The 230,686-nt window shown below is 32.6% G+C and carries 211 protein-coding genes, 1 tRNA gene, 1 rRNA gene and 1 pseudogene (1 of these 214 cut by a window edge); 82 read left to right on the forward strand and 132 right to left on the reverse strand.

Annotation, left to right across the window (positions count from 1 at the left end):
- Nucleotides 1-97: 97 nt before the first annotated feature.
- The 3 genes from rrf (at nucleotide 98) to Q7C23_RS05040 (ending at nucleotide 1,540) form a co-directional block, all read left to right on the forward strand.
- A 5S ribosomal RNA gene (gene rrf / locus Q7C23_RS05030) occupies nucleotides 98-207 on the forward strand.
- A 420-nt stretch (nucleotides 208-627) separates the two neighbouring features.
- Entirely contained in the window at nucleotides 628-1,080 is a 453-nt protein-coding gene (locus tag Q7C23_RS05035; RefSeq protein WP_375031803.1) for a DUF1569 domain-containing protein, read from the forward strand.
- Nucleotides 1,081-1,105: 25 nt separating this feature from the next.
- Nucleotides 1,106-1,540, forward strand: coding sequence for a nuclear transport factor 2 family protein (locus tag Q7C23_RS05040; RefSeq protein ID WP_375031477.1), 435 nt, complete (start codon nucleotides 1,106-1,108; stop codon nucleotides 1,538-1,540).
- A gap of 8 nt (nucleotides 1,541-1,548) precedes the next feature.
- On the opposite strand, the gene nth is transcribed toward Q7C23_RS05040, so the two are convergent.
- Both nth and Q7C23_RS05050 read right to left on the reverse strand, forming a co-directional pair.
- Nucleotides 1,549-2,193: an endonuclease III domain-containing protein gene (nth, locus tag Q7C23_RS05045; RefSeq protein ID WP_375031478.1), complete on the reverse strand. Its 645-nt coding sequence runs from the start codon at nucleotides 2,191-2,193 to the stop codon at nucleotides 1,549-1,551.
- Nucleotides 2,194-2,240: 47 nt separating this feature from the next.
- Nucleotides 2,241-3,107, reverse strand: coding sequence for an alpha/beta hydrolase (locus tag Q7C23_RS05050; RefSeq protein WP_375031479.1), 867 nt, complete (start codon nucleotides 3,105-3,107; stop codon nucleotides 2,241-2,243).
- A gap of 99 nt (nucleotides 3,108-3,206) precedes the next feature.
- Here Q7C23_RS05050 and Q7C23_RS05055 point away from each other — a divergent pair, with 99 nt between their 5' ends.
- From Q7C23_RS05055 to Q7C23_RS05080, 6 genes are all read left to right on the forward strand, one after another.
- On the forward strand, nucleotides 3,207-4,634 hold the full coding sequence (locus tag Q7C23_RS05055; RefSeq protein ID WP_375031480.1) for a glycogen synthase: 1,428 nt from the start codon (nucleotides 3,207-3,209) through the stop codon (nucleotides 4,632-4,634).
- Nucleotides 4,624-5,904: a glucose-1-phosphate adenylyltransferase gene (locus Q7C23_RS05060; protein ID WP_375031481.1), complete on the forward strand. Its 1,281-nt coding sequence runs from the start codon at nucleotides 4,624-4,626 to the stop codon at nucleotides 5,902-5,904. The genes Q7C23_RS05055 and Q7C23_RS05060 overlap by 11 nt, the downstream gene beginning before the upstream one ends.
- Nucleotides 5,905-5,940: 36 nt before the next feature.
- On the forward strand, nucleotides 5,941-7,845 hold the full coding sequence (gene glgB, locus Q7C23_RS05065) for a 1,4-alpha-glucan branching protein GlgB (protein ID WP_375031482.1): 1,905 nt from the start codon (nucleotides 5,941-5,943) through the stop codon (nucleotides 7,843-7,845).
- Nucleotides 7,846-8,046: 201 nt separating this feature from the next.
- Nucleotides 8,047-10,446, forward strand: a complete 2,400-nt coding sequence (locus Q7C23_RS05070) for a glycoside hydrolase family 31 protein (protein WP_375031483.1) — start codon at nucleotides 8,047-8,049, stop codon at nucleotides 10,444-10,446.
- A gap of 88 nt (nucleotides 10,447-10,534) precedes the next feature.
- Nucleotides 10,535-11,347, forward strand: coding sequence for a M48 family metallopeptidase (locus Q7C23_RS05075; RefSeq protein ID WP_375031484.1), 813 nt, complete (start codon nucleotides 10,535-10,537; stop codon nucleotides 11,345-11,347).
- 163 nt (nucleotides 11,348-11,510) lie between these two features.
- The gene (locus tag Q7C23_RS05080; RefSeq protein ID WP_375031485.1) at nucleotides 11,511-12,836 is read left to right on the forward strand and encodes an MFS transporter; all 1,326 of its coding nucleotides are present in this window, start codon (nucleotides 11,511-11,513) and stop codon (nucleotides 12,834-12,836) included.
- A 29-nt stretch (nucleotides 12,837-12,865) separates the two neighbouring features.
- On the opposite strand, the gene Q7C23_RS05085 is transcribed toward Q7C23_RS05080, so the two are convergent.
- From Q7C23_RS05085 to Q7C23_RS05110, 6 genes are all read right to left on the reverse strand, one after another.
- Nucleotides 12,866-14,704, reverse strand: a complete 1,839-nt coding sequence (locus tag Q7C23_RS05085; RefSeq protein WP_375031486.1) for a serine hydrolase — start codon at nucleotides 14,702-14,704, stop codon at nucleotides 12,866-12,868.
- A gap of 41 nt (nucleotides 14,705-14,745) precedes the next feature.
- The gene (locus tag Q7C23_RS05090; protein ID WP_375031487.1) at nucleotides 14,746-15,873 is read right to left on the reverse strand and encodes a serine hydrolase domain-containing protein; all 1,128 of its coding nucleotides are present in this window, start codon (nucleotides 15,871-15,873) and stop codon (nucleotides 14,746-14,748) included.
- Between the two features lie 63 nt (nucleotides 15,874-15,936).
- A complete protein-coding gene (locus Q7C23_RS05095) occupies nucleotides 15,937-16,668 on the reverse strand; it encodes a head GIN domain-containing protein (protein ID WP_375031488.1) in 732 nt (243 codons plus the stop codon).
- 18 nt (nucleotides 16,669-16,686) lie between these two features.
- Nucleotides 16,687-17,748: a hypothetical protein gene (locus Q7C23_RS05100; protein ID WP_375031489.1), complete on the reverse strand. Its 1,062-nt coding sequence runs from the start codon at nucleotides 17,746-17,748 to the stop codon at nucleotides 16,687-16,689.
- The gene (locus Q7C23_RS05105) at nucleotides 17,732-18,271 is read right to left on the reverse strand and encodes an anti-sigma factor (protein ID WP_375031490.1); all 540 of its coding nucleotides are present in this window, start codon (nucleotides 18,269-18,271) and stop codon (nucleotides 17,732-17,734) included. The genes Q7C23_RS05100 and Q7C23_RS05105 overlap by 17 nt, the downstream gene beginning before the upstream one ends.
- 90 nt (nucleotides 18,272-18,361) lie before the next feature.
- Nucleotides 18,362-18,916 (reverse strand): RNA polymerase sigma factor, encoded by a 555-nt coding sequence (locus Q7C23_RS05110; RefSeq protein ID WP_375031491.1) that lies wholly within the window; start codon nucleotides 18,914-18,916, stop codon nucleotides 18,362-18,364.
- Nucleotides 18,917-19,189: 273 nt separating this feature from the next.
- Between Q7C23_RS05110 and lon the strand changes: the two genes are divergently transcribed.
- The 11 genes from lon (at nucleotide 19,190) to rpsA (ending at nucleotide 29,845) form a co-directional block, all read left to right on the forward strand.
- Nucleotides 19,190-21,643 carry an endopeptidase La gene (gene lon, locus Q7C23_RS05115; protein WP_375031492.1) on the forward strand — a complete coding sequence of 818 codons (2,454 nt, stop codon included), beginning with the start codon at nucleotides 19,190-19,192 and terminating at the stop codon, nucleotides 21,641-21,643.
- 273 nt (nucleotides 21,644-21,916) lie between these two features.
- Nucleotides 21,917-22,936, forward strand: a complete 1,020-nt coding sequence (gene porQ / locus Q7C23_RS05120; RefSeq protein ID WP_375031493.1) for a type IX secretion system protein PorQ — start codon at nucleotides 21,917-21,919, stop codon at nucleotides 22,934-22,936.
- An 8-nt stretch (nucleotides 22,937-22,944) separates the two neighbouring features.
- Complete coding sequence (locus Q7C23_RS05125) at nucleotides 22,945-23,544, forward strand: murein L,D-transpeptidase catalytic domain-containing protein (RefSeq protein WP_375031494.1); 600 nt, start codon at nucleotides 22,945-22,947, stop codon at nucleotides 23,542-23,544.
- Nucleotides 23,545-23,595: 51 nt separating this feature from the next.
- Nucleotides 23,596-24,198 (forward strand): murein L,D-transpeptidase catalytic domain-containing protein, encoded by a 603-nt coding sequence (locus tag Q7C23_RS05130; RefSeq protein WP_375031495.1) that lies wholly within the window; start codon nucleotides 23,596-23,598, stop codon nucleotides 24,196-24,198.
- 43 nt (nucleotides 24,199-24,241) lie between these two features.
- Nucleotides 24,242-24,934 (forward strand): (d)CMP kinase, encoded by a 693-nt coding sequence (gene cmk, locus Q7C23_RS05135; RefSeq protein ID WP_375031496.1) that lies wholly within the window; start codon nucleotides 24,242-24,244, stop codon nucleotides 24,932-24,934.
- A 68-nt stretch (nucleotides 24,935-25,002) separates the two neighbouring features.
- Complete coding sequence (locus Q7C23_RS05140; protein WP_375031497.1) at nucleotides 25,003-26,379, forward strand: nucleoside permease; 1,377 nt, start codon at nucleotides 25,003-25,005, stop codon at nucleotides 26,377-26,379.
- 26 nt (nucleotides 26,380-26,405) lie between these two features.
- Nucleotides 26,406-26,636, forward strand: coding sequence for a hypothetical protein (locus Q7C23_RS05145; protein ID WP_375031498.1), 231 nt, complete (start codon nucleotides 26,406-26,408; stop codon nucleotides 26,634-26,636).
- Between the two features lie 173 nt (nucleotides 26,637-26,809).
- On the forward strand, nucleotides 26,810-26,950 hold the full coding sequence (locus tag Q7C23_RS05150; RefSeq protein WP_375031499.1) for a hypothetical protein: 141 nt from the start codon (nucleotides 26,810-26,812) through the stop codon (nucleotides 26,948-26,950).
- 53 nt (nucleotides 26,951-27,003) lie between these two features.
- Nucleotides 27,004-27,165 (forward strand): hypothetical protein, encoded by a 162-nt coding sequence (locus Q7C23_RS05155; RefSeq protein ID WP_375031500.1) that lies wholly within the window; start codon nucleotides 27,004-27,006, stop codon nucleotides 27,163-27,165.
- Nucleotides 27,165-27,659, forward strand: a complete 495-nt coding sequence (locus Q7C23_RS05160; RefSeq protein ID WP_375031501.1) for a hypothetical protein — start codon at nucleotides 27,165-27,167, stop codon at nucleotides 27,657-27,659. Before Q7C23_RS05155 ends, Q7C23_RS05160 begins: the two co-directional genes overlap by 1 nt.
- A gap of 407 nt (nucleotides 27,660-28,066) precedes the next feature.
- Nucleotides 28,067-29,845 carry a 30S ribosomal protein S1 gene (gene rpsA, locus Q7C23_RS05165; RefSeq protein ID WP_089354646.1) on the forward strand — a complete coding sequence of 593 codons (1,779 nt, stop codon included), beginning with the start codon at nucleotides 28,067-28,069 and terminating at the stop codon, nucleotides 29,843-29,845.
- A gap of 254 nt (nucleotides 29,846-30,099) precedes the next feature.
- Here the strand turns inward: rpsA and Q7C23_RS05170 are convergent, their stop codons facing one another.
- Nucleotides 30,100-30,639, reverse strand: coding sequence for an ExbD/TolR family protein (locus tag Q7C23_RS05170; protein ID WP_375031502.1), 540 nt, complete (start codon nucleotides 30,637-30,639; stop codon nucleotides 30,100-30,102).
- Nucleotides 30,640-30,652: 13 nt separating this feature from the next.
- On the reverse strand, nucleotides 30,653-31,180 hold the full coding sequence (locus Q7C23_RS05175; RefSeq protein WP_375031503.1) for an ExbD/TolR family protein: 528 nt from the start codon (nucleotides 31,178-31,180) through the stop codon (nucleotides 30,653-30,655).
- A 212-nt stretch (nucleotides 31,181-31,392) separates the two neighbouring features.
- Between Q7C23_RS05175 and Q7C23_RS05180 the strand changes: the two genes are divergently transcribed.
- Entirely contained in the window at nucleotides 31,393-31,947 is a 555-nt protein-coding gene (locus Q7C23_RS05180; protein WP_375031504.1) for a fasciclin domain-containing protein, read from the forward strand.
- An 87-nt stretch (nucleotides 31,948-32,034) separates the two neighbouring features.
- Here Q7C23_RS05180 and Q7C23_RS05185 read toward each other — a convergent pair whose 3' ends face one another.
- The 8 genes from Q7C23_RS05185 to Q7C23_RS05220 form a co-directional block, all read right to left on the reverse strand.
- Nucleotides 32,035-32,880 carry a DMT family transporter gene (locus Q7C23_RS05185; protein ID WP_375031505.1) on the reverse strand — a complete coding sequence of 282 codons (846 nt, stop codon included), beginning with the start codon at nucleotides 32,878-32,880 and terminating at the stop codon, nucleotides 32,035-32,037.
- Between the two features lie 110 nt (nucleotides 32,881-32,990).
- The gene (locus tag Q7C23_RS05190) at nucleotides 32,991-33,131 is read right to left on the reverse strand and encodes a hypothetical protein (RefSeq protein WP_056191105.1); all 141 of its coding nucleotides are present in this window, start codon (nucleotides 33,129-33,131) and stop codon (nucleotides 32,991-32,993) included.
- A gap of 82 nt (nucleotides 33,132-33,213) precedes the next feature.
- Nucleotides 33,214-34,659: a serine hydrolase gene (locus tag Q7C23_RS05195; protein ID WP_375031506.1), complete on the reverse strand. Its 1,446-nt coding sequence runs from the start codon at nucleotides 34,657-34,659 to the stop codon at nucleotides 33,214-33,216.
- 30 nt (nucleotides 34,660-34,689) lie between these two features.
- A complete protein-coding gene (locus Q7C23_RS05200; RefSeq protein ID WP_375031507.1) occupies nucleotides 34,690-36,435 on the reverse strand; it encodes a M56 family metallopeptidase in 1,746 nt (581 codons plus the stop codon).
- A gap of 5 nt (nucleotides 36,436-36,440) precedes the next feature.
- Nucleotides 36,441-36,809: a BlaI/MecI/CopY family transcriptional regulator gene (locus tag Q7C23_RS05205; RefSeq protein WP_375031508.1), complete on the reverse strand. Its 369-nt coding sequence runs from the start codon at nucleotides 36,807-36,809 to the stop codon at nucleotides 36,441-36,443.
- 33 nt (nucleotides 36,810-36,842) lie between these two features.
- Entirely contained in the window at nucleotides 36,843-38,471 is a 1,629-nt protein-coding gene (locus Q7C23_RS05210) for a M56 family metallopeptidase (RefSeq protein ID WP_375031509.1), read from the reverse strand.
- 11 nt (nucleotides 38,472-38,482) lie between these two features.
- Entirely contained in the window at nucleotides 38,483-38,851 is a 369-nt protein-coding gene (locus Q7C23_RS05215) for a BlaI/MecI/CopY family transcriptional regulator (protein ID WP_375031510.1), read from the reverse strand.
- 164 nt (nucleotides 38,852-39,015) lie between these two features.
- On the reverse strand, nucleotides 39,016-40,233 hold the full coding sequence (locus tag Q7C23_RS05220; protein ID WP_375031511.1) for an MDR family MFS transporter: 1,218 nt from the start codon (nucleotides 40,231-40,233) through the stop codon (nucleotides 39,016-39,018).
- A 99-nt stretch (nucleotides 40,234-40,332) separates the two neighbouring features.
- On the opposite strand from Q7C23_RS05220, the gene Q7C23_RS05225 reads away from it, so the two are divergent.
- From Q7C23_RS05225 to Q7C23_RS05255, 7 genes are all read left to right on the forward strand, one after another.
- Nucleotides 40,333-40,932, forward strand: coding sequence for a DUF1684 domain-containing protein (locus Q7C23_RS05225; protein WP_375031512.1), 600 nt, complete (start codon nucleotides 40,333-40,335; stop codon nucleotides 40,930-40,932).
- Complete coding sequence (locus Q7C23_RS05230; protein WP_375031513.1) at nucleotides 40,932-41,603, forward strand: TatD family hydrolase; 672 nt, start codon at nucleotides 40,932-40,934, stop codon at nucleotides 41,601-41,603. The genes Q7C23_RS05225 and Q7C23_RS05230 overlap by 1 nt, the downstream gene beginning before the upstream one ends.
- Before the next feature lie 80 nt (nucleotides 41,604-41,683).
- Entirely contained in the window at nucleotides 41,684-42,400 is a 717-nt protein-coding gene (locus Q7C23_RS05235) for a ThiF family adenylyltransferase (protein WP_375031514.1), read from the forward strand.
- A gap of 97 nt (nucleotides 42,401-42,497) precedes the next feature.
- Nucleotides 42,498-43,160: an HAD family hydrolase gene (locus Q7C23_RS05240; protein WP_375031515.1), complete on the forward strand. Its 663-nt coding sequence runs from the start codon at nucleotides 42,498-42,500 to the stop codon at nucleotides 43,158-43,160.
- Between the two features lie 70 nt (nucleotides 43,161-43,230).
- Entirely contained in the window at nucleotides 43,231-44,073 is an 843-nt protein-coding gene (locus Q7C23_RS05245) for a DUF2911 domain-containing protein (RefSeq protein WP_375031516.1), read from the forward strand.
- A 179-nt stretch (nucleotides 44,074-44,252) separates the two neighbouring features.
- Nucleotides 44,253-44,777: a TetR/AcrR family transcriptional regulator gene (locus Q7C23_RS05250; RefSeq protein WP_375031517.1), complete on the forward strand. Its 525-nt coding sequence runs from the start codon at nucleotides 44,253-44,255 to the stop codon at nucleotides 44,775-44,777.
- A 2-nt stretch (nucleotides 44,778-44,779) separates the two neighbouring features.
- Nucleotides 44,780-45,190, forward strand: coding sequence for a DUF1348 family protein (locus tag Q7C23_RS05255; RefSeq protein ID WP_375031518.1), 411 nt, complete (start codon nucleotides 44,780-44,782; stop codon nucleotides 45,188-45,190).
- Nucleotides 45,191-45,193: 3 nt separating this feature from the next.
- On the opposite strand, the gene Q7C23_RS05260 is transcribed toward Q7C23_RS05255, so the two are convergent.
- The 15 genes from Q7C23_RS05260 to Q7C23_RS05330 all read right to left on the reverse strand — a co-directional run bounded on the left by Q7C23_RS05260 (nucleotide 45,194) and on the right by Q7C23_RS05330 (nucleotide 62,565).
- Complete coding sequence (locus tag Q7C23_RS05260; RefSeq protein WP_375031519.1) at nucleotides 45,194-45,823, reverse strand: MCP four helix bundle domain-containing protein; 630 nt, start codon at nucleotides 45,821-45,823, stop codon at nucleotides 45,194-45,196.
- A gap of 79 nt (nucleotides 45,824-45,902) precedes the next feature.
- Nucleotides 45,903-46,511 carry a hypothetical protein gene (locus Q7C23_RS05265; protein WP_375031520.1) on the reverse strand — a complete coding sequence of 203 codons (609 nt, stop codon included), beginning with the start codon at nucleotides 46,509-46,511 and terminating at the stop codon, nucleotides 45,903-45,905.
- Nucleotides 46,512-46,708: 197 nt separating this feature from the next.
- On the reverse strand, nucleotides 46,709-46,882 hold the full coding sequence (locus Q7C23_RS05270) for a hypothetical protein (protein WP_375031804.1): 174 nt from the start codon (nucleotides 46,880-46,882) through the stop codon (nucleotides 46,709-46,711).
- Between the two features lie 172 nt (nucleotides 46,883-47,054).
- Nucleotides 47,055-48,779: a sodium:solute symporter gene (locus tag Q7C23_RS05275; protein ID WP_375031521.1), complete on the reverse strand. Its 1,725-nt coding sequence runs from the start codon at nucleotides 48,777-48,779 to the stop codon at nucleotides 47,055-47,057.
- Nucleotides 48,780-48,902: 123 nt separating this feature from the next.
- A complete protein-coding gene (locus tag Q7C23_RS05280; RefSeq protein ID WP_375031522.1) occupies nucleotides 48,903-51,434 on the reverse strand; it encodes a PIG-L family deacetylase in 2,532 nt (843 codons plus the stop codon).
- 200 nt (nucleotides 51,435-51,634) lie between these two features.
- Nucleotides 51,635-53,263, reverse strand: coding sequence for an LVIVD repeat-containing protein (locus Q7C23_RS05285; RefSeq protein WP_375031523.1), 1,629 nt, complete (start codon nucleotides 53,261-53,263; stop codon nucleotides 51,635-51,637).
- Nucleotides 53,264-53,482: 219 nt separating this feature from the next.
- On the reverse strand, nucleotides 53,483-54,007 hold the full coding sequence (locus Q7C23_RS05290; protein WP_375031524.1) for a hypothetical protein: 525 nt from the start codon (nucleotides 54,005-54,007) through the stop codon (nucleotides 53,483-53,485).
- A 194-nt stretch (nucleotides 54,008-54,201) separates the two neighbouring features.
- Nucleotides 54,202-56,034 (reverse strand): hypothetical protein, encoded by a 1,833-nt coding sequence (locus tag Q7C23_RS05295; protein WP_375031525.1) that lies wholly within the window; start codon nucleotides 56,032-56,034, stop codon nucleotides 54,202-54,204.
- A gap of 71 nt (nucleotides 56,035-56,105) precedes the next feature.
- Nucleotides 56,106-57,221: an AI-2E family transporter gene (locus tag Q7C23_RS05300; protein ID WP_375031526.1), complete on the reverse strand. Its 1,116-nt coding sequence runs from the start codon at nucleotides 57,219-57,221 to the stop codon at nucleotides 56,106-56,108.
- Nucleotides 57,222-57,337: 116 nt separating this feature from the next.
- Nucleotides 57,338-57,868 carry a mechanosensitive ion channel domain-containing protein gene (locus Q7C23_RS05305; RefSeq protein ID WP_375031527.1) on the reverse strand — a complete coding sequence of 177 codons (531 nt, stop codon included), beginning with the start codon at nucleotides 57,866-57,868 and terminating at the stop codon, nucleotides 57,338-57,340.
- Nucleotides 57,869-57,879: 11 nt separating this feature from the next.
- Nucleotides 57,880-58,464 carry a Maf-like protein gene (locus tag Q7C23_RS05310; RefSeq protein ID WP_375031528.1) on the reverse strand — a complete coding sequence of 195 codons (585 nt, stop codon included), beginning with the start codon at nucleotides 58,462-58,464 and terminating at the stop codon, nucleotides 57,880-57,882.
- On the reverse strand, nucleotides 58,457-59,383 hold the full coding sequence (locus Q7C23_RS05315) for a geranylgeranylglycerol-phosphate geranylgeranyltransferase (protein ID WP_375031529.1): 927 nt from the start codon (nucleotides 59,381-59,383) through the stop codon (nucleotides 58,457-58,459). Before Q7C23_RS05315 ends, Q7C23_RS05310 begins: the two co-directional genes overlap by 8 nt.
- Before the next feature lie 67 nt (nucleotides 59,384-59,450).
- Nucleotides 59,451-59,978: a KdsC family phosphatase gene (locus Q7C23_RS05320; protein ID WP_375031530.1), complete on the reverse strand. Its 528-nt coding sequence runs from the start codon at nucleotides 59,976-59,978 to the stop codon at nucleotides 59,451-59,453.
- Entirely contained in the window at nucleotides 59,962-60,723 is a 762-nt protein-coding gene (locus tag Q7C23_RS05325; RefSeq protein ID WP_375031531.1) for a Rossmann-like and DUF2520 domain-containing protein, read from the reverse strand. Before Q7C23_RS05325 ends, Q7C23_RS05320 begins: the two co-directional genes overlap by 17 nt.
- 153 nt (nucleotides 60,724-60,876) lie before the next feature.
- Complete coding sequence (locus Q7C23_RS05330) at nucleotides 60,877-62,565, reverse strand: glycoside hydrolase family 28 protein (RefSeq protein ID WP_375031532.1); 1,689 nt, start codon at nucleotides 62,563-62,565, stop codon at nucleotides 60,877-60,879.
- Between the two features lie 304 nt (nucleotides 62,566-62,869).
- On the opposite strand from Q7C23_RS05330, the gene ccsA reads away from it, so the two are divergent.
- Complete coding sequence (ccsA, locus tag Q7C23_RS05335; protein ID WP_375031533.1) at nucleotides 62,870-66,082, forward strand: cytochrome c biogenesis protein CcsA; 3,213 nt, start codon at nucleotides 62,870-62,872, stop codon at nucleotides 66,080-66,082.
- A 120-nt stretch (nucleotides 66,083-66,202) separates the two neighbouring features.
- Here ccsA and arsB read toward each other — a convergent pair whose 3' ends face one another.
- The 8 genes from arsB to Q7C23_RS05375 form a co-directional block, all read right to left on the reverse strand.
- The gene (arsB, locus tag Q7C23_RS05340) at nucleotides 66,203-67,264 is read right to left on the reverse strand and encodes an ACR3 family arsenite efflux transporter (RefSeq protein WP_375031534.1); all 1,062 of its coding nucleotides are present in this window, start codon (nucleotides 67,262-67,264) and stop codon (nucleotides 66,203-66,205) included.
- Between the two features lies 1 nt (nucleotide 67,265).
- The gene (locus tag Q7C23_RS05345) at nucleotides 67,266-67,895 is read right to left on the reverse strand and encodes a low molecular weight phosphatase family protein (protein ID WP_375031535.1); all 630 of its coding nucleotides are present in this window, start codon (nucleotides 67,893-67,895) and stop codon (nucleotides 67,266-67,268) included.
- Nucleotides 67,896-67,910: 15 nt separating this feature from the next.
- The gene (locus Q7C23_RS05350; RefSeq protein WP_375031536.1) at nucleotides 67,911-68,384 is read right to left on the reverse strand and encodes a DUF6428 family protein; all 474 of its coding nucleotides are present in this window, start codon (nucleotides 68,382-68,384) and stop codon (nucleotides 67,911-67,913) included.
- Between the two features lie 18 nt (nucleotides 68,385-68,402).
- The gene (locus Q7C23_RS05355; RefSeq protein ID WP_375031537.1) at nucleotides 68,403-68,735 is read right to left on the reverse strand and encodes an ArsR/SmtB family transcription factor; all 333 of its coding nucleotides are present in this window, start codon (nucleotides 68,733-68,735) and stop codon (nucleotides 68,403-68,405) included.
- 181 nt (nucleotides 68,736-68,916) lie between these two features.
- Nucleotides 68,917-69,567, reverse strand: a complete 651-nt coding sequence (locus tag Q7C23_RS05360; RefSeq protein ID WP_375031538.1) for a DUF3667 domain-containing protein — start codon at nucleotides 69,565-69,567, stop codon at nucleotides 68,917-68,919.
- 30 nt (nucleotides 69,568-69,597) lie between these two features.
- Nucleotides 69,598-69,984 (reverse strand): DoxX family protein, encoded by a 387-nt coding sequence (locus Q7C23_RS05365; protein WP_375031539.1) that lies wholly within the window; start codon nucleotides 69,982-69,984, stop codon nucleotides 69,598-69,600.
- 91 nt (nucleotides 69,985-70,075) lie between these two features.
- Nucleotides 70,076-70,864, reverse strand: a complete 789-nt coding sequence (locus Q7C23_RS05370; RefSeq protein WP_375031540.1) for an anti-sigma factor domain-containing protein — start codon at nucleotides 70,862-70,864, stop codon at nucleotides 70,076-70,078.
- The gene (locus tag Q7C23_RS05375; protein WP_375031541.1) at nucleotides 70,864-71,394 is read right to left on the reverse strand and encodes an RNA polymerase sigma factor; all 531 of its coding nucleotides are present in this window, start codon (nucleotides 71,392-71,394) and stop codon (nucleotides 70,864-70,866) included. The genes Q7C23_RS05370 and Q7C23_RS05375 overlap by 1 nt, the downstream gene beginning before the upstream one ends.
- 333 nt (nucleotides 71,395-71,727) lie before the next feature.
- On the opposite strand from Q7C23_RS05375, the gene Q7C23_RS05380 reads away from it, so the two are divergent.
- Together Q7C23_RS05380 and Q7C23_RS05385 are read left to right on the forward strand one after the other, a co-directional pair.
- Nucleotides 71,728-71,898: a hypothetical protein gene (locus Q7C23_RS05380; protein ID WP_375031542.1), complete on the forward strand. Its 171-nt coding sequence runs from the start codon at nucleotides 71,728-71,730 to the stop codon at nucleotides 71,896-71,898.
- 401 nt (nucleotides 71,899-72,299) lie between these two features.
- Nucleotides 72,300-72,884 carry a glutathione peroxidase gene (locus tag Q7C23_RS05385; RefSeq protein ID WP_375031543.1) on the forward strand — a complete coding sequence of 195 codons (585 nt, stop codon included), beginning with the start codon at nucleotides 72,300-72,302 and terminating at the stop codon, nucleotides 72,882-72,884.
- 186 nt (nucleotides 72,885-73,070) lie between these two features.
- Here the strand turns inward: Q7C23_RS05385 and Q7C23_RS05390 are convergent, their stop codons facing one another.
- The 3 genes from Q7C23_RS05390 to Q7C23_RS05400 all read right to left on the reverse strand — a co-directional run bounded on the left by Q7C23_RS05390 (nucleotide 73,071) and on the right by Q7C23_RS05400 (nucleotide 75,801).
- Nucleotides 73,071-73,886, reverse strand: a complete 816-nt coding sequence (locus Q7C23_RS05390) for an alpha/beta fold hydrolase (protein ID WP_375031805.1) — start codon at nucleotides 73,884-73,886, stop codon at nucleotides 73,071-73,073.
- A gap of 227 nt (nucleotides 73,887-74,113) precedes the next feature.
- On the reverse strand, nucleotides 74,114-74,611 hold the full coding sequence (locus Q7C23_RS05395) for a GNAT family N-acetyltransferase (RefSeq protein ID WP_375031544.1): 498 nt from the start codon (nucleotides 74,609-74,611) through the stop codon (nucleotides 74,114-74,116).
- Between the two features lie 14 nt (nucleotides 74,612-74,625).
- The gene (locus Q7C23_RS05400) at nucleotides 74,626-75,801 is read right to left on the reverse strand and encodes a thioredoxin family protein (protein ID WP_375031545.1); all 1,176 of its coding nucleotides are present in this window, start codon (nucleotides 75,799-75,801) and stop codon (nucleotides 74,626-74,628) included.
- A gap of 171 nt (nucleotides 75,802-75,972) precedes the next feature.
- On the opposite strand from Q7C23_RS05400, the gene menD reads away from it, so the two are divergent.
- The 8 genes from menD to Q7C23_RS05440 all read left to right on the forward strand — a co-directional run bounded on the left by menD (nucleotide 75,973) and on the right by Q7C23_RS05440 (nucleotide 86,030).
- Nucleotides 75,973-77,634: a 2-succinyl-5-enolpyruvyl-6-hydroxy-3-cyclohexene-1-carboxylic-acid synthase gene (gene menD / locus Q7C23_RS05405; RefSeq protein WP_375031546.1), complete on the forward strand. Its 1,662-nt coding sequence runs from the start codon at nucleotides 75,973-75,975 to the stop codon at nucleotides 77,632-77,634.
- A gap of 126 nt (nucleotides 77,635-77,760) precedes the next feature.
- A complete protein-coding gene (locus Q7C23_RS05410) occupies nucleotides 77,761-78,618 on the forward strand; it encodes a S1 RNA-binding domain-containing protein (RefSeq protein WP_375031547.1) in 858 nt (285 codons plus the stop codon).
- 725 nt (nucleotides 78,619-79,343) lie between these two features.
- On the forward strand, nucleotides 79,344-80,177 hold the full coding sequence (locus Q7C23_RS05415; RefSeq protein WP_017498510.1) for a 1,4-dihydroxy-2-naphthoyl-CoA synthase: 834 nt from the start codon (nucleotides 79,344-79,346) through the stop codon (nucleotides 80,175-80,177).
- A gap of 107 nt (nucleotides 80,178-80,284) precedes the next feature.
- Nucleotides 80,285-81,247, forward strand: coding sequence for a 1,4-dihydroxy-2-naphthoate octaprenyltransferase (gene menA, locus Q7C23_RS05420; RefSeq protein WP_375031548.1), 963 nt, complete (start codon nucleotides 80,285-80,287; stop codon nucleotides 81,245-81,247).
- A 30-nt stretch (nucleotides 81,248-81,277) separates the two neighbouring features.
- Entirely contained in the window at nucleotides 81,278-81,955 is a 678-nt protein-coding gene (locus Q7C23_RS05425) for a metal-dependent hydrolase (protein WP_375031549.1), read from the forward strand.
- 213 nt (nucleotides 81,956-82,168) lie between these two features.
- The gene (locus tag Q7C23_RS05430) at nucleotides 82,169-83,620 is read left to right on the forward strand and encodes a S41 family peptidase (protein ID WP_375031550.1); all 1,452 of its coding nucleotides are present in this window, start codon (nucleotides 82,169-82,171) and stop codon (nucleotides 83,618-83,620) included.
- Nucleotides 83,621-83,644: 24 nt separating this feature from the next.
- A complete protein-coding gene (locus Q7C23_RS05435; protein WP_375031806.1) occupies nucleotides 83,645-84,847 on the forward strand; it encodes a tetratricopeptide repeat protein in 1,203 nt (400 codons plus the stop codon).
- Nucleotides 84,848-84,983: 136 nt separating this feature from the next.
- Nucleotides 84,984-86,030, forward strand: coding sequence for an o-succinylbenzoate synthase (locus Q7C23_RS05440; protein WP_375031551.1), 1,047 nt, complete (start codon nucleotides 84,984-84,986; stop codon nucleotides 86,028-86,030).
- A gap of 89 nt (nucleotides 86,031-86,119) precedes the next feature.
- Here Q7C23_RS05440 and Q7C23_RS05445 read toward each other — a convergent pair whose 3' ends face one another.
- Entirely contained in the window at nucleotides 86,120-86,674 is a 555-nt protein-coding gene (locus Q7C23_RS05445; protein WP_375031552.1) for a hypothetical protein, read from the reverse strand.
- A 238-nt stretch (nucleotides 86,675-86,912) separates the two neighbouring features.
- Between Q7C23_RS05445 and Q7C23_RS05450 the strand changes: the two genes are divergently transcribed.
- Together Q7C23_RS05450 and Q7C23_RS05455 are read left to right on the forward strand one after the other, a co-directional pair.
- Complete coding sequence (locus tag Q7C23_RS05450) at nucleotides 86,913-87,386, forward strand: CYTH domain-containing protein (protein WP_375031553.1); 474 nt, start codon at nucleotides 86,913-86,915, stop codon at nucleotides 87,384-87,386.
- Nucleotides 87,387-87,393: 7 nt separating this feature from the next.
- Nucleotides 87,394-88,359 (forward strand): YpdA family putative bacillithiol disulfide reductase, encoded by a 966-nt coding sequence (locus Q7C23_RS05455; protein WP_375031554.1) that lies wholly within the window; start codon nucleotides 87,394-87,396, stop codon nucleotides 88,357-88,359.
- Between the two features lie 72 nt (nucleotides 88,360-88,431).
- Here the strand turns inward: Q7C23_RS05455 and Q7C23_RS05460 are convergent, their stop codons facing one another.
- Together Q7C23_RS05460 and msrA are read right to left on the reverse strand one after the other, a co-directional pair.
- Entirely contained in the window at nucleotides 88,432-90,000 is a 1,569-nt protein-coding gene (locus Q7C23_RS05460) for a YdiU family protein (RefSeq protein WP_375031555.1), read from the reverse strand.
- 183 nt (nucleotides 90,001-90,183) lie between these two features.
- On the reverse strand, nucleotides 90,184-90,717 hold the full coding sequence (msrA, locus tag Q7C23_RS05465; RefSeq protein ID WP_375031556.1) for a peptide-methionine (S)-S-oxide reductase MsrA: 534 nt from the start codon (nucleotides 90,715-90,717) through the stop codon (nucleotides 90,184-90,186).
- Nucleotides 90,718-90,898: 181 nt separating this feature from the next.
- On the opposite strand from msrA, the gene Q7C23_RS05470 reads away from it, so the two are divergent.
- On the forward strand, nucleotides 90,899-92,386 hold the full coding sequence (locus Q7C23_RS05470) for an aminotransferase class V-fold PLP-dependent enzyme (RefSeq protein WP_375031557.1): 1,488 nt from the start codon (nucleotides 90,899-90,901) through the stop codon (nucleotides 92,384-92,386).
- 311 nt (nucleotides 92,387-92,697) lie between these two features.
- Here the strand turns inward: Q7C23_RS05470 and Q7C23_RS05475 are convergent, their stop codons facing one another.
- The 6 genes from Q7C23_RS05475 to Q7C23_RS05500 form a co-directional block, all read right to left on the reverse strand.
- Nucleotides 92,698-94,440 (reverse strand): APC family permease, encoded by a 1,743-nt coding sequence (locus Q7C23_RS05475; protein WP_375031558.1) that lies wholly within the window; start codon nucleotides 94,438-94,440, stop codon nucleotides 92,698-92,700.
- A 132-nt stretch (nucleotides 94,441-94,572) separates the two neighbouring features.
- A complete protein-coding gene (locus Q7C23_RS05480) occupies nucleotides 94,573-95,043 on the reverse strand; it encodes a nuclear transport factor 2 family protein (protein WP_375031559.1) in 471 nt (156 codons plus the stop codon).
- A 52-nt stretch (nucleotides 95,044-95,095) separates the two neighbouring features.
- Nucleotides 95,096-95,620: a hypothetical protein gene (locus Q7C23_RS05485; protein ID WP_375031560.1), complete on the reverse strand. Its 525-nt coding sequence runs from the start codon at nucleotides 95,618-95,620 to the stop codon at nucleotides 95,096-95,098.
- A 9-nt stretch (nucleotides 95,621-95,629) separates the two neighbouring features.
- Complete coding sequence (locus Q7C23_RS05490) at nucleotides 95,630-96,106, reverse strand: hypothetical protein (RefSeq protein WP_375031561.1); 477 nt, start codon at nucleotides 96,104-96,106, stop codon at nucleotides 95,630-95,632.
- Between the two features lie 6 nt (nucleotides 96,107-96,112).
- Nucleotides 96,113-96,790, reverse strand: coding sequence for a peptidoglycan DD-metalloendopeptidase family protein (locus Q7C23_RS05495; protein ID WP_375031562.1), 678 nt, complete (start codon nucleotides 96,788-96,790; stop codon nucleotides 96,113-96,115).
- Between the two features lie 12 nt (nucleotides 96,791-96,802).
- On the reverse strand, nucleotides 96,803-97,468 hold the full coding sequence (locus tag Q7C23_RS05500) for a spermidine synthase (RefSeq protein ID WP_375031563.1): 666 nt from the start codon (nucleotides 97,466-97,468) through the stop codon (nucleotides 96,803-96,805).
- 65 nt (nucleotides 97,469-97,533) lie between these two features.
- On the opposite strand from Q7C23_RS05500, the gene Q7C23_RS05505 reads away from it, so the two are divergent.
- Nucleotides 97,534-98,085 (forward strand): 1-acyl-sn-glycerol-3-phosphate acyltransferase, encoded by a 552-nt coding sequence (locus tag Q7C23_RS05505; protein ID WP_375031564.1) that lies wholly within the window; start codon nucleotides 97,534-97,536, stop codon nucleotides 98,083-98,085.
- An 83-nt stretch (nucleotides 98,086-98,168) separates the two neighbouring features.
- Here the strand turns inward: Q7C23_RS05505 and Q7C23_RS05510 are convergent, their stop codons facing one another.
- Nucleotides 98,169-98,645, reverse strand: coding sequence for a helix-turn-helix domain-containing protein (locus Q7C23_RS05510; protein ID WP_375031565.1), 477 nt, complete (start codon nucleotides 98,643-98,645; stop codon nucleotides 98,169-98,171).
- Nucleotides 98,646-98,957: 312 nt separating this feature from the next.
- Between Q7C23_RS05510 and Q7C23_RS05515 the strand changes: the two genes are divergently transcribed.
- From Q7C23_RS05515 to Q7C23_RS05530, 4 genes are all read left to right on the forward strand, one after another.
- A complete protein-coding gene (locus tag Q7C23_RS05515; RefSeq protein WP_375031566.1) occupies nucleotides 98,958-100,112 on the forward strand; it encodes a M14 metallopeptidase family protein in 1,155 nt (384 codons plus the stop codon).
- Between the two features lie 77 nt (nucleotides 100,113-100,189).
- Nucleotides 100,190-100,669 (forward strand): Lrp/AsnC family transcriptional regulator, encoded by a 480-nt coding sequence (locus tag Q7C23_RS05520; RefSeq protein WP_008468989.1) that lies wholly within the window; start codon nucleotides 100,190-100,192, stop codon nucleotides 100,667-100,669.
- Nucleotides 100,670-100,759: 90 nt separating this feature from the next.
- The gene (locus Q7C23_RS05525; protein ID WP_375031567.1) at nucleotides 100,760-103,345 is read left to right on the forward strand and encodes a phosphoenolpyruvate carboxylase; all 2,586 of its coding nucleotides are present in this window, start codon (nucleotides 100,760-100,762) and stop codon (nucleotides 103,343-103,345) included.
- A gap of 42 nt (nucleotides 103,346-103,387) precedes the next feature.
- Nucleotides 103,388-103,903 carry a DinB family protein gene (locus tag Q7C23_RS05530; protein WP_375031568.1) on the forward strand — a complete coding sequence of 172 codons (516 nt, stop codon included), beginning with the start codon at nucleotides 103,388-103,390 and terminating at the stop codon, nucleotides 103,901-103,903.
- A gap of 69 nt (nucleotides 103,904-103,972) precedes the next feature.
- Here Q7C23_RS05530 and recQ read toward each other — a convergent pair whose 3' ends face one another.
- The 5 genes from recQ to aroB form a co-directional block, all read right to left on the reverse strand.
- On the reverse strand, nucleotides 103,973-106,081 hold the full coding sequence (gene recQ, locus Q7C23_RS05535) for a DNA helicase RecQ (protein WP_375031569.1): 2,109 nt from the start codon (nucleotides 106,079-106,081) through the stop codon (nucleotides 103,973-103,975).
- A 152-nt stretch (nucleotides 106,082-106,233) separates the two neighbouring features.
- Nucleotides 106,234-106,641 carry a DNA primase gene (locus Q7C23_RS05540; protein WP_375031570.1) on the reverse strand — a complete coding sequence of 136 codons (408 nt, stop codon included), beginning with the start codon at nucleotides 106,639-106,641 and terminating at the stop codon, nucleotides 106,234-106,236.
- Nucleotides 106,642-106,650: 9 nt separating this feature from the next.
- Nucleotides 106,651-107,619 carry a deoxyhypusine synthase family protein gene (locus Q7C23_RS05545; RefSeq protein ID WP_194658961.1) on the reverse strand — a complete coding sequence of 323 codons (969 nt, stop codon included), beginning with the start codon at nucleotides 107,617-107,619 and terminating at the stop codon, nucleotides 106,651-106,653.
- Between the two features lie 98 nt (nucleotides 107,620-107,717).
- Nucleotides 107,718-109,121, reverse strand: coding sequence for a decarboxylase (locus Q7C23_RS05550; protein WP_026985070.1), 1,404 nt, complete (start codon nucleotides 109,119-109,121; stop codon nucleotides 107,718-107,720).
- 298 nt (nucleotides 109,122-109,419) lie between these two features.
- Nucleotides 109,420-110,487 (reverse strand): 3-dehydroquinate synthase, encoded by a 1,068-nt coding sequence (gene aroB / locus Q7C23_RS05555; protein WP_375031571.1) that lies wholly within the window; start codon nucleotides 110,485-110,487, stop codon nucleotides 109,420-109,422.
- A gap of 267 nt (nucleotides 110,488-110,754) precedes the next feature.
- On the opposite strand from aroB, the gene Q7C23_RS05560 reads away from it, so the two are divergent.
- Nucleotides 110,755-111,924: a proline dehydrogenase family protein gene (locus Q7C23_RS05560; protein WP_375031572.1), complete on the forward strand. Its 1,170-nt coding sequence runs from the start codon at nucleotides 110,755-110,757 to the stop codon at nucleotides 111,922-111,924.
- Nucleotides 111,925-112,013: 89 nt separating this feature from the next.
- Here Q7C23_RS05560 and Q7C23_RS05565 read toward each other — a convergent pair whose 3' ends face one another.
- Together Q7C23_RS05565 and Q7C23_RS05570 are read right to left on the reverse strand one after the other, a co-directional pair.
- Nucleotides 112,014-113,321 carry a porin gene (locus Q7C23_RS05565; RefSeq protein WP_375031573.1) on the reverse strand — a complete coding sequence of 436 codons (1,308 nt, stop codon included), beginning with the start codon at nucleotides 113,319-113,321 and terminating at the stop codon, nucleotides 112,014-112,016.
- A gap of 40 nt (nucleotides 113,322-113,361) precedes the next feature.
- Nucleotides 113,362-115,152 carry an ABC transporter ATP-binding protein gene (locus tag Q7C23_RS05570; protein ID WP_375031574.1) on the reverse strand — a complete coding sequence of 597 codons (1,791 nt, stop codon included), beginning with the start codon at nucleotides 115,150-115,152 and terminating at the stop codon, nucleotides 113,362-113,364.
- A 264-nt stretch (nucleotides 115,153-115,416) separates the two neighbouring features.
- On the opposite strand from Q7C23_RS05570, the gene Q7C23_RS05575 reads away from it, so the two are divergent.
- The 3 genes from Q7C23_RS05575 to Q7C23_RS05585 all read left to right on the forward strand — a co-directional run bounded on the left by Q7C23_RS05575 (nucleotide 115,417) and on the right by Q7C23_RS05585 (nucleotide 120,338).
- Nucleotides 115,417-115,491 (forward strand) — tRNA-Val (locus Q7C23_RS05575).
- Between the two features lie 320 nt (nucleotides 115,492-115,811).
- Nucleotides 115,812-117,314: a Fic family protein gene (locus Q7C23_RS05580; protein ID WP_375031575.1), complete on the forward strand. Its 1,503-nt coding sequence runs from the start codon at nucleotides 115,812-115,814 to the stop codon at nucleotides 117,312-117,314.
- A gap of 60 nt (nucleotides 117,315-117,374) precedes the next feature.
- Entirely contained in the window at nucleotides 117,375-120,338 is a 2,964-nt protein-coding gene (locus Q7C23_RS05585; protein WP_375031576.1) for a DEAD/DEAH box helicase family protein, read from the forward strand.
- Nucleotides 120,339-120,636: 298 nt separating this feature from the next.
- Here Q7C23_RS05585 and Q7C23_RS05590 read toward each other — a convergent pair whose 3' ends face one another.
- The 3 genes from Q7C23_RS05590 to Q7C23_RS05600 all read right to left on the reverse strand — a co-directional run bounded on the left by Q7C23_RS05590 (nucleotide 120,637) and on the right by Q7C23_RS05600 (nucleotide 124,038).
- Nucleotides 120,637-121,788, reverse strand: coding sequence for an acyltransferase family protein (locus Q7C23_RS05590; RefSeq protein WP_375031577.1), 1,152 nt, complete (start codon nucleotides 121,786-121,788; stop codon nucleotides 120,637-120,639).
- Between the two features lie 101 nt (nucleotides 121,789-121,889).
- Nucleotides 121,890-122,672, reverse strand: a complete 783-nt coding sequence (locus tag Q7C23_RS05595; RefSeq protein WP_375031578.1) for a LytTR family DNA-binding domain-containing protein — start codon at nucleotides 122,670-122,672, stop codon at nucleotides 121,890-121,892.
- Nucleotides 122,673-123,426: 754 nt separating this feature from the next.
- Nucleotides 123,427-124,038 carry an FMN-dependent NADH-azoreductase gene (locus Q7C23_RS05600; RefSeq protein WP_375031579.1) on the reverse strand — a complete coding sequence of 204 codons (612 nt, stop codon included), beginning with the start codon at nucleotides 124,036-124,038 and terminating at the stop codon, nucleotides 123,427-123,429.
- 112 nt (nucleotides 124,039-124,150) lie between these two features.
- Between Q7C23_RS05600 and Q7C23_RS05605 the strand changes: the two genes are divergently transcribed.
- The 4 genes from Q7C23_RS05605 to Q7C23_RS05620 all read left to right on the forward strand — a co-directional run bounded on the left by Q7C23_RS05605 (nucleotide 124,151) and on the right by Q7C23_RS05620 (nucleotide 128,094).
- A complete protein-coding gene (locus Q7C23_RS05605; protein ID WP_375031580.1) occupies nucleotides 124,151-124,513 on the forward strand; it encodes a winged helix-turn-helix transcriptional regulator in 363 nt (120 codons plus the stop codon).
- A 383-nt stretch (nucleotides 124,514-124,896) separates the two neighbouring features.
- Nucleotides 124,897-125,478, forward strand: coding sequence for a Crp/Fnr family transcriptional regulator (locus tag Q7C23_RS05610; RefSeq protein ID WP_375031581.1), 582 nt, complete (start codon nucleotides 124,897-124,899; stop codon nucleotides 125,476-125,478).
- Nucleotides 125,479-125,580: 102 nt separating this feature from the next.
- Complete coding sequence (locus tag Q7C23_RS05615) at nucleotides 125,581-125,994, forward strand: ester cyclase (protein WP_375031582.1); 414 nt, start codon at nucleotides 125,581-125,583, stop codon at nucleotides 125,992-125,994.
- A 459-nt stretch (nucleotides 125,995-126,453) separates the two neighbouring features.
- Nucleotides 126,454-128,094: a hypothetical protein gene (locus Q7C23_RS05620; protein ID WP_375031583.1), complete on the forward strand. Its 1,641-nt coding sequence runs from the start codon at nucleotides 126,454-126,456 to the stop codon at nucleotides 128,092-128,094.
- A gap of 244 nt (nucleotides 128,095-128,338) precedes the next feature.
- Here the strand turns inward: Q7C23_RS05620 and Q7C23_RS05625 are convergent, their stop codons facing one another.
- The 4 genes from Q7C23_RS05625 to Q7C23_RS05640 all read right to left on the reverse strand — a co-directional run bounded on the left by Q7C23_RS05625 (nucleotide 128,339) and on the right by Q7C23_RS05640 (nucleotide 133,599).
- Nucleotides 128,339-129,268: a DUF2268 domain-containing putative Zn-dependent protease gene (locus Q7C23_RS05625; protein WP_375031584.1), complete on the reverse strand. Its 930-nt coding sequence runs from the start codon at nucleotides 129,266-129,268 to the stop codon at nucleotides 128,339-128,341.
- A 165-nt stretch (nucleotides 129,269-129,433) separates the two neighbouring features.
- The gene (locus Q7C23_RS05630; RefSeq protein WP_375031585.1) at nucleotides 129,434-130,630 is read right to left on the reverse strand and encodes a hypothetical protein; all 1,197 of its coding nucleotides are present in this window, start codon (nucleotides 130,628-130,630) and stop codon (nucleotides 129,434-129,436) included.
- Between the two features lie 232 nt (nucleotides 130,631-130,862).
- The gene (locus Q7C23_RS05635; protein ID WP_375031586.1) at nucleotides 130,863-131,654 is read right to left on the reverse strand and encodes a TlpA family protein disulfide reductase; all 792 of its coding nucleotides are present in this window, start codon (nucleotides 131,652-131,654) and stop codon (nucleotides 130,863-130,865) included.
- Nucleotides 131,655-131,862: 208 nt separating this feature from the next.
- Entirely contained in the window at nucleotides 131,863-133,599 is a 1,737-nt protein-coding gene (locus Q7C23_RS05640; protein ID WP_375031587.1) for an amidohydrolase family protein, read from the reverse strand.
- Between the two features lie 377 nt (nucleotides 133,600-133,976).
- On the opposite strand from Q7C23_RS05640, the gene Q7C23_RS05645 reads away from it, so the two are divergent.
- Both Q7C23_RS05645 and Q7C23_RS05650 read left to right on the forward strand, forming a co-directional pair.
- Nucleotides 133,977-134,960, forward strand: coding sequence for a type I glyceraldehyde-3-phosphate dehydrogenase (locus tag Q7C23_RS05645; RefSeq protein WP_375031588.1), 984 nt, complete (start codon nucleotides 133,977-133,979; stop codon nucleotides 134,958-134,960).
- 41 nt (nucleotides 134,961-135,001) lie between these two features.
- On the forward strand, nucleotides 135,002-135,616 hold the full coding sequence (locus tag Q7C23_RS05650) for a pyridoxamine 5'-phosphate oxidase family protein (RefSeq protein WP_375031589.1): 615 nt from the start codon (nucleotides 135,002-135,004) through the stop codon (nucleotides 135,614-135,616).
- A gap of 85 nt (nucleotides 135,617-135,701) precedes the next feature.
- On the opposite strand, the gene Q7C23_RS05655 is transcribed toward Q7C23_RS05650, so the two are convergent.
- The 5 genes and pseudogenes from Q7C23_RS05655 to Q7C23_RS05675 all read right to left on the reverse strand — a co-directional run bounded on the left by Q7C23_RS05655 (nucleotide 135,702) and on the right by Q7C23_RS05675 (nucleotide 138,639).
- Entirely contained in the window at nucleotides 135,702-136,439 is a 738-nt protein-coding gene (locus Q7C23_RS05655) for an SDR family oxidoreductase (protein WP_375031590.1), read from the reverse strand.
- A 78-nt stretch (nucleotides 136,440-136,517) separates the two neighbouring features.
- Nucleotides 136,518-137,087: a Crp/Fnr family transcriptional regulator gene (locus Q7C23_RS05660; protein WP_375031591.1), complete on the reverse strand. Its 570-nt coding sequence runs from the start codon at nucleotides 137,085-137,087 to the stop codon at nucleotides 136,518-136,520.
- Nucleotides 137,088-137,162: 75 nt separating this feature from the next.
- Nucleotides 137,163-137,480: pseudogene (locus Q7C23_RS05665) on the reverse strand (SRPBCC domain-containing protein); the annotation flags it as partial.
- A gap of 149 nt (nucleotides 137,481-137,629) precedes the next feature.
- A complete protein-coding gene (locus Q7C23_RS05670) occupies nucleotides 137,630-138,124 on the reverse strand; it encodes a hypothetical protein (protein ID WP_375031592.1) in 495 nt (164 codons plus the stop codon).
- 50 nt (nucleotides 138,125-138,174) lie between these two features.
- Complete coding sequence (locus tag Q7C23_RS05675; protein WP_375031593.1) at nucleotides 138,175-138,639, reverse strand: GNAT family N-acetyltransferase; 465 nt, start codon at nucleotides 138,637-138,639, stop codon at nucleotides 138,175-138,177.
- A 141-nt stretch (nucleotides 138,640-138,780) separates the two neighbouring features.
- On the opposite strand from Q7C23_RS05675, the gene Q7C23_RS05680 reads away from it, so the two are divergent.
- Complete coding sequence (locus tag Q7C23_RS05680; protein ID WP_375031594.1) at nucleotides 138,781-139,224, forward strand: PepSY-like domain-containing protein; 444 nt, start codon at nucleotides 138,781-138,783, stop codon at nucleotides 139,222-139,224.
- Between the two features lie 289 nt (nucleotides 139,225-139,513).
- The gene (locus Q7C23_RS05685) at nucleotides 139,514-140,962 is read left to right on the forward strand and encodes a glycosyltransferase (RefSeq protein WP_375031595.1); all 1,449 of its coding nucleotides are present in this window, start codon (nucleotides 139,514-139,516) and stop codon (nucleotides 140,960-140,962) included.
- A gap of 62 nt (nucleotides 140,963-141,024) precedes the next feature.
- Here the strand turns inward: Q7C23_RS05685 and Q7C23_RS05690 are convergent, their stop codons facing one another.
- The 10 genes from Q7C23_RS05690 to Q7C23_RS05735 all read right to left on the reverse strand — a co-directional run bounded on the left by Q7C23_RS05690 (nucleotide 141,025) and on the right by Q7C23_RS05735 (nucleotide 147,770).
- Nucleotides 141,025-141,447, reverse strand: coding sequence for a GNAT family N-acetyltransferase (locus tag Q7C23_RS05690; RefSeq protein ID WP_375031596.1), 423 nt, complete (start codon nucleotides 141,445-141,447; stop codon nucleotides 141,025-141,027).
- Nucleotides 141,448-141,603: 156 nt separating this feature from the next.
- Entirely contained in the window at nucleotides 141,604-141,975 is a 372-nt protein-coding gene (locus tag Q7C23_RS05695; RefSeq protein WP_375031597.1) for a hypothetical protein, read from the reverse strand.
- A 137-nt stretch (nucleotides 141,976-142,112) separates the two neighbouring features.
- Nucleotides 142,113-143,045 (reverse strand): transglutaminase, encoded by a 933-nt coding sequence (locus tag Q7C23_RS05700; RefSeq protein WP_375031598.1) that lies wholly within the window; start codon nucleotides 143,043-143,045, stop codon nucleotides 142,113-142,115.
- 18 nt (nucleotides 143,046-143,063) lie between these two features.
- Entirely contained in the window at nucleotides 143,064-143,915 is an 852-nt protein-coding gene (locus tag Q7C23_RS05705; RefSeq protein WP_375031599.1) for a substrate-binding domain-containing protein, read from the reverse strand.
- A gap of 48 nt (nucleotides 143,916-143,963) precedes the next feature.
- On the reverse strand, nucleotides 143,964-144,437 hold the full coding sequence (locus Q7C23_RS05710; RefSeq protein ID WP_375031600.1) for a DUF4265 domain-containing protein: 474 nt from the start codon (nucleotides 144,435-144,437) through the stop codon (nucleotides 143,964-143,966).
- A 101-nt stretch (nucleotides 144,438-144,538) separates the two neighbouring features.
- Nucleotides 144,539-144,931, reverse strand: coding sequence for a VOC family protein (locus tag Q7C23_RS05715; protein ID WP_375031601.1), 393 nt, complete (start codon nucleotides 144,929-144,931; stop codon nucleotides 144,539-144,541).
- Nucleotides 144,932-144,934: 3 nt separating this feature from the next.
- The gene (locus Q7C23_RS05720) at nucleotides 144,935-145,375 is read right to left on the reverse strand and encodes a DinB family protein (RefSeq protein ID WP_375031602.1); all 441 of its coding nucleotides are present in this window, start codon (nucleotides 145,373-145,375) and stop codon (nucleotides 144,935-144,937) included.
- Nucleotides 145,376-145,416: 41 nt separating this feature from the next.
- A complete protein-coding gene (locus tag Q7C23_RS05725) occupies nucleotides 145,417-146,286 on the reverse strand; it encodes a nucleoside phosphorylase (RefSeq protein WP_375031603.1) in 870 nt (289 codons plus the stop codon).
- A gap of 90 nt (nucleotides 146,287-146,376) precedes the next feature.
- Complete coding sequence (locus Q7C23_RS05730) at nucleotides 146,377-146,709, reverse strand: translation initiation factor (RefSeq protein ID WP_375031604.1); 333 nt, start codon at nucleotides 146,707-146,709, stop codon at nucleotides 146,377-146,379.
- Between the two features lie 110 nt (nucleotides 146,710-146,819).
- Nucleotides 146,820-147,770 (reverse strand): isopenicillin N synthase family dioxygenase, encoded by a 951-nt coding sequence (locus tag Q7C23_RS05735; protein WP_375031605.1) that lies wholly within the window; start codon nucleotides 147,768-147,770, stop codon nucleotides 146,820-146,822.
- Nucleotides 147,771-147,946: 176 nt separating this feature from the next.
- Between Q7C23_RS05735 and Q7C23_RS05740 the strand changes: the two genes are divergently transcribed.
- The gene (locus Q7C23_RS05740) at nucleotides 147,947-149,923 is read left to right on the forward strand and encodes a thiamine pyrophosphate-dependent enzyme (protein ID WP_375031606.1); all 1,977 of its coding nucleotides are present in this window, start codon (nucleotides 147,947-147,949) and stop codon (nucleotides 149,921-149,923) included.
- A gap of 66 nt (nucleotides 149,924-149,989) precedes the next feature.
- Nucleotides 149,990-151,729: a DUF885 domain-containing protein gene (locus Q7C23_RS05745; RefSeq protein WP_375031607.1), complete on the forward strand. Its 1,740-nt coding sequence runs from the start codon at nucleotides 149,990-149,992 to the stop codon at nucleotides 151,727-151,729.
- 77 nt (nucleotides 151,730-151,806) lie between these two features.
- Here the strand turns inward: Q7C23_RS05745 and Q7C23_RS05750 are convergent, their stop codons facing one another.
- Nucleotides 151,807-152,274: a hypothetical protein gene (locus tag Q7C23_RS05750; RefSeq protein WP_375031608.1), complete on the reverse strand. Its 468-nt coding sequence runs from the start codon at nucleotides 152,272-152,274 to the stop codon at nucleotides 151,807-151,809.
- A gap of 9 nt (nucleotides 152,275-152,283) precedes the next feature.
- Nucleotides 152,284-152,691, reverse strand: coding sequence for a hypothetical protein (locus tag Q7C23_RS05755; protein WP_026985104.1), 408 nt, complete (start codon nucleotides 152,689-152,691; stop codon nucleotides 152,284-152,286).
- 68 nt (nucleotides 152,692-152,759) lie between these two features.
- Between Q7C23_RS05755 and Q7C23_RS05760 the strand changes: the two genes are divergently transcribed.
- On the forward strand, nucleotides 152,760-153,143 hold the full coding sequence (locus Q7C23_RS05760) for an acyl-CoA thioesterase (protein WP_192184498.1): 384 nt from the start codon (nucleotides 152,760-152,762) through the stop codon (nucleotides 153,141-153,143).
- A 61-nt stretch (nucleotides 153,144-153,204) separates the two neighbouring features.
- Nucleotides 153,205-153,633, forward strand: a complete 429-nt coding sequence (locus Q7C23_RS05765) for a hypothetical protein (RefSeq protein ID WP_375031609.1) — start codon at nucleotides 153,205-153,207, stop codon at nucleotides 153,631-153,633.
- Nucleotides 153,634-153,812: 179 nt separating this feature from the next.
- Here Q7C23_RS05765 and Q7C23_RS05770 read toward each other — a convergent pair whose 3' ends face one another.
- Nucleotides 153,813-155,069, reverse strand: a complete 1,257-nt coding sequence (locus Q7C23_RS05770; RefSeq protein WP_375031610.1) for a mechanosensitive ion channel family protein — start codon at nucleotides 155,067-155,069, stop codon at nucleotides 153,813-153,815.
- Nucleotides 155,062-155,349, reverse strand: coding sequence for a DUF3817 domain-containing protein (locus Q7C23_RS05775; RefSeq protein ID WP_375031611.1), 288 nt, complete (start codon nucleotides 155,347-155,349; stop codon nucleotides 155,062-155,064). Before Q7C23_RS05775 ends, Q7C23_RS05770 begins: the two co-directional genes overlap by 8 nt.
- Nucleotides 155,350-155,452: 103 nt before the next feature.
- Between Q7C23_RS05775 and Q7C23_RS05780 the strand changes: the two genes are divergently transcribed.
- From Q7C23_RS05780 to Q7C23_RS05800, 5 genes are all read left to right on the forward strand, one after another.
- Nucleotides 155,453-155,986, forward strand: coding sequence for a DUF6155 family protein (locus Q7C23_RS05780; RefSeq protein WP_375031612.1), 534 nt, complete (start codon nucleotides 155,453-155,455; stop codon nucleotides 155,984-155,986).
- A 108-nt stretch (nucleotides 155,987-156,094) separates the two neighbouring features.
- Nucleotides 156,095-157,633, forward strand: coding sequence for a DEAD/DEAH box helicase (locus Q7C23_RS05785; RefSeq protein WP_375031613.1), 1,539 nt, complete (start codon nucleotides 156,095-156,097; stop codon nucleotides 157,631-157,633).
- A gap of 111 nt (nucleotides 157,634-157,744) precedes the next feature.
- Nucleotides 157,745-159,079 carry a DEAD/DEAH box helicase gene (locus Q7C23_RS05790; RefSeq protein WP_375031614.1) on the forward strand — a complete coding sequence of 445 codons (1,335 nt, stop codon included), beginning with the start codon at nucleotides 157,745-157,747 and terminating at the stop codon, nucleotides 159,077-159,079.
- 76 nt (nucleotides 159,080-159,155) lie between these two features.
- Nucleotides 159,156-159,680, forward strand: coding sequence for a GNAT family N-acetyltransferase (locus Q7C23_RS05795; protein ID WP_375031615.1), 525 nt, complete (start codon nucleotides 159,156-159,158; stop codon nucleotides 159,678-159,680).
- Nucleotides 159,681-159,802: 122 nt separating this feature from the next.
- Nucleotides 159,803-161,071 carry an NAD(P)/FAD-dependent oxidoreductase gene (locus tag Q7C23_RS05800; protein ID WP_375031616.1) on the forward strand — a complete coding sequence of 423 codons (1,269 nt, stop codon included), beginning with the start codon at nucleotides 159,803-159,805 and terminating at the stop codon, nucleotides 161,069-161,071.
- A 52-nt stretch (nucleotides 161,072-161,123) separates the two neighbouring features.
- Here Q7C23_RS05800 and Q7C23_RS05805 read toward each other — a convergent pair whose 3' ends face one another.
- The gene (locus Q7C23_RS05805) at nucleotides 161,124-161,396 is read right to left on the reverse strand and encodes a DUF4242 domain-containing protein (RefSeq protein ID WP_089354782.1); all 273 of its coding nucleotides are present in this window, start codon (nucleotides 161,394-161,396) and stop codon (nucleotides 161,124-161,126) included.
- 155 nt (nucleotides 161,397-161,551) lie between these two features.
- Nucleotides 161,552-162,781: a multidrug effflux MFS transporter gene (locus tag Q7C23_RS05810; protein ID WP_375031617.1), complete on the reverse strand. Its 1,230-nt coding sequence runs from the start codon at nucleotides 162,779-162,781 to the stop codon at nucleotides 161,552-161,554.
- Between the two features lie 142 nt (nucleotides 162,782-162,923).
- On the opposite strand from Q7C23_RS05810, the gene Q7C23_RS05815 reads away from it, so the two are divergent.
- The 4 genes from Q7C23_RS05815 (at nucleotide 162,924) to Q7C23_RS05830 (ending at nucleotide 166,713) form a co-directional block, all read left to right on the forward strand.
- A complete protein-coding gene (locus Q7C23_RS05815; protein ID WP_375031618.1) occupies nucleotides 162,924-163,340 on the forward strand; it encodes a hypothetical protein in 417 nt (138 codons plus the stop codon).
- 94 nt (nucleotides 163,341-163,434) lie between these two features.
- Nucleotides 163,435-163,818, forward strand: coding sequence for a hypothetical protein (locus Q7C23_RS05820; RefSeq protein WP_375031619.1), 384 nt, complete (start codon nucleotides 163,435-163,437; stop codon nucleotides 163,816-163,818).
- A gap of 378 nt (nucleotides 163,819-164,196) precedes the next feature.
- Nucleotides 164,197-166,113 (forward strand): DUF294 nucleotidyltransferase-like domain-containing protein, encoded by a 1,917-nt coding sequence (locus tag Q7C23_RS05825; protein WP_375031620.1) that lies wholly within the window; start codon nucleotides 164,197-164,199, stop codon nucleotides 166,111-166,113.
- 3 nt (nucleotides 166,114-166,116) lie between these two features.
- Nucleotides 166,117-166,713, forward strand: a complete 597-nt coding sequence (locus Q7C23_RS05830; protein ID WP_375031621.1) for an exonuclease domain-containing protein — start codon at nucleotides 166,117-166,119, stop codon at nucleotides 166,711-166,713.
- Nucleotides 166,714-166,775: 62 nt separating this feature from the next.
- Here the strand turns inward: Q7C23_RS05830 and acs are convergent, their stop codons facing one another.
- The 7 genes from acs to Q7C23_RS05865 form a co-directional block, all read right to left on the reverse strand.
- Nucleotides 166,776-168,686 (reverse strand): acetate--CoA ligase, encoded by a 1,911-nt coding sequence (acs, locus tag Q7C23_RS05835; protein ID WP_375031622.1) that lies wholly within the window; start codon nucleotides 168,684-168,686, stop codon nucleotides 166,776-166,778.
- A gap of 498 nt (nucleotides 168,687-169,184) precedes the next feature.
- Nucleotides 169,185-170,654, reverse strand: a complete 1,470-nt coding sequence (gene ilvC / locus Q7C23_RS05840; RefSeq protein ID WP_375031623.1) for a ketol-acid reductoisomerase — start codon at nucleotides 170,652-170,654, stop codon at nucleotides 169,185-169,187.
- A gap of 42 nt (nucleotides 170,655-170,696) precedes the next feature.
- The gene (gene ilvN, locus Q7C23_RS05845) at nucleotides 170,697-171,218 is read right to left on the reverse strand and encodes an acetolactate synthase small subunit (RefSeq protein ID WP_026985121.1); all 522 of its coding nucleotides are present in this window, start codon (nucleotides 171,216-171,218) and stop codon (nucleotides 170,697-170,699) included.
- A 73-nt stretch (nucleotides 171,219-171,291) separates the two neighbouring features.
- A complete protein-coding gene (gene ilvB / locus Q7C23_RS05850) occupies nucleotides 171,292-172,980 on the reverse strand; it encodes a biosynthetic-type acetolactate synthase large subunit (RefSeq protein ID WP_375031624.1) in 1,689 nt (562 codons plus the stop codon).
- Between the two features lie 68 nt (nucleotides 172,981-173,048).
- Complete coding sequence (gene ilvD, locus Q7C23_RS05855; protein WP_375031625.1) at nucleotides 173,049-174,722, reverse strand: dihydroxy-acid dehydratase; 1,674 nt, start codon at nucleotides 174,720-174,722, stop codon at nucleotides 173,049-173,051.
- A 270-nt stretch (nucleotides 174,723-174,992) separates the two neighbouring features.
- The gene (leuB, locus tag Q7C23_RS05860) at nucleotides 174,993-176,111 is read right to left on the reverse strand and encodes a 3-isopropylmalate dehydrogenase (RefSeq protein ID WP_375031626.1); all 1,119 of its coding nucleotides are present in this window, start codon (nucleotides 176,109-176,111) and stop codon (nucleotides 174,993-174,995) included.
- A gap of 87 nt (nucleotides 176,112-176,198) precedes the next feature.
- Nucleotides 176,199-177,374 carry a 2-isopropylmalate synthase gene (locus Q7C23_RS05865; protein WP_375031627.1) on the reverse strand — a complete coding sequence of 392 codons (1,176 nt, stop codon included), beginning with the start codon at nucleotides 177,372-177,374 and terminating at the stop codon, nucleotides 176,199-176,201.
- 155 nt (nucleotides 177,375-177,529) lie between these two features.
- Here Q7C23_RS05865 and Q7C23_RS05870 point away from each other — a divergent pair, with 155 nt between their 5' ends.
- Entirely contained in the window at nucleotides 177,530-179,074 is a 1,545-nt protein-coding gene (locus tag Q7C23_RS05870) for a hypothetical protein (RefSeq protein WP_375031628.1), read from the forward strand.
- A gap of 72 nt (nucleotides 179,075-179,146) precedes the next feature.
- Here Q7C23_RS05870 and Q7C23_RS05875 read toward each other — a convergent pair whose 3' ends face one another.
- Nucleotides 179,147-180,802: a M1 family metallopeptidase gene (locus tag Q7C23_RS05875; protein WP_375031629.1), complete on the reverse strand. Its 1,656-nt coding sequence runs from the start codon at nucleotides 180,800-180,802 to the stop codon at nucleotides 179,147-179,149.
- Nucleotides 180,803-180,969: 167 nt separating this feature from the next.
- On the opposite strand from Q7C23_RS05875, the gene Q7C23_RS05880 reads away from it, so the two are divergent.
- Entirely contained in the window at nucleotides 180,970-181,668 is a 699-nt protein-coding gene (locus Q7C23_RS05880; protein ID WP_375031630.1) for a carbohydrate-binding family 9-like protein, read from the forward strand.
- A gap of 3 nt (nucleotides 181,669-181,671) precedes the next feature.
- Here the strand turns inward: Q7C23_RS05880 and Q7C23_RS05885 are convergent, their stop codons facing one another.
- The 12 genes from Q7C23_RS05885 to Q7C23_RS05940 all read right to left on the reverse strand — a co-directional run bounded on the left by Q7C23_RS05885 (nucleotide 181,672) and on the right by Q7C23_RS05940 (nucleotide 192,864).
- Nucleotides 181,672-182,283, reverse strand: a complete 612-nt coding sequence (locus Q7C23_RS05885) for a hypothetical protein (protein WP_375031631.1) — start codon at nucleotides 182,281-182,283, stop codon at nucleotides 181,672-181,674.
- 114 nt (nucleotides 182,284-182,397) lie between these two features.
- Nucleotides 182,398-182,994, reverse strand: a complete 597-nt coding sequence (hisIE, locus tag Q7C23_RS05890; protein ID WP_375031632.1) for a bifunctional phosphoribosyl-AMP cyclohydrolase/phosphoribosyl-ATP diphosphatase HisIE — start codon at nucleotides 182,992-182,994, stop codon at nucleotides 182,398-182,400.
- 83 nt (nucleotides 182,995-183,077) lie between these two features.
- Complete coding sequence (hisF, locus tag Q7C23_RS05895) at nucleotides 183,078-183,833, reverse strand: imidazole glycerol phosphate synthase subunit HisF (RefSeq protein ID WP_375031633.1); 756 nt, start codon at nucleotides 183,831-183,833, stop codon at nucleotides 183,078-183,080.
- A gap of 49 nt (nucleotides 183,834-183,882) precedes the next feature.
- Nucleotides 183,883-184,194 carry an NIPSNAP family protein gene (locus Q7C23_RS05900; RefSeq protein WP_375031634.1) on the reverse strand — a complete coding sequence of 104 codons (312 nt, stop codon included), beginning with the start codon at nucleotides 184,192-184,194 and terminating at the stop codon, nucleotides 183,883-183,885.
- Between the two features lie 106 nt (nucleotides 184,195-184,300).
- Nucleotides 184,301-185,026, reverse strand: a complete 726-nt coding sequence (gene hisA, locus Q7C23_RS05905; RefSeq protein WP_375031635.1) for a 1-(5-phosphoribosyl)-5-[(5-phosphoribosylamino)methylideneamino]imidazole-4-carboxamide isomerase — start codon at nucleotides 185,024-185,026, stop codon at nucleotides 184,301-184,303.
- A 48-nt stretch (nucleotides 185,027-185,074) separates the two neighbouring features.
- A complete protein-coding gene (gene hisH / locus Q7C23_RS05910; RefSeq protein ID WP_375031636.1) occupies nucleotides 185,075-185,656 on the reverse strand; it encodes an imidazole glycerol phosphate synthase subunit HisH in 582 nt (193 codons plus the stop codon).
- Between the two features lie 76 nt (nucleotides 185,657-185,732).
- Nucleotides 185,733-186,869: a bifunctional histidinol-phosphatase/imidazoleglycerol-phosphate dehydratase HisB gene (gene hisB / locus Q7C23_RS05915; protein WP_375031637.1), complete on the reverse strand. Its 1,137-nt coding sequence runs from the start codon at nucleotides 186,867-186,869 to the stop codon at nucleotides 185,733-185,735.
- 109 nt (nucleotides 186,870-186,978) lie between these two features.
- Entirely contained in the window at nucleotides 186,979-188,025 is a 1,047-nt protein-coding gene (gene hisC, locus Q7C23_RS05920) for a histidinol-phosphate transaminase (RefSeq protein WP_375031638.1), read from the reverse strand.
- 113 nt (nucleotides 188,026-188,138) lie between these two features.
- Nucleotides 188,139-189,422: a histidinol dehydrogenase gene (gene hisD, locus Q7C23_RS05925; protein ID WP_375031639.1), complete on the reverse strand. Its 1,284-nt coding sequence runs from the start codon at nucleotides 189,420-189,422 to the stop codon at nucleotides 188,139-188,141.
- Nucleotides 189,423-189,631: 209 nt separating this feature from the next.
- A complete protein-coding gene (hisG, locus tag Q7C23_RS05930) occupies nucleotides 189,632-190,489 on the reverse strand; it encodes an ATP phosphoribosyltransferase (RefSeq protein WP_065450122.1) in 858 nt (285 codons plus the stop codon).
- 329 nt (nucleotides 190,490-190,818) lie between these two features.
- On the reverse strand, nucleotides 190,819-192,198 hold the full coding sequence (locus Q7C23_RS05935) for a sensor histidine kinase (RefSeq protein ID WP_375031640.1): 1,380 nt from the start codon (nucleotides 192,196-192,198) through the stop codon (nucleotides 190,819-190,821).
- Nucleotides 192,199-192,864 (reverse strand): response regulator transcription factor, encoded by a 666-nt coding sequence (locus tag Q7C23_RS05940; RefSeq protein WP_375031641.1) that lies wholly within the window; start codon nucleotides 192,862-192,864, stop codon nucleotides 192,199-192,201.
- A 211-nt stretch (nucleotides 192,865-193,075) separates the two neighbouring features.
- Between Q7C23_RS05940 and Q7C23_RS05945 the strand changes: the two genes are divergently transcribed.
- Nucleotides 193,076-195,166, forward strand: coding sequence for a sulfatase-like hydrolase/transferase (locus Q7C23_RS05945; RefSeq protein WP_375031642.1), 2,091 nt, complete (start codon nucleotides 193,076-193,078; stop codon nucleotides 195,164-195,166).
- Nucleotides 195,167-195,357: 191 nt separating this feature from the next.
- Here the strand turns inward: Q7C23_RS05945 and Q7C23_RS05950 are convergent, their stop codons facing one another.
- From Q7C23_RS05950 to Q7C23_RS06050, 21 genes are all read right to left on the reverse strand, one after another.
- Nucleotides 195,358-196,356, reverse strand: coding sequence for a zinc dependent phospholipase C family protein (locus tag Q7C23_RS05950; RefSeq protein WP_375031643.1), 999 nt, complete (start codon nucleotides 196,354-196,356; stop codon nucleotides 195,358-195,360).
- A 152-nt stretch (nucleotides 196,357-196,508) separates the two neighbouring features.
- On the reverse strand, nucleotides 196,509-197,486 hold the full coding sequence (locus tag Q7C23_RS05955; protein WP_375031644.1) for a YeiH family protein: 978 nt from the start codon (nucleotides 197,484-197,486) through the stop codon (nucleotides 196,509-196,511).
- A gap of 74 nt (nucleotides 197,487-197,560) precedes the next feature.
- Nucleotides 197,561-198,460, reverse strand: a complete 900-nt coding sequence (locus tag Q7C23_RS05960; RefSeq protein ID WP_375031645.1) for a LysR family transcriptional regulator — start codon at nucleotides 198,458-198,460, stop codon at nucleotides 197,561-197,563.
- Nucleotides 198,461-198,466: 6 nt separating this feature from the next.
- Complete coding sequence (locus Q7C23_RS05965) at nucleotides 198,467-199,252, reverse strand: hypothetical protein (protein ID WP_375031646.1); 786 nt, start codon at nucleotides 199,250-199,252, stop codon at nucleotides 198,467-198,469.
- Nucleotides 199,253-199,293: 41 nt separating this feature from the next.
- Entirely contained in the window at nucleotides 199,294-201,321 is a 2,028-nt protein-coding gene (locus Q7C23_RS05970; protein WP_375031647.1) for a hypothetical protein, read from the reverse strand.
- A gap of 120 nt (nucleotides 201,322-201,441) precedes the next feature.
- Nucleotides 201,442-202,188: a 3-oxoacyl-[acyl-carrier-protein] reductase gene (gene fabG / locus Q7C23_RS05975; protein ID WP_375031648.1), complete on the reverse strand. Its 747-nt coding sequence runs from the start codon at nucleotides 202,186-202,188 to the stop codon at nucleotides 201,442-201,444.
- A 479-nt stretch (nucleotides 202,189-202,667) separates the two neighbouring features.
- The gene (locus tag Q7C23_RS05980; RefSeq protein WP_375031649.1) at nucleotides 202,668-204,014 is read right to left on the reverse strand and encodes a DUF4302 domain-containing protein; all 1,347 of its coding nucleotides are present in this window, start codon (nucleotides 204,012-204,014) and stop codon (nucleotides 202,668-202,670) included.
- Nucleotides 204,015-204,024: 10 nt separating this feature from the next.
- Complete coding sequence (locus Q7C23_RS05985; RefSeq protein WP_375031650.1) at nucleotides 204,025-204,885, reverse strand: substrate import-associated zinc metallohydrolase lipoprotein; 861 nt, start codon at nucleotides 204,883-204,885, stop codon at nucleotides 204,025-204,027.
- A 16-nt stretch (nucleotides 204,886-204,901) separates the two neighbouring features.
- Nucleotides 204,902-206,380 (reverse strand): RagB/SusD family nutrient uptake outer membrane protein, encoded by a 1,479-nt coding sequence (locus Q7C23_RS05990; RefSeq protein ID WP_375031651.1) that lies wholly within the window; start codon nucleotides 206,378-206,380, stop codon nucleotides 204,902-204,904.
- Between the two features lie 11 nt (nucleotides 206,381-206,391).
- The gene (locus Q7C23_RS05995) at nucleotides 206,392-210,117 is read right to left on the reverse strand and encodes a SusC/RagA family TonB-linked outer membrane protein (protein ID WP_375031652.1); all 3,726 of its coding nucleotides are present in this window, start codon (nucleotides 210,115-210,117) and stop codon (nucleotides 206,392-206,394) included.
- A 238-nt stretch (nucleotides 210,118-210,355) separates the two neighbouring features.
- Nucleotides 210,356-211,468, reverse strand: coding sequence for a FecR family protein (locus tag Q7C23_RS06000; RefSeq protein ID WP_375031653.1), 1,113 nt, complete (start codon nucleotides 211,466-211,468; stop codon nucleotides 210,356-210,358).
- A gap of 89 nt (nucleotides 211,469-211,557) precedes the next feature.
- Entirely contained in the window at nucleotides 211,558-212,169 is a 612-nt protein-coding gene (locus Q7C23_RS06005) for an RNA polymerase sigma factor (RefSeq protein WP_375031654.1), read from the reverse strand.
- Nucleotides 212,170-212,549: 380 nt separating this feature from the next.
- Nucleotides 212,550-212,978, reverse strand: a complete 429-nt coding sequence (locus tag Q7C23_RS06010; protein ID WP_375031655.1) for a hypothetical protein — start codon at nucleotides 212,976-212,978, stop codon at nucleotides 212,550-212,552.
- Nucleotides 212,979-213,129: 151 nt separating this feature from the next.
- Nucleotides 213,130-214,002, reverse strand: coding sequence for a succinate--CoA ligase subunit alpha (gene sucD / locus Q7C23_RS06015; protein WP_007808093.1), 873 nt, complete (start codon nucleotides 214,000-214,002; stop codon nucleotides 213,130-213,132).
- An 84-nt stretch (nucleotides 214,003-214,086) separates the two neighbouring features.
- Nucleotides 214,087-214,449 (reverse strand): nuclear transport factor 2 family protein, encoded by a 363-nt coding sequence (locus Q7C23_RS06020; RefSeq protein ID WP_375031656.1) that lies wholly within the window; start codon nucleotides 214,447-214,449, stop codon nucleotides 214,087-214,089.
- A 1-nt stretch (nucleotide 214,450) separates the two neighbouring features.
- On the reverse strand, nucleotides 214,451-215,380 hold the full coding sequence (locus Q7C23_RS06025; protein ID WP_375031657.1) for a UDP-3-O-(3-hydroxymyristoyl)glucosamine N-acyltransferase: 930 nt from the start codon (nucleotides 215,378-215,380) through the stop codon (nucleotides 214,451-214,453).
- A gap of 136 nt (nucleotides 215,381-215,516) precedes the next feature.
- Nucleotides 215,517-216,083, reverse strand: coding sequence for an elongation factor P (gene efp / locus Q7C23_RS06030; RefSeq protein ID WP_072970794.1), 567 nt, complete (start codon nucleotides 216,081-216,083; stop codon nucleotides 215,517-215,519).
- Between the two features lie 94 nt (nucleotides 216,084-216,177).
- Entirely contained in the window at nucleotides 216,178-216,963 is a 786-nt protein-coding gene (gene lpxA, locus Q7C23_RS06035) for an acyl-ACP--UDP-N-acetylglucosamine O-acyltransferase (RefSeq protein WP_375031658.1), read from the reverse strand.
- A 74-nt stretch (nucleotides 216,964-217,037) separates the two neighbouring features.
- Complete coding sequence (locus tag Q7C23_RS06040) at nucleotides 217,038-218,426, reverse strand: bifunctional UDP-3-O-[3-hydroxymyristoyl] N-acetylglucosamine deacetylase/3-hydroxyacyl-ACP dehydratase (protein ID WP_026985158.1); 1,389 nt, start codon at nucleotides 218,424-218,426, stop codon at nucleotides 217,038-217,040.
- The gene (lpxD, locus tag Q7C23_RS06045) at nucleotides 218,419-219,462 is read right to left on the reverse strand and encodes a UDP-3-O-(3-hydroxymyristoyl)glucosamine N-acyltransferase (RefSeq protein ID WP_375031659.1); all 1,044 of its coding nucleotides are present in this window, start codon (nucleotides 219,460-219,462) and stop codon (nucleotides 218,419-218,421) included. The genes Q7C23_RS06040 and lpxD overlap by 8 nt, the downstream gene beginning before the upstream one ends.
- Before the next feature lie 39 nt (nucleotides 219,463-219,501).
- Nucleotides 219,502-220,731 carry an HD domain-containing protein gene (locus Q7C23_RS06050; protein WP_375031660.1) on the reverse strand — a complete coding sequence of 410 codons (1,230 nt, stop codon included), beginning with the start codon at nucleotides 220,729-220,731 and terminating at the stop codon, nucleotides 219,502-219,504.
- 223 nt (nucleotides 220,732-220,954) lie between these two features.
- Between Q7C23_RS06050 and Q7C23_RS06055 the strand changes: the two genes are divergently transcribed.
- The 5 genes from Q7C23_RS06055 to Q7C23_RS06075 all read left to right on the forward strand — a co-directional run bounded on the left by Q7C23_RS06055 (nucleotide 220,955) and on the right by Q7C23_RS06075 (nucleotide 225,284).
- Nucleotides 220,955-222,508 carry a response regulator gene (locus tag Q7C23_RS06055; protein WP_375031661.1) on the forward strand — a complete coding sequence of 518 codons (1,554 nt, stop codon included), beginning with the start codon at nucleotides 220,955-220,957 and terminating at the stop codon, nucleotides 222,506-222,508.
- 79 nt (nucleotides 222,509-222,587) lie between these two features.
- Nucleotides 222,588-222,995: a tRNA (adenosine(37)-N6)-threonylcarbamoyltransferase complex ATPase subunit type 1 TsaE gene (gene tsaE, locus Q7C23_RS06060; protein WP_375031662.1), complete on the forward strand. Its 408-nt coding sequence runs from the start codon at nucleotides 222,588-222,590 to the stop codon at nucleotides 222,993-222,995.
- A gap of 120 nt (nucleotides 222,996-223,115) precedes the next feature.
- A complete protein-coding gene (locus Q7C23_RS06065) occupies nucleotides 223,116-223,589 on the forward strand; it encodes a GNAT family N-acetyltransferase (protein ID WP_375031663.1) in 474 nt (157 codons plus the stop codon).
- An 84-nt stretch (nucleotides 223,590-223,673) separates the two neighbouring features.
- The gene (locus Q7C23_RS06070; protein ID WP_375031664.1) at nucleotides 223,674-224,873 is read left to right on the forward strand and encodes an alanine dehydrogenase; all 1,200 of its coding nucleotides are present in this window, start codon (nucleotides 223,674-223,676) and stop codon (nucleotides 224,871-224,873) included.
- 36 nt (nucleotides 224,874-224,909) lie between these two features.
- Nucleotides 224,910-225,284: a DUF4258 domain-containing protein gene (locus Q7C23_RS06075; protein ID WP_375031665.1), complete on the forward strand. Its 375-nt coding sequence runs from the start codon at nucleotides 224,910-224,912 to the stop codon at nucleotides 225,282-225,284.
- A gap of 2 nt (nucleotides 225,285-225,286) precedes the next feature.
- Here the strand turns inward: Q7C23_RS06075 and ung are convergent, their stop codons facing one another.
- Complete coding sequence (gene ung / locus Q7C23_RS06080) at nucleotides 225,287-225,958, reverse strand: uracil-DNA glycosylase (protein ID WP_375031666.1); 672 nt, start codon at nucleotides 225,956-225,958, stop codon at nucleotides 225,287-225,289.
- A 111-nt stretch (nucleotides 225,959-226,069) separates the two neighbouring features.
- Here ung and Q7C23_RS06085 point away from each other — a divergent pair, with 111 nt between their 5' ends.
- Nucleotides 226,070-228,235: a DNA mismatch repair protein MutS gene (locus tag Q7C23_RS06085; RefSeq protein ID WP_375031667.1), complete on the forward strand. Its 2,166-nt coding sequence runs from the start codon at nucleotides 226,070-226,072 to the stop codon at nucleotides 228,233-228,235.
- A gap of 247 nt (nucleotides 228,236-228,482) precedes the next feature.
- A complete protein-coding gene (locus tag Q7C23_RS06090) occupies nucleotides 228,483-228,896 on the forward strand; it encodes a thiol-disulfide oxidoreductase DCC family protein (RefSeq protein WP_375031668.1) in 414 nt (137 codons plus the stop codon).
- 189 nt (nucleotides 228,897-229,085) lie between these two features.
- Here Q7C23_RS06090 and ettA read toward each other — a convergent pair whose 3' ends face one another.
- Nucleotides 229,086-230,686, reverse strand: partial view of an energy-dependent translational throttle protein EttA gene (ettA, locus tag Q7C23_RS06095; protein ID WP_375031669.1) — the 3' portion only. 91 nt of this gene lie beyond the right edge of the window; only the last 1,601 of its 1,692 coding nucleotides appear in the window; the start codon falls outside the window, past its right edge; it ends in the stop codon at nucleotides 229,086-229,088.

The following is a 230,686-nucleotide window of genomic DNA, read 5'->3' on the forward strand; positions in this document are numbered from 1 at the left end:
AACTTTCTAAATATAAAATACTTTTCTTTATCTCAGTATGTTAAGATATTGTGTAATGTTGACTAGCTAAAGCTAATTACCCATTGCAAAACGACCTTAAGGTGGTTATTGCGGCGGGGCTCACCTCTTCCCATCCCGAACAGAGTAGTTAAGCCCGCCTGCGCAGATGGTACTGCAGTTATGTGGGAGAGTATGTCGTCGCCTTTCTTTTTAAAACCCTGTTTCTAACGAAACGGGGTTTTTTGTTTTACATTACTTTATGTTTTTTAACCGCAATACGCAAAGGTTTTTTTACTGTGTGTTTACTGTTGCCTTTATTAAGATCGCAAGCTTTTTGTGACGAACTTTACGTATCTCTTTGTGTTCCTTGCGGTTAAATTAGCAGTACCGTATCAAAGTTTCTTTTGAAAAAAGCTCTTCGAGTTTATCGTAGGCTGCGTTAGGGAGGGGAGCGGTATCTCTGGATTTAGAAAAACAAGGCTCTTTGTTAATTGGGAATATAGCGCACAGCCTGGCCCGGAGGGAACGCCCATATTCTCTAATTAACTTGCCTGACTTATTCTGATCTTAAATTTTATATATTTGTTCTGTTATTACTATTGTCCAAAACTTCAATAAATGCAAAAGATGAAAAATATTTTTCGTACAGAGGATTGTCATGAATTCGAAAACAGAATTAATCAGCTTACATCGGAATCAAAAGCACTTTGGGGTAAAATGAACGTGGCACAAATGCTGACCCACTGTAATGTTGCTTACGAAATGGCTTATGAAGATATTCATCCTAAACCGAACGCATTTGTTAGGACGATTTTAAAATTATTGGTAAAAAACTCGGTAGTAGGGGAAAAGCCATATCCTAAAAACAACCATACCGCACCTCAATTTATCATTAAGGAGGAACGTGATTTTGATATTGAAAGAGCTAGATTAATTGCTTATCTTAATAAAACGCATGAATTGGGTGAAAGTAATTTTGAAGGAAAGGAATCTCTTTCTTTCGGTAAATTAAGCGCGGTAGAATGGAATAATATGTTTGCTAAACATCTGGATCATCATTTAAATCAATTTGGTGTCTAATTTTTTTAATTTTAAATGATTGATTATGAAGAATATTATTTTAGTGTTTTCCCTATTATTAGGATTATCTTCGAACGCACAGAAACAAGAAGTTCAGAAAACGATAGTATACTTTTTTGAAGGATTTCATCAAAAAGACACGATTAAATTAAAGTCCGTTTGTGTTGATAATATGATTCTTCAATCAATAAGTGAAAGTGTAACTAAGGGTAATAAGTTATCTGATGAAACTGCAAAAGAATTTTACAAATCGATTGCTTCAATTCCGTCGACTATGAAATTTCAAGAAAAAATTTTAAGTTATACTATTCAAATTGATGGAACGATGGCGCATGTGTGGGCACCATATGAATTTTATCTAAATGATAAATTAAGTCATTCAGGTGTGAATACTTTTACCTTATTTAAAGAAAAAGATTCCTGGAAAATTATTTATCTGATTGATACCAGGAGAAAGTAATCTTTAATTTATGCTACATTAGTTGCATAATATAGACAGATATCCGCCAAGACACATTCTTCACATTTTGGTTTTGGTCTGCAGGTTTCCCTTCCTAAAAAGGAAATTGCCATTCCAATTTCGGACCAAATTGATTTTGGAAGCGCTTGCATGAGTTCTTTTTCGACTTTAGTTCCATCTTTACTTTCTTTTATTATTCCAATTCTAGGAGCTACTCTAATCACATGAAGATCAGCTATGATACCTTCTGATGGCTTGTGAGTTTCTCTTAAAATAACATTGGCTGATTTTCTGCCAATTCCTTTTAGATTCGTTAACTCCTTCATGTTTAAAGGAATATTTTTGTCTTCTTTAAGAGTTTTTGCAATTTCTAAAATCCATTGCGTTTTAGTTGGATAATTTCGAACTTTACTGATATAAGGTATTAAAGTTTCGGAATCTGTTTGGGATAAACTTTTCAGGGTGGGGAATTTTTCAAATAAAGATGGGGCAATTTTATTTATATTGGCATCTGAATCCTGAGCAGATAAAATGACCATTACCATCAATTGATATGTATTTTGATATTCAAGAGGATGTTTCTTTCCTTTATATTTTTCCAGAATGGGTTGTAGTTTCACTTCCCAATCTGATGTTTCTCCAAATAAATTCATTTTCTATTTCTTTAGATTTAAATAAAAAGTATATAACTGTCACAAAATTAGCTACTTTTAATGAAAGTGATGATTTTATTAATGACATTTTGATTCCCCAGAATTTTTCTATGTCCCAAACCGTCGGTTAAAAATAGTAATCCGTTTTCTAAATTTTCATGAATGTGAATTCCTGCTTTTACAGGAACTTCGGGATCATCATTATCATGCATTACTAAAACTGGAATTTGTACTTTCTGAGCTGCTTTATATGCTGAAAAATCATCCATTTTCACCCCGTATTTATCTTCAAAATGATTACGTAGCTGTATACTCATTTCAGGTTTTAAACCTAATTTTGAAGTAAATTCATCCAGAATATCCTGGACAATATCACCACTTCCTATTATAATTGCTTTGTCCACTTTTAGCCCATCTTTAATAGCATTCAAAACCGACATTCCTCCCAAAGAATGACCAATTGCAATTTCAAAAGGACCAAATTGTTTTTCAATTTCTAATATCGAGTGAATAAATTCAGACATTATAGTTGTTTTTCCTTGCGACTTCCCGTGTGCTGGTGCATCAAAACTAACTGTTGAATATCCAGTCTTTACCAATGCATCTGCTATTTTGAATAATTGCGTACCTCTGCCTGACCAACCATGGACCAATAAGATTTTACGATTACTTGTTCCATATTCGTAAGTGATTATATTTTTATCAATTGTCGGAACATTGATTGTCTTTTTCACACTTTTAGAATCCATTTCAAGCTCTCGTTTGGGAACTTTATGTTTTATTGGCGTTGTAAATAGTTTTGCAGCATAGTTTGTCGCTAATTTAGTAGATATAAAAGCAGATAATTTAGCAGATAAAATTATAAGCTGTGGAATTTTTAATGATTTAGTAGGATTAGTTTCCTTTTTTGCCATATTAATAAATTTTTTATAAGGGCTAAATGTTGCTTATTTTTTCCTAAATTTAGGAAACATAAATGTAGTACAATAAATAGATGTTTATAAATTTCTAAAATGGAAATATTTCATATCAGTGCAGAGTGTTATCCAATGGCAAAAGTTGGCGGTTTGGCCGATGTTGTTGGAGCATTGCCAAAATACCAGACAAATGCTGGTCATCAGGTTCGAGTTGTTGTTCCTTGTTATGATACAAAGTTTAAAAAGGAAAATGACTTTGAATGCGTTCATTGGGGAAATGTCAAGCTGGGGAATTTCGATTTTCCGTTTAGCGTTTTAAAAGAAACTACGAATAAATTAGGGTATGAACTATATCTGATCGAAATAAAAGAATTATTTGACAGACCAAATGTGTACGGATATGAAGATGATATCGAAAGATTTTTATCTTTTCAAATTGCAACTTTAGATTGGATTACCGCTCGTAAAACCGTTCCCAATGTGATTAATTGTCATGATCATCATACAGGAGTAATTCCGTTTTTGTTGAAATATGCTTATAAATATGAAAGTTTACGAAGTATAAAGACTGTTATCACTATTCATAATGGTTTATATCAAGGCTGGTTTGGGTTTGATAAGCTGCATTATTTACCAGTGTTTGATTTGAGTCATGTTGGATTTTTAGAGTGGAACCATTCTATTAATTCTTTAGCGGTTGGAGTAAAGTGTGCAAACGCCGTTACAACTGTTTCACCTAGTTATTTGAATGAAATAAATATTGCCGCAAATGGTTTAGAGGATTTGTTTAAATCGGTTAGGAGTAAATCAAAAGGAATTTTAAACGGTATTGATTTTGAGGTTTGGGACCCTTCAAAAGATAGAATGATTGCCGGAAATTATTCAATCGAAAATTTTGAATCCGGAAAGCAGGCAAATAAAGAAAAGCTGTGCGAGCAGTTTGAATTAGATCCAACAAAACCATTGTTTAGTTTTATAGGACGTTTATTTGAGGAGAAAGGCGGCGATTTATTACCTCAGGCATCGGCTTTGGCCTTATCTGAAAATTTTGAGAATATCAATATTTTGATTTTGGGATCGGGAAATGCTATAATTGAAAAACAGTTGGTGCAACTAGGAAATGATTATAAAGGAAATTACAATGTTTTTATAGGTTATAATGAAGAATTAGCTCATTTAATATACGCTGGTTCGGATTACATTTTAATGCCTTCCCGTGTTGAACCTTGTGGATTAAATCAAATGTATGCGTTGCGATATGGAACGGTTCCAATTGTGAGAAGAACTGGTGGCTTACGAGATACCGTGATTGATTTTGGAGATAATGGAAATGGAATTTGCCACGATCAGGCCTCGGTTGGAGATATTTGTTATTCTATAAATCGTGCGCTAAAATTATATGATGACAAAATAAATTTCAATGAAATTATAAAAAAGGGAATGACAACAGATCATTCCTGGGAAAGAGTTTGCCAAGAATATATTGAGATATACAACCTAATAATTGAGAAAAATGAAATTTAAAAAGAAAAATGTAGTTGCTATTATTTTAGGAGGAGGACAAGGATCACGTTTGTTTCCATTAACAGAAACAAGATCTAAACCAGCAGTGCCAATTGGTGGAAAATACCGATTAGTTGATATTCCTATTTCAAATTGTATTAATTCTGATATTTTTAAAATATTCGTTTTGACACAGTTTAATTCGGCATCATTAAACGCACATATCAAAAACACTTTCAATTTCAGTATTTTCAGTCAATCATTTGTTGATATTTTGGCAGCAGAGCAAACTCCGGATAATCCAACGTGGTTTCAGGGAACGGCGGATGCTGTTAGACAATGTATGTCACATTTTTTAAAACATGAATTTGATCACGCTTTAATATTATCGGGAGATCAATTGTATCAAATGGATTTTAACGAAATGTTAGAAGCGCATATTGCTGCAGATGCAGAAATCTCAATAGCTACTTTACCGGTAAATGCTAAAGATGCTCCCGAATTTGGAATTCTTAAAACGAATCACGAAAGCTGTATCGAAGCTTTTATTGAGAAACCTGACGCTTCTTTATTGCCTCAATGGGAATCTGATGTAAGTGAGCAAATGCAGGAAAAAGGAAAGAAATATTTGGCTTCAATGGGTATTTATATTTTTAACCGACAATTATTGGAAGATTTAATGGCCGATCCGCATACGAAAGATTTTGGAAAAGAAATCATTCCGCAGGCTGTTGGGAAACATAAAATTCTTAGTTATCAGTACGAAGGTTATTGGACAGATATTGGAAATATCGAATCGTTTTTCGAAGCTAATATTGGGCTAACAGCTGATATTCCGGAGTTTAATCTGTTTGATAATGACAATAAAATTTTTACCAGACCAAGATTACTTCCTCCATCTAAATTTAGAAATTCGATTATCAACCAATCTCTAATTTCTGAAGGATGTATTATCAATGCTAAAGAAATCAAAAGTTCTGTTATTGGAATTCGTTCCAGAATTGGAGCAGGAACTGTACTTGAAAATTGTTATGTAATGGGTAACGATTTTTATCAGGACTTAGATGAACTAAATCATGAAGCAAGTGTCAATAAGATTCACGTGGGAATAGGTGAAAACTGTTTTATACAAAATGCTCTTGTTGATAAAAATGTACGTATTGGAAACAATGTTCATATTAGCGGTGGCAAGCATTTAGATAATTTTACTAATGAATTATATAGTATAAAAGATGGTATCGTTGTTATTAAAAAAGGCGCCATTTTATCAGATAATTTCAGAATTGAATAAAAGACTTAAAATTAATTATTGCCTTAAAAAACAAATATGTCTAAAGTAATCACGTATTCTCTATTTACTGATTTTGATATTGATTTATTCAAAGCAGGGAAACACTTCAAATTATATGAAAAGTTAGGAGCGCATTTAGTTGAAGTTAATGGAGTAAAAGGTGTTTATTTTGCCGTATGGGCTCCAACGGCTCATTCCGTTTCTGTTGTTGGTGATTTTAATTATTGGACAGGAAATGAATATCAATTACAAGTGCGCTGGGATTCTTCTGGAATTTGGGAAGGCTTTATTCCTGAGATTACAAGAGGTGCTTTATATAAGTACAAAATTCAATCAAATATTAATGGAATTGTAACTGAAAAGGCAGATCCATTTGCTTTATTTTGTGAAAAACCACCCCATACTGCTTCTGTTGTGTGGGATTTAGATTATAAATGGAAAGATGAAAACTGGATGCAATCGCGCCAAAACCATAATGGTTTAGATAAACCTTATTCTGTTTATGAAGTGCATTTGGGTTCCTGGAAACGTGGTGAGCATAATAGATTTTTGACTTACTTAGAATTAGCTGATGATTTAGTGGATTATGTTAAAGAAACAGGATTCACACACGTAGAATTTATGCCAATAATGGAGTATCCTTATGATCCCTCTTGGGGATATCAGCTGACAGGATATTTTGCACCAACTTCTCGTTTTGGAAAACCGCAGGATTTTATGGTTTTGGTTGATAAACTTCATCAGGCAGGAATTGGAGTTATACTCGATTGGGTTCCATCTCATTTTCCAGATGATGCACATGGTCTTGGTTTCTTTGACGGCTCACATTTATACGAACATCCTGATCGCCGAAAAGGGTATCACCCAGATTGGAAAAGTTTGGTTTTTAATTATGGCCGAAATGAAGTTCGTGCATTCTTAATTAGTAACGCGGTTTTTTGGCTACACCATTATCATGCAGACGGATTAAGAGTTGATGCCGTTGCTTCAATGCTTTACCTTGATTATTCGAGAGAAGAAGGTGAGTGGGAACCGAATATTTATGGAGGAAGAGAGAATTTGGATACTATAAGTTTTCTTAAAGAATTCAATGAAGTAATCTATGCTAATTTCGATGGAGTTCAAACTATTGCTGAAGAAAGCACTTCTTTTCCAATGGTTTCGAGACCAACTTTTACAGGCGGTTTGGGTTTTGGAATGAAATGGATGATGGGATGGATGCACGATACTTTGAAATATTTTCAAAAAGAAACAGTTTATAGAAAATACCATCAAAATGATTTAACTTTTTCGATGACATATGCTTTTACGGAAAATTTTATGCTCCCGTTTTCGCATGACGAAGTTGTATATGGTAAAAAAGCTATCGCCAATAAAATGCCTGGAGATGAGTGGCAGAAATTTGCCAATTTAAGACTTCTATACGGTTATATGTTTACACATCCCGGAACCAAATTACTATTTATGGGATCTGAATTCGGTCAAAGCGATGAATGGAACTTTGAAAAAAGTTTAGATTGGCACTTACTTCAGTATGATTATCATTCAGGTGTGAAAAGAATAATTACGGATTTGAATCAACTCTACAAGTCTCAACCTGCATTGTATGAAAAGCAATTTACAGGCGAAGGTTTTGAATGGATTAATTACTCTGATCATCAAAATGCCGTTTTATCTTACATCCGAAAAGGAAATAATACAAGAGAAAATTTAGTCATTGTGGGGAATTTTACACCAGTTATTCGTGAAAAGTATAGAATTGGGATTTCACAGAAAGGTAAATTAATTGAGATTTTCAATACAGATGCTACTATTTATGGAGGAAGTGGCATTGGAAATTCAGGCAATTTAAAAATTGAATCTTCACCTTATGATGGCAGGGATTATTCTGTAGAATTAACGTTGCCTCCCTTGAGTGTGACCGTTTATTCGTTTGCATAAAATTTCTGTATTAATTTTTTGAATATCATTTTGTCATTTTTCGATTCTAATATTACCGAATTGTTGATTTTTTGAGATGTAATTTGTTACTCAGACAGAAAAAACGTTTTCGTGAATAAACCTCATATTCATAGGGCTTTATGTAGTTTTTTTGTATGTTTGAAATAGCGATATAGTTAGAATAATTAATTCATTAGCGATATGATTACAAATACATCATTAGAATATAAAGGCGATTTATATCCATCAAAAATTGTCTCGTACGAACATGAAGGCGATTCTATTTTTTTTCATACAGATAATAAAGTAATCTTAAAAGTCACTATTCTTAGAGACAGTTTAATTCGATTTCGTTTTACCACAAAAGGTTATTTCAGTAATGACTTTTCGTATGCAATTGATAAAACTCAGCTTCATGGTTATAATTTTCTAGAACTTACAGAAGAAGAAACTTATTTTTTGATAAGAACCAGTAAAGTAAAGTGCAAAATACAAAAAGCAGATCTTCGTTTATCCATCTATGATTTAAGTGATCTTTTAATTCTGGAAGATGAACTTGGTTTTCATTGGGAGGAAAGCTATGAGTATGGCGGGAATATTGTAAAAATGAGTAAATCTTCTAAAGATGGAGAATGTTTTTACGGTCTTGGTGATAAAGCCACTCAAATGAATTTAAAAGGTAAAAGACTTGAAAATTTTGCTACAGATCAATATGCTTTTCAAAAAGAACAAGATCCATTATATAAAGTAGTTCCTTTTTATATTGGTCTACATAATAAACAATCGTACGGAATATTTTTTGACAATACCTTTAGAACCTTTTTTGACTTCTGTCAGGAAAGAAGAAATGTTGCCAGCTTTTGGGCTGAAGGTGGAGAAATGAATTATTATTTCATTTACGGCCCACAAATGCAGGATGTTGTCACTACTTATACTGATCTAACCGGTAAACCAGAATTACCGCCTTTATGGGTTTTGGGATATCATCAATGTAAATGGAGTTATTATCCGGAAAGTAAAGTAAAAGAAATCACTTCGAAATTTAGAGAACTTAAAATTCCATGTGATGCTATTTATTTGGATATCGATTATATGGAAGGCTTTCGATGTTTTATCTGGAATAAAGAATATTTTCCAGATCCAAAACAAATGGTAGCCGAATTAGCCGAAGATGGTTTTAAAACGGTTGTTATTATCGATCCCGGAATTAAAATTGATAAAGATTACTGGGTTTATAAGGAAGCTTTAGAAAAAGATTACTTCTGTAAAAGGGCCGACGGACCGTATATGAAAGGAAAAGTCTGGCCAGGAGAGTGTAATTTTCCAGATTACACAAATCCCGTAGTCAGAGAATGGTGGGCTGGATTATTTAAAGAATTAATTTCAGATATTGGCGTAAAAGGAGTTTGGAATGATATGAACGAACCGGCCGTAATGGAGGTTCCGAATAAGACTTTCCCAATGGATGTTCGTCACGTTTATGATGGAAATCCTTGTAGTCATAGAAAAGCGCATAATATTTATGGTACGCAGATGGCCAGAGCCACTTATCATGGTGTAAAGCGCTTTGCCTATCCTAAACGACCTTTTGTAATTACACGATCTGCTTATTCGGGTGCACAGCGTTATACATCCTCATGGACAGGTGATAATGTCGCCACCTGGGAACATTTATGGATTGCTAATATTCAGGTTCAGAGAATGTGTATTTCAGGAATGGGTTTCACAGGTTCGGATATTGGAGGTTTTGCAGAACAGCCAACAGGAGAATTATATGCACGTTGGATTCAGTTAGGAGTTTTCCACCCTTTCTGCAGAACACATTCTTCAGGCGATCATGGAAATCAGGAACCTTGGGCTTTTGATGAAGAAGTCATTGATATTACAAGAAAATTTGTGAGCCTCCGTTATCAATTACTGCCTTATTTATATACCATGTTTTGGCAATATATTGAAGAAGGTATTCCTATGTTAAAGCCTTTGGTTTATTATGATCAGGAAGATATTCAAACGCATTATCGTAATGACGAATTTATCTTCGGAAATCAAATTTTAGTTTGTCCGATTCTAGAACCTAATGCTGTAGGTAGACGTATGTATATTCCACGAGGAGAGTGGTATAACTATTGGTCCAATGAATTCTCAATTGGAGGAAGAGAAGTTTGGGTTGACACTAAATTTGATGAAATTCCGGTGTTTGTAAAAGCGGGAGCGATTATTCCAAAATACCCCGTTCAGCAGTATGTTGGTGAACTTGAATTTGATGAATTGACACTTGATTTATACTTTAAAATTGGTAAGGAGCAATCTTTTGTATATGAAGATGCACAAGATGGTTATGATTATAAAAAAGGGCGCTACAGCTATTTATCATTTCGAACAATAGGAAAAGAAAAAGAACTGATTATTCAATTGCATAAAGAAGGTAAATACGACACACCTTACAGCAAATATAGAATCAATTTAATTGGATTGCCGTTCACAGTTACGGAAATCGAAATCGATAATGAAAAGGTTGAATTTGATACAGTTATTTTTGAATCAACTCATGTCTTACTTGTTGATAAAGGCTTCAATGAACTACATATAATTGGCGAATGATAAAATTATGATATGTTTTAATTTAATTATGTAAAAATTTCAGAATATAATATTTGTATTTTTACTTAGTATTTTAAAATTAAGAATAATGAAAAAGTATTTACCCTTAGGGATTTTCGCAGCACTATTAGTTTGCGCATGTGCCACAAATCCAATTACAGGAAAACAAAATTTAAATTTTGTTTCGAATAGTGAATTGTTTCCGACTTCGTTTCAGCAGTATAACGCTTTTATAGCTGAAAATAAAGTTATAACAGGTACGGCTGACGCTAAGAGAGTTGACCTTCTTGGTAGTAAAATAAAAGCAGCAGCCGAAAGATATTTAACCTATTTAGGTCAGACTCAATATTTGAAAGATTATCGTTGGGAGTATAAACTTGTTGATAATAAAGAGGTTAATGCGTGGTGTTTGCCTGGAGGTAAAATTGTCGTTTATTCCGGAATTTTACCCGTTACACAAAATGAATCGGGATTAGCAACGGTTATCGGACATGAAGTTTCTCACGCATTGGCCAATCATGGAGCACAAAGAATGTCTGCTGCACAATTACAACAAATCGGAGGTGTAGCTTTAGATGCTGCAACAAGCAATAAGTCTGAATCTACCAGATCAATATTTTCCCAAGCTTACGGAATTGGTTCTGAAGTAGGAGTAATGCTTCCTTTTAGCAGAAGTAACGAAAGTGAAGCGGATAAAATTGGTTTAACATTGATGGCAATTGCCGGTTACAATCCTGATGATGCCATTGCTTTTTGGAGTAGAATGTCTGCTAAATCAGGCGCTGGAGGAACTCCTGAATTTATGAGCACTCACCCGTCTGACGCAACAAGAATTGCTAATTTAAAATCACTTATTCCACAGGCAAAAGAAATCGCCCTTAAAGTTGGAACTATCAGATAATATATTACTTTAATAAATTACTAAAGCTATTCTTTCAGAGTAGCTTTTTTTATACCTTTTATTTTTTTAAAGTTGTTGATTTATTAATACAGGATTTGAAGAAAATTCATTTGATTATGATAAAAAATAGATAAATTCGTAGCGCATTAACAAAACCATTTCTATGAAAAACCTACAAAAAGGAGATAAAAAATTATTAAATGCCTGGGCATTTTATGATTGGGCCAATTCAGTTTATACACTAACTATTGCTTCTGCAGTATTTCCAATATTTTATGAAGCTTTATTTTCTAAGGATAACCATTACATTGCTGTTTTTGGGATGCATCTAAAAAATTCTGCCTTAATCAGTTTTACAACTGCTTTTGCCTTTTTGGTAGTTTCGTTTATTTCGCCATTATTATCTGGTATTGCCGATTATGTTGGGAATAAAAAGGTATTCATGAAATTTTTCTGTTATTTAGGAGCTCTGTCTTGTATGGGATTATATTGGTTTGATCTTGATACTATTTATATCGGATTGGCCTTTTATTTCTTAGGATTGATTGGATATTGGGGAAGTTTAGTTTTCTATAATTCTTATCTGCCAGATATTGCTTTTGAAGAGCAACAAGATAAAATTAGTGCCAAAGGATATTCGTTAGGATATATCGGAAGTGTGATTTTGTTGATTATTAACTTAGCCATGATCATGAAGCCAAAGTTTTTTGGAATTACAGGAACAGATGGTGAAGCTGCAATGAAGGCTATGCGTTATTCCTTTATAATGGTAGGAGTCTGGTGGGTATTGTTCAGTCAATATACATACTATTATTTACCAAAAGGGAGTAAAGAGAATGGTCAGAAATTGACTAATGATGTGATCTTTAATGGTTTCAAAGAATTGAAAAAAGTTTGGGCTTTACTACAGGAAAATATTCCCTTAAAAAGATATTTAGGAGGTTTTTTTGTCTCTAGTATGGCTGTACAAACTGTGATGCTTGTGGCAACTTACTTTGGAGCTCAGGAGATTCAATGGTCATCAAAAGAAGAAGGTACAATTGGTTTGATCATTTGTATTTTAATTATACAATTAGTGGCAGTAGTTGGTGCCGTTTTGACTTCAAGAGCTTCTGCTAAATTTGGTAATATTCCAAGTTTGATTGTCATTAACATTATTTGGGCTGTATTTTGTGCTCTTGCCTTTTTCATAACATTACCAATACATTTTTATGTAATGGCAACTGTAGCGGGATTTGTTATGGGAGGAATTCAGGCTCTCTCACGATCTACGTATTCAAAATTATTACCAGAAACGGAAGACACCGCTTCTTTTTTCAGTTTTTATGATGTTGCAGAGAAAATCGGAATTGTAATAGGAATGTGTGTTTACGGAATAATAGATCAAATAACCGGAAGTCCGCGTGCAGCGATTGTAATTTTAGGAGTTTTCTTTGTTACGGCCATTTTTCTTTTAAGAAGAGTACATAAAAAAGAGATTGTTAGTTAGTAAGATATCTTTAGGATAATCTATATAATTTATTTTATGTTAAGCCGGGCATTGATTTTTGAAATCATTTGTCTGGCATTTTCATTTTTAGGATTTAAATCTAGTGACTTTTGATAATTTTGTTTTGCCAAGTCTAATTTTCCAATGGCTTCGTAAATTTCTCCCAAACTGTCATAAGTATTTGCTGATTTTGGATACTCAGAACAATTCAGAGTGAAAATCTGAACAGAAAGATCTAATTGTTTTTTATTGTAAAAATGATAGCCTAAATTATTCAGGTCTTCTTCAAAATTGTAATCTATATGCTTTAACTTCAATTTTTTAAATTGTATTACAGCTGTTTCAAAGTTATTTTCGGAAAAAATTTCGATTAATTCTGTTTGTGGTGTCCTAATCTGATTTAAGCTTAGTTCGAGTTTTTTAGAAGTATAATTTGGTCGGGAAATAGTTATTCCCTCAAGTTCATTTTTTTTGTTCAAGTTAAATTGAATAAGATTGGGATAATTGTCAACCTTGAAAGTGTTATTTCCAAAGTAATACATTTTACTTTTTTCAGAACTTGTAATGTCTTTTAAATATGATGAAATAAGATATAAAGTGCCATTTTCTTCAAAAATTTTACTAGGACCTAATCTATCATAACCGTAGAGAATTTCAGTATAATATCCGATAATTTTTTGTTTTAAAATTGGCGGAATTTGTTGTGTATATTTTTCATCAATTGCCTTATTCCAACCTAGTTTATTGATTATTTGATTCTCGACGTAACTCATTACAGGCAATCGGTTTGGTTTGTCACCATTTGCCAAAATTGCGATTCCGTTTCCTTTTTTCATTGAAGCCAATAAATCGCCACCAGTTCCTGTATTAGAGCCGTCGTGCGAAAACCATTCCAGATTTCCCAGTCCAATACTTCTTTGCCAGCCATAACTCCAGCCTCGTGGACCATTCATCGTAACAATATCAGTTACCTTTTTAGCAACTGCATTTGAAATTACTTTGTTGTCCTTTCCTAATAATGCTTTTTGCATTTCGATGGCAATCAAAGCCAGATCGGTAGGAGTAGACCATAAACCAGATGGTGCAACCTGTGGCGTAATTGGAATTCCGGTTTTAATAATTTCACTTTTGCTGTTATGTACTTTTGCAATATTGGTCAAAAATCCTTTTTCATTAGGTTGGATCATTGTAGAATTTTGCAATTGTAAAGGATCAAGCAAATTTTCTTTTACAATTTGTGCCAATGGCTTTTTAAAATGATCCTCGAGTGCACATTGAATAATGACATAACCGCCGCCGCTGTATTCCCAATTTGTTCCGGGTTTAAAGAGAAATTCAATTGGCTTTTTAGTGCGGGGAAGTAATTTTCCTTGTAAACTTTGTACAATTGTAGGGATGGAATCTCCTTCATAATAATCTTCAAAACCGCCTTGGCTTGTACCAGCTGTATGTGACAAAAGTTGGTTCCACGTCACATTAATATCTTTTGTAAAATTGCTTTTAGGAAGTTTCCATCTTTTAAGATAATTTTCTATTGGATCCTCTAAATTAATCAAACCTTTTTCTTCTAAAATAGCGCAAACAATTGCAGTTATTGGTTTTGAAATTGATGCAGTAGAATACACGGTATTTTTATCAATTTTTTCTTCAGAATCGGCTGCTTTTATTCCCCATTGATTTGTCCATATTATTTTGTAATTTTCAAATACAGCAACGCTCAATCCTTTTAAATTATATTGAGACATCATTTCTTTAGTGTTGGTTTTCAAGCTATTTAAAGCTAGTAATTTCTCCGAACTATTTGTTTCTTGAGCAAACGAAAAGGCACAAGAAAAAGCCAGAAGGAAAATTAGATTTATCCGTCTCATGTTTTCAATTTTAAAAAGTTGATTTTATAAATAAGGCTTATTTACTTTATTATAAAGCGGGCAGACTTAAAATCTTTCAATAAATTGTTTACTGCCGATTCCAGATAGGTTCCAGAATTTTTATCACTTTGATTCATAAGAATAACAAAACCAAAATTAGATTCGGGGAATATTTTTAATATATTTTGAGTACCATTTGAGCCGCCATCTTTTGTGTAGTTTACATTTCCCCCAGTATCGGTCTGAATTTCCCAAAAATAGCCCATGTCAGGATTTGAGGCAATTTTTTGATGCGACTCTAAAACTATTTTGTTATTTCGATCTAATTCAAATTTGATAAATTTTGTGAGATCACTAATGGTAGATTTAAGCATTTTTGATGCACCCCAAAGATTACTTGATAAGGGAGTCATTAGTAATCCACTTTCATTATAACCATTTGCAACTATATCATTTTTGTTCCGTTTGATTTTTGTTGAATTCATTTTCAGTTTATCAAAAATTACCTGCTGCAATTGGTCTTCGTAATCCTTTTTATAAACATTTTCTAATATATGAGCACATAATTCAGGACCCAAAGCTCCGTATTTAAAGGCCGTTCCAGGCAATGTGTCAACTTTTACTTTTCTTAGCGCATTAAAAAAATCACTTTTAGTATACGTTTTATCAAGTCTGTTTTTATGAACTAAAAAGCTATCCGGGCTATATTTTCGACGAATTTCTTTAGTGTCAGGAAAAGGAGTTAGAATACCGCTACGATGTGTCAGCAAGTCTTTAATTCGTATTGGATTTCCATTGTATTCTAAATTAGAAAAAGGTTCTTTTAGGTATTTTCTAATATCGTCATCAAGTTTGATTTTTCCTTCCAAGACGGCATTAGCTACCAAAGTTCCGGTAAACACTTTTGTGACAGAAGCGATTTCAAATAAAGTATTATCATTCGCTTTATTACCTTTTCCTTTGTCAATTTCGCCATAATGCCTGGTATGGGATTCTCCATTACTAATAATGGCTATAGAAACAGAATAAGCTTTCGAATCCTTTAGCAAGAGATTCGCATTTCTATCCATTATCGACAAAATTTCATTTTCCGATAATGTATTTTGCTTTTGCTGGCTAAAGATTGAAATAGTAAAGCTCAATAATAGAAGAAGGGTAAGTCTGTTCATTTTTTGATTTTGATGAGATGATTTTTTTTTGAAATTCTTTTATTATTGAGCTTCTATCTAAATTTATGCTTTTGAAATATTTCCGGAACCGGAAACTTTTACATCTCGTTTTTCAGGATTTCCTGTGTATTTAATATCGCCTGATCCTGAAACTCTCGCTGTTAAACTTTCGCTACAGTTTACTTTACTGTCCCCTGATCCGGAAACATTTACATCAACTCTTTTTGATTTTAGTTCGGCAGCATCTATATCGCCAGAACCAGAAAGTTTGGTTGTAAAACTATCAGCCGAACCTTTCAAATGTACATTTCCGGAACCACTTAAATTTAGTTCTAAAGTATTGGAATCAACGGCTAGGTTAAAGTTTCCTGAACCAGAAAGTCTTGCTAAGAATTTATCGTTTTTGATCGCGTCTTTTGATTGAATATCACCAGAGCCAGATAAACTTAGTTCAGAAATTTTCTCAAACGGTACTGTTACCTGAACCTTTTTGCCCATACTAGAACGGATATTAGTATTTTTCTTTACCTGAATTTTAAGTGTGTTATCTTCTACTTCAACCACAATAACATTCAATATGTTTTCTTCACCTTTTATTGTAATTTTGCCTTCTTTTCCTGCAACTAAATCAACATCAAAAGAACCAGAAACTTTAATAGCATCGTAGTCAGATGTATTTCTTGTTTGGGTTACTACTTTACCATTTCCATCAACTCTGTTGCTTGAAGATTGGGCATTTGTCATAAAGCTTGCTAAAAATGCACTGCAAACTAATAATTGAACTGTTTTTTTCATTTTTTTGGTTTTTTAAGTTTATAGTTTTTTAATTAGTGATACGTTTCCGTAATTAGAATTTATTGATATTCTATTTTGACCTTTTTTCTTATTGAATCCACTGATTCTTTTGCTTGTATTTTTGGTTTCAGTAACAGATATATCTAAAGAGTTGTCACTTTTTATGTTTCCGTATCTGGTATTAATATCAAAATCAAAAGCATAATTTGTGTCGTATCCTAATGAAACATCTGTATATCCTGAGGTGATATTCACATTATTAGCTTTACTTGTAATTGTAGAAATATTTATTTTGCTATAATTTGCATCAACATTAACACTGTTTGAAATTTCAGCAATGGATATAGTAAGGTAGTTTCCAGATCCTGAAAAAGAGTTTAATTTCTGAAATTTTAAAGTTCCATAGTTACAGTCATACTTTATGTTTTGACCATCAGCAACAATTAAATCAGTATAATTCGTATCAAGGTTTAAATTTCCTGAATCATTTATTTTTAATCCAGAATAACGTGCTTCAACAGTTCCGTTTTTGATATAATCAATTGTAGAATTTTGACAATATTCTATGACGAATCTATTATTGGTATTGTTCAGTTTTCCTACTGTAACTTTGCCATATTTACAAGTAATATCCGAAGCACCTTCTAAGCTAAGAATTGAAATATTTCCGTATTTGTTCATCAGCTTTACAGTTCCGTTTTTCGGAATTTTTATCACATAATTTATCTCAAAACTATTGTTGCTTCCTTTGCTTTTTAGTGAAGAATTTCCAAGTTTTGTAATAGCCGTGACCATAGACTTTAATGCTGTAATATCGACATCAATACTATTTAGCCTTTCATTTACCCAATTTTCATTAGGACCGGTAACTTTTATGGTAATATCAAAATCGATTTTATCTTCATCCCAGGTTGAGACTGAGATACTTCCATATTTATTGTCAATATCAATCCCTGCATTTGAATTGACGATATAAGTTTTTTTAATGCTTTTTTGCTTTGAAATAAAAGTGTCATCATTTGAGAATCCCAAGAAAGGAATTAAAATGAATAGAATAAGTATTTTATAATGTTTTTTCATCTGTGGTGTTTTTTAGGTTTTCGTTTTCTTCAATTCTTTTTAATACAGTCTGCAAAAATGATATCCTGGTTTGCAGATTGCTTATCATGGCGTAAATTATTTGTTTGTTTTCGCCATTCTTTTGTAATTCATTAATGATTTTTTGATAATCTGCATCAAAAACTTTCATTTGTTTTAATGCGTCATTTATAATTTGTTCGTTTTCCGGAGAACTCTTTTCTTTTAGTTTTACAAGTTCATTTTCGATTAAAATGCTAAAAATTGAATCTGTTCGTTGTGTTTCTTTAGAAGCAAATTTGAATTCTTTTGGCTTTTCATTCTTGTAGAACAATGATACTCCCAACATTAATACGATCGATGCGGCAATAGCGGTTACGAACCAATAATTTTTTCTTACTGGCTGTTTTTTATTATTTAACTTATTCAAAAAATCTGCCTGATGATCAGGATTTAGTTCCTGCACATCCCATTGATTTTCAAATTTTTCAAATAATTGATCTAAACTGTCATTTTCCTTTTTCATATATCCAAATTTTTATTTTTTAGAGGTGATATAGGGTATTGCCTTTTTATTTGTTTTTTGTTGCCACAAAATTGTTTTTAAGTGGCGATTTCATAATTCCTCTAATTTTTTTCGTAAACTTTCTTTTGCTCTGCTCAATGTTGTTCGGCAATTGGCATAACTAATATTCAAAATTTCGCATATCTCTTCCTGATCGTAACCTTCAATATAAAAGAGCGTCAATACCATTCGATAATTATCTTTTAGGCCTAAAATGGTATCTAAAACCTGTTTTACTTTAAGTGAATTCAAATCAATATGCTCAGAAAAAAAACTGTCATTTTCTTCGATTTTATAAAGTGTCTTGCTTAGATCTTCGACCTGAAAAGCATTATTCTTTTTGTAAAAATCAATACTGTAGTTGATAATAATTTTTTTAAGCCAGGCACCAAAAGCTACTTCTTGCTTGTAATCGTTTATTTTTGTAAAAGCTTTCAAGAAACCTTCCTGCATGACGTCTTGTGCAAAATGTTCGTCTGTCACAATCCTGTAAGCTACGTTGTACATGGCTTTACTGTAACGATTGTAAATTTCGAATTGTGCTTTTTGATTGTTGGTTTTACAAAGCGCGATTAATTCTTCGATATTTTGATTGGTTATACTCAAGTAATGGTTGCTAGTTTTTTATAAGGACTTAGTTTTTTTTGATATGTTACACTTTTCATAAAATTAATTTTATTTTTTTTGAAATAGTTAGATTTTTCACTTAAAATTGAATTTCAAAACTGACTCTTTTGCATTTGGCATAATGATTGTCTATTTTTACCGCCTATGTTGTAGATGAAACACTTATTATAGTTTTATTAAAAACGAGCGTATTTGAAACTAAATTTACAACCGGGATTCAACTTTTAATGACAAAACGACTTATATACTATTATGTCAAATCATAAAATACTTACTATTGACAATCTGTCACTTCAAGAATTCGATTCAGAAGCAGAATTAATTCCATTATTAACTCCAGAAGACGAAGAGGAAATGAACAACGAAGAGCTTCCGCTTTCGTTACCTATTTTACCTTTACGTAACACTGTTTTATTCCCAGGAGTGGTTATTCCAATTTCTGCCGGACGAGATAAATCTATTAAACTAATAAATGATGCCAATGCCGGCGGAAAAATCATTGGTGTAGTTTCTCAAATAAATGAAGAAGATGAAGATCCGTCTAAAGATGATATTCATAAAATTGGGACTGTTGCCAGAATTCTTCGCGTTCTTAAAATGCCTGACGGAAATGTGACGGTTATTTTACAAGGAAAAAAACGTTTTGAAATTGATGAAGTAGTTTCAGAAGAACCTTATATTACTGCCACTATTAAAGAAGTAGAAGAGAAGCGTCCTGAAGAGAACGATAGCGAGTTTACTGCAATCTTAGATTCTGTAAAAGAATTAGCCATTCAGATTATTAAAGAGAGCCCAAATATTCCTTCAGAAGCTACTTTTGCGATTAAAAACATTGAAAGCCAGTCGTTTTTGATCAATTTTGTTTCTTCTAATATGAATTTATCTGTAAAAGAAAAACAAGGCTTATTATCAATAAATGGATTAAAAGAGCGTGCTTTAGAAACCTTACGTTACATGAATGTTGAACTTCAAAAATTAGAATTGAAGAATGACATTCAGTCAAAAGTTCGTTTTGATTTAGATCAGCAACAGCGTGAATATTTCTTGCACCAACAAATGAAAACCATTCAGGAAGAACTGGGTGGCGTTTCGCAGGAAGAAGAAATGGACGAAATGGGGCAGAAAGCGAAAACCAAAAAATGGGACGAAAAAACGCAGAAACATTTCGAAAAAGAATTATCTAAAATGCGCAGAATGAATCCGCAATCACCAGATTTTGGAATTCAGCGTAACTATTTAGAGTTGTTTTTAGAATTGCCTTGGGGTGAATATTCTAAAGACAAATTTGATTTAAAGCATGCACAAAAAATATTAGATAAAGATCATTTTGGACTTGAGGAAGTTAAGAAAAGAATGATTGAACATTTGGCTGTATTGAAGCTTCGTAACGATATGAAATCGCCAATTATTTGTTTAACAGGACCTCCGGGAGTTGGTAAAACATCTATTGGGCGTTCAGTTGCAGAAGCTCTTGGTCGTGAATACGTACGTATCTCTTTAGGTGGATTACGTGACGAAGCAGAAATTCGCGGACACAGAAAAACTTATATTGGTGCAATGCCAGGCCGAATTATTCAAAGTTTAAAGAAAGCCGGAACTTCAAATCCTGTTTTTATTTTGGATGAAATTGATAAATTGTCAAGCGGAAATAGCGGTGATCCATCTTCAGCTTTATTAGAAGTTTTAGATCCGGAGCAAAACAATGCTTTTTATGATAACTTCCTTGAAATGGGATATGACTTATCTAAGGTGATGTTTATCGCTACGTCAAACAATATGGCAGCAATTCAGCCAGCGTTGCGTGACAGAATGGAAGTAATCAAAATGTCAGGTTATACTATTGAAGAAAAAGTAGAGATTGCCAAAAGACACCTTTTTCCAAAGCAATTAGAAGCACACGGATTAACTTCTAAAGATTTAACGATTGGTAAAAAACAATTAGAGAAAATTGTTGAAGGTTATACTCGTGAATCTGGTGTTCGTAATCTAGAAACTAAAATCGCTCAGGTAATCCGAAATGCAGCGAAAGCTGTTGCGATGGAAGAGGAATACAATAAAAAAGTTACAGATGAAGATATTTTAACTGTTTTAGGTGTACCGAGATTAGAGCGCGATAAATATGAGAATAATGATGTTGCCGGAGTGGTTACTGGTTTAGCCTGGACAAGTGTTGGGGGAGATATTTTATTTATTGAATCATTAATTTCTGAAGGAAAAGGGGCGTTGAGTATTACAGGGAATTTAGGAACTGTAATGAAAGAATCAGCTACTATTGCTCTGGAATATATTAAAGCCAATGCCAAAAAGTTAGGTTTAAATACAGAGTTATTCCAAAAATATAATATTCACTTACACGTTCCTGAAGGAGCAACACCAAAAGACGGACCAAGTGCTGGTATTGCAATGCTGACATCATTAGTTTCTTTATTGACTCAGAAAAAAGTAAAGAAAAATCTTGCAATGACAGGTGAAATCACACTTCGTGGAAAAGTTTTACCTGTTGGAGGAATTAAAGAGAAAATCCTTGCTGCCAAAAGAGCTGGGATTAAAGAAATCATTTTATGTCACGAAAACAAAAGCGATATTGATGAAATTAAAGCTGAATATCTAGAGGGACTTACATTTCATTACGTAAAAGAGATGAGCGAAGTTTTAGCTTTAGCGTTGACGGATCAAAATGTAAAGAATGCCAAAACATTGAAATAAATTTCAATTTAAAATTCTAAATATTCCTAATTCCAAATTTCAAACTGTAAGTCAAACAGCTTGGAATTTGGAATTTTTTTATTGTATTTTTTTAGGAGTCAGGATTTTTTTTAGATTTTGATTCAATTGGAATTGGGTTTTAATTTTGGAATTTTCAATTAGAATTTGGATTTTTTTTTATTGGAATTTATTTAAGGTTTAATTTTATTTTTGCTGTTATATAATTTTATATTTGTATTTGCGTTATTCCCATATAGGAATCGCCCCAAAAGCATGTTAAAACGATTTGTTTTACTTTTTTTTATCTTGGTTTGTTCGATTTCCTACGGGCAAATTGGAGGGCGTTACACCTATCAGTTTCTTAATCTAACCTCGTCACCAAGGCAGGCAGCGTTAGGAGGAGAGAACATAACAATTTATGATGAAGACGTGAATCAGGCGATGGCAAACCCTGCAGCTTTAAATGGAGATATGGACAATCATTTAGCAATGAATTATGGGAATTATTATGGAGAAGCTTCTTATGGAACTGCTTCATACGCTTATACCTATGATCAACACGTTCAAACTTTTTATGCAGGTGTAAGTTATGTTAATTATGGAACCTTTGAAGGTTATGACGAAAATGGTCAGGCTACTTCGGATTTTTCAGGAAGCGAAGGCGCACTTTCTCTGGGTTATGCTTATAATATTCCCTTTACAGATGTTCATATTGGTGCCAATGCAAAGTTAATAACTTCGACTTTAGAAAGTTATAATTCTGTTGGAGGTGCAATTGATGTGGGAATTATGTATCAAATTCAAAAAAATAATGTAAATTTGGCTCTAGTATTTCGTAATATTGGAACTCAGTTTACTACATATTCAGGAATACAGGAGAATTTACCATTTGAAATCATTGCCGGAGTATCGCAAGAATTAGAACATGTTCCGCTTCGTTGGCATTTTTCCTTAGAAAATTTGCAACAATGGAATATCTCTTTTTCGAATCCTGTTAGAGGAGAAACCAATATTGACGGTACAACAAGTGAGGAAAAAGTTTCCTTTGTAAATAATGCTTTGCGACATGCTGTGCTTGGCATTGAACTTTTTCCAGGAAGAGCAGTCAATTTGCGATTAGGTTACAATTTTAGAAGGGCAGAAGAATTGAGAATAGATGAACAACGTAATTTCTCAGGGATTTCTTTAGGGTTTGGTTTGAAAATGAATCGTTTAAAATTTAATTATTCATATTCACGATATACATTGGCAGCAAATACGAGTCTTTTTGGGTTAATTTTAAATTTTCAATAGGTAATTTTATGAAGCTATTTTATCTAATTCTATTTTTTACAGCAGGTCTTTTTAATACCTCAAATCTTAATTTTAAAGATGAATCCCTTAGCGAAGTTGAAATTGAAAGAATCAACTATCACGTAAATACAGTAAGAGAAATGGTTTATGCCGGTCCTCAGTATAATACTAAAATTGCTTTTTTAGTAGACATGAGAATAAAATCGGGAAAAAACAGATTCTTTGTTTATGATTTGGTAAATAACAAAATTTTAGATCAGGGACTTGTAGCTCACGGGTCAGGCTCTGAAACCGGAATTAGAGGAGAGCTTAAATTCAGCAATACACCAAATTCAAATTGCACCTCATTAGGCAGATATTCAATCGAAAAATGTTACAAAGGAATATTCGGAAAAGCCTACCGCTTAAATGGTTTAGATCAATCAAATAATAATGCTTTAAAAAGAGCGATAGTGCTACATCATTATTCTGCAGTACCACTTGATGAGCAGGATTATTACATTTCGAACAGTCATGGCTGCCCGATGGTTAACCAGGAATTCTTTAAAAGAATCGAAAAATTAATTGATAGCTCTAAATCGAAAATTATTTTGGATATCTATTATTGAAAAGACACTTCCATTTAGTTTTAATATTTATAATTTAATAACAAGTATCATATGAAGAAGATCTTAATCGTTTTTCTTATGATACTTTTTGTTTTTATAGGGTATAAAATTATTTATAAAAACAATAAACATTCTTCATCTGCTACCGGAACAATTGAGCTTAAACATATAAATGAGGTTAAAAGGCTGGTAGAAGGCAATTCTAAATATAATAAAAGAATTGCATTTTTTATTGATATGAAAATACCGTCTGGCAAGAATCGTTTCTTTGTTTATGATTTAAAGACAAATAAAATTATAGATAAAGGTCTGGTGGCCCACGGTTCTGGCTCTGAAACTAACGTTAAAGGAAAATTGAAGTTCAGTAATATTCCAAATTCTCTCAGCACTTCATTGGGTAAATATTATATTGGAAATCCTTATTACGGAAAGTTTGGCAAAGCTTATAAATTATACGGATTAGATAAAACCAATAATAATGCTTTTTATCGTGATATTGTTTTTCATTACTATTTTGATGTTCCATATCAGGAGCAAAAAGGATATATTTGCAACAGTTTTGGTTGTCCCATGGTCAATAAAAAATATTTTGAGAGAACGGCTAAAATAATTGATGGTTCTCAATCGAATATTGTCATGAGTATTTATTACTAGGAAAGAACTGAAATAGTTAGAATTAAATTTAAAATAATAAAAATTGAAAAAAATAACGATTGCAATCGACGGGTTCTCGTCAACAGGAAAAAGCACTTTAGCAAAACAGTTAGCAAAAGAACTGGAATATGTTTATGTAGATACCGGTGCAATGTATCGTGCAGTTGCTTTGTTTGCAATGCAGCATAACTTCATTGGAGCTGATTCTTTTGATAAAAAAGCACTTGTAGAAGCGTTGCCAAAAATTCAATTGGAATTTAAATTTAATGCCGATTTAGGTTTTGCTGAAATGTACCTGAATGGTGAAAACGTAGAGAAACAAATCAGAACAATTGAAGTTTCTAATTATGTAAGCAAAGTGGCTGAAGTTTCTGAAGTGCGTTCTAAATTAGTAGAGCAGCAGCAGGAAATGGGAAAAAACAAAGCGATCGTTATGGATGGCAGAGATATAGGAACTGTTGTTTTTCGGGATGCAGAGTTGAAAATATTTATGACCGCAAGTGCCGAGACTCGTGCCCAAAGACGTTTTGATGAACTACAACAAAAAGGTGATGATGTGTCTTATGAAGATGTTTTAAAAAATGTCATGGAAAGAGATTACATAGATACACACCGCGAAGATTCTCCACTAATCATTGCCGATGATGCTATTGAAATTGATAATTCTTATTTAACCAGAGAAGAACAATTTGCAGCTGTTTTAGAATTGATAAATGACGTTGTTAAAACGGCTTAGTTTTTTGCAGATATCATTTTTAATGGTAGTTTTACCGCTTCATTTTATTTAAAAGACAATTTCATCATATGGGAATTAAAAACAGATTGATCGTAATGAGTTTTCTTCAATTTTTTGTTTGGGGAGCGTGGCTTATTACTATTGGAAATTATTGGTTTGGAACTAAAAATTGGGAAGGAACCCAATTTGGTCTTGTTTTCGGAACCATGGGAATTGCTTCTTTATTCATGCCAACCTTAACAGGAATTATTGCGGATCGTTGGGTAAATGCAGAAAAACTTTACGGTGGTTTACACATACTTTATGCTTTAGTGCTATTTGGAATTGCACAAGTTACTACTCCTGATACCTTTATATATGTAATGTTTGCTGCAATGTGTTGCTATATGCCGACGATTGCATTGAGTAACTCTATTTCGTATACTTCTCTAAAACTTAATAATAAAAATATTGTAAAAGATTTTCCGCCCATTCGTGTTTGGGGAACAATAGGTTTTATTGTTGCCATGTGGATTACAAATTTAAGTGGAAGTAAAGCGACAGAATATCAATTTTATATTGCAGGGGTTGGAGCTTTAATTCTTGGAATTTATGCTTTTACATTGCCAAAATGCGAGCCACAACGTTTAACTAAAGAAAACGCTTCTTGGATTGAAACTTTTGGTTTAGAGGCTTTTAAATTATTTGGGAATTACAAAATGGCTTTATTTTTTGTTTTCTCTATGTTTTTAGGTGGTGCATTGCAATTGACAAACGCTTACGGAGATGTTTTCTTAGATGAGTTCAAACATTTTCCGAAATATGCAGATTCATTCGTAATTGAATATTCGACAATCATTATGTCGATCTCTCAGGTTTCTGAAACTTTATTTATTTTGGCAATTCCGTTTTTCTTAAGACGTTTCGGAATCAAACAGGTAATGTTGATTTCTATGTTGGCTTGGGTGTTACGTTTCGGATTGTTTGCTTTTGGAGATCCAGTAGACGGGTTGTGGATGATTATTTTGTCTTGTATCGTTTACGGAATGGCATTTGACTTCTTTAATATTTCAGGTTCGTTATTTGTAGAAAGCAATACTGATTCAAAAATACGTTCGTCTGCACAGGGATTGTTTATGATGATGACCAATGGAGTAGGAGCAGTTTTAGGAAGTTTGACTTCGGGTTGGGCAATTGATAGATTTTTCACAAAATCTTTTAGTAATACAATCGAGTTGTCTGGATTTTTGCAAACCGAAACTACAAATCCTAAAATGTTAGAATTTGTAAAAAGTCAGGGAAATTCAGTTTCTCCGGAAGGAATTTTTAGCAATCCAATTTTAATGAAAGACTGGCATACGATCTGGTTGTCATTTGCGGCTTATGCTTTGGTTATTGCAATTGCTTTTGCTATTTTATTTAAACATAAACATGATCCAAAGGAATTGGAGAATTTGAGTCATTAAAAATATTTTTTTCAAAGCTTATCGTTTTGAAAAAAGAGAAAAAAAATAATAAATATAAAATACCACAATGTTTTCATAAGGAAATCACTGTGGTATTTTTTGTTAAAATGAATTATACATATGAATGTTATAGCAAAGACAAAATAAAATACTATTCTCTTTATGAAATGAAAGATAAATTTATAGGGAAAGTCGGAGCTAAAGAAAGAGACAAATACGAGAAAAAACTTCTCAAACATATTTCTAAATTGAAATAATCTCTCAAGTAAATCTTTGTCAAAGTTTGAAACTTTGACAAAGATAGTTGTACATAGTAAACCCGACAGGCTTTTAACCTGTCGGGTTAGTTGTTTTTAAAAAGTAACTTGTAAAAGATTAAGATTCTATTAAAAAACTTAAATTTGATTTTGTAATTAAAATTGTTACGATTATGATTAGACAAATCTTAGGAGTTATTATTGGTTACGCCATTTTTGTAATTAGTTCGATATTTCTTTTTAAATTCTCAGAAGTGAATCCACATGAAGAGGCTTCGAAATTATTTATGGTTTGGACTTTTTTTACGGAATAGTTTTTTCGTTCATCAGCGGACTTGTGGCTCAGTTAACATCAAAGGCTAAAAACTTGAAAGTTAATTTTGTGCTTTTTGTGATTATGGCTGGTTTTGCGACTTTTTCGCTTCTTAAATCAGGTGGTAGTTCCTGGACGCAATTGCTGGCGATTTTTATTTTTGCACCTGTTTCTGTTTTGGGAGGATTGTTTTGGATTAAAAGAATTAAGAAATAATGAAGTACTTTAAAACTTTTTGTATAGGTCTTTTTTTTGTGATTTTAAGTTGCGAAAAGAAAATTGATAATTTTGCTCCAACAATAAACCTTAAGGAACTTTTAAAAAATGAAAAGCTAAACAAAGCATATTCCGAATTTAGAATTGACAATGTGGGGCTGTTTTCTGGAATAGAAGAAAGAGAAAGCTTTATGAAATTTGCAAGAGAAACAAATAATGATGTTTTAATATCACTAACAGAGTGTGATAAGCCAATTATTCGCTGTTATGCTTTTAAAGCATTGGTAGAAAAAGATTATCCTTATGTCAGACAGGTCCTATTTAAGCATAAAAATGATAATGCGCTTATTGAATATGGAGCAGGTCAATGTATTAGAATGAAAAGAACAGTAAGCTCATATATGCTGTTACAGCTTGATCCATATTCTAAAAGTAAAAACAAATTTACTAAAATTGAATACGATAAAATTCAAAAAGAGTTTTGGAAAGAATAAAATGTACTCTTTAATAAAGATAGTTGCGCATAGTAAACCCGACAGATTTTAAAAACCTGTCGGGTTTGTTTTTAATCTAAAGTTAAAGGTTTTAAAAACAACAACTATTCGTTCTTGTCTAGCCCCGATAGAAGTGGAAATCCTTTTATGTCCGCCGTGGCGGACATAAAAGATTGGAACGGATAGCGGGACAGGACGTCTTGAAAAACCCAAAATCATCTGCTCCTGAACAATTGGCTGATAATCATTTAGAATTGTTTTGCTATTACAAATATTTGTATTAATTTTGCAAACCTTTTGGCAAAGAAGAGTTTCCTTTAGGTATCAACTATTTATGTAAAACAACTTCTGTTTTTTCTACTGCTTTATGAAACTCGAGGAAAACAGAATACAAATTTTTTATCAGCATGTCTGAACAATTAAAATCACAAGAAGAGTTTTTAGCAAATTTTAACTGGCATAACTTCCAAGAAGGAATTGATGCAGTAGATGAGAAAAACTTACAAGAATTCGAAGAACTAGTTTCAAAAACTTTCATCGCTACAGATCAAGAAGAAGTAGTTGAAGGTGTAGTTGTTAGAATTACAGATAGAGACGTTATCGTTGATATCAACGCAAAATCGGAAGGTGTTATTTCTTTAAACGAATTCCGTTACAACCCGAACTTAAAAGTTGGTGACAAAGTAGAAGTATTAATCGACATCCGTGAGGACAAAACAGGTCAATTAGTATTATCTCACAGAAAAGCACGTACTATTAAATCATGGGATAGAGTTATTTCTGCAAATGAAACAGGAGAAATCGTTAATGGTTTTGTAAAATGCAGAACTAAAGGTGGTATGATCGTTGATGTTTTCGGAATTGAAGCTTTCTTACCTGGTTCTCAAATTGACGTTAAGCCAATTAGAGACTACGATGTATATGTAAACAAAATGATGGAATTCAAAGTGGTAAAAATTAACCACGAATTCAAAAACGTTGTTGTATCTCATAAAGCGCTTATCGAAGCTGATATCGAAGTACAGAAAAAAGAAATCATCGGTCAATTACAAAAAGGACAAGTATTAGAAGGTGTTGTTAAAAACATTACTTCTTATGGTGTGTTCATTGACTTAGGTGGTGTTGACGGATTAATTCACATTACTGACCTTTCTTGGAGTAGAATCAACCACCCAAGTGAAGTTCTTGAATTAGACCAAAAATTAAACGTTGTAATCCTTGATTTCGATGATGAGAAAACAAGAATTCAATTAGGATTGAAACAATTAAACGCTCACCCATGGGATGCTTTAGATGCTAATTTAACTATTGGTGATAAAGTAAAAGGTAAAGTAGTTGTAATCGCTGATTACGGTGCATTTATCGAAGTTGCTGAAGGTGTTGAAGGTTTAATCCACGTTTCTGAAATGTCATGGTCTACACATTTACGTTCTGCTCAGGATTTCGTAAAAGTTGGAGATGTTGTTGAGGCTGTTATCTTAACTTTAGATAGAGATGATCGTAAAATGTCATTAGGTATCAAACAATTGACTCAGGATCCATGGACTGATATTACTTCTAAATACCCAGTAGGTTCTAAACATACAGGTATCGTTAGAAACTTTACAAACTTTGGTATTTTCGTAGAATTAGAAGAAGGAATTGATGGATTAATTTATATCTCTGACTTATCTTGGACTAAGAAAATCAAACACCCATCTGAATTTGTAAATGTTGGTGAGAAACTTGATGTAGTTGTATTAGAATTAGATGTTGAAGGACGTAAATTATCTTTAGGTCACAAACAAACTACTGCTAATCCTTGGGATCAATACGAAGATTCTTTCGCTGTAGGAACTATCCACAATGGTGAAATTTCTGAAATTGTTGACAAAGGAGCTACTGTAGAATTCGGAGATGATATCGTTGCTTTCATTCCTACTCGTCACCTTGAAAAAGAAGACGGAAAGAAATTGAAAAAAGGTGATACTGCTGATTTCAAAGTAATCGAATTCAACAAAGAATTCAAAAGAGTAGTTGCTTCTCACACTGCTATCTTCCGTGAAGAAGAAGAGAAAAACGTGAAAGCTGCAACTGAAAATACTTCATCTGCTTCATCTACTAATGCACCAGCTGCAACTTTAGGAGATAACAATGATGTATTAGCTGCATTAAAAGCTAAAATGGAAAAAACTGAGAAAAAATAATTCTTAGTTTCCTCTAAATAGAAAGTCCCACAGCAATGTGGGACTTTTTTTTATCTTTTTAGTTTCGAGTTTTCTTTGTTTCACGTTTCAAATTGTTACTTTGAGAAGTGAAATTTTAAAATTGATTATCATAATTTTCAGGAGCTATTTCCAGCTATCATTCCAATCTTTTGCGCCTCCCGAAGCCTCGGGACCGGCACAAAAGGATTTTTCCTTCTATCTGGCTAGGGCAGTCATTTTCAAAAGTAGTTTGATTATTTTACAGCTAATAATTTTGATTCTTCGGGAGTAAATTCATTGACAATTGCATACGTATCAATTTTTGCAATTGCCATTTCATCTAAAATATCTACCAAATTTTTAAAATTTGACTTTTTGCTCGGTTTTATAATTACAATTGGACCGTTTCTCGGTCTTCCAATTTTTGTAGAATATTCTCGAATAATTTTATTTTTAATTGCTAATTCTTTTCTGATTCCATTTTTACCATAATTTAAAATTTTGAGATTTTCTAACGAATAAAATAAAGGCCCAGAATAAGTAACTATTTTATCATTATCATCGAGTAAAATAGTTATTAAACGATCATCAGCTCCTAAACCACAATGTATGACGTGACTCCATTTGTCTTCGTAATATTTTTCAGGTAAACTTAAATCCATCACTTTCGGCTTAGCCAACTCAATCGTAACCATAAAAAATATAATCAACAAAAATGAAACGCTGACCATTGCCGTTAAATCAACTCTTGTGCTTAATTTTTTACTTCTTACTTTTTTTGGTAGATTTTCCATGGTTTGAAATGTTTTATTTAGAAGCTAATAACTTTGATTCCTCTAGAGTATATTCGTCTACAATTGCATACGTATCAATTTTTGCAATTTTCATTTCATCTAAAATATCAACTAGATTTTTAAAGTTACTTTTTCGACTAGGTTTTATAATTACTATCACACCACTTTTTGGTTTTCCAACTGATATCATATAATCACTTACTTCTTTCTTTTTTCTATATACTTCTTTACGAATTCCATTCTTTCCAAATTCAATTTTCTTTGCTGTATACATGTCAAATTCTAATATCCCTGAATAAGTTATGATTTTATCATTTTCGTCCAATAAAATTGTATATAAACGATTTCCCCTACTACAACCACCTTCACCGCCACATCCAAGCTCTTTATCTGGTAGCGCTAAATCAAAACCTTTTGGTTTTGCTAATTCGATTGTAACCATAAAAAATATAATCAGCAAAAATGAAATGCTCACCATTGCGGTTAAATCAACTCTTGTATTCAACTTTTTGCTTCTTACTTTTTTGGGTAGATTTTCCATAAATGAATCAATTTTGTTATTAAAGTTAGTAATAAAAGTAATACAATAAGATTGTCGGTTTAAAAAATATTTAAAAATAAATTAACGAATTAATATGTTGGTTTATAGGAGTTTTTGAAGTTTTTTCAATGGTTTAAAATGTTTTTTGAATTTTTCGTAAAACCAAATCGAAAACTATCCCGTAAATGAGCTTATAACTTAAAATAGTATTTATGAAAACTAGAAAACTTTTAGCCGTAGCAATCTTAACACTTGGATTTGCATTTACATCTTTTGCACAAAAAACAGTAATGGTTGGTGGAGCTGCAATGTATCCTAATAAAAATATTGTCGAAAATGCCGTTAACTCCAAAGATCATACTACATTGGTCGCTGCTGTAAAAGCTGCAGGTTTAGTTGAAACATTGCAAAGTAAAGGACCATTCACCGTTTTTGCCCCAACAAATGCAGCGTTCGATAAATTACCAGCAGGAACTGTTGAAACATTAGTGAAACCAGAGAATATCAAAACATTGCAAACGATCTTAACCTATCATGTTGTTGCCGGAAAAATGAACTCTTCTGATATTGCTAAAGCAATTAAAATGGGTAAAGGAAAAGCAACGCTTAAAACTGTCAGCGGTGGAACTTTAACTGCGTGGATGGATGGTGCAGCTTTATACATTAGTGACGAAAGCGGTAACAAATCTAAAGTTACAATTGCTGATGTGAATCAATCTAATGGTGTAATTCACGTGGTTGATACTGTGTTATTACCAAAAATGTAATACTTATTCAAACTACAAAAAAATAAAAATTCCAAATCCCACCTTTAAAAGTTGAATTTGGAATTTTATTTTTGAGATTTTATAGTTTTATCTTTTAGCTGTTAAAGTCGATCCGGCAGAAGCAACAACTACACAAACCACAGCCAAAATTTCATAAAAACTTAAACTTTCCTGCAAAAAAATAAAAGCACAAATTGCTGCAGCAGCTGGTTCTAAGCTCATTAAAATACTAAAAGTACGTGGAGGAAGCTGACCTAATGCTTTCATTTCTAGAGTAAACGGAATAGCACTAGACAAAAGAGCCAATGCGACTCCCATACCCAAAAACTTTGGAGTAAGATTAGCAAGTCCGTTTTCGAGAAGCCCGAAGGGTAATATTAAAATAGCAGCAAACAGCATTCCGGTAGAAACAGCCTGACCACCATTCATAATTTTGGAAATTTTTCCACCCAAAACAATATAGGCTGCCCAAAGTGCACCTGCTAAAAGAGCAAATACAACGCCAAGCAAATCGATTCTGTCATTGGACCACGGAGCAATTAATACAATACCCATTGCCGCAAGCAAAACCCAACAATAATCAATTAATCTTTTAGATCCGATTATGGCAACTAATAAAGGCCCTATGAATTCTAAAGTGACAGCCAGTCCAATCGGAATTCTTTCAATAGCCAAATAAAAAATTAAATTCATAGCACCCAAAGCTAAACCATACGGCACCACAATTTTCCACTGATTACCGGTGATTTGTTTTAAGTTTGGTTGGTACGCTAAAAGTAAAATTATAGCCGAAATCCCAATTCGTATAGAAGCCGTTCCTGCCGCACCAATTGCGGGAAACAGCGTTTTTGCAATAGCTGCACCACATTGTACACTTATGATTGATAATAATACTGCAGGGACAGGAGGAAGGTTGAATTCTTTATTTTTCATGCGAAATTGAAATGGACTGCAAAAGTACGAAATAAGTTTCGAAGGATACATTTCAATCCAGTTCAAATAGGAAAAATGTGTTATAAAGAAGCAACTAAAAAAGTAAGATTTTATTCTAAAGCACGTTTTGTTACATAGGCACGATAACCAATAATAGCCATCTGCCATTTTTTTGCTTTAGAAATATCTAATCCTTGTTTGGTAAAACTTGGTAAAAGGATTTTATTTATTTTGGCTAAAATTTTAAACATAGTAGGTTTGTTTTTTTCAAAGATATAAAAAAGACTTTGCAGTTGTGCAAAGTCTTTTTTATTGGATTACAATAGTCTGTTATTATGATTTTTTAGAAAGCTGTCTTTTAATTTTTTCAAGCATCTCTTTTGCATTTGAATTATCAGGTGATAACTCTAGCGATTTTTCATAGTTTTGCTTAGCTATTTCGAATTGATTGTCATTAAAGTAACTTTCAGCCAAACTGTCAAATGCGCCGCCTGATTTCGGGTTTTCTTTGGTGTTCAATTCAAAAACTTTAATGGCGTCATTCAGTCTGCCATTATTCATTAAGGTATAGCCGATGGTATTTAATCGGTACTCAAAATTCCAATCGGGATGATTTTTTTTAATCGCCAAATAATTTTTTAGTGATGCTGAAATTTCGAGTTTCAAAAAATCCTGATTAATTTTTTCTCCAGCTAAAAGATAACCATCCGTTAGTGTTTTATCTACAAGTGAAGCGACATGATTTATAACCTGACTTTGAACGTATAAACTAGAATATTTATGACCATTAGATAAAAAGATAATCGTTACATCATTATTGGTAAACTTTCTAAAAGCAGTTTCATTACCTCCAGTAAAACCATACGAGAGAATTTTATTTACAGGAACAATTTCCCAGCCATATGCAAAACGATCTGTATTATTAGCAAAAGGAAAGGGTTGCCACATCGAATATTTAGTTTCTTTTTTAAGATAAACATCTTTATCCAGATTTTTATTCCATTTAATAAATTCAGATAATGTAATGTTTAATCCATTTGCTGAATGTGAATCAGGGCCGCTGTTATAATTGTTTTTCTCGTATTTCTTATTTTCGATATTATAATTATAACGAACAGCACCATTTGGAGTGATTTGTCCAAAATTGGATAAAAAGAAAGCATTAGATTTTGCGTCTGGAAATTGATTTTTTAAAATATACTCTTCAAAAGATTGACCTGTAATTTTTTCAATGATTTTGGCTAAAAACAAATAATTGGTTTGATTGTAACGGTATTGATTGCCAATCTCAAATTGCATTGGTTTTTTTGCCAGCAAAGAAATTTTTTCAGTATACGGCAATGAAAACGAAATGTCTTCAAATTGTACAATGTCTGGAAGACCAGAAGAATGTGTCAGTAAATTTTTGACTTTTGTTTCCTGCCATTCTTGGGGTAAATTCTCTAAGTATTTAGAAATTGGATCTTCTAAAGATAACTTACCGGTTTCTATAAGTTGAAAAACACCAACACTTGTAATTAATTTGGTTGTGGAGAAAATTTTAAAAGCAGTGTTTTTATCCACTGCTTTATTTTCTTCTAAGTTGGCTTTTCCAAAATAGTTCTCATAAATTATTTTTCCGTCTTTTATTACGGCTAATGCCGCACCAGGAATTTCGTTTATTTCAATTACATTTTCAATGTATTGATCGATTTGTTCTTCTGTAGATCTACGTTCTTTATTTTGACTAAAAGAAAGATTAAAAATGAATAGAAGAGCGACGAAAATAGATTTTTTCATTTATGAATTTTAGAAGTGAATATTTGAAAATTAAGATTTTTTACTTTCTTTCTCCATTTTCTTCATTTCTTTTTCATAAGCTTTCATGTCCTTTTCGTAAGCTTTCATACTCTTTTCATACTCTTTCATGTCTCTTCCAACTGTTTCTTCTATGTACTTTCCGTACTTTTCCATCTCAACGCTGAATTTTTCCATGGCAATTTCATACTTTTCCATATCCTTACCATACATCGCTTCATGTTTAGACATGATTTCATCAACTTGTTTTTCGTAAGCAGAAAGAGTTGGTTCAAAAGCTTCCATTTTTCTCTCAAACTCAGCCATATCTTTCTCGAAATTGGCCATCGCTACTTTATCTCGTGGGTTTGCTGGCGGTGCCGGCGCTTTAGGCATTTTCGACATGTCTATAGTTGGTAACTTTGGCATTGATCCGCCAGGAAAAGCGGGTGCTGCCGGAGGTGTAATAATATCTATTCTTGGAGGAGCCGGTGGAGCAGGAGGTGCAACATGCATATCATTAACATCAGGACCATCTACTTCATCAACATCTGCAACGCGATCCTGAAGCATCATGGAGTCGTTTGCTTCACCATCTGTAACAACGCCAATTTTTTTAACATTATCGTCGTCAGTTGATACCACAAGATCAAAGCTTTTTATTGCTTCGTCTCCATTTATCTCAATGGTCTGAACCTCATGAGACCCTTTTTTAATGTTCATTTTGATGGCTGTCAATTCACTATCTGTGTTTCTTTTGACATTCGAGATAGCAACATCAAAATCGTGTTTTTGTTTTATTTTTTCAGAGATTACTTTTAATTCCTGATCTGTTGTTGTTTTTTCGATTTTGTAAACATCATCTGAAGCAGCTGTAGAAACTTGCTGAGTTTCTTTTTTCTCTTGCGCTATGATTTCTATTTGAAATAAAAATACAAATGCAGCAAGTGCCGGAATTATGGTGCAATACTTCCAGTAATTTGTTTTTTTTGATTGATTTTTGTTTAACATGACAATTCGTTTTTTGATTAATGATTGATAAAAATGATTGGTGATGGCAACACACGTTTCATGCGTTGTTATTTTTAAAAGCGTGTATTGGTACGCTTTTTTGTCTGATATTTTTTTGGCAGCTTCATTATCCGCGATGAACTCAAGATTTTGAAGAATTGCTTTTTTGTATAACCAAATAATAGGATTGAACCAAAATAGCACACAAAAAATTCTTGAAATAATCACATCTACTGTATGATTTTGATCACTATGAACTTTTTCATGTTCTAAAATACTTTCTAATTCTGAAGCGCTGTACAGTGATGAGTTGTATACGATATAATCAAAATAAGAAAATGGCGCAATGTTTTCCTCAATATCAATAAATTTAAAATCTGCTTCCTGCTGTATTTTTTTACCTTTTAAAACGGAGTTCAAACTATAAAAATCAGTTGCAAACTTTATGATAAGCGCCAGAAAACCAATTCCGTAAATAATAAGCGCAACATAATTCCAATTGATTTCAAAAGACTCTTCTGCAATACTATTATTAATAGATGGAGTATATCCAGCAGCATAATTCATAACAGGCATTGGAGTAGGGTCGACCCATACAATTTTGGTGTAAACCACAAAAGGCAAAACTACTGAAGTGATAAGACCGGCTAATAGGAACCATCTGTTGCTATTGAAAAAAGTTTCTTTACGTAGTAATAAAAAGTAAGCGCAGTAAAATAATACTAATAATCCGCTTGATTTGGCAATAAAAGTGAAAAATGCTTCCATAATGCTTATTTGTCTTTGTTTGGTTTTTCAATCATAGCTAAGATTTCGCGTAATTCGGCCGCTGAGATTTTTTCTTCTTTGGCGAAAAACGAAACCATACTTTTATAAGAACTGTTGAAATAATTATCAATTGCAGTACTCATGAAACCTTTTCTGTAATCTTCAATACTTACAATTGGGAAATATTGGTGTGTATTTCCAAAAGCATTATGACTTACATATCCTTTCTCTTCCAAATTTCGAACAATAGTCGAAAGCGTATTATAATGCGGTTGATCTTCTGTGATTTCTGCCTGAATTTCTTTTACAAAAGCTTTTTTAAGCTTCCATAAAATATGCATTATTTCTTCTTCTTTGTTGGTTATTTTTAACATGGTTTTGGTTAGTTTTTAATTTCAAATTGAAAATTATTCTTTAGTTTCAATTTCAATAACACTATTTTTATCATCTTCACCATCTTTAGCTGATGTTTTTGAACTTTTATAAATATGTACTGTTTTAATGTTGTCGGAGTTCAAATCTCTAATTTTTCCATCATAAACAACTTCTCCGTTGACAATAATTAATTGCTTTGATTGCGTATTAATATTGTCGTTTGATACTACACTTATGTTTGTTTGCAGTTTTGGCTCAATAGTTATATTTTTATTATAACCAACTTTAACATTCGTATTTATCTTAGTATTTACATTAGTATTTACATTAGTATCTGTATTATTTGCACTAGTGCTTGTACTAATGCTTGTATGAGTATTATCAGTAGTTTTAACATCACAGTTGGTTTTAGAGTTTATAACTTTTTTTACTTCGACTTTACGTTCTTTATCAACGATTTTAATTTCGTCAATTTGCTTGTCCGTTTTTAAACCTATTTTTTTAGAACCGTCACTTTCAGTTTCAATAACAATTTCACAATCTTTTATTGCTTTATTTCCTTTGACGCTGTAAGACTGTGATTGTTCAGAACCTCTTTTTAGATCAAATCTAATAGCTGTTAACTCATTTTTTGAATTTCTTTCAACGTCAGAAATCTTTGCATCAACATTATGATTTAGCTTCATTTTTTTAGCCATTTCTTTTAATTGTTGATCAGTTGTTGTTTTGTTTATTTTGTAAACATCAACAGAACCCTCTTTTTTGCTAAGTTCTTTCGTTGCAATTTCTCTTTTTTCTTTTGCAATTACTTCAACCTGAAATAGAAGTACAAAAGCGGCGAGTGCTGGAATGACAACATAGAGTTTCCAGGAGCTCCTTTTTTTTGATTGATTTTTGTTTAACATGACAATTCGTTTTTTGATTAATGATTGATAAAAATGATTGGTGATTGATAGACAACTTTCATGAGTTGTAATTTTTAAAAGCGTGTATTGATAGGCTTTTTTATCTGATATTTTCTGAGCTGCTACTGCATCTGCGATAAATTCAAGATTTTGAGTTATTGCTTTCTTAAATAGCCATATTACTGGATTAAACCAAAATAATATAGAGAAAGCTCTCGCAATCAAAACATCCATCGTATGATTTTGATCACTGTGCACTTTTTCGTGCTCCAAAATGCTTTCTAATTCAGAAGGCGTGTACATTGATGAGTTGTACACTATATATTCAAAATAGGAAAATGGAGCAATGTTTTCGTTTATATCAACAAATTTAAAATCAGCTTGTTGTTTTATTTGTTTTCCTTTTATAACTGAATTTAAACTATAGAAATCAAAAGCAAATTTTATAAGTAAAGCTAAAACTACAATAGTATAGATAGCAACTAGTACTAAACTCCAGTTAATTTCAGAAACATCTTTTTCTATTTGCGCTGAATATAACGATGCATAATTTACATTTGAAAGTGGAGTTGGATCAACCCAAATCACTTTAGTATAAACTACCAATGGAAGTATTGCTGAAGTAATTAAACCGGTCAATAAAAACCACCTGTTACTATTGAAAAAAGTTTCTTTGCGTAACAAGAAATAGTAAGCGCAATAAAATAAAATAACTAAGCCTGCTGATTTTGCGATATAAATAAAAAGTGCTTCCATAAACAATATTTTTACTTGTCTTCTTTTGGAGTTTCTATCATGGCCAGGATTTCACGTAATTCAGCTGCAGAGATTTTTTCTTCTTTGGCAAAAAATGAAACCATATTTTTATAAGAGCTATTAAAATAATTATCAATAGCCGTTTTCATGTACTTTTTGCTATAGGCTTCTAAAGTAATTATCGGGTAGTACTGATGTGTATTCCCAAAAGCATTATGTGCTACAAAACCCTTTTCCTCAAGATTACGAACAATAGTCGAAAGTGTATTGTAATGCGGTTGATCTTCAGTTATCTCAGCCTGAACCTCTTTTACAAAAGCTTTTTTAAGCTTCCATAAAATGTGCATGATTTCTTCTTCTTTGTTGGTTAACTTTTGCATGTTTTCTAATTTTAATTCAAACATACAACTATTTTTCTAGTTACGCAACTATAAAAATAGTTATTTAACTAAAAATTAAGTTTGATTTGAATTAAAAACAGAGAAAATCGATTCAAATTTAAAAGTAATAAATTGAATTTGAGCAATTTAAGCGTTAAAATTGTTTAAATGTTTTTTTCGAGAAGTAAGGCTTTTTTAATCCAGAAACAACAAAGAGTAGCCACAACTCCAATAGAAGCCATGAAAAACCAGTTGATTTGGTAACCTAATCGGGTGATGATTTCAAAACCAACTTTGGAACTAATAATATGAGCCAAACTAAAACTCATAGTATACAATGCCATATAACGGCCTTCCTGACCACGCGGGGCACGACTTAAAGCGAAAGCATTAGAAAAGGGAAAGGTTAAAATCTCTCCAATTGAAATACAAATCATGCTAATAACAAGAATTCCGGCCCAGATATTTATAAGAAGCAAAAAGAAACTTGAAGCCATAACAAAGGATCCCAGAATAATGATTTTAATTTTCGGGAAACCTTTACGCTCCATAAATCCAACCGTTGGCATTTCTAAAGCAAAAATCAAAAGTCCGTTTAAAGTCATTAATAAACCGGTTTGAAATTCACTTAAGTCGAATTTCTCATTATGATATAAAGGAAGCGTCGTGAAAAGCTGAAAGAAAATCATAGCCGTTACAAAACTCACAAATAAGAAAACCCAAAAGATTCGATCATAAAAAACTGATTTTTTATTTGATGCGCTTTCCATTTTATCACCGTGGTCAACTTTTTTCTTTTCTTTTACTAATAAAGCAAAAATAGAAATCGATATTATACAAGAAGCACCGTCAACCAAGAACAATCCAGAGTAACCAATTCCCATAATAATCAATCCGCCCAAAGCTGGTCCGGCAGCGAAACCTAGATTTACGGCTAAACGCACTAATGTCAAAGCACGTGTTCTATTTTCGGGTTTAGCGTACGCTCCGAGAGATACGAACATTGCTGGTCTGAACATGTCTGCAATGACCATTAAAAGGAACATCGCAATACACAATCCCCAAAATGTTGTTATATATTGTACAAAGAAAAGGGAGACTCCGCTGGTAAATAAACTGAAAATCATGATTTTGTAAAACCCAATTTTATCCGAAAGTTTTCCTCCTAGCCAAGATCCCAACATCGAACCTAAACCAAATGCAACCATAATCCAACCAACCTGATTATAAGAGAAATGAAGGTCTTCCTTTAAGTATTTTGATAAAAAAGGAAGTACCATAGTACCGGCACGATTGATGAAAGTGACTAATGTAAGTATCCAAATTTCTCTTGAAAATCCCCTAAAATTATTGATGTAGTGGTTGGCTGCAGTTTTAAGCATTATAAAAATATGTTATTTGCAACAAAGTTAGGAAACTTTGTCACGTATCGCGGTTGCTGCTTTGTTACTTTTAAACTATTTTTGTTCAAAATTTCCAAGATGAAGAAAATCGCATTTCTTACTTTATTATTAACTTTTAGTTTTGGCTTCAGTCAAAAGAAATTTGATAAAAAAGAAACAGAAAAATTTCAGAAGACTATCAATTCAGAATATGCTGATCCTAAGACGAGTCCGTTAATGGAAGAAGATCTAAAAGTTTTTAAAACTTTAGATTTTTATCCTATTAATGCCAAGTATTATGTCAATGCAAAATTTGTAAAGGCCAAAAATGAAAAAGTTTTCGAAATGAAAACGACCGGAACAAGAACACCAAAATATATCAAGTACGGTACTTTATACTTTACTCTTGAAGGTAAAGCATTGCAATTAAATGTATATAGAAGTATTGATCTTGCGAAAACAGATGAATATAAAGATCATTTGTTTCTCCCTTTTTCAGATTTAACTTCAGGAAAGGAAAGTTATATAGGAGGAAGATACATTAATTTGAAGATTCCAAAAGGAAATACTATTGCTGTTGATTTCAATCAGTCTTACAATCCGTATTGTGCTTATAACCATAAATATTCTTGTCCGTTAGTTCCTTTGGAAAATGATTTGAATATTGAAATTAAAGCAGGAGTAAAGACTTTTCACTAATGGAATTCTTTAATTTTCATACACACCAATTTACAAATCAACCCAATATTTTGGAATTGGTCAATCAGTATCCAAATGAGTTTGATACTTCAATTCCATATTATTCTATCGGAATTCATCCGTGGTATATTGTTCAGGATAGAATTGAAGCTGATCTGAAAATTATTGAAGAAAAATTGCAAACGAAAAATTGTCTTGCGATTGGAGAATGCGGTTTAGATAAAAGAATTGAAATTACGCTAGATCAACAAATTATAATTTTTGAAAAGCAATTGGCTTTAGCCGAAAAGTATAAAAAACCTGTCGTTATTCATTGCGTAGCTGCCTTTCAGGAAGTAATTGAAATTAAGAAGAAAATGAAAATCTCCGTTCCGATGATTATTCACGGGTTTTCAAAAAATAGTCAACTGGCAAACCAATTAATTAAGGAAGGATTTTATATTTCTTTTGGAAAATATTTACTGAGAAATCCGGAATTAAAAATAGTATTTCAGCAAATTCCAAGCGATCGGTTTTTATTGGAAACTGATACGATTGAAGAAAATATTCAGCAGGTATATGATTTAGCTGCAGGATATAAAAACATAACAATTAAAGAGTTACAAGAGGTTATTTCAAGTAATTTTGAAAGAATATTTCAGAGAATAGAGAATAGAGAGTCAAGACTTTAGAGTGAAACCTGAAACTTGACTCGAGGCTTTAGCCTAATTGGCGAAGCAAACAAAATAAAACAAAATAAACAAAAGATTTTATGGCAGAGTGGACAGAAAGAGCCGAGCTTTTATTTACAAAAGAGGGATTAGAAAACTTAAAAAACTCCAATGTTTTGGTAGTTGGTCTAGGAGGAGTAGGATCGTTTGCCGCTGAGTTTTTGGCGAGAGCGGGAGTAGGGAGTATGACAATAGTTGATGGTGATGTTGTTGATATTACTAATATTAATCGTCAATTACCAGCCTTGCATTCAACAGTTGGACAACCAAAAATTACTATTGTTGGAGATCGTTTAATGGATATTAATCCGGAATTAAAACTAACGCGAGTTGAGGAATTTTTATCTCCGGAAAGAGCTTTTGAAATCGTTTCTCCTGAATTTGATTACGTTTTGGACTGTATAGATAGTATTACGCCAAAACTTAATTTGATTATTGCAGCAAAACGCAAAAGAGTAAAAATATTAAGCAGTATGGGTGCTGGCGGAAAAATGTTAGCTTCAAAAGTAAAAGTAACGGATATTTCTAAAACAATAAACTGTTACTTTTCTAAGACCATCCGTAAACGTCTAAAAGCAGAAAAAATCAATAAATTAAAGGTGGTATTTTCTTCTGAAATCCAAGATGAAAAAAGCTTAAAATTAACCGACGGGAAAAACTTCAAAAAATCTTTCTACGGAACAAACAGTTATATGCCAGGCTTATTTGGTCTTCACGCAGCAGAAACGGTGATTCGTCACTTACTTAAAAAAGAGTAGAAAAAAGACGCTAAGATGCTAAAGTTCTGAGTTACTAAGTGTGTGGCTTAAAAACTTAGAATCTTAGTTTCTCAGAACCTTAGCAACTTAAAAAAAGATGATAAAAACAGTAATTTTTGATATGGATGGTGTCATCGTAGATACTGAACCTGTACACCGTTATGCCTATTACAAGCAATTTTCAGAGTTAAATATTGAAGTATCTGAGGAAATGTATACTTCGTTTACCGGATTATCAACCCGAAATACATTTCAGAGTTTAAAAGGATTTTTTCCAACTATTGATCACGAAGTTGAAGATTTAATTCAGAGAAAGAGAAATATTTTTAATGATGCTTTTGATACTAAAGAAGATTTGTATTTACTTGAAGGTGTTGAAGATTTGATTAAAGATTTATACGCTAGTGGAACCCAGTTGATTTTAGCTTCTTCGGCATCAAAAGTTACAATTGAACGGGTTTTTACACGATTCAATCTGCATCGGTTTTTCTCTCATATTGTAAGTGGTGAAGATTTTCCACAATCGAAACCAAATCCTGCTATTTTTTTACACGCGGCTTCTTTGTCTATTGCGCCAAAAGAAAATTGTATTGTAATTGAAGACAGTACAAATGGTGTAAAAGCGGCAAAAGCAGCCGGAATTTATTGTATAGGATATAATAGCCAGCATTCGAATTTACAAGATTTGTCTGATGCTGATACAATTATCAATCATTTCAATGAATTGAACGCTGAAAAAATATCACAATGGGACGCTTGAATTAAGTTAAATTTAACATTTGTTCCCTAATTGAATTTGTAAATTTGAACAAAACAAATAAAACCTAATAATGAAAAAAATACTTATTGCATTAGCTATTATTTTAGCCCCATTTGCTACAGAAGCACAAATAAAAACACCACAGGCAAGTCCAAAAGCTTATATTAAACAAACAGTTGGTTTAACAGATGTTGAAGTTACCTATTCAAGACCTGGAGCAAGAGGTAGAGCTGTATTCGGAAATTTAGTTCCGTTTGGTAAATTATGGAGAACGGGAGCTAATGAAAACACAATCATTAATTTTAGTGATGATGTTATTATTGACGGTAAAACATTAAAGAAAGGAAAATATGCAATTTATACTATTCCTAAAATCGAAAGCTGGGAGGTGATTTTTTATCTTTCTACAGACAACTGGGGATTACCTGAAAGCTGGAGCGATGCTTATGTTGCCTTGAGGACTACAGTTAAAGAAAATGCATTACCAACTCCGGTTGAAAGTTTTACAATTGGAATCAATGGTTTAGATCCGAACTTCGCTTATTTAGAAATGGCTTGGGAAAATTCTCATGTAGCATTAAAATTCGAAGTTCCAACAGCAAAAGCGGCTACGGCAAGTATCGATAAAGTTTTGGCTGGACCATCTTCAAATGACTACTTTGCTGCAGCGCAGTATTTGTTCCAATCAAACGGAAACATTGAAACTGCAAGAACGTACGTTGATAAATCGTTAGATATGAGTACTGAAAAACCATACTATATCTTAAGATTAAAATCATTGATTCAGGCAAAACAAGGTGATAAAAAAGGAGCTGTTGAAACTGCAAAAGTTTCATTAGCAGCTGCTGAAACTGCTAACAATCAGGATTACGTAAAAATGAATAAAGACAGTATTGCGGAGTGGAGCAGATAAGGCTTTAAACTTCAAAATTCCAATCCCGAATTCTCGGGATAAAAATCCAAATTCCAAGGCTTGTAGAAGTTTTAGAATTTGGATTTTTTTTTATCTATAAACTAGAAAAAAAAACATAGACAGACTTGTCTGTATGTGTAGAAAGTTTTATACATTTGTAATCATAAATTTTAATTGGAATGTCGCCGAAAGAACGAATTTTAGAGAAAACAGCTGTATTATTTCATCAGCAAGGTTATAATGCTACTGGTATTAATCAGATTATTGAAGAGGCTAAAGTGGCAAAAGCCAGTTTTTATCAGCATTTTAAATCAAAAGAAGATTTATGTGTTGCCTTTTTAGATGCACGTCACACTTTCTGGTTTAATCAATTGAAAGAATTTACAGTTGATGAAAAAGAAACTAAAGCAAGAATAGTGGCTTCCTTTGATTTTTTGATCTTTATGAATAAAAAAGAGAACTTCAGAGGCTGTAGTTTTCTGAATATACTTTCGGAAATTCCTTCAGATAATATTAAAATTTTAAATGTACTTCAGAATCACAAACATGATTTAAGAGTTTATTTTCAGAATATTATCAAGGAAAAACTGTTATCAGATCATGTGTACTTATTGTTTGAGAGTTGTATAGTCGAAAGTCAGTTATTTAAATCAAATCAGCTTATTGAACAATCAAAAAAAATCATACAAACTTTAATTTTATAAAAATGGAACAAAAATTACCATTGCCACCTTTCAATTTAGAAACGGCAAATGAAAAAATTCAATTAGCAGAAGATGCCTGGAACAGCCAGGATCCGGAACGAGTTTCGAAAGCGTACACAGTTGATAGCGAATGGAGAAATCGTGATCAATTTGTAAATGGAAGGGAAGAGATTGTGCTCTTTTTAACTCAAAAATGGAAAAAAGAAATTAATTATAAATTGAAAAAAGAATATTGGGCACATACAGAAAACAGGATTGCAGTTCGATTTGAGTATGAATATCAGGATCTTAACGGAAACTGGTTTAGGGCCTACGGAAATGAAAATTGGGAATTTGATTCGAATGGTCTAATGCAAAAAAGATTTGCCAGCATAAATGATCTTGCAATTAAAGAAGAAGACCGAAAATTGTAATAATTAATTCATACTTGGCGGTTCTGGAATTTTGATACTTCTTTTGATTTTTTTCACGATCAAAAGATAGAACGTAATACCACCTAAAATAATCAGCAATGCAATCTGGAGTTGTCCAAGACTATTATTGTCGTTATACATCTTATTTGCACTGGCTAGTTTAGCTTTACCTTCTTTTATCTGAATTTGAGATAGTGATTCGAGAGTTTTAAGAGCTTCTCCGCTGGAATAAGCAATTTTGCTCCAGTTTTTATTTTCAACCTGATTGTTAATTTCTTTGCAGGAAGCTAAAAAAGCATCAAAATGCTCTTTTTCTTTATTGGTTAAAACTGTTTTGGCATACAAATCATCGATACTGTGAACGATTTTTAAGGTGTGAATGATTTCATCTTTTTTAATATTATCACTTAAGTCCAGTTTTTCAGCTTCGCTTTTTATAAAATGAAGTTCTTTTGCATATTGAAAAATGTAATGTGACACCATTAAACGATCGTTGTAAATGGCATTAATGTTTTCGTTTACATTTTTAGAGTTTCGTAACGTATTGAAATTACTCAATAAGATGATCAACATTACAATCAGTAAAATGAAAGCCGCTTTTGTTTTATTGCTGTATTTCTTTAGATCTTTCATAGTGATGCGAATTTTTAGTCGGAATATGTTCAAAAAATACAGCTGTAATACTAAAAAAAAAAGAGTAGTAATCTCGTATTTATTGTGATAAAAAGCTTCCTTTTATATTTTTTTCAATACTTTTTACAGCTGCTATTGGTACAATTTTCATGTTTTTACTTCCTTTTACAGCATAAAAGTAATAAATGCTGTTTGAGCCAATAAGATAAATCTGCTCTGACTCGCCGCTATTATAACTTACTTTATAATCATACTTAGCTTTATTATTTTTAATATTTTTTAAAGTAAAATAACCTGAGCCAATACCCGTTCCCATAAATAAGGACAATAGTACTATGGCAAAAATCTTGAAGGAAATCAAATTGTAGTAATTCTTTGCTTCCTGTTGTGATAATTCTGCTGTAGATTTTAGTTCAAATGTTTTCTGTACCGTTTTATTTCCACGATGTTTTAGCAGCAGCTTTGGTAAATAAAAATGAAACGAAAAAAGTACAATAATGAGTATTAAAGTTATAGGGTTTGAAGTAAACTCAGCAATTGGACTAATTAAGATGTCCATAATAGTAGAGTATTTCAAAATATTAATACCGAATTGATAATAAAAAAAACTTTCTTTTAATATTCCTAATACTACGAGATAGAGATATCCTAAAGGAAGTAATGTTTGAATGTCTTCTGAAAATTTCATTTGAAAATCTTTGTTTAAGATTAATTTTGAGACATACTAAAATAGTGCTTTTTAATTACAAATTGTAGAAGAATTGTTTATTTAGAAAAGAGATTGTCGAATTATTGGTTTGTTTTAACTGTTTTCATTGGAAAATCTAATAAAATTAATCTTTATAGTTAAACAGTAAACATTTTCAATCCTATCGATTTTACATGTTACTTAATATTTTTCTTTGCAAACAATAAGAAAATAGCAAAAGCAATATTCAATATCGGAATAAAATTAAAAATGACAAACGTAGGATTGGCATTTAAATCTCTCCATCTCCTTGTAGTTGCGGCTTGCATTGGAACAAATGTTATTAAAATAATAAGACAGGTATAAAATATATTAGGATTTTTTCATTATCTAAATTAACACTACGCTGCAAATCTACAGCTAAGCAGGACAATAAAAGAAATAAAGAACAATAAATTGCGTATTCAATTCTTCCTGATTTTTCAGTGAAAGAAGAACAAAAAAACAGCGCGTTTTTTAACTTATCCATGTTGATATTGATAGTTACTCCAAGACTACTTCCTCCACATCTGGTTTCCCTTTAAAAAACAAAAACTGCATCACTAACGCCAACACTATTGTCAATATAGCACCAATAAAGTTCAACCACAAATAACCTAGTTTTTCCTGCGTATAAATCATGAAATAATAGATGATAAAAATGGTGATTTGGCTAATAATGGCACTATAAAACATTGGCTTTGCCTGAACGTGACGAAGATAGAACCCAACCAAAAAGATCCCTAAAACAGTTCCATAGAAAATAGATCCAATGATATTTACCAGCTGAATTAAATTCTCAAACAAAGTACCTACGCAGGCGAAAAGTATCGCTATAACTCCCCAAAACAAAGTGAAGAATTTGGTTGCGTTCAAATAATGCTTTTCCGATTTCTCAGTTTTCAGATTTCGTTTGTAAATGTCAATTGCTGTTGTTGAAGCCAAAGCATTTAATCCCGAAGCTGTTGATGACATTGCAGCCGATAAAATTACCGCCAACAACAAACCAATTAAACCTTTTGGCAAATAATGTAAAATGAAATGAAAAAAAACATAATCTTTATCATTGGTTTCACTATTGCTGTCGGCTTTCGAAATGATTTCTTTGGCACGATCCCGAAGGTCTTTTTCTTTGTTGGATAAAGCTACTAATTCTTTACGCAAAATAGGATTGTCATAATCCTGATTGAGCTGATCGATGTATAATAAATTGACAACTTTTTTATCTTCTGAAAGCGTAATCAGTTTTTTCTCTAAAGCGTGATATTCTTCTTTATAAGCCGATTTTTCAATTACAATTTTATTATTTGGATTAAAATTTAATGGAACAGGATTGAATTGAAAAAAGACAAATACCATAACTCCGGTTAACAAAATAAAGAACTGCATTGGAACTTTTAAAAGCCCGTTCATAATCAATCCCATTTGACTTTCACGAACTGATTTTCCGGATAAATAGCGACCAACCTGAGACTGATCTGTTCCGAAATAGGCGAGGGCAAGAAAAAAACCTCCCGTAATTCCACTCCAAAATGTATATTTTTCTTCCGGATCAAAAGAGAAATCAACAATATTCATTTTGTCATTGGCACCTGCAATATGCATCGCACTGGTAAAAGTCATATCGTTTGGTAAGTAATGCAGAATCAGGAAAAAGGTGATAAACATTCCGGACATAATTACAAACATTTGTTGTTTCTGCGTTACGTTGACGGCTTTTGTTCCTCCTGAAAAAGTATAAATGATAACTAAAACACCAATCATGATGTTCATCGCAGTTAAATTCCATCCTAAAAGCGCTGAAAGAATAATAGCCGGTGCATAAATAGTCAATCCGGTTCCTAAACCTCTTTGCACTAAAAAAAGAATGGCAGCAAGAGAACGTGTTTTAACATCAAAACGTTTCTCCAAAAACTCATATGCAGTATAAACTTTATTTTTATGATATAACGGAATAAAAGTCACACAAATCACAATCATGGCAATTGGTAAACCAAAATAGAATTGTACAAAACCCATTCCGTCATGATAAGCCTGTCCTGGTGTAGATAGAAATGTAATCGCGCTGGCCTGAGTTGCCATCACTGAAAGTCCAACAGTATACCAAGGCGTTTCGTTGTTTCCTAAAATAAAATCCTCAACGTTTTTACTTCCTTTGGTTTTCCAGGAACCATATCCAACAATGAATAAAAGAGTAACAATCAGTACGATCCAATCAAATAGTTGCATAGGTTATGAGTATAATTGCATGATTAAGAAAAAAATCAGGATGTAAATGGCATTGGCTACCAAAACATAGGTGTAGCTTTTCTTCCATTTTTTTTGTTTTTTAGCTTCCATTTTTTGCGATTTTTATTTCTTTAGTTCTTGTTTAGGCGCTTCAATAGGTTGTTTTAATGAAATGATATTCGAAAGCAATCTATAGGCTCCGGCAACACCTTCCGGTAATTCTCTAAAAAAGCTTAAACCAGTGTAAATATAATATCCTTTTCCGTATGGCGCGACTAATAAAGCACCATCTTTAGCAGATTCTCCTTTATCGTGAGACGAAATAATAGGAGTGAAGGCGGCATCATATTGGTCTGGATAATACAAACCTTGCTCTTGTGTCCAGCCTTTAAAATCGTTTTCACTGATTTTATTTGGTGTATTTAAAACTGGATGATTGGGTGCTAAGAAGGTTACTTTGGCATTCTCTTCGGTCACACGATCGTTCGAAACCTTCAAAGAATATGGCGCAATCTGATCTGTTACCATTTTTCCAGAAGTATTATACTGTACAATCATGTTTTTTCCACCTTTTACAAAATCAAATAGTACCTTTTGTTTGTTAGCCAGAGCATTTACCGTATTGTAAGCGCGAACTCCTGTAATAACAGTACTAAAAGAATCTAGTCTTTCAGGTGTAATTTCCTCGGGTTTCAAAATGGTAACTTTATAGCCCATTTGAGCTAAACTTTCGGGTACTTCATCACCGGCACCCATAATATAAGCAATAACATCACCTGAAGTTTTTAAATCAATTCTAATGCATTTTGATTCACCAGGTTTTAAAACCATTTGTTTGGTAATATGGCTGTAATCAATAATAGTTTCGTCTTTATCAAAACGCTTATTGTCAACAATAGCAACTGCTTTAGCAACAGTTTCTTCCTGATTTACAGGAGGAGTAACTTCAAAATAAAACGTTTGTTCACTTCCTTTTTTAGTTAAAGAAAATGGAATCTGTTTTGGCGAAACTACCCAGCTTTTTGGTAAGTCTAGTTGTAAATTCCCTGTAATAGCATTTTTTCCAGCGCGTACTTTTACCGGAATCATTTTGCTTTTGGTATCTTTAAATATCAGGACTTTTTCAGAAATTGAAGTGGTAACTTCTGGTACAATATCAAGGAAATTGTACATTTCTCCTTTTACGCCGTCATTGTATTTGTAAACAACAGTTCTTTCAAACGGAATTTCAACTCCATTGATTTTTACATTGAAGACCACTTTTACTTCTCTGATAATGTCCGGAATTCCAATGTTTTCCTGATTTGAAACAGTGTACATTCCAACACTTGCTTTTTCTTTAAGCCAGTAGGGCTGTGTGTATTCTAAATTTTCAGGAAGCTGAATTTGAAGAATACTTTTCTGATTGTTATTATTCTTTAAAACACTGTTTTGTATCGTTGTTTTGTTATCTGGTAAAGAAGTAACGCTTGTCAATTGCATTTCAGTCGAACATCTGTTAATTGCTTCAAGGCTCAGTTTGATTGTACTTCCTGGTGTTGCTTCCTGTTCGCTGGCGACAGCTTCAAGATATAAACCGGAACATGAGGCTATTATGTTTTTTATTGCTGCCGTTTTTAGAGGTTTCCAATGATCATCATCTAAAGCCTGAATCATTGTATATGCTTTTATCAAGTCAGGAATACTTGCTGAAGGATTAGTGAAATCGTATTTTGAAATTATTTTAGAAATTAAATCCCCAACTGGCTTTCCGTTTTTAACACGGTTCCATGAAGTATCGATGCCATCAAATAAATTATCTCTTTCTATCGGAGATTCTCCATTAATGAGTTCCAGATACTCCGTTTCTTCACCACGCGCTCCCGTACTTCCAAAACCTTGAGACTGATGACGGCTTCTGCTTAAAGCGGCAATTTCCTGATTTGATTTTCCAATTCCGGTGTAATAAACTCCCGTTTCTAATCTGGTAAACTTTGATTTATTGGCCGCGTCAAATTTTTCCTGACTTCCATAAAACCACCATGATGGATTAAAAAATTGGCGTTTAACCTGCCAGGGTTTTACATATTTTAATTGTTCTGGATATATTTTAGGATCATTTGTCAATTTAAAACTTTCCACACTCAACATAGCCGATGATGTATGATGCCCATGAGTAGTCCCCGGCGAACGATGATCGAATCTATTAATAATTACATCTGGTTGAAATTTTCTGATAGTCCAAACGACATCAGCAAGCACTTTATCTTTATCCCAGATTTGTAAAGTTTCATCTGGATTTTTAGAAAATCCAAAGTCGTTTGCACGTGAAAAAAACTGTTCTCCGCCATCAATCTTTCGGGCTTCTATTAATTCTTGTGTTCTGATTACACCAAGTAATTCACGCAATTGCGGACCAATTAAATTCTGACCTCCGTCGCCACGAGTCAATGACAAATAACCCGTCCTGGCATTTATTTCATTTGCCATATAGGAAATTAACCGTGTGTTTTCATCATCAGGATGTGCAGCCACATATAAAACAGAACCTAAAAAGTTAAGTTTTTTTATTTGATTATAAATCTCAACAGAACTTGGTTTTTGTGGTTGTTGTGCAAATGAAATAGAAATCCCGGTTAAAAAAAAGAAGAGAATTTGTAACTGAATTTTTCGCATAGCGTATTGTGGTGTTTTGGAAAGAGGTTCAAAAATAGTAATTATATTGCTGAACACGATTTAAATGAAATGTTAATGTTTAGTTATTGAATTTCTTTCAACAAAATTTATTCCAAAAAAAAATGCTGCCAGATTTTATCTAGCAGCATTTAAGAGAATTAATCTAAAATTTAAATTATATGGTATTTTCTTGGAGAAAATTATTTTAATTTGTTTTCCGTGTCTTTATAGTTTCCGGTAATGGTTACACCACTATTTTTTGTTGCTTTTCCGTAAATTGTAATTGAAGAATCGTTTCCAATGAAGTTGATTTTCGCACCGCTATTTAATCTTAAATCTCCCCAAATTACTACTGAACCTTCAATTTGCAATGTAGCGTTACTATTGATAATAAGTTCAGTTGGATTTTGTTGTTGATATTTACCCTGAGCTAAAGTTCCTCTCATATTAAAAGTTCCTCCACTATTTAAGATCAAAGTATTTTGAACGCTTATAGATCCGCAATGTGTCAATATTCCACCAGAATTAACAATCACAGAACTAATTGCTGTTGATCCTGAATATGATTTTACTTCATTTGAATTTAAAATCAAATTCTGACCCTGATTATAAGTTCCGTATTGAGAACAGTTTGCAAATGTTGCGTTTGGTTTTTCCATCTTAATGATTTTCAAACCACCCTTTCCGCTGGCAACATAAATATAATTACCACTTGATTTTACATAGTTTGATGAACCTGTAATTCCAACAGTTCCAACTAAACCAAGTTGAGATGCTGATTGATAAACATTTAAACCTGCTGCACCGTTTGCAACAAAAGCATAGCCATCGTTTACAGAAACCGCATTGGTAACATTGTCTTCTCCAGAGGTAATTAAACCAATAGTTTGCAGTTTAGAACCACTGTTAATATCATAAACACCTAAACCATTGTAGCCTTCAGAAACTAATAATTTTGTACCATCAAAATCTACTGTTCTTTTTGCTCCGCTAACGTCTGTAGACGTTGTAAAACTTTTTTGTAAAGCAAGAGTTGATTCATTGTAGATATTTACACCTTTAGTTCCGCTTAAAGTAACAATTTTGTCACCACTTACAGCTACAGTACGCAAATCTGCTATTGCAACTTTTCCAGCAATGGCTTTAGATAAGCTGTTGATTTTGTATAAATTTCCGGCATCTCCGGTTACAGCAAAATAAGATGATGAATTTGCTGTGACATCGGTTGTAACTTTTCCTTCAAGGTTATTAATTGTATATTTATCTGTAAGCAAACCTGAACTCAATTGCATATTGATTACAATTGACGGGTTTGTTAGGGTAGCATCTTTATCAATATCTGTTGCTCCGGCAATTATTAAATTTCCGTTAGAATAGGTAAGAGATGTAATATCTGTATTAGCAATTAATGCCGATGTAATTAATTTAGGTTTGTAAGGATCTGAAACGTCAATTACATCAATTGCACCGGAGTAAACATCACCGCTCATAGTATAAGCAACATAAGCATAGTTTCCGTTTACAGCTACATGATTAGCCTGCAAAGTTCGTCCGTTGCTATCTGTCGGAGGATTTATTTCAGCAATTTGTACTAAAGGCAAATCAGTAGTTGTCTGGCTGCTTTTTAATAATTTGGATGTGGAAACATTTGTAATTGTAATAACGCCTGAATTTGTAAGGTCAAGTCTTTTGTTTAAAGACGTAACATCAGTATTGATTTGAATATTATTTTCTTTTGCCTGGTTATCAATAGAAATGTCATCATTATTATCACAAAATGTAAAAAGTGACATTGCTAGAAACGAAAACAAATAAACGCTCTTCTTCATAGTTTCAATTTTGGTTTAAAATATTTTGCAAAGATACGTCATAATTGTAGTGTAATTGGGTAATTGTTAAGGATGTTTTAGCTTAACATATTGTTTTTCATGTATTTATGCGAAATGTTTAATATATTAACGCTTTACCGATGTACTATGCATGCATAAAAAAAGAGCATCAAATTTTTGATACTCTTTTGTGTTGAAAATTAGTTATTTAGCAATTTATTATCTACGACCATGTCCGTGATTATCATGTTTATCGTGCTTATCGTGGTGATCGTGGTGATCATCATGATCATGACGATCGTGCTTATTGTAATGTTTGTAGTTTTTATGATTATCATGACGATCATTGTAACCATAAACCGGTCTTGGTTTATAAGGTCTTTGAGGTGCACCATGATATCCTTTGTAATATCTTGTTCTATGACGATCAAAGTATACATAAGGAGTTCTACCGTGGTAATCATTCAAAACTACTTTATAACCTCCGTACAAATCGTAATTTCTATATTGTCTTGGTAAGTAAGTTGTTCTAACCCATCTTCCTCCACCAAAATAAATGAATTGTGATGCTCTTACATCATAATACGCTTCAATGTCTGGCAAATAATAATATTCCATTTCAGCATATCCTGAAGGACCCCAAGCTGGTGGTGTTCCTATATTAACATTAATTGATACTTGGGCTTGTGTGGCATTTGCAACCAAAAGAAATAATCCGGCGATTGCTATTTTTATTGTTTTCATTTTTTTTTAAGTTTTAATGTTACTCTTGTTTGGGATATTCATATACTGTGCCAAAAATAAAAACAAAATGTATTTGGCCGGATAAAATGCACACTTTAACGATTGTGAGCATACTAAGTATTGTGTAAATGATTGATTTTTAATTTGTTTTGAAGAGTTTAAAAAATGAAATAAAATTAAAAATATTTTTATTCCTATTTGTAATCCACAACCCTTGGCTTTCCAAGCTCAAAACTTTGTAAACCATAATCTGTGGTTTCAAAAGTATTGGTTTTGAAAACATTATCTCCATCAAAAGGAATAGTAGGGTAGTATGACAGTGACAATTGAAAAGAACTGAAAACTAAATAGTCATTACTGATTAGTAAGCCAAGCGTCACTTTCTGATAGGCTTTGTTACGTCCCATAGCATTATTTGGACTTCCTAAAACTGCAATTGAATAATTAAAGAACGGATTCATGCGGAATCCCCAAAGTGCATAAGGAGAATAAGTTTGAGTCTGAAGAGACAAGACCATTTTATCCGTTCCGTATATGGCGCTGTTAAAGCCTGCTAATCCATTTCTCTCGTTTATATTTAATTGATCGCCCACAATATCTTCACGATTTACGCCAATAACAATCCTCGGATTAACAAATTGTCTTAGTTTCCATTTTCCGATACTATATAGTTTTGTAAAATAATTACTTTCGATTGCAAATGCCGTTTCGTAGGTTTTGGATTGATGGAAAAAAGTACCTGCTTCAAAATTAGTACTGAAGAATCCCCATCTGTAATAGTTTCCAAAGGAAAATTGTCCGCCTATATACGGTCGCCAAAATGTGTTTTTATATTGATAACCGAGGGTAATTCCATAAATTCGGCCAATAGGAACATCTTCTGTTTGTCCGTTTCTAAAAATATAACTGTCTTTGATAAATTTTCTGGTATTCAGCCCAATTCCGGACAGGATTAATTTTTCATCCGAATAAAAATTCGTTGGATCATATAAATCAGATGGACTTTCGCTATAATTTACATTTAGAAAACGTGCCGAAACTATCAAATTAGTGATACCAGCATTCTCGGTTTCAAATACTTTAGTTGCTTTTCCTGCCCAAAAATCGTGAAAATTATATTTGAAAGGCTGAAATTGATATGAATTATCAGGCGCCTGTAAAGAATCTTTCCTGAAGTTTTGCCCAACATACACTCCGCCGGCCCATTTGGTTAAGGGAGAGTAGAAGAGACGTTCAACGTTTATTGTTTTAGAATAATTATTGTCAAGATCAATATTGTAATGGAATGTCGCCCCAATATAAGTGTTTTTAATATTGGGAACAGTATAGGTTACGTCATTCCCATTTCGGCCGTCATCAAAACGATTCGTAAAACGGTATTCTAGTTGTTGACCAGATCCGAAAAAATCTTTCTCTTTAAATCCAACAGAAACCTGATTACTGGAAATTGAAAATTTCGGAATTGTGCTCCAGGAATCTAAAACACGAATAGTAACATCAACAGAATCAGAAGCTGTACCAACCAGTTCATGTGTTACCCGAACTGCTGTTACGTACTTCTGAGCACGAATTAAACGCTCAGATTCCTGTACTTTATAACTGTCGTAAACAGAATTTCTTCTGAATAATAATAGGTTTGTAATAGCAATTCTTTTCGTTTTTAGATGCAGTCTGTTTCCCGTTCTTTCTCCCCAATTTTTTGGCACCTGAGTTGTATCAGTGAGAGAATGTCCAAACGGATCTAAAGTAATGATATTTATTTTTCTGATGATTTTTCCATTATAGTCGGCAGAATCATGTGGAATAATAAGATCGTCTTTTTTTCGGGGCTTTTTACTTCTGAATAAAAGTTTATGCAGCGTTTGTGTAAACTTATTTTTCTTGGAGTAATTTCTAATTTTTGTATACAACTCAGTTGTATCTTTTTTTGTTTTACTGTCTTCTTTTTTAGTAGTGTCCTGAGCTTGAGTAATTTGCACACAAAAGCAGAATAATATAAGAAACACTATTTTTTTAATTTGAGACATTCAGGTATTTTTTGCTATAGTATGAAAGTGATTTTTGCATGAATATAAATAAAATAAGAGTAATATCCTCGTTATTGATTTGGATTAGCTTCAATTTTAGCTTTTCTAATTCGCCACGTAAATTTTCTGGGCATATGGTTTCCCATCAAATAGCCCCATGGTTCTAAGGATTCGATTCGTTCAAAAATAATTTTTAGAATCGCTAATAATGGAATTGCCAAAAACATACCTGAGATTCCAGCTGCAGAACCTCCAATAATAATTCCCATAATAGACACAAAAGCATTGATTTCTACTTTGGAATTAATTATTAACGGCACGAGTAGATTATTATCAATTAATTGCACCACAACATTAACAAGCAAAATACTTAAAATCATTGAAGTTTCTGGTGTTCCGGTTAAAGAAGCTAACAGTGTTATTACACCAGCAATTGTTATTCCGATATAAGGTATCAAATTTAAAATTCCGGTTATTAAGCCCAGCAGAATAAAATACTTCACGCCAACAATCCAAAGACCCAGACCTGTTAGAATAGAAACGACAACCATCTCTAGTAATAAACTAACAATGTAATTGTTTATTGAAACTTTAATTTGTGATAAAATATCTTTTAAGGCTAAATGGTTTTCCTTGTTGACTAATTTGGCTAAAAAAAGAATAAAATGATCTTTATAGAGAAGAAATAAAAAGGTGTAGATAGGAATGATCGTGCAATCTAATAGTAGATCTGTAAAAGATAATATTGCTGAACCAACAGTACCGGCACCACTATTTTTAACGGAATCTTTTGTTACAGTGTCCAGGTATTTTTTTTGTTCTCCAATGCTTATATGAAAATTATCCTTTACAAATTTATGTACCTCAGTGATAAAATAATTGGTATTTTTCTTAATAGCTTCAAAGTCATTGGCAATATCTTTTACCTGGTACGATATAAAAACTAAAATTCCGGCAATAAATGCGGCAAACATAAGAACAGATAGTATGGCTGCAAGATGCCTCGGAAACTTAAACCTAACATTTAATAATGTAAAAACAGGAAGTAGTAAAACGGCGAATAAAAAAGCCATTAACACAGGTGTAATAATGTCTTTTCCGAAGCAGAATATTACAACAAAACAAATTAAACTTACAAGTATAAGGGAAAGTTTGGCATAAAATGGCAATTTTATTGAACGGATCATTTTGGTTATAGAAATTAGGTTTAGAAATCTGAATTAGATCTAAACAAAGTTCCTTTTTTTTTAGACAAATACCGTTCTAAGTTTCTTTACTAACGTTACAAAATTCCCATTCAAACTTAATCGAAAAACTCCTTGTCTTCGTATTGTACCGGCATTATTGAAATTCCTTTTTGAAGTAAAAGGTTATTCGGAAAAATGATTTTTTCGCCTTCTTTGGTCTTTAAATTAACATGAAAAGCACTAATGTCTTCAATTTCAGCTTCAATTGGAAAATCTTTATCGTGAATTTTGATCGTGTCGCCAATTCTGAAAGGAAAAGAGAAGAATAAAATCATTCCGGAAGTAATATTACTCAGAATAGACCATTGCGCAAACATAGCAACTCCAATTACTGTTGCAATCGAAGAAATAGTGATGAAAAGATCTTTAGTATCAACTCCCCAAATAACAATCAAACTTATCGCCACCAAGATATTCATTAGTAAATGAATGTATTTGATTACAAGGTTGGTTCGATGTTCTAATAACTGACTTGTGCTTGCATAACGTCTGATTAATTTCGCTATAATAATACGTAATGCAACCAGTGCCAAAAGAAGGATTCCCGTAGCTAATAGTTCCTGGCTATATTCTTTAAAAGAAAACATACTTTAATATTTTACACTAAAGTACTCAAATATTCATAAACTTTTGCTGTTGGCAAGCCCATAACATTGGTATAAGAACCTTCAACTTTTGCAACTGCCATAAAACCAAACCATTCCTGAATTCCGTAAGCACCTGCTTTATCATAAGGTTTATAGTTTTCTATATAATATAAAATAGCTTCATCTGATAAATCATTAAAAGTTACTTTAGTCGTATCATGTAATAGAGTAGAAGTAGTGTTAGTTTTAAAACAAACCGAAGTAATTACTTCGTGAGTAGCATTAGACATCGATTTGATCATTTCAAAAGCTTCCTCAGCACTTTTAGGTTTTCCTAAAGCTTTTCCCTCATGCCATACTATCGTGTCACTGGTTACTAATATTTCATTGTCTTTAAGTTCGCCCTCAAATGCACTTGCTTTCAATTCAGATAGAAAATCAGTGATTTCAACCCCTTTTAATTCTGGCGGATAAATTTCTTCGATATCTTTCAGTCTTATTTCGAAATCCAGATTTAAATCCTTGAAAAATTGCTGTCTGCGTGGTGAACCCGAAGCCAGAATTATAGTATATTTTTTTAATTTTTCTTTAAGCATTGTACTTAATATTTAAGGTGATAACCAGAATTGATAAAATCCCGAAAAGCAAAATCAATTTTAAAACGGTACTCAAATGGTGAAATTCCTTTTGAGATTTGGCGCCAAATATTTTTACAATGAAATATAAAAGTGGAGCCAAAACAAAAGCAAAAGCATACAGCGTAACAATAAAAAGATCGTTTTCCATGAAATATTTATTGATATAAAGCAACGATAGTATAAAGGGAATAATCGCAAACCCCAATGCTATTTTTGCGGCTCTACTAATACCAATAGCAATAGGTAACGTATTCATTCCTTGATTGTAATCGCCATTTACATCTTCAATATCTTTAACTATTTCACGGGTAAAATTAATCATAAAAGCAAACAAAGCATAATCAATTAAAATAGAAAACAGGCTCGCCATTTGCGCTTGATTGTCCACGTTTGTCGCTGGGAAAATATCAAAAACGCCAATTATAATAACGCTTAATGCCAATAACAATGCAACTACAAAATTCCCTAAAAGCATGATCTGTTTTAAGGTTGTTGAATAAAAATAAAGCAAAGAAGCAATCAAAATAAAAATAGTGGCAAAACCAGGTCGCATGATTACATTAGATAAATAAAAACCAATCGCAACGCCGGTAATATTTAATCCAAAATAGATATTATAAGCGCTGGTTTCAGAAATTCCTTTTCCAATAACGACATCATTTGGTTTATTGATCGTATCTGATGCAACATCAAAAATATTATTGATTACATATCCCGCAGCAGCCAATAAAACAGTACTTAAAACTAATAAGCCATATTGCCAGTCGGCTAAGGCTAATGGAGTATTATTTTGCTTTAAAAATGAGTAACGAAATAAAAGCTGCATAAAAGCAAGCATTAGTAGGTTTTGGTATCGAATGAGTTTGAGGTATTTCATTTCTTGAAGGTTCTAAGGTTATGTTCTTTTATTGAATTAATAATTTACAATTCATAATTAACCATTATTAGTCGTGTTTTCCACTAAAATGTTCCATCCATTTCCCTTGTACTTTCATTACTTGTTCAATTACGTCACGTGCAGCGCCTCTTCCGCCTTTTACATGCGAGATATAACGGCAAATATTTTTAATTTCCGGACTTGCATCTTGCGGACAGGCAGGTAATCCTACTAATTTCATTACATGATAATCCGGAATATCATCACCCATGTATAATACTTGTTCTGGTTTAATACTATGAAGATCAGTGTATTCTTTAAAGGTTAGTACTTTATCCGGAGTTCCTAAATGAATGTCTGTAATTCCTAAATTACGAAGCCTCACGCGAACACCCTCATTGCTTCCTCCAGAAATAACGCAGACATTATAGCCACTTTCTACAGCCGCTTTCATAGCGTAACCATCACGAATATTCATTGTGCGAAGAATTTCTCCTTCATTGGTTACAAAAACCGAACTGTCTGTAAGTACGCCATCAACATCAAAAATAAAAGTGGTGATGTCATTCATTATTTCTTTATAACTTTTTGCCATTATGCTGTATTGATTGTGTTAGTATTTTATAAATATTTTTTTGATTTTCATTGGTTAAATACTCTAAATGAGCCTCAATTGTAATCGAATCATTGCGTTTTGCAGGTCCGGTTTGGGCATCAATTGGATCTAAAGTTGTTATTTTTTCGGCAGTTTCCTGAATCAGCGGTTTTAAAATATCGAATGAAACCTGATTCTCTTCGCAAATTTCCTGACCAATCTGATATAAATGATTCGTGAAATTGTTTACAAAGACAGCTGCAACATGCAATGCCTTACGTTGTTCTGAATTTATTGGAAAAACAGCTCTTGAAATGCTTTTTGCAACGGTTTCTAAAACACGAAAATCAAATGTATTATCGGCTTCCAAACATATTGGGATTATAGAAAAATCAATTTCCTTATTTTTTGAAAAAGTTTGAAGGGGATAAAATACGCCTTTTCGGTTTTTATCATCTAAAGTTTCAATAGAAGCAGTTCCTGAAGTATGAACGACAAGTTGATTGTTAAAAGGTAATTGTTGTGAAACGTCAGCAATGGCGTTATCTGTAACTGCAATAATATACAGATCAGCTTCTTTTAGATCCTGATAATCGCTAACAATTTTGTCAAATTCAATAAAGGAACTTAATTTTTCCTTTTTTCGCGAAAATACCTGTGCAATTTCTACAGCTTCACTTTTAGCGAAAGCTTTTATCAAATGCTGCGCAACATTTCCGGAACCAATTATTGTTATTTGAATCATATGGCAAAATTAAGATTATTTTTTAAAGTAGATTGGTTTTGTCTCGTTAGTCTTTCGTTTAAAAGCGACCTGATTGCCTTAATTTTTATACAAAAGAAAAACCCGTTACTTAACTAATTATAAGTAACGGGTTTATTCTGAATTTTAGTGTATTTAAAGTTTTACAGCTCCTTTTGAAACATTTTCACTTAGTGTGGTTTTGGTAGTAAAATCTGTTTTTTTAGAAGAAATTAATTCAATATTTTCACTCGCAGCACCATCAATTGTAACTGCTTTTGGCGAAGAAGAGTTGAATTCAACATCTTTTAAAATCATATTTTTACCATTATAAATTTCGAATATTGACGGGCTTTGGATATCTAATTTCGCGTTTGTAATTTTAATTCCGCTGGCATCAATTATAGAAAAACCCTTTTCAGCTGAAATAATCAAATTACAAAGTTCTATATTTTGAAGGTTCATTTCAGGTAAACCTTGTAAAAACACAGCCTGTTGAGCACCTTTAATCGTAATGTTTTTGATCACTATGTTTTTAAACTGAGGTGTTTCTTCGTTTACCGGAACAACTTTGGTATTGATTTTAGTTCCGCCTTCAGCCAACGTTTCAGCAATGGATTTTCCTCCATAATAAAGATCAAAAGAAATGGCCTGTGATGGAATATCGGTCATATAGATATCTGAAATAAAAATATTTTCAACGATTCCGCCGCGTCCGCGAGTACTTTTAAAACGCAGACCGACATCAGTTCCAATAAAAGTACAGTTTGAAACATGAAGGTTTTTTACGCCTCCGGACATTTCACTTCCTACAGTTATGCCACCGTGACCGTGATATACGATATTATTTTTTACGATAATATTTTCGCATGGAATACCTCTTTCACGACCATCTTTGTCTTTTCCTGATTTAATGCAAATCGCATCATCGCCAACATCAAAACTGGAGTTTTCTACCAATACATTTTTGCAGGATTCAACGTCAAGTCCGTCTCCGTTCTGAGAATACCAGGGATTTCTAACGGTAACATTACGAACGATTAAATCTTCTACCATTAAAGGATGAATATTCCAGGCTGGTGAATTTTGAAAAACAGGTCCGTCAAAAAGAACTCTTTTACTATTTTGAATACTCACCAATACCGGACGAAGAAAATCATGAATAGCTTCAAAATCTTCTTTCGTTTTTAAATCAAGACGTATATTTTGGTCCGCTCCAACAGCTGCTTTCATAAAAGTTACAGATGGATACCAGGTATCTTTTTTCTCATTTAAAACCCCGCCGGAAGCAATAACCTGTTTCCATTGACTATCTGTTAATTTACTCTTTTTAACCTGACGCCAAACTTCTCCTGAACCATCCCAAACACCATTTCCTGTAAAGGCAATATTTTCAAGGTTTTTGCCGTAAATAGGGGAGATACAGCGCCATGTGTTTAATCCTTCGAAACTAGTTTGAATAATTGGATACAAATTTTTATCCGGCGAAAATTTAATCAATGCGCCTGTTTCTGCATGTAATTCAATATTACTTTTTAAGATAATAGGACCTGTAAGCCAGATTCCAGGCGGAATAATGACTTTTCCTCCACCTCTTTTTGTAACGGCATCTATAGCATCGGCAAAAGCCGTAGTGTTTAAAATTAAACCACCGTTAACAGCACCAAAATCTTTAATGTTTACTATGTTGTTGGGAATTTTTGGCTCCTGAATTTTGACCATTTTAAATTCAATATTTTCATAAGAATCGTACGATTTTAAATTTTGGGCAACTGTATTAGCTGACCAGTGGGATAACAAAACAGTTAGTGCTATACAGAATAAATTTGTTGGTTTGGTGTTCATGCTTTTAATTATATGAAGGTTGGTTGTTAGTAAAAACAATTCTTATTAATCAGTTCTGCTTTTTAATTATAATGAAAAAAAAATCGCTACAAAAAAACAAATCTAAAATGTAATCGATTACACAAATCTAATAAAAAATATTTACTATCAAAGAGATTATGCAATTCTATTTAATTCCTGATTGTTAATGAAAGTTAAAGATCGGGCTAGTGTCTTTTTGGTTTTTATTAACAAAAGCCAAATATAGGAACTCAACATTTTTAAGTACTTTTGTGGCACTTTTATACAATATAATTCCTCAGAAATGGATAAAAAAATATTCTCTTTTTTGTTTTCTACACGATTAATGGCCGTTCTTTTTTTAACATTTGCAATTGCAATGGGTATTGGAACTTTTATCGAAAGTAAGTACAATACAGATACTGCCAGAATTTTAATTTACAATACATGGTGGTTCGAGGCTATAATGGTCTTCTTTATGATCAACTTCTTCGGAAACATCAAACGTTACCAATTATTAAAAAAGGAAAAATGGGCAACTTTATTACTGCACATTGCTTTTATTTTTATTCTTTTAGGGGCTTTTATTACACGTTATATTAGCTATGAGGGTGTAATGCCAATTCGCGAAGGTGCGGCAGAAAACCAGATTCTTTCTGAAAAAACATTTTTAACTGTTTTTGCTGATGGAGAATATAAAGGAGAAATGAAACGCAGGGTTTTTGAAAAAAACCTGTTGTTATCTCCTGTAACGAATAACGATTTTTCACTTTCAGGTAAATTTGACGAAACTCCCTTTGAAGTTTCCTATTCAAACTATATTTTGGGAGCAAAAGAAATGGTAAAACCAGATCCAAACGGAATATTATATTTAAAATTAGTTGAAGCGGGAGAGGGCGGACGTGAGGAACATTTTCTTAAAGAAGGAGAAGTTCAAAACATTCACAATGTTTTGTTTGCTTTGAATAAACCCACAGACGGAGCTATCAATATTAACACGACGGGAGAAAAATATACCATTCAGACACCATTCGAAGGGGAATTTATGCGAATGGCTGATAAATTGAAAGGATCTGTAACAAAAGATAACGTACAGCCTTTAATGATGCGTTCATTATATAGTATTGGTGATATTAGAATCGTTTTTCCGGATCCTGCTGTAAAAGGAACTATTGCTTATGAATCAAATAATGATTTTAAAGCTAAAAATCATGACGACGCCTTAGTCGTAAAATTAAAAGCAGATGGTCAGGAAAAAGAAATTACACTTTTGGGTGCAAAAGGTAAAATTGGAGAGCCAAAATCAGTTAAAATAGGTAAGATTGATTATACTTTATTCTACGGAAGTAAAGCCTATATTACACCTTTCAAAATTAGGCTGAATGATTTTATTGCAACCAAATACCCAGGAACAGAGAAAAGTTATTCTGCTTTTGAAAGTAAAGTAACCGTTCAGGATTCATCTGAAACTTTTGACGCCCGCATTTATATGAATCACGTTTTGGATCATAAAGGATATCGTTTTTTTCAATCAGGATTTGATCCGGATGAAAAAGGAACCATTTTATCTGTAAACCATGATTTCTGGGGAACTTCAATTACTTATTTAGGCTATTTTATGTTATTCTTCGGTTTAATGGCGATTATGTTTACAAAAGGTTCTCGTTTTACAGATTTAAAGAGAAAACTTGAAAAAGTAAAAGAGAAAAAAGAAAAGTTAATTACTATTTTGGTTTTAATGATCGGTCTAAGTGGTTTTGCTCAGGCACCACACGTTCATACACCAGGACATGACCATAATCAAACCGCAGATCCAAACGATCATGCCAATCATGTTACAGCGCCACCAAGCCAGAAACAACTAGATTCGTTATTATCAATCTACAAAGCTCCGAAAGAGCATGCAGCCAAATTTGGGCGTTTGATTATTCAGGATGCAGGTGGTAGAATGAAACCTATTAATACTTTTTCATCTGAGTTATTGAGAAAAGTAAGCCATGATGATAACTATAACGGAATGAATTCTGATCAGGTATTTTTGTCTATGACACAATATGCTCAGGTTTGGATACAAGTTCCTATTATTTATCTTAATACAAAAGATGATAGTATTCGTAAGATCATTGGTGTTGACAGAAAAGCAAAATTAGCTCCGTTTGTAAAGTTTTTTGATGAAAACGGTAATTATAAGCTTTCTCCTTATTTAGATGCAGCTTACAAAGCAGCCAATCCAAATAGTTTTGAGAAGGATTTTATTGAAACCGATAAAAAAGTTAATTTAATGGAATCTGCGCTAAGTGGTAGTATTTTGAGAATTTTTCCGATTCCAAATGATCCAAACAACAAATGGATTTCTTATTTAGAAATTGAGAATGCTGGATTAAAAGGAATGGATGCTACTTATGTGAAGCAAATTTTACCATTGTATTTCAGTGCCCTTAATAATGGTTCAATCTCTAAAGATTTTAAGACTGCGGATGAATTAGTCCAAAGTATCGATGGATTTCAGAAGAAATTTGGAAGTAAAGTTCGTCCAAGTGAAGAGAAAATTGATCTTGAAATCGCGTATAACAAATACAATATTTTACCAAAAATGTTTTATTGGTATTCGCTGTCAGGAATCTTAATGTTGATTTTTACTTTGTTTAGTATTTTCTTTGATAAAAAGTTTTTACGCATTACAGTAAATGGTTTCCATATTTTAATTGGGCTAATATTTACACTTCATACAGTAGCGCTAATCGCTCGTTGGTATATCTCAGGACACGCACCGTGGAGTAACGCTTATGAGGCAATTGTTTATGTGGCATGGTCAACAATGTTCTTTGGATTGGCTTTTGACAGAAAATCAAAGCTTACAGTGGCATCTGCAGCGTTTGTGACGGCGATGATTTTCATGGCATCAAACGCCAACTGGGTTGATCCTGAAATTGCAAATTTACAACCTGTTTTGAATTCGTATTGGTTAATGATTCACGTTGCGGTTATTGTGGCAAGTTACGGACCTACAGCACTTGGAATGATTTTAGGTTTTGTAGCCCTGGTATTAATTTTCTTTACCAATGAGAAGAACAAAGCCAAAATGGAACTAAACATCAAAGAAATCACCTATATCAACGAAATGTCAATTACAATTGGCTTGATTATGTTGACTATTGGTAACTTCTTAGGAGGACAATGGGCCAACGAAAGTTGGGGACGTTACTGGGGATGGGATCCAAAAGAAACCTGGGCTTTGATCTCTATTATGGTTTATGCGTTTGTAATTCATGCTCGTTTTGTACCTGCTTTGAGAGGAAAGTGGTTCTTTAACTTAATGACTATGTATGCTTTTGTTTCAATCTTGTTTACCTATTATGGAGTGAACTTTCACTTAGTTGGATTACACTCTTATGCAAGTGGAGAAGCGCATTCATTAAGCTGGATTTGGTATTCATTAGGAACAATAACTTTAATAGGAATTGTTACTTATCCAAAATACAGCAAATATTATAAAACTAAAAAAGTCAAAAAATAGATAATTATCGAAGGTAATTATTAATTCATAAAAAAAGGTTCAACGTAATGTTGAACCTTTTTTTATGAATTAATTTTTGCTAAGCTTATTTTGGCTTGATAAAAGATAACCTTTGAATGTTTAAGAGAAATGTTTTTTTCTAAACCAAAAAGCAACATTTACTAAAGCTATTAAAGCAGGAACCTCTACTAAGGGGCCAATAACACCTGCAAAGGCCTGACCGCTATTTATGCCGAATACCCCAATGGCTACCGCGATTGCAAGTTCAAAATTATTGCCGGTGGCCGTAAAAGCAATTGCGGTGCTTTTTGAATAATCAGCTCCAAAATATTTTCCAATAAAGAAACTTATTAGAAACATCACGACAAAGTAAAGTACCAGAGGAATTGCAATACGTATAACATCCATGGGAATCTGAACAATCAGTTCACCTTTCAGGCTAAACATAAGTACAATTGTAAAAAGCAACGCAATCAAAGTAACAGGTGAGATGATGGGAATGTATTTATGTTGAAACCACTCTTCGCCTTTTAATTTTATAAGAACATAACGGCTAACAATTCCCAGGGCGAAAGGAATCCCCAAATAGATTCCGACACTTTCCGCAATTTGCTTAATACTGATGTCGATCTCAAAACCAGTATAACCAAAATAAGGTGGCAATATGGTAATAAAAAGATAAGCATAAAGACTATAAAGCAAAACCTGAAAAATACTATTTAAAGCAATTAACCCGGCGGCGTATTCCCTGTTTCCATCGGCCAGATCATTCCAAACAACAACCATGGCAATACAACGGGCTAATCCAATTAAAATTAGCCCCATCATGTAATCAGGATATTCCTTTAAAAATAACAACGCTAAAACAAACATCAAAATAGGGCCAACAATCCAGTTTAAGAACAAAGAGGCGCCTAATACTTTTGTGTTTTTAAAAACGCTTCCCATTTGTTCATACTTCACTTTTGCTAATGGCGGATACATCATCAATATAAGGCCAATAGCAAGCGGAATATTTGTTGTTCCACTGGAGAAAGAATTAATTATACGCCCGCTTGATGGAATAAAATACCCAATAGAAATACCTGTTGCCATGGCAAGGAAAATCCAGAGCGTTAAGAAACGATCAAGAAATCCAAGTTTTTTTCGTTCTGCAACAGGAGCACAATGATTTACTGACATATTATTTTTTTATTTCAGAAAAAACATAAAACATTTCGGTCGCGATTTGCAAGCTTCGTTCCTGATACTTTTCAGTTTGTTGGGGTGTGTTATCAAAAGCTTTTGGATCCTCAAAAGTAACCGGAATACGTTTCTCTGCTCCTGTAATAAACGGGCAGCCTTCATCAGCTTGTGAGCAGGTCATAATAGCTGCAAAATCATCTTCGGGATTAAAAACATGATCATATGCTTTCGAAAATCCGATTACAGGAGGCTGTGCTGCTGCAAATTTTATTGCATAAACAGGATTTTTTCCTTCAGAAAGTAATTCAATAAGAAACCCTGATTTTTTTAGGGTTTCTGCAACTTTTGGGAATAATGCTGTTGCTTCTGTTCCGCCAGAATAGCAAAAAACATTTTTTACATCAAAATAATAGGCCGCCGTTTGTGCCCAAACCTGAGATAAGTGACTACGTCTCGAGTTATGGGTACAAATAAAATTTAATCTGATCTCAAGATTTCCGTTAACTTTTGACTGTATAAAATCAATCAGAGGTTGTAATGTTTGTTTGCGATCTGCTGTAATATTTTCAAAATCAAATAAAGAAACAATTTTATTTAATTCGGGAAATAAGGTATTTGAATTTGACATTTTTTAAAGAATTAATTAGCAGCATCCGCCACCAGGTGTACAAGAATTGGCAGTATCAGCATTTAACTCTTTAAGTTTAAATTTTGATTTTTCTGATGGAATTCCACATTGTTCCTGCGCTAAGCAAGCTGTTTTTTTGTTGATTAATTCAAAATCTTTTCCGTTGAAATCCAAATCATACTTACCAATGGTGGTGTCCTGATATTCCACTTCAATTTCAAAATCTTCTATTCCAAGAACTTTTTCAGAAAGTTCAATAATATGAATTAGTTTTTGTGGTTTTAAACGGTGTTCAAAATCATTGGCATCCCACAGTTGGAAATTCACAACCGTTTCTTTTCTAACGCTTCCACCGCAATCAATAAAGTTTTTGGTAATTAAACCTACTTCGGTAACGTGAAAATGTTCCGGAACAAAGCTTCCGTTTGGCAATTGAAAATTTACTGTTTCAACAGTAGTAAGCAATTTTTTAATCTCTGAAAGTTTCATAATAATTTGATTTAACAATTAACAACATTCCTTTTTATTTTTCTCAATATGAAGCGCGATAGTTTCAAAAAAGCCTTTTATTTTTTCAAAACCTGCTTCATTAATACAATAACAAATGGCGTTTCCATCAATATTTCCTTTAATTAATCCGGCATTCTTTAATTCCTTTAAATGCTGAGAAACTGTAGGTTGTGAAAGCGGTAATTCGTTGACTATATCTCCGCAGATACAAGTATTTACTTTAAGCAAATATTCAATAATAGCAATTCGTGCCGGATGGCCTAAAGCTTTTGTTAAAGTAGCCAATTCGTTTTGATGATCAGTAAAGTGATCTGATTTAGATGCTCCCATTGGTTTATATTTATATTGCAATATTACGATATATATTTTTATAAAAAAAGAAAATAACGTATTATTTTCTTTTTTTATAAGAATCTAACCCAGGCTTAATCAGGCATTTTTCCCGACAATACCAGAACTAGAGCTACAAGTAGTAAGAAACAGGTTAAAAATATAATATGACTTAGTATCGTCAAAAAAAGAATGCTTTTGTTTTTGACATGTTATTAAAAAATTGAATGTTAGTCCAAAATGTCAAAATGACTCCAATTATATAAGTCATCGTTGAAAACTTCTCAACATGATTTTTACTACTTAAATATAATAGCACAGGAAATGTCAAAATTTGTACAAAGAGTCTTTGTGAAGCTTTGAAAGTATTGAGAACAAAAAATTCAAAAAAATTATAACCTTGTTTCCTGAATACTATAAAGGTTCCAATAGTATAAATTGGTATAGTAGCAATGGTTACCCATGAAAAATGTGCTGCCATCCATTCGTTGTAATCACTCAAATCTATACCATCATCATTGGAATTTGCAAATATATTGATTTCGTAATAATGACATAAAAATCCGTATAAAGCCCCAAGAACAGCAACTAACGACAAAGGCTTAAAATGTTTCACCCGTTTCCCTTCGATAAATTCTCTGATTGAATGTCCTGGCCTTGTAAATAATTGTTTTAAAGAATATGGAATTCCTTCGTCAAAATGCAATAGACCATGTTGGATATCATGCCATAAAAAATGAGCATTAATCTTATGTGTTTCGGCCGTCTGTCCACAGTTGTTACAGTAGTGGCCTTTAAAAATCTTATTACAGTTTTTGCAGATTATTTCCATTCTAATTTTCTTTATAATTTTTATTTCAAATTATTCAATTGCATTCTTTTTAAAACCATTAGGAAACATAATAGCTAATAGCACTACAATTAATAAAAAATTGTATTCAACACCATTTCTTCCTCCGCCAACTACAAACCAGCCGTCTTGAAAATGAACTAAAATAATTCCCATTAGTAAAACAAAAATTGTTACAAATCCCGCCAGTTTTATATATTTATTCAGGATTAAAAGTAGCGCTGCCACCACATGTGATAATTTAATGGACCAGGCCAGAAAAACGCCAAAAGGGGCAAAACCAATTTGATTTAAATATAAATTTCCAAAATCATTAATACCGTTATTAAACATTCCGAAAACGGAGTGGGTGAGAAGAATAATGGCTACAGCAATTCGTAATAGTAAAGTTCCGTTCATGATTTGTTTTTGTTAGTTGAATTAAAAATAATAAAAAAACGCACATTAAATAAATTAATATGCGTTTTGAGTTTTAAGCGACCTTGATATTTTACACTTTTCCTAAAGTATACAATTGGGTCATTGTTGGTGTTAAGCTTCCTCCAGCTGGCTCAAGCGTAATTCCAAAGGCTTCAGCTTCGTTGGTACGATCTACAGCGAATATTTTATTTGAATTTCCTTCAAAATCGCTCAATAAACCAATGCTTGTTGGTGTAAGCACCGGACTTAGTTTTAAAGCCCAAACCTGGTAAACCATTCCTTTTGGAGGTTTTGGTAAACCTGCAGCATCTATATAAGTAGTTTTGGTGTCTTTGTTCCAGTACACTTTAGCAAACGATGTTGGAGAAACAGCTTGACCACCAAGTGTCACGCCTGTATTTTTGATATCTCTAACGATAGTTAAACTCTTCTCTGTTTCTTTATTTTGTTGATCTAAGTAGGCAAACTCTCTTTCAATTTTCGTTTTTTCACTGCCAACAGTTGCAATAGCATCTTTGGTTTTTGTCAACTCTAAAGTTTGATAACCAAGTCCTAAAAGCAATAAAACTGCCGCGGCCCAGCCCACATATTGAGACCATTTCGAAGCCGGTTTCATTTCGACTACTTTGCCATGTTTCAGTTCTAAACGAGCTTTTATCTTTTCGAAATTCGCTACCGAATGAAAAGGCGAGAAGCTTGATGATAAAGCCACAATAGCTTTTTCTATCGAAATAATTTCCTGCTCTACTTCGGGGCTCTTTTTAGCCATTTCGGCTATTTCTAAATTTTCAGTTTCACTCAATAAACCATAAACGTATAATTCCAGAATTCCTGAGTCTATATATTCTTGTGCTTCCATTATATTTTCAAATAATTACGTAAATCATTAATACAGTTTCTGTTTTGCGTTTTGATTGTTCCCAGCGGCAATGCCAATTCTTCTGAAGCTTCTTGTTGGGTATATCCTTTAAAAAATAACAAATCGATAATTTCAATACATTTTGGTTTCAGTTTTTTGACGAATTCCTGAATTCCAATGGTATCAATTTTATTAAGTAGTTTGTTACTGTCGTCTAACAGATTTACGAAATTATCTGAGGAAAGGTTTTTTTGGCTATTATTATAATTTTTTGATCTTAATTTATCTATTGAGGTATTACGGGCAATATTAAGGATCCAGGTATAAAAACGGCCTTTACTTTCGTTATACGAATCGATATTTTTCCAGATTTTGACAAAAACTTCCTGCAAAACATCTTCAGCTTCTTCTCTGTTTTTTATCAAAACGTGAATCACCGAATACAAACTTTTGGAATACATATCATACAAGTGGGTAAAAGCTCTTTCGTCTTTCTTGTAGATCAAAACTAATAATTCTTCTTGACTCATAGATTTAAGGTTTTTAAGTTTTTAAATAAAGTTTTAATACTTTTTTTCATTCCTTGAGATAAAGATAATTCATTTTTTTGTTAATATTTTAATTTTTTTAACAGTCTAAACCCTAGTAAAACAAGGCGATGAAAAAAAATATCACTTTTTTTTCATTTTTTTAAAACCAAAAGCAATCTAATCTCGTATATGCTATTATAACATATAAGAATAATTTTTGAAAATAGCAAAATAGCCAAAAACACTTTGAATGATAATTATTTAAGTGATAGTAAAATTTAGTTTTAGCATAAAAGATTAAAAAATAAAATCTAACAAATAAAATTTAATACTATGAAAAATCTGAATAAATTAAAAATTTTAATTGTAGCACTGACTTCTGTTTTGGCATTGGCCAATTTTGATTCCAAAAACTCTCGAAAAGGAATTGTCAGGCTCCATCATTCAACTTTAAATAGTACAGTTTGTCAAAACGATTTTATTCAAATTACTCATAAAGTATAAAAATATAATAGTTGGTGTCCCCGGACTTCCAACCCGAAAATTATTCGCAAACTGTATTTTCCAAATTAAACGAATTTAAAATTTTCCTTATACACGCCACTAGAAAGATCAACTGGGAAAATAAATTAAGGTTTAAATAATTTTCACTATAACCGGGAGGCATCAACTATAATTAGAAGATAAAGTAATTATAATATAAGAATTCAGGATAGCACCAATTTCTTATTTATAAGATTAAAGAAAATATTAATTCATGGTTTGATTTGTTTGTATGGGGAGAAGCCTAACGAGTGATTAACGTTAGGCTTCGTTTTTTTATTTAACTTATGTTTAATAGAAAATAAAGCAATCAAAACCTTTCCGTCAAATAGATTTTAACTAATTTTATAAAAAATTAAACGATGAACAAAATAGCATTTTTAGTTTGTAGTGCAGTCTTTTTGATGGCGGCACAACTTCAGGCTCAAACAAGTATCAATAAATCTAAAACAGAAAAAGTCATGGGAAAACAAACCATCTATCAATTTAAAGTGGAAGATTTATCAGGAAACACTTTTGATTTCGCTTCTTTAAAAGGAAAAAAAATCATGATTGTAAATACCGCTTCAAAATGTGGATTAACACCTCAATACAAAGATCTTGAAGCCGTTTACAAAGAATATAAAGATAAAGGTTTTGTAATTGTAGGTTTTCCGGCAAATAATTTTGCATCTCAGGAACCCGGCACCAATGAAGAAATTCAAACCTTCTGTCAACAAAATTACGGTGTAACTTTTCCTATGATGGATAAAGTTTCTGTAAAAGGAGATGATATGTGTGAGGTATATAAATTCTTAACGCAAAAATCTAAAAACGGTTTACAGGATTCTGAAGTTGAATGGAATTTCCAAAAATACCTAATAGATGAAAAAGGAGAATTGGTTAAAGTAATTAAACCAAAAACATTAGTAACAGAGCCAGAAGTGATTAATTGGATTAAAAGTTAATTCAAAATAATCTAAACCAAAAAATCCACAAATTTGAATTTAAATTCAGGTTTGTGGATTTTTTTTAGGAGCTGATTCCTGCTGTCCACTGTATCTTTTGTGTCCGCTGCGGCAGACACAAAAGGACGCTGTTCCCATCAGTGCTAGGGGACTTGTTTTCAAAAGAAGTACTGATTTCCATTTAATTTATTTCTTCAAAACCTCAATAATTCTTTTTTCAATAGCAGGTTCAGTATCTGAATGCCCAGCATCTTCAAGGTATACAATAGATCTTTTAAGTTTATTGTGTAAGGTTTCAGCATGTTCAACAGGGCAAATTGAATCTTGTTTTCCATGAATGATAGTTACTGGGATGTCATCGAGAGTATTTGTATTATTCAAAATATAGTTTTCTTCAATAAAACAATTATTACTTAAATAATAGGCTTCCATAATTGCTAAAGATTCAAACGGGAATTCCTGAATAATAGTTTCAATTTCCATTTCAGTAATTCCTTTTTTAAAAATAGATATCTCGTAAAATACCCATTCATAGCAATAAAAAGTTCTATTTTCTGCGGTTCCATTCAGCATTTGATCCAAATAGTATTCTGATATGCTTAAATCCGAATCTTTTGGAACGTTCCCCTTAAATCTGTTCCATTCTTTTGGAAAGTCATTTTCAACGCCGCCATTCAAATAATGATCAATTGATTTCTTGTCCCCAAGAAAAATTCCTCTAAGCAAAAGACTTTTTACTTTTTCGGAATTTTGAATTGCAAACACAAGACTTAGTGTTGTTCCCCATGAGCCTCCGAAGACATTCACTTTTGGTATATTTAAGTGTTTTAAAAGGACATTGATATCATCAACAAGATCTCGAGTTGTATTTTCTTTTATACAACCAAAAGGTTTGCTTTTTGAAGATCCTCTTTGGTCAAAAAAGATAACTTTATGTTTCTTAAAATCAAAAAAACGTTTGTCTTGTTCTGAAAATCCCGCGCCAGGACCACATGAACAAATAAATAAGGTTCTCCAGCATCAGCTCCACAAACCTCATAATAGATTTCATGAATTTCACTAACTTTAAGATAGCCCGCTTCTAATTGATAATCTGTCTCCACTATTTTTGATTAAATCTATTTTTGAAAGATTGACGCAAGATTCGCATAGTACTTATTGAGAAAGCTTTGCGAACTTTTACGTATTTTAAGCATAATCCAGGTAAAGAACCTTTGCGTTCTTAGCAGTTAGATAAGAATCAGCTGCATGAAAACCAAATCTAACCAGTGATCAAATTTGTAACCCACTTCACGAATTGTTCCTGTGACCACAAATCCAAATTTTTCATGAAAAGCGATACTTCCGGAATTATCAGCGTCAATGGCACCAATCATTACATGATAACCTTGTTCTTTTGCTAACCGAATTAATTCAGTTAATAATTTTGATCCAATCCCTTTTCCAATCACATTATCTACAACATAAACGGAATGCTCAACCGTATATTGATAACCAATTTTTTCACGAAATTGCCCATAACTTCCAAAACCAACTACTTCGCCATCTAAATCAGCCACAACAATAGGAAGATTTTTGGCAGTTTTATCCTCAAACCATTTTGTTTGCACTTCAAGCGTTTGAATATCATAATTATAATTTGCTGTTGTGTGCAAAATAGAAAAATTTACAATGTCCAGAATTTTTTCTAAATCATTTACTGTTGCAGGTCTCAGAGTAAGGCTCATGGTTTTATAGGATATTATTTTGTGTTTAGTTCAGCTAACAAAGTATCTACTTCCTTGGTATTCCAGGTCATTTCGGTACAAATGACTTTGGCATCGTTGGCATATTGCAAAGCTAATTTTTTGTCTTTAATCTTATTGTAAAGTCGCGCGACGAGCAAGTTCCCATCATAAGAATCATTCAGCTCTAAAGAATGTTTAACCCATAAAATAGATTTTTTAAGACTTTCGGTATCTTTAATATGTTTCAGATACGTTTGTCCAATATCTTTTAAAAAACTAGCATCGTTCCAAGCTAATTTCTGAGTATCTGCAAGCGTTACTTTTTTATAAAACTGCCATTTTTCTGTTCTTTCAGCCAAAGTCAGATCAAATTTAAAAACTAAAGAATCTGTTTTCTGTAAGCGGATTGATTTTGCAACTTCTCTTTGTTTGTAATAGTTTACCGTGTCTAAATTGTCAACTAACGGACGCAGCAGTTCTGTTACAATACTTTCTATTTTACGATCTACACGATTTTGTGAAGCTACAGCTGCAAATTCCTTTTGATGTTTTAAAACGTATTGAAATTCTCTTGAATTGATATCGGTCACCCCATTTGCAATAATTCTCCAATTGGTTTCGCTAACCAACTGTGTATCAGATTGCGTATTGAGATAAGTATGCGTTGCAGGAGATAAATCGGTTCTGTCTTTTCCCTTTTTCAAAGTATTTAGGTAAGCAAAAAAATTGGTTGAATTACTTGGATCTGCCAGGAATTCTTTTTGCAGATAAGGCAATTGCATTCTTGAATTCAAGGCATATTTGACCTCAGTCATGAACTCATTCGTTTTCATTTCGCCTTTTAAAGCGTATAAAAGAGTTTCATTGGAATCTAAAAATAAAAAAGTAGGTAATGATTTGGTGTTGTACTTCTTTTTTAGCGCTAATCCTTCTTCCTTCTCAATATTTTTCCAGATACAAACATAATTCTCCTTTAAAAAATCCATTACATTTGGGTCGCTAAAAACTTCTTTTTTCATCTGATTACAATGAGGACACCAATCGGCGTAAAGCATTATGAAAAGTGGTTTTCCTTCTGTTTTTGCAGTTTCTAAAGCTTTTTTATAAGGCGTGTCATCAGGAACAAATTGATTTTGTGACTTTACGGTTTGTATTGAAATACAAAGCAAAAAAAGATAAATGAAACGCATAGGAAGTTTATTTCGATCAAAAAAATGCTTTTACAAATATATTTCCTTTTTCTAAAAACAGCCTTAATATCTTCCCAATTTATAAGTAAATCAAATGCGAAGTTTGTAACTTTGTGGTATCAAATGAAATCTTCAAGTTTAGATTTCCTTTAAAAATAATACGCCATACGAATGATTTACCCCAAAATACCGCTTGCTCAAAGCATTATCGAAATTTGTTTAGCAAAAGGAATTACCCATATTATTATTTCTCCTGGATCAAGAAATGCACCTTTAACAATAGGTTTTGCACAAAATCCTAATTTTACCTGTTACAGTATCGCAGATGAACGTAGTGCAGCTTTTTTTGCATTAGGAATAGCACAGCAAATTAAAAAGCCAACAGCCATTGTTTGTACTTCTGGTTCTGCCTTATTAAATTATTATCCAGCGGTGGCTGAAGCATTTTACAGCCAGATTCCTTTGGTTGTGATTTCTGCAGATCGCCCGCAAAGTAAGATAGATATTGGCGATGGACAAACCATTCGTCAGGAAAATGTTTTTCAGAATCATTCCGTTTTTAATGCTAATTTAACCGAAGATGCTTCAGAAGAAAATGATTTAAAAATCAATAAAGCTATTGAAACGGCCATTCTTCAAAAAGGACCGGTTCATATCAATGCACCCTTTGAAGAACCATTATATGAAACTGTTTCAGCACTTTCTGTTCAGCCAAAAATTACGCATTCTGAACAAATTATCGGAACAAAAACTATTGAAAATGTAGCTGATTTTGTTTCGATTTGGAATTCGGCCAAACGTAAATTAATTATGGTTGGTGTTAACGAGGCGAATGTTATCGATCAGGAAATTATTGACAATTTGGCACAAGACCCGTCAGTTGTAGTACTTACAGAAACGACTTCAAACCTGCATCATCCGGATTTTATTAATAGTATCGATACTTTAATTACGCCATTTGATGATGTTGATTTTAAAGAGCTTAACCCAGATGTTTTAGTAACTTTTGGAGGTATGATTGTGTCTAAACGCATAAAAGGATTTTTGCGTAAACACAAACCAAAAGAGCACTGGCATATTGATACTTTACGCGCTTACGATACCTTCAATGCCCTGACACAGCATTTTGTAATGCAGCCCAACGATTTCTTTAAGGATTTGTTGTCACAAACGGAGTATACAAGAAGTAAATATGCCGAAAAAATTGGTACAATTTATAAATTTCGTAAAATCAGAAGAAATCAATATCTGGAAAAAATACCCTTTTCAGATTTCAAAGTTTTTGAGAAAGTTATTGAATCTCTGCCAAAAAACAGTCAATTGCAAGTTAGTAATAGTTCGGCTATTCGATATGCACAATTAATTCATATCAATCCGTCTATAGAAGTTTTTTGCAATAGAGGGACAAGCGGAATTGACGGCAGCACATCTACAGCAATTGGTGCTTCAGTAGGAAGCGGAAAACCAAATGTTTTTATTACAGGCGATATTAGTTTCTTGTATGATAGCAACGCTTTATGGAATGCTTATATTCCCAAAAACTTCAAAATTATTTTGATTAATAATGGAGGTGGAGGAATCTTCAGAATTTTACCCGGACATGAAGAAAAACCGGTTTTTAATACTTATTTTGAAACTTCACATCATTTAACAGCTGAACATCTTGCAAAAATGTATCAGTTTAATTATTTGACTGCTTCTAATATTGAATCATTAGAAACTAAAATTCAAGAATTATACGCACAAGATGATACTCCGGCCATTTTGGAGATTTTCACACCAACTGTAGAAAATGATGTTGTTTTAAAGCAATATTTTAAAGAGTTAAAATAAAAGATTTAAGGCGCCATTAAAGTGGTGCCTTTTTTATGTAAAATATTTTTCGCTTTCCCATTTTCAAACTTCGTACATTTGCACCTTAGAAACTTGGTCGCTTATTGACTTAGAACCTTAAAGAATATGATTGAAATAGGAAAATACAATACACTTACAATATTACGCGATACCAAAGTTGGTTTATTTTTAGGAAATCCTGAAAAAGATCCGGAAGGAATTCACGATATACTATTACCAAATAAATACGTTCCAAACGAATTTGAAATAGGCGAAGAGCTTATCGTTTTTGTTTATTTAGACCACGAACAACGTCCGGTTGCTACTACATTAGAGCCTTATATTTTATTGAATGAATTTTCACTTCTAAGAGTAAATTACATCAATCAGGTTGGTGCTTTTATGGATTGGGGAATGGAAAAAGACATTCTGGTTCCGTTTAAAGAGCAGGCACGCCCAATGGAAAAAGGAAAGCGTTACCTGGTTTACCTTTATATGGATGAAAAAACCAATCGTTTGGTCGCTTCAAGTAAACTGAACCAATTTTTGTCCAACGATCAGCTTACTGTTGAAAAAGGAGAAGAAGTTGATTTGATTGTTTCTCATATTACTGAATTGGGAATCAATGTAATCATCAATGAGAGACACAAAGGTTTACTATATAAAGATGAAGTTTATGATGACGCCATCAGAACTGGAGACAGAATGACGGGGTACATTAAAAATATTCGTCCTGACAATAAAATCGATGTAGCTTTACAGTTGCAAGGTTATCAAAGTATTGAACCAAATGCTGAGAAAATTTTAGATGAATTGCGCGCCAATCGCGGTTTCTTAAGATTAAATGACGCCTCACATCCGGAAGATATAAAAACGGTTTTGAAAATGAGTAAAAAGACCTTTAAGAAAGCTATTGGAGCTTTATATAAAGATAAACTGATCGAAATCAAAGAAGATGGTATTTATCTGGTAAAGGAAAATTAGAACGTTCTTAAACCTTAAAAATATTATTATAACAAGAAAGGCTGCTCATTACAAGCAGCCTTTCTCTTTTTATTCAGTTTTAAAAAAAATTGTAATTAAAAAAAAACAGAAATAAAATTATTCGAATCCATTGAAATAGTAACAACTTTATGAATTTTAGGAGTTACCTTTCTTCTGGTATGTCTTTAAACAATCAATACGTCCATTTTAAAAGCAAAAAATCAATTTCACGGCTAGTCCATTTGGTTGATAAAATAACTTATAGAATGTTTTGGTTAGCATTTTCCTCTTTTCGTAATCAATCTTATACTAATTACTTAAACAATTCTAGCATTTAACCTTAGGTGTTACTATCTCCTTCTTGAAGTTTTAACAAACGCATAAATCATTTGCTCATTAGTCAAAGGTTTACTAATAAAAACCGTAAAAAAATGAGCGACAAAATTTTTAATTTTTCTCAAAAAAAGTCATTTTTTAGGTTAATAAATCAGTGAAAGAAAATCAATCATAAATCAGTGAAATAAAATGTATCTCATTGATTTCTAGGGTGTAAAATTACTTAATTATTTTCAAAATCCAATGTTAAATAGTGTTATTTTTTGTAAGTAAATACTATTTACCATCTTCTGGTGATAATTTAGCGCAGACTTAAGCCGATTGGAGTAGGTAAAAATGTAAAAATGCTTTATTTTTACACTATAATTATTAAAACTAAACAAATAGAAATGGATTGGATTACTGCTAGAGAATTTGAAGATATTACCTATAAAAAATGTAATGGAGTTGCAAGAATAGCATTTAATAGACCTAACGTTAGAAATGCTTTCCGCCCAAAAACAACTTCAGAATTATATCAGGCTTTTTACGATGCGCAAGAAGATACTTCGATAGGAGTAGTGTTACTTTCTGCTGAAGGCCCATCAACTAAAGATGGTGTTTATTCTTTTTGCAGTGGTGGCGATCAAAATGCTCGTGGACACCAGGGTTATGTAGGTGAAGATGGACAGCATCGTTTAAATATTCTTGAAGTGCAGCGCTTAATTCGTTTCATGCCAAAAGTGGTTATTGCGGTTGTTCCAGGTTGGGCAGTTGGTGGCGGACACAGTTTGCACGTGGTTTGCGATATGACTTTAGCGAGTAAAGAACATGCCATTTTCAAACAAACAGATGCTGACGTTACCAGTTTTGACGGTGGTTATGGATCTGCTTATTTGGCAAAAATGGTAGGACAGAAAAAAGCACGTGAAATTTTCTTTTTAGGAAGAAATTATTCTGCGCAGGAAGCAATGGATATGGGAATGGTAAATGCCGTAATTCCTCATGATGAATTAGAAGCTACTGCTTACGAATGGGCACAGGAAATTCTTCAAAAATCTCCTACTTCTATAAAAATGCTAAAATTCGCCATGAACCTTACAGACGACGGAATGGTAGGGCAGCAGGTTTTTGCCGGAGAAGCGACCCGTTTAGCCTATATGACCGAAGAAGCAAAAGAAGGAAGAAATGCATTCTTGGAAAAAAGAAAACCAAACTTTGGAGAAAATAAGTGGTTACCATAATAATTTTAGATTTTAGATTGCAGATTATAGATTTATCTTAAAATCTGCGATTTAAATTCAGAAATAACATTCTAAAATCTTAACTCTAAAATCTAAAATTTAAATAAATGAAACATTGGATTGAAGCCGCCAGACTGCGCACATTGCCTTTATCAGTTTCCGGAATTATAGTAGGAAGTATATACGCCTTATCAAACCCAACAGCGACTATTAACACACCAACTGAAGTTTTCAGCTGGAAAATTTTTGGTTTTGCACTTTTAACAACGCTGGGATTGCAGGTTTTATCCAATTTTGCTAATGATTACGGCGATGGTGTAAAAGGTACTGATAATGCTGATCGAGTTGGGCCGCAACGTGCTATTCAGAGCGGTGTGATTACGCCTCAGGCTATGAAAAAAGCCATAATAATTACTTCACTGCTAACTTTGCTGTCTGCAATTGTATTGATTTACTTTGCTTTTGGTGAATCTAATTTTGGATATTCGATCTTCTTCTTATTGTTGGGAATTGCTGCAATTGTTTCAGCAATTCGTTATACAGTAGGAAATTCAGCTTACGGATATAGAGGTTTTGGAGATGTTTTTGTTTTCATTTTCTTCGGATTAGTAAGTACTTTGGGGGTTAACTTTTTATATTCAAAAGAAGTAGACCCGCTTTTAATTTTACCTGCAATTTCTATCGGCTTATTAAGCGTTGGTGTTTTAAACCTCAATAATATGCGTGATGAAGAATCAGACAGAAAATCTGGAAAAAATACTATTGTAGTCCAAATGGGCGGTGCAAAAGCTAAAATTTATCATTTTTCGTTAATCGTTACAGCAATGATTTTGGTAGTTGTTTTTGCTATTTTAAGCGATTATCGTTTCGATCAATATTTATTTTTATTGGCGTATATTCCTTTAACTAAACATTTAATTACCGTTTATAAAAATCAAGACGCTAAGCTTTTAGATCCAGAATTAAAAAAACTGGCATTAAGTACATTCTTACTTTCTTTATTATTAACAGTTTGTATGATTTCATTGATTTCAGACATTTTTGTTAATCTGTTCATGGGCGGAAGATAAAATCAAGGTTCAACTCTAAATTTTATAAAAATGAAAATTACATTCTACGGACACGCTTCTCTAGGTATCGAAGTTGGAGGAAAACATATTATTGTCGACCCTTTTATTACTGGAAATCCTCAGGCTGCATCAATTGATATAAATACATTAAAAGCAGATTACATTTTGCTTACACATGCGCATGGTGATCACGTTTTAGATGTCGAAGCTATTGCAAATCGTACAAACGCTGTTATTGTTTCTAATGCAGAAATAACAAGCTATTATGCCAAACTAGGCCACAACGCACACCCAATGAATCATGGCGGAAGCTGGGAATTCGATTTTGGAAAAGTAAAATATGTAAACGCAATTCACTCAAGTTCTTTTCCCGACGGAAGTTACGGAGGAAATCCTGGTGGTTTTGTAATTGAAAGCGAGCATAAAAACATTTACATCGCCGGAGATACAGCACTTACAATGGACATGAAACTGATTCCGATGCGAACTAAACTTGATTTAGCGATTCTTCCAATCGGAAATAATTTCACCATGGATGTTGAAGATGCTATTATCGCTTCTGATTTTCTTGAATGTGATAAAATTTTGGGTTATCATTTTGATACTTTTGGTTACATCGAAATCAATCATGAAGAATCAATCCGTAAATTTTTCGATAAAGGAAAAGATTTAATGCTTTTGGAAATAGGTGAATCTATTGAATTGTAATAATTTTCAGGAGCTAGTTCTGGTATCCGCTATATCTTTTGTGGTGAACCCCACCACAAAAGGATATCGCTTCTATCGGGGCTAGGGCAATCCTTTCAAAAGAAAAAGAGTGTTGCAGATCATTGAATAAACGAAATAAAAGCTATCAGAATAATATTAAATTTAAAATTTCTTCATCTACTTACTTTATCAATCCTAAAACAAGTTGTTATAATGAATTTAAAAAAATTAGCACTTACTCTTTTAATTGTAATATCTTATAACACCTATGCACAAAAATGTTCCTGTGAAGATAATTTTAATTGGTTAAAGAAAAATTTCGAAGAAAATGATGCCGGTTTTCAATATGTAATTGATCAGAAAGGATTGATCGAATATCAAAATCATAGTGCTCTTTTTGCTAAAAAAGTCAAAAAGATAAATGACCTTAAAGAATGCAGAACCATCCTTTTGGACTGGCTTCATTTTTTCAGGCCTGCCCATTTATCATTAGAAATAAATCAGGATTACGTAAATAAGACAGCTTCACAAACTAAAACTGAACCTGCTAAAAACTGGGAGAAACTTCAAATAACGGAGGAAGAATTAAAAAGTAGAACATCAAAAAATACTCAGCCAACATTTGAAGGAATTTGGTCTTCACCTCCTTATACAATTGGTGTTGCAAAAGTAAATGATGAATTTATTGGTTATGTTTTAGATGTAAAAGGAACTAAATGGTCGCAATATCAGGTAAAATTTAAGATGAAGCAAAATTTAGATAAAACATACAGTGCTGTGTATTTTATGGGAGATTTTTCATCTCAAAAATTTAGCAATGTTCAGCTTATTGGAAGCAACTTTTTAAAAATTGGATTTATTTCGCTAAAAAGAGTTTTTCCAAATAATTTTAAAGAGGATTCAGATATTTCAAATTATTTAGAATCCTTAACAGCTCAACGACCTTTTATTAAAGAAATATCAAATAAGAGTGTTTTGTTAAGAATTCCTTCATTCAATTATTCTAATAAGAAAGTTGTTGACAGTATACTTCTTGCCAATAATAAATTGATTCTTTCCAAAGAAAACTTAATAATTGATTTAAGAAATAACGGCGGAGGATCTGATGCCACTTTTCAAAAAATAATCCCGTATTTATATACAAATCCGATAAGAACAGTTGGCGTTGAGTTCTTGTCTACTGTTCAAAACAATAAAAGAATGCAAGGTTTTATGGCAGATTCAGATTGGTCAGCTGAAGAAAAGGACTGGGCTAAAAAAGGATTAGAAAAATTAAATGCAAATATGGGTAAATTCGTAAACCTTAATGAAAAAGCTGTTGATGAACATCGACTAGATTCAATTTATGTTTATCCAAAAAATGTAGCGATAATTATTAATGAAAATAATGGGAGTACAACCGAACAATTTTTACTGACCGCAAAACAAAGCAAAAAAGTAAAGCTTTTTGGCACTACGACAGAAGGTGTTCTGGATATTTCGAATATGCATTTTATTGATTTTCCGTGTAAAGATTTAAAGCTTGGATACTCACTGTCAAAAAGTTTAAGAATTCCAGGCATGCAAATTGATGGAAAAGGAATTCAACCTGATTACTATATTGATAAATCGATACCTGATCAGGAGTGGCTGAAATTTACAGAAAACATATTAAACGTAAACTAATTATTTGTATCAAAAATTATGATGATGAATTTCAAAAAAATAATTTTATTTCTTTTAATTACAATTTCATACAACACTTTTGCTCAAAAAGATGGTTATTGGGACAAAGAACGCGCCACTACTAAAGAAATTATCGTTTCTGCCCGTGACCGAATCACTTTAAAAACAGAAGATCTTCCTGTAGGAACCACAGAAATCGTATACCGAATTACACTTTTAGACGAAAACCAGCAAATGGCAAACAGTCTGGTTTCGGTATTGAAAGCGATTCCAGATCCAACCGGAATCAGCCAGGGGTCTGCCGGAGCAGTTTTTTTAATGTCAAAAATTTCCGGTGACGACAGTTGTACTTATGCACTTTTTACTTCAGAAGAAAATGCAAAAAAATACATCGACGACGGAAAAACAGACAAATCTTGCTACGCACAAGTAAACGAAATAAGCAAAGATGCAAAACGCTTATCGTTAGATAAATCTTCTTGTTTAGGGCAAGATATCAGTACAATCTGGTTTGGTTTCCACAGTAAAAACTGGCTTTTGAATCAAAGAATTGTTTTGGAAGTTGTGCCTTGGGTTGACACCAAATTAAACCGTGGCTGGAATCAGGACAACAAAAACGAAATTATCAGCCTATGTAAAACATCAACAATGGCACAAAAAATGGCCAATTCTGATGATTTTTGTGTTTGTATTTTAGATAAAATCATTAAACAATACCGCTATACAGAGTTTCAAAAACTCTTGCCAATCGAAAAAAACAAAGCCTATAAAGATTTTGGAAATGCTTGTTATAAAGATGCTGATATCTCTAAAAACGTTTATAATGATTTAAGAGTTCAGGCTTCGACATTAATCAAGCTTCAAAAATACAACGAAGCAATTCAGAAATTGAACACCATCATTAATGACGGTAAAGCAACAGCGATTGATTATGGTTCTATTGGTTACTGCTATATATTAACCAAACAATATGCAAAAGCAATTAAATTCCTGAAAGAAGGGGAAAAATTAGACGATACTGAATTATTAGTAAAACTAAATTTAGCCCACGTTTATTTGGTTAGTGATGATTATAGTGAAGCAAAAGTGATCTACAAAAAATACCAAACTCAAAACGTAACAGACAGTTTGAGCTGGAAAGACAAAACAAAAAAAGACTTTGAACTTTTTCAAAAAGTCGGATTACCATCAAAAGACTTCGAAAAAGTATTAAAGCTTTATAATTAAAATTATTCCACCACATAAGTGATATAAGTTCATTTTACAGTGCGCTAAAGGTTCTGCTTACATTTCTTTTAGTTGTAATGTTTATAAAGTCAAACTTAAATTTCTTATATCACTTAATGGTAAAAAAACACACATCGTGAAAGCAAGTTACTATAAATATATGCTCGAGTTTAAACGTCCTTCTGGCACGTCTAGAGGCGTTATGACCGAAAAAGAAACCTGGTTTATTGTTCTTGAAGAAAATGGTAAAAAAGGAATAGGCGAATGTGGTATTTTGCGTGGCTTAAGTGCTGATGATCGTGATGATTATGAAGAAAAACTTAATTGGGTCTGCCAGAATATTCATTTGGCAGAAATTACACTTTGGGAAGCATTAATGGAATTTCCATCGATACAGTTTGGAGTTGAAATGGCTTTTTTATCCCTTAAAAGTGAAAATCCATATCTTTTATTTCCTTCTGATTTTACCCGTAATTCGAAATCAATTGTTATAAACGGTCTGGTTTGGATGGGAGAAGCTTCTTTTATGAAAGAGCAAATTGAAGAGAAATTAGAACAAGGTTTTGATTGCATAAAGCTTAAAATTGGCGCAATAAATTTTCAAAAGGAGATCGAATTATTACAATTTATAAGAAATCATTTTTCAGCAGAAGAAATCGAAATTAGAGTTGATGCCAATGGTGCTTTTGCTTTAAATGAAGCTTTAAATAAACTAAATCAATTAAAAGTATTTCAATTACATAGTATTGAACAACCAATAAAGAAAGGAAACGTTTTGGCTATGGCTGAATTATGCAAAACAACACCTTTTCCAATTGCATTGGATGAAGAATTAATAGGTGTATTTTCATTAAAGGAAAAAGAAGCATTGCTGCAAAAAATCCAGCCACAATATATTATTTTAAAGCCAAGTTTTGTTGGCGGTTTTAGAGGGACACAAGAATGGATTGATTTAGCAAATAAATACAATATTGGTTGGTGGATCACATCTGCCTTAGAAAGCAATATTGGACTTAATGCCATCGCTCAATGGACTTTTACCTTAGACTCAAAAATGCCTCAAGGTTTGGGCACAGGAGCGCTTTATACAAACAATTTTGATTGTCCACTCGAAGTTTCAAAAGGTCAATTATGGTACAATACAACAACAAAATGGGATTCCGCTTTTTTTGATAAAGCATAAAAAACGAGCCAAAGTGAGTTGGGAAAAATAAATAGAAAGAAGAAAAAGACCTTTACACCGTTGTTCCTCTGAAACTCTGAACTTATTTTTCACTCTTTTCCACCACGTAATCCGGCTTGCCAGTCTTTGAGTTCCTGCCATTTAGCTTCATAAGCCATCAGTGCTTGTTTTGCCCAGGTACTTGGGTTGTGCATAGCGTAATTTTCTCCACCGGCATCTAAAATTGCCTGTAATTTTTCGGTAGATGTTTCAGACAAATCATGCCAGGTTGTTATTCCGGCAGCATTGAACAAAGCTTCAATTTTTGGTCCAATTCCCTCTACAATTTTTAGGTCGTTTTCTTTTACTTTTTTGCCTAAAATGGTTTTGGCCAGAGCGGTATCAAACAGAAAAGTTGGTGTTATCTGGAGTGTAGCTGGTTTCTTTTTGCGTGGTTTTGCTTTCTTTTCGGCTAAATCTGCTTCTAAAGATGAAATTCTTACAGTTAAACTTTTTGTATGTGTTTTACAGGCATCTAAATCTGATTGCAAAGAGGAGGCAAGGGAATGTTCTGATTTTGATGACGCCTTCTTTCCTAAAAAATAACCTAAAATTCCAAAGATTAGCCCTGCTAATACAGGGATTACTATACAAGATATATCCATGATCATAAGTTTTTGATTGAATATTGCAGTTATCGTTCGGACTTAAGAGTGAGATTAAATTCCTATCAAATTTAACAAATAAATAAATACAGAACCTCGCATTGGTCCGTTAATTATTTGTTATTGTTCTGATTTTGAGTATACTATATTAACATCGATTTATCAGGCAGGAAAGAGATCTCCATTTCAGAACTGAATTAAATTGAGTAACTTGCATTAAATTAATTACATTATTAAAATGATAGAAATTGAAAGAAAGTTTCTTGTAAAATCTAGTGATTTTAAAGAACAGGCTTTTGCTCAAAATCAAATTGCGCAAGGTTATTTAAGCTCTCTTCCAGAGCGAACTGTGCGCGTTAGAATTAAAGGAAAAAAAGGCTTTCTTACTATTAAGGGTATTGGTCATCAAGGTGGTATGTCCCGATTTGAATGGGAAAACGAAATTCCGCTTGATGAAGCTCAGGAATTACTAAAATTATGCGAAAAGGGAAAAATTGAAAAAACACGTTTTGAAATAAAAGCAGGAAAACATGTTTTTGAAGTAGATGAGTTTTACGGTGAAAATGAAGGCCTGATCATGGCTGAAATTGAACTGGAATCAGAAACCGAGTCTTTTGAGAAACCAGACTGGCTTGGAGAAGAAGTTACAAATGATGAACGTTACTACAATGCGTATTTGAGCAAAAAGCCTTATAAAACCTGGGAAAAATAGTAAATCTATGGCAGAATATGATTTGATAATTGTCGGAGGCGGTCCCATAGGACTGGCTTGTGCAATTGAAGCTCAAAAGAAAAATTTACGATATTTAATTATAGAAAAAGGTGCGATTGTAAATAGTATTTTCAATTATCCATTATACATGACTTTCTTCTCAACAGCTGAAAGATTAGAAATTGGAGATATTCCTTTTAACTGTCTGGCTCCAAAACCAGGCCGTCAGGAAGCTTTGGAATACTACCGAAATATTCACCGCTATTTTAATTTTTCAATTCACTTGTTCGAAAGAGTGATTAGTGTTCAAAAAGAAGAAAACTCAATTTTTAAGATTGTTTCTGATAAAAATTCATATGAAGCTAAAAGTGTAGTAATTGCAACAGGGTTTTATGATATCCCGATTGACATGAACATAAAAGGCGAGGAGCTGTCAAAAGTGCGTCATTATTACAAAGAAGCACATGAATACGCTTTTAGAAATATTTTAATTGTTGGTGCTAATAATTCTTCTGTAGATGCGGCTCTCGAATGCTGGAGAAAAGGAGCGAATGTTACAATGGTTATTCGTAAAAACGAAATCAATAACAGAGTGAAATATTGGGTAAAACCAGACATCGAAAACCGAATTGCAGAAGGAAGCATTAAAGCTTATTTTGAATCTAATATAACTGAAATTCGAGAGAATGAAGTTGAAATTGAAACACCAACCGGAAAAATAACCATTGAAAATGATTTTGTTTTAGCTTTGACAGGATACAAACCAGATTTGACTTTTCTGAAAAAAATGGGAATTCAACTTTCTGAAGATGAATTAAAAATACCAACCTACAATCCGGAAACAATGGAAACAAATATTGAAGGATTATTTTTGGCAGGAGTAGTTTGCGGTGGAATGCAAACACACAAATGGTTTATAGAAAACTCCCGCGTTCACGCCAATATGATTGTGGATCATATTATTTCTAAATAAAAAAAGTTTGCCACAGATTGAAGGATTTAATGGATTTAATCATTGAAATCTTTTAATCTGTGGCAAAAAAAATTAAGAACTACAAGAAAGCATAGAACAACCTACTTTTGAGCGTGCCCAATCAGGTCGTTTTGCAAACCATTTTTCTGATTCAGGTTGTTCATCATACGGTTTTTGTAATAATAGGTATAATTCATTTATTAGAGAATAATCGCCTTTGTCAGCCTCATCAATTGCTAATTGCGCCATATAATTTCGCAATACATATTTCGGATTAATTTGATTCATTTTTTCAGTACGATATTCATCTGACAGTTCTTCCTGATTTAATCTTTGAAGGTATACAGAAAACCATTTTTTCCAGGAATCCAAAATATCACCTTTAATTTCTTCCGGTAAATAGAAAGAATCCTGAATTTTTTCAATCGCATTTTGAGCCAAATCAGTTTTTGTAATCTTGTTTAGATTTCTGAAAAAGATCGTCATATCTGTTTCTGATAATTGTAAAACTGCTTCTAAACCTTCAATTAACTTACCGTCAGTTTCAGTTGTAGTAAACAATCCTAATTTACTTAAAAACATTATTTTATGATCTGTTTCAAAATCAGTAATAAACAATTGCAGAATATTTTCTAAAGGCTCTGCTTCATTAATCAACGGATAAAGCGCATTAGCTAATTGATACAAATTCCATTGCGCAACCTGAGGTTGATTTCCGAATCGGTAACGTCTATTTTGGCTGTCCGTCGTATTGGGAGTCCAATTTGGATCATAGTTTTCCAGCCAGCCGTAAGGCCCGTAATCGATCGTTAGTCCGTGAATCGACATATTATCCGTATTCATAACACCATGTACGAAGCCAACACGTTGCCAATGGACAACCATTTTGCGTGTTGTGTCCGCAACGGTTTTAAAGAACTGTACATATTGCTCTTTTGGTTCTCCTTTAATTTCAGGAAAGTAATGTTTGATTGTATACTCAACAAACTCTCTTAGATTTTTTAGTTCGTTTCGTGCCGTAAGCATTTCAAGGCTTCCAAAACGTATGAAAGATGGCGCCACACGACAAACAATAGCTCCTTTTTCGTAAGCCGGATTTCCATTGTACAAAACATCTCGCAATACCTGATCTCCAGATAAAATAAGAGAAAGCGATCGGGTAGTGGGAACTCCTAAATAATACATAGCTTCAGCACATAAATACTCCCGTAGTGAAGAACGCAAAACGGCCAAACCATCCGCAGTTCTGGAATAGGGAGTTTTTCCTGCACCTTTTAGTTGCAAGGTAAAGAAAGTGTTATTGTGTTCAACTTCCGTTAGATTAATTGCACGACCATCGCCCAGTTGTCCTGCCCAATTCCCAAATTGATGCCCTGCATAACACATAGCATAGGGACGTGTTTCAGGAAGAATTTCTTTTCCTGAAAAAGCATTTAAAAATGCTTCTGATTGAATTTCAACAGCTGTTATTCCAACCATTTCAGCTACTTCTTCAGAGGCATGAATTAAAGTTGGATTTGAAGGCTTTGTTGGATTTACATAGGAAAACAGTGTATTCTTGACCTGACGAATTTCATTAGTTTCATATGGATCTGCTGGTAGTTCAGTTGTAAATCTATTATTTACTTTTAAATTTTTCATTTGAATTTTTTCTTTCTTTTTGCCACTAATTAAAAAGATTTAAAATCTTGCTTTATCTTGAAAATAGCCACGAATTCACGAATTTATTTAAAATATTTACGCACAATCATTCGGGAATTCGTGGCGGGAATCTCATTCTAGAATTAATCCGCGGAATCCCCTAATCTGTGACAAAACTTTTAATTAGTCAATTAATCGATCTGCATACATTTTTTTTAATTTCTGCACTTTCGGATCGATTACGATTTGACAATAACGAGCATCCTGATTGTTGTTGTAATAGTTTTGATGATCATCTTCGGCTTCATAAAAAACTTCAAAAGCTGTCAACTCTGTTACAATAGGATCATCATAAAAAGGTTTTACTTCTTCAAAAACATGTTCCGTTATTGCTTTTTGTTCTGCATCATGATATAAAACGACAGAACGGTATTGCGTTCCTACATCAGCACCCTGACGATTTAATGTTGTTGGATCGTGACTTGTCATAAAAATAAAAATCAAGTCATGATATGAAATTATGTCAGGGTTGAAAGTAACTTGTATGACTTCAGCGTGACCAGTTCTGCCAGTACAAACTTCACGATAAGGAGGATTTTTAATAAAACCTCCTGAATAACCTGATTTTAAAGATTCTACACCATTTAAACGCTGAATTACAGCCTCAATACACCAAAAACATCCACCACCAAAAGTAGCTACTGATAAATTTCCCATAGAATAGTATTGTTAAGTTTTACATGCCCTATTAATCCGATAGAATATTATGATAATTTGTTAATAAAATCACATTTTAGTTAAATATACTAATCAGTTATTGAATGTTTGAAGTTTACATTTGATAAATTCGCAATTTTGCAAAAAAGCCATTATATTTGCATCAAACTCAGGCACACTAATGGATAGCAAAAATAATACCATCACTTTAGAAACTTATTTTCAGGATTTTCGTAAAAATATCGTTGGAATTAATCAGGAATTTAAGTCTCCGTACGGCAAAAAACAGATTATTTATACGGATTGGACTGCCAGCGGAAGATTATACCGACCGATTGAAGAGAAACTTCTTAATGATTTCGGACCTTTTGTAGCGAATACGCACACTGAAACTACTGTGTCAGGTACTGCCATGACAAAAGCATATCATCATGCCAGAAATATTATTAAGCGTCATGCTAACGCAAATCAGGATGATGTTTTAATTACTGATGGAACAGGAATGACTGGTGTTATTAATAAATTTCAACGTATTTTAGGATTAAAAATTCCTGAAAACCTAAAAGACTTTATTAATGTTCCTGCTGAAAAAAAACCTGTTGTTTTTATTTCTCATATGGAGCATCATTCTAATCAAACCTCTTGGTTAGAGACTATTGCAGATGTTGAAATCATTCCATCATGTGAAAAAGGCCTTTTTAGTCTGGAAAATTTAACCTTGTTATTAGAAAAATACAATAGTAGAACAATAAAAATTGCTTCGATTACTTCCTGTTCGAATGTTACGGGTTTGAAAACTCCTTTTCATGAAGCTGCAAAATTAATGCACCAACACAATGGGGTTTGTTTTGTAGATTTTGCCTGTTCAGGACCTTACGTAGAAATTGATATGCATCCTTCAGATCCGGAATCGTATCTGGATGCAATTTTCTTTTCACCTCATAAATTCTTGGGTGGTCCCGGAACTTCCGGTGTTTTAATTTTTAATAAAAAATTATATAATAATATGATTCCGGATTGCCCGGGTGGAGGAACAGTAAGCTGGACAAATCCTTGGGGAGAACATAAATATGTTGACAATATTGAAGATCGTGAAGATGGAGGAACTCCGGGATTTTTGCAGGTTATTAAAACGGCATTAGCAATTGAGTTGAAGGAAGAAATGGGAGTTGAAAATATTCTCCAACGTGAACACGAAATCGTTGATTATGTTTTTGAAACATTGGAGCTCGTTGAGAATATTAAAATTTTGGCGGGACAACATAAAAATCGTTTAGGAGTGGTTTCTTTCTTTATTGAAAATCTACATTTTAATCTAGGAGTGAAATTATTAAATGATAAATTCGGAATTCAAACACGTGGTGGATGCAGTTGTGCTGGGACTTACGGCCACTTTTTATTGCATGTTGATCAGGAAACTTCGAACAAACTTGTTAACGAAATCACGATTGGCGATTTAATCAAAAAACCGGGATGGATTAGAATGTCTATTCACCCGACTACTACAGATAAGGAAATCGCTTACGTTTGCGAGAGCATTAAAGATCTGGCTAAGAATCACGAAACTTGGGCTTTAGATTATACTTATAATAATAAAACCAATGAATTTGTTCATAAAAATGCTACTTCATTTGAGGATGAATTAGTTGCTGGGTGGTTTAAATCTTAATGTTGGATTTTTTTTACCACAAAGTGCACTACGGTTTTTTTATATTGCTAATGAATATAAAACACAAAGTTCACAAAGCTATTTCGACAATAGATTCTATAAAATATAAATCCGACGAGTTTTTAAAGCTTGTCGGGTTTTTTATTTCTTGTTTCCTGCTTCTTACTTCTTTTAAAAATTAAACTTCTAATCTAGCCCCGATAGAACTGAAAATCCTTTTGTGCCGGTGTTCGGCGCAAAAAATTGAAAGGGATAGCGGAACTGGTCGTCTTGAAAAACCGGATACATTTGCTCCTGAAAAAAATAAGAAGCTACATGATTAAACGAACGCCGCCTAAGTCGGAAACGCGGTATGAGAATTTATTTCCGGGTGAACCAATGAACATGAAGTTTTTTGGGATCTTCCATTTTTCAGAAAGCTCGTCTATAATATCAGGTCCAAAAACACCCTGTATTTCAAGGAATTCAATATCAATGTCGTCGTAAGCACGGTCTAAAACTTCTAAATCCTTTTTTAGCGCTTCGTTATTTGCGCCATCACTTTTGATATGAACTATTTTTAGTTTTTTGGTAGTTTCATTGTTTTCAACATATTGTAATACTTTATTCAATATTGCGATATCATCGCCTTTGGTAAAAAAAACAAATTCTTGTGAGTTTATTTCAATACTCATTTTTTGTAAATATCGATTGCTGACAATTACCATTCTACGCAGCGGTTGATAGAAATATTCTAAGGCTTCTATTAAAAGCTTGATGAGCATGACGCGGTTAAGCATAATTCCGATAAAAATTAGAGACGGAATCATGTATTGCAAAAAGGTATAAAAAGCATTGATGTTCAGCTTCATATTTCCGATAAAGGCAGCAATAATAAAAAGTACTGCAGTTACAACGGCGATACCGCGTGCACGCTCCGGTCTTGGTAATTTTTGTCGTTTGAATTTTAATAATAAATTTCCAATACCGAATAATGCCATTACGGCCAAAAACGAAAAAGTATAAACACCTGCAAGTGATTCTAAGTGACCACTTGTTGCGAAAAGTACTGATATACAAAGCACTAAAAAGCTAATGACGATCCTGTAATGTGAACCTCTTTTATTTTGTTTCAGGAAGAAATTGGGTAGAATTCGGTCTAAGGTCATTCGGTTTAATAAACCCGAAACACCCACAAATGATGTTAAAACAGCACCACATAAAACCAGAACGGCATCAATAGAAATTAACCAGGCCAGCCAGGACCCGCCGGTAGTCTCGCCAAGATGTGCCAAAAGCGATTCTTTGTTTTCGCCAACTTCGGTAAGCGGAATTACACTTATCAGTAATATGGCGATTACGGGATTGAAAAAGCTGACAATTGCCCACATGTTTCGGAGTGTTTTTGGAAAAACGCCATGTTCTTGTTCTTCAACAAAATTGGCAGAACTTTCAAAACCTGAAATTCCGAGCATGGCTGCAGAAAATCCCAGAAAAAGAGCTGTTTTTATATTTCCGGAAGCAATTGGAGTTTGCCAATTAACGTGAAATGTTTCCAGACCATTATTTAATAGAAACCATAATGACGCTAAAACAAGCAGACTTAAAGTTGCGAGATGGGTTAGAAAAATAATGACAGCAACAAATGCTGATTCTCCAATTCCCAAAATGGCAAGTCCGGTAAATAATATCAGGACAATTACGGTTGCAATGGTAACATTTAAGCCTTCGAAAATTCCGTGTAGGTAATGCATTCCTTCAGACGCCGAAATTACAGCTGTCGCCATGTATGACAAAACGGTCAAAGTTGCAGCAAGAGAGGCAAGGCGTTTGGTAGAAGTATTTAATAAAACATTGTATGCTCCTCCGTTTAGCGGAATTGCACCAACAACTTCTCCATAAATTTTTCTGAATAAGAATAAAACGACAGCAACAATTAATAAAGAAATCCAGGCATATTGGCCTGCATATAAAATGGTTAGTGCCGAGACATATAAACAAGAAGAACTAATATCGTTTCCACAAATTGCTGTTGCCTGTAATTGATTTAATTTTTTATGTATAACTTCTTTCATAAGTATTGAAAATTAAAAACGATTAATTCAATAATAAAAGCAACTAAAATAAATCTTAAATAAGGCAGATATTTTATAAAGGCGGAAATATATTTAACTAATCAGAAATTTTGAATTTTCAATTTAAGAAAATTATTTTGATTCCTGAAATTTTTTAAGTGACAACAGGGCTTGATCCTGGATTTTGCTTTGAAAAAAACCTGTCCAGCCCAGTAAATATCCTGTAATGCCAAAAGCTTGTTTGGACCATTTCCATACATCAAAATTATCAGTGTGCTTAATAATTAAGCCATCCTGAAAAATAAATTCAGCTGAAATTTTATTGATTACTTTTCGATTTGTTTTACTGAAGTTGTAAGTAGCAACCCATCTTGCAGAGCCTGTAAATTCGTCTGCCTTAATATCTGAAAACTCAATTTTAATATTGCCTTTACTTTTTAAAATCAACATTTCCCACATGTTAGAAACCTGTTCTTCTTTTAGTAAACCAAAAGCAGGGTCAATAAAATGTACTTTTGGGTGATAACATTCACTCATTGTTTTAGCATCGGCATTTGCAAAAGCGGTGTAGAATTTTGCAATTAAATTTTCGTTGGCATTCATTTAAATAAAATTTAGAATATAAATATAAGATTAATTATATAAAATATTTTATTTATAATTTACTAATTGCAATTGCGGTATCAAACGTTTTTTTTGATTTATCGTATCCTGTAGAAAAGTAAGCCATTTTGTTAACAGCAGTAAAATAACCAGTTTGATTTCCGAAAGATTTTGAGTTTCCAGCTATAATAAATCTGATTCCCTGAATGTCAGCTTTTTTGAGTTTGATCATTTCGGCGGGAGTGAAGTAATAATAAGACGTTGTTTTGCCTTCCACAGTTTCTTTTACATTTTTGTCTACGCAGGCAATAACGTCGCCGTTAGTCAGATCGACATAAACTCCGCCAGCAATTCTTGCGTCAGCATTGGCTGTGGAAATTGATAATTTTAAAATTCCACCTTTTTCTGTCTTCGCAACCTGAACATCTGTCTCTCCTGAAAAAGCATATTTTTCACAGATAAAAGTATAATTTTGCGTTGCCGGATACCCTTTAGAACCTTTTACACTCATTGTTTCCTGAGCATTCGCAAAAGTTGAAAGTAACAGTAAGATTAAAAAAGGTGTTTTAAATTTCATAGTTATAGTTTATTGTCCTTCTATTTTAGAATCAAATTTTTCGTCCCAATCCATCGATTTTATTGCAGAAACTAAATTGTCTTCATTTACAAAAACCCGTAATTCTTTGTTTGCTACTTTTTTTGTATACAAAGCATGATAGCGATAAATGACTTCTTGTTTAGTTCTGTAAACGCCGTCTAATTTCAAATCAATAAAACTTCCGTAATATTGTCTAAATCTTTGACAGGTTTTTGTCAATCGTTCTTCGGTTGTATTTTCCATAACCGACTTTGTAACCTCCGTTTCGTTAAAAGGTTTAAATTTTGACGTATTACAAGTTTCTAAAACCCGCTTGCCCAAATCGTATGCTTTCTTTTGTTGATTAGCATTAACTTCGGCAGTTGGAACTTGTTTTATTTTTAAATCTTCTGTGTCCCGGGTTACAGTTTTAGATTTACATCCAATTAACAACAACAAACATATAATCAATCCTGCTTTCTTCATAACTATTTATGTTATTTTTAATAATAAGTTAGGGTCGGGGCAATTTTCAATGTAGAAATTCAAATCAGTACTGTTGCAAACGCCTGGATAATCTCCCCAGTAATCTTCAATATCCTGTATAATCTGAAAATGTAAGTGCGGTGCATAATCTCCGTTAACAGCTGCATTTCCAAGAGTTGCAATTTGTTCCCCTCTCATAAATTGCTTCCCAACGCTTAGGTCTTTTATACTTTCTAACGATAAATGTCCGTATAAAGTATAAAATTTTTCATTTTCAATTTCATGTTCTAAAATGATCGTTGGTCCATAATCGCCCAAACCAACATTGTTTTTAAAACTATGCACTTTCCCATCAAGCGGTGCCAAAACTGCGGTATTGACTTTGGTCCATAAATCAAGACCAATATGTATATTACGCTCCGCAACAGAATCATTTTTAAATATTGTACTTCTTTTATATAATGTTCGTCCTTCTATATAACCGCCAAAAGCTACTTCAGCATTGTTGGCTTTTAGATATTTAGAAATAAAATCTTCGAATTCAGTAGCATTTTCTGGTTTGCTTTCCATTAATTCTTTATTCGTAATGGATAAATCTAAAGGGATATAATCTGAAAAATCAATACTCGCATCAATAATTTTAGTAGGTGGAATGGCTTTTAAAATAGAAACTAGGGTTTTCATAAAAGGTAAAATTTAGGCAACTTTTTCAATTATTATTAGTTCATTATGATCTTCAATGCGGGGCAGCATTTTAGAAGAAAATTGTTTAGGATTTATTTCTGCAATATACTTCCGATTTCTGACATTATGTGCTTCATCCAGAATCATTGTATTAAAAAGTACAAATCCCTGATCTTTTAAAAGGGAACAAATCCGTTCACTAAAAAAGCGCTCAAATAAAAAATTAGGCATTTTTATGTCTTCAAAAATATCAATAATAATAAGATTGTATTGGTTTTTGGTTTTTAAAACAAATTCGAAAGCGTCGTCAATTATAATTTCAAGCTGTTTGATCTGATTCAGGTTAAAATATTCATTTGCAATCTGAATCATGTCTGAATCAATTTCGACACCGGTAATTTTACCTTTGTATTCAATTTCATCAACCAGCGTTTTTACAACACTTCCGCCTGCAACTCCCAGTAACAAAATATGATCCATATCAAGAATGGCTTTGTAACCAATGTTCCGTAATCCGTACCTTAATATACGCTGCAAACTTCCGTACGAATAATTTGTATTTTCAGAGTCTAAAACTAATTCGCCATTTGTCCAGGTTACTTCTATCGTTTTACTTCTTGCCGATTTTTTCTTGAAAACTTTGATTGGAATCAGATAACTAAAAATTTTTTGGATCATTTGTAAAGCTTTTACTCAAAAATACCATTTTAAATCTTTTATTTTGCATGAAATAATAAATTTTAATGAAGAAACAATTGTACAAATTCATCTTTTTTAAGCTAATGGGCTGGAAAATAAGAGGGATTGAAAATGCGGAAGTGAAAAAATGCGTGATGATGGTGATGCCACATACAAGTAATCATGATTTTTATTTAGGAATTTTTACCCGTGGAATTTCAGGTTTAGAAATGAACTGGGTGGGAAAGAAAGAGTTATTCAAATTCCCTTTCGGATATTACTTCAGAAGCGTGGGAGGTGAGCCTTTAGATCGTTCGGGAGGATTAAATAAAGTAGATTCGATTGCAGCTATTTTTGAGCGAAAAGAAGTTTTTCGTTTAGCAGTGGCACCTGAAGGAACACGCAAAAAAGTAACAGAAATTAAAACTGGTTTTTATTATATCGCGTTTAAAGCAAATGTGCCTATTATTCCTGTGGCTTTTGATTGGGGTAAAAAAGAAGTTAATTTAGGAAAGCCGTTTTATCCGACAGGAGATTATGAAGCCGATTTACAAATTTTGAAAAAACATTATGACGGTGTTTTAGGTAAGATTCCTCAAGACGGATTTAAATTGTAAATATTGAATATTTTTTCAGTTACGTGAGAATCGCTTAAATGAAAAATAAATTTTAAAATTTTAAAATACGCGAAAATTTCGAATTACGGGATATAAACCTTAAATGTCCCGTTTTTATAAAAAAATACAATTTTCTCAACTTCTCCTTCTTCTGAAATGAAATTTGAGTTTTTAACTTCGATAGCATTTCTTGTTTCTGTTTTTGCTTCTTCCTTATAATTGATTTCAGAAAATAAATCATCACCAATAAAATCTTCAGAAGATGAAATAGGGGTGAGAGGTTTTACAATTTCTGAAACTATTTCGTTGTTTGCATTTAGACTGTTATCTTCTGCTTTAGGAAAACTTCCTTTTCCATTTAATATCCAATACAAATCTACATCCGGAAAAACATCCAAAATTTTCATCACAAAATCTAAACTAGGCTTGTTTCTTCCTGAAAGCAGGTGAGACATACTTGAACGTTGCACCCCAATTTTATCTGCGAAAGAAGAGGCATTTAGGCCATAATAATCTAATATAATTTCAACCCGTTTTACAAAATCATCGATGTTTACCATTGTAAATTATTATTTTAAAAAATCCTGTTTACAAATGTAACTAAAAGAGATTAATAAAGCAATTTTACAGTTGTAAATCGTTTATATGAGCTATAAAATAAAGAACTATAACTTTATATAAAATTAGTTAACTTATTGAAATATAATACATACGGTAATGTAGTGTAAAGTAATAACAAATGTTAACCGTTAATCGGACAGTCAGGTAATTTATGATTTAAATCCTGTTTACAATTATAAATTATCTTATTTTTTTATTGTTTACAATTGTAAAAATAAAGATGTTTACTTTTGTAAACTAATCAAAAGACAATGAATTTAGAAGAATTATTTAGGCTGCACAAAGAACAATCTATAGAAGGACGTTACTTGACATTAGATCATATTCAACCTTTATTAGACAATTTAAATACTAATAACCAAGTCCAGCTTATTGGTAAATCGGTTTTAGATAAACCTATATATAGTTATCAAATTGGTACAGGAGAAACTCGTATTTATCTTTGGTCTCAAATGCACGGTAACGAAAGTACAACAACTAAAGCTCTTTTTGACTTTATTAATGTTTTGAATAACGGTTCTGACCTTGCTAAGAAATTGCTTAAAAAATTTACCTTCTATGCTATTCCGATACTAAATCCTGATGGAGCGGCACTATATACACGCGAAAATGCTAATAAAATTGATTTAAATCGTGATTCTCAAAACCTGACTCAGCCGGAAAGTAACGTTTTAAGAGAAGTTTTCGAAGCATTTAAGCCACATTATTGCTTTAATCTTCACGATCAGCGTACTATTTTTGGAGCTGGTAATACGGGTAAACCCGCTACAGTTTCTTTTTTAGCGCCTTCTTATAATCAGGAAAGAGAGATAAACGAAAACAGATTGAAAGCTATAAATCTAATAGCAGGAATCAATGATACACTGCAACACTATATTCCGGGACAAGTTGGTCGATTTGATGATTCATTCAATATCAACTGTATAGGGGACACTTTTCAATTTTTGGGCGTACCAACAATTTTGTTTGAAGCAGGTCATTTTCCTAATGATTATGAACGCGAAATCACTCGAAAATTCATATTTTTCTCACTTATTTCGAGTTTTGAACTGCTCTGCGAAAACGATTTAGTTGATAATAGAATTAATGATTATTTGAATATTTCACAAAATAAAGTGGTTTTTTATGATTTTATGTATAAAAACATCAAAATAAATTATGATGGTATCGAAATTATTACGAATTTTGTCGCACAATACAAAGAAGAATTGATTGAAAATAAGATTCACTTTAACGCCTACATCGCAGAAGTAGGTGAATTAGAAAATTATTTTGGACATTATGAATATGACGCTCAGGGAGCATTTTATTCCGATAATCATAATAGTTTTCCGAAGGTGAACGAAAAAGCAGATTTTTATTTAAATAAAAATGTTAAATTTGTTAACGGATTGATAAAAAGTTAATTTTTATGTGAATTTGTTGTTTTTTATATATATTTTTATACTTTGTAATAGCAATTAGTAATATTAATTAAAGAATTATGAGTAAATTTCGTTTAGATGAAGTAGATCACCAGATTTTAGATATGTTAATAGACAATACGAGAGTTCCGTTTACTGACATTGCAAAAAAACTATTGATATCTGCTGGAACAGTACATGTTAGAGTAAAAAAGATGGAAGACGCCGGTATAATAATGGGATCTTCATTAGCCTTAGATTACGACAAATTGGGGTATTCATTTATTGCTTATGTGGGTGTATTCCTTAATAATACATCTCAAACAAAATTTGTATTAGAGCGAATCAATCAAATTCCATTCGTAACAGTGGCTTCTGTAACTACAGGAAAATTTAATATTTTTTGCAAAATTAGAGCAAAAGACACTAAACACGCGAAAGAAGTTATCTTCATGATTGATGATATTGACGGAGTTTACAGAACTGAAACTATGATTTCATTAGAAGAAAGTATAAACGATAAGAAGCGTTTGATGCATACTATTTTTAAAAATATGTAATATTTTCTTGAATGCTATATTAAAATATAACCTCAAGTTTATTCTTGGGGTTTTTTTATGACTAATTAACCAACCAACTACAACACGATTATGTACACGTTGCCAAAAATTGAACGTTTTAATCAAGATGTTCTCTCAAAATACCACATTTATAATAGTGTTTTTATAACATTACCCTTTGATTCTATTGATAATACGGGAGTTTTACTCCCTTTATTTACAGAAACTTGCGAAACGGGTTTTAGAAAACAAGAAACACCAAAAGAAATTTTTGATTTCTTCTCAAATAAATACTTAAATAATGCTTCTGAAAAAGAAAAAATCGATTTAATGTTTCGATTTATTCAATATATAGAACGTCAGATTGTATTGTTTGATGCTATTGAAGATGCTGCTTTTCCAGCCGTTAATAACATGGAAGGACGTGGATCCTTGCGTGATATCAAAGAAAAAACAGATGCTAAAGAAAAAAACGAGGAACTAATCGAATTTCTGGAAAACTTTAATGTCAGAACCGTTTTAACGGCACATCCAACACAATTTTACCCTGGGCCAGTTTTAGGAATTATCAATGATTTAACGGACGCTATTCGCTTAAATGATTTACTAAAAATAAAGCAGTTATTAGCACAGCTTGGAAAAACACCTTTTATTCAGAACGAAAAGCCAAATCCTTATGACGAGGCAGTAAGTTTGATCTGGTATTTAGAAAATGTGTTTTATGCAACTTCCGGTGAAATTGTTCATTATTTACAAAAGAACATTCTTCACGGAAGTGCTATCAAAAACCAATTAATCAAACTTGGTTTCTGGCCAGGTGGTGACCGTGATGGAAATCCATTTGTTACAACTGAAATTACTTTAAAAGTAGCGGAACGTTTGCGTACTTCTATTTTAAAATGTTATTATGTTGAAATGAGAAATTTAAAAAGAAAGCTAACTTTCTCAGGTGTAGATACTTTGGTAGCAGAACTTGAACATAAACTTTACCGTTCTGTTTTTTATTCTAAAGGTGAAATTTATATCACTTTGGAAGAATTACTAGCGCAATTAAATAAAATCAGAACGATTATTATCGAAAAACACCAGTCGTTGTATCTTGACGAATTGGAAGCATTTTTGGTAAAAATCAATTTATTCGGATTTCATTTTGCAACTTTAGATATTCGTCAAAATAGTAAAATTCATGACGCCGTTTTTAAAGATGTGGTGAATCACTATTTAAATTCGGATTCAAAAATTTTCCCGGAAAACTACTTTGAATTATCTGAAAGTGAAAAATTAGATGTTTTATCTAAGGTTAAAGGACAATTAAATCCGGCTGATTTTAATGATGAAATTACAAGATCAACATTAGAATCAGTACAAGCTATTAAAACCATTCAGGAGCGCAACGGTGAATTTGGTGCCAATCGATATATTATTAGTAACAACGAAAGTGCATTGAACGTAATGGAAACTTTCGCTATGATTCGTTTAAATAATTGGGAAAATCCAACTGTTGATATCATTCCGCTTTTTGAGTCGGTTGATGATTTGCAGAATGCACACGAAATTATGGAGCAGTTGTATACGAATCCAGAATATTCGAAGCATTTACAAGCGAGAGGAAACAAACAAACTATAATGCTTGGTTTCTCTGACGGAACTAAAGACGGTGGTTATCTGATGGCAAACTGGAGTATTTATCAGGCTAAAATTTCATTGACTGAAATCTCAAGAAAATATGGAATTGATGCCATTTTCTTTGATGGACGTGGTGGACCTCCGGCTCGTGGTGGTGGAAAAACCCATAAATTCTATGCTTCTTTAGGACCAAAAATTGAAAACAACGAAATTCAAATTACAGTTCAGGGGCAAACGATCAGTTCAAACTTTGGAACTTTAGATTCATGTCGTTATAATATTGAAAACTTGTTAAGTGCCGGTGTTACGAATCAGGTTTTCAGCAAAGAAGACAACGAATTAAGTGCTGATGAAACTCAAATTTTGACTCAATTAGCTGATTTAGGATATGATAAATACTTAAGTTTTAAAAATCATCCTAAATTCATTCCGTATTTAGAAAAGATGAGTACGTTGAAATACTACTCTAAAACAAATATTGGAAGCCGTCCGTCAAAAAGAAGTAAATCAGAATCACTAGATTTTGCGGATCTGAGAGCAATTCCGTTTGTTGGTTCATGGAGTCAATTAAAACAAAATGTACCAGGATTTTTCGGAGTAGGTTCTGCTTTAAAATATTTTGAAGAAAGCGGTCAATGGGATAAAGTAAGTGATTTGTACCACAATTCATTGTTCTTTAAAACATTGTTAGAAAACAGTATGATGTCATTGGCAAAATCATTTTTACCCTTAACGGCCTACATGCGAAATGATCCTGAGTTTGGTGAATTCTGGCAAATTATCTATGATGAATTTTCAGAAACAAAACGCCTTTTACTTAAAATTGCTGGTCATAAAACACTGATGGAAAACTATCCTGATGGTATAGCATCTATTCAAATAAGAGAACGTATTGTATTGCCATTGTTGACGATACAACAATATGCTTTATTAAGAATTAACGAATTAAATAATGATAAAAGTGCCAATGAAGAGATGATTAAAGTTTATGAAAAAATCGTAACAAGATCTCTTTTCGGAAACACAAACGCGAGTCGTAACTCTGCTTAAGGATTAGAAAATTTAAATTTATTTTATAAAAAAACAGTAAGAATGAATTCAAGTCAATTATCAGAAAACGAATATTCAGGTGGATTTACAACATATATCAAAGAAGCCGGAAATGTAAATTTGATCGAAGAATTAGAAATTTCGCTGCATGATTTTATCAGGTTTGTACAAAACATTCCTATGGATAAATTTGATTACCGATATGCGGAAGGGAAGTGGACCATTAAAGATATCATTCAGCATATAATAGATTGCGAACGTATTTTCGCTTACCGTGCTTTACGCTTTTCAAGAAATGATCAAACACCTTTAGCAAGTTTTGAGGAAGATGACTATGCAAATAGTACAGCTTCAAACAGCAGAAGTATTCAGGATTTATTAACTGAGCTTTCTGCGTTAAGACATTCAAATTTATTGTTTTACAAAAGTTTATCTGAAGAACAGCTTAAAAGAATTGGAACAGCTTCAAATAATCAAATTTCTGTTCGCGCTTTAGGCTTTGTTATTATTGGACATCAAAAACATCATCAAAATGTTTTTCAGGAGAGATATTTATAAACTCTCCATTAACTATAAAAAAAAACCTGTGAAGTAAATTTCACAGGTTTTTTTTGTTTTAACAAAAGACTATTTATTTCGTTCCACAATAGCGAGACCAAATCGTATCTTATCGTAAGATAATTTTTCTTCAAAATGATCGTAATAAGGCTTTAGTGCTGTAGGATATTCAAGCTCCACTTGTGCTTTGTGTAATTGCTTAACTTCATCATCCGTAACAAACTGACTTAAATTAATGTCTGCGCCATCAACATATAATTTCGCTAAATGCGAGATAATAGTAGTTTGTCCCAAATTACGTTTCTTTGCAATTTCCTCAATACTATTCCCATCCTTAAAAAGCGCTAAAGTTGTTTTATAAGTGTTGCCTTCTTTTTTTACTTTAGTATTTGCCTTTTTTACTTTTTCATAATAAGTAATTGCATCTATAAATTCCGAGCCATACTTTTCAAGTTTTGCTTTACCAACTCCTTCAACCGCAAGGAATTCCTCATCATTCATTGGTTTTAAAACTTCCATTTGCCTTAGAGCAGCGTCACTAAATATTACATAAGCCGGAACATCTTCATCCTTTGCAATCTCATAACGTAATTTTCGAAGTATTTCAAAAAGAGAATTTTTAACGGTTTTAACTTTTGTCTCTTTGATTTCGTTTTTATCAATTACTTTCTTAACAACCGTGGTCAGTTTTACTTTTTCACCTTCGAATAATACTTTTCTAGCAAAAGCTGTTAATAAAATTTTATTATGTTGGTGAAAGGCAATTTCACAATATCCCAAATTAATTAACTGAATCAAATATTGATTCCAGTCATACCATGAAATATCAGCGCCAATTCCGTACGTTTTTAAGCTCTGATAATTTTTTTCGTAGATATACGCGTTTTTTGAGCCTCTTAAGAAATCTACAATTACAGCCAATGGTTCAGATTCCTGTAAACGGCTAATTGCCGACAATGCTTTTTGCGCGAGAATCGTACCATCGAAAAATTTTGGAGGATTGTTGCAAATATCGCAGTTACCGCAATTCTCTTTAACCAGTTCGCCAAAATAAGAAAGCAGAATTTTTCTTCTACAACTCAATGCATCGGCATATTGTTTCATTCTTTCAAGCTTTGCCAGCTGAACATCAGAATTCAAACCTTCCGAAGCGAATTTCTGCAACTGAATTACATCAGCGTAACTTTCAAATAAAACAGTTTCCGCTGGTAAACCATCACGACCGGCGCGACCAATTTCCTGATAATAGCCTTCTATATTTTTGGGTAAATTGTAATGAATCACCCAACGAACATTTGATTTATCAATTCCCATTCCGAAAGCAATAGTCGCGCAAACTACCTGACAATCATCATTTATAAAATCATCCTGTGTTTTCGCGCGAAGTTTATTATCTAAACCGGCATGATATGCTTTTGCAGAAACCCCGCTTTTTTGTAATTTCTGAGCTAATTCTTCTGTTGTTTTTCTACTTAAGCAATAAATTATTCCAGATTCGTTAGGTTTATTCTCAACGAAATCAATAATTTGTTTTACACGATCCAATGCTGGACGAACTTCTAAACTAAGATTTTTTCTGTCAAATGAAGCAACGAAAGTTTTCGGATTTTTTAAATTTAATTGTTTTGTAATATCAGTTCGGGTTGCCTTATCAGCTGTAGCAGTCAATGCCAGGATTGGAGTAGAAGGGAAGCGGTTTTTCAAATAGCCCAAATTGGTATAAGCAGGTCTAAAATCATGTCCCCAAGATGAAATGCAATGCGCTTCATCGATAGCAATTAAGCTAATTGTCAATTCATTAAAAATAACATCCAGATAAGATAAACTTTCCGGAGCTATATAAACGAGTTTAAAATTATCAGATCTTAAATTGTCAATATAAAATTGTTGCTCTTCACTTGATTGGCTGCTATTAATATAACAGGCATTAATTCCATTTGTTTTTAAACTATCAACCTGATCTTTCATCAAAGCGATTAAAGGAGAAATAACAATTGTAATTCCGGGTAAAACCAAAGCTGGCAACTGAAAACAGATTGATTTTCCTCCACCGGTCGGCATAATAGCTAAAGTATCCTGACCACCAAGTATCGTATTGATTATGGTTTCCTGATTTGGACGAAATTTTTCAAATCCAAAATTCTCTTTTAATTTGGCGTGTAGTAGCTCTGTATTCATTCGGGCTTATTTTTTTAAATATTAAATTTAAAGAAATTTCTTATAAAATATGGAAGTAATAAATTTATTATTTAAAGAAAATGTCAAGTTACTGGTTAATAAAAAAAGGAACTCCGAAATAGAGTTCCTTTAAATTATTTTAAAGAGATAAATTAATCTTCATCTTCTTCATCATCATCTTCGTCAGCAATATCATCCGGATCTCTATCCTCATCGTCATCATCACCACCATCAACATCTGGCTTGTCTTCTTTTTCATCTTCTTCGTCATCGTCAGCATCATCATCAAGATCAAGACCTTTTACTGGCTCGATAGTATCAACGTCAAGATCAATATCGTCATCTTCATCGTAATTCTCGATTCTATCAGCAAGTTTAGTACTAATTTTTACTAAATAAATAGTGTCTTCAGTACGAACTTCAACAGCTTCGATCAATTCGTTTTTAGCATTTCTAAAACGGATAACATCCGAATCATCATAACCATCAGGAAATTTTTCAACCAAAAGATTCAAAATTTCATTGGTAAGTTTAGCGTAGTCTACTATAACTCTTTTCATAAAAATATACTATAAATCTAATAAATAGGCAAAAATTAATGGAGCAACAATTGTTGCATCCGACTCAATAATAAATTTTGGAGTTTTGATATCTAATTTACCCCAAGTGATTTTCTCATTTGGAACTGCTCCAGAATAAGAACCATAACTAGTTGTTGAATCTGAAATTTGACAGAAATAACTCCAAAACGGAATATCATGCATTTCCATATCCTGGTACAACATTGGTACGACACAAATAGGGAAGTCACCCGCAATACCACCACCAATTTGGAAGAATCCAATTCCGTTAGCGCTATTTTTTGGATACCAGTCAGCAAGGAATGTCATATATTCAATTCCTGATTTCATGGTAGATGCTTTTAAATCGCCTTTAATCACGTACGAAGCAAAGATATTTCCCATTGTACTATCTTCCCATCCCGGAACGATAATTGGTAAATTTTTCTCTGCAGCAGCGTACATCCAGCTATCTTTTAAATCTATCTCGTAATACTCTTCTAATACACCAGACAACAACATTTTGTACATGAATTCATGAGGAAAATAACGTTCTCCTTTATCATCAGCATCTTTCCAGATTTTGTAAATGTGTTTTTGCAAACGACGAAATGCTTCATGCTCAGGAATGCAAGTGTCAGTAACACGATTTAATCCTCTTTCAAGCAAAGCCCATTCGTCTTCTGGTGTTAAATCACGATAATGTGGCACTCTTTCGTAGTGAGAGTGTGCTACTAAATTCATGATATCTTCTTCTAGATTGGCTCCAGTACAAGAAATAATTTGTACTTTATCTTGTCTAATTATTTCGGCAAAAATTTTACCAATTTCTGCTGTACTCATAGCGCCAGCCATACTTACCATCATTTTAGCACCATTTGCCAGTTGTTGTTCGTATCCTTTTGCGGCATCAACTAAAGCAGCAGAGTTAAAGTGTAAATAATGTTTTTCAATAAACTGACTGATTGGTCCTTTCATTTTTTTGTTTTTTTTTTTGAATTAAAAGTTTAACCTTTTAGATGATACTGCAAATTAATAATTTAATAGATATTAACATTTAATTTGCAAGCTTTTTTTTATACTTTTTTTGTGTAGCCTAAAATCTTTAAAACATCGTCAGAAGTTTGTTGTTCAGAGAAAACTTCAGTTCCAATAATTCCATTTTCATCACGATCTATTAAAATATGTTTTGGCTGTGGAATCAAACAGTGGTGTAGACCTCCATATCCTCCAATTGTTTCCTGATACGCTCCCGTATTAAAGAAACCAATATACAATGGCTTTTCTTTGTTGTATTTAGGCAAATAAATAGCGTTCATATTTTGTTCTGAATTGTAATAGTCGTCACTATCGCAAGTCAATCCTCCTAATAAAACCCGCTCGTATGTATCATTCCAACGGTTCACCGCCAGCATAATAAAACGTTTGTTTATAGCCCAAGTATCTGGCAAAGTGGTAATGAATGAAGAATCAATCATGTTCCATTTCTCTCTATCATTTTGTTGTTTTTGATACAAAATCTGATAGATCGCGCCACCGCTTTCACCTACTGTAAAAGATCCAAATTCTGTAAAAATATTTGGAACATCAACTTCGGCTTCATCGCATGCAATTTTAATCTGATTGATAATTTCATCAATCATATATTGGTAATCATATTCAAATGCTAGAGAGTTTTTAATCGGGAAACCGCCTCCAATGTTCAAGCCATCAAGAGTAGGGCATTCCTTTTTAAGTGCAATGTATACTTTAATACATTTTACCAACTCATTCCAGTAATATGCTGTATCGTTAATTCCGGTATTGATAAAAAAGTGAAGCATTTTAAGCTCTAATTTATCATTTTCCTGAATTTGTTTTTTATAAAATGAAACTATGTTCTTGTATCCAATACCCAATCTTGATGTATAAAACTCAAATTTAGGTTCTTCCTCAGCTGCAATACGAATTCCGATTTTAAATTTACCTTTTATTTCAGCCTGAAGCAAATCTAATTCTTCATAATTATCAATGATCGGAATAGTGTTTTTATGTCCGTTATTGATTAGTCTTGCAATGTTGGTAATATACTCGTCTCTTTTAAAACCATTACAAATTACATACGTACTCTTGTTGATTTTACCGTTTTCTAACAAATTCTCAACAATATTGATGTCAAAAGCAGATGAAGTTTCAACATGAATATTATTTTTAAAAGCCTCATTCATAATATATTCAAAATGAGAGCTTTTTGTACAATAGCAATAGTAATACTTTGCTTCGTACTTGTTTTTTTCCATCGATTTTCTGAACCAGGCTTTTGCCTTATTAATGTTTTCAGAAATCTGTGGTAAATAGGTAAATTTTAAAGGGGTACCGTATTGTTCAACCAATTTCATCAAATCAATATTGTGAAACTGTAGGTTGTCTTTGTTTAATTTAAATTCCTCTTGTGGAAAGTAGTAAGTCTGATTAATTAGATCGGAATATTTTGTATTCATTTATTTTTCAATATTTTAAGTTGTAATTTTTAAATTTAGTAAACGGTGCTAAATCTAAAATTCAAACCCTAATATTGGCAAATACTATCTCTAGTTTTTCATGTTCTGCTTTCGAGCACGAAAACACATCAAAACAAAACGGACTTTTACTATTATAAAAACGGTTCAACATTCTTAGTAAAGAACTATTGAGGCGGTTTCTATAAGAACTAAAGTGTCTTTGTTTTTTGTTTGTTTTCATCGTGGCAAATGTAAAAAATAATATATACCTAAAGCAATGCTTTTGATTAAAAAAAGTTTAAGATTTATAATCCTGAAACGCATCTAGAATCAATTTATTTTCAACGGATTGATTAATTTTTATTTTTCCGATTCCTTCAATCAGGGCAAATTGAATTAATCCGTACTCATTTTTCTTGTCATGAATAAGGAGTTCTAATATCGGGTCGATGTCATTTTCTTCAATTTGAACATCATCGTAAATGTTTTTAAGAGCTGTTTTAATTTCGGCATATTCTTCAGCAGAAATTAAACCTTTATGTAATGAAATATAGCTTTCTAAGATCATTCCAATTGCGATTGCCTCACCATGCAATAACGTAGTTTTAGTCTCACTTTCTAAAAAATAGCTTTCTATTGCGTGCCCTAATGTATGGCCAAAATTTAATGCTTTACGAATATTTTTCTCCGTTGGATCCTGAATTACAATGTCATTCTTAATTTCAACTGAACGATAAATAAGCTCATCAAAGTCAGCATAATCAATTGATTTTAAATCTAAAAACTGCTTCCAATAGGCTGCATCATATATAAGACCGTGTTTTAGCATTTCGGCAAGACCAGAGCGCATTTCGGCTTGTGGTAATGTTTCAAGATATTGTGTATCAATTAAAACCATTTGCGGAACATTAATAACACCTATCTGATTTTTAAGATTTCCTAAGTCAACACCTGTTTTTCCACCAACAGAAGCATCAACCATAGATAGTAATGTAGTTGGGATATTAATGAAGTTCACACCACGTTTGAAAGTTGAAGCTACAAATCCACCTAAATCAGTCACAACACCACCACCAACATTTATTATAAGTGATTTTCTATCAGCTCCAAGTTCTGTTAAAACATTCCAGATCTGAATGCAGGTTTCTATGTTTTTATTTGCTTCTCCGGCTTCAAATTCAATTATTTCGATATTTAAATCGGCTTCAAGTAAAGGTAAAAATTTAGGAAGGCAATGTTCATTTGTTTCATTATCAACTATAATAAACAAGTTAGAATATTTATTTTCTTTTAAATGTGTATTTAGCGCTTCGTATGCATTTTGATTGAAATGTACGAGATAATTATTGGCTTGAATAGATTGCATATTTATTTTTGGTTTATGAAACCACAAAATACGGCATTTTTAACTAAATAATATTCAAACTTTGTCTATAATTTGTTGTAAAAACGGCTTAAATAAAATGGTATTAAATAACGAAATTCTGTTTTGTGGTATTTTTTTGTCATTTTATAAAATGTTGCTTTTGTTAAAACCTATTTTAGTACTTTAACAATATTGAACGCAAAATACGACCCGTTTTTATAAATAATATTCAAAACTCTCTCTATATTTGCACAAAAAACAACCTAAATGGAAAAAATATTCGATAACACTCAAGTAGCTTTCTCGCTTAAAAGTGATACTGAACTTGACAGAGCTTATTTTCTTTTTAAAATGATTGACAGCGAACCTTTGGTAAGAATTGGAACTGCTGTAACTAATTTTGCAATTAAAGCGCACCTTCCGGTTGAAGGATTGATTCGTGCAACGGTTTTTGATCATTTTTGTGGAGGAATAAATGAAGATGATTGCATGACTGTAGTAGATAAAATGTTTACAAAAGGCGTTTCATCTGTTTTAGATTATTCAGTAGAAGGAAAAGAAGAAGAAGCTCAATTTGATGCAGCTTTAGAAATGACTTTAAAAACAATCGAATTTGCTAAGGAACGTTTAGCAATTCCGTTTGCTGTTTTCAAACCAACAGGTTTAGGTCGTTTTGAATTATATGAAAAATTAGGCGAAAAGCAAACTTTAAACCCAGCAGAACAAGCAGAGTGGGATAGAGTAGTAGCACGTTTTGATAAAGTTTGTAGTGAAGCACACAAAAAAGATGTTGCTTTATTGATTGATGGTGAAGAAAGCTGGATGCAGGATGCTGCGGATGATTTAGTTACCGATATGATGCGTAAATACAACAAGGAGAAAGCAATTGTTTTCAATACCTTACAAATGTACCGTTGGGATCGTTTGGACTATTTGAAAAGATTACATGAAATTGCAAAAGCGGAAGGTTTTTTCATTGGAATGAAACTAGTTCGTGGTGCTTACATGGAAAAAGAAAACAAAAGAGCGGAAGAGAAAAACTATGTTTCGCCAATTTGCGTATCTAAAGAAGCAACTGATATAAACTATGATGATGCTGTTCATTATATGTTAGACCATTTAGAAACGATGTCAATTTTTGCAGGAACTCACAACGAATTGAGTTCTTATAAATTGATGGAGATGATGCAGGAAAGAGGAATTGCTAAAAACGATCAAAGAATCTGGTTTGGACAATTATACGGTATGAGTGACAACATCAGTTATAACTTAGCTGAAAATGGTTATAACGTTGCTAAATACTTGCCATTTGGACCAGTAAAAGATGTTATGCCATACTTAATTCGTCGTGCTGAAGAAAACACTTCTGTAGCTGGGCAAACAAGCCGCGAATTATCAATGATTAAAGCAGAACGCAAAAGAAGAAAAGGGAAATAAAGAAGTGAATTTCCAAAGAATAAAAAATCCAAATTCCAATTGTCACGATTGGAATTTGGATTTTTTTTTATTGAAATTTTATCTAATTTTTAGAAAGAAACCTGGCATTGCAATACCACCATACCTAAACGATCACTTTGTTTGTACTCACCAACTAACGTTTTATCAAAAACGGCTCTATTTTGATAGTTCAAACTGATTTTCGGACCAAAAGTACCAGTAGTATAATAATTTGCTCCTAATTCATACATTGTCATTGGTTCATCCAATGCTTCTAAAGCAGCGATTTGAGTTGCTACATAAGGTTGAAAACGTCCTTTCTTTTCCTGATTGTCTGATTTTGCAAATAAATAACCCAATTGAGCATAATAGATATTTCCTGTCCCAACTCCAATAAAACCAGCACCAGATCCATTAATTAAGCTTCCGTCTCCAACAGCAGGATTTGGTGTTGATACAGATTGAATATAGTTTTTACCATAATCACAATTATTATAAGAAGCATAAGCTGTTATAGCATTACCTTTCTCACTTAGCGGACTGTCGTAGAAAACATCAAAACCTAAAACTTTCATATCGTCATAAGCAATCGTTGTATCCTGAGTCAGGTGCCACATTGCTTTTGCCTGAGTTAAATAACCCAATGCCAGATTGAAAACTTTCTTTGTTCCCAAATACGTTCCTTTGTGGTAGGCGTCTTCTAATGATTCTTTATCAAAGAAAGAATACGTTAGAATTCCGGAATATTGAGCTCTTGGTGTTTCTGTACTTACTGTAGAATTTAGTCCTAGATTATTTGTTGAATTTCGATACGGATTAGTAACTGCTGCACGGTAATTAAATTTTCCTAAATCACCCTTTGCATAAATACTTAAATTTCTATTTCCGAAAGTCGATGATGTATTGATAAACTGTTGATACATTGGAGTATCTAAGGTTAACTGAGAAGAAGAACTGTTTGCAGAATAACGCGTTGTTCCAGCTCCCCAGGCCGTTAATCCACCACCAACATGAAGACTTTTGTTAAAATGATATTCTCCTAAAGCGTCCATTACAGAAAGCGGGGCATTGGAAGGTCCGTTATTTTGTGTAAAATTGATATTGTTCTGACCAAATTGTAAATGGAAAAAGATGTTTTCTGTCAGCATTCCCATTGCCTGCAAACGTAATCTTCTGATTACAATATCATAGGTGTCATCAACTTCATTTGTGCCAATTTTACTTCCAGCGTTCAATTCAGCATAACGCCCCCAAACCTGAAGATTCATTCCGAATTTAATGTATTGAGATCCGTTTTTGGAGATATTCACTACATTGAAAGGTTTGTCTTGTGCGAGAGCATTAATAGAGTTTAAAGCAATAAATAATAAAATCAGAATAATTCGTAAATGTGGCATTTCAATAATTTAAAAGGTAGTTAATGTTATTTTTTGTTAATTAAGAATTACTAAATTGAAGATTACTAAGGTTTTTATAAATACCATTTTCAAGGTTTATAAGTTCCTGATGCGTTCCTTCTTCTGTAATTTTTCCGTTATCTAAAACTAAAATTTTATCAGCGTTTCTAATAGTCGAAAGACGGTGCGCAATAATAATGCTAGTTCTTCCTTCCATCAATACTTCTAAAGCTTCCTGAACTAATTTCTCACTTTCGCTATCTAAAGATGAAGTTGCTTCATCTAAAATTAAAATACTTGGATTTTTAAGCAAAGCTCTTGCGATTGCAATACGCTGACGTTGTCCACCAGATAATTTCACACCGCGTTCACCAACCAATGTTTCAAATTTTTCAGGGAAACCTTCCACAAAATTTAAAGCATTTGCCTGTTTTGCAGCCAGCATAATCTCTTCATCGGTAGCGTCTGGCTTTCCGTATGCAATGTTTTCTCTAATTGTTCCTCCAAATAAAATTACATCCTGAGGCACAATACTCGTGTTTCCACGAAGATTTTCTAAGTCATAATTGTAAATGTTTTTTCCATCCACCAGAATTTCTCCTGAAGTTATATCGTAAAAACGTAGTAATAAAGAAGAAATAGTAGATTTTCCCGCACCACTAGGCCCCACAATGGCTATCTTTTGACCAAATTCGGCGCTAAAATTTACATCTTTTAAAACTTCGACTTCCTTACGGGAAGGGTAGCTAAAAGCAACATTTTTGAAAGAAACAGTACCTCTAATTTTTTCAATAGGTGTTGTTTTAGGATTGGCGTTAATTGCTTCCGGAGTTTCTTCTAATAATTCAAAAACTCTTTCAGTAGCTCCAACTGCTTTTTGAATTTGAGCATACATCTCGGCAATTCCACCAAAAGAAGCACCAATAAAAGTGGTGTAAAGCACGAACGAAATTAAATCACCCACACCTTCAACTTCTCCTTTAATTGTCAATGTAATTCCATACCAAACAACGGCAACCACGCATCCAAAAAGGCATAAAATAATGAATGATGCAAAGTAACCTCTATATTGACCGCCTTTGATAGCGATTTTTACAATTTCTTTAATCTTATTTTTGTAACGCTGAATTTCGTACCATTCGTTGGCAAAAGCTTTTACATTGCTAATTCCTTGCAGAGTTTCTTCAACAATTACCTGACTTTCTGCTACTTTATCTTGTGTCTTTTTTCCGTATTTACGAATAAATCTTCCAAAAATAACAGCTGCAACGGCCACAATCGGTACAATAGCCAGCATCATTAAAGTCAATTTCGGGCTAATGTTTCCTAAAATAACAAAACCTCCAACAATTAATATAAACTGACGTAAAAACTCAGCAATTGTTGTAGTGAAAGTGTCTTGCAATTGTGAAATATCAGCGCTAATACGGCTATTTAATTCTCCAACACGTTTCTGAGAATAAAACCCCATTGGCAGTTTTACCAGATTTTCATATAATGCAAAACGAATATTTGAAAGTGAGTTTTCTGTAAAATTTACAAATAATGAAATTCTAAAGAATGAAAAGATAGCCTGCAGTGTTAGAATTACCATAAGTGCAACAGCAATTTCATTTGCCCTGCTTAAATCTTTATTGGTAACACAGTCAACCAGCATTCCCATTAATTTAGGAAAGGCGAGGGCAGTGGCACTAGTGAGTAAGAGGAAAATCAAGCCAAGGAAAAATTTCCATTTATGGCCTTTACCATATTTAAAAATTCGGATTGCTTTTTGAAGGGAGTTAGAGTCTAATTTAGCTTTAGGTAAATCGTTTTCTTGAAATCTAGCCATTTGAGTATACTATTAAGGTATGCAAATGTAAGACTCTAACGAGTGAATACAAAAGAATATTCTAAATTACCTTTTCAGTTTTCGATTTTTAACTGAATAATAAGAAAGCGACAATTTTTATTTCCTTTTTAAGAAGCTGAAAAATAGCTTAATAAATAAAAACATTAAAAAAATTTTCACTTTTTTTCGAAAAACACTTGCAAATACGAATTCTAGCTGTATATTTGCACTCGCAATCACAAACGATAGCAACCTAGTAAAATAGGGCGATTAGCTCAGCTGGTTCAGAGCACCTCGTTTACACCGAGGGGGTCGGGGGTTCGAACCCCTCATCGCCCACAAAAGACAAAAAACGCCAATGGAAGACATTGGCGTTTTTTTTTCTCTAAATCGGATCAAAATTAATTACAGATTTAGGGTCAAAATTTAGCAAGTTTTTACGCAAAGTCCTCCATTATTTTACTTTTATGGTTTATAAAAACCAAAATTACCCTGAAAATTATTTTAAAATTAATTTTACCCCCACTAAACCAATTTTACCCAAAAAGCAAATAATAAAATAGTTTGGTGTTAAATCAAAACAATTTTACCCTTTTTTTGATAATAAAAACTAAATTTACCTTTATGAAATTAGTTTTACCTCAAAAAACAGAAAGTAAATGAAAAAAGTAGGGTTTACATGGCTTAAGGAAAAACTAAATATTCAAGGTTTTCAACTGACGCATGAATCATATATCGGAACAACGGATAAGACCGAATTAAGTTCAACAAATTCCGTTGTACGAACATTCAAATCGAAATATGATGTAAATATTGACCATCCAATGTCTCACTTAGAATTCGCATTGAAATATGATGATTTTAACCTCGCATTCATCAAGGAAATTTTCACCTCTGTTGATCACCAAATTATAGTTGACTACATCAGAGAAAATCCAAATAGAAAATATCCAAGAATCATTGGTTACTTATATGAGTTTACTGGAGGTAAATCTATTCAAATTGAAATTACTGCAACTAATTACGAGAATATATTAAACTCATCTCGATATATAACTGGAGATATTACAAAAATAACTAAATGGAAAGTAAATGATAATCTTCTAGGGCAAAACAAATTCTGCCCTATAATAAGAAGAACTGCTGAACTTAGCGAATTACTCGATTGGAATATTGAAGAAGCTATTGAAAATCTAAAACACGAATATTCTCCAGAAATTTTTAAACGAGCAAGCTATTATCTTTATAAAAAAGAATCAAAATCTTCCAGTGAAATAGAGAAAGAAGAACCATCACAAGACAGAATGGAAAAGTTCATAGCATTACTGGAAGAAGCAGGACAAAAAACTTTTGAAGAATCATTATCAGAAACCGAATTGGTACGTTTACAAAACATCATAGTTGATCCTAGATATGCAGATGATAGTTTTAGGAACTTTCAAAACTATATTGGTCAAACAATGAGAGACTATACACAGAAAGTACATTACGTATGCCCTCCTCCAGAATATGTAAAATCTCTGATGCAAGGGATACTCGACTTAAATAAAAAAAACAGTTCTACTAAAACAATTATAAAAGCCTCAATGGTATCATTTGGATATGTATATATCCATCCATTTGAAGATGGTAACGGAAGGATTCATCGTTTTCTTATTCATGATATTCTGGTACGTGACGGTATTGTACCTAATGGAACGATACTTCCTGTTTCTGCTCAAATACTTGCCAATATGGGTGAATACGACACTATTTTAGAGTTACTTTCTAAATTGATTGAACGAAAGGTAAAATATAATCTTGATGATACAGGAAAGATGATTGTTAATAACGCTTCAGAAATAGAAGCGATATATCGATTTCCAGATCTAACCAATCATACCGTGTTTTGGGCAAGAGCAATACAAGCTACAGTTAATAATGATATTCCAGAAGAACTGTATTTTCTTCAATGCTATGATAAACTTAAAGACGATATACAAAACATAGTTGATATGCCCGATAATAAAGTTGACCGTATGATTTTGTTTCTTCATCAAAACAAAGGAAAACTGGCAAGTCGTAAACGTGATTTTTACAAGGAGCTGAGTGATGATGAAATAGAGCAAATGCAACAAGCTTATGATCAAGTATTCTTAAAGAAAAAACACATAAACGAATAAAACATTTGATCAAATAACACTATAAATCATTAGGTATTTTTAAATTCTAGAGATCAAACAATGTCTTCATCAACACCACTAGATACAACTCAACTATTCAAATCTATTTTTATGGGTAGAGAAGATGTATTTGCTGTTCGTTGGGAGAAGTCAGGAAAGTCAGGCTATACACCAGCTTATCAATATGATCCATATCATTATCGAGTACATAAAATGAATGGAGGAACTTTTCAAAATTATCCTCATAAAACTTATTTGCCTTTTAACGAAAACGAAATCCAAAAACATTTAGAAGGTATTCAGCAAATAGGAGTTTACCCATTACTCACAAATAACACTTCATGGTTTTTGGTAGCTGATTTTGATAAACAAAATTGGAAAGAAGAAGCTGTAAATTTCCTAAATGCTTGTAATGAAAAAAATATTCCCGTCTATTTGGAGCGTTCACGTTCAGGCAATGGTGGGCACGTTTGGATATTTTTTGATAAGCCATATCCTGCGATCAGAAGTAGAAAGGTTTTCATTTCTATTTTGGAACAATCAGGAGCTTTTTCAATGTTTGATAAAAGCTCTAGTTTTGACCGATTGTTTCCCAATCAAGATTTTCTTTCGGGAAAAGGTTTAGGAAATCTGATTGCTTTACCACTTTTTAAACCTGCATTGAAAAAAGGAAATAGTTGTTTTATAAAACCAGAAACTTTTGAACCTTATCCTGATCAATGGCAATTTTTGAAGGAAATTGAAAGAGTTACAACAGATGTATTGGAACATTTATATCGGGAAATTTCAATGGTGCATAATTTACCCATCGCAAATACCACTGAAAAACTGACGATTTCGCTCAAACAAAATATCTGTATTCAACGAGACAAATTAACCACTTCATTAATCAACTTTCTGAAAGAAGAACTGAATTTTGCTAATTCAGAATTTTTTATCAAAAAGAATTCTGGAAAAAAAACATTTGGAACGGAACGTTATTTTAAACTTGTTGAAGAAACAGAAAATGAAGTCATTATTCCAAGAGGTTTTATTGGAAAACTTTTGCGTTTTTGCAAAGAACAAAATCTTGATTTCGACTTTAAAGACCAAAGAAAACTAAAAGAATCTATAAATTTTTCTTTCAATGCTATTTTGAGAAATCATCAGAATAAAGCCATTGAAGCTGTTTCAAAAAAGGAATTTGGCGTTATTGTTGCTCCGCCAGGTTCAGGAAAAACACTTATCGGATTGAAGATTATTGCAGAGAAAAAACAGCCCGCTTTAATCGTTGTTCACCGTAAACAATTATTAGAGCAATGGCAGGAACGAATCCAGACATTCCTAGGAGTACCTAAACACGAAATTGGCATTATTGGACAAGGAAAAGCAAAAATTGGAAAGCAAATTACTATTACCACAATTCAAAGCTTGCCAAAACAAATAGAACAAGTTCAAAATCAGTTCGGAACTATCCTTGTCGATGAATGCCATCATATTCCAGCAGAAACATTTCGAAATACTATTGAAAAATTAGAAACGGTTTATCTCTATGGATTGACGGCAACACCATTCAGGAAATACAACGACGGAAAATTGATTTTTACTTTTATTGGTGAGATAATTTGTGAGATTGCAAGTAGCGAAATTGAAAACTTTAAACACGCTCAAGTCATTGTTAGAAATACCAATTTGGATGTTCCCTTCAATTCCAAAACTGATAATTTTGAGACGCTTTCAAAAATCCTAGTTCACGATTCAGAACGAAATAAACTTATCCTGAATGATATCAAATCAGAACTTTCCAAAGGTAAACGAATTGCTATTATTACTGAAAGAAAAGAACACATTGACACACTTTATCTTTTTCTAAAACAATCTTATGAAGTCATTACCCTTAGTGGAGAAGATTCAGAAAGTAGTACAAAATCAAAATGGCAAATCTTACTACAAGGCAATTTTCAGATATTAATAACTACAGGGCAATATTTCGGAGAAGGTTCTGATTTGTCAAATATTAACTCCTTGTTTTTGGCATATCCTTTTTCGTTTAAAGGTAAATTGATTCAATACATTGGTCGTGTACAACGCTCAGAAATCAATCCGACTATTTATGATTATCGGGACATCAAAATTGATTACCTGAATAAGCTTTTTTTGAAACGAAACATCTATTACCGACAAATAGCCCGACAAGCAAGTTTGTTTGATAAGCCAACAGAATTTATTCCAGAAAATCAAAATTTGGTAATCGATAGGCAGATCAAAATATCTATAGAAGTTTTGGATTTTAGATATGGTACTATTGGTTTTGAATATATTGATAAAGAAAGTAATCAACGATTTGATTTTGAAATAGAAAATGAAGAATTTCGACCAGAGTTTGAAGTGCTTAAACCGTATTTTATTAATGTTTTAAAATCAAAATCGGTAATAATTAACATTTTTGCAGAAATAGCAAACGGTGTCATTCTTTCACAGTTAGCAACTTCCTTAGACATTGAAAACATCAACAAGGAAATTGTTGAAAATGTAAAATTTCAATTTCTTAATAAAAGTTTTATTGGTCAGAGTCCTATTTCAAAAGCAAATATTCTAACGCCTGATGAATTACCGAAGGACAAAAATATTTATTCAAATACGGAGGACATATTAGAAGATTTACTAAAAGGTAGACAATACAAACATTCTAAACATATTCAGTTTTTTGCAGACAAACACGAAAGAAATGTGATGAAATTAAGGTTTGTCTTGCAACCTTTTTCATTTGTTTTTTTGGTTGTTGGAGAACAAAAATATCATATTGTTTTAGAAACATTAGACACAGAGGAAGCTACTTATATTTGGCATATTCCCAAAAGTAAATCTGTACTAATTGATACTGTAAAACAAATTGACAAAGAACTAAACATTATCAGAGAAAAAGGACGACAAGCTTATTTAGAAACAAATCCACAAAATTTTTTAAGAATTGTTCACGACTATTCAGACAATAATAAAGGATATATAGTTTGGAAAGCACAAATAGAAGAAAGATTAATCTAAATATCATTGCTAATGATTTCAAAATTTTAAATCATTTTAGACTTTCAAAAAAAGTCAAAATAGGTATCAAGTGTTCGATTGTAGTCCCTGACAGCCCACACAAAGACAAACAACGCCATTGGATTCCAATGGCGTTGTTTTTTATACTTCACAAATTGCTTGCCTTAATTTTTTTATGGATCAATCTCAAAATCTGAAGAGAAATTTTATATCTCGTTCGTCCGGAACTCTTTATAAAATCCCGAAGAAATGATTTATTGCAGCGAAAGATTTTAATCCCATCATTTAAAATAAAATACTAAATGATTTTCTTTATTCCTGGAATTAATAAAATAAGTGATCCCAGTACAAAACTACTTAGCACTATTAATGGAGCAATAGCTAGAAGTTTTATTGCAGGATCAATAGACCAGCTTCTTACCGCTAATGTTAGTACTACAATTACAAACGGATGAAAAATGTAAACAGCAAAACTACAGCGTGATACTTTAGTAAGTAGTTTTGAATAAATATTCCAGTTTCTTTTTCCTTTAATTAATAATGCTGTTATTATCGATATACCGATCCATTGTTCCCAAACTGCATATAATAATGCCTGCCAATGAAGACCTCCGGAAAACCAAGAAGAGGGTGTGTTTAGCTTGAAACTAATGACAAAAAATAATGGAAAAAACAATAAACATAACATTGCCGATCTTTTCAGCTGTCTGCCTGTTTTTTCTGAAAGTTGATCGAACCAATTGTTTTTTGAAGCCAGTAATCCGATAATGAATAGTGCAATATATTGTGAAAAATGCCCAAGCTGAAATCCAACTGGTTCAAGAACCCATCCAACAGGAAATATAATTCTAACCAAGAAACTAATAATTCCTAATGCTAATGCAAATAATAATATGGCACGCGTGTTAGGTGCTGCCACAGGTTTGTCGAAGTTAATTTTGAATATTTTTTTTACTGCTGCATAAAGTAATGTAAAAAGCAAAAGTGCCGCCACAAACCATGTAACTCCTAAGTCAATCCAACTATCGTAACCGCTTAGATATTCAAAATAAGTGATATGATTTTTTGTAAAATAATAGACCAGATAACACATGAATGGTGTAAGGATAAAAGAATAGAATACTATAGGAATTCCTAATCTCGTTAATCGGTCTTTAATAAATTTTGAAGCTCCTTTTCTAGAATACGAAGAACCGGTAAAATAGGCTGCCAATAGAAAAAAATACCCCATAAAAAAAGACTGATTGATACTAACGAACATTGTCATAACAGCACGTGCACCTAAAAAGCTGCTTGGTTCATTATAATACCAGCCTCCCGAAGAACTGTAAGCAATTAAAGTGTGATGAAGTACCACTAAAATTGTCAGTAAAACTTTGATATTATCTATATATAATAATTTGTTTAAAGAGCGAGAATCTTCATTTGAAACAGCTGTTGCAGTTGGCATAATAAATAGGTTTTGCGTTATTTATGGCAAACGTACAACAAGAAAATACAGCCAGAGCAAGGGTTGTTACTAGCAACTAGCTTTTGTGATAAGCAACAAGCTTAGGCAATGTTTTTATTTTGAAGCTGCTGATAACAGCTATTAAAGTTATCGATTTGCTTTCTTGAAACAGGTATTTTTATGTCGGTTTCTTTAAATGATAATACATAACCCTGGGAGTTTCCAGCTACTTGTTTGATCTTATACATATTTACTAAATAGGTTCTGTGACATCTAAATAAGTGCGGGTAATCTGTTATTTGAGTTTCAAATTGAGTTAAAGAAATTCTTTTTACTTCTGTAGTCATTTGATGGCCATTCGATTTTGTTAACTCAATGTAATTGCCATCTGCTTTTGCAAAGAGTAATTGGTCCATATCCAGTAAAAAATCATCTTGTTTTACCTGTGTGGTGATAAAAATATTAGATTTTAAAACTGTTTTTTCGGGTTTAACTGTCAGCGGGGTAAATTGCAGAACAAATGGCGATCCTTTTTTTGACTCAAAATAGAAAGTTGATAATCGTAGAAAAAAATAGAAAAATATACCCGCAACAAAACAATTTCTGATTTCTTCAAAGAAATAATTCCATGACCAGTTGTTTGGATTGTTATAAAGTAAATCTCGCATCAAGAAACTTGCTGTACCAATTAAAACTAATAGCGCTCCAATTTGAATGAATTCTTCAAGTAAAGTCCATTTAGTTTGATTCTTCGTTTTTCTGAAATAATTCAATACTCCAAAATAAACAAATAAAATTATTGCCGGAGCTAAAGCATGTAAAAAACAAATAAAGAAATAATGCATTTTCAGTTCCGGATCATAAACTCCAAATGGTTTAAACATTAAAAGAAAAAGTAGAATGATAAGAAATACAACAATAGAGCTTTTGATAAGATTTTCAAACTTATATCGTTGAGGATATTCAATTTCATTCCTCAAATGTTCTGTATTGATGTAGAATCGCATATTAAAAATTTATTTTGGGAATAAAAATACAAAAAATAGAAAGCGTATAGCTTTTGGAACTATTTAGATTTGATAATATCTAAAAAAAGCAAAACACTTTGAAAAGTACTTTTATTTTTTTTTGACTTAAATGGAATATTAACTTTGAATAAAACTATTTTAAGTTATCAAAAAATGTCAAAACTGAGATCAGGTGTTCGATTGTATTCCCTGACAGTCCACCAAGAAACTCCTTAAGAAATTAAGGAGTTTCTTTATGTTTATTAGTTTTTAGATTCTCTTTGCGTTCACGAGCGAGACGCTCGCGCTAGCAGGGATCAACACGAAAACTGTGGAGTAAAAAAAATTTACCGCAAAGCACGCAATGTTTTTTTTTCTGCCGTGTTTGCAGGATATTTAATAAGTTCGCAAAGCTGTATGTGATTAACCTTTGCGAGCCTTTCGTAAAGTCTTTGCCAACATTAGAAAATAAAAAAATTACCACAGAAAACACTAAATTTTATTGATCCAGCTTTGTGAACTCTGTGTTTTTCTATGGCATTCAAAGATAAAATCTTAGTGATCTTTGTGGTAAAAAATAATTAGTAAATACATTCCTTATTTTTCCACAACATTTATCGTTGATCCGTAATTAATGGATAACAATACTACTAATTCCTTTTTCCAATGCCGTATCTTGTACTACCGTTACGTGAAGTCCTTCTGCTCTAAATATAGTAAGATCTGTCATTCCTAACGCGCCTAAAAAAGATTTTAGATAAGGTCCTACAAAATCATTGGCTTTGCCTTGTTCATCAGTATAAATACCACCTGAACTCATTGCAACATATATTTTTTTTCCAGTTACTAAGCCTATCGGCAAACCTTCTTTGCTGTAACCAAATGTAATTCCACGGCGAGTGATATGGTCTATCCAAGCTTTAAGAGAACTGTGAATAGTGCGATTGATAAGTGGTGCTCCGATTACAATGATATCTGCATCGAATAATTGTGCTACCAATTTGTCCGACAAAATAAGTCTCTGTTTTGTTTCTTCTGTTTGATGCTCTGTTGGCGTAAACATTGCCTGAAACGTTTCTGGACTAAGATGAGGAATATTACCTTCTACCAAATCCAATTGCTCAACAGTACTATTAGCATATTTTTCCTGAATTTTTTCTACGATAGCATTCCCTAATTTTTTACTGTACGACTGTTCACCCATTATGCTGGAATTAAGTTGTAATATTTTCTTTGAATTCATTTTCTATCTTTTTATGATTTATTGATACAAAGGTAAATTCAATAAGTATTGAAAAGATAGTAGTTACCCAAAGGAAAGCGGTTACTTTTTAGAAAGTTGGTATATTTACAATATGAAAACGACTAGTAAAAACGAGGAAATTTCGAAGGTAGAATGCGGGAGCAATTTGAAGAACGTAATAGATGCTTTATATGTACTAAATGGCAAATGGAAATTACCAATTGTTTTGAGTTTGGTAAATGGCTCCAAGCGATTTAATGAAATCTTGAAAGATGTTGAAGGTATTTCTCCCAAAATATTAGCACAGGAACTAAAGCATTTAGAACAAAACGAATTGATATTGAGAAATGTATATGACACTACGCCTGTGAGCATTGTTTATGAAGCATCGTCATACAGCGAAACTCTGAGAGAAGTTTTAAGAACTTTAAGTGAATGGGGAGCTGGTCATAGAAAGAAGATTACTGGAAAATAGTAAACTAATTTATCTTTTAGTTTACTGCTATACCCTCTTTGGTTAATTAAACGAATGCAAGAAATCGCTATATTACAATTCATTTTTTATTTTTTGTAAACTGTTTTAAGGTTGTAATATTGAAATCTTCCTCAAATCCTGCAAAAAATGGTTCGTAAACAGGTTCGTAAGGACCACCAAGAAACTCCTTAAGAAATTAAGGAGTTTTTTTATGCTTTATATTTACTATCTTTCTGCTGTGGACACGGATTACAAATGGATCAAAGCAAATTTGCTATCAAATATTGTAAATGACCTTGCAAATTATCTAATCCATTGAAATAAAATATTTAATCTGTAAATTTGAGTGAATTAAAGAAGAGCAAAACGAAAAAAAACAGAAATTGACTGCACAGCCCATCATCGAAAATTTTAAAAATTATCTTCCATTAAATAAAGAAGAAAGTTCATTATTAAACAAAAGGACGGCACAACGACAAATCAAGCGCAGACAAATGATTTTGCAGGAAAACTTTGTTTGCAGACATTACACATTTGTAGTTAAGGGCTGTTTTAAAATGTATAGCGTCGATGAAAAAGGCTGTGAACACAATATTAGTTTTGCGGTCGAAAATGAATGGATAGCAGATTTAGGGAGTTTCTATTCAGAAAAACCAAGCAAACTATTCATTGAAGCAATAGAACCTTCTCTTATCCTGCAAATTGAAAAGCAAGACTTACTTTACTTATTCGTTAATGTGCCGAAGTTTGATCGAAATTTCAGGGTTATTATTGAAGAAAAATTTATTGAGCTTCAAAATCGTTTATTGCAAAATATTAGTTCAAATGCAAATCAACGTTACTTAGATTTTTTGGAACAATATCCAAAACTTGCATTAAGATTGCCTAATACTCAAATAGCTTCTTATCTTGGCATTACACCTGAATTTCTTAGCAAAATTCGTAGTGAAACTCAAATTAAATAGCTTTTACTCTTAATCTATATTAAGACAATTTCTTAAAATTGTTTATTGGCTCTCTACAAATTGCCATTGTACATTTACATTATAAATTTTAAAAATGGTAAAATGACAAATCACAAAAATTTCTTTAAGCAATTTGTTGAATTTATTAATACTGCTGATGAAAATTTAGCGCAACAGCTTATTAATCCAACAGCAAAATTTTATGTACCAGGTCAACTAGAGCCTCTTATTGGTCCAACAGGATATTTGGCAACTATTTGGATGATGCGTGAAGGATTTCCTGATATCCAATGGTATTTAGAAGAAATAATTTCAGAAAACGATAAATCTGCTATTCGTTTTACAATGACTGGTACACATAAAGGAACTTTTTATGGAGTCCCTCCAACTGGAAATAGCATTAAAGTACAAGCTACTAATTTTTATCGTCTTACTGATAATCAGATTATAGAAGAATATGGACAACCTGATTTATTAGCATTATTGCAACAAATTGGAGCAGTACCTAAAAATTAATAAAATAATATTCTGATAAAATGAAAGATAATAAGCATAGGATTCAAAAATAAACCTATCTAATATTAGTTAACTTCATTCTTTGAATTCCACAAAAAAGCGCCAAGTTTAATTAATACTCAGTCCGACTGCGGTTACAAGCGGATAGTTTTTTAGCATCCTTCTTATTTTATATTTTCGAAAAATATCAAAACTGGTATTAAGTGTTCGATTGCTCCCTGATACCCCGCCAAGAAACTCCTTAAGAAATTAAGGAGTTTTTTTGTTTTATATTTTTTGGCTCGCTGTTTTGGGCACGGATTGCAAATTTCCGTAAAAAACCCCAAATAATTAGGGTGAATTCACCCTTGTCTCAACGTCTCTAAACTTTTAATTTAGCTCTACAATTCATGGCCAGAATTCAATTCGGAGTATGTCGAAAATCCAACAAAGAGTAGACAAAATTTTATTTGCAATAAAATGGAAACTTTAGAAGAACAATTCAAAAATATGCATCTTCTCGACCGGGAAGAGCGCTTGAAATTACTCAGAAAAATAGATATAATTCGGCCAGAAGTCCTGAAGCCTTTTTTTCCTGGACGATGGCTTTGGAAACGCTGCAATGTAAAAGTTTTAATTGTAGCAGATGGTGGTTTGAATTTTGGTACCGGAGCATTTGGATTATCGGAATTTTTAACCACTTTTAATGAATTGCAAAAATCTACCTGGTATAATTACCAAGTAACACTTGGTCACAGGAGTTCTACCCCTTTTTCAAATCCTAATAAATTGGTTGTAGCAACTATTCCAAGTTTTAATTTTGTTTCAAGTGTAATGCTTAATAATTTTGACCAAGTATGGTTATTTGGTATCGATCCTGGATCAGGTTTACCATCTAATGAATTAGCAGTGGTTGAAGCTTTTATGAACAACGGTGGTGGATTGTTTGCTACAGGTGATCATGGCTCTTTAGGTTCAAGTTTGTGTAGTAATATACCTAGAGTGAAAGATATGAGACATTGGGCTGATTTTGGCATTAATGAAGTGGGTATGACTCAGCCAAGAAGAAACGATACAAACCGACCAAAAACAGGTGATGCAACTTCTTTATATTTTGATAACCAATCAGACAATATCCCTCAAAATATTTCTGTAAGAATATTTGGTACAGGTCTTCCACATCCTTTGTTATCCATCAAAAAAAGTGTTAGACCAACTGGATTGATTGATATTATGCCAGATCACCCACATGAGGGTGAGTGCAAACCTGAAACATCATTTACTGCTAATGGGATTACTGTTTCTACTCAAAATATTGCAACATCTTTTGTTTTAGGAGGCAGCACTGTCGGAGGCGGAGCAAAAGCGCTAACTATTCCTCATTCCTTTTCTTCTATTGCTGTATGGGATGGTCGTTTGGCAAAAGTTGGCCGTATTGTAGTCGATTCAACTTGGCACCATTTTGTAAATGTTAATCTAAATGGAGTTGGTTCTACTTTTAACGGAGATGACATACCCGGTATACAATCCGGTTTAACCACAGCTGATTTTAGTGTTATTAGACAATATTTCATGAATATTGCTCTTTGGATTACCAAAAGTAAACTAATTTTATGTTTGAGAAGATATGTCTGGTATGAACTCTTAAAAGATTCGCAACTCATAGAAGCAAGTTTGAATAATCCAATTGAAGGAAGAGAAAATATTTCAATTGCAGATTTAAACAGTATTGGGGCTTTGGCAGAAGAAATTCTATCTGAAAAATATAGTCCGGCATTTGCCAGAGATTTTTTAATTGAAGCTCTTGAACCGGTAAATCCAAATCTAGCTTATAAATTAAATATATGGAAACCTGATAACCCGGAAAAAGTTAGAAAAATAGAAGACAAATATTATCAGCCTTGGGTAAACTTAGATTTTATTTTGCATACTGCAATTGGAGCTGGATTTATCGCATTAAGAGATGATAAAATTATTTCTGATGAAAATGCAATTGAAAAAGACCTGGATAGTATAATTGATGTTTTCAATAGAGGAGTTCAATTTGGTTTTGACAAATCCGTAAAAAATCTCGGGGAAAGCATTAATTCTCTAAGCGATGAATTAAAAATCAGACTTTAATACTAATATATTTATAACAGATAGCTGCAAAAAGCACCATCTTGTGATAATAGGGCGGGCGTACAGCAAAAAAATATTTAATCCAATTCTATCAAGATTGTTTTAAGCATCAATAAATATCAAAATAGGAATTAAATGTTCAACTATAATTCTGGTGACTCCATAAAATTTTAAAGAGGCTGTACGAAAAATAACAGCCTCTTCTTATGCTTTATAATTTTGACTCCCTGTTTAAGGAGTTTTTTTATTTAAAAAATTCATCAAAGCTTTCTTTTTTTGATTTTTGATACTTTTCAATATATACATCTAAAAAATCGCTTTGCTTTAAAAATAGAATTGGATCTATTATATTTAGTATCTCTTCAATTGCTTTTTGTTTGTCATTTTGTTTATTAAAATAAGCTTCTGTTATTTTATAACCCATCCAATATCCTAAATCATTTGGTCTGTCATCTTTCTTAGAAGTTCCATATAACCAGTCCTGATAATCAGCATTTTTTAATCTCATTACAAATTCCTGACATAGTTTATCCCGGTTTTGTTCTCCATATTGATAAGAAAGCTGATTTATTGCGTCTCCTGAAATCAGTTCGCCTAGAAAATCTGCACCTCCTTCTAGCAGGCACCATTTCAACAGCATATCTTTTCCTTCTATCTTTTGCTGATAGTGAATAAGTTCGTGTGCGATTAAACCCGAAACGCCGTCCAAATTTTTGAGCATTTCAGTTCCAATAATAATTCCCTCTGGAGAAGAAGTTCCGCCTGAATTAAATCTTCCATAAACAAAATAAATAGGAGGGAACTTTGCCTTCGGATACCAATATTTTAAGGCACTATATATGGCTATTACTCTCTTTTCCTTAGAAGGAAGACCATCTAAAACATTTCTTGAAAGTTCGTAATCTGCTTTTCTTTTCTTCACAGCAGAAAAAAGAGAATCTGCATTAAGTATTCTGTTCTCCGTAAATCCTTTAATACCAGGAGAACCTTTTTGCATGTAGGCTACAAATGGATTTTCTTTTGATTTATTCATTTTATCAAATGCTTCCCAAAAATTTTTTGAATCTTTGGTTTCAAAAATGGCATCTAAAGGATTGTTTGAGAAATTATTTTGTCCAAAAATAAAATTAGAAAAAATAATAAAAAGTGATGTAGCAATAAGGTTTAACTTCATATAGGGTAGTTTTAAAAACGAATATAAGGAATATTATTACTACAAATAATTTACTTTTTGAAAAGAAATAATTTCTCCTATCTTTTATCAATACTCCCTTCAATATTCTAAAATTTTTATTTAGTTAAAAACATTTGATAAAGCCAATCCATATAAAATAGCACATTAATTTTTATAACGCTTCGTATTTACAGCATTAAAAGAATAAGATATCATTAGATAACTCCATAATGCCAACTTATTTTCATCTTGTATTTTGGGTAAGTATTTCATTGATTCAGTTGATTTATAAAATGAAAAAGCATAATTTATTTCTAATTGCCTAACTGGTATATATTTCATTGAAAAATCATTTTCAAATCCGAGAAACTTTGGCACTGATTGGCCTAAATTATTGATTAAAGAGTATTGATTATAAAAAAGATGAAAGTCGGAACGCAACGATAATTTACTATTTATTGGTATTGTAGCAAATAAATAAGGATTCACCAGACCTTTTCCGCCAACATCGGTAGGGAAACGGGTAAATACATTCATATTTCCATTAAATTTCCAGGTCACGCCATATAAAACATCAAAATCTGCTGACTTATTGGTAGATAATGAAGAACTGCTTCCGCTAATTATTTCGGCCCCCAATCTCCAGATTAATTTTTTAAGAGTTAATCGAACTTCTGGCTGAAGATAGTAGGCAAATAATTTTTGGCCCTTTGGATTTTTTCCAAATTGTAAATAAGAGTTAAGTGTATAATACCATTGCGCTTTTTTAAACTCAATCCTTCCGCCTGTAGTTGCACGAGTATACATTTCGTCTGAGGTTGCACTTTTTAAAAAATCAACTATATTCATTGAATTAAAAGAAAAATACTTATCAGAATTATAATAAAAATTATTCATTAACAGGTATTTGTAACGATTTGAAGCAACCGGAGAATAAAAAGTTTCAAATTCGTCATTATAATTGCGCGTAAACAAAAAGAAAAAATCATTAGAGGTGTGTTTTGAATATTTCATTATTCGTATTCCTTCGTGTGATCTGCCTTGTTGCGCCCAAGGTGCATCAGAGAAGAGTCTGCCATTATCTAATAAAACACTTTGTCTTCCTAATCTAAAGTTAACTGATTTAAATTTCGTTTCAAGAAACAACTGATAAAAATTAATACTTCCGACCTTAGAAGCTTTGTTATTCTGATCCCAAAGATGGATTTCCTGCACATCAGATTTTATTAGCCATTTTTCTCTCGTATATTGCAGTAAGATCCTATTTCTCTGTGTAATATAAAAATAGGGATCTATCGAATCATTAGGTGTAAGTACATAATTTGAAGTAAATTCGGCTCTGGGTCTAATTTCTATATTCATTAAGAACTGCCGTGGTAAACTATCTTTCTGTTGCGCATTAAGTTGAAGTATGACAAAAAAAACAATAGATGACTTATTTTAGATAGCATTTTTATTGTCATGAAACTTTTATTCTATAGATTTACTATGCAATTACAATAATAATCAATTTCTTTTAATATTTGATATACAAAAAACTCCAATTAAAATTGGAGTTTTTTGTGTTCTATTTTCAGAATATTGGCTGGTAGCCTTATTTAACCAGCAATTTTCTTATTTCAGCTGCTATATTATCCAAATTACCGGGAGCATTTCCAGTTGCAACAAATTTGATAACTCCATTTTGGTCTATTAAAAAGTTTTTAGGAATAGAAGCGGTTGCATAGTCATTCCATATTTTTTTATCAGAATCGACGCCGTAATTAAAGTCAATTCCGTCTTTTCTTAGTTTAGTAACCTTATTTAAAACTTTCTCTTGTGTTTCGCCACTCGAAATCGCTAAAAACACAAAATTATCCTTTTTAAATGGCTCAATTATTTTTGATGGAATATCATAAAATTCCATTAGGCAAGGTGCACACCAGGTTGCCCAGAAATTCACTAAAACAACTTTCCCTTTTAAATCAGAAAGTTTTATCTCCTTACCATCTACCAGTTTTAGAGTAAAATCTGTTGCCTTGTCATTTACATTTAAAATATACTCTTTTGTATCAGCTTTAGCTACACTTTTATTTTCTACTGGTTGGGAACTCATTTTTTTCTCATTTTCAGTTTTTTCCTGTTCCGTATACATTCCAATTATAATTATGAATTCCTTTTCTCCAATTTTATCTCCAAACTTGCTGGCTAATTCATTTCTTTTCTCTTCCGAAACTCCTTTGGTCATTGATTTAACATAACCATCGGCGCCATATTTTTCCACCGTTTCCATTGAGACGATCTCATTGTTTGCAATAATAACATATTCAGGTTTTTTGACCACTTTATTTTGCCCATAAAAGGATTGAGAAATTATTATAAGAGCCAAAAGAAATAGTTTTTTCATGCTTAGGTAGTTTTTAAAAGGTTGTCTTTGTTTGTGATAGTTTTACTCTTGGTGAATATAGGAATTATCTTTATTAAAAATATCTTAAAAATTTGCCAATAACTGGGTTTCTTAAGAATAAAAAAACTCCATTATTTCTAATGAAGTTTTACTAACCGAATATTATTTTACAATTTCTCTGTTTTATTTCAAGGATGCCTCATTTCTATTAATCAACAAAATAAACCTTCTTGATCTTATTGTTTTCAATATGATAAATAGCAACCGCTTCTACGATTTCTTTTCCAAATTGAACACGTTCTTTGTCTATCACGGTATTCCCCTGAACAATTCGGCCTAGTAATTCGCAATGTAAATTAGGAACCTTTTCAAACATTGCTGCGTAATTTTTTCTCATTTCTGCTTTTCCTTTTTCTATTAATTTATCAGGGTAGTTATAAATTTCAACATCTTCTGCGTAAGGTTCTAAAAAAGCCTCTATATTTCTCAAATTGTACGCATTTAACTGTCTTTGCACCAATGCAAGCGGAGTTTCTTCAATAATTGATTCCGGGTTAAAAACGACTCCATTATTAATAACACGATCTATTTTTGAGAAGTTTTCAATATTATCGACAGGATTGGCATCCAGTAAAATCAGGTTTGCTTTTTTACCAACAGATACGGTTCCAAATATGTTTTCTTTATTTAGAATTTTTGCCCCGTTAATGGTCGAAGCCTGAATGATTTTCCAATTACTCATACCGCTTTTTTGCATCGCTATCAGTTCGTTTAAATAAGAGGACGCATGCAAAGTGCCAATGTTTCCAGCATCTGTTCCCGTAGCTATTAAAACACCGGCATCAGATAATTTTTTAAGATTCTCTGAACTGATTGTATTAACTTTTGTCATTCTGGCTATTTCTTTTTCAGAATTCATATGTGTTTTGTACTTATTGACAAGTATAGTATCAGACAAATGTTTCAAGTCTAAAAGTGTCCCCAACTGAAAAGGATCTGCAGTTTGCAATTCATGACTGCTTATTTTTAATTTTTGCCCTAAAGTATTTTCGTAACCATTAAAAACTTCTAAAGTAGGGCAGAGTATCGTTTTATTTTTTTTCAGTAGTTGTATAAAATCGTCTTTTACAATTTCGTCATCCACGCTATGTACCAGAAAATCACAACCATTTTCTACAGCTAATTGTGCAGTAATTCTCTCTGTGGCATGAACTGCTACTTTTAAATTATTTTTGTGAGCTTCGTCAATAATGGCTTTAATAATAGGCAAATTTTTTCGGGCGCTCGCTTCCGTTTCTAAACCATCTGCACCTACAATATACCAAATTTTGATAAAATCAGGACGATAAGGCAATTGTTCCTGAACCATTTTTATTCCGTCATCAACAGTTTTTACTAAACTAAATGGAGCTTCCTCTTTTAGATTTTTATACGCCTCAGGTTCGTAGGTCGTCAATAAAGGGCCGGTCATATATATGCTGGGCGCATACTCTTTATTCTTGAATGCTTCTCTCTGCTTTAGATAACTGTATGACGCGCCAACATCAATTACAGTAGTAATACCATTTTGAAGATATCTTTTCAGCTTATCTTCCATAGTTTGATGTGCTAATTTCATTTCCTTTTCATAAGGAACTTCATTTCTTAAATTAATAACATCCGGGCGCGTATACAAACCGCCATTCTGAAAAAAATGCACGTGGGCATCTGTGAGTCCTGGAAAGAGATATTTACCTTTTCCGTCAATCACAGTTGCATTCGCAGGAATTTTTATTTTAGTGGATTGAATTTTAGAAATTAAATCATTCGTAATAATTACGGTTTGGTTAGGAATTAGTTTTTGTTTTTCAACATCAGCTACTGTTACATTGGTTATGTAAGTTTGGGCGAAAAGCGGAGAAAATAAAACTAGAAATACGACTGTAAAAAGGAGTTTCTTTATCATAATGGCCTTTGTTAATTATTCTATTGCTTATTTATCTAATTCAAATACAAGCCAATTAAACTGATATTGTAATAATTAGACTAAGCGAATATAAGAAATATCTTTATTCTTAATAATTAATTCAATTGTGCAATATGATCTATAATTAGCTGCCTTTTTCAATTTGCAGGATTTAATTATTTCATAATAAAAACTAACTACTTTATTGATTATTAATGTTGTATATTTATTAATTCTCATTTTAGAATTAATAAAGAGTTCATGAAATTTTCCTACTTAAGGAAAAATAGCCAACTCTTCGGGAAAATTTGTCTAACCCCAGCGACAGAAATAAATGGAACTTTGTAGTGTCTTACAATAAATTAAAATCAAACAGCATGAAAAAAATAGCAATTAATGGTTTTGGGAGAATTGGAAGATCATCACTAAAAATAATTTTGGATACGCCAGATTTAGAAGTGGTGGGAATTAATGATTTAATGACAATTGAAAATGCAGTTTACTTATTAAAATACGATAGCATTTACGGCAAATACAATAAGAAAATAAGTTTTGAAGGCGATTTTATATTGGTAGACGATCACAAAATAAGATATACAGCAATAAAAGATCCTGCTGAATTGCCATGGAAAGAGTTGCAGGTAGATGTTGTAATAGAAAGTACAGGATTCTTTACCAATAAAGCAGATGCAGAGAAACATTTAACAGCGGGCTCCAAATTCGTTGTCATATCAGGGCCAACGAAAGATACACCAACTGTTGTTCATGGCGTGAATACCGAAGATGGAAAAGTGGCCGTGTTTTCATGTGCCAGCTGTACCACCAATAATATAAGTCCGATTATTGAAATTTTAGGACGTAGAATTGGAATTAAAAAAGCGATTTTAAATACAACTCATGCTTACACAGCATCTCAGACATTGGTCGACGCTCCGTCTAAAAGAGAACCAAGAATGGGGAGAACAGCAGGAATAAACTTAGCGCCAGCCGCAACAGGTGCTGCAATTGCAACAACAAAAGCTTTACCTCAATATTTAGGTAAATTTGATGGGGTTGCCGTGAGAGTTCCGGTTCCTGTTGGTTCAATATCAGATATCACTTTTGTGACCGAAAAACCAACCACTGTTGAAGAAATTAATTCTGTTTTAATCGAAGAAGCAAAAACTGAACGCTATCACAAAGTAGTTGCCGTGACTGATGAACCGCTTGTTTCTACAGATATTATCAAAAGCCCTTTTGCTGCCACTGTCGATTTAGAAATGACAAGAGTAGTAGATGGTGATTTAGTAAAAGTAATGGCCTGGTACGACAATGAATGGGGGTTTACCAACCAAATGATCAGACAGATTCAGGAATTATAATATTCTAAAGTAGTAAGGTAGAAAAATCTAAAGCATTCGTTATGAACTACGCACAATTAGCCTTTACAGAAAATATAAAAAAAATTCAGGAAGAAGCCGGAAGCAGAAATTCTTATGACCGAATGGAAAAAATGTCGGTTGTAGACGGGTTGACCGACAATGAGATTAGGTTTATTGGCGATAGGGATAGTTTTTATATGGCCAGTTTTGGAGAAAATGAATATCCATACATTCAACATCGCGGTGGACCGGCCGGGTTTATCAAAGTCATTGACAACAAAACAATTGGAATTGTTGATTTTGCCGGCAACAGACAATATATCTCGACAGGAAATATTTCTAAAAATGAAAACGTAGCACTTATTATGGTTTCATATCCACAAAGAGCCCGTCTAAAGCTTTATGCACGTGCCAAGATTGTTGAATTAAAAGATAATGAAGCCTTATACAATTCTTTAAAACCTGAAGATTATAAATTTCGTCCGGAAAGAATGATGATTTTTGAAATTCAGGCTTATGACTGGAATTGTCCTCAGCATATCACGCCGCGTTATACAACAGAGGAAATAGAAGAAGCTTTATTGCCTCAAAAAAAATACATCAATGATCTGGAAAATAAAGTAAAAGAACTTGAATTGAAAATATCAGATAAATAAAAAACAAATATTAATATTTTGGCTTTACAATAGAAAACCTCCATTAGAAATAATGGAGGTTTCGCAAATAAGTTTAAATTAGTTTTTACCACGGACTAACGCCGCTTTCATCTTCAATATCATTACTGAAAAACATTCCGTTTGGTGCATCTTCATCTGTTACCGTATGTTTAATAATAAAAGCTGCCGCACTTTCAACAGTTCCCGGACCGCTGTGGTGATTGAAATCTGTTGCTGTATAACCAGGGTCAATCGCATTTACTTTGAATGACAAATCTTTAAGTTCGTAAGCTAATGCAATAGTGTAGGCATTTAAAGCAGCTTTTGAAGTCATATAATTGGTTACTTTAAAATTATAATATTTCCAGCTTGGATCGCTATGTAAAGTCAAAGATCCTAAACCAGAAGTTATATTACTGATTCTTGGAGCTTCCGATTTTTTAAGTAATTCTAAAAAGGCCTGACTAACACTGATTACGCCAAAAAAATTGGTATCAAATACATGCTGAATAGCTGTAATTGATGTATTTGAAGCATTTTGAGGAAATTCCCCGCTTATACCAGCATTGTTTATCAGAATATCTAATTTTCCCTGCTCGGTTTCAATGATGTTTCTTGCAGCTTCTATTGATACAGGTTTTGTGACATCAATTTCAATCGCTTTGATCTTTTCGAATCCTTCTTTCTTTAATTCCTCTACAACTGCATTTCCTTTTGCTAGATCACGTGCTCCTAAATAAACAAATAAACCTTTTTTTGAAAGCTGTTTAGTTATTTCTAATCCAATGCTTCTATTAGCTCCTGTAATTAATACGATCTTCATCTTTTTATTGTTTAAAATTATTGAAGCAAAGTTGCATCCTTTAAAAACCAAATCATTTGCCAAATGACAAAAAGCATCTTAACGAATACTTTTTCTTATTCTGCTTAGAGAAGATTGTGTAATTCCTAAATAAGAAGCAATATAGGAAAGTGGAATACGGTTGACCACATTGGGATAAATTTTCAAAAACATCAGGTAACGGGTAGTCGCATCCTCCGAAACCAACGGACTTCTTCTTTCTATTTTTTGGATCAATGCCCGTGAAGTAATTTTATTGACGATGGCTTCCCAGGGAATAATAGTATCTAACAGTTCTTTCCAGTCTTTTTTAGAAAAAACAAGTATTTTACAGTCTGTAATTGCTTGTACGTAAGCATTGGAACAAATATCATTGTTGAAACTCTCCAGATCAACTACCAGATTATTTTCATCAATAAAATATTTGGTAATTTCTTCGCCCTTATTATTGTAGTAACAAACTCTTATAATTCCCTCTAAAGTAAAACCAACTTCCTGAGCAATTTTTCCTGCTTCAGAAAAATATTCGTCTTTTAGGAGGATTTTTTCTGTCGCCTTTTTTGAAATTAAATCAAGTTGCTGCGGGTTTAAGTTTCCAAATTGCAATATATATTCTATAAACTCTTTCATACTGCAAGTTAGTCAAAGTTGTTTTTTTATTATTTGCCATTTGACAAATAATGAGGAATAATTTTATAAGGTCATTTAACTCAACTCGACTTCAAGACGATCAAAATTTTCTTCATTTTTATCTGTCACAAAAGGTCTAAGTTTGGAGCATTCTTCAGCGGTTTCAAAAACCATTCTGAAAACGATTTGTGTTTTCTTGTCAGCTACTTTTTCAAATGTTGCTACTATATTGGATAAAGGTTTAGAAATGCGAATCCAGGAGATTTCAGTTGGTTTTTCAATTTTTACAAACTCACATTCATTTTGAAAATTTCCTTGCTCAGGGGCATGCATTACAAATTTCCATCTGCCGCCAGGCCTAAGGTCAAATTCTTCAAAGGTGTTTGTAAATCCTTTGGGTTCCCATCATTTTTTTAAATGATCTGGATTTGTCCAGGCTTCAAAAACAAGTTCCTGAGAAAAATTTACGATTCTGGTACTTACAATTTCGCAGTCCGGAGTTGATGGGAAAGTCACTGTTACCATTTTGCAAATCTTCTAAATTATTTATTAGAGATTTCAAAATCTCGTAAACGTATCATATTAATCATGTAAGGCCACATTTCATTTCCTATAGCACCAGGATAAGCTCCCATATTTGATGTTTCTTTAAAATCACCTTCTTCATTACGCTGAATTTCTGAAATGTATTTCAAAGAAAATTTTGTTCTGTTTTTAAAACTCAACAGTACTTGCATGTTGTTATTCTTTTCCTTTTCACTTTCTCCATGAGTTCCTATGCAAAAATAAAAATCGATTGTCCCTTCTTCACCAGTCTTTTCAAATAATTCATCCTTTTCAAAAGTATTGATTATCTCGGTAAAAGGCTCAAATTTAATAATAGAGTACGTGATATTTTTTGGATCAGCGGTATTTAATTTAATGGTAAATTTTGCGCCAATAGGAAATTCATAACCAGAGTTGTAAGGACTTGGTAATTCTTGCGCAGAAATATTCAGACTTAAAAAAAGAATAAAAAAAGTTGCTATCAGTTTCATATAATTTGTTCATTTATTATTAAAGAGAATCCGAAAAAAAACTTATTTTTCTATAATTCTATAGGTTTTAATTCTAATTCCATTACTGGCATATACCTGTCTTTTATAGAAGTTTCAATTTGTCCCGTTTTTACAAAACCTAGTTTAGCATAAAATAGCTCTGCATTAGGTTCTGAATTAAGGATTATTTTATTAACGCTCGTTTTATTCATTTCTAATAAAAAGTGTCTCATTAAAATTTTTCCAAGCCCTTTGCCAATATATTCCGGTAATACAAATAAATTATCAAGTTTCACCGTTTTTTCATCCTCGTAAAGAAAAGAGTAATAGCCTGCCAATTTCTTTTCTAAAGTCAATTTATAAACCACATTTGCATCAATATAAACTGGAGTTACGGTTAAAAATTCTGACCAATTTTCAATTTGTTCTTCAGAGTATCCCCAGTAAGCCTTTGATTTTTTAGTGATATCTGTCAAAATTTGATGATCGCTGGTAATTGCTTTTTCTATAATCATTCTCTATTTTGAAATTGTTAATTATGGAATAAAAATAAATAAAAAAGTACTTCTTAAAAAATTAAAGCTTTCTTAAATTAATTTGAAGGCATTTTTAGTTGTTGTAAATTAGCTATATACGATAAATAAAATATAGAAATCATGAAAACGAAAATCATAATGGCCGTTTTATTACTAGGTTTTGTAATATCGGCGAAAGCGCAGAAAAAAATTGAAACAACTGAATTGCCTCAACCGGCACAGGAATTTCTTAAGAAGCATTTTAGTTATACTTCCATAGAAATTGCTAAAAAAGATGCCGAGCATGGTGAAAAAGGGTATGAAGTGAAACTAAAAGACGGAACTGAAGTTGAATTCTGGAAAGATGGATCTTATCGTGAAGTTGATGGCGATGACAAACCCATTCCGACCGAATTTATTCCAGCCTCGGTCAAAGATTATGTTTCAAAAAATTATCCAGATGAAAAAATAACACACATCGATTATGGCCACAAGGATTTGGATGTTGATTTAACAAATGACATTGACCTTGAATTTACCAAAGAAGGTAAAATTCTAAAAGATAAAAAAAATAACGTCCAGTAATCTTTTTTCTAAAACGAGAAGCCTCCAAAATCAAGAGATTTGGAGGCTTTTTTTTTGAATCTTTAGTATAAACTTTTCACAAGTGTGTAATCTTTACACAACGCAATTTTAGCTTAAAATTTCTAAAGTACTCATTGTCAATTTAAAATGATATTGGCATAAGGCTTGTAAAATGGGATATAGTCATATTTCTTCGAATAGTTAATTTTTATCATTTTTTGACGATAAAGTAATATTCAAAAGGAATGCCAATTTAATAAAAGCCATTAAGAAACAGCAATTGCCCATTATGAAAAGCGAAACAATTATTCAGGAACAATTTTACACTTCAAGCAAAAGTGAACTTCCATTAAACAGTTCAATTTTTAATATAAACAATCAATATTCTCATAAAGATTTTAAGAAAAACGTAAATCCATTAAGTTTTATTGTGCTACTTGGTACATTTGCATTAATGCTTGCGGGCTCTTTTCTAGTTTATAAATTACAATCAGACTTTGATCAGTTTCATATTGACAGAATAAATTCTGCCTGGGGTCTGCCTTTTTTAATTTTAACTGCAGCTTTATTTTTCTTCCAAACAGGTTCATTTCTTTATAATTTATACTTGTATTTTAAATACAAACCAATTGAATCAGTTTCAGATGAACTATTACCAACCTGTACTGTAATAGTGCCGGCATATAATGAAGGAAAATTAGTGTGGGATACTTTATTAAGTCTTGCAGGCAGTGATTTCCCGGAACAAAAACTACAATTACTAGCAATTGATGACGGAAGTAAAGATGATACCTGGTACTGGATGCAACAAGCTAAAATAAAATTAGGAGATCGTTTGGAGATTTACCAACAACCAGAAAATAAAGGAAAACGCCATGCTTTATACCGTGGATTTGAACTTGCTACTGGAGAAATTTTTGTAACCGTTGATAGTGATTCAATTGTAAAGAAAGATACATTACGAAATCTTGTAAGCCCATTTGTTGTTGATGAAAAATGTGGAGCCGTGGCAGGAAATGTTCATGTTCTAAACAATAAAAAAGCGTTGTTGCCAAAAATGTTAAATGTGAGTTTCGTAATGAGTTTCGAGTTCATGCGTTCTGCCGAAAGCATGTTAGGTTCAGTTCTTTGTACTCCGGGTGCAGCAGCAGCTTATCAACGTGATGCGGTTCTTAATTGTCTACCGGAATGGATTGATCAAACCTTTATGGGGCAGCCATCAGATATTGGAGAAGATCGTGCTATGACCAATATGATTTTGAAACAGGGATTACATGTACTATTTCAAAGAAATGCTGTTGTGCTTACAAACGTACCGGAAGAATACGTTGGATTATATAAAATGTTTATAAGATGGGGAAGAAGTAATGTACGCGAAAATTTAATGATGGCTCAATATGTATTTAAAGATTTTAGAAAGGAATCTAAATTTGGTGCTCGTCTTTTGTTCTTAAATCAATCACTAAAAATTGTTATGGCATATCCATTCTTGCTATTTATGCTATTTTTTATAGCCATACACCCAATTTTATTCTTTAGTTCTACACTTTTGGGTATTTTAATTGTTTCCAGCTTTTCTGTATTATTTTATGCCAAAAGATATAGTTGGTCTGAAGCTTTCTGGGCATATTCCTATAGTATTTTTTATACTTTTAGCTTATTTTGGATTATGCCATATTCTATTGCTACAGCCAATAAAAGAGGTTGGTTAACAAGAGGTTTATCTGAAGTAAAATAAACGCTCAAATAAAATTTGAAAAGCCCTAGAACTATTTAGTTTTTAGGGCTTTTTATTGTCTTTTAATGGAGTGTAAACAAAAGATACTCACCATGAGCCGAAACGCCTCCTTCTGTTGCAACAAAACCTTTCTTTTTATAAAATTCAACAGCACGGAAATTCTTTTCCAGGCATTTTAATGTAATAGGAGTTTTCATTATCAGGATAGCTTCTTCAAGTAATTTGGATCCAATTTTATGCTGCTGATATTTTTCGTCAATATAAAAATGATGAATAAAATTTCCCGGAAGCCATAGCGAAATAAATCCGACAACCTTATTATCTACAAGAGCAACCAAAACAAACTCAGCTTGAGTTTCATAATCAAAATCGGTAAGATTATAATTTTGAGTATCCAGCCAATAAAATGTTTTTTGGCGCACCTCCAGAAAAATTCTTTGTAAATCAGCTATGTGATTTTTATTTTTTTCAACGATTTGAAACATTTTCTTCATTTAAATCAATACAGTTCAAATTTACGATAAAATACATCTTTTAAATAAATGAACAAGCTCCTAATAACTAAGTCAATTAGGAGCTCATTATAATAATGTGGTATGTTATTCTTTTATTTTAAATTGCTGTAATAATGAATTTTGTACTTAAATTTTCTTAAGTGTAATTTTTACTTCTTTTAATTTTAATATTAGCTCATCATCTGTTATAGTACTTTCACTTGGAAAAGGTGTACCGGTTTCGTCTTTAATAACTAAACTTTTTCCTTTTTTCGTTAAGGCATAAGTACCATTTGTAATTGGCTGCAGTAAGAATCCCGTTACATGCCCATCTTCTGTGAAAGTTAGGTTTCCAGATGTTAAAATAACATGTTTTGCTGAATCTGAAAGTGCTACGGTATTAGTTTCAACAGCTGTTATTTTCCAGGAATTCACCAATTTATTTCTTTTATTGTGGCATGAAATCGTTAATAGGGTCAACAATGTAATTCCGAGGATAAATAATTTAGATTTTTTCATGGTTTTGAGATTAAAAATTAAACATGAAAAGTTACAAAAAAAAAATATTCGTTTTATATTTTTCTAGGAAAACATCTAATAATTAGTCTTTTACCAATTTAAGAGGTGCTTTTTTATTCTCTTTTAAAGGACGTAACCTAGTTTAGTGTAAGGGCTCCCAGAATTTCTTCATACAAAAATGGACCACCGGGATAAGTAGCGGTATAGTCCAGATTCATCCATACCTGACCTCGATCATCTATATGATAATGGATTCTTTTGCCATAACTTTCCTTTACAAAAAGTACGTTTTTTATAAGATAATTGACTTTTTCCAAATCAATTAAAGAACCAATCAGAATTTCAGGATAAATGTGTCCTTTTGTATGTATAAGCCTTGGAGTCCCACCAATGGAACGTACTGCAGCGGCCATTAAGATCGAGTGATCATCACAATCTCCTGAAAAATAAGCCAATGATTCACTGGCAGTCGCAATATAATCTCCTTCTTTTGGATCGTTTACATAATTCCAACGGCTATTGATCTCTTTAAAGACAGCAAAACACTGAATTATGGTTCTGTAGTCTGAATATCCTTTAACGTTTTTAAAATGTTTTGTTGTAGCCATAATAGCAAAATTTCGAACTTTCGGATTTTGATATTCTATGGCATTTATAATTTTTGATTTATTTGGAAAAGGAAGCAATTTTGCCGCAATAATATCCTGTGGAAATGGATTATCAGACATAGTATAAATCATCGAATTGTAGTCTTCCGAAATTTCATTGAAACCATAATTTCCAATAACAGTTCCGTAAAACAAAATCAACAAATACAAGGCAATACACAGTATAATGATCGTTCGCAGCAACATTAAAGAAAAAAATATAGCCGCGAAAACGATTATAAAAACAAAAACACGATCTAAATTGAAAGCCCATTTTAGATCGATTAAATTTTGATGCAGAATGATGAAAACCGGAATGGTAATTAAAAGACTCAACAGCATAATAATAATCCTATCCCAGGGTGATTTCACCTGTAATTTGGATTTTAATTGCGGAAAGTCGATTTTAGGGAATTTCATCATAAGAATTAAAAGCAGTTTTTACAGCGCTTTTACCGTTTCAACAAAAGTACTTTTTTTATCAATAATTCCCAGACCAAATAATTGATTTTGAATTTTATCGAATGCTTTTTCACTTAAATGTTTTTGAGACCATTGTGTTAACTTTAACCATTCCTGAATATCTTCAACTTTTTGATTGAAAAGATCAGCAAGAGTTTTATCTATATCCGGAATTTGAGCAAAATCGTGCGTTGTTTTGTTGATGACTTCAAGGATCTTCTCTACTATTTTTGGGTTCTTTTTCAAAAATTCATCGCGAACGGTAATCACAAATGATGGCCATGGAGTAGGGCAGTCACCAACACGTCTAAAAATACCTTTATCAACAAGTGGTTTTGTCATAAAGCGTTCCCACATAAAATAATCAGCAGTTTCGTTTGTTAAAGCTTCAACAGCACCGTCAATTGTATTTATAATTTCAAACTGTAAATTATCTGTTTCCCAGCCCTGTTCATGTGCATTTACGTAGGCCATTAGTTGTGAGCCTGAACCTAATCTGGAAATGGCTACTTTTTTGTCTTTAAGATCTTTAACCGAATGAAAATCTGACTTCGCAGCAACATGAATTCCCCAAATTAAAGGAGACTGCACATAAATCTGAACTATTTTACTTGGATTTCCTGCAACAATATCTTTTACAATTCCTTCTGTCAAAATAACAGCAATATCAGCTTCACCATCACGCAACATCTGGCACATTTTACCAGTACCTTCAGGAATATTCTTCCATTGTAAATCAATATTTTCTGCTTCAAATTCGCCATTTTCAATGCATAGTTGCCATGGCAAATTGAAGTGTTCGGGAACACCTACAATTTTTACAGTTTTCATTAGTTTAAGTTTAAGTTAAGTTGTTTGGTATGCGTATTTTAAGTTTGTTTAATTTTTTAATAAATCTGCTCTGTGTTTTTCAGAGATGTAAGGCTCTGCAAATTCTATTATTTCCTTTGCTTCGTATTCTTTCAGGATATTTTTCACAATCAAATAGTCAATATCTCTTGCTATTTCGACAGCCAGAAAAGTATCATTCAGACTTTCTGATAAACAATTAATAGCTTTTAGTTTTTCTCTGATTACCTCTTTATCAAAGTCTTTCTCTAAAATTAAAATCTGAACAATTGAATTTCCCGAATGTTCAATGGTTTCCAGATAAATGTAATTCTTTTCATTTTCATCATATTCAGCATAAAAAAGATCTGCTGTTGCGATAGAGGCACCAAAAAACGGAATATTATCTAATCTGAAAAATCCCTTCTCCAAATTAATAATTTCCGCCCACATGGTTTCTGAAACTGTTTCTCCTAAAAAATCACTGTAATATTTAAATAAGATTTTTTTATGTGTGTCTGCCATTATTTTAGTAATACTTTTTTAAGCTCATCTCTCTAAATATTTTCGAGTGATGCTTATAATTATCTAATTTTCAAATTGACTAATTATCTAATTAGTTTTATCTAATTAATCTCATCGATTATTGCTTTCAACGGTGATATAACAATTCGATAGCCATCCGGATCCTGAAACATTTTTCCATTTTCATTCCAAAATGGATTAACTGCAGTTAGTATTGAAATGTTACTACGTACAAGCTTATTTTCCAACTCATTATAATCTAAAATTGTTTTTGGATAAAGTACAATTACATCTTCTTCATCAAAAGTATGCTTGGCTTTTGAATCTGACTGTGTAAATTCAAAATGCCAGTCCAAACCCGATTTCCCAATAAAAATACCATCGTAATTATTGTGATTCTGAAAACCTCCTAATCGTTCAAAACCGAGAATATCAACATAAAAATTTTCGATTCTCTCTAAATCATTGGTATGTCGGGCAACTCTTAAAAACATAATTTAGGATCTAATTTGATTAATATGATGTTCTAAATGTTCTACATAATCTGTCATCAAAAACCTTAAATCAATAACAGATTCATCGCTTAGAATAATTTTATAATCTAAAGCTTTCTCATCAACAGATTTCATAATTCTGATGATTTGCTTGTTTAACGACAGCCATAATTGGTTTAGTTCGTTAATATCTTTTGTCTGATACTGATTTAAATTCACTAAATCAATCTGATTGTAAGGTCTGTGACGATAGGGTTCTGCTGCATAATTGATTTCTGTAAAACGAACTAAATTATGAATTGCAGAATCAATTAAATGCCCTAAAACTTCTTTTTTGGACCATTTTCCGGGCTTTCTTTCTTCTAGTTTAACGGAATCAATTGTTGGGAAATATCCTGAATTTTCATTCAACAATTGATCAAATTTAAGAATAGCGTTTTGCATGAATTATCTAATTTCTATTTGATATTTGACTTTTTATCTAATTACTTCTGAGCCAGTTTATTCAATGTATAAGCAATAAGCGCATCTACAGCTTTGTATGGATCTTCGCTAAAAGTTCCGGAAGCACGATTGGCAATAATAGCATTTAAAGATAGTGCATTATGCCCTAAAAGTGCAGAAAGTCCATAAATAGCAGCTGTTTCCATCTCTAAATTGGTAATTCTTTGATCGTCAAAATTGAAATTATCCATTTTATTGTTTAATTCCTGATCCTGAATATTCAAACGCAATACGCGTCCCTGGGGACCATAAAATCCACCGGCAGTTGCTGTAATTCCTTTAAATATTTTATCTGATTCAATAATTTTTTCTAATGTTTCAGAACAAGGAATTGCATAAGGTCTTCCTTTTCTGATATCCCAATTGGTATGCATTATAAAAGCATCTTCAAGGGCATCCTGCGAAACATCGTCAATTAAATAGGAGCGAAGCATATTATCTAAACCCAATCCGAATTTTGACATTACAAAACTGTCCACAGGAATATCAGCATGTAAAGATCCCGAAGTTCCTATTCTGATAATATTTAGCGAAGTTAATTTTTCTTTTGGCTGACGTGTTTCCAAATCAATGTTTACCAAAGCATCTAATTCATTCAAAACAATATCAATATTGTCAGGACCAATCCCGGTAGACATTACAGATATTCGTTTTCCTTTATAGATTCCAGTTTGAGTTTTAAATTCCCTTTTTTGCGTTGAAAATTCAATGGTGTCAAAAAACTGAGTGATTTTTTCTACTCGATTCTGATCGCCCACAAAAATTATATCGTTTGCAATATGTTCAGGACGAAGATTTAAGTGATAAATACTTCCATCTGGATTTAGTATTAATTCTGATTGTTTTATCATTTCTTTTTAGATGCTAAGATTCTGAGTGGCTAAGGTTCTAAGTTTTTTTTTAGTGTCAACAAGAATTTGAAACATGAAACTAAAAAAAAATTACCCCCCAACTCGTTTTGTTTTAAAGCCTTTTTCTTTTAATATTGCCATGATTTTGTCACGATAATCGCCCTGAATGATGATTGAATCATCTTTAAAAGTTCCGCCAACACTTAGTTTGGTTTTAATTTCTTTCGCCAGAATCTTAAAATCTTCATCAGATCCTTCGTAACCTTCAATTATGGTGGTTGCTTTTCCTTTTCGTTTTTCAAATTTGCAGATCATAGGTTCTTTCTGAACATAAAGAACATGTTCTTGTTCGTGAATTTCTTCAGGCTCATTTGATTCAACGTGATCCGGAAATAAGTTTTTTAATTGATCTTGTAAGTCCATAATTTTTTATTCTAAAAAAATAAATTCCAATAAATATAGTTCATAAAAATCAAATTCCAAACTCCAGGTTGAATTGGAATTTGGAATTTTACAATTGAAATTCAATAAGTTTACTTTTTAATTAAACCTAAATCTACTAAACGTTCATATAAATAATCTCCCGCTGTAATATCTTCAAATTTCTTAGGGTTTTCCGCATCAATACAGTTTTCTAGACAATCTAAGCGCATATCGCTCACAGGATGCATAAAAAACGGCACCGAAAAACGAGATGTTCCCCATAATTCTCTTGGAGGGTTTACAACCTGATGAATTGTTGATTTTAGTTTGTTGTTTGTATGTCTTGACAACATATCTCCAACATTAATTACTAATTCATCATCTGCTGCAATAGCGTCAATCCATTCTCCATCGTGATTTTGAACCTGAAGTCCTTTTCCCTGTGCACCCATTAAAAGTGTAATCAGGTTAATATCACCGTGAGCAGCTGCACGAATTGCATTTTCTGGCTCAGAAGTGATTGGAGGATAATGAATTGGTCTTAAAATTGAGTTTCCATCTTTCGCATATTGATCAAAATAAAACTCGTCTAAACCTAAATGCAAAGCTAAAGCTCTCAATACGTAAACACCTGTTTTTTCAAGCATTTGGTACGCATCTTTACCAACAACATTAAAACGTGGTAATTCTTTTACTTCAACATTTTCAGGATATTCCGATGCATATTTTGAATCTTTGTCAACATACTGACCAAAATGCCAAAACTCTTTCAAATCCCCCTCTTTGCGACCTTTAGCATGCTCTTTTCCAAAAGATACATAACCTCTTTGTCCGCCAATACCGGGAATTTCATAATTATGCTTAGTTTCTACTGGCAAAGCGAAAAATTTTCTAATTTCGCTATAAAGCTCGTCTACTAACTGGTCGTCAAGGAAATGACCTTTTAGGGCTACGAAGCCAATGTTTTCAAATGCACTGCCGATTTCATTTACAAATTTTTGTTTACGTTTCGGGTCGTCCGAAAGGAAATCACGTAAGTCTACACTAGGAATGTTTTGCATACTTTACATTTTTATTTTAAGAAGAAAGGTGTCATAAAACCTTTCAATAACAAAGGTAGAGAATATTTTAGAATTGAATTTTAAAAGTTATATTAAAATAAAAAATATATAACAAAAACAAATAAAATTGTTATGTTTTTCTATATTTGAAAGACTAAAAAAACGAATCCCCAATTATGATCTTTTACAGACAAGACCTTACCGACGCCAAATTATTGGAATTATATAAAAAACTTCTTAAACCCCGTTTGATCGAAGAAAAGATGTTAATCCTTATTCGCCAGGGAAAAATATCAAAGTGGTTCTCCGGCATAGGACAGGAAGCAATTGCAGTAGGAGTGACGTCTGTTTTGGATGAGTCCGAATATGTTTTGCCAATGCACAGGAATTTGGGCGTTTTTACTTCACGGAATATCCCTTTACACCGCTTATTTTCTCAGTGGCAAGGAAAGGCAAATGGATTTACAAAAGGCAGGGATCGTAGTTTTCATTTTGGAACCCAGGAATATAAAATTATAGGGATGATCTCGCATTTGGGACCGCAATTAGGGGTCGCAGACGGAATCGCCCTAGCCAATAAACTTCAAAACAATAAAAAAATCACTGCCGTTTTTACAGGTGAAGGCGCTACAAGTGAAGGAGATTTTCACGAAGCATTAAATATTGCTGCTGTGTGGAAATTACCTGTCATGTTTATTATTGAAAATAACGGTTACGGGCTTTCAACACCAACAAATGAGCAATATCAATGTACCAACCTTGCTGATAAAGGAATTGGTTATGGCATGGAGAGTCATATTATTGATGGAAATAATATTCTGGAAGTTTATAACAAACTTTCAGAGTTAAAAGAACAAATGCAAAATGATCCCCATCCTGTTTTATTAGAGTTCAAAACTTTTAGAATGCGCGGACATGAGGAAGCAAGTGGTACCAAATATGTTCCGCAGGAATTAACGGACGAATGGGCTGTAAAAGATCCAGTGACAAATTACCGCGATTATTTGACTAAAATTGGTGTTTTAACAGCTGAATTTGACGAGCAGCTTCATGATGAAATTAAGCAGGAAATTGATGAAAATATAGCCATATCAAATGCTGAACCTGAAATCACCCCAACTTATAGTGGAGAATTAGATGATGTTTATAAACCTTTTATTTATGAGGAAGTTAATCCTTCATCAGAAATTAAAAATATTCGATTTATTGACGCAATAAGAAATAGTTTGGAGCAATCCATGCAAAAGCACAAAAACCTGATTATTATGGGGCAGGATATTGCCGAATATGGGGGTGCTTTCAAAATTACAGATGGCTTTGTTGAGTTTTTTGGAAAGGATAGAGTTCGTAATACTCCAATTTGCGAAAGTGCCGTAGTTTCTGCAGGAATGGGATTGTCAATTAATGGATACAAAGCAATTATAGAAATGCAGTTTGCTGATTTTGTTTCAACAGGATTTAATCCGATTGTGAATTTACTGGCTAAATCACATTACCGTTGGGGCGAAAAAGCCGACGTCGTGGTTCGTATGCCTTGTGGCGGCGGTACCCAGGCAGGACCTTTTCATTCACAGACAAACGAAGCCTGGTTCACCAAAACTCCTGGTTTAAAAGTAGTTTATCCGGCTTTTCCTTATGATGCAAAAGGTTTATTGAACAGTTCAATAAATGATCCAAATCCGGTTTTATTTTTTGAACATAAACAATTATACAGAAGTGTTTATCAGGATGTTCCAACAGATTATTATGCAATTCCCTTAGGAAAAGCGGCTGTTTTAAAAGAAGGAAATAAAGTAACTATAATTGCCTTTGGAGCTCCTGTTCACTGGGCTTTAGAAACCTTAGAGAAAAATCCTGAAATCGATGCTGATTTAATCGACTTAAGAACCCTTCAGCCTTTAGATACGGAAACCATTTTTGCTTCAGTAAGAAAGACCGGAAAAGTAATTATTTATCAGGAAGACACTATGTTTGGTGGAATTGCCAGCGATATTTCGGCTCTAATTATGGAAGAATGTTTTGAATATTTGGATGCTCCGGTAAAAAGAGTAGCCAGTTTAGATTCGCCAATTCCGTTTACAAAAGCATTAGAAGACCAGTTTTTACCCAAAAATCGTTTTGAAGCCGTTTTATTTGATTTACTAAAATATTAAGCACAGAAGTATATTGCTTTGCAGAATGAACATTTTTTTTATCTTTAAAACATAAAAACTTAACTTATGAAAAAACTGTTTGTTTCATTTTTTGCCATCTCATTACTTTTTTCCTGTAATAAAAACACTAAAACTACTGATAAAGTCTTAGATCAGAAGTTTGACAAATACAAAGAAGGGTTTGTTACTTCGTTGTGGAAAATAAATCCAGGTTGGGCTTCCGGCGTTGGTTATCATAAATTAGACAGCGTTTTGGTAGTTCCTGATGCCAATGAAACAAAAGTACAACTCGATTTTGCCAATGCCCAGTTGGACTCCTTAAAACAATACGATATTGAAAGTTTGTCTGACAATAATAAGACCGACTTTCAAATGATTAAAAATCAACTTGAGGCTTCAATCTTTAGTATTAAAGAATTAAAATCATCTGAATGGAATCCTTCAGAATACAATGTTTGTGGTGCTTTCGCAGAAATTTTAAATGGAAATTATGATTCATTAGAAGTTCGTTTGCGAGCTTTTAATATTAAAATGAATGCTATTCCGGCTTATTACGAAGCTGCTAAAAGGAATATTAAAAACCCAACAATTGAACATACAGATCTTGCCATTGCTCAAAACATTGGAGGTTCTACAGTTTTTGAAGCCGATTTAAATACAGCTTTAGAACAAAGTAAATTGAGTGCTGCTGAGAAAAAAGAAATGCAGGACAAAGCAAAAGTTTCAATAAAAGCGATTAAAGATTATGCTGAATGGCTGCAGAATCTACCAAATAAGACACCTCGTTCTTTTAGATTAGGGTCTGATTTGTATGCCAAAAAATTCAATTTTGACATTCAGTCTAGTTATACTGCTGACGAAATTTATAAAATTGCCGTTGATCATAAAAATGATTTACATGATAAAATGTTTGTTTTGGCTGATAAGCTTTGGAAGAAATACAAAGGAAACGCGCCAAAACCAGCCGACAAACTGGATTTAATCAAACAGGTGATTGATAAAATTTCATTGCAGCACACCACTCCTGAGAAATTTCAATCAGAAATTGAAAAACAGATTCCAGAGTTAACAGCATATGTTAAAGACAAAGATTTATTATATATTGATCCATCAAAACCTTTAGTAGTGCGCAAGGAACCGGCTTATATGGCAGGTGTTGCCGGCGCTTCGATTTCAGCTCCGGGGCCTTATGATAAAAATGCTAATACCTATTATAATGTTGGAAGTATGTCGGGTTGGACGGCTGAAAATGCTGAAAGTTACTTACGTGAATACAACGATTATATTCTTCAAATTTTAAACATTCACGAAGCCATTCCCGGACATTACACTCAATTGGTTTACAGCAATCAATCACCAAGTATTATCAAATCTATTTTAGGAAATGGTGCAATGGTAGAAGGCTGGGCCGTTTATGCTGAAAAAATGATACTGGAGAGCGGTTACAAAAACTCTGATGAAATGTGGTTGATGTATTACAAATGGAATTTAAGAACAACCTGTAATACTATTCTAGACAACAGTGTACACACAAAAGATATGTCTAAGGAAGAAGCTATGAGATTGCTTACCAGAGAAGCTTTTCAGCAACAAGCAGAGGCGGAAGGGAAGTGGAAGCGTGTAACTTTATCACAAGTGCAACTATGTTCTTATTTTACAGGATATACCGAAATTTACAACCTGCGAGAAGAGCTTAAGAAAAAGGAAGGAGATAAATTTAACTTGAAACAATTTCATGAAAAATTCCTAAGTTTTGGAAGTGCTCCGGTAAAATACATTAAGGAATTGATGTTGTCTAAAGAATAGATTTTCTAAGACATTTTAATTATAAAAGGTTTGATAAGATAGTAATCTCGTCAAACCTTTTATAGTTATTATATTTTCTAATCAGAATTGTATCCTGCCCTAATTGCCAAAAAATGAAGTATAACAGGATTTAGAAACTCTAGATTTTCATCGTCTATATTTAATGAAATCTTTGGTTTTGAAACCCAATTTTTCTGTTTTAATTGAGAAACTCTAACCTCTTTAAAATAATAAGAAAAATTACCATCAAGAGCAATAAAGTAATCCTGTTTTATATATAATCTTTTGCCGAAGTTATAGATTATTCTTGTATTTGTTATTTCTGATATATTCTCTGTAACTAATTCATTCTGGTACAAAATTTTATAATAAGTTTTTACAAAAGTCATTTTATATTTTACCTCTAGAAGTAAAATATCATTGTGATTGTAAATCATTATGATCCTGTTATTCCAGTTAAATTTTACCTTCGAATAAAATAACAGCTCCTCATTTTTATATACATATAAACTCTCCTTTTTATCTCGGAGAATTTCTATTTCCATTTTTAAAACCTAATTCGAATTTGATTCCAATTCAAACAATTGCACCTGACTTTTCAATCGGTCAATCAATAAATTCATCATTCTTTTATTTAAACTTGAAGAGTTTTGAATATAAGTTTCATATTCTTCAATCGTAAAAAGTGCCATGACAATTCCTTTTAAAGAATTTCTGAATTTAATATCTTTTTGAATGGAGTTTTCTATTACCTGAAGCTTCTTTTCGACGGTGTACGAATAGAAATCGGCTTTGTTTTTATTTACATAGTTGATAAACACCGCAATAAACAAATCATTTTGAAGTTTTAAAATAGGCCTAATCGTCTGATTTTGAAACAACTCATCTGCTGAAGATTGAGCACTTACAGTTCCTAAAGTTTCGCCTCTGAATTCTCTTAAAAAAGTGTCTCTATCTGCCATGTTTTTTCTTTAAATTTAGAAAAAATTCCAATACAAAAAATCTATTTTTACTCTTATAAATTAAAATTATGCGATTTCATACCAGAAAGTGGGTCAAGCCCGAAGATTTAAATCCAAACGGAACTTTATTTGGCGGAAAATTATTAGCGTGGATTGATGAAGAATTAGCTTTGTACTCTATCGTACAGCTTCAGAATCCGAAAGTGGTTACCAAATACATGTCAGAAATCAATTTTAAAAGCTCCGCACGTCAAGGCGATATTGTAGAAATTGGTATTGATGTCGTTAAATTCGGAAATACTTCACTTGTTTTAAAGTGTGCCGTAAGAAACATGATGACACGTGAAATTATCATTACAATTGACCACACTACAATGGTAAATCTGGATGAAGATGGAAAACCAAAAGCCCACGGAAAAACGCAAATCGAATTCGTAAAAGATCGTTTGTAATTTTTTCTCAACCCTATCAGTGATATTAATTTCACTTTAACTAAGCCTTAAAAAAACAAGAATGTTTAAAAATTTTATAGCTGTTTCTATTCTATTTGCCTTTTTAATGTCTTGCAATTCTAAAGAAGAAAAAGACAAATACAATCGTGTTTTTTATCGTGCTGTAAATGGCAAAGACACGGCAATTCTAGACATTAAAATAAACGATAAAAGATTTTACGGACGTTATGAAATAGTATATCATAATTTAGGAAAGGATTCAGGCGATGTAAGAGGGGATATGAAAGGCGACACACTTAGAGGTGATTATCATTTTATCTCTAACGGAGGAAGCTGGAAAAGAATACCGATCGCTTTATTGCAAAAGGATAATAAACTGATTCTCGGAAAGGGCGTCATCGGAACTTATTTCAATCTTCCGCTTTTTATTCCTGAAATCCCTATCGAATACAACAACTCTGAGTTTGTTTTTGAAAAGATAGAAAAGTAGTTTCAGGTTTTCTTTATTTCAGGTTTCAAGTTATAGCGCTGTATTTAACCGCAAAGATTCAAAGTTTTACGCTATGAACGCAAAGTTATCACTTGCAAACCTTGCGAATAAACCTTTGAATCTTTGCGGTTAAATTATGTTCAAAGGCAAACAACCTGAAACCTGAAACAAAATAAACTTTAATCTAATCTTCCAATTTTCGAAGGCAACTCGAATATCTCTAAATCAAAATATTCTACAGAAGCCATTACGTGATCAAAAATATCGGCCATGATATATTCGTAGTTCGCCCAGCGTTTATCACTTGAAAAAGCATAAATCTCTAACGGAACACCATGCTCGGTTGATTGGAGCTGACGACACATGATATGCATGTTTTTATTCAATCCTGGATGATCAATTAAATACTGCATAATGTATTTTCTAAACAAACCTAAATTAGTCATGTTGCGGCCGTTTAATGCTAATGTTTTATCAACACCTCGCAGGTCATTGTATTTTTCAATCTCAGCCTGTCTGGTTAAGATATAAGAAGAAATAAGCTGTACTTTTTTCATCTGATTCAAATCTTCATTTGTCAGGAAACGAATACTGCTGCTTTTGATTAGAACATGTCTTTTAATACGTCTTCCATCAGATTTTTGCATACCGCGCCAGTTCTGAAAAGAGTCTGAACTCAAAGCATAAGTTGGAATCGTGGTAATAGTGTTATCAAAATTTCGAACTTTTACGGTTGTCAAATTGATTTCAATAACATCTCCATCGGCACCAAATTTATCCATTGTAATCCAGTCGCCAATACGAACCATATCGTTAATTGCCACCTGAACACTCGAAACAAATCCTAAAATTGTATCTCGGAAAATCAAGATTATAATTGCCGAAAGTGTTCCTAAAATAGTAAGCAATTCACCTTTTTTGATTCCGAATAAGGTCGAAATAATCATCGCAACACCAAAAATCCAAAGGACAATCATAATAACCTGAACGAAACTATCGATTGGTTTATCGCTGTATTCCGGTTTTTGCTTTAAATAATCACGTAAGGCATTAAAAATCGTTCTGATAATCCATAAACTGATCAAAACGATATAAATACCAACTATTTTCCCAAAAAGGGTTTCCCAATATTCATAACGATCCAGAATAATGGGTACAGCCTTATAAATAAAGAAAAACGGAATTAAATACGCCGTGTATTTTGTGGTTTTATTGTGAATTAAATAATCGTCAAATTTTGTTTTAGTTTTTTGCGCAAAAATTGCTGTCAAAGTAACTAAAACAAACTTGGCAACATAATAAATGGCGTAAGCCAATGCCACCATAATGGCAATATTAAAGATCAGGCTGATATAAGACGCAAAGTTGCGGCTCATTCCCCAATCTCTAAAAAGCGGATATAAAAAGTTAAATATTTTATCCAAAGGCTTATGCATTATTTTCTAAATATTTTTTCTCAATGTAGAAAGTTCCAAACGGAATAAGAGAGGCTATCAAAATAATTCCAAAGGTTTTTAAATCCCAATTTTGAGATTTTTTTAATAAAAATGCCAATATAATATAACCAATAAACAATATACCGTGCGTCATTCCTAAAGGACGTAATAAGGTGTGGTAAAGTTCAGGATTGTTGGTTTTAATAAAAAGCATGTTTGCGAATAAAACTAAATAGGAGATTCCTTCTAAAATTGCAGTAACTTTGAAAATCTTGAGCATGTATCTATTTTTTGAAATTATACAAGCAAAATTAAGTATTATGGTTGGTTTTTGTGGTATGAAAACAGAAACTAATTTATTTTTGTATTCTTAAACTTTGATAATGAGTAAGCGCGATTTAAAAAAATATTTAGCCGAATTAAACAAGGAACAACTCGAAGAACAAATTATCGAATTATACGAGAAATTTGTTCCGGTAAAAACCTTTTATGATTTTGTTTTTAATCCAAAAGAAGACAAACTTTTACAGGAAAGTAAAACAAAGATTTCTCATGAATACTTTCCGATCAAAAAACCAAATGCCAAATGGCGCCCAAAAGCAAAAATGCGACGTTCTGTTGCGCAGAAAATGATCAAACATTTTATTGTGTTAGGAGTTGATCCTTTCATTATTGCCGATTTGATGTTGTATAATATCGAAATAGCGCAAACGTTTTCTTCAGGAAACTTTGTAAAGCAGGAATTATTTTACAAAAGCATACTTAATTCTTTCGAACAAGCTGTAAATTTTATAATTTCTAACGGAATTTTATCTGAATTTAAAACAAGAATTTTAGAAATTCAACAGCAAACTATTCAACAAAAATGGAAAAACAAGTACGATTTTGAGGCAATTTTGGACAAAATCGACTTATAAAAACACTTCTCATAAAAAATCTTATTTAAAAAAATCATTTATTTTAGGTTAAAATAAGATGAATAACTGTTTTTTAGGTGTATTTTTGCAAAAATCCAAAAATAAACAATGTCTCAAAACACTTTAGAAATAGAAAGAGAAGAGAAAAAAGAACTTTATGCATACCAAAAAGGCGATATTGATGCCATTTTTGAACGTTTAGATAATGCTCCAGCTCAACATCATTTATTGTATCAATTACCTACAGGTGGTGGGAAAACAGTAATTTTTTCCGAAATCGTTCGTCGTTATTTAGCTAATAACGATAAAAAAGTGGTTGTCTTAACACACCGTATCGAACTTTGTAAGCAAACCTCAAAAATGCTTAAAGGGTTTGGTGTTAGCAACAAAATAATCAATAGTAAAGTGAAAGAATTGCCAGATCAAAACGATTATTCTTGTTTTGTGGCGATGGTTGAAACTTTAAAAAACCGTATCAATGACGAGAAATTACATCTTGATAACATTGGTTTGGTCATTATTGATGAGGCGCATTACAATTCATTTAGAAAATTATTAAACTCATTCAAAAATGCTTTTATTCTTGGAGTAACAGCAACACCTTTGAGTTCGAATATAAAATTACCAATGCACCAGAGTTATGATGAACTTATTGTAGGTGATACTATTAGTTCATTAATTGACAAAGGATTTCTTGCTCGCGCTACAACGTATAGCTATGATGTTGGTTTGACCTCATTAAAAGTAGGTATTAACGGAGATTATACCGTAAAATCATCTGATGATTTGTATACCAATACCATCATGCAGGAAAAGCTTTTACATGCATACACAGAGCGTTCCTTAGGTAAAAAGACTTTGATTTTCAATAACGGTATTCATACTTCATTATATGTATATGAAACGTTTAGAGAAGCAGGTTACGACATCAGACATCTTGATAACACAAGTAGTTCGGAGGAACGTAAAGATATTTTGGCATGGTTCAAAAAAACGCCGGATGCAATTTTAACTTCTGTTGGAATTTTGACGACCGGTTTTGATGAACCAACTGTAGAGACCATTATCTTAAACAGAGCCACAAAATCATTAACTTTATATTACCAGATGATTGGCCGCGGATCTCGTAAATTACCTGGTAAAGATGAGTTTACGGTGATCGATTTAGGTAATAATGCTGCACGTTTTGGTTTATGGAGTGAGCCGGTAAACTGGCAGCATATCTTTAAATCACCTGAGTTTTATTTGGAAAATCTGCGTGATGATACTGAAATCGAATTGTATTTCAAATACAGTATGCCACCGGAATTACGTGCGAAATTCAGTAAAACTGCCGATGTTACTTTTGATGTTGATGAAGAACATAAATTAATAATCAAACAAAATTTACGCTCTAAAGTAGTATTGGACAAATCGTTAGAGCAGCACGCTTCAATGTGTGTAGATAACACTGAAACCTTACAAGAAGCAAAATCATTAGGAAAAGAACTTGATGATGATATCGAATGCCGTATTAAACGTTATGCAAAATGTTTAAGTCAATGCAGTAAAAACTACCGTGAATGGCTTGTTGATGATTATAAAAAGAATATGACCTTATTGATCGGAAAAAAATACCGTGAAAAAATCATGAACGAACCGGATTGATCTGGAAAGGTTAAAAAAGTTTCAGGTTTCAGGTTTCAAATTATTGGAATCTACAGACAACTTGGAACCTGAAACTTGAAACAAAAAAACAATAAAAACAAAAATTAAAACATGTCTAAACAATTCTCAGCATTAGGAGTTTCAGCACCAATTTTAAAAGCGTTAAGCGAATTGAACATTGTTGAGCCAACAGAAATTCAACAAAAAACAATTCCGTTGCTTTTAGCAGAAAGTCATGATGTTGTAGGTTTAGCTAAAACAGGAACTGGAAAAACCGCTGCTTTTGGATTACCATTATTACAGTTAGTTAATACTGATATAGCAACCGTTCAAGCTGTAATTTTAGTTCCAACCAGAGAACTTGGACAACAAATATTTAGAAATTTAGAGGATTTTGGAAAACATATTCCAAATATCGCTATAGCTTCAACTTGTGGTGGAATCCCAATAAAACCACAAATTGAACGCCTAACACAGCCAACTCAAATTGTTGTGGCTACACCAGGACGTTTGATTGATTTGATTCAGAGAAAGGCAATTGATTTAAAAGAAACTCAATATTTAGTTTTAGATGAAGCCGATGAAATGGTTTCAATCCTAAAAGAAAGTTTAGATGAAATTGTTGCTGAACTTCCTAAAAAACACCGCACTTTATTGTTTTCTGCAACGTTGCCTGGAACAATCAAACAACTGATTCAAAATTACTTAAATAAAAATGTAGTTCAGGTGAGTGCCAATATGGAAACTGTAGGTAATCAAGGAATCGATCACGAATATATTGTAGTTGACCCAATTGAGAAATTAGATGTTTTAATGCATTTTTTAAATTCAAAAGATGGAGAACGCGGAATCATTTTCTGTAAAACTAAAGCTGCAGTCAATAAATTAGCAAAAAACTTAGCTATAAATCGTTTTTCTTCAGGAGCGCTTCATGGTAGTTTATCACAGGGGATTCGTGACAGAATTATGGAACAATTCCGTGAAGGACATATTAATATCTTAGTTGCTACAGACTTAGCAGCGAGAGGGATCGATGTGAAAGAAATTTCTTATGTAGTCAATTACCATTTGCCTGATACTTACGAAACTTACGTTCACAGAAGCGGAAGAACGGCAAGGGCAGGAGCAAAGGGACTTTCCTTAACTGTTTTGCAAGAAGAGGAAGTAATTGAAATTCCGGAATTTGAGAAAGAATTAGGGATTAAATTCACTAAATTCCAAAAACCTTCTGTTATTAGCTTAGAAGAAAACAATACCCTTTTATGGGCAAAACAAATCTTCAAAACAAAGCCTAATCACGACATTTCAGCTGATTTAAAAACAAAAGTAAAAACTGTTTTTCATCATCTTACTAAAGATGAATTAATAGAAAAACTGATGGCTAATTATGTTTTGCAGAACAAAGTTGAAATAACAGAAAAGCCTGTTAAAAAATTCAAAAAGTAGCAATCACAGTTACTCTTTTTCCTTATTAATATTGTAATTTTATGGAGTAGTAACACTCTTTAAAAGCAAAATTATAATGGCAGATATTGAAGTAAAAAGAATAACAATAAACGAGCTTGCTCAATTGCAAAAAATCGGCAGACAAACTTTTCAGGAAACTTTTTCGGACTCAAATTCTGAGGAAAATATGAAAAGTTATTTGGAAAACGGATTTTCAACTGAAAAACTAACTTCCGAACTTAATAATAAAGATTCAGAATTTTATTTTGCAACTCTTGAAGATACCGTAATTGGTTATCTAAAAGTAAACTTCGGAGAATCTCAAACCGAATTAAAAGACAATAAAGCCCTTGAAATTGAACGAATCTATGTTTCAAAAGAATTTCACGGTAAAAAGGTAGGACAATTACTTTACGACAAAGCAATAGAGGTTGCCAGACAAAAAAACACTGAATATGTATGGTTAGGTGTTTGGGAAGAAAATTTGCGAGCACTAAGTTTTTATAGAAAAAATGGTTTTGTTGAATTTGACAAACACATTTTTAAATTAGGAAATGACGAGCAAACAGACATCATGATGAAACTTAAATTGTCAAATTAATTCCACAAGAATTTAAAAGAAAACTCAAAATAGGGTTTTATATGTAGAATTATAATGTTAAATTTATAGAACTGCTAAAGCAGCATCGTTTTATTCATGAATCCTACTTAATAGAGACATATATGAAGATAGTCATTATAGGAGGTGGTTTTGCCGGAATCAATCTTGCAAAAGAACTTGTAAACCATCCTCAAATACAAGTAACACTTGTAGACAAAAACAATTACAACTTTTTTCCACCACTAATATATCAGGTTGCAACAGCTTTTCTTGAACCATCAAGTATCAGTTATCCCTTCAGAAAATTTTTTGCAGGTAAAAAAAATCTGCAATTCCGTTTGGGAGAATTACTTTCTGTTGTTCCGGAAGAAAACAGAATAATTCTCAGCAATGGAGAATTAACCTATGATCATTTGGTTTTTGCTACTGGAGCTGAAACAAGTTATTTTGGAATGGAAAACGTTATGAAAAACGCTATTCCGATGAAAACCTTAAATGATGCCATCGAAATGCGTAATGCATTGCTTAAAAATCTGGAAAAAGCAGCTATCTGTAAGGATATTAGAAAACGTCGTAAATTATTGACAATTGTCGTAGCAGGAGGGGGGCCAACAGGAGTGGAAGTTTCTGGAATGTTTGCAGAAATGCGTAAGAACATTTTATTAAAAGAGTATCCGGAATTAGAAACTTCTGCAAGTAATGTTTATTTGGTCGATGGGGGAGACGCACTACTCTCTCCTATGAGTGAAGCGTCTCAAAAAGATACTTTAGAAGCACTTACAAAACTAGGGGTTGTCGTTAAATTACATACTCGTGTTACAGATTACGTTGACGATACCGTATATTTTGAAAATGGAGAAACCATCAAAACCAAAAATTTAATTTGGGCTGCCGGAGTTTCCGCTAAACTTTTTGACGGAATTCCGAAAGAAAGTTATGGCCGTGGCAGACGTATGGCAACTGATCAATTTAATAAAGTAAACGGTTTTCAAAATATATATGCTATTGGTGATACTGCCATTCTAGCTGGAGATGCAAAATTCCCAGATGGGCATCCACAGGTTGCACAGGTTGCAATTCAACAAGGTTTGAATTTGGCGAAGAACTTTAAAGCAATGGTTCAAAATAAACCTTTGAAACCATTCGCATACAAAGACAAAGGTTCAATGGCAATTATAGGAAAAAATCAAGCTGTAGTGGATCTTCCAAGTCCAAAATGGCATTTTAAAGGTTTTATCGCATGGATAATTTGGTTATTTATCCATCTAATTTCTTTGATTACCTATAGAAACAGATTAAATACTTTTTGGAATTGGATGGTCGCTTATTTTGCAAGAGATCAATCTCTTAGAATGATTATCAGACCGGACAAAAAGCAACAACTCGAATAACACAAGTCTAAATTAAATAAAAAAGCCAGAATTTAATTCTGGCTTTTTTATTTTATTCTGCGGTAGTTGGATCAATAACACCAAAAACCTCGCTAACTGAATTGGCGGGAAAACCACCTAATTTTGCATGTTCATAAACCATTTCTTCATTTGGTGCAATGTATACACAATAGATTTTATCGTTTGTGACATAACTGTTTACCCATTGAATTTGAGTTCCTAGTTGATTAAGTACCCCACATGAGGTTTGTGAAATATCTTTTAATTGATCAGATGTAAGTTTACCGGCATTTGGGATTTCCCTTTCGATTACATATTTAGGCATAATAATTACTGATTATTTTCCTACTCATGTGGCTTTTCGGTTTCGCCCCGTTTTTCAAAATGGTTTCTGGATTCCATTTAATTTTAAGCCTTATAAAATTACGAAATAAAGAACAGTAAAATACTAAAAACCAGAATTTTAAAAATTTAAAAATATTAATGAACAACGGGAATTTCACTTTCACTATCAACTGCCACCTGTTCTTTGATGAAACGTTTTCCAATGTTCAAGACAACAAGCGCAATTAGGGTAGTTACGGTCATAATAAGAACCATTGGAGCAACTGAATCTTTCACAAAAACGCCGACAGCAAAAGAAGCTAATGCTCCCAAACCTAATTGAATCGCTCCCATCAAAGCTGAAGCACTACCGGCATTTTTAGCAAAAGGAGCCATTGTAAGTCCGGCAGTATTTGGGTTTGATATTCCCAAACAACCTAAAAATAAGAATAACATTGCAATAGTTTCGTACAGTCCCAAAAGATTATTGACCGAAAGTAGTAAAAAAACAATACTGATTATGGATTGCGAGACCAAAGCTGCCAAAATCATTTGCTCGCTGGAAAATCTCTTTAATAAAAGAGAATTTAACTGGCTTGAACCAATAAAACTCACGGACATAAAGGCAAAAATCCAACCGTATGTTTTTGCATCAACATGATAAATATCCATAAAAATTATAGGAGAGGCGGCTACATAAGTAAATAATCCAGAAAAAGCTATAGAACCCGTAAATGCATAGGTATAAAACTGAGGCTCTTTTAACACTTTCATAAAATTAGAAATGATTGGTTTTGGCTTTAAAGAAATTGAAATATCCGGCTTATACGAATTTGGCAAACCCACTTGTGAAGCAATCAAAATCACGATTCCCATACACATTAATATAAGGAACACAATATGCCAACCGAAATATTCTGTTACATAACCGCCAATTGTTGGTGCTAACATCGGCGAAAGACCAAGAACCAGCATTAACAATGAAAATACTTTTGGAATATCCTTTACAGGAAACAAATCACGCACCATAGCTACTGAAGCAACAGTTGCAGCACAACTTCCAATTGCCTGAATAAAACGCAATAAAATGAAAGTATCAATATCACTAACGTAGATACATCCTAAAGATGCTAAAATATATACCATTAAACCAACAAACAAAGGCTTTTTTCGTCCAAAACGATCTAATAGGGGCCCATATAGCAATTGTCCGGCTGAAATTCCAATAAAATAACTTGATAAAGTCATCGATACTTTAGCTACAGTTGTGTGCAAATCCTTGGCAATACCTGAAAAACCAGGTAAATACATATCGATTGAAAAAGGTCCAAGAGCGGTTAAAGAACCTAAAATAAGTATGAGTTGAATGTATTTTTTCGTTGTCATTTTCTTAAAAAATTGCTTTTTAATTTAAAATATCAATTAATATTTACTATCTTGTTAAATATAATAACCATTTTTATACAAAATATGGTTATTATGTAAGTTTTCAAAAATGTTTTGAAACATTAACCATAAAATTTAAATTATGAAAAAATTCACTTTACTATTAGCGCTTATTTTTACAACAATTTCATTTGCGCAGACAATCACTTCAAAACAAGAAGATGCAAATGTAGAACAATACGCATTGCTTACAAAAGTAAATCAGTATTATCCGGACATTACTCTAAACAAAACAATTACTAATTTTTACGCAGATGGACGAATTATTGATTCACAACAACAATTTGATTTAAAAGGAACAAAATTTTCAAGTTATAAAATTGGTATCGAACCAGGTAATAAAAAATTGTTATTTGAATATGTTTCAGATGAAACTGGAAAAGTTTTTGGTGACGTTCAGCTTTTCAAAGGAAATGTCTTGAGAACAACATTCTCGGATAAAAACAATGAAATTGAAGTTTCCTTAAACGGTAAATCAGTTTATTTGAAGAAACTTTAATTCGCTTCAAAATTATAAAGAAAAAGCATCCGCTATAACGGATGCTTTTTTAATTTATATTTGACTCACAATTTTAAATGTCAAATTTCCTTAAATGAAAAAATTAATCTTTTTATTAGCATTTATTTCTTTTACAACGTATGCCCAAACTAATCGCTTTACAGGAACCTGGAGCAATGAAAATTGTAAGGGCTGTAGCAAAAAATATATTTTTAAAATGACTATAGCGCAATCTAACTATAAAATTGTGGGAACTGCAGAAGTTACAAGCGACAACGCAGAATTGAATTCTGGCGTTATGGATATTACTGGTAATGTATATGTTCTTGGTGACAAAGCTCAGATAAAAATTAAGGCTTCAAACGGTCAAGCAACAAACGCTGTACTATATGTAAATGAAAATGTTATGCAATTCAATAAAGGAGGTGGCTCTGATTTAGTGCCAGATGAAACAATTATGACAAAGCTGTACGAATAAGACAACTTTTGACTTATATCATTTTGACCTATAATTTATATTATGTAAAATAGAATATTTTAAAACTTGCTTCTATCACTATAATTGTCCTTTTAAACTATTTTATGACTGTTTGGTTTTATGAGAATGCGATAAACAAAAAAAATTAAAGTGCAGTGACTTCTGTTGAAATTTAATAATCAGTTGTTTTTAAAACATTTAAAACAAAACGAAAGTTAAATAATAAAGAAATTATCCAATAAAAAATCATTTTAAAGCTTGTATAACCATAAAATTTAACATTTCTTTAAAATAATTACATTCTGCTAAAGATGCTTTCATTGTAAGACTTTATTTTATTATTTTTACATTCGATACTTTAAAAAAATTATCAAACGTATGAATACAATTGCTGAGCATATTGCCGATTTTTTAAAAGAATACCCGCCATTTGATAATTTGACTTTTCAGGAATTATCTGATATTGCAACCAATATCAGAGTCATTAATTTAGAAAAGCATACTGTTTTGTTTCAAAACAACGACGTACTTCATGATAGTTTTTATGTTGTGGCATCTGGTGTCATAAATTTAACCACAATCGCTGATGCCGAAGAAACAATCATCAATAAGTGTCATGAGGGAGATATTTTTGGGTTAAGACCTTTTTTTGCCAAAAATAACTATATGATGACTGCGAAAGCACGTGAAGAAAGTATTATATATGCTATTCCAATCGCTATTTTCCGACCTTTTGTAGCCAATAATTCAGATGTTTTAAACTTTTTACTGGAAAGTTTTGCTATAAATTCAAGACACACAAAAGACAGTGTAAATACAAACGGAAAAGTGATTTCTGATACTTCATTTTATGTCGATCAGCAATCTGAAATGCAATACATTCAATCTCTAACCTATAATAACTCGCCTTTAACAACTGAAGCCAATCATGTTGTAAAAGATGTTGCTATTTTAATGACTGAAGCGATGGTTGATAACATTATTGTATGCGAGAAAAACAAACCAATTGGAATTGTTACTGCTACAGATTTATCATCAAAAATCGCCACAGGACGCTATCCTATTACAGAGACGATTGATAAAATTATGTCTTCGCCTGTCGTTACTGTAATTGAAAACGTATCTCTTGCTGAAGCGCAGTTATTAATGCTAAAACATAATGTAACGCATTTGTGTGTTACTAAAGATGGTACAAATAAATCTGCTGTTAAAGGAATTATTTCTGAGCACGATCTAATTGTCGCTCAAGCCAGTAACCCTGGCGTTTTGATTAAAGAAATCAAACGTTCCCAGCTTCCTAAAGACTTAAAACAAATACGTGATCGTCTGTCTGATTTGATTCAGAATTCAATTCAGAAGAACATCCCAATTTCACATATTAGTAATATCGCCAGCGAAATTAACCTTGCCATTATTAAGCGCGCTGTCGAATTATCAATTTTAGATTTGGGCTCACCTCCTGCCCGATTTGCATGGTTAAGCATTGGTAGCCAAGGTCGTAAAGAGCAGCTTTTATTGACCGATCAGGATAGTATTTTAATTTTTGAAGATGTTACTCCTGATAAATACAGAGAAACAAAAGATTATTTTTTAAGATTGGCAAAAAGAGCAACGGCTATACTAGAAAAAGTGGGCTATGAGTATTGTCCAAACGGCCACATGGGAAGCAATATGTTATGGTGTAAATCATTGACAGACTGGACAAAGCAATACAATAGCTGGATGAATACTCCTGGTGAAAACAGTAATGATTTAAGCAGTATTTTCTTTGATTACGAGATTGTTTTTGGAGAACCTAAAATTGAAGAAGTAATTGAAAATGTTATTTTTAAAAATGCAGTAAACAATACTTTATTCTTTGACTTTTTAGGAAACGATGCATTAAAAAGAAATTCTCCCTTAAGCTTCTTCAAAAAATTCATAGTTGAAGAAGAAGGCCCAAATAAAACAAAATTTGACATTAAAACCCGTGCTTTAATGCCTTTGATTGATGGAGCGCGTTTGTTAATTTTGAATGCAAATATTAAAGGAATAAAAAATACTTATTTAAGATTCAAGCAGTTAGCAATAACTGACTCTAAAAATGCTGAAATATATTTAAGTTGTGCTGAAGCTTTTTTAACTTTATCTAAATTTAGAACTGTTGAAGGATTGAAAAATGATGATTCAGGACAATACATCAATCTTAGAGAAATGTCTAAAACAGATAAGGAAAAATTGAAAAATGCTTTGACACCAATGAAAGACCTTGAGGAATTAATTAAGAGTAAATTTCAACTTACCCAATTCTCATAAAATATGCTAGACTGGCTGAAAAATATTAATAAAGAATATCCGGATTTCTGGAAAGACTATTTAACAAAATTTGAGACGAAACCCAATCGATTCGTGGTTTTATCTACTGAAACTTCAGGATTAAATCCCGATAAGGATGTTATTTTATCTTTAGGAGCATTTTCAGTTATTGATGACGGTATTGTAATTAAAGATAATTTTGAATCGGTTTTACTGCAATATAAATACCTACAGGATAACGGACTTTCAAATGAATTTATCATTGAAAGTAAAATGACAAAAATGCCAGAGCCTGATGCATTAGAAGCTTTTATAAACTTTTTGGGAAATGCAATTTTAGTAGGTCATCATATTAACTTCGATATCGAAATGCTAAATTCAGCTTTAGAACGTCTGGATTGTGGCAGAATAAAAAATGAAGCTTTGGATGTTGATGTGATGTACCGAAAACTAATGGATGTTAACGACAAACAGTTTTCGCTGGATGATTTATGCGAAATATATAAAATTCCTAAAAGCGATAGAAATTCTTCTTCTGAAGATGCGTACAGAATTGCCCTTTTATTTTTGAAGCTAAAATCGAGATTGGGAATCAAATAAAATTAAATCATAAAAAATGCCTCTTAAATTAAGAGGCATTTTTATTTTAATCTATTTCAGAATTAAGAAATTCTTTCTTTCATAATTTCTTCAACAACTTCAGGGTTTAATAATGTTGAAGTATCTCCAAAATTAGAAAAATCCCCTTCCGCTATTTTACGTAGAATTCTACGCATAATTTTTCCAGATCGTGTTTTTGGTAAACCAGAAACAAACTGAATTTTATCTAATTTTGCGATTGGTCCAATATGGTCTGCAATATATTGATTAATTTCTTTAACCAGGTTTTCTTTATTTCTAACTTCTCCTGTTTCTTTTAGAATTACATAGCCATAAAGAGCATTTCCCTTAATATCATGAGGGAAACCAACAATTGCAGATTCTGCAACAGCCTGGTGTTCGTTAATCGCATCTTCAATAGGAGCTGTCCCTAAATTATGTCCGGAAACAATTACAACATCATCTACTCTACCGGTGATTCTGTAATAACCAACTTCGTCTCTAAGCGCACCGTCTCCTGTAAAATATTTTCCAGGGAAAGACGAGAAATAAGTGTCTTTGTAACGTTGGTGATCTCCCCAAATCGTTCTGGCAATTCCAGGCCATGGGAATTTAATACATAAACTTCCAACTACTTGGTTTCCTTCAATCTCGTTGCGTTTCTCATCCATTAAAACCGGCTGAATTCCTGGTAAAGGCAAAGTTGCATAAGTTGGTTTTGTCGGGGTTACGAAAGCAATAGGAGAAATCATGATCCCGCCAGTTTCGGTTTGCCACCATGTATCCACCACCGGACATCTTTTATCTCCAACGTGGTCATTAAACCAGTGCCATGCCTCTTCATTGATTGGCTCTCCAACTGATCCAATAACTTTTAGGGATTTTAGAGGATATTTTTGAATATAATCTAAACTTTCTTTCGCTAGTGAACGAATGGCAGTTGGTGCTGTGTAGAATTGTGTGATTTTATGTTTTTCGATAATATCCCAAAAACGACTAAAATCCGGATAAGATGGAACTCCTTCAAAAATTACGGTTGTTCCTCCGTTCAATAATGGACCATATAATATATAAGAGTGACCTGTAATCCAACCAATATCAGCAGTACACCAGAAAATATCATTTTCTTCATGGGCAAAAACATTTTTAAAAGTGTACGCAGTATAAACCATGTATCCTGCTGTAGTATGAACCATACCTTTTGGTTTTCCTGTAGAACCGGAAGTATACAAAATAAACAAAGGATCTTCAGCATCCATAATTTCAGCAACACTGTTATCTAGAGCTACATCCAACAAAGGTTGTAACCATTGATCACGACCTTCTTTCATTTTAATTTCAGTCTGAGTTCTTTTAACCACTAAAACCTTAGAAACTGAAGGGCAAGAATCTAATGCTTCATCAACAATTCCTTTAAGGTCAATAGTTTTATTTCCTCTATAACCTCCATCAGATGTGATTACCATTTTACATTCACAATCAATGATTCTGGCAGAAACTGCAGAAGCAGAAAATCCTGCAAAAATCACAGAGTGAATTGCTCCTATTCTGGCACAAGCCAAAACAGCAACAGCCAATTCAGGAATCATTGGCAAATAAATACAAACTCTATCTCCTTTACGAACACCTTGCTCACGCAAAACATTCGCCATTTTTGATACTCTTTCGTAAAGTTCGTTATATGTTATATGTAAAGCTTCTTCAGAAGGATCATTCGGTTCAAAGATAATAGCCGTTTTTTCTCCTCTTTTGCTTAAATGTCTATCGATACAGTTTTTTGTAATATTAACTTTAGCTTCAGTAAACCATTTTACTTCAGCATCAGCCATATTAAAATCAACCACTTTTTCCCATTGTTGATACCAAGTAAAATTTTCTTCAGCTATTTTTCCCCAGAATTTCCTTGGTTCTCTTATTGACTTATTGTAATGTTTAAAATATTGTTCTAAATTTTCAATTTTATAATAACTCATATGTTTTTGGAATTTTTTTATAAATGTATTAAATATCAGCGTATTCTTAAAATTATTTAATTCATAAATTTTGGCAAAAAAAAACACATATCAAAAAAAATATTACCTTTTAATATTTATAATTTAAATTTTAGTTTTTTGCATCAAAATACCTATCGTAAAAAAGGCATGATAAATAAATACCATGCCTTTTTAATTTTAACAATTTCAATAACAATTAATTTTTTGTAATTCTGTATTACAATCCGCAATTCTATTTTGAAAATAGCAGCAGCTTTATTAATTAAAATAGAAATCTCTACAAGTATATCTATCACTAAACATACCCCATTATACGGGATTACCTCACTTAACTCACTTGCTCACAGAAGTTAAGTGAATGCAATATTGCATCTATATCCTTTTTCTTAATAAGTGCTTACTAATTCAAAATATTACATAAAACAGAGATACAGTGCAAATCCCATCACAGTCGAATGTGTGGTAATTCCCAATTTATTATCCAATTTTTTTCATTGCAGTCATAGATTCTCTCAACCATGCTCCTACTTCTTCGATAGGATGTTGACGAATTTCTTTGTTTACTGCGATTAAAATAGCATTATCTACTCCATTTGAAGTTGAAAATGGTTTTCCTATTATATTTGTTTCAACTGTTTTCATAAATTCAGTCAATAACGGTTTACAAGCGTGATCGAATAAATAACATCCGTACTCAGCAGTATCAGAAATAACGCGGTTCATTTCAAACAATTTCTTTCTTGCAATTGTGTTAGCAATCAATGGCAATTCGTGTAACGACTCATAATAAGCAGATTCTTCAATGATTCCCGCTTCAGTCATAGTTTCGAAAGCTAATTCAACACCTGCTTTAACCATTGCAATCATTAAAACTCCATTATCAAAATATTCTTGCTCAGCGATTGGAGCTTCTTGTGGTGCTGTTTTCTCAAAGTTAGTTTCTCCTGTTGCAGCTCTCCATTTCAATAAATTCACATCATCATTAGCCCAGTCGATCATCATAGTTCTTGAGAATTCTCCAGAAATAATATCATCTTGATGTTTTTGGAATAAAGGACGCATAATGTCTTTTAATTCTTCAGCAAGTTCGTAAGCTTCGATTTTTGCAGGATTTGAAAGACGATCCATCATGTTTGTGATACCACCATGTTTCAAAGCTTCAGTGATAGTTTCCCATCCATATTGAATTAATTTTGAAGCATATGCAGCATCAATTCCTTTTTCAACCATTTTATCGAAACATAAAATAGATCCTGTTTGTAACAATCCACAAAGGATAGTTTGCTCACCCATTAAATCTGATTTTACTTCGGCTACGAATGATGATTTCAAAACTCCCGCTTTGTGACCTCCTGTTGCTACCGCATAAGCTTTTGCCTGATCTAAACCAGCACCATTTGGGTCATTTTCAGGGTGTACAGCGATAAGTGTTGGTACACCAAATCCTCTTTTGTATTCTTCACGAACCTCAGAACCAGGGCATTTTGGAGCACACATAATTACTGTAATATCTTTACGAATCTGCATTCCTTCTTCTACGATGTTAAATCCGTGAGAGTATGCTAAAGTTGATCCGTTTTTCATTAATGGCATAATAGCAGTAACTACAGCAGTATGTTGTTTATCCGGAGTTAAATTACAAACTAAGTCTGCAGTTGGAATTAATTCTTCATATGTACCTACTTTAAAACCGTTTTCAGTAGCATTTTTATAAGAAGCTCTTTTTTCAGCGATTGCATCTGCACGTAATGCATAAGAAATATCTAAACCAGAATCTCTCATGTTTAAACCTTGATTCAAACCTTGTGCACCACAACCTACAATAACAACTTTTTTCCCTGCCAATGCTGCGATTCCGTCTGCAAATTCAGATTGCTCCATAAATTCACAAACTCCTAATTGTTCTAATTGTAATCTAAGTGGTAATGTGTTGAAATAATTTGCCATTTTCTTTAATAATATTTAATGATATGTAATTTATAATTGATACTAGTTAAACGTTTCTAACAATGATGAAATTTCCATTTTTTCTTTAGAAACTGATATTCTGCCTGAACGAACGAATTGCATAATGCCGTAAGGTTTAAATTTTGCATATAATTCTTCAATTTCAGAACGTCTTCCTGATTTTGAAATCACAAAGAAATCACGAGAAACAGTCACGATTGTAGACTGACTTTCCTTGATGATATTCTGAATTTGTTTTTCATCAAACAACAAACTTGACTGTATTTTAAACAAGGCATTTTCTAAGAAAATTGTTTCTTCATCTGTATGATAAAATGCTTTGATAACCTCAATTTGCTTTTCAATTTGACCAACGATATTCTGAACCCATTTCTCAGTTGTATTTACTACAATGATAAATCTTGAAACATTCTCTATTTCTGATTCTGAAACATTTAGACTTAATATGTTAATGTGACGCTTTAAGAATATCCCGGATATCCTGTTCAACAATCCAACATTATTTTCTGAATATACCGATATGGTAAATGTTTTATCTTCCATTTTGTTTTTAGTTTTTTTTTGTTTCAGGTTTCACGTTGCTGAGAACCTGAAACCTAAAACTTGAAACTTTTCTTTAGCTTAATCTAATTTCAGAAACACATGCTCCTGTTGGAATCATTGGAAAAACATTATTTTCCTTTTCTACCATAACTTCTAAGAAATAAGAATCTTTTGAAGCCATCATCTCGGCTACAGCAGCATCTAAATCCTCGCGTTGTGTTACTTTTTTAGATTTAATATGATATCCTTCTGCAATTGCGACAAAATTTGGATTAATCATTTTTGTTGAAGCATATCTGTTATCAAAGAACAATTCCTGCCATTGACGTACCATTCCTAAAAACTCATTATTTAAAATGACAATTTTTACAGGCACTTGTGTCTGGAAAATAGTTCCTAATTCCTGAATTGTCATCTGGAATCCACCATCACCAATAATAGCAACAACTTCACGATCAGGCCTTCCCATTTTAGCTCCAATAGCCGCCGGTAAAGCAAATCCCATTGTCCCTAAACCACCAGAAGTAATATTACTTTTAGTTGAATTAAATTTTGCATAACGACAAGCAAACATTTGGTGCTGACCAACATCAGAAACGATAATTGCATCACCTTTTGAGTGTTTGTTGATCATTTCCATGGTTTCCCCCATTGAAATACCTTTACCATTCGTTGGGTTCAATTCTTCGTTTATAACAGATTCAACTTCTATTTTATATAATTCTTTGAATTCATTGTGCCATGAATCGCGTGATTTTTGATCTATTAATGGAATCAAAGCAGTTAAAGCTTCTTTAACATCGCCTAAAACAGCAACTTCTGTTTTAACGTTTTTATCAACTTCAGCCGGATCAATTTCAAAGTGAATTACTTTTGCCTGTTTGGCATAAGTAGCTAACTTTCCGGTAACACGATCATCAAAACGCATTCCCAACGCAATTAAAACATCACATTCGTTAGTCAATAAATTTGGACCGTAATTCCCATGCATTCCTAACATCCCAACATTTAAAGGATGATCTGTTGGTAAAGCCGAGAGCCCTAAAATAGTCCAACCTGCCGGAATTCCTGACTTTTCAATAAAAGCTTTTAGTTGTTCTTCGGCCTGACCCAAAATAATTCCCTGACCGAAAACTATGAAAGGTTTTTTAGCACTATTGATTAAAGCAGCAGCTTCAGCCACTTTATCTAATTTTAATTTCGGAACCGGAACATAACTTCTAATTGAAGTACATTTTTTATAACTAAAATCAAACTCATCAAACTGAGCATTTTTAGTAATATCAATCAATACAGGCCCTGGACGCCCAGAACGTGCAATGTAAAACGCTTTTGCAATAATTTCAGGAATTTGAGAAGCTTCAGTAATCTGAAAATTCCATTTTGTTACCGGAGTTGAAATTCCAATAATGTCTGTTTCCTGAAAAGCATCAGAACCTAATAAATGTCTTCCAACCTGGCCTGTAATGCAAACCATTGGAGTTGAATCAATTTGAGCATCTGCAATTCCAGTAACTAAATTTGTTGCTCCCGGACCTGAAGTAGCAATTGCTACTCCAACTTTTCCTGTAGCTCTGGCATATCCCTGAGCCGCATGAGTAGCACCTTGTTCGTGACGTACTAAAACGTGGTGTAATTGATCCTGAAATTTATATAATTCGTCATAAACTGGCATTATGGCTCCTCCCGGATATCCGTAAACTAAGTCTACTCCTTCTTCTAATAAACATCTTATAACGGCTTCTGCCCCTGATATTTTCATAGTATATTTTTTTTATCAAAAACCTATTTCAATTGCTATTGATTTTTGATATTTTGTTATTTGAATAATTAATTATCGGTTACGCATCCTGTTGAAGCGCTTGAAACCGATCTGGCATATTTAAGTAAAACTCCTTTTGTAACTTTTAACGGCGGTTGTACCCAAGCCGCTTTTCTAGCTGCAAATTCTTCGTCAGAAATTTTCAGGTCGATCGTATTTTTTACCGCATCGATAGCAATTAAATCACCATCTTTTACAAGTGCAATACCACCACCATCATAAGCCTCTGGTGTAATATGTCCTACGACAAAGCCATGTGAACCTCCAGAGAACCTTCCGTCTGTAATAAGAGCGCAGCTGCTTCCTAGTCCTGCACCAATAATGGCAGAGGTAGGCTTCAGCATTTCAGGCATCCCCGGACCACCTTTTGGTCCACAATACCTGATGACGACTACATTACCTGGTTTTATTCTTCCGGCCTCAAGACCTGGAATTACTTCAAATTCACCTTCAAATACAACAGCAGGTCCTTCAAAATATTCTCCTTCTTTTCCGCTGATTTTCGCAACAGCACCTTCAGAAGCAAGATTTCCGTATAAAACCTGAATATTTCCGGTTGGTTTTAATGCTTTTTGAATTTCATGAATAACTTGTTGTCCATCTTGTAAATCAGGAGTCGAAGCTAGATTTTCTGCAACTGTTTTTCCTGTTACAGTTAAACAATCTCCATGAATCAATCCTACTTTCAATAAATATTTCATTACAGAAGGAATACCTCCAGCCTCATGAATATCTTCCATCATGTATTTACCACTTGGTTTCATGTCAGCCAAAACTGGTGTTCTGTCATTAATAGCCTGAAAATCATCCAAAGTAATTTTAATATCAACCGCGTGAGCCATTGCAATTAAGTGCATAACTGCATTTGTAGAACCTCCTAAAACAGCTACAATTGTAATAGCGTTTTCGAAAGCTTTACGAGTCATAATATCTCTTGGCTTAATATCTTTTTCTAATAATATTTTGATTGCCTCTCCAGCAGCCAAACATTCGTCTCTTTTTTCCTGACTTAATGCAGGATTTGAAGAGCTGTATGGCAAACTCATTCCTAATGCTTCAATTGCTGAAGACATTGTATTTGCTGTATACATTCCACCGCAAGCACCAGCTCCCGGACATGCATTCTGAATAACTCCTTTAAAATCTTCAGGAGTAATTTCGTTTTTTACTTTTTTTCCTAATGCCTCAAAAGCAGAAACGATATTTAAAGATTCTCCTTTCCATTTCCCTGAATGAATTGATCCTCCATAAACCATCATAGCCGGACGGTTTAATCTTCCCATTGCGATTAAGGCTCCTGGCATATTTTTATCACAACCAGGAATGGCAATTACACCATCATACCATTGTGCTCCCACAACAGTTTCAATAGAATCTGCAATTACGTCACGAGAAACCAATGAAAAACGCATTCCTTCAGTACCGTTTGAAATTCCGTCACTAACACCAATAGTATTAAAAATAAGTCCGACCAGATTTGCGTCCCAAACACCTTTTTTAACATCTTTTGCTAAATCATTCAGGTGCATGTTGCAAGTGTTACCATCGTAACCCATGCTCACAATACCTACTTGTGCTTTTTTCAAATCTTCTTCAGTTAAACCAATACCGTACAACATCGCTTGCGCCGCAGGTTGTGTTTGATCTTGAGTGATGGTTTTGCTGTACTTATTTAATTCCATTATGTATTAATTTATTTTTAATTTTTATTCAAAAAAAAACCTTCCAGTATTTGGAAGGTTTATAATATAGTTTTTCAATTATATTTATACCATTCCCGATGCAGATGTGAAAATCACATTGACAACAACGACAGAAGTAATAATAATTGAGATTTGCATCTTGTTATTTTTTTAGTGTGACAAAAGTATAAAAACTTAAGTGACTAAAAAAATAAAATCTCAACATTTCAGATACTTCTTGTTATTTATTTCAATTTTTAACAAAAAATATTAAACAATTGTCGATTGTCCGATATGAACGTTGTCATTATTAAAATATAGCAAGTCGTCTTTACTGAAAATAAAATTTGAAACAAACTCCCCTACTTCATTTGTACCGAATTTTGAATCTGCTTTTAAATCAACAGTAACTACTTTAAATTCAATTGCTTTTTCAATTGCCTGATAAATCACATTTGCTTCTTTAAACAAGCCGAAATGTTCTAATAACATTGCAGCTGATAAAATAGAAGCAATTGGATTGGCAATATTTTTTCCTTTTGCCTGTGGGTAAGAACCGTGAATTGGTTCAAACAAAGCATTTTTTTCTCCTAAAGATGCCGAAGCCAATAAACCAATAGAACCTGTAATAACACTCGCTTCATCTGATAAAATATCTCCGAATAAATTCTCTGTTAAAATCACATCGAATTGTTTTGGATTTAAGATGATTTGCATTGCTGCATTATCCACAAATAAAAAATCTAAAGCTACATCTGGATAACTTTCACTCACTTTCTGAACTACTTTTCTCCATAATCTTGAGGTTTCCAAAACATTTGCTTTGTCTACCATCGTTAACTTTTTACGACGATTTTGTGCCGATTTAAAAGCCAAATGTGCTATTCTTGTGATTTCTTCTTCTGAATATTCGCATAAATCTGAAGCATGTGTTCCTTCTTCATTTAATGTTTTAGCTCCAAAATAAGCACCACCAGTTAATTCTCTAAAAATAGTAAAATCTGCACCTTCAATAATTTCTCTTTTTAAAGGAGAAGAATCAATTAATGATTTGTAAGGTTTTATTGGACGAATGTTTGCGAACAATCCTAATTCTTTTCTCAATTTCAATAATCCCTGCTCCGGACGAACTTTTGCATTTGGATTATTATCATATTTAGGATCTCCGATTGCTCCAAATAAAACAGCATCAGTGTTGAGGCAAAGATTAAGCGTTTGTTCCGGCAATGGATTTCCCGTTTTGTCAATGGCGATCGCCCCCATGAGCGCTTCTTCGAAAACAAATTCGTGATTATACACTTCGCCAATAGCGTATAAAGCTTTTTTGGCTTGTAAAATTACTTCCGGTCCTATTCCGTCTCCTGGTAAAACTGCTATTTTCAAATTCATAACGTCTCGTTCTTTATGTATTTAAATCTTTATTTTTCTTTGTTCTTTATTCTATTTTCTATTTTCTATTTTCTTTTTATTTTTAAACTAGCTTCTGATCAAGTCTCCCTGAATTTTAGAAGCCTCAATAATCTGATGAATATCAGCATCTAAAACTTCTTTTTTAATATCGGCGAATTTCAGAAACTCAATGTATACAATATCTAATTGTACTTTAGTAAGCTCGTAACCTACTTTTTTAGCGCGGTAAGCCAAAGCAGCTCTTCCGCTTCTTGCTGTCAAAATAATAGATGATTCATTAACCCCCACATCAAGCGGATCCATGATCTCATAAGTTGCTCTGTTTTTGATCACTCCATCCTGGTGAATTCCTGAACTGTGTGCAAAAGCATTTGCTCCTACAATAGCCTTATTTGGTTGCACAATCATTCCCATACTTTCAGAAACCAAACGGCTCATTTCGTTTAATTCTCTTGTATTGATGTTTGTATCTAAATTAAGATAAGGATGTTGCTTAAAAATCATTACTACTTCTTCAAGTGCAGTATTTCCAGCTCTTTCACCAATACCGTTGATAGTACATTCTATTTGTCGTGCTCCATTTATTGCTCCTGCAATAGAGTTTGCAGTTGCCATTCCTAAATCATTATGACAGTGACATGAAAGGATTACGTTTTCGATTCCTTTTACGTTTTCTCTTAAATATTTAATTTTTGCTCCGTATTCTTCTGGCAAGCAATATCCTGTTGTATCAGGAATATTTAATACAGTTGCTCCTGATTTAATCACTTCTTCACAAACCTGCGCTAAGAAAGCATTATCTGTTCTACCTGCATCTTCTGCATAAAATTCAACATCTTCTACATATGATTTTGCGTGAGATACAGCATATTTTGCTCTGGCAATAATATCTTCTCTGGTAGTATTTAATTTATGGAGTATATGAGATTCAGATGTTCCGATTCCTGTATGGATTCTAGGTCTTTTAGCATGCTTTAGGGCAGCTGCAGCAACATCAATGTCGTTTTTTACAGCTCTTGTCAGTCCGCAGACGGTTGCATTTTCTACAATTTTACAAATCTCAGAGACCGATAAAAAATCGCCCGGACTTGACACAGGAAAACCTGCTTCGATAACGTCAACTCCCATTTTGTCTAGTCGTTCTGCGATAACTAATTTTTGCTTAGTATCTAACTTACATCCTGGAACTTGTTCACCATCGCGCAAAGTGGTGTCAAAAATTTGAACTTTCTCTCTATTCATATTCATTTATTTAATGTAATTTCACATCTTGATAACAAATATATATTGTACTTACGTAGTATGAAATTCATTTTAATGAAATTATACTGTTCATAACGCAATTTATAACGAGTTAAACAATTAATAATCAATAAGTTATATTATTATATTTTACAATGGCTAACCATCAAAAAGATTTCTTATTTGTTCTGATTAAATCGCTTTCCAAATCCGAAAAAAGACAATTTAAAATTTTTGCAAGCCGATTGGAAACAAGTTCGAATACTAAATTCATCGAATTATTTAATATTTTAGATAAGTCTGAAACCTATGATGAAAAGCTTATTCTAAAAAGCGGAATAATCAAAAAAATACAGCTATCTAACTTAAAATCATACCTATACAAACAAATCCTAGTCAGTATTAGACTGAATATTCCGAGTCAGAATATTCGATATCAATTGCGCGAACAAATTGATTTTGCAGGGATTTTATACAATAAGGGACTATATAAACAGAGTTTGAAAATTCTGGATAAGACAAAAATCATTGCGCTGGAAAATGATGAAAAATATATGGCGTATGAAATTGTCGAGTTCGAAAAACTAATAGAATCTCAATATATTACCCGAAGTATTCAGGGACGTGCAGATGAGTTGGTGATTCAGGCAAAAGAATTGAATTACAGAAATACTATTTCAAGTAAATTATCGAATTTATCGCTTCAGTTATACGGAATCATGTTAAAAACAGGTTACGTAAAAAATGATGAAGAGTATAAATATATTGATGATTACTTCAACAGGCATACTTCAAAATTGGATGAAAGTAAATTTGGCTTTCGGGAAAAATATTGGTTTTACAATGCCAATCTATGGCGAAGTTTCCTCGTTCAGGATTTCTTAGCTAGTTATAAATACGCTTATAAATGGGTAAGATTGTTTTATGATAACCCAAATATGATTTACCAAAATCCGGTATTTTTTCTAAAAGGGAACCATTACTTTTTAGAATCGCTTTATATGTTGAAATACAAATCGAATTTCAAAAAATATTTATCGCTTTTAGAAGAAACGATTAAGGATGATAAATTCCCGGTAAACGATAACATTGCATCACTATCATTTCTCTATGTTTATAACAATAAGTTAAATTTGCATATATTAGAAGGTACTTTTGCAGAAAGTGAATATTTGATTCCTGAGATTCTGGAGAAAATAAAAATTCATAGCGATCATCTCGACGAACATCACGAAATGTTGTTTTTCTATAAAATTGCATCAATTTACTTTGGAAATGAAAAGTATAACGAATGCATTCTTTATTTAGATAAGATTATCAATAACAAGAACTTAACGATGCGCGAGGATCTAATGTGTTTTGCGAGACTTTTATCGCTGATTGCACATTATGAGTTAGGAAAAGATTATTATTTAGAAAACCATCTTAAAAGTACCTACAAGTTTTTATTGAAAATGAATGACTTACATGAAGTTCAAAAAGAAATCATCAAATTCTTAAGAAACCTTAATAACTTCTATCCAACAGATATTAAAAAGGAATTTATTAAAATGCGTGCACGTTTTATTGAGCTGGAGAAAAACACTTATGAAAAAAGAGCGTTCCTTTATTTAGATATCATCTCATGGCTGGAAAGCAAAATTGAAAACAGAAAAATTGCTGATATTATAAAAGAAAAGGCGAAATTGAGTAGCCGATAGAACAATACAATAAAAAAATCCCAAACTCCATCAATTGGAATTTGGGATTTTTTCACTGGAATTTAAATAATTTTATTCAACTATATTAGAACTCGTTACATAAAAGTTCTTATCAACTTCTAATGTTCTGTTTTCGTTTGTCGTTTTTATTGATTGCCATTCTGTAGTTGGTTTCAACCAGGTTTCAACACCGTTTATTTTTACTTTTACCGGTAAGTCAAATTTTGCAACACAGTTGGTCCAGTGATATCCTAAAGTTCCGTTTTTGAACATATACTCAAAAACCGGAATTTGAGTTGTGTTTAAATACTGAGCAAAAACTCTGTTGAAATTGATTCCAGCTTGTGTATTAATATAATCTTCAATTTCTTTAGAAGTAACAGTTTTATGGTAAAAAGTACTATTTAAACCTCTCAAAATCGATTTCCATTTCGCATCATCATTTATAACCTGACGAATGGTATGCAACATATTGGCTCCTTTTGGATACATATCACCCGATCCTTCGTTGTTTACGTCATAATGACCGATAATTGGTGTGTCATTTTGAATATTTTTTCTACATCCAATTACATATTCAGCTCCCGCTTCTTTTCCGTAGTAATACTCTACAAAAAGGCTTTCAGAATAGTTAGTGAAACTTTCGTGAATCCACATGTCTGCAATATCTTTATAGGTAATGTTGTTTGCAAACCATTCATGCCCGGATTCGTGAATAATGATAAAATCAAATTTTAATCCCCAGCCAGTGCCACTTAAATCACGTCCTAAGTAACCTTTTTTATATTGGTTTCCGTATGTTACAGAACTTTGGTGTTCCATTCCTAAATACGGAACTTCAACTAATTTATAACTGTCTTCATAAAACGGATAAGGTCCAAACCAGTTTTCAAAAGCTTTAAGCATCTTTGGAGCATCTTTAAATTGCTCTTTCGCTAAAGCCAAATTATCTCTTAAAACATAATAATTACAGTCTAAATCGCCTTTTTCTCCTTTATACACTTCAGAAAAATTAACGTAATCTCCGATATTGATATTTACACCGTAATTATTAATTGGGTTTGAAACATACCAATTAAAAGTTTTTGTACCGTCTTTTTCTTTTTTAACGCTTTGCAATCTTCCGTTAGAAACTTCTGTTAAATCTCCCGGAACATTCACACTGATCAGCATATTTTCAACTTCATCGTACATATGATCTTTGTTTGGCCACCAAACGCTGGCACCTAAACCCTGGCAAGATGTAGCGACAAAATCTTTTCCGTTTTTGTCTTTTTTCCATGAGAATCCACCATCCCAAGGCGCTCGCACAGCTTCTTTAGGTTTTCCTCCAAAAGAAATTACAATTTCTTTTGTATCTCCTACTTTTTGTTTTGCAGTTAATTGAATAAAAAAAGCATTTCCATCTCTTTGAAATTTCAATTCTTTTCCATCTTGCGTCACTTTGTAAATTTGCATTGGTTCTTGCAAATCAATCTGCATTTTATTGTTTTCCGCTAAAACAGTATATTTTACTGTATTTGAACCAGAAATTGTTTTTTCAGCCGGATTTACTTTTACATCAAGATGATAATATTTTAAATCCCACCAGGCTCTCTCTTTTGTAATGCTTCCGCGTAAAGAATCCTGATGTGTAAAAACAGTCTCAGACTTATTCAGAAGCCCTTGTGCATTGGCATTAAAACCAATCAAAAAGGCAATTAACACGCCTCCAAAGTAATTTTTCATAAATTAGAAATTTGAAATAAATAGGGTACTTATATGAACTTAATCGTCAACAAAAGTAAACATTAGAATCAATTTTCTAATAATTTTATAATTTCTATTCGGATAATTTAATGTTAAAATTCAATATTCTTCTCTATTTTAGCAAATTAAAATCCACATACTACTTTATGAAATGTATTAAAATTGTTACTTTTTTATTTTTGATGTGTTCGATAACAGTTTCCTCTGAAAATATTCCTGTGCATAAAACAATTGATAAAATAGTAATTGATGGAAATTTATTAGATTGGAAAACACCTTTTATTGAACCATTAGTTATTCATAATTCAGGAAATAAGGCAACTCAAAATACAATGGTTTCACTTTCGTGGAATGATGATAATCTATATATAGCCTATAATTCTGTCGATTCTAAAATTATTGGATCAAATCAGCAAAAAGATTCCCCTATTTTCAATACAGATGATTTAGTAGAGATTTTTATTGATGCCGATGGCGATGGACGAAATTATGTCGAGATTGGAGTAAATGCTTTTTCAACCAATTACGATATGCTTTTAAAATGTATTTCTCCTGATTGTGGTGGCTGGAAAACATCAATGGCTTTTGATATTGAAGGCCTTGAAGCAGTAAGTAAAATAACAACTGAAGGTTTTTCTACAGAAATAAAGATTCCATTTTCAAGCTTAGAAAAGATTCAAAATGGTAATTTTAAAAGACCTATAACAGGAACAAAATGGAAAGGAAATGCTTTTAGAATTGATTACGGTAATACAACCGAATACCTTGCTTTACAGCCTTATAAAAGTATGAAATTTGGATTTCATCAACCGCAGGAATTTGGGGTATTTGAGTTTGTGGAATAATGTTTAATCGTTTATTTGGTTAATTGTGTAACCAACATTAAATTGAACGTTCGAATATAGCAAATCGTCAACTAAAAATTCAAAAGATTTATTGTAGCTTCTTATTTTATAAACTTCAAATATAGATTTATTAGACACCAAATAAACATTCTGCAAAAACCTATCTTTTAAGTTTCCATAAAGAGCAAATGTTTCGACAAACATGGAAATCCCTTCCTTTAAAACTTGAGGGCTAGAAAAATCTTTAGGAAGAAATATATCTATGAACTTATCATTATCTACGTATAGCTCTCCAGTGCTTTGATTAATTGGAATAAAATTACCATCAGCGTTTTTTTCTAAAAACAAAATCAATCGCTGACCAGATTTTAATTCCTTAATTCTTGGATCACAAAGCCATTCTTTCCAGATAGAAACTGTAATTTTTAAACTTGATTTTCCTTTTACAAATTGATTAATAGTAAACTCATATTTATCCTTTGAAACTTTAGATATAACTCCATCAACAATTAAATCTGCTTTCAAAATAACAATCGAATAAGGTAACACATCTTTCTTAAAAGCATAAGTAAAACAGGAATTTAGAAACAACAACAAACAGATATACAATTTCATAAAGGGTGTTTTGATCTATTAAAAGTACTTTTTTTTTAATATATAGTACAAAAAATCGCATTATCTTTAGAGTGTGACTCTAAATCATAATGCGATTTTTATTTTAAGTCTGAACTACTTCTGGCGTTTCTTCAACACATCCACAACATCATTCAAATGAAAGCCTTTTGCCTGCAATAAAATCAAATAATGAAACAATAAATCGGCACTTTCGCTAAGAAATAAATCATCATTATCATCTTTTGCTTCTATCACAACTTCAACAGCCTCTTCTCCAACTTTTTGAGCAATTTTATTGATTCCTTTTTCGAATAATGAAGCTACATAACTTTTCTCAGAATCAGCATTTTCTCTACGAGTTGCAATTGTTTTTTCTAAGTTAGAAATAAAACCATAATTTTCTTTGTTTTCTTCCTGCCAACAAGTATCAGCGCCTGTATGACAAGTTGGTCCAACAGGTTTTGCCTGAATTAAAAGGGTATCTCCGTCGCAATCATTTTTAATATCTACAAGTTCTAAAAAATTGCCACTCTCCTCGCCTTTTGTCCAAAGCCTTTGTTTTGAACGGCTGAAGAAAGTAACTTTCTGCGTTTCTATTGTTTTGTGCAATGATTCTTCATTCATGTAACCCAACATCAAAACATTTTTTGTTTCTGAATCCTGAATTATCGCTGGAATCAATCCGTGTGAGCTTTTAATATCTATATTCATTTTATTTTAGATTGTTTTATTATTTTAGATTTTAGAATTCAGATTTTATACTCTTTACCAATCTCTATTCTATGTTCTATGTTCTAAAGTCTAACCTCAATATCATTATTTCTCAATTCTTCTTTCAAAGCTTTAATTTCAATTTCTTTAAAGTGAAAAACACTCGCTGCCAAAGCCGCATCAGCTTTTCCTTTTTTGAAAGAATCTACAAAATGCTGTATATTTCCCGCACCGCCCGAAGCAATAATCGGAATATTGATTAATTCTGATAATTTAGCCAAAGCTTCATTTGCAAAACCATTTTTTGTTCCGTCATTATCCATTGATGTGAATAAAATTTCTCCCGCGCCACGTTCTGCTACTTCTATAGCCCAATCGAATAAATTTAATTCTGTCGGAACTTTTCCGCCAACTAAATGTACAATCCATTGCCCGTCAATTTGTTTAGCATCGATGGCAACGACAACACATTGGCTTCCAAATTTCTGTGCCAAATCATTAATCAACTGCGGATTTTTTACTGCAGATGAATTAATCGAAACTTTATCAGCGCCATTATTAAGCAGAATTTCAACATCTTCAACAGATGAAATTCCACCACCAACGGTAAACGGAATATTGATTTTCTCCGCTACACTTCGCACCATATTGACCAACGTTTTTCGACGTTCTTCAGTAGCTGAAATATCCAGAAAAACCAATTCATCAGCGCCTTCAGCCGAATAAATTTCTGCCAATTCCACAGGATCACCCGCATCGCGCAAGTCAACAAAGTTAACTCCTTTTACGGTTCTCCCGTTTTTTATATCCAAACATGGAATGATTCTTTTTGCTAACATTTTTTTTTAAATCTGTTAATTAGAAAATTTGATAATTAGATAATTCCTACTACTCAAATACAGGGTTCAAAAAGGTCCTTTCGTAACTTATAATGCATCTTGTGTCTTCGGCAATTTTAAAAGCTTCTACACACTCCTGGTCGTCTTTTGAAAACATTTGTTTTCGATAATTTTCATAATCTGCTAAACTTGGAAAAGAAAACAGTGCATAAGCAATATTATTAGCTCCTTCAGATGGCATAAAATAACCGTGATGATTACCTCCCAAACGATTAACTATTTTAATCCATCTCTTACCGTAATCTTCAAACGCTTCCAATTGATAAGGATCTATAACGTATTTTAAATGACATGTTATCATAATCTATTATTTTTAATGTGCCAATGAGATAATTACTCAATTAGATAATTTAAGCTTCACAGAATAATTATCTAATTTTCTAATTGGCACATTATCTAATTAATTCTTATTTTCTAATTATGTAGTTTTCTAGTTGTTTCAAAGTAATTCTACCTTCATAAATCGCTTTCCCGATTATGGCTCCTTCACAACCCAAATGTGCCAGCTTTGGCAACTCATCAAATGTGGAAATTCCTCCAGAAGCTATTAGTTTTATTCCATTCGCTTCTTTCAGGATTTTACCATACAAATCAAAACTTGGCCCTTCCAACATCCCGTCTTTGGCAATATCTGTACAAATAACATACTGAATTCCTTTGGCTTGATAGTCCTGAATAAACGGAATCAAATCTTCATCTGAGTCTTCTAACCAGCCCGAAATAGCTACTTTTTCGTCTTTAGCGTCAGCGCCTAAAATAATTTTATCTGAACCGTATTCTGAAATCCATTTTTCGAAAATTGCTCTGTTTTTTACAGCAATACTTCCGCCAGTAATCTGACTTGCACCGCTTTCAAAAGCAATTTTCAAATCTTCATCTGATTTTAATCCTCCACCAAAATCAATTTGCAAACTGGTTTGTGTAGCAATCTTTTCTAATATTTTATAATTGACAATTTTACTTGATTTTGCACCGTCTAAATCTACCAAATGTAAATATTCGATTCCGTGCGCTTCAAAGGATTTTGCCACTTCAAGCGGATTTTCATTGTAAATTATCTTAGTATCGTAATCGCCTTTTGACAAACGAACACATTTTCCGTCAATGATATCTATGGCTGGTATTATTCTCATTTTATTTAGGTCTTAAAGTTTAAAGTTGTAAAGTCTTTAAATCGCTCTCTATATTTTTAAAAAATTATCTAGTATTTTCTCGCCAACAGCTCCGCTTTTTTCGGGATGGAATTGTGTTCCGTAAAAATTGCCTTTTTGCAATGCCGACGCATATTCTAATTCATAATTCGTTGTTGCAATAGCTTCAACGCAATTTGGAGCATAAAAACTATGCACCAAATACATAAATTCATTTTCCGGAATTCCCTTAAACAAATCTGATTTTAAATCATAAATCTGATTCCATCCCATCTGTGGTACTTTTACTTTTGAAGTGAATTTAATCACATCAACATCAAAAATCCCTAAACCTTTGGTATCGCCTTCTTCAGATGATTTACACATCAATTGCATTCCCAAACAAATTCCTAAAACGGGCTGTTTCAGAGTCGGAATCAAACTATCCAAACCACTTTCTTTCAGTTTTTTCATTGCCGAACTTGCCTCGCCAACGCCAGGGAAAATCACTTTATCAGCAGATTTTATTTCTTCCTGATTATTACTTAGAACAGCTTTAAAACCAAGTCTTTCAATAGCAAACATAATGCTCTGAATATTTCCTGCTCCGTAATTTATAATTACTATTTTCATTTTTTTTGTTTGTTTTGTTTCAAGTTTCAAGTTCTGTTGAGCAACCTGAAACTTGAAACCTGAAACTTGAAACTTTTTACAGCATACCCTTGGTTGAAGGCAAAATCATTTTTTCTGTATCTCTTTTTACGGCTACTTTTATTGCTTTCGCGAAAGCTTTAAAAATCGCTTCAATTTTGTGGTGTTCGTTTGTGCCTTCTGCTTTTATGTTGATATTGGCTTTCGCACCATCAGAGAACGATTTAAAAAAATGATAAAACATTTCTGTTGGCATTTTGCCTACCATTTCACGTTTGAATTCTGTTTCCCAAACTAACCAGTTTCTTCCACCAAAATCAATTGCGACTTGCGCTAAACAATCATCCATTGGAAGACAGAATCCATAACGTTCTATACCTAATTTATTCCCAAGTGCTTTCGCAAAAACTTCTCCTAAAGCAATCGCAGTATCTTCAATTGTATGATGCTCATCAACTTCTAAATCACCTTTTACAAGGATTTCTAAATCCATTTGACCGTGACGTGAAATCTGATCTAACATATGATCAAAAAATGCGATTCCGGTGTCTATTTTACTTTTCCCTGTTCCGTCTAAATTTACATTAATAAAAATATCCGTTTCATGTGTTTTACGAGTAATCGAAGCCGAGCGTGCCTCCAATTTTAAAAACTCATATATACGTTTCCAGTCGGTTGTTTGAAGAATAATTGTATCGTTTAATTCTTCACGTTTTGACGAAATTTCATTTGTACCAAATCCGTCTGTCAAATTCATAAAAATCGCTTTAGCACCAAGATTTTTTGCCAATTCAACATCCGTCAAACGATCTCCTAGAACAAAAGAATTCTTTAAATCATAATTTAGGTTATTCAAATATTTCGTTAACATTCCGGTTCTTGGTTTTCGTGTTGGCGCATTATCTTCAGGAAAAGATCTGTCCACAAAAATTTCATCAAATAAAACTCCTTCATTTTCAAAGGCTTTTAAAATAAAATTCTGTGTTGGCCAAAAGGTATCTTCTGGAAAACTAACTGTTCCCAATCCGTCCTGATTCGTAACCATCGCCAATTCGTAATCTAATTCACTGGCAATTTTAGCCAAATATTGAAAAGCTTTCGGATAAAATTCCAATTTATCCAAACTGTCAAGTTGTAAATTTTCTGGTTCTAAAACAATCGTTCCGTCACGATCGATAAAAAGTACTTTTTTCATGTTTTTATTTTTTGAGAATAAAGAAAAAAGAGTAAAGAAAATAGACTTTTAATTCTATCCAAAAAAGCTCTTTCAATTTTTCTTTCTTCTTTGCTCTATAATCTTTCTTCTATATTAATAACTTCAATTCCTTAATCAAAACTGCATTTTCCTCTGGAATACCTATCGTAAAACGCAAACAATTTTCGCATAAAGGCTGAGTTGTTCTATTACGGATTACGATTCCTTTTGCAATTAATTCGTCATACCTTTTGTTGGCATCATCTACTTTTACTAATACAAAATTAGCTTCTGTAGGATAAACTTTCTCAACAAAACTAACCTCAAGTAATACTTTAAGCAGCTCTTCTCTTTGTTCAATAATAGAAGCTATCTCCTGTTTTATTTTATCAGAATCCTTTAAACGGGAAATTGCTCTCTGCTGTGTTAATTCGTTTACATTGTAAGGAGGTTTTATTTTATTTAAAACCGAAATTACAGCTTCAGAAGCATAACAAATCCCTAAACGAATTCCTGCCAAACCGAACGCTTTTGAAAGCGTTTGTGTAATAACCAGATTTGGATATTCGTCAATTTCAATCAACCAGCTTTCTTTATTAGAAAAGTCAATATAAGCTTCATCAATCACAACCAAGCCTTTAAAATTCTGAAGCAATTTCACTACACTTTCGTCAGAGAAAGAATTTCCGGTTGGATTATTCGGGGAACATAAAAAGATGATTTTTGTATTGGCATCAACGGCTTCTAAAATTTTCTCAACCTGTGGCTGGAAATCTATCGAGAGTAAAACTTCTCTATTTTCAACTGCATTGATATTCGCTAAAACACTGTACATTCCATATGTTGGCGGTAACGAAATAATATTATCAATTTTTGGTTCGCAAAAAGCTCTAAAAAGAAGATCTAAAACTTCATCGCTTCCGTTCCCTAGCAAAATCTGACTTGATGTTATGTTATTATTTTTCGCCAAAATCGCTTTTACAGAACTTTGTTGCGGATCCGGATAACGATTTACACCATTCTGAAAAGGATTTTCATTGGCATCCAAAAAAATCATTTCGGCAGTATCGAAATCTCCAAACTCATCTCGGGCTGAAGAATAAGGTTTTAATATCTTTACGTTTTCACGTGTTATTGTATTTATATCGAATTTCATTGTCTTAATTTTTGGAATATAGAAAATAGAGTAAAGAGAACAGAGTTCTCATTTTATCTGTAAAATTTTCGGTATTCTTTGTTCTATGATCTATTTTCTATATTCTATGTTCTTTATTCTATACTCTTTAATCTCAGCGTCACAGCATTTTTATGTGCTTGTAAACCTTCGGCTTCAGCCATAACTTCAATAGCTCTTCCAATGTTTAGAATTCCGGTTTTAGAAATTTTCTGAAATGTCATCGATTTCATGAAACTATCCAAATTTACTCCACTATAATTCTTAGCATAACCATTTGTAGGCAACGTGTGATTTGTTCCTGAAGCATAGTCTCCAGCACTTTCCGGTGTGTAATTTCCAATAAAAACAGAACCTGCATTTACAATTCCATTACAATAAAAATCATCAAATTCTGAACAGATTATAAAGTGTTCTGGTCCATATTCATTGATTAGATCTAAAGCAATCTGATCATTTTCTACATAAATCAATTTCGAATTTTCAATTGCTTTTTTAGCTATTGCTTTTCTTGGCAGTTCTTCAATTTGAGCTTGAATCTGTACTTCAACAGCCTCAATTAATCTCAATGAAGTCGAAACTAAGATCACCTGACTGTCTGTTCCGTGCTCTGCCTGCGATAATAAATCAGAAGCTACAAACGCAGGAACCGCAGTATCATCAGCTACAATTAACAATTCTGAAGGTCCGGCCGGCATGTCAATCGCCACTCCAAACTGAGTTGCTAATTGTTTTGCAACCGTTACAAATTGATTTCCAGGTCCGAAAATCTTATACACTTTCGGAATTGATTGTGTACCAAACGTCATACCGGCAATTGCCTGAATGCCACCTACTTTTAATATTTTAGTAACACCACACAAATTGGCAGTATACAAAATCGCCGGACTAATTTTTCCAGTTTTATCTGGAGGAGAACACAAAACAATTTCTTTACAACCTGCAATTTCAGCAGGAACAGCCAACATTAAAACCGTTGAAAATAAAGGCGCCGTTCCACCCGGGATATATAAACCGATTTTTTGAATCGGTCTTTTTTCCTGCCAGCAATTTACTCCTTCAATGGTTTCAACTGAAATTCTATCTGTTTTTTGCGCAGTATGAAACTTTAAAATATTCTCTTTTGCCAATTGAATTGAACTCTTCAATTCGTCTGAAATTGAAGCAATTGCCTCCTCAATTTCTGCAGGAGTAACTTCGTAATTATCTAAAGTAATTCCGTCGAATATAGAAGTGTATTTTGCAACGGCTTCATCGCCTTTTTTCTGTACTTCTTTAAAAATTTCTTTAACCGTAACTTCGATATCATCGATCGTTTTGGTTGGTCTTTTTAATATTTCTGACCAGGTTTCTGGTTTTGGATTATCTATTTTATTCATTGCTGTATAATTTAACTGAAAAGGGCGCAAGGTTTTTTTTATTATTTTTTGTCTCTAAGAACGCTAAGTTCGTAAAGCTGTTCTCTGTATTTTTTTACCACAAAGGGCGCAAAGATTTTTTCTAATCTTTATCTTTAAAAACACAAAGTTCACAAAGCTGTTGTCTAGTTTTGGAATTTGGAATTTAAAAAAAATTGGAATTTCTTTATTTAAAGTACCATTTTCTCAATTGGGCAAACTAAAATTCCTTCGGCTCCGGCTTCTTTTAATTTATCAATTACATCCCAAAAAGTGTCTTTATCGATTACGGAGTGAACACTGCTCCAACCTTCTTGCGCTAAAGGCAATACAGTTAAACTTCTTAAAACTGGCAAAATTTTTCCAATTTCATCAATTTTATCGTTTGGCACATTCATCAAAATATATTTTGAATTTCTTGCTCTTAAAACCGATTGGATTCTGAATTTTAAAGTATCAATGTGTTTCTGAATTTCTGGAGAGACTTTTGGAGAAACGGCTAAAACAGCCTCGCTTTTCAAGATCACTTCAACTTCTCTCAAATTATTTTTGAATAAAGTGCTTCCGCTAGAAACGATATCTACAATCGCATCGGCCAAGCCAATGTTTGGCGCAATTTCTACAGAACCTGAAATTTGGTGAATGTCAACTGTTAATCCGAAAGAATTGAAATATTCATTAACAGTATTTGGATAAGATGTTGCAATTCGTAAACCTGCTAAATCCTGAATAGAATTGTATTCAAAAGTTTTAGGAACAGCTACTGAAACCTTACATTTTGAGAATCCAAGTTTTTGAATCACCTCAATATGTTTCCCTTTTTCTACTAATAAATTATCACCAACAATGGCTAAATCTACTACTCCATCAATTAAATATTGAGGAATATCTGAATTTCTAAGATATAAAACTTCTAAAGGAAAATTGGAAGCTTCGGCTTTTAACTGATCGTTTCCGTTATTGATTGAAATACCGCAATCTTTTAAGATTTGAATGCTGTCTTCGTTTAAACGACCTGATTTTTGAATTGCAATTTTTAAAGTACTCATTTTTTAGTTGTTTGCTGATTAATAGTTTGAGTACAAAGAATTGGAATTAAAAAACCCGCTTGATGTACTCAAACGGGTTTTAAAATATGATGATTTACATGCATACCATTAACACATCGCCTGAGAGCAATAATGAAAATGATGATGATGTAATTGATTTGAGATCATTATTTGGTTTGTTTTATAATTCTTTGATTCGGTTGCAAATATACTAGTTAATTTCATAAAAAAGCAATTTTTAATTTAACTTAACGATAGTTTATTGTTAAAAAATATTTCAGACACCGATTTTATTACGTTTTTTTAATTCACTATAACGTTTTCATTTTTTAATTAAAACCCAAAATTACGGTGGTCCCTACTTCTATTTCACTTTCAATTTTAAATTGAATATCCAGTAATTCCGTTGTTCTTTTTACAATGGATAAACCTAATCCAGTCCCTTTAATTTCAGGGTGATCGGTAGAATTAGATCTAAAAAATGGATTTAAAATTGCTTCTAAATCTCCTTTTGCAATTCCGATTCCTTTATCTGATATTTTACAGATTGTTTTTCCTTTTTCTTTTGAAAGTAAAATCAAAACTTCGCCACTATTTTTGCTGTACTTAATTGCATTCGAAATAATATTCCTCATAATGGTTATCACTAAAAAATTATCAGATTGAATGTAAAAATCCTGTTCAGCATCAAATTTTACATCAAGATTCTTAGTACTTATTTTTCCTGAATTTAATGTCAGAACATCCAAAATTATGGAGTTCAAATAAACAGATTCGGTATTTATATTTTGCTTTTGATTCTCGAAACGTGCCATCAATAGAAGCTGATCTACTAGCATATTTAAATGATCAACTTCATTTATACAATAATTTATCTTTTCTTCATACTCGCTATTATCACGAGGTTTACGGATTAAAACTTCAAGTGTTCCTTTAATTACTGTTAAAGGCGTTCTTAACTCATGTGAGGCATCAGAAGTGAACTGTTTTTCACGTTCAATAGCATCTTCAATTCGGTTTAATAAATTATTAATGGTGGTTGCAAGTATATACAGTTCATCTTGTGTTTTGGGCAAAGGAATTCGTATTTTCAGATTGTCCTTTGTAATAATTTTTGAAGTATTTATGATTGCATTTATTGGTTTTATACTTCTTCCGGCAAAGAATCGGGCAATAAAAAACAGTACCAATAAGATTGCCAAAAAAGAGAGGCACATTATATCAAACAAGTTGCTTAAAACCATAGTAGAATCTGCAAGAGACATTGCTACAATAATATACCCAATTTGTTTCTTTTTTACATGAAGCGGAACCTGAATCTGTCTTATTGTATGATCACCCATCTTAGTGTCAAACAATTCATAATCTTCTACAGAGTCATTAAATTCAAGTGTTTGTGTTTTTAGATTAGGTGCTTTTTCAATAATATTTTTACTCAAGTCCAAAAACTCCACAAAAACCGGATTTACATCTACAGTATTATGTTCCCGCTCAGTCCATTCTTCCTCATCAATTAAAACAACTTTATCACCGACAACCTTAATTTCTGCTAAATGGTTCTTAATTTCAATTTTTAAATTTTCATCAATATGACTATAAGCCGTGTGTTTTACAATAGAATAAATCAACGAAAAAACCACTAAAATCAACAAACCAGTTGTGATTATATAGTTTAAGGCAATTCTGTTTTTAAAGGAAATTTGTACCATCTATAAGTCGTTTGCGATATAACCTATACCACGGATTGTTTTTATATAATCTTCTTCAATTTTTAAATTGAGTTTTTTTCTAATAGCGTTCATAAATACATCAATAACTCCGGTATCATATTCAAAATTGATTTCCCAAACGTCTTTTAGTATTTGATTTCGGGTACAAACCTTTCCTTTATGTTGAATTAAATAAGTTAATAATTCGAATTCCCTTTGTGTCAAAGCCACTTCTTCCTCATTTTTCAAGACAATATGCCTTGACAAATCGATTTTAATGGTTCCTAAAGTTAGCGTTTCGGTTCCTTTTCTGTTTCTAAAATGAACTTTGATTCGCTCTACCAATTCTTCAAAACTAAATGGCTTTTTGATGTAATCATTGGCCCCGGCTTTCAAACCTTCAATAGTTTCCTGGACCGTATCTTTTGCAGTCAGAAAAATAATTGGTGTCTTCTGATCTTTAACCCTAATAGCTTTACACAAATCTAACCCATTGATTTTAGGCAACATCCAATCTAATAAAATTAAATCAAATTGTTGATTATGAACCAATTCAAAACCTTTTGATCCATCACTGGCAGTAGTAACTTCATATCCTTCTTCCTGTAGCCCTTGTTGTAAAAACTGAACAATTCCTATCTCATCTTCTACTATTAAAATATGCATTTGTTCTTTTTTATTTAAATTATATTCTTCCTCTTTAATATGTAATCAATCAAAGGTAAAAATTTAAAATTTTGGAAATGATTAAAAATCATTTCAATACCACAAAAACTTAATTATCTTAAGCGAATATTAAGTTAACTCTAACGAAGGTAAAAGCCGAACTTAATCCCGAATTAATGAACTGGAATTAATTTTGCGAAAAAATAATTTCATGACTTTTTACAAGAAACTTTCTCCTTTATACAATCTTGCGGTATTCTATTTTATTATAAGTTTTCTATTGCGAATTGTTCTCTTTTTTCATCCCATTACACAAAGCTCTTTCACCATTTTTCAGAGTCTGAAAATTTTTAGTTTAGGACTTATTTCAGATTTTTTCGTGTTTGTTCCGGCTAGTGTTTTTTTGTGGCTGTATTTAATTTTTATTTCAAATTCAAAATACAATAAGCCGTCCGGTTTTATTATTCTGGGGCTTTTTGTTGCCTTATTTTTATACGTAGCATCTGGCAAAAGTATTTTTGACGAATATGGAGGCGCTTTGCCAGGCATTGTTTTAATTTTCATCGGAATTAAGACGGCTCTTTTTGCTCTTTTTCTTTTTCTTCCAAAATGGAGAGATAAAATCAGATTTTGGTTATTTGCTTTTGTTATCTTTTTATATGTCCTTCTAATTTTGCAAAATGGTCTAAGTGAATACTTCTTTTGGAATGAATTTGGAGTGAAGTATAATTTTATTGCCGTAAACTATTTGATTTACACTAATGAAGTTATTGGAAACATCATGCAGTCATATCCTGTAATATCAATATTTTCAGCTTTATTTCTAGTAACTGGAATTGTAACTTATTTTATTCTAAAAAATTCCAGAAATTACATTGATACTATTCCAACTATAAGTGAAAAAGTAAAAATTACATTAATTTATCTTAGCTTATTCACTGTTTCTTTAATTGCCATTCCTACGTTGGCTAAAGCTGAAAATTCTAAAAATGTTTTTGTTAATGAATTGCAAGCTAACGGTATATATAAATTCTATTTAGCTTTTCAAAATAACAAATTAGACTATTTTAAATTCTATAAAACGCTTCCAAACGAAGAAGCATTTGCTCTTTTAAAACATCAGTTTCCTAACATTTCAAAAGAAAACACAAAAAGACCAACATCTAGTGATTCACTTGAAAACCATAAAAATGTTGTTTTAATTACGATAGAAAGTTTGAGTGCCGAATTTATGAGATCTTATGGGAATGAACAAAATATCACGCCTTTCTTAGACAGTTTAGCCCGAAAAAGCCTTCAGTTCACCAATTTATACGCTGCTGGAAACAGAACTGTTCGTGGTCTAGAAGCTGTGACTTTATGCCTGCCTCCCACTGCCGGAGAGAGTGTGGTAAAAAGAGAAGATAACAAAAACAAATTCTCAACTGGAGCACTCTTTAAACAAAGGGGATACAATGTGAAATTCATGTACGGTGGAGATGCATTTTTTGATAATATGCAGGATTTTTATTCTGGAAACGGTTATCAGATTGTAGACAAATCAAGCTTTTCTCCTGATGAAATCACATTTTCAAATGTTTGGGGAGTTTGTGATGAAGACATGTATAGAAAGGCTATAAAATTAATGAATGCTGAAGCCAAGGAAAACAAACCTTTTTTTAATCATATTATGACGGTGAGCAACCACAGACCATTTACGTACCCAAATAATAAAATTGACATTCCCGGTGACATAAAATCACGAGATGGTGGTGTAAAATACACCGATTACGCCTTGAGGAAATTCTTTGAAATGGCTAGTAAACAATCATGGTTCAAAAACACGGTATTTGTAATTGTTGCTGACCACTGTGCTTCTAGTGCAGGTAAAACACAGCTTCCGTTAGACAAATACAGAATCCCGGCCTTTATCTATGATCCAAACGGGAAAGCTTCAAAACACAATCAGTTAATGTCACAAATTGATTTGATGCCAACACTTCTTGGACTGCTACATTTTGATTATCAAAGTAAGTTTTTCGGGCAGGATGTCTTAAAACCAGATTATAAACCAAGAGCTTTTATTGCAACTTATCAGGATTTAGGTTTAATAAGAGATAATATTTTGACGATTTTATCACCAAAACAAACAGTTAAACAATTTGAATTAAAATTGAATCCAAAGCCAGGAGTTGCTTTGGAATATCAAAGTCATTATGATGAAATTCCATTAAAAACAGAAAGAACTGATTTGGTAAATGAAACGATCTCTTTTTATCAGACAGCTTCAGATATTTTGAAGAAGAAGAAATACCAGAAGTAGAATTATTTGTTTCAGTTTTTTTTGTTTCATGTTTCAGGTTTAACCGCGAAGCTCGCAAAGGTTTTAAGCAAAGTTCGCTATGATTGACAAAAAGAAAGCCTCAAATTCTTATTGAATTTGAGGCTTTCTTTTGAGTTATTGTTTCTCATTTCAACCTGAAACCTGAAACTAAAAAACTTGAAACAAAATTTTTAATCATTTTGATTCTGCATTCCAAAAAGGTCTCCCTTTTGATACAATTCAAGATCATCTTTTAAAGCTTGATTATTTCGTTGTGTAACTGCAGATGAATCTAAATCGCTTAAGTCTGGCTTTCCTGCATTTACCCACGCAGTGTACCAAAAACTAGCTGTCGCAGTAATGGCTTTTCTCATTTGGCTTTCAACCATTCCATTCAACTCTTTGTGGAGTTTTTTAGCATAATCTTCTGAGAAAACAGCAGTATTGTATTTGCTTTTCAAAACTTTTCCATCAGCATCCATCTTGAAAACCTGATTTTCAGGAGTTGCAGTTCTTAGTTTTTTATCAATATCTAATAATGGTTGAGCTAAACTATGTGTATCATTAACCATATCCCAAACTGCTTTATGAACATCTCCATAATATTGCGCCTGTGGAACGTTTAATTTATAATTTTTAGCAAACAATTCTGGTAATCTGCTTTCCCAAAGTGAATGAATTCCTTTTTGATCACTCAATTGTCCGTCATGATTTGCAGAAGTATGCAGCGGCATATGAGCATCACCAATATAATGTCCTAAATCAGCAGCAAGAAATAAAATTTCCGCTCTGTTTTTATCTTTAAAAGCTTTGGTTAATTTAACCATCATATCTTCAATATACCAAGGTAAAATTCCGTTATCGTTTAAGAATTTAGCATTGTATTTTTTCTTTGCTTCTTCCATCGTTTTTGGCAAACTGTCGGCAGAACCAAAGTTTTCCATATCAAAATAATGTCTTGGGTTTTCGTCTTTATAATTCAGTGCATATTTACGAATGTCCGGAACAGAAGCTTCCTGCGTAATAAAGTCAATATGATTGTAAAAAAATATTTGTACTGGGCGAGGCAAAGCCATTACTGCTGCTTTATTAATACGCTCGTGACCAACGATTCCCCATGATAAGGTCAAAAATCCAATTCCTAACGCAAGAAAAGCAATTAGTCCTGGTTTCATTTTAATGTTTTTCATTTTTTAAATTTGTTTGAGGGGGCAAATTTATCTCATTTAAAGGAAATTCAAAAGGAAACCAACTAAGAATGTAATAATTTAATTTTTTTTAGGCTTTTAAAGATATAATTGCAATAAAATCATTTTTGCAATTATATCTAATTTTATTTACATCAACTAAAATATAAGATTGCCATCAGACTTAAAGCTGTAATAAATACCCAAAGAAAGATTCCTTGCAATAAAGGCTTTACTCCTACTGATTTTAAAGTATTTATATTTAGCGTTGCTCCAATTAAAAACAAAGTTATTGTTAAACCGATTTTAGCAATACTCACAATATGCGGAGCAATAGTAGCCGTTGCTGGCACGTATGTATTAAAAAGCATCGCCAAAATAAATAAACCAATAAAATACGGAATCTTGATTTTTGTTCCGACACTTCCGGATTGATTTTTAAAAAGTACTGCTGTTCCAAGGGAAATGGGAATAATCCACAAAGCCCTGGCTAATTTTACTGTTGTTGCAACCTGTAATGCTTCTGCACCGTATTTATTTGCTGCACCAACCACAGAACTGGTGTCGTGAATAGCAATAGCACACCACAAACCAAAATCTTTCTGAGACAAATCAAGTTGATGCCCGATAAACGGAAAAACAAATAATGCGATGGAATTCAGAATAAAAATAACCCCCAAAGCAATTGAAGTCTGATTTTCATTTGATTTAATTATCGGAGAAATTGCTGCGATGGCACTTCCACCACAAATTGCTGTTCCGCAGGATATTAAATGCGATGCTTTTTTATCTGTTTTAAGCCATTTCCCTAAAAGGATTCCGAAAATCAAAGTGCTAAAAATAGAAAAAATAGTTAATAAAAACCCCTCTTTTCCGGCTGAAATAGCCGATGAAGCATTCATTCCAAAACCTAAACCTACAACTGAGAATTGCAGTAAAAAAGTAATAGCAACTTGATTGAATGAAACAAATGGATTTCCGAAAACATTTACAACCAAAACCCCTAAAAGCAAAGCAATTGGCGGAGAAATAACGGAGAACAAACACAAGCCTATTACCAAGCCAAAAACTGCCTGCTGGAAGTAAAGATTAACTGTGAATAAATGAGTTTTGGAATGCTGTGTCGTTTTCAAAATAAGCTACTTGATAATTATTGTACAAAGGTCTGCTATATAAATTGAAAACACCAATCGTAAAACACAATTGACTATAACTTTAAATTATAATAAGCTGATAAATTTTGAATAAAAAGTTCTGATAAAGAATCAGATTTTCCGACTAAAGTAATGATGTAAAAGTATCTTTCAATAGACAAATTCTCCACATCTAAAACAACCAGTTCATTGTTTTTAAGTTCATTACCAACCGCGTGGATTGACATGAAAGCAAAACAATCTGAGTTTAGTAAATATGATTTTATACTTTCAGTACTTCCTAATTGCATTTCGACCTGTAAATCAGTCGTCATTTTTACGCCAATTTGTTTTAAAGCATATTCTATAACTTCAAGTGTTCCTGAACCACGTTCTCTGGTTATAAAGCGCATTGATTTTAAATCATCTACAGCAATTTCACTTTCCTGTACCAACGGATTTCCGCTTCTACAGACTAAAACTAATTCGTCTTTTAAAAATGGGATATATTTTATTGACTGATTTTTAGACTGTCCTTCAACAATTCCAATTTCGATTTCTTTATTGATTAAAGCATTTTCGATTTGTTCTGTATTTCCATTTAGCAGATTAACCTTGATATCTTGCTGCTTTTGATGAAATCGTGCCAAAACAGGAGAAATAATATATTGCGAAATGGTAGTACTTGACCCTAATCGCAGCAAACCTTGACGTTCGTTGATAAATGAACTCATTTCAAAATCGATTTCTCTGTAAATTTCAAAAATGCTTTTGGTGTGTCTTAAAAGAATTTCTCCTGCCGGAGTTAAAGCGATTTTTGAGCCATTTCGTTCAAAAAGCTTGGTTTTATAAGTTTCTTCAAGTTCCTGGATGTGTTTTGAAACTGCTGGCTGCGAGATATACAATTCACTTGCCGCTTTAGTAAAATTAAGGCGGAGTGCAACGGTGTAGAATACTTTTAGCCTGAAATCCATTTTTATTTAATATTTTCCAATTGATTCAACCCCATTTTCCGAAAATCTTAAAATTTCAGTTGTAATTGGATATCCCGATTTTTCATATTCTTCAAGTACAACAGAACCGAGACGTTCAGAAAAATACTCTAAATCTTGCTCTCCAAAAATGTAACAAAAGTCTCTTACAGGTATAACTGCATAAAAAGGAAAACCAATATTATCCTTAACTAAATCCTTAATTTTTAATGTAAAGAGACAGGCGCTTTTAAGCCAAACATCTTCAATATTAATCATTCCAAGTGTATGACTATCGATATCTTCAACCTCTATCTGAACTTTATCTAAAAAAATGTCTAGGTTTAAATCAACTTGTTTTTTAAAATCATCTAAATCTAAGTTCCAGTCTATCAAATCATCATCAGAGACAAATGAAAAGCTATTATTAGTACTTACCATAAACACTTTACTAAATTCATTTGTTACCTTTTCATATATCAGATTTTCAAAATCAAAGTCATTAGGAAAAAACTGAATGTATACCTTATTTTTTATTTCCTCCCAATCTTCTTTTTTTGATGAATGGGAAACAATTACATTAATTAAATCTGTAATATGACTATCATCATAATCTCTTTCATAATTACGTCTAACATTATCTAAACTTATTTTTAAATAAGATTCTTCCACGTTTACATTAATAAACCCATCTTCATCAATAGAATCAATAATTAAGCCTTTGCTTTCAAGTTGCATTTTAAACTTATTAAAAACAACATCATCGTTACTATTATTTTTAAATGGATCGAACATAAATTTACATCTTACTTAATTTAAACAATTTTTAGCAACTACTACAACAACCCGTTGTATTTCCTAATAAACCACTCAGTCGTCAATAAAGCAATAATTAAAATTAATAACCAAACCCAATCAATTAACGGTGTTTTTGTCGAAATATTTTTCTCGATCGACTTGTATTCTTTGTTTTCTAAAAGTGCATTAATTAAATCATTAGCCTGATTTTCAAAAAAAGCTTTTCCGTTGGTTTGTAATGCCAATTGCTTTAATTTTAAAACATCAGGATTTACAAATTGTTTTTCGATATCAAAATCCAGAATTTCAAAATGACTTGAGTAAGATGTATTTGAGTTTAGTTCTTTTACAGAAAAATTATATTTTCCGGCTGTTAAACCGTCCAGATTCACAGAGAACGAATTATTTCCTTTTAATAAATCGTAATTTTTATTTTGTTTCGTTTCGGCGTTTGTAACGGTAATAGTAAGTCTCGCCTTTTCATCAAACTCATAATTTTTGTTGAAGTATTGCGCGTTGATTGCAATTGCTTCACCTGAATTGTAAAAACTTTCATGAGCGACAACCAACGACTTTTTGGAAGTTGAAGAAGCCAAATATTGGATAATCTTATCTATAAAAACATCATATTTTTCAAAGGACTGATTGTCGATATGACTTTGTAAACGCCATTTCCAACTGTTTTCTCCTAATAAAAAAGCTGTTCTTTTTCCTTGATTTTCGGCGAAAGCCAATAAAGGAGCATTTGTAGCAACGTTTCTAATTTTTGAAGAAAGCAAAACAGAGACATTTCCATTTGTCGAAATTGTTCCGAATAAATTTTGTAGCGGTGGGAAATTTTCAAAACCAAAATCTTCAATAGCAAACAAATTGAACTGAGATTGAAATTCAGATAAATAATCTTCTTTTTGCCCGCTCATTTTAAAAACCAAATTATTTTGTTGTTGGTTCAGAAAATTAAAATCAGTGTTGTTACCGGTAATAATAAAAGTGTTTCTTCCGGCTGCTTTATTATTATCAAAAATTGCTTTGAAAGCTGCCGTTGGCTGATATAAAACTAAAACAGAAACTTCTTGCAATAAATTCATTTCATTTGGCTTAACCAATATCACTTTACGTTGTGCATTAACTTCAATTGAACGTTTTAACGACGCAATATCAGGATGATTTATCGCCGAAACGATGGCAATAGTTGATTTCTGATCAATTACTTCAACGGCAAAATTCTTGATATTATTGTAGCTGTTTTTCTCTTTTACGCTGGATGAAATGCTTGCTTTAAAAATTTGCAATCCTACTTTATCAGCAGGAAGAAGTACATTTATTGTAGCTGTTTTTTTAGAAGGAGAAAAAGAAACTTTCTCTTTTGCAACAACCGAATTTCCTTGTGAAATTGTAAAATCTGTAGTTGTAGCTTTATCTCCGGCATATTGCAGAAAAACTTCAACAGGAAATTTATTTTTATGAAAAGCGTATTTGTTTACGTTAAGCTGATTAATTTTTAAATCAAAAAAAGTAGTTGTATCTCCCACAACCAAAGGATAAACTTTATTAACAGGATCAAATCGATATACATAATCGTTTCCTGTAGTCTGATTTCCGTCTGTAATTATAACCGTTGGGAAAACCAGGTTTTTGTTGATGCTTTTTAAATTCTTGGCTACTTCATCAAGATTGGTTTGTTTTCCTTTGAAATCAAATGTAGAAAAAGGTTTAAAATCAGCATCAAACTGATAAGATTGAATTTCAAATTTTTCCTGAAGCGCTGGATTTGAAATTAATTTTTGATACAGTTCGACAACTTTTTTGTCTGATTTTAAAGCTGTTATTGAACTCGAATTATCAACTGCAATTGCGAGTGGTGTTTTAGTGATTTCAAGCGAATTTTCAGAAACAATCGGGTTTATTAATAAAACCAACAATCCGAAAATGGCCAGAAAACGTAAAAAAGCCAAAAACACAATCACATTGGATTTGTTTTTGGCTTTAAAATAATATTGAAAATACGACAAACCACCCGCTATTACTAATGAAAGCAATAATAATAGAATCGTATTTGTAGTCATATATATTAGTGTTCAGTAATCAGTTTGTAGTGATCAGTTTTTTAAATCGTCGAATTTTAGTGATCAGAATTTTAAAATCAGAAAACTGAATACTAAAAAAACTGAACACTGAAAACTTTCTTAGGTTAACATTCCTCCACAAACATTAAGTACTTGTCCTGTAATATAAGCACTCATATCTGAAGCTAAGAAAAGACATGCATTTGCAACATCTTCAGTAGTTCCTCCTCGTTTCAATGGAATACCATCTCTCCATCCTTTTACTACATCTTCAGGTAATTTTGCCGTCATCTCTGTTTCAATAAATCCCGGAGCAATTGCGTTACAACGAATATTACGAGAACCTAACTCTAAAGCAACTGATTTTGTAAAACCAATTGCGCCAGCTTTAGAGGCAGCATAATTCGTTTGACCAGCATTTCCGGAAACTCCAACTACTGAACTAATATTAATAATAGAACCTGCACGTTGTTTTAAGAAAGTCTTTTGAATTGCTTTAGTCATATTAAATACTGACTTTAAGTTTACATCAATAACCTGATCAAAATCAGCTTCTGACATACGCATCAATAAATTATCTTTTGTAATTCCCGCGTTGTTAATTAAGATGTCAACTGTTCCGAAATCAGCCAAAACAGCATCAACAAAAGTTTGCGCTTCATTAAAATCGGCCGCATTCGATTGGTATCCTTTTGCTTTAACTCCTAAAGCATTCAATTCAGCTTCTAACGCCTCTGCCGAAGCTACAGATGAACTGTATGTAAAAGCAACATTTGCTCCATGCTTAGCAAAAACTTCAGCAATTCCTTTTCCAATTCCACGACTAGCGCCCGTAATAATGGCAACTTTTCCTTCTAGTAATTTCATATTCAAAATTAATTTTAATATTTATTTGTAGCTATTCCTGCTATGAATGACTTGCCAAATATATGATAATTCCCTTTTTAAAAAAATAACAATCGTAATAACCTATCAACAATACATTTTACACATTAAAAATTTTGCATCCTCATGTCTCTCAAAACTTACTAAAAATGGCAATCTCAATAAATAAAACCACAAACATGTATAACATGTATTACTCGCTAAATCAAAAAAAAAGCTTTTCAACAGCAAAACTCTGCAATAACAAACCTGAACATCTTAAGATAAAAATTCCTGCTATATAAAAAGAAAACATATCTAAGATATTATTATTTTCTTGGGATTCCTACTATATTCATCATTGATTTCTTTCGCAATTTCACTAACAAAGCTCTATTACTCTTTAATGAAAAAAAAAAAAAAAAACAGCTCAAAAAAATGAGCTGCTCTTCCTCCAAAATTAAAATCAAAACTAAAAATTCTTAATTAAGCTTCCACGTCGTCATTCTAAACGGACTTGACGCACTAGTGAAGGTATAAACCGGTTCAGAATAAACTAATCTGAAGCTTTCTTTTTTTACATAAATTCCCTCCGGATCCATCAAATATTTATCAAAACTTGCAAGGATTGCCGGCGTTGCTACAGTTGTATTCCCGTTCCAGGATTGATGCTTAAGTATCATTTTTTTACCTGCTTCATCTTCTTCAACAGTAACAAAATGCTGTAAAGGCCCTCTTCCTACGAAACTGTAATAAATAAAGGTTCCAATCCTGCTATTACTATAGATTTCAACAGTTGAAATACTTTGCCCCTCCGGTAAGGCTGCATTAATCTTTTCTATTTCTGCATAAAACAATGCAGAGTTAGTTGGTGCCTCTACAGTATAATCATCGATAAAGAATCCAAACCAGCCAAATGGTTGTCCAGGAAGCAATATTTTATAATCATCAGTTAGCACTAATGGCTTGTCTGTATATTTTATAACAGCACTTACACCATTTGTTCCAGTTGCAGTAAAACTTCCATCAGCATCATTATAAGTAAAATCGCTTAATTTTTGCCCACCCACTTCAACAGCAGGACTTACCACAATTCCGGTTGGAGTATATCCAACTCCCATATTGTAACTTACAGAAAAACCGCTTTCTATAGAATTTGATTCAGCAAAACGAGTAGCCGCTGTAAAAGAGAAATCAAATTTATGAATAGCCGTACCATCGTTAGTCTCAAGCAGTCTAAAAAGCGGCCTGTCTTCTCCTCCTATAACATTCTGTTCCATTACAAGATTCTTTGGCAGATCTACCCAATCTTCGGCTGTTGCTTTTACAAAACGCAATTCACGATTATTTCTATTGGTTCTAAAAACAATATCGCCATTTTCTTGTCCGTAATACAAAAATTGAAAATCTCCTAAATAACCTTCTGCTTCGAGCGAAGGAATTGGATAACTATTCGAGTCTGATAAAAGGTGAATTCTGTTTTTAGTGGTAAAGACGACACTAACAGTACTGCCTAACTGAATTTCATATTCACTTTTATACGTTTTAGTATCACTATCAAAATCGGAAGCCATTTGAACAGTTCCATCTTTTGCAAACCTGAATAAATGTGTGTATCCGCCTAAAACCGTGTTATCTGTAAAATAAACTGCTTTCCATCCAAATTCTGAAGAAAGCAATAACTCATTTAACTCTGTTTTTTGAGCATTTAAACGCTCTGTCGGCGTTTGGTCAAACTTTTGTTCAGCATCTGTATTATCGTTACAGCTGCTCAAATGCAGAACTAAAAGTGCTGCAAATAAATACTTATATAGGTGTTTTATTTTCATAATAGTTCTTTTAATTATTTATTACAGCTGTTGTGTTTTTTTCTGCCTCATCTCTTAAAGCATAGAAATCCATATTAAAAGCTTCCTTGAAATACTTTACCACAATGGCTTCTTTTGCTTTTAACGCAGCAAGAGCAGTCGGGCTTTGGATACCCGCTAAAAACGCAGCATATTCTGCTTTTGAATAGATTAGGATCATCGAAGCAGTTTCTGCAAAATCTTCATTGATATTTGATCTTGCATAACTTGTAATAAATCCAAGTTCATTTGATTCCGGTATTTCATAATTATACCAATCCGCTGTATAACCTCCTGGCGTCAATAGTTTCCATGCTTTTTCATCAAATGGTTTATTCTGGTTTAGAATATGAATGTACTCGTGCTGAATTGTATGTATAAACTCCGATACATTTGCGCGATTTGATTGATCGATATAATCAGTTTCAAACAAAGTAACTCTCTGTCCACCTTCGGCTAAACCTAAAGTTCTTGTACCAACACTATTTAAGTTCACCCCTCCTACCAAAACAATTTCTCTTGGTGCTATTTTTTTCACGAAATCAGGACCTCCGATTGTTGCGTAACTTTTAAGCCAAATTGTTTGTACAATTTCAAGTGCAGGCTTTACTTTGTTAATTGTTGGAGGAAATAGATAACGATTGTTATCAACGGTATTTTGATTCCATTTATATTGAACATTAATATTATATGGATTCAGGTAATTAGTAGTTATCCAATTATCTAAGTTTGTTTTCACTGGTTGTGTATAGTCTAATTGACTTTCTTTCAGTTGATCATCTCCAGCACATGAAATTAGAGCTATCGAAACTATTGCTAAAACCGCAATTTTATTATATTTTAATAATTTCATAATTTTAATTTTAAGATTATCTAGGATTAAGTTCAACTCCAGTACTTGATGCATGCAATGGAATTTGCAATGCTCTGCGGTTATCATCCTTTAGTAATATATTGGCCGCTTTGTTTGATGTTTCATGTTTTACGACAATATTAAAACGCTTTACATCAAACCATCTCAAGCCTTCATGTATAAAATCTCTTCTTCTTGTTTCTGCAATTGCTTTTACATAAGAGGTCTGCACTGGCGTCATTGCATAAAAGGGAGTGTATTCATCTGGAACAACAGGAAATTTCGCTACTACTCTTGCCTCAGTCAACTTATCTGTTGTACTATCGTATGTTGGTGTTCTTGTTGCCAGAAAATACTCTAATTCATCATTTGCCAGATCTATTTGACCTTTCATAACATGAGCCTCTATTCTGTTTAGAAAAAACTCATCGTTACTAAGCAAAACTTCAGCAACATAAGGATCTCCAATTCCAGCTGTTACATTTGAGTATTTAAAATATTCATAAAACTTTGGCAGAAATAATGTGATACTACCGTTAGATGAATAAAAGTTATAATAATACGCTTTCCCAAAAAGGTTAGTATTTCCTCCAAAAATTTCTGGCCGACCTGTACCTGATAAATTAAAACGGTTTAAAGAATACACTCTGCTCACAATTGAATTTGCAGAAACAATCAACAAGTTTGTTTCAACATCACTGCTTCCATATTTTAATTGCTGGTCTTCAACACCTATAGATTCATAAGTAGAAAAATCTCTTAATTTACCTTCTGGTCTTGAACCCAAATCATCTGACAATTCAATAACCCTGTCCCAGTCTCCTTTTATTAAATAGAATCTACTTGCAAAGGCTTTTGATGCATTTATATTAAAATGAAATCTTGGTTGTTTGTAATCGTTTGTTACATATTTTAAACCTTCTTCGATGTCTTTTTCAATAAAATCAAAAACTTCGGCAACAGTATTTCTTTTGTATTTAGTCAATAATTCTGTTTCTGGTTTTGTTACGTATGGCACTCCTAAATCTGATGCTGCCGTTGCAGGATTGTAACGTTTTGACCAAAGTGAAACCAACATAAAGTGAGAATAAGCTCTTGCTATCAGTGCTTCTCCTTTTTGTGGATTAAGACTTGTTGGATTACCTAATTCATCGATGGCTTGCAAAGCTTTGTTTGCATGGGCGATTGCTTTATAACATGCATCCCAATAGTAAGCCTGTGTATCAATATTTGTCGTTTCTGTCTGAATCAGCCAATTATAGTTCTGCTCGTTATTTGCTAACGTTTCCGGCATTCCGCTGTCAAAAACGTTATCCGACATTGTTTCTGCAATCTCGAAGTAGCTCATTTGAGGATAAGCTTCAACTAGCAATTCTGAAATTTTTGCAGGTGTATCAATTTCAGTTCTGTTGTCTGGTTTTTCTGACAGGAAATCATCACAGCTAGTAATACTTATAAGTATTAACAGGGATAATGTTATTTTTAAGTTTTTCATGATTTTGACTATTATAATGAAAGGTTTAAAGTAAATGTATATTGAGATGTTACTGGTAAAGCAACTCCTCCAGAATTACGAAACTCAGGATCCTGACCATTTAATCTTTTATCAGAATAAAGTAGCCATGGATTAACCGCAGATCCTTTTAAAGTAAATGTACTTACTCCTATTTTTCTTTTGAAATCACTAGGAAATTCCCAACTTAATGATATATTTTTTAATCGGATAAAATCGCCATCAGCAATACGAACATCAGAATAATTATATGTATTGTACGCTTTTGCAAGGTTACGGGGACCATCATAATTAGCATTTAAACGTCTGTCTGCTATTACCGGAACATTTGTAAAATTTTCATCTCCGGGATTGATCCAACGGTTTGTAAAATCTTTTGTAAATACAGTTAAATCATCATAGGTACTGTCGTAAATTGGATTTAAGCGAACTTTGTTTCCTCCTGACCCAACAAAAAACACATATAAGGACCAGTTTTTATAAGTAAATGTATTCGCTAGACCAATCGATTTATTAGGCTCGATCGATCCTTCATATTTTAAATATTTAGTAACATTTAAATTATCCTGAAAATTAGCTTCTGTAATGTTGTTTTCAGCTCCATCTTGCAAAATAAACGTCGGAAGACCTTGATTGTTTAGACCTGTAAATTGGTATGAATACAATGAATTTCTCGGATGACCAACTGTATTTCCTCCATTAGCATCGATTAAATCAAATGCTGTTGGCGTATTTTCTAATCTTGTAATTTCCTGATTATAAACTGAAAAATTAAGTGTTGTAGACCATTTAAAATCCTTGTTATCAAAGTTTTTAGTTGTAAATGCAACCTCTAAACCTTTAGTTTCCATATCGGCATTATTTCCTTGCCTGATTCTTTGACCACCAATTCCTGAAGTAATTACATAATCAACTAAGTCAAATGCTTTACGACGATAAACATCAGTAGTAAATTGAACTCTGTTATTAAACATTCCAAGATCAACACCTATGTTAGTTTCGAACTGTTTTTCCCACGTTAGATCACTGTTTTGTAATTCCTCAATTCTAATTGCTGTTTCTCTGTCATCAAGATTAAAACGATCCGTTACAGCACTTTTATAGATTGCCAAAGAGTTTGTTGCAGGACCTGCAGTAGCAGTTAAACCATACGAAGCTCTTAATGCCAAAGTATTTACAGACTCCACGTTTTTCATGAATTTTTCTTCAGCTACATTCCACTTTCCACTAAAGGTATAGGTTGGAAGCCATCTTGATGAATTACTATTTCCTTGTCTGTTTGATCCGTCATAACGTCCTGTAACAGAAGCTGTATAACGACGATCGTAAGTGTAACCTACTTTCCCGAAGAAACCAACTGTTCTTTCTTTTTCTTCATTAAAGCCATAGTAAGAATCTCCTCCATTAATTATTTTTTCAATTATTCTTGGGTCTGTAAATGCTGTCAATCCTCTATCGTATTGTAAACCTGCAGCGGTAAAATTATCACTTGACCTGTCTACTACTCTCATCTCAGTTCCAAACAAACCTTCTACTTCATGTTTATCGCTGAATGTATTTCTGTAATTAACACTATTTCTTAAGTTATAAGATGTCATGTCGTTAGTGAATTTTCTTAAGAAACCTCCATTTGGCAAGACAGAAACTTTTGGTGCATTCAAATCATTTGGATCCTGGTATAAAAAGATATTATCGTTTCTTACTAGAGTATTTACTCCATCTTCTCCATCCGGAGTTCCGGCTTTGTAAGCTCCTACAACGTTTGAACCTTCTAATATTTTATGCTCACGACTCGTATTTGCGTAACGAGCTGAACCTGTTAAATTATAAGTTAAGTGTGGTGATATTTTGTAATCTAAATCCAATTGAAAACGAATATCTTTTACCTCAATTTCCATATAATTATTGGCCAATTCGTTAACAATATTCATTTTTGCCCAGTTATTTCTGTAATATTCCAGATTACCATTTTCGTCGTACGGACGCAAGGTTCTACTTGTATTTAATACATAATTGAATGGGTTAATATCAAAATCACGAGTTACTTTACCAAAAACAACATCTTTCTCACTTTCATAACTTCCCGGCGCACCCTGATCACGAATAGACGCTAAAGTAGATAAGGTGATATTTAATTTATCGTTTACATAAAATGTCCCTTTTATGTTACTTGAAATTTGTTTTACATCATCGGCAATAGTCCATCCCGGATCTGTATAATAACCTAACGAAGCATAAAATGTATTGTTTTTTCCTCCCCCAGAAAAACTTAAAGAGTGATTTTGCGTAATGGATGGTCTAAATAAAACATCAAACCAATCTGTATTGGCCATTTCATATTTTCTTAGGAAATTATTACGACTAACGGGATCATTATTTACTAAATAAGTTCCTGTTGCTGGATTATAAGTATTTATTGCTCTTCCTAAAATGTTATATGCTCCACCATATCTTCCATTTACTGTTGAAGGCAAATCAAGGTATCCTTTAGCTTCCATCTCCTTAAAAATACTCATTGATTCCTGAGAATTTAAAATGTCATATTGGCTGTAGTTTGGAACTGTTCGAACAGTTTGCTCTAAACCATATGTTATTTTTAAGGGCGAATCTCTACGACCTTGCTTTGTTGTGACAACCACAACCCCATTTAATGATCTTGAACCATAGATCGAGGTAGCCGATGCATCTTTTAGAATTTCAATACTTTGAATATCATTCGCGTTTAAACCGGCTACAGATGAGCTCAATAATGTTTCTGAGTTTCCAGATGCTAAATCTGCAAATGACATATTAATAATATCTTCCTGAACAACACCATCAATTACCCATAAAGGTTTTGTATCACCAAAAATAGAAGAAGATCCACGAACTGTAATTTTAGGTGCTGTTCCAAAAGTACCTGTTACGTTTTGTACGGTAACCCCTGCTGCTTTACCTTCAATCATTCTGCTTACATCAACAACCCCATCGACTTTCAATTCAGTTCCCGAGATTTTACTAATGGCTCCTGTAAAAGTTCTTTTAGAGGTTTTTTCGTAACCTGTAGTCACCACAACTTCTTTCAAATTTTGACCAAGCTCATTTAAAACTATTGTTGGATTTGTGTTAGAAATTCCAACTTCTTTAGTTTCCATTCCAACATAAGAAATTACGATTACAGTACTATTGGCTGGCATTTCAATAGAAAAATTACCATCAAAATCAGTTAAAACTGCAATTTTGGTTCCCTTAGCCATAACTGTCGCCCCCGGCAAAGGACTTCCGGTTGCATCTGTTACTTTTCCTTTAATAGTTGGTCCCGCTAAAATTTCGAATAGCGAATCGTGATTGGTTGCATTTGAAAATGGATCTGAAATCGCATTTTTCTGCAAAATAATCTGATTACTAACTTCTGAGTAAGTAATATTGAAAGGCACTAAAATTCGGTTAAGAATACTTGACAAAGTTTCTTCATTTGCCTGAATACTAACTTTCTGATTTAATTGTGGCAATCTTGAATTATAAGAAAATTTTACATGTGCCGATTTTTCTATTTTAGATAATGCATTGTCTAAAGTTAAATTTGCAACTGTAATTGTGACTTTTGTATCTAGTTTTCTTTGCCCATTTACACTGTTTGCCATAGTAACACTTGAAAACACAAGTGCTAAGACAAACTGAAATAGCGTTATTTTCATGATTCGATGGAGTAATCGTTGTTTAACAACTGGTTTTTTCATAATTTTGGTTTGTTTTGATTAATACTGTTCGCGTGTATTTTAAGAAACGTACTGAATTGCTCTTTACAGAGAGGAATTCAATTTTATAAGTGTCGATAATGTTACAGCATTTCGGCACTTTTTTTTATGCATATTGTTTTTACATAGGCATTAAATATTAGTTTGGTTTTGGTTGATTTTTACTTTTTTATCCAGGCTTTAAAAGTTTCTCTAAATAGTTACAGCTATAAAGATGATACTAATTACAACCTTCAGATGTTATGGTTATTTGATTTCCGTTCATTTCGAAATTGGTATTTGTACCAATACTTTTACAAATAATTTTTAATTTCTCCGTTAACGGCTGATCACTTAGTGAAGTGGTAAGATGGCAATCTTTTAGCATATTCTTTGGATAATCGATATCAACTAAATAGGCCTGCTCGATTGTCTCAAAAATTTGAGATACGGGAATATCAGTAAATTCAAAACTTAATTGCTCAATATTACCAACATTACGCACTAATGCTTCATCTTCAGTAATATTTGTTATTTTATTGAATTTTAAATCACTACGTAAAAAACGAAGTGCCTGATTAGGAAGCAAAACAACTTCCTGTTGATCTGATTTCGCCACCAGATCATTTGATCTAACCTTCACTTTACCGGTGCGAACAAGAACTTCAACATCTGGCTGATCAGAATAAGCTTTAACTCGAAAACTAGTTCCAACTACCTTCGTAACGATCTCGTTTGCATAAACATAAAAAGGCTTTTTTGGATTTTTACTAATTTCAAAGAAACCTTCGCCGGATAAATAAACCTTTCTTTCGTTTCCGGTAAAGATTTTAGGGTAACTTAATTTACTATTGGGTTGTAATAAAACGGAACTACCATCAGATAATGTAATAATCTGAGGTTTACTGGAATTATTCGTCTGTTCCACTAAACCTTCACTATTTTCATCAATCAATTCTTTATAAGTAACAACATTGTCTCTGCTGATATGGCTTTTATAAAACCAAACCGACATTATACAAAAGAATATACTTGCAGCAATTCCACTAACAAGATATTTCCTAAAGAAATTATCTCGTGAGTTTTCAATAAAATTGATTTGATTTTCTTTTTCTTCAATTTTGATCCAGGTCGTTTGTAACGCCTTATGAATATCAGAAGAAGATAAATTCGACTCCGGCACTTTCATTGCCAATAAAAAATGTCTCGCATCTTCAACTAACTTTGCACGGTGACGATTTTCTAATGTCCACTCTTCCCAACCATCTTCATCAATTTTTAATAAAATCCATGACTGGAACGATTCATCAGACAAAAAGTCTTCTATTTCGGTATATGTATTACGTTTTTGCATCTAAAAATGAGGTTACAAAAACATAGAGGACAGAACTCTTAATACATACTCACTAAATTGTGATTTTTTTTATTTTTTTTGAAATAAAATTAAAAACTACTTGAAGATAGTAGTAGAAATAATGAATAAGCCCCCTTCCATTCCTTGCGAAGACTTAGTAAACCCCGGTGTAACAAATTACTTGCTGATTGATAATTAACATCCAGTATTTCGGCAATTTGTTCAACAGTTAATCCTTGATGATAACGAAGATACAGCGCTTCTTTTTGACGAGAAGGTAATTCATTCAATAATTTATTTAAATGAACAACTTTTTCTTTTGTCGCATAATCATCATCAATAAGTTCATACTCGACCGAAAACTCCAATAAAAAAGCAATAGAATCTGTACTTGTTGTTTTACGAAAAATATGATCTCTCTCAAATAAACGTGCAATTCTCTTGCGGACACTAGATAACAAATAAGCTTTTACCATCACAGAACCTTGTAATGAAGAGCGGTAGACCCAAATATCTGTAAATACATCCTGAATACAATCCTGAACTTTTTCTTCATAAGGAGAAAGCGAATTTCCGTAACGCACCAAATCTGCATAATATCTTTCAAATAGCATAGAAAATGATTTTTCATCACCTTCCTTTAGATTATTCCAAAGCGTATTATCATCAAAATTAGTGAATGGTAAAATTGCGGTCTTCATGGTAAAATTTGGCTTTCTTAAAAAGGTTTTTTTACATAATGGTAGGAATGTATTTTTTTAACAATATCCTTTCGTTTTGTGCGATAAATATAGAAAAGCAAACATTTAAATCCCAATTTTTTTACATAAAAGAAACACTTTCTTAATGTTAAAAAAACGCTATACTAACTGATTTAGCTGACAGAGTAAACAATTATAAAAAAATATTTTTCTTTTAGCAAATAATAAAAAAGTAGGATTTTATTGCGTAAAATTTTTACTGCAATGCTAAAAAATAATGAAGTTAGTAAGACAGCTCAATTCTTTTTTAGACTTAAAAACAAAAAAAGCCTTGCTAATCCAACAAGGCTTCCATTAAATTGTATTTTAGAATTAGCTTTTTAGAAAGCTACATTCCATCTTGGTAATTTCGCATTTTCATCTAAAAAACTTTGCAAAACCTGTCCTTCAACAGCAGTTGGAATCGCTTTTACATCTCCGTTAAAAGTCTCATACCAAACCACTTCTAAAGCATCAATGCTTTCCAATTTCATTTGTGCTGGCCAAGAATATTTTCTTCCTGTTTTTGCAAATTGGTGTCCATTTACAATTTTATCATATAAACCACCGTTTTTACTTTTTAAAGTTCCGTCATTTTGAACAGTTCCTGTAGAAGCAACCATGATCAATTCTTTTGCATCACCTTCAACAGCGTAAACAACAAAGATTCCAGCACCACCTTCAGGAGCGTTACAAACTTGTTCTAAACTATCTTCGATTGTAAAAGTAAAACTGTTGCTTACTTTAAACTTTTTTAATTCTTTGCTCATCTTTCTTATTTTAAGCTTCTTAAATATCCTGATGACTATCGGGATTAAGTTGCCAAGTTTTTAATTATATTTCCAATCATTTTAAAAATGTAAAAAGTCTCAACACAATATTGAGACTTTTTTTGGAATTTTTTATTTTCAATACTTGCGATTATCCAAGTACTTCTTTTACTTTTTTACCAATTTCAGCTGGTGAATCAACAACGTGAATTCCGTTGTCTCTCATAATTTGTTTTTTAGCAGCAGCTGTATCATCAGAACCTCCAACAATTGCACCTGCGTGCCCCATTGTTCTACCAGCAGGAGCAGTTTCTCCAGCGATAAAACCAACAACTGGTTTACGGTTACCATCAGCTCTTACCCATTTAGCAGCATCAGCTTCTAACTGACCACCAATTTCACCAATCATGATGATAATTTCAGTCTCTGGATCGTTCATTAATAATTCAACCGCTTCTTTTGTAGTAGTTCCAATGATTGGATCTCCACCAATTCCGATAGCTGTAGTAATTCCTAAACCTTGTTTCACAACCTGGTCAGCAGCTTCGTAAGTTAAAGTTCCTGATTTAGAAACGATACCAACTGTTCCTTTTTTGAAAACGAAACCTGGCATAATACCAACTTTAGCTTCTCCCGGAGTAATAACACCTGGACAGTTTGGTCCGATTAATCTAGAATTTCTTTCTTTAACATAATTATTTGCTTTAATCATATCTGCTACAGGAATTCCTTCTGTAATAGCAATAATTACTTTAATTCCAGCATCAGCAGCTTCCATAATTGCATCAGCAGCAAAAGCTGGTGGTACAAAAATGATAGATGTATCAGCTCCAGCTTGATCAACAGCATCTTTAACTGTGTTAAAAACCGGACGATCTAAATGGCTAGTTCCTCCTTTACCCGGAGTTACACCACCAACAACATTAGTACCGTACTCAATCATTTGAGAAGCGTGGAAAGTTCCTTCGCTTCCTGTAAATCCTTGAACAATTATTTTGGAATCTTTATTAACTAAAACACTCATGATATATATTTTATGTAGTTTTTAAAATTGTGATGCAAAAGTAAGGTTTTGTAATGTATTTTAATCTTTTTGTCTTCAAAAAAATTAAGAAAATTGACTCATTTGGTAACCACGGTACAATTTATCATCCTTAATTTGCCAAATTGTCGAAAAATGGGCTAATAACATCTCTTCTCTAGGGTTTTCTATCGTTTTCACAAAATGAGAATAACGTATTGACACCAGGTCATCTTCGGCAATAATATGACTAATTCTGACCTTAGAACGTACATATGCACGACTAAGTTCATTGGCCATACTGACCATAGAATCGTAGTTCATTTGAATTAATCCTTTACTGCTATTCCATTCCACAATTATATCCGGATGCAAATAGGTTTTAAGGATTTCACTATCAATTAAGGCATCCGACTTATAAAATTTTTGAACAAATTCTTTTATAGACATATTACTTCAATTTATTTAGAATTTCAGGAATCTTTTTGATATTGGCCAATTGTTTTAACTTTTCTCTTGATTCTTCGATTGGTGTACCAAAATAAGATTTTCCACCTTCAACTGACTTAGTAACCCCAGTTTGTCCCATAATAACAGCCTTCGCTCCTATTGTGATGCCACTGGTTGTACCCACCTGTCCCCAAAGTGTAACTTCATCTTCAATAATAACACAACCTGCAATACCGGTCTGTGACGCTATTAAGCATTTTTTACCGATAACTGTATCATGCCCAACATGAACCTGATTGTCAATTTTTGTTCCTTCACCAATTGTTGTATCGCCGGTAACACCTTTGTCAATCGTACAAAGCGCACCAATACCAACATTATCTTCAATAACAACTCGTCCTCCTGAAATTAACTGATCAAATCCGTCCGGGCGCTTTTTATAATAGAAAGCATCCGCTCCCAAAATTGTTCCCGCGTGAATAATTACGTTATCTCCAATTACGGTATGATCGTAAATAGAAACATTTGAATGAATGAGGCAGTTTTTACCAATTTTAACATGGTTACCAATAAAACTGTTAGGCTGAATCACTGTCCCTTCTCCAATTTCTGCAGAAGCTGAAATAGCCACATTTGCAAATTGGAAAGGTTTGAAGTGTTTGGTTAAGGTATTAAAATCTCTGAAAGGATCATCAGAAATCAAAAGGGCTTTACCCTCCGGACAATCTACTTTTTTATTAATTAAAACAATAGTAGCCGCTGATTGCAAAGCTTTGTCATAATATTTAGGATGGTCAACAAAAACGATATCTCCAGGCTCAACAACATGTATTTCGTTCATGCCTAAAACGGGGAAGTTTTGGTCACCGATAAATTCGCAATTAAGCAAATTTGCAATTTCTTGTAAAGAATGAGTCTTTGGAAATTTCATATATTTTAATTAGAAAATTTGTCAATTAGAGAATGTGTCAATTAGAAAATGTGTCAATTAGAAAATAAAAATTATTCAATTTCTGCGTAAGCATCAATTTTCTAATTGACTCATTGACAAATTATCCAATTAAAAATTACTCTTTTACACGCTCCATGTAATTCCCTGAAGCAGTATCAATTTTAATTTTATCACCTTCGTTGATAAATAACGGAACGTTTACTGTTGCTCCAGTTTCTACCGTAGCAGATTTTGTAGCATTTGTAGCCGTATTCCCTTTCACTCCTGGCTCTGCATAAGTAACTTCAAGAATTACAGAAGATGGCATGTCTACAGACAGAGGTAAATCAGTTTCAGTATTTACCTGAACCATTACGCTTGTACCTTCTTTTAACAATCCCGGAGCATCCAAAATGTTTTTATTCAAAGAAATTTGCTCAAAAGACTCTGTATTCATAAAATGAAATTCATCTCCTTCAGCATATAGAAACTGGTAGTTATGCGTCTCTACACGCACATCGTCAATTTTATGTCCTGCAGAAAATGTATTATCTAATACTCTTCCTGTAGTTAAACTTCTCAATTTTGTTCTTACGAAAGCTGGACCTTTCCCAGGTTTTACGTGAAGAAATTCAACTATTTTATAAATGTCGTGATTGAATTTAATACACAATCCGTTTCTAATATCTGATGTAGATGCCATTGTAATTTGTTTTATTTAATATTTTGTTGAATCGTTTAATCGTTTATCTGTTTTTTCGACTTAGCGAATAAACAATTAAACGATTGAACTTTTATTAATAGTTTCCTGAATAACCTTTCATAATTCCTCTTGATGAATTTCTGATAAAATCTAAAATCTCATCTCTCTCAGGAGTAGCTTCCATCTCTGCTTCAATAATACTTAAAGCCTGAGTGGTATTGTAATTCTTTTGATATAAAATTCGGTAAATTTCCTGAATTTCTCTAATTTTTTCTGTGCTAAAGCCTCTTCTTCGTAAACCAACTGAATTGATTCCAACATAAGATAACGGTTCTTTAGCAGCTTTTGTATAAGGCGGAACATCTTTTCTTACCAATGATCCACCAGAAATCATAGCATGATCTCCAATATGAATAAATTGGTGAATCGCCGCCAGACCTCCAATTACAGCATGGTTTCCAACAACTACGTGACCTGCCAAAGCAACTCCGTTTACAATAATTGCATTGTTTCCAATTTCGCAATCGTGCGCAATATGTGCATAAGCCATTACTAGACAGTTGCTTCCAAGAATAGTCTGTCCAGATGCTACTGTACCTCTATTGATTGTAACACACTCTCTAATTGTGCAATTATCTCCAATAATGGCAAGAGAATCTTCTCCGCCAAATTTTAAATCTTGTGGGACCGCAGAAATAACAGCTCCTGGAAAAATATTGCAATTTTTTCCAATACGAGCACCTTCCATAATGGTCACATTAGAACCAATCCAAGTACCGTCACCAATAATAACATTATTGTGAATTGTTGTAAAAGGTTCAATTACAACATTTTTAGCGATTTTAGCGCCGGGATGAACATAAGCTAATGGTTGATTCATCTGTATGTTTTATATTTTAAATTAAAATAATCTAATTTGGGCAACAAACGTAAACAATAAAATTGACTTAATTATTATTGTTTTCTTGCAATTTGAGCCATTAATTCTGCCTCAGTTACTAATTTTCCGTTTGCGTAAGCATTTGCCTGCATATGACAGATTCCTCTTCTGATAGGAGAAATCAATTCACATTTAAAGATTAACGTATCTCCTGGCAATACTTTGTGTTTGAATTTAACATTATCTATTTTCATAAAATAAGTCAAATAATTTTCAGGATCCGGAACGGTACTTAAAACCAAAATTCCTCCTGTTTGTGCCATCGCTTCAACAATTAAAACTCCTGGCATAACTGGTGCTTCAGGAAAATGCCCTACGAAGAAATTTTCATTCATAGTAACATTTTTCATTCCGACCACATGACTATCAGACATTTCTATAATTCTGTCAATTAATAAAAATGGAGGTCTATGAGGCAAAACAGCCATAATTTTATGAATATCCATCAACGGTTCCAGATTTAAATCATAAACCGGGACATGGTTTCTTTGCTCAATTTTAATAATTTTTGCTAATTTTTTGGCAAACTGAGTATTTACGTAATGCCCAGGTTTATTAGCAATAATTTTTCCCTGAATTCTAACACCAATTAAAGATAAATCTCCAATAACGTCAAGCAATTTGTGTCTTGCCGCTTCGTTTGGATAGTGCAAAGTAAGGTTATCTAAAACTCCGTTTGGCTTAACAGAGATTTTATCCTTCCCAAAGGCTTTCTTTAAATTCTCCATTGTAGAATCAGAGATTTCCTTATCTACATACACAATAGCATTGTTTAAATCTCCACCTTTAATTAATCCGTTTTCTAATAAAGATTCTAACTCATGTAAGAAACTAAACGTTCTTGAATTAGCAATTTCATCTTTAAAATCGGCGATACTTTTTAAAGTAGCATTTTGAGTACCTAAAACTTTAGTACCAAAATCCACCATTGCCGTAACCTGATAATCATCGCTTGGCATTACCAAAATCTCACTTCCGGTAGTTTCATCAGTAAATGAAATTACTTCTTTTACCACATAAACGTTACGTTTAGCATCTTGCTCTTCGATTCCGGCTTTTTCAATTGCTTCAACAAAATATTTTGAAGAACCATCCATAATTGGAAGTTCTGAAGCGTCTAATTCTATAATAACATTATCCAAATCACAACCAACTAATGCGGCCAAAACGTGCTCCGGAGTTTGAATTTTTACACCTAATTTCTCTAAATTGGTACCTCTTTGGGTATTAACAACATAATTAGCATCAGCCTCAATGACTGGTTGACCTTGCAAATCTACTCTTACAAAAGTGAAACCATTATTAATTGGAGCTGGTTTAAAAGTCATTGTAACTTCTTTTCCAGTATGTAGTCCAACTCCTGTTAGTGAAATTTCATTTTTGATGGTCTTCTGTTTAACCATTATTTCCATTTTTTGGGTTTATTATTTGTTTTTTTAATTCATCCAGTTCGGACACAATTTTAGGTAAATTCTTAAAATGAACGTATGATTTATTAAAATCGCCATATCCTAATGATGGAGATCCTTGTAGAACTTCATCATCTTTAATATTTCTTGCCACTCCAGACTGTGCCTGAAGTCTAACGTTATTACCAATTGTTAAATGCCCTGCGATACCAACTTGCCCGCCAATCATACAGTTTTCGCCAATTTTTGTAGAACCAGCTACTCCCGATTGCGCTGCAATTACAGTATTTTTACCAATTTCTACATTATGTGCAATCTGAATTTGATTGTCTAATTTAACTCCTTTTCTAATAATAGTAGAACCAAGAGTTGCTCTGTCAATTGTAGTATTGGCTCCAATATCTACATTATCTTCTATAATTACATTCCCAATTTGAGGTACTTTACTGTAAACACCTTCTTCATCTGGCACAAAACCAAAACCATCCGCACCAATTATAGTTCCTGAATGAATAGTGCAATTATTACCTATAATAGTTTCAGAATATATTTTAGCGCCCGCAAAAATATACACATTGTCGCCAATAACAACATTGTCTCCAATAAAACTGTTTGGGTATATTTTTACATTATCACCTAAAACCACATTTTGACCTATATAACTGAAGCTTCCTAAATACAAATTCTCTCCATATTTGGTTCCTTCAGACATAAAAGATTGTGCTTCTATCCCGTTTTTATTCAATTTTACCTGATTGTAAAACTGCAAAAGTTTAGAAAAAGACGCATAAGCATCTTCAACTTTTATTAAGGTTGTAGTAATTTCCTGCTCTGGTATAAAGCTGTCACTAACAATTGTTACTGAAGCCTTAGTAGTATATATGTAGTTGATATATTTGGGATTAGCCAAAAAAGTAAGCGATCCTTCCTCGCCTTCTTCTATTTTAGATAACCGAGAAACTTCTGCGTTAGGATTCCCAACAACTTCTCCTTCTAAAATTCCCGCTATTTGTTCTGCTGTAAATTTCATTGCGACAAAAATATAAAAAATAGATTTTAAATGTTAATTTTAGATAAGTTGTTTTGGAAAACAGATGTAATATTTTGTTACCAATTTAGATAATGATTTCAAATTCAACTGATCAGATGCCTCTACAACATCCTCAATTGTTTTATCTTTTTTCAAAATTCGTATCGGTTCAGCCTCTTTACTATAAGCCTGGTTTTTAATTTTTCCTCTAAAAATAAAATATCCGGCATCTACAGACGAAATATGATGTTCTTCTGCAAACTCTTCTTTCATTGATTGTGATTCCTCCATAGGAATCTTTTCTGCACTTAGCTTAATCTTCAACAAATCCCTGTTAATGATCATTTTACTTAAAGTAGAAAGTATAAAATCATCCTGTTTTTGCCAAGCTTTTAAAGCACTTATAATATCAAAATCATCTAGTTGAGAGAATAAATCTAATTTTTCCGCATCAAAATCTTCTAATGACACTTTGTTTTGCATAAAAAACAAAAGCGGTTCGCTGCAAGGTAAAGAAACTCCTTTTAAAGTCAATTCTTTAGCTCTTTTAAGAACCTTCATTAAAATTAATTCGGCCACCAAACTTGTTTTATGCAAATAAGCCTGCCAGTACATCAATCGTCTGGAAAGCAAGAATTTTTCAACAGAATAAATTCCTTTTTCTTCAATAACCAAAACACCATCAACCACATTCATCATCTGAATCAATCGCTCAGAATTGACATTTCCTTCAGCAACTCCTGTATAAAAACTATCACGTTTTAGATAATCCATTCTATCCATATCTAATTGACTTGAAATCAATTGCAACATAAACTTTCTGTGATACTCGCCTTTAAAAACCTGAATTGCCAAACTCAATTTTCCATCAAACTCTTCATTTAGCTGGTTCATAAATACTAGCGAAATTGCCTCGTGATTCACATCTTCAACAATACTTTTTTCCATAGCATGAGAAAATGGCCCATGCCCAATATCATGCAATAAGATAGCTATTAACAAGGCACATTCTTCTTCACTTGAAACAGCAACTCCCTTAAAACGAAGTGTTTCAACGGCTTTCTGCATCAAATGCATACACCCCAAAGCGTGATGAAAACGTGTGTGATTAGCACCTGGATAAACCAAATACGATAATCCCATTTGTGATATACGGCGTAAACGCTGAAAATATGGGTGCTGAATTAAATCGTAAATAAGTTCGTTCGGGATGGAAATAAACCCATAAATGGGATCATTAAATATTTTTAATTTGTTGATCTGAGTCACTATTTGGTTCTTTTTTGGTCAACAAATATAAGTAAATAACTATAAAGACCTTTCGCTTTTTTACTTAAAAATCAACAATAATTTGTCCTGATTTCCAAAGTAATACCTTAAGTAAAAAAAGATTTTAAACTAAAAACAACATTCATTATTCTGAATTTTATACTATTTTTAATACTTTTTAAGTTCTATACTTCTAAATTGCATTAAAAATTAAAATACGTTTATGGACAAGATAAAAATACTTTGGGTCGACGATGAAATCGATCTTTTAAAGCCTCATATATTATTTCTGGAGAAAAAAAACTACGTTGTAACTACTTGCAACAACGGACTAGACGCCATTGCTTTGTTTGAAGAAGACAATTTTGATATTGTTTTTTTGGATGAAAACATGCCTGGAATGAGCGGTTTGGAAACGCTTTCTGAAATGAAAGAAAAAAAATCAGCCATTCCGATGATTATGATTACCAAAAGTGAAGAGGAATATATTATGGAGGAAGCCATTGGTTCTAAAATCGCTGATTATTTAATTAAACCCGTAAATCCAAATCAGATTTTATTGAGTTTGAAGAAAAACCTGGATCATTCAAGATTAATTTCTGAGAAAACAACTTTAGATTATCAAAAGGAGTTCCGTAAAATTTCAATGGAATTAGCGATGGTTAATTCGTTTGAAGATTGGGTGGAATTATATAAAAAATTGATTTTTTGGGAATTAGAACTAGAAAATATTAATGACCAAGGAATGATTGAAATCCTTGAATCTCAGAAAGTTGAAGCCAATTCGCAATTCGGAAAATACATTGAAAGAAATTATGAAGACTGGTTTGTACCAAAAGCAGATAAACCGATTCAATCACATAATTTATTTAAAGAATTAGTTGTTCCGGAGCTTAAAAAGAAAGACAAGCCAATCTTGTTTGTGGTAATTGACAATTTGCGTTATGACCAGTGGAAATCCTTTGAAACTGTGGTTTCTAATTATTATAAATTAGAAAAAGAAGTTCCATATTTTTCCATTCTTCCAACAGCAACACAATACGCCAGAAATGCCATTTTTTCAGGTTTATTGCCAATCGAAATGGAAAAACAATTTCCCCAATATTGGAAAAATGATGTTGAAGATGGTGGAAAAAACCTTTACGAAGCCGAATTTCTTTCTGCTCAATTAAAACGCTTAGGGTTAAACATTAAAGAAGATTATTTTAAAATTACCAATTACGCAGGCGGTAAAAAATTGGCAGAAAACTTCAAAGCGCTAAAAGGCAATGATTTAGTAACAGTAGTTTACAATTTTGTGGATATACTATCGCATGCTAAAACAGAAATGGAGGTTGTAAAAGAACTTGCTTCTGATGATAAAGCCTATCGTTCCCTAACTTTAAGCTGGTTTAAAAACTCTCCGCTTTTAGAAATTATTCAACAAGCACAACTTTTAGGTTTTAAATTAATTTTAACCACAGATCACGGGACAATCAATGTAAAAAACCCTTCAAAAGTTGTTGGAGATAAAAATACAAGCTTAAATTTGCGTTATAAAACCGGTCGTAGTTTAACTTACGAGCAAAAGGATGTGTACGTTGTAAAAGAGCCAAAAGATATTGGCTTACCTGCAATAAACATGAGTAGTTCGTTTATTTTTGCCAAAAACGATTATTTTTTGGCTTACGTAAACAACTACAATCATTATGTAAGTTATTACAGAAATACGTATCAGCATGGCGGAATTTCATTAGAAGAAATGATCATCCCGTTTTTGGTTTTTAACCCGAAATAAGACAGTATTCAGTTGCAGTTTTCAGACTCAGTTGAAAACTGTAAACTGGGACTGAGACTATAATTAATAAGCAATAAAAATGAATATCGTTTTTTTATTAGATCAAATTCAAGAAGTGGCGGAGCAAATTATAGCTTCAAATCCAAAAAAAATCATCCTTTTTAATGGTGAAATGGGAGTTGGAAAAACTACTTTAATCAAACAATTATGCAAAAGCTTAGGGGTCGATGGCGCTACAAGCAGCCCAACCTTTTCTTTAGTTAATGAATATTATACTTCTAACAATCAAATCATTTATCATTTTGATTTTTACAGATTAAACAAAGAAACTGAAGCGCTTGATATGGGCGTAGATGATTATTTGTATTCTGGAAATTGGTGTTTCATTGAGTGGTCTGAAAAAATTGCAAGTCTAATTCCGGAAGAACATTCTACAGTTACAATTGAATTATCAGAAGAAGGAAAACGTAAACTTGAATTAGTATAAAATATTCCACAGAGATTCACAAAGTTTTCGAAGAGAAACACAAAAAAAATCTTTTAAAAAAACTTCGTAAACCTTTGTGAAATCTTATCGAATCTCTGTCAAACAACTAATATATTTTTAATGAATACCCAAAACACAGTAGAAATAATCCCCTTTTCTCCAGATTTAAAAGAACACATCAAGACCTTAAACATCGAGTGGCTTCAAAAGTATTTTAGAGTTGAGGAGAAAGATGAATTGGTGCTTTCAAATCCACAAGAAGAAATTATTAATAAAGGCGGAATGATTTTCTACGCTAAATATATTGATGAAATCCTTGGAACAGTTTCTCTAATGAAAATTGATGAAGACACTTTTGAATTAAGCAAAATGGCCGTTTCAGACAAAGCTCAAGGTCTTGGAATAGGAAATAAGCTATTAGTTCATAGTATTGCTGTTGCAGAAGAAAACAATATCAAAAAATTACTTTTATATTCGAACAGAATCCTACTTCCAGCGCTACATTTATACGATAAATTTGGCTTTGTTGAAGTTCCATTAGGCGTTGTCAGTTACGAAAGAGCCGACATAAAAATGGAAAAAACAATCTCTTAATATTGACTTTTAGTATTAGCAGAATATTTACACTAATTTTAAAACTTTTTACGTAATTTGTACTCTTAATTATTTGCACAACCCATGTCAATTACTTTAACTCCATTTACGAAACAACAATTGTTGCCACAAGAAGAAAAACTTGAAGTGGGCCGATTTAAAAGAGAGCTTTTCATAGGAATACCTAAAGAAACCAGTTATCAGGAACGTCGTATTTGCCTGACGCCGGATGCTGTAAATTCACTTACCTATGAAGGTCATCGAGTAATGATTGAATCTGGTGCCGGAGAAAGTTCTAGTTATTCTGATAAGGAATATAGTGATGCAGGTGCAGAAGTTACAAAAGACACAAAAAAGGTTTTTGGCTGTCCAATGCTGCTTAAAGTAGAACCTCCTACTTTGGCTGAAATTAAAATGATTAATCCGGAAACGATTATTATTTCAGCTATTCAATTAAAGACAAAAAAGAAAGAATACTTTGAAGCGTTAGCTCAAAAAAAAATAACGGCATTAGCATTTGAATATATTAAAGACGAAGATGGCTCTTATCCGGCTGTAAAATCTTTAAGCGAAATTGCAGGAACCGCTTCCGTCCTAATTGCGGCCGAATTAATGATTACTGATGAATTTGGAAAAGGATTATTATTCGGAAATATTACTGGTGTCCCTCCTACTGAAGTCGTGATTTTAGGTGCCGGGACAGTAGGCGAATTTGCCGCTAAAACTGCAATCGGACTTGGTGCAAACGTAAAAGTTTTCGATAATTCGATTACTAAATTACGTCGTTTACAAAATAATTTGAACCAAAGAATTTTTACTTCTACAGTACAGCAAAAAGCACTTTTAAAAGCTTTAAGACGTTGTGACGTAGCAATTGGCGCCATGCGAGGCAAAGAACGCTGTCCGATTGTCGTGACAGAAACCATGGTGGAACACATGAAAAAAGGAGCTGTAATTGTTGATGTTAGCATTGATACCGGAGGATGTTTTGAAACTTCAGAAGTTACTACTCATGAAAAACCGACGTTCATAAAAAGCAATGTTTTACATTATTGCGTACCAAATATTCCATCAAGATATTCAAAAACCGCTTCATTATCAATCAGTAACATATTAACTCCATACCTACTCCAGATAGCAGACGATGGGGGTTTAGAAAGTTCTATCAGATGTAATAAAGGTTTAAAAAACGGAGTTTATTTATACCACGGAATCCTAACAAATAAAGCAATTGGCGATTGGTTTGATTTACCAGACAACGATATTAATTTACTTGTATTTTAAAGGAACTTTAGCTTACCTTTGCAAAAATTTTATTTCATGAAGTTCGTACATCGTTTTGCTTATTATTTGATTGGTTTGATTATGGGATGCTTTTTTGTAGCCCTTGTTTTTAGTGGAAAAGATACTCGTTGTAACTATTTCCCGAATGCCAGAGTTTTAAATAATTTACGTACAAAACCTTTTCAATATTCAGATAAGGCAATTCAGACTTTGAACGAAAAATGGATAGATACTGCAGATATCAAAAACACATTGACTTATGGAGATGTTGATTTTGATCAAAGCAATGTTGATTTCAAAAAAGGAAAATTATATATCATTGAAGGCAAAACAATAAAAAATCAAGAAATTATTCTAAAAGTAGTTAACTACGAAAAGAAAGCCGTTTTAGAAGAAATTATTAAAAAATAATTTCAAAACCACTCAATTTCTTTGAGTTCTTTTGATTTTAAAAAAACATTTGTTTTACTAAAATGTTTATTACCAAACCATTTCCCCTGATTAGCACTCATTGGAGACGGATGACCTGATTCCAAAACATAATGTTTTGAACGGTCAATTTTTAATCCTTTTTTCTGAGCAAAACTCCCCCATAATAAAAAGACAACATTTTCCTTTTTATCTGAAATAGCCTGGATAACAGCATCTGTGAAAAGATTCCATTTTAAATGTTTATGACTATTTGGGCTGTCTTTTCGTACTGTCAATGAAGCGTTTAAAAGTAAAACACCCTGATCTGCCCAATTCTGTAAATTTCCGGAAGTTGGCATAAAAACAGAATCTAAATCTGAATTTATCTCCCTGAAAATATTACGCAGAGAAGGTGGAATTTTTACATTGTCATTTACTGAAAAGCTTAATCCATTGGCCTCTCCGGCACCATGATAAGGATCCTGACCAATAATAACCACTTTTACATCTTTGAAAGAACAATGATTAAAAGCAGAAAAAATCAAATCTAAAGGCGGATAGCAAATATGATGTTTACAATCTTCTTCTAAAGACGAAAGCAAGTCTTTAAAATAGGGTTTAGAAATTTCATCGGCTAAAACATCTTGCCATTCCTGAGAAAGATTAATTTTCATATTAAAATAATTTATTACAAATTTCGCAAAGTTTTTTTCAAAGTACTAATTAATAGTACTATTTCGTTTTAAAACTTTGTAACTTTGAACCTTTACAACTTACGATATATAATGATATCCATTACCGAAAAAACATTACAAGATTTACAATTTCCAACAGTGCTCGAAACCATTTCGGCTGGCTGTAACACAGATATTGGAAAAGAAAAAGCTTTACAAATAACACCTTTTAGAGACAAAGAAACTTTGATGCAGGCTTTAATGCAGACTTCAGAATATGTTTCGTCTTTTCAAAATAACAACGCCATTCCGAATCATGGATTTGACGCCATCACACACGAAATCAAATTCCTGGCTATTGAAGATAGTTTCCTGGAAGTGGGAAGTTTTAGAAAAATTGCTACACTTTCATCAACATCAAATTTCTTGTTGAATTTCCTGAAGAAATTTGACGATTATTATCCAAATCTAAATGCAAGAGCATCACGAGTTGAATATACCAAAGACATTGTTATTCTAATTGATGCTATCGTAGACAAATATGGAGAAATAAAAGACAATGCTTCTCCAGCCCTTTTGAGTATTCGTCAGAATATGAATATTGTTCGTGGTAAAGTCAATCAAAGTTTTGGAGTTGCTCTTTCTCATAATAACAGCCTTGGTTATTTGGACGATATTAAGGAAAGCTTTGTTCAAAACCGTAGAGTATTAGCGGTTCTAGCGATGTATCGTCGTAAAGTTAAAGGTTCTATTTTAGGAAGTTCCAAAACCGGAAGTATTGCTTATATTGAGCCGGAAGCAACTTTACAATATTCGAGAGAACTAGCAAATCTTGAATACGAAGAAAAAGAAGAAATTACCAGGATTCTAAAACAATTATCCAATCAGATTCGCCCGTACTTACCTTTGTTAATTGAGTATCAGGAATTTTTAAGTGATATTGATGTTGTTGCCGGAAAAGCAAAATACGCCAATAGAATAAACGGAATTTTGCCAACCATTACGGAAGAAAGAAGATTATTCTTTAGAGAAGCGTATCATCCAATTTTGTATTTGAATAACAAACAAAAAAACGAAGTTACGCATCCTCAAACCATTGAATTAAAACAAGATAACCGAATTATCGTGATTTCAGGACCAAATGCTGGTGGAAAAACAATTTCACTTAAAACAGTTGGTTTATTGCAATTGATGCTACAATCAGGAATGCTGATTCCTGTTCACGAGCGTAGTGAAACTTTCTTGTTTGACAGAATTCTAACCGACATCGGAGACAATCAATCTATTGAAAATCATTTGAGTACTTATAGTTACCGTCTAAAAAACATGAACTATTTCTTGAAAAAATGCAACAAGAAAACTATGTTTTTGATTGATGAATTTGGTACAGGTTCTGATCCCGAATTAGGAGGCGCTTTGGCCGAAATTTTTCTGGAAGAATTTTACCATCGTGAAGCTTTCGGAATTATTACCACGCATTATTCGAATTTGAAAATTCTAGCAAACGAATTGCCTTTTGCAACAAATGCAAATATGATGTTTGATGAGAAATCGTTGGAGCCAATGTATAAACTGGCTTTAGGTCAGGCCGGAAGTTCGTTTACTTTTGAGGTTGCCTTGAAAAATGGTATTCCGTTTGGACTGATTAATCGTGCGAAAAAGAAAATTGAGGTTGGAAAAGTTCGTTTTGACAAAACTATTGCTACTCTTCAGAAAGAAAGATCGAAGCTTGAAAAAACTTCTATAAATCTTAAAGAAGAAGAAACCCGTGCGCGGGAGGAAAGTAAAAAGATGGAAAACATCAATGTAAAAATTAAACAAAAATTGGAAAGCTATCAGGAATTATATGACAGCAATCAAAAGACGATTTACATTGGTCAGAAAATTGAAGATATTTCAGAGAAATATTTCAATAATAAAAACAAGAAGGAACTTATTGGAGAATTTTTGAAAATCATAGAAATTGAAAATTCAAAACGAAAAAAAGCAACTCCAAAAGAAGCCAAAGCTATAATCGAAAAGAAAAAAGAAGTAATTGCTGAAGTTTCTGTTCAGGTTGAAGAAATCCGAAAAGAGAAAAAAGAGAAAAAACTTAAACCTGTTATCGAAAAACCAAAACCAATTTTGAAAGTTGGTGACCGTGTAAGAATGTTGGACGGAAGATCTGTTGGAAGTATCGATTCAATAGAAAAAAATAAAGCAACTGTAAATTACGGAATCTTTACTTCTAAAGTAAGTTTGGATGAATTGGAATTTGTTGAAGCTGGAAAAAAATAAGTTCTCAATTTTGATCGCACTTTTCAGTTTAAAATTTTGATGAAAAATAGACGGAATTAAAATAAAGCGTTTTAAATAAATATCTTCAAAAATTCGTCAAAGAATATCAGTAATTTTTAAAAATGGCTTAAAACAAACTTATGAAGGCTGTTTTTAATTTATAAAATTTATAACAATATATATTTCTATAAGATAAATCAATACCTACAAACTTAGTCTAAAAAACTTAAAACTCACAAATCATTCGATGCAAGACTTACCAAAAAATAAAAAAATAATACTCTTCGATGGTGTTTGCAATTTATGCAACAAGGCAGTTCAGTTTATCATCAAAAATGATAAAAAAGATATTTTTCGTTTTGTGACTTTACAATCAGATTTGGGAAAAGAGATTTGTAATTATATTGGAGTGGATCAAAATAAAATTGATAGTATAATTTTATATCATCCCGGAGTTGCCTATTATTATAAATCTTCAGCGGCTTTAGAAATTGCGGAAGAGGTAGGAGGAATTTATAGTCTAATTTCAATTTTAAAAATATTCCCTGAAAAACTTAGAAATTATGTTTACGATTATATTGCCAGGAATCGTTACAAATGGTATGGCAAAAAAGAAAGCTGTATGATTCCTACTCTGGAATTGAAAGCTAAATTTTTGTAAATATAAAGTTCTTTTGAAAATGGGTGTCCTAGCCCTGATAGTAGCCCTCCTTCTATGGAGGGATTCACCATAAAAGATACAGCGGATAGCAGGAAATAGCTCCTGAAAATTCTAACTATAAAAAAATCCCAAATTCAAATCTATTACAATTTGAAATTTGGGATTTTTCAATTTGAAATTTAACTAGATTTATCTAATTAACTTTCTGTATTTCAAACGTTTTGGAGTTAAATCACCACCTAAACGTTTCTTTTTGTTTTCTTCATATTCAGAGAAACCACCTTCGAAATAGTAAACTTCAGAATCTCCTTCGAAAGCTAGAATGTGCGTACAAATTCTGTCTAAGAACCATCTGTCGTGCGAAATAATAACGGCACAACCTGCAAAATTCTCCAAACCTTCTTCTAGTGCACGAAGTGTATTTACATCTAAATCATTCGTAGGCTCATCTAATAAAAGTACGTTTCCTTCTTCTTTCAATGTCATTGCTAAGTGCAAACGGTTACGCTCACCACCTGAAAGCATTGAAACTTTCTTATTTTGTTCTCCTCCACCAAAGTTAAAACGAGATAAATAAGCTCTCGAGTTTACTTGCTTTCCTCCCATCATAATCAATTCCTGACCGTCAGCAAAGTTTTCCCAGATTGATTTATTTGGATCAATATTAGAGTGTGACTGATCTACGTAAGCGATTTTCACTGTTTCACCAACTGAAAATTCTCCGCTATCTGTAGCTTGCTCGCCCATAATCATTTTGAAAATGGTCGATTTACCAGCACCATTTGGTCCGATAATTCCAACAATTCCGGCTTGTGGCAAAGTAAAATTTAAATTATCATACAATAATTTATCTCCAAAAGCTTTTGCAACATTTTTAGCTTCAATAACATTTGTTCCTAAACGTGGACCGTTCGGGATATAGATTTCCAGATTTTCATCCAGTTGTTTTTGATCTTCGTTTAATAATTTGTCGTAGTTCTGTAAACGCGCTTTTTGCTTCGTTTGACGACCTTTAGCTCCCTGACGTACCCAGTCCAACTCACGCTCTAACGTTTTTCTACGTTTTGAAGCTACTTTTTCTTCTTGTGCCATACGACTAGATTTTTGATCTAACCAAGAAGAATAATTTCCTTTCCACGGAATACCTTCTCCTCTATCTAGCTCTAAAATCCAACCTGCAACATTATCCAGGAAGTATCTATCGTGCGTTACAGCAATTACAGTTCCGGAATATTGTGCCAAATGTTGCTCTAACCAAAGTACCGACTCAGCATCTAAGTGGTTGGTAGGCTCATCCAGTAACAATACATCAGGTTGTTGCAATAACAAACGACATAAAGCTACGCGACGACGCTCACCACCGGAAAGGTTTTTAATTGGCGTATCTCCTTCCGGCGTGCGCAAAGCATCCATTGCAATTTCAAGTTTAGTATCGATTTCCCAAGCGCCAAGAGCATCAATTTTGTCTTGTAATGCAGCTTGACGATCCATCAACTTGTCCATTTTATCCTGATCCTCGTAGTTTTCAGGAAGACCGAACAAATCATTAATTTGATTGTATTCTTCTAAAACGGCCATAGTTTCAGCAGCTCCTTCACGAACAATTTCGATAACTGTTTTAGAATCATCAAGGATTGGCTCTTGCTCTAAATAACCAACAGTATAACCTGGTTGAAATACAACATCCCCTTGATAATTTTTATCTACTCCGGCAATAATTTTTAAAAGAGAAGATTTTCCAGAACCATTTAAACCTAAAATACCAATTTTAGCTCCGTAAAAAAAGCTCA

This window comes from Flavobacterium sp. LAR06 (assembly GCF_041946075.1).
In the GTDB taxonomy this organism is placed as follows: domain Bacteria; phylum Bacteroidota; class Bacteroidia; order Flavobacteriales; family Flavobacteriaceae; genus Flavobacterium.

Excerpts from the sequence above, each read along its gene's own strand:
- msrA (WP_375031556.1), bottom strand. The coding sequence starts at position 90,717 with ATGGGAAATTTATCAGTAGCTACTTTTGGTGGTGGATGTTTTTGGTGT.
- Q7C23_RS05290 (WP_375031524.1), bottom strand. The coding sequence starts at position 54,007 with ATGAAAACAATAAAAATAGCAATCGCCGGATTATTTCTTTTGGTTGCA.
- Q7C23_RS06000 (WP_375031653.1), bottom strand. The coding sequence starts at position 211,468 with ATGCAAAAACGTAATACATATACCGAAATAGAAGACTTTTTGTCTGAT.
- Q7C23_RS05080 (WP_375031485.1), top strand. The coding sequence starts at position 11,511 with ATGAAAAACCTACAAAAAGGAGATAAAAAATTATTAAATGCCTGGGCA.
- Q7C23_RS05560 (WP_375031572.1), top strand. The coding sequence starts at position 110,755 with ATGGAAAAAATATTCGATAACACTCAAGTAGCTTTCTCGCTTAAAAGT.
- Q7C23_RS05225 (WP_375031512.1), top strand. The coding sequence starts at position 40,333 with ATGAAGAAAATCGCATTTCTTACTTTATTATTAACTTTTAGTTTTGGC.
- Q7C23_RS05235 (WP_375031514.1), top strand. The coding sequence starts at position 41,684 with ATGGCAGAGTGGACAGAAAGAGCCGAGCTTTTATTTACAAAAGAGGGA.
- Q7C23_RS05760 (WP_192184498.1), top strand. The coding sequence starts at position 152,760 with ATGCGATTTCATACCAGAAAGTGGGTCAAGCCCGAAGATTTAAATCCA.
- recQ (WP_375031569.1), bottom strand. The coding sequence starts at position 106,081 with ATGAATACAGAGCTACTACACGCCAAATTAAAAGAGAATTTTGGATTT.
- Q7C23_RS05410 (WP_375031547.1), top strand. The coding sequence starts at position 77,761 with ATGATTGAAATAGGAAAATACAATACACTTACAATATTACGCGATACC.
- Q7C23_RS05985 (WP_375031650.1), bottom strand. The coding sequence starts at position 204,885 with ATGAAATTATTAAAATATAATAAAATTGCGGTTTTAGCAATAGTTTCG.
- Q7C23_RS05505 (WP_375031564.1), top strand. The coding sequence starts at position 97,534 with ATGAAGAAACAATTGTACAAATTCATCTTTTTTAAGCTAATGGGCTGG.
- Q7C23_RS05880 (WP_375031630.1), top strand. The coding sequence starts at position 180,970 with ATGAAATGTATTAAAATTGTTACTTTTTTATTTTTGATGTGTTCGATA.
- Q7C23_RS05245 (WP_375031516.1), top strand. The coding sequence starts at position 43,231 with ATGAAAAAAATACTTATTGCATTAGCTATTATTTTAGCCCCATTTGCT.
- Q7C23_RS05740 (WP_375031606.1), top strand. The coding sequence starts at position 147,947 with ATGATCTTTTACAGACAAGACCTTACCGACGCCAAATTATTGGAATTA.
- Q7C23_RS05285 (WP_375031523.1), bottom strand. The coding sequence starts at position 53,263 with ATGAAGAAGAGCGTTTATTTGTTTTCGTTTCTAGCAATGTCACTTTTT.
- Q7C23_RS05230 (WP_375031513.1), top strand. The coding sequence starts at position 40,932 with ATGGAATTCTTTAATTTTCATACACACCAATTTACAAATCAACCCAAT.
- Q7C23_RS05590 (WP_375031577.1), bottom strand. The coding sequence starts at position 121,788 with ATGCCAACTGCAACAGCTGTTTCAAATGAAGATTCTCGCTCTTTAAAC.
- Q7C23_RS05620 (WP_375031583.1), top strand. The coding sequence starts at position 126,454 with ATGGAAACTTTAGAAGAACAATTCAAAAATATGCATCTTCTCGACCGG.
- Q7C23_RS05630 (WP_375031585.1), bottom strand. The coding sequence starts at position 130,630 with ATGAATATAGAAATTAGACCCAGAGCCGAATTTACTTCAAATTATGTA.
- Q7C23_RS05670 (WP_375031592.1), bottom strand. The coding sequence starts at position 138,124 with ATGAAACTGATAGCAACTTTTTTTATTCTTTTTTTAAGTCTGAATATT.
- Q7C23_RS05355 (WP_375031537.1), bottom strand. The coding sequence starts at position 68,735 with ATGGGAGCATCTAAATCAGATCACTTTACTGATCATCAAAACGAATTG.
- Q7C23_RS05900 (WP_375031634.1), bottom strand. The coding sequence starts at position 184,194 with ATGATAACATGTCATTTAAAATACGTTATAGATCCTTATCAATTGGAA.
- Q7C23_RS05585 (WP_375031576.1), top strand. The coding sequence starts at position 117,375 with ATGTCTTCATCAACACCACTAGATACAACTCAACTATTCAAATCTATT.
- Q7C23_RS05035 (WP_375031803.1), top strand. The coding sequence starts at position 628 with ATGAAAAATATTTTTCGTACAGAGGATTGTCATGAATTCGAAAACAGA.
- ilvC (WP_375031623.1), bottom strand. The coding sequence starts at position 170,654 with ATGGCAAATTATTTCAACACATTACCACTTAGATTACAATTAGAACAA.
- Q7C23_RS05775 (WP_375031611.1), bottom strand. The coding sequence starts at position 155,349 with ATGCTCAAGATTTTCAAAGTTACTGCAATTTTAGAAGGAATCTCCTAT.
- Q7C23_RS05480 (WP_375031559.1), bottom strand. The coding sequence starts at position 95,043 with ATGAATGCCAACGAAAATTTAATTGCAAAATTCTACACCGCTTTTGCA.
- Q7C23_RS05825 (WP_375031620.1), top strand. The coding sequence starts at position 164,197 with ATGAATACAATTGCTGAGCATATTGCCGATTTTTTAAAAGAATACCCG.
- Q7C23_RS05520 (WP_008468989.1), top strand. The coding sequence starts at position 100,190 with ATGAGTAAATTTCGTTTAGATGAAGTAGATCACCAGATTTTAGATATG.
- efp (WP_072970794.1), bottom strand. The coding sequence starts at position 216,083 with ATGGCATCTACATCAGATATTAGAAACGGATTGTGTATTAAATTCAAT.
- Q7C23_RS06085 (WP_375031667.1), top strand. The coding sequence starts at position 226,070 with ATGATATCCATTACCGAAAAAACATTACAAGATTTACAATTTCCAACA.
- Q7C23_RS05315 (WP_375031529.1), bottom strand. The coding sequence starts at position 59,383 with ATGAAATACCTCAAACTCATTCGATACCAAAACCTACTAATGCTTGCT.
- Q7C23_RS05240 (WP_375031515.1), top strand. The coding sequence starts at position 42,498 with ATGATAAAAACAGTAATTTTTGATATGGATGGTGTCATCGTAGATACT.
- Q7C23_RS05455 (WP_375031554.1), top strand. The coding sequence starts at position 87,394 with ATGGCAGAATATGATTTGATAATTGTCGGAGGCGGTCCCATAGGACTG.
- Q7C23_RS05150 (WP_375031499.1), top strand. The coding sequence starts at position 26,810 with ATGATTAGACAAATCTTAGGAGTTATTATTGGTTACGCCATTTTTGTA.
- Q7C23_RS05075 (WP_375031484.1), top strand. The coding sequence starts at position 10,535 with ATGAAAAAGTATTTACCCTTAGGGATTTTCGCAGCACTATTAGTTTGC.
- Q7C23_RS05570 (WP_375031574.1), bottom strand. The coding sequence starts at position 115,152 with ATGGCTAGATTTCAAGAAAACGATTTACCTAAAGCTAAATTAGACTCT.
- Q7C23_RS05625 (WP_375031584.1), bottom strand. The coding sequence starts at position 129,268 with ATGAAGTTAAACCTTATTGCTACATCACTTTTTATTATTTTTTCTAAT.
- hisB (WP_375031637.1), bottom strand. The coding sequence starts at position 186,869 with ATGAAAAAAGTACTTTTTATCGATCGTGACGGAACGATTGTTTTAGAA.
- acs (WP_375031622.1), bottom strand. The coding sequence starts at position 168,686 with ATGAGTTATTATAAAATTGAAAATTTAGAACAATATTTTAAACATTAC.
- Q7C23_RS05990 (WP_375031651.1), bottom strand. The coding sequence starts at position 206,380 with ATGAAAAACTTAAAAATAACATTATCCCTGTTAATACTTATAAGTATT.
- Q7C23_RS05685 (WP_375031595.1), top strand. The coding sequence starts at position 139,514 with ATGAAAAGCGAAACAATTATTCAGGAACAATTTTACACTTCAAGCAAA.
- Q7C23_RS05965 (WP_375031646.1), bottom strand. The coding sequence starts at position 199,252 with ATGTTCGATCCATTTAAAAATAATAGTAACGATGATGTTGTTTTTAAT.
- Q7C23_RS05510 (WP_375031565.1), bottom strand. The coding sequence starts at position 98,645 with ATGGTAAACATCGATGATTTTGTAAAACGGGTTGAAATTATATTAGAT.
- Q7C23_RS05085 (WP_375031486.1), bottom strand. The coding sequence starts at position 14,704 with ATGAGACGGATAAATCTAATTTTCCTTCTGGCTTTTTCTTGTGCCTTT.
- Q7C23_RS05545 (WP_194658961.1), bottom strand. The coding sequence starts at position 107,619 with ATGAAAGGACCAATCAGTCAGTTTATTGAAAAACATTATTTACACTTT.
- Q7C23_RS05565 (WP_375031573.1), bottom strand. The coding sequence starts at position 113,321 with ATGCCACATTTACGAATTATTCTGATTTTATTATTTATTGCTTTAAAC.
- Q7C23_RS05815 (WP_375031618.1), top strand. The coding sequence starts at position 162,924 with ATGAAAAAATTCACTTTACTATTAGCGCTTATTTTTACAACAATTTCA.
- Q7C23_RS05540 (WP_375031570.1), bottom strand. The coding sequence starts at position 106,641 with ATGAAAAGAGTTATAGTAGACTACGCTAAACTTACCAATGAAATTTTG.
- fabG (WP_375031648.1), bottom strand. The coding sequence starts at position 202,188 with ATGAAATTACTAGAAGGAAAAGTTGCCATTATTACGGGCGCTAGTCGT.
- Q7C23_RS05180 (WP_375031504.1), top strand. The coding sequence starts at position 31,393 with ATGAAAACTAGAAAACTTTTAGCCGTAGCAATCTTAACACTTGGATTT.
- Q7C23_RS06090 (WP_375031668.1), top strand. The coding sequence starts at position 228,483 with ATGCAAGACTTACCAAAAAATAAAAAAATAATACTCTTCGATGGTGTT.
- Q7C23_RS05730 (WP_375031604.1), bottom strand. The coding sequence starts at position 146,709 with ATGGACTTACAAGATCAATTAAAAAACTTATTTCCGGATCACGTTGAA.
- Q7C23_RS05275 (WP_375031521.1), bottom strand. The coding sequence starts at position 48,779 with ATGCAACTATTTGATTGGATCGTACTGATTGTTACTCTTTTATTCATT.
- rpsA (WP_089354646.1), top strand. The coding sequence starts at position 28,067 with ATGTCTGAACAATTAAAATCACAAGAAGAGTTTTTAGCAAATTTTAAC.
- Q7C23_RS05060 (WP_375031481.1), top strand. The coding sequence starts at position 4,624 with ATGAAATTTAAAAAGAAAAATGTAGTTGCTATTATTTTAGGAGGAGGA.
- Q7C23_RS06020 (WP_375031656.1), bottom strand. The coding sequence starts at position 214,449 with ATGTCTATAAAAGAATTTGTTCAAAAATTTTATAAGTCGGATGCCTTA.
- Q7C23_RS05295 (WP_375031525.1), bottom strand. The coding sequence starts at position 56,034 with ATGTCTCAAATTAAAAAAATAGTGTTTCTTATATTATTCTGCTTTTGT.
- Q7C23_RS05750 (WP_375031608.1), bottom strand. The coding sequence starts at position 152,274 with ATGGAAATAGAAATTCTCCGAGATAAAAAGGAGAGTTTATATGTATAT.
- Q7C23_RS05865 (WP_375031627.1), bottom strand. The coding sequence starts at position 177,374 with ATGAATAGAGAGAAAGTTCAAATTTTTGACACCACTTTGCGCGATGGT.
- Q7C23_RS05675 (WP_375031593.1), bottom strand. The coding sequence starts at position 138,639 with ATGATTATAGAAAAAGCAATTACCAGCGATCATCAAATTTTGACAGAT.
- Q7C23_RS05960 (WP_375031645.1), bottom strand. The coding sequence starts at position 198,460 with ATGGATTTCAGGCTAAAAGTATTCTACACCGTTGCACTCCGCCTTAAT.
- arsB (WP_375031534.1), bottom strand. The coding sequence starts at position 67,264 with ATGTCAGTAAATCATTGTGCTCCTGTTGCAGAACGAAAAAAACTTGGA.
- Q7C23_RS05140 (WP_375031497.1), top strand. The coding sequence starts at position 25,003 with ATGGGAATTAAAAACAGATTGATCGTAATGAGTTTTCTTCAATTTTTT.
- Q7C23_RS05200 (WP_375031507.1), bottom strand. The coding sequence starts at position 36,435 with ATGGAAGCATTTTTCACTTTTATTGCCAAATCAAGCGGATTATTAGTA.
- Q7C23_RS05655 (WP_375031590.1), bottom strand. The coding sequence starts at position 136,439 with ATGAAGATCGTATTAATTACAGGAGCTAATAGAAGCATTGGATTAGAA.
- hisG (WP_065450122.1), bottom strand. The coding sequence starts at position 190,489 with ATGAGTACTTTAAAAATTGCAATTCAAAAATCAGGTCGTTTAAACGAA.
- Q7C23_RS06075 (WP_375031665.1), top strand. The coding sequence starts at position 224,910 with ATGAAGTTCGTACATCGTTTTGCTTATTATTTGATTGGTTTGATTATG.
- Q7C23_RS05170 (WP_375031502.1), bottom strand. The coding sequence starts at position 30,639 with ATGGAAAATCTACCAAAAAAAGTAAGAAGTAAAAAATTAAGCACAAGA.
- Q7C23_RS05780 (WP_375031612.1), top strand. The coding sequence starts at position 155,453 with ATGAGTAAGCGCGATTTAAAAAAATATTTAGCCGAATTAAACAAGGAA.
- Q7C23_RS05935 (WP_375031640.1), bottom strand. The coding sequence starts at position 192,198 with ATGGTACAAATTTCCTTTAAAAACAGAATTGCCTTAAACTATATAATC.
- Q7C23_RS05765 (WP_375031609.1), top strand. The coding sequence starts at position 153,205 with ATGTTTAAAAATTTTATAGCTGTTTCTATTCTATTTGCCTTTTTAATG.
- Q7C23_RS05725 (WP_375031603.1), bottom strand. The coding sequence starts at position 146,286 with ATGATAAAACAATCAGAATTAATACTAAATCCAGATGGAAGTATTTAT.
- Q7C23_RS05615 (WP_375031582.1), top strand. The coding sequence starts at position 125,581 with ATGACAAATCACAAAAATTTCTTTAAGCAATTTGTTGAATTTATTAAT.
- Q7C23_RS05490 (WP_375031561.1), bottom strand. The coding sequence starts at position 96,106 with ATGAAGAAAGCAGGATTGATTATATGTTTGTTGTTGTTAATTGGATGT.
- Q7C23_RS05550 (WP_026985070.1), bottom strand. The coding sequence starts at position 109,121 with ATGAATACAAAATATTCCGATCTAATTAATCAGACTTACTACTTTCCA.
- Q7C23_RS05830 (WP_375031621.1), top strand. The coding sequence starts at position 166,117 with ATGCTAGACTGGCTGAAAAATATTAATAAAGAATATCCGGATTTCTGG.
- Q7C23_RS05495 (WP_375031562.1), bottom strand. The coding sequence starts at position 96,790 with ATGAAAACCCTAGTTTCTATTTTAAAAGCCATTCCACCTACTAAAATT.
- Q7C23_RS05785 (WP_375031613.1), top strand. The coding sequence starts at position 156,095 with ATGTCTCAAAACACTTTAGAAATAGAAAGAGAAGAGAAAAAAGAACTT.
- Q7C23_RS05525 (WP_375031567.1), top strand. The coding sequence starts at position 100,760 with ATGTACACGTTGCCAAAAATTGAACGTTTTAATCAAGATGTTCTCTCA.
- Q7C23_RS05515 (WP_375031566.1), top strand. The coding sequence starts at position 98,958 with ATGAATTTAGAAGAATTATTTAGGCTGCACAAAGAACAATCTATAGAA.
- Q7C23_RS05805 (WP_089354782.1), bottom strand. The coding sequence starts at position 161,396 with ATGCCTAAATATGTAATCGAAAGGGAAATCCCAAATGCCGGTAAACTT.
- Q7C23_RS05040 (WP_375031477.1), top strand. The coding sequence starts at position 1,106 with ATGAAGAATATTATTTTAGTGTTTTCCCTATTATTAGGATTATCTTCG.
- Q7C23_RS05810 (WP_375031617.1), bottom strand. The coding sequence starts at position 162,781 with ATGACAACGAAAAAATACATTCAACTCATACTTATTTTAGGTTCTTTA.
- Q7C23_RS05745 (WP_375031607.1), top strand. The coding sequence starts at position 149,990 with ATGAAAAAACTGTTTGTTTCATTTTTTGCCATCTCATTACTTTTTTCC.
- Q7C23_RS05970 (WP_375031647.1), bottom strand. The coding sequence starts at position 201,321 with ATGACTACAAATACGATTCTATTATTATTGCTTTCATTAGTAATAGCG.
- Q7C23_RS05105 (WP_375031490.1), bottom strand. The coding sequence starts at position 18,271 with ATGAAAAAGGAAAATGACAGTTTAGATCAATTATTTGAAAAATTTGAA.
- Q7C23_RS05485 (WP_375031560.1), bottom strand. The coding sequence starts at position 95,620 with ATGAAATTTAAAACACCTTTTTTAATCTTACTGTTACTTTCAACTTTT.
- ung (WP_375031666.1), bottom strand. The coding sequence starts at position 225,958 with ATGAAAATTAATCTTTCTCAGGAATGGCAAGATGTTTTAGCCGATGAA.
- Q7C23_RS05100 (WP_375031489.1), bottom strand. The coding sequence starts at position 17,748 with ATGAAAAAACATTATAAAATACTTATTCTATTCATTTTAATTCCTTTC.
- Q7C23_RS06005 (WP_375031654.1), bottom strand. The coding sequence starts at position 212,169 with ATGAAGACCGCAATTTTACCATTCACTAATTTTGATGATAATACGCTT.
- Q7C23_RS05735 (WP_375031605.1), bottom strand. The coding sequence starts at position 147,770 with ATGCAAAACATTCCTAGTGTAGACTTACGTGATTTCCTTTCGGACGAC.
- Q7C23_RS05980 (WP_375031649.1), bottom strand. The coding sequence starts at position 204,014 with ATGAAAATAAAACACCTATATAAGTATTTATTTGCAGCACTTTTAGTT.
- Q7C23_RS05820 (WP_375031619.1), top strand. The coding sequence starts at position 163,435 with ATGAAAAAATTAATCTTTTTATTAGCATTTATTTCTTTTACAACGTAT.
- Q7C23_RS05365 (WP_375031539.1), bottom strand. The coding sequence starts at position 69,984 with ATGAACGGAACTTTACTATTACGAATTGCTGTAGCCATTATTCTTCTC.
- Q7C23_RS05770 (WP_375031610.1), bottom strand. The coding sequence starts at position 155,069 with ATGCATAAGCCTTTGGATAAAATATTTAACTTTTTATATCCGCTTTTT.
- Q7C23_RS05595 (WP_375031578.1), bottom strand. The coding sequence starts at position 122,672 with ATGTTTAAACCATTTGGAGTTTATGATCCGGAACTGAAAATGCATTAT.
- Q7C23_RS05640 (WP_375031587.1), bottom strand. The coding sequence starts at position 133,599 with ATGATAAAGAAACTCCTTTTTACAGTCGTATTTCTAGTTTTATTTTCT.
- nth (WP_375031478.1), bottom strand. The coding sequence starts at position 2,193 with ATGAATTTATTTGGAGAAACATCAGATTGGGAAGTGAAACTACAACCC.
- Q7C23_RS05415 (WP_017498510.1), top strand. The coding sequence starts at position 79,344 with ATGGATTGGATTACTGCTAGAGAATTTGAAGATATTACCTATAAAAAA.
- Q7C23_RS05795 (WP_375031615.1), top strand. The coding sequence starts at position 159,156 with ATGGCAGATATTGAAGTAAAAAGAATAACAATAAACGAGCTTGCTCAA.
- Q7C23_RS06025 (WP_375031657.1), bottom strand. The coding sequence starts at position 215,380 with ATGAAATTTCCAAAGACTCATTCTTTACAAGAAATTGCAAATTTGCTT.
- Q7C23_RS05400 (WP_375031545.1), bottom strand. The coding sequence starts at position 75,801 with ATGCGTTTCATTTATCTTTTTTTGCTTTGTATTTCAATACAAACCGTA.
- Q7C23_RS05360 (WP_375031538.1), bottom strand. The coding sequence starts at position 69,567 with ATGGAAATAATCTGCAAAAACTGTAATAAGATTTTTAAAGGCCACTAC.
- Q7C23_RS05635 (WP_375031586.1), bottom strand. The coding sequence starts at position 131,654 with ATGAAAAAACTATTTCTTTTGGCTCTTATAATAATTTCTCAATCCTTT.
- menD (WP_375031546.1), top strand. The coding sequence starts at position 75,973 with ATGATTTACCCCAAAATACCGCTTGCTCAAAGCATTATCGAAATTTGT.
- hisD (WP_375031639.1), bottom strand. The coding sequence starts at position 189,422 with ATGAATAAAATAGATAATCCAAAACCAGAAACCTGGTCAGAAATATTA.
- Q7C23_RS05320 (WP_375031530.1), bottom strand. The coding sequence starts at position 59,978 with ATGGCAAAAAGTTATAAAGAAATAATGAATGACATCACCACTTTTATT.
- Q7C23_RS05250 (WP_375031517.1), top strand. The coding sequence starts at position 44,253 with ATGTCGCCGAAAGAACGAATTTTAGAGAAAACAGCTGTATTATTTCAT.
- Q7C23_RS05430 (WP_375031550.1), top strand. The coding sequence starts at position 82,169 with ATGAATTTAAAAAAATTAGCACTTACTCTTTTAATTGTAATATCTTAT.
- Q7C23_RS05705 (WP_375031599.1), bottom strand. The coding sequence starts at position 143,915 with ATGAAAACTGTAAAAATTGTAGGTGTTCCCGAACACTTCAATTTGCCA.
- porQ (WP_375031493.1), top strand. The coding sequence starts at position 21,917 with ATGTTAAAACGATTTGTTTTACTTTTTTTTATCTTGGTTTGTTCGATT.
- Q7C23_RS05950 (WP_375031643.1), bottom strand. The coding sequence starts at position 196,356 with ATGAAAAACATTAAAATGAAACCAGGACTAATTGCTTTTCTTGCGTTA.
- Q7C23_RS05255 (WP_375031518.1), top strand. The coding sequence starts at position 44,780 with ATGGAACAAAAATTACCATTGCCACCTTTCAATTTAGAAACGGCAAAT.
- Q7C23_RS05330 (WP_375031532.1), bottom strand. The coding sequence starts at position 62,565 with ATGAACACCAAACCAACAAATTTATTCTGTATAGCACTAACTGTTTTG.
- Q7C23_RS06065 (WP_375031663.1), top strand. The coding sequence starts at position 223,116 with ATGAATACCCAAAACACAGTAGAAATAATCCCCTTTTCTCCAGATTTA.
- lon (WP_375031492.1), top strand. The coding sequence starts at position 19,190 with ATGTCAAATCATAAAATACTTACTATTGACAATCTGTCACTTCAAGAA.
- Q7C23_RS05380 (WP_375031542.1), top strand. The coding sequence starts at position 71,728 with ATGAAAAATCTGAATAAATTAAAAATTTTAATTGTAGCACTGACTTCT.
- Q7C23_RS05190 (WP_056191105.1), bottom strand. The coding sequence starts at position 33,131 with ATGTTTAAAATTTTAGCCAAAATAAATAAAATCCTTTTACCAAGTTTT.
- Q7C23_RS05600 (WP_375031579.1), bottom strand. The coding sequence starts at position 124,038 with ATGAATTCAAAGAAAATATTACAACTTAATTCCAGCATAATGGGTGAA.
- Q7C23_RS06010 (WP_375031655.1), bottom strand. The coding sequence starts at position 212,978 with ATGAGCAAAGAATTAAAAAAGTTTAAAGTAAGCAACAGTTTTACTTTT.
- aroB (WP_375031571.1), bottom strand. The coding sequence starts at position 110,487 with ATGCAATCTATTCAAGCCAATAATTATCTCGTACATTTCAATCAAAAT.
- Q7C23_RS05460 (WP_375031555.1), bottom strand. The coding sequence starts at position 90,000 with ATGAAAAATTTAAAAGTAAATAATAGATTTACAACTGAACTACCAGCA.
- Q7C23_RS05265 (WP_375031520.1), bottom strand. The coding sequence starts at position 46,511 with ATGAAATTTTCAGAAGACATTCAAACATTACTTCCTTTAGGATATCTC.
- hisA (WP_375031635.1), bottom strand. The coding sequence starts at position 185,026 with ATGAGAATAATACCAGCCATAGATATCATTGACGGAAAATGTGTTCGT.
- Q7C23_RS05500 (WP_375031563.1), bottom strand. The coding sequence starts at position 97,468 with ATGATCCAAAAAATTTTTAGTTATCTGATTCCAATCAAAGTTTTCAAG.
- Q7C23_RS05940 (WP_375031641.1), bottom strand. The coding sequence starts at position 192,864 with ATGCATATTTTAATAGTAGAAGATGAGATAGGAATTGTTCAGTTTTTA.
- Q7C23_RS05345 (WP_375031535.1), bottom strand. The coding sequence starts at position 67,895 with ATGTCAAATTCAAATACCTTATTTCCCGAATTAAATAAAATTGTTTCT.
- Q7C23_RS05160 (WP_375031501.1), top strand. The coding sequence starts at position 27,165 with ATGAAGTACTTTAAAACTTTTTGTATAGGTCTTTTTTTTGTGATTTTA.
- Q7C23_RS05425 (WP_375031549.1), top strand. The coding sequence starts at position 81,278 with ATGAAAATTACATTCTACGGACACGCTTCTCTAGGTATCGAAGTTGGA.
- Q7C23_RS05605 (WP_375031580.1), top strand. The coding sequence starts at position 124,151 with ATGAAAACGACTAGTAAAAACGAGGAAATTTCGAAGGTAGAATGCGGG.
- Q7C23_RS05945 (WP_375031642.1), top strand. The coding sequence starts at position 193,076 with ATGACTTTTTACAAGAAACTTTCTCCTTTATACAATCTTGCGGTATTC.
- Q7C23_RS05055 (WP_375031480.1), top strand. The coding sequence starts at position 3,207 with ATGGAAATATTTCATATCAGTGCAGAGTGTTATCCAATGGCAAAAGTT.
- Q7C23_RS05660 (WP_375031591.1), bottom strand. The coding sequence starts at position 137,087 with ATGAAAGAGTTTATAGAATATATATTGCAATTTGGAAACTTAAACCCG.
- tsaE (WP_375031662.1), top strand. The coding sequence starts at position 222,588 with ATGAATATCGTTTTTTTATTAGATCAAATTCAAGAAGTGGCGGAGCAA.
- Q7C23_RS05870 (WP_375031628.1), top strand. The coding sequence starts at position 177,530 with ATGGCTAACCATCAAAAAGATTTCTTATTTGTTCTGATTAAATCGCTT.
- glgB (WP_375031482.1), top strand. The coding sequence starts at position 5,941 with ATGTCTAAAGTAATCACGTATTCTCTATTTACTGATTTTGATATTGAT.
- hisC (WP_375031638.1), bottom strand. The coding sequence starts at position 188,025 with ATGAAATTCGATATAAATACAATAACACGTGAAAACGTAAAGATATTA.
- Q7C23_RS05690 (WP_375031596.1), bottom strand. The coding sequence starts at position 141,447 with ATGTTTCAAATCGTTGAAAAAAATAAAAATCACATAGCTGATTTACAA.
- Q7C23_RS05210 (WP_375031509.1), bottom strand. The coding sequence starts at position 38,471 with ATGGAAGCACTTTTTATTTATATCGCAAAATCAGCAGGCTTAGTTATT.
- lpxA (WP_375031658.1), bottom strand. The coding sequence starts at position 216,963 with ATGAATCAACCATTAGCTTATGTTCATCCCGGCGCTAAAATCGCTAAA.
- Q7C23_RS05645 (WP_375031588.1), top strand. The coding sequence starts at position 133,977 with ATGAAAAAAATAGCAATTAATGGTTTTGGGAGAATTGGAAGATCATCA.
- Q7C23_RS05325 (WP_375031531.1), bottom strand. The coding sequence starts at position 60,723 with ATGATTCAAATAACAATAATTGGTTCCGGAAATGTTGCGCAGCATTTG.
- menA (WP_375031548.1), top strand. The coding sequence starts at position 80,285 with ATGAAACATTGGATTGAAGCCGCCAGACTGCGCACATTGCCTTTATCA.
- Q7C23_RS05375 (WP_375031541.1), bottom strand. The coding sequence starts at position 71,394 with ATGAGTCAAGAAGAATTATTAGTTTTGATCTACAAGAAAGACGAAAGA.
- Q7C23_RS05435 (WP_375031806.1), top strand. The coding sequence starts at position 83,645 with ATGAATTTCAAAAAAATAATTTTATTTCTTTTAATTACAATTTCATAC.
- Q7C23_RS05050 (WP_375031479.1), bottom strand. The coding sequence starts at position 3,107 with ATGGCAAAAAAGGAAACTAATCCTACTAAATCATTAAAAATTCCACAG.
- hisIE (WP_375031632.1), bottom strand. The coding sequence starts at position 182,994 with ATGAATATAGATATTAAAAGCTCACACGGATTGATTCCAGCGATAATT.
- lpxD (WP_375031659.1), bottom strand. The coding sequence starts at position 219,462 with ATGAAATTTACAGCAGAACAAATAGCGGGAATTTTAGAAGGAGAAGTT.
- hisH (WP_375031636.1), bottom strand. The coding sequence starts at position 185,656 with ATGAAAATAGTAATTATAAATTACGGAGCAGGAAATATTCAGAGCATT.
- Q7C23_RS05710 (WP_375031600.1), bottom strand. The coding sequence starts at position 144,437 with ATGGCAGACACACATAAAAAAATCTTATTTAAATATTACAGTGATTTT.
- Q7C23_RS05755 (WP_026985104.1), bottom strand. The coding sequence starts at position 152,691 with ATGGCAGATAGAGACACTTTTTTAAGAGAATTCAGAGGCGAAACTTTA.
- Q7C23_RS05370 (WP_375031540.1), bottom strand. The coding sequence starts at position 70,864 with ATGGAAGCACAAGAATATATAGACTCAGGAATTCTGGAATTATACGTT.
- Q7C23_RS06040 (WP_026985158.1), bottom strand. The coding sequence starts at position 218,426 with ATGGTTAAACAGAAGACCATCAAAAATGAAATTTCACTAACAGGAGTT.
- Q7C23_RS05680 (WP_375031594.1), top strand. The coding sequence starts at position 138,781 with ATGAAAACGAAAATCATAATGGCCGTTTTATTACTAGGTTTTGTAATA.
- Q7C23_RS06070 (WP_375031664.1), top strand. The coding sequence starts at position 223,674 with ATGTCAATTACTTTAACTCCATTTACGAAACAACAATTGTTGCCACAA.
- Q7C23_RS05695 (WP_375031597.1), bottom strand. The coding sequence starts at position 141,975 with ATGAAAAAATCTAAATTATTTATCCTCGGAATTACATTGTTGACCCTA.
- Q7C23_RS05350 (WP_375031536.1), bottom strand. The coding sequence starts at position 68,384 with ATGAAACTTTCAGAGATTAAAAAATTGCTTACTACTGTTGAAACAGTA.
- Q7C23_RS05205 (WP_375031508.1), bottom strand. The coding sequence starts at position 36,809 with ATGTTAAAAATAACCAACAAAGAAGAAGAAATAATGCATATTTTATGG.
- ccsA (WP_375031533.1), top strand. The coding sequence starts at position 62,870 with ATGGATAAAAAAATATTCTCTTTTTTGTTTTCTACACGATTAATGGCC.
- Q7C23_RS05650 (WP_375031589.1), top strand. The coding sequence starts at position 135,002 with ATGAACTACGCACAATTAGCCTTTACAGAAAATATAAAAAAAATTCAG.
- Q7C23_RS05195 (WP_375031506.1), bottom strand. The coding sequence starts at position 34,659 with ATGAAAAAATCTATTTTCGTCGCTCTTCTATTCATTTTTAATCTTTCT.
- Q7C23_RS05280 (WP_375031522.1), bottom strand. The coding sequence starts at position 51,434 with ATGCGAAAAATTCAGTTACAAATTCTCTTCTTTTTTTTAACCGGGATT.
- sucD (WP_007808093.1), bottom strand. The coding sequence starts at position 214,002 with ATGAGTGTTTTAGTTAATAAAGATTCCAAAATAATTGTTCAAGGATTT.
- Q7C23_RS05300 (WP_375031526.1), bottom strand. The coding sequence starts at position 57,221 with ATGATCCGTTCAATAAAATTGCCATTTTATGCCAAACTTTCCCTTATA.
- Q7C23_RS05530 (WP_375031568.1), top strand. The coding sequence starts at position 103,388 with ATGAATTCAAGTCAATTATCAGAAAACGAATATTCAGGTGGATTTACA.
- Q7C23_RS05445 (WP_375031552.1), bottom strand. The coding sequence starts at position 86,674 with ATGGATATATCTTGTATAGTAATCCCTGTATTAGCAGGGCTAATCTTT.
- Q7C23_RS05260 (WP_375031519.1), bottom strand. The coding sequence starts at position 45,823 with ATGAAAGATCTAAAGAAATACAGCAATAAAACAAAAGCGGCTTTCATT.
- Q7C23_RS05130 (WP_375031495.1), top strand. The coding sequence starts at position 23,596 with ATGAAGAAGATCTTAATCGTTTTTCTTATGATACTTTTTGTTTTTATA.
- Q7C23_RS05800 (WP_375031616.1), top strand. The coding sequence starts at position 159,803 with ATGAAGATAGTCATTATAGGAGGTGGTTTTGCCGGAATCAATCTTGCA.
- Q7C23_RS05715 (WP_375031601.1), bottom strand. The coding sequence starts at position 144,931 with ATGTTTTTAAGAGTTGCCCGACATACCAATGATTTAGAGAGAATCGAA.
- Q7C23_RS05215 (WP_375031510.1), bottom strand. The coding sequence starts at position 38,851 with ATGCAAAAGTTAACCAACAAAGAAGAAGAAATCATGCACATTTTATGG.
- Q7C23_RS05720 (WP_375031602.1), bottom strand. The coding sequence starts at position 145,375 with ATGCAAAACGCTATTCTTAAATTTGATCAATTGTTGAATGAAAATTCA.
- Q7C23_RS05470 (WP_375031557.1), top strand. The coding sequence starts at position 90,899 with ATGGATAGCAAAAATAATACCATCACTTTAGAAACTTATTTTCAGGAT.
- ilvN (WP_026985121.1), bottom strand. The coding sequence starts at position 171,218 with ATGGAAGATAAAACATTTACCATATCGGTATATTCAGAAAATAATGTT.
- Q7C23_RS05125 (WP_375031494.1), top strand. The coding sequence starts at position 22,945 with ATGAAGCTATTTTATCTAATTCTATTTTTTACAGCAGGTCTTTTTAAT.
- Q7C23_RS05700 (WP_375031598.1), bottom strand. The coding sequence starts at position 143,045 with ATGATGAAATTCCCTAAAATCGACTTTCCGCAATTAAAATCCAAATTA.
- Q7C23_RS05580 (WP_375031575.1), top strand. The coding sequence starts at position 115,812 with ATGAAAAAAGTAGGGTTTACATGGCTTAAGGAAAAACTAAATATTCAA.
- Q7C23_RS05310 (WP_375031528.1), bottom strand. The coding sequence starts at position 58,464 with ATGCTTAAAGAAAAATTAAAAAAATATACTATAATTCTGGCTTCGGGT.
- ilvB (WP_375031624.1), bottom strand. The coding sequence starts at position 172,980 with ATGAAAATATCAGGGGCAGAAGCCGTTATAAGATGTTTATTAGAAGAA.
- hisF (WP_375031633.1), bottom strand. The coding sequence starts at position 183,833 with ATGTTAGCAAAAAGAATCATTCCATGTTTGGATATAAAAAACGGGAGA.
- Q7C23_RS05095 (WP_375031488.1), bottom strand. The coding sequence starts at position 16,668 with ATGAAAAAAACAGTTCAATTATTAGTTTGCAGTGCATTTTTAGCAAGC.
- Q7C23_RS05790 (WP_375031614.1), top strand. The coding sequence starts at position 157,745 with ATGTCTAAACAATTCTCAGCATTAGGAGTTTCAGCACCAATTTTAAAA.
- Q7C23_RS05385 (WP_375031543.1), top strand. The coding sequence starts at position 72,300 with ATGAACAAAATAGCATTTTTAGTTTGTAGTGCAGTCTTTTTGATGGCG.
- Q7C23_RS05070 (WP_375031483.1), top strand. The coding sequence starts at position 8,047 with ATGATTACAAATACATCATTAGAATATAAAGGCGATTTATATCCATCA.
- Q7C23_RS05875 (WP_375031629.1), bottom strand. The coding sequence starts at position 180,802 with ATGAAAAATTACTTTGGAGGCGTGTTAATTGCCTTTTTGATTGGTTTT.
- Q7C23_RS05450 (WP_375031553.1), top strand. The coding sequence starts at position 86,913 with ATGATAGAAATTGAAAGAAAGTTTCTTGTAAAATCTAGTGATTTTAAA.
- Q7C23_RS05090 (WP_375031487.1), bottom strand. The coding sequence starts at position 15,873 with ATGAACAGACTTACCCTTCTTCTATTATTGAGCTTTACTATTTCAATC.
- Q7C23_RS05475 (WP_375031558.1), bottom strand. The coding sequence starts at position 94,440 with ATGAAAGAAGTTATACATAAAAAATTAAATCAATTACAGGCAACAGCA.
- Q7C23_RS06055 (WP_375031661.1), top strand. The coding sequence starts at position 220,955 with ATGGACAAGATAAAAATACTTTGGGTCGACGATGAAATCGATCTTTTA.
- Q7C23_RS05885 (WP_375031631.1), bottom strand. The coding sequence starts at position 182,283 with ATGAAATTGTATATCTGTTTGTTGTTGTTTCTAAATTCCTGTTTTACT.
- ilvD (WP_375031625.1), bottom strand. The coding sequence starts at position 174,722 with ATGGAATTAAATAAGTACAGCAAAACCATCACTCAAGATCAAACACAA.
- leuB (WP_375031626.1), bottom strand. The coding sequence starts at position 176,111 with ATGAATTTGAAAATAGCAGTTTTACCAGGAGACGGAATAGGACCGGAA.
- Q7C23_RS05220 (WP_375031511.1), bottom strand. The coding sequence starts at position 40,233 with ATGCTTAAAACTGCAGCCAACCACTACATCAATAATTTTAGGGGATTT.
- Q7C23_RS05995 (WP_375031652.1), bottom strand. The coding sequence starts at position 210,117 with ATGAAAAAACCAGTTGTTAAACAACGATTACTCCATCGAATCATGAAA.
- Q7C23_RS05185 (WP_375031505.1), bottom strand. The coding sequence starts at position 32,880 with ATGAAAAATAAAGAATTCAACCTTCCTCCTGTCCCTGCAGTATTATTA.
- Q7C23_RS05305 (WP_375031527.1), bottom strand. The coding sequence starts at position 57,868 with ATGTTTTCTTTTAAAGAATATAGCCAGGAACTATTAGCTACGGGAATC.
- Q7C23_RS05395 (WP_375031544.1), bottom strand. The coding sequence starts at position 74,611 with ATGAGCCTTACTCTGAGACCTGCAACAGTAAATGATTTAGAAAAAATT.
- Q7C23_RS05175 (WP_375031503.1), bottom strand. The coding sequence starts at position 31,180 with ATGGAAAATCTACCCAAAAAAGTAAGAAGCAAAAAGTTGAATACAAGA.